This window comes from Yoonia sp. (assembly GCF_014859355.1).
Taxonomy (GTDB): Bacteria; Pseudomonadota; Alphaproteobacteria; order Rhodobacterales; family Rhodobacteraceae; genus Yoonia.
Window position 1 is genome coordinate 1 of the sequence record NZ_JACUUJ010000001.1, and the last position, 225241, is coordinate 225241.

225 protein-coding genes, 2 tRNA genes, 1 other RNA gene, 3 pseudogenes and 1 other annotated feature (1 of these 232 cut by a window edge) are annotated in these 225241 nt (G+C 58.7%); of the genes and pseudogenes, 103 read left to right on the plus strand and 128 right to left on the minus strand.

Annotated features, from left to right (window positions below):
- The 5 genes from IBX59_RS00005 to IBX59_RS00025 all read right to left on the minus strand — a co-directional run.
- Nucleotides 1-1463: tripartite tricarboxylate transporter permease (locus IBX59_RS00005; protein WP_296371063.1), on the minus strand; the 1463-nt coding region annotated here is incomplete at its 3' end.
- 15 nt (nucleotides 1464-1478) lie between these two features.
- Entirely contained in the window at nucleotides 1479-2033 is a 555-nt protein-coding gene (locus tag IBX59_RS00010; RefSeq protein WP_296371064.1) for a tripartite tricarboxylate transporter TctB family protein, read from the minus strand.
- 54 nt (nucleotides 2034-2087) lie between these two features.
- Nucleotides 2088-3041: a tripartite tricarboxylate transporter substrate binding protein gene (locus IBX59_RS00015; RefSeq protein WP_296371065.1), complete on the minus strand. Its 954-nt coding sequence runs from the start codon at nucleotides 3039-3041 to the stop codon at nucleotides 2088-2090.
- Between the two features lie 99 nt (nucleotides 3042-3140).
- Complete coding sequence (locus tag IBX59_RS00020) at nucleotides 3141-4664, minus strand: AMP-binding protein (RefSeq protein ID WP_296371066.1); 1524 nt, start codon at nucleotides 4662-4664, stop codon at nucleotides 3141-3143.
- Nucleotides 4661-6070, minus strand: coding sequence for an aldehyde dehydrogenase family protein (locus tag IBX59_RS00025; protein WP_296371067.1), 1410 nt, complete (start codon nucleotides 6068-6070; stop codon nucleotides 4661-4663). The genes IBX59_RS00020 and IBX59_RS00025 overlap by 4 nt, the downstream gene beginning before the upstream one ends.
- A gap of 97 nt (nucleotides 6071-6167) precedes the next feature.
- Between IBX59_RS00025 and IBX59_RS00030 the strand changes: the two genes are divergently transcribed.
- On the plus strand, nucleotides 6168-7199 hold the full coding sequence (locus IBX59_RS00030; RefSeq protein ID WP_296371068.1) for a LacI family DNA-binding transcriptional regulator: 1032 nt from the start codon (nucleotides 6168-6170) through the stop codon (nucleotides 7197-7199).
- Between the two features lie 434 nt (nucleotides 7200-7633).
- Here IBX59_RS00030 and IBX59_RS00035 read toward each other — a convergent pair whose 3' ends face one another.
- Genes IBX59_RS00035 through IBX59_RS00050 form a run of 4 tightly spaced genes read right to left on the minus strand, consistent with a single transcriptional unit; the run spans nucleotide 7634 to nucleotide 11302 of the window.
- The gene (locus tag IBX59_RS00035) at nucleotides 7634-8137 is read right to left on the minus strand and encodes a hypothetical protein (RefSeq protein WP_296371070.1); all 504 of its coding nucleotides are present in this window, start codon (nucleotides 8135-8137) and stop codon (nucleotides 7634-7636) included.
- Nucleotides 8134-9375 carry a folylpolyglutamate synthase/dihydrofolate synthase family protein gene (locus IBX59_RS00040; protein ID WP_296371491.1) on the minus strand — a complete coding sequence of 414 codons (1242 nt, stop codon included), beginning with the start codon at nucleotides 9373-9375 and terminating at the stop codon, nucleotides 8134-8136. Before IBX59_RS00040 ends, IBX59_RS00035 begins: the two co-directional genes overlap by 4 nt.
- Nucleotides 9376-9404: 29 nt before the next feature.
- Nucleotides 9405-10337 carry an acetyl-CoA carboxylase, carboxyltransferase subunit beta gene (accD, locus tag IBX59_RS00045; RefSeq protein ID WP_296371072.1) on the minus strand — a complete coding sequence of 311 codons (933 nt, stop codon included), beginning with the start codon at nucleotides 10335-10337 and terminating at the stop codon, nucleotides 9405-9407.
- Between the two features lie 56 nt (nucleotides 10338-10393).
- The gene (locus IBX59_RS00050; RefSeq protein ID WP_296371075.1) at nucleotides 10394-11302 is read right to left on the minus strand and encodes a CPBP family intramembrane glutamic endopeptidase; all 909 of its coding nucleotides are present in this window, start codon (nucleotides 11300-11302) and stop codon (nucleotides 10394-10396) included.
- A gap of 106 nt (nucleotides 11303-11408) precedes the next feature.
- Between IBX59_RS00050 and ilvD the strand changes: the two genes are divergently transcribed.
- The 6 genes from ilvD (at nucleotide 11409) to IBX59_RS00080 (ending at nucleotide 17571) form a co-directional block, all read left to right on the plus strand.
- Nucleotides 11409-13142: a dihydroxy-acid dehydratase gene (gene ilvD / locus IBX59_RS00055; RefSeq protein ID WP_296371493.1), complete on the plus strand. Its 1734-nt coding sequence runs from the start codon at nucleotides 11409-11411 to the stop codon at nucleotides 13140-13142.
- Between the two features lie 5 nt (nucleotides 13143-13147).
- Entirely contained in the window at nucleotides 13148-13747 is a 600-nt protein-coding gene (locus IBX59_RS00060) for a dihydroxy-acid dehydratase (RefSeq protein ID WP_296371077.1), read from the plus strand.
- Between the two features lie 8 nt (nucleotides 13748-13755).
- Nucleotides 13756-14529, plus strand: coding sequence for a DUF6478 family protein (locus tag IBX59_RS00065; RefSeq protein WP_296371079.1), 774 nt, complete (start codon nucleotides 13756-13758; stop codon nucleotides 14527-14529).
- 20 nt (nucleotides 14530-14549) lie between these two features.
- Nucleotides 14550-14933, plus strand: a complete 384-nt coding sequence (locus tag IBX59_RS00070; RefSeq protein ID WP_296371081.1) for a hypothetical protein — start codon at nucleotides 14550-14552, stop codon at nucleotides 14931-14933.
- Nucleotides 14934-15188: 255 nt separating this feature from the next.
- On the plus strand, nucleotides 15189-16727 hold the full coding sequence (locus IBX59_RS00075) for a tetratricopeptide repeat protein (protein WP_296371083.1): 1539 nt from the start codon (nucleotides 15189-15191) through the stop codon (nucleotides 16725-16727).
- Nucleotides 16714-17571, plus strand: a complete 858-nt coding sequence (locus tag IBX59_RS00080) for a 4-(cytidine 5'-diphospho)-2-C-methyl-D-erythritol kinase (RefSeq protein ID WP_296371086.1) — start codon at nucleotides 16714-16716, stop codon at nucleotides 17569-17571. The genes IBX59_RS00075 and IBX59_RS00080 overlap by 14 nt, the downstream gene beginning before the upstream one ends.
- Before the next feature lie 266 nt (nucleotides 17572-17837).
- Here the strand turns inward: IBX59_RS00080 and IBX59_RS00085 are convergent, their stop codons facing one another.
- The 10 genes from IBX59_RS00085 to IBX59_RS00130 form a co-directional block, all read right to left on the minus strand.
- Entirely contained in the window at nucleotides 17838-18617 is a 780-nt protein-coding gene (locus tag IBX59_RS00085; RefSeq protein WP_296371087.1) for a succinate dehydrogenase iron-sulfur subunit, read from the minus strand.
- Between the two features lie 45 nt (nucleotides 18618-18662).
- The gene (locus IBX59_RS00090) at nucleotides 18663-18956 is read right to left on the minus strand and encodes a hypothetical protein (protein ID WP_296371089.1); all 294 of its coding nucleotides are present in this window, start codon (nucleotides 18954-18956) and stop codon (nucleotides 18663-18665) included.
- On the minus strand, nucleotides 18956-19288 hold the full coding sequence (locus IBX59_RS00095; protein WP_296371092.1) for a succinate dehydrogenase: 333 nt from the start codon (nucleotides 19286-19288) through the stop codon (nucleotides 18956-18958). The genes IBX59_RS00090 and IBX59_RS00095 overlap by 1 nt, the downstream gene beginning before the upstream one ends.
- Nucleotides 19288-21093, minus strand: coding sequence for a succinate dehydrogenase flavoprotein subunit (sdhA, locus tag IBX59_RS00100; protein WP_296371094.1), 1806 nt, complete (start codon nucleotides 21091-21093; stop codon nucleotides 19288-19290). Before sdhA ends, IBX59_RS00095 begins: the two co-directional genes overlap by 1 nt.
- A 20-nt stretch (nucleotides 21094-21113) precedes the next feature.
- Nucleotides 21114-21485: a succinate dehydrogenase, hydrophobic membrane anchor protein gene (gene sdhD, locus IBX59_RS00105; RefSeq protein WP_296371096.1), complete on the minus strand. Its 372-nt coding sequence runs from the start codon at nucleotides 21483-21485 to the stop codon at nucleotides 21114-21116.
- 9 nt (nucleotides 21486-21494) lie between these two features.
- Nucleotides 21495-21878 (minus strand): succinate dehydrogenase, cytochrome b556 subunit, encoded by a 384-nt coding sequence (gene sdhC, locus IBX59_RS00110; RefSeq protein WP_296371098.1) that lies wholly within the window; start codon nucleotides 21876-21878, stop codon nucleotides 21495-21497.
- Between the two features lie 183 nt (nucleotides 21879-22061).
- Complete coding sequence (locus IBX59_RS00115; RefSeq protein WP_296371100.1) at nucleotides 22062-23087, minus strand: MaoC family dehydratase; 1026 nt, start codon at nucleotides 23085-23087, stop codon at nucleotides 22062-22064.
- Nucleotides 23084-23287, minus strand: coding sequence for a DUF1737 domain-containing protein (locus IBX59_RS00120; protein WP_296371102.1), 204 nt, complete (start codon nucleotides 23285-23287; stop codon nucleotides 23084-23086). The genes IBX59_RS00115 and IBX59_RS00120 overlap by 4 nt, the downstream gene beginning before the upstream one ends.
- 4 nt (nucleotides 23288-23291) lie before the next feature.
- The gene (locus IBX59_RS00125) at nucleotides 23292-23837 is read right to left on the minus strand and encodes an NnrU family protein (protein ID WP_296371104.1); all 546 of its coding nucleotides are present in this window, start codon (nucleotides 23835-23837) and stop codon (nucleotides 23292-23294) included.
- Nucleotides 23834-24676 (minus strand): CoA ester lyase, encoded by an 843-nt coding sequence (locus IBX59_RS00130; protein WP_296371495.1) that lies wholly within the window; start codon nucleotides 24674-24676, stop codon nucleotides 23834-23836. Before IBX59_RS00130 ends, IBX59_RS00125 begins: the two co-directional genes overlap by 4 nt.
- A gap of 195 nt (nucleotides 24677-24871) precedes the next feature.
- Between IBX59_RS00130 and IBX59_RS00135 the strand changes: the two genes are divergently transcribed.
- Nucleotides 24872-25219: a hypothetical protein gene (locus tag IBX59_RS00135; protein ID WP_296371106.1), complete on the plus strand. Its 348-nt coding sequence runs from the start codon at nucleotides 24872-24874 to the stop codon at nucleotides 25217-25219.
- A gap of 9 nt (nucleotides 25220-25228) precedes the next feature.
- Here IBX59_RS00135 and IBX59_RS00140 read toward each other — a convergent pair whose 3' ends face one another.
- Nucleotides 25229-25984 (minus strand): sulfite exporter TauE/SafE family protein, encoded by a 756-nt coding sequence (locus IBX59_RS00140; RefSeq protein ID WP_296371108.1) that lies wholly within the window; start codon nucleotides 25982-25984, stop codon nucleotides 25229-25231.
- Between the two features lie 158 nt (nucleotides 25985-26142).
- Between IBX59_RS00140 and mdh the strand changes: the two genes are divergently transcribed.
- The 8 genes from mdh (at nucleotide 26143) to IBX59_RS00180 (ending at nucleotide 36589) form a co-directional block, all read left to right on the plus strand.
- Nucleotides 26143-27105 (plus strand): malate dehydrogenase, encoded by a 963-nt coding sequence (mdh, locus tag IBX59_RS00145; RefSeq protein WP_296371110.1) that lies wholly within the window; start codon nucleotides 26143-26145, stop codon nucleotides 27103-27105.
- Nucleotides 27106-27353: 248 nt separating this feature from the next.
- Nucleotides 27354-28547: an ADP-forming succinate--CoA ligase subunit beta gene (sucC, locus tag IBX59_RS00150; RefSeq protein WP_296371112.1), complete on the plus strand. Its 1194-nt coding sequence runs from the start codon at nucleotides 27354-27356 to the stop codon at nucleotides 28545-28547.
- 55 nt (nucleotides 28548-28602) lie between these two features.
- Entirely contained in the window at nucleotides 28603-29484 is an 882-nt protein-coding gene (sucD, locus tag IBX59_RS00155; protein ID WP_296371113.1) for a succinate--CoA ligase subunit alpha, read from the plus strand.
- A 74-nt stretch (nucleotides 29485-29558) separates the two neighbouring features.
- Nucleotides 29559-32519 (plus strand): 2-oxoglutarate dehydrogenase E1 component, encoded by a 2961-nt coding sequence (locus tag IBX59_RS00160; protein ID WP_296371116.1) that lies wholly within the window; start codon nucleotides 29559-29561, stop codon nucleotides 32517-32519.
- The gene (gene odhB, locus IBX59_RS00165; RefSeq protein ID WP_296371117.1) at nucleotides 32516-33721 is read left to right on the plus strand and encodes a 2-oxoglutarate dehydrogenase complex dihydrolipoyllysine-residue succinyltransferase; all 1206 of its coding nucleotides are present in this window, start codon (nucleotides 32516-32518) and stop codon (nucleotides 33719-33721) included. Before IBX59_RS00160 ends, odhB begins: the two co-directional genes overlap by 4 nt.
- Nucleotides 33722-33785: 64 nt before the next feature.
- On the plus strand, nucleotides 33786-34175 hold the full coding sequence (locus IBX59_RS00170) for an MAPEG family protein (RefSeq protein ID WP_296371119.1): 390 nt from the start codon (nucleotides 33786-33788) through the stop codon (nucleotides 34173-34175).
- 19 nt (nucleotides 34176-34194) lie between these two features.
- Nucleotides 34195-35583: a dihydrolipoyl dehydrogenase gene (gene lpdA, locus IBX59_RS00175; RefSeq protein ID WP_296371121.1), complete on the plus strand. Its 1389-nt coding sequence runs from the start codon at nucleotides 34195-34197 to the stop codon at nucleotides 35581-35583.
- Nucleotides 35584-35752: 169 nt separating this feature from the next.
- Nucleotides 35753-36589, plus strand: coding sequence for a TerB family tellurite resistance protein (locus IBX59_RS00180; RefSeq protein WP_296371123.1), 837 nt, complete (start codon nucleotides 35753-35755; stop codon nucleotides 36587-36589).
- On the opposite strand, the gene IBX59_RS00185 is transcribed toward IBX59_RS00180, so the two are convergent.
- Nucleotides 36586-37236, minus strand: a complete 651-nt coding sequence (locus IBX59_RS00185; RefSeq protein ID WP_296371125.1) for a GntR family transcriptional regulator — start codon at nucleotides 37234-37236, stop codon at nucleotides 36586-36588. The genes IBX59_RS00180 and IBX59_RS00185 overlap by 4 nt on opposite strands.
- Before the next feature lie 32 nt (nucleotides 37237-37268).
- Complete coding sequence (locus tag IBX59_RS00190) at nucleotides 37269-37958, minus strand: M48 family metallopeptidase (protein ID WP_296371127.1); 690 nt, start codon at nucleotides 37956-37958, stop codon at nucleotides 37269-37271.
- 111 nt (nucleotides 37959-38069) lie between these two features.
- On the opposite strand from IBX59_RS00190, the gene IBX59_RS00195 reads away from it, so the two are divergent.
- Together IBX59_RS00195 and IBX59_RS00200 are read left to right on the plus strand one after the other, a co-directional pair.
- Complete coding sequence (locus tag IBX59_RS00195) at nucleotides 38070-38387, plus strand: TIGR02300 family protein (protein ID WP_296371129.1); 318 nt, start codon at nucleotides 38070-38072, stop codon at nucleotides 38385-38387.
- Nucleotides 38388-38469: 82 nt separating this feature from the next.
- Nucleotides 38470-38545, plus strand: a tRNA-Ala gene (locus tag IBX59_RS00200).
- Between the two features lie 57 nt (nucleotides 38546-38602).
- Here the strand turns inward: IBX59_RS00200 and IBX59_RS00205 are convergent.
- From IBX59_RS00205 to IBX59_RS00220, 4 genes are read right to left on the minus strand one after another with little or no spacing between them, the layout of a single operon-like run.
- Nucleotides 38603-39541, minus strand: coding sequence for an OmpA family protein (locus IBX59_RS00205; protein WP_296371131.1), 939 nt, complete (start codon nucleotides 39539-39541; stop codon nucleotides 38603-38605).
- Nucleotides 39538-40104 carry a peroxidase-related enzyme gene (locus tag IBX59_RS00210; RefSeq protein WP_296371133.1) on the minus strand — a complete coding sequence of 189 codons (567 nt, stop codon included), beginning with the start codon at nucleotides 40102-40104 and terminating at the stop codon, nucleotides 39538-39540. The genes IBX59_RS00205 and IBX59_RS00210 overlap by 4 nt, the downstream gene beginning before the upstream one ends.
- A complete protein-coding gene (locus IBX59_RS00215; RefSeq protein WP_296371135.1) occupies nucleotides 40101-40835 on the minus strand; it encodes a GNAT family N-acetyltransferase in 735 nt (244 codons plus the stop codon). The genes IBX59_RS00210 and IBX59_RS00215 overlap by 4 nt, the downstream gene beginning before the upstream one ends.
- Nucleotides 40835-41554 (minus strand): molybdopterin-binding protein, encoded by a 720-nt coding sequence (locus tag IBX59_RS00220; protein WP_296371137.1) that lies wholly within the window; start codon nucleotides 41552-41554, stop codon nucleotides 40835-40837. Before IBX59_RS00220 ends, IBX59_RS00215 begins: the two co-directional genes overlap by 1 nt.
- Before the next feature lie 41 nt (nucleotides 41555-41595).
- Between IBX59_RS00220 and sfsA the strand changes: the two genes are divergently transcribed.
- Nucleotides 41596-42297: a DNA/RNA nuclease SfsA gene (sfsA, locus tag IBX59_RS00225; RefSeq protein ID WP_296371139.1), complete on the plus strand. Its 702-nt coding sequence runs from the start codon at nucleotides 41596-41598 to the stop codon at nucleotides 42295-42297.
- A 57-nt stretch (nucleotides 42298-42354) separates the two neighbouring features.
- Nucleotides 42355-43227, plus strand: a complete 873-nt coding sequence (map, locus tag IBX59_RS00230) for a type I methionyl aminopeptidase (protein ID WP_296371142.1) — start codon at nucleotides 42355-42357, stop codon at nucleotides 43225-43227.
- 231 nt (nucleotides 43228-43458) lie between these two features.
- Here the strand turns inward: map and deoD are convergent, their stop codons facing one another.
- The 3 genes from deoD to IBX59_RS00245 form a co-directional block, all read right to left on the minus strand.
- Nucleotides 43459-44163, minus strand: coding sequence for a purine-nucleoside phosphorylase (gene deoD, locus IBX59_RS00235; protein WP_296371144.1), 705 nt, complete (start codon nucleotides 44161-44163; stop codon nucleotides 43459-43461).
- Nucleotides 44164-44231: 68 nt separating this feature from the next.
- A complete protein-coding gene (locus IBX59_RS00240) occupies nucleotides 44232-44567 on the minus strand; it encodes an H-NS histone family protein (protein WP_296371146.1) in 336 nt (111 codons plus the stop codon).
- 97 nt (nucleotides 44568-44664) lie between these two features.
- Complete coding sequence (locus tag IBX59_RS00245) at nucleotides 44665-46632, minus strand: protein meaA (protein WP_296371148.1); 1968 nt, start codon at nucleotides 46630-46632, stop codon at nucleotides 44665-44667.
- Between the two features lie 138 nt (nucleotides 46633-46770).
- Between IBX59_RS00245 and IBX59_RS00250 the strand changes: the two genes are divergently transcribed.
- From IBX59_RS00250 to IBX59_RS00280, 7 genes are all read left to right on the plus strand, one after another.
- Nucleotides 46771-48168, plus strand: a complete 1398-nt coding sequence (locus IBX59_RS00250) for a 1-acyl-sn-glycerol-3-phosphate acyltransferase (RefSeq protein ID WP_296371150.1) — start codon at nucleotides 46771-46773, stop codon at nucleotides 48166-48168.
- A gap of 118 nt (nucleotides 48169-48286) precedes the next feature.
- Nucleotides 48287-49579, plus strand: coding sequence for a crotonyl-CoA carboxylase/reductase (gene ccrA / locus IBX59_RS00255; RefSeq protein WP_296371152.1), 1293 nt, complete (start codon nucleotides 48287-48289; stop codon nucleotides 49577-49579).
- Nucleotides 49580-49769: 190 nt separating this feature from the next.
- Complete coding sequence (locus IBX59_RS00260; protein WP_296371154.1) at nucleotides 49770-49973, plus strand: hypothetical protein; 204 nt, start codon at nucleotides 49770-49772, stop codon at nucleotides 49971-49973.
- Complete coding sequence (locus IBX59_RS00265) at nucleotides 49933-50715, plus strand: LuxR family transcriptional regulator (protein WP_296371156.1); 783 nt, start codon at nucleotides 49933-49935, stop codon at nucleotides 50713-50715. Before IBX59_RS00260 ends, IBX59_RS00265 begins: the two co-directional genes overlap by 41 nt.
- A gap of 102 nt (nucleotides 50716-50817) precedes the next feature.
- Nucleotides 50818-51453 (plus strand): acyl-homoserine-lactone synthase, encoded by a 636-nt coding sequence (locus IBX59_RS00270; protein ID WP_296371158.1) that lies wholly within the window; start codon nucleotides 50818-50820, stop codon nucleotides 51451-51453.
- A 40-nt stretch (nucleotides 51454-51493) separates the two neighbouring features.
- On the plus strand, nucleotides 51494-53020 hold the full coding sequence (locus IBX59_RS00275) for an AAA family ATPase (RefSeq protein ID WP_296371160.1): 1527 nt from the start codon (nucleotides 51494-51496) through the stop codon (nucleotides 53018-53020).
- On the plus strand, nucleotides 53017-53727 hold the full coding sequence (locus IBX59_RS00280; RefSeq protein ID WP_296371162.1) for an SDR family oxidoreductase: 711 nt from the start codon (nucleotides 53017-53019) through the stop codon (nucleotides 53725-53727). The genes IBX59_RS00275 and IBX59_RS00280 overlap by 4 nt, the downstream gene beginning before the upstream one ends.
- On the opposite strand, the gene IBX59_RS00285 is transcribed toward IBX59_RS00280, so the two are convergent.
- The 15 genes from IBX59_RS00285 to trpS all read right to left on the minus strand — a co-directional run bounded on the left by IBX59_RS00285 (nucleotide 53724) and on the right by trpS (nucleotide 66602).
- Nucleotides 53724-54473, minus strand: coding sequence for a TIGR02186 family protein (locus IBX59_RS00285; protein ID WP_296371164.1), 750 nt, complete (start codon nucleotides 54471-54473; stop codon nucleotides 53724-53726). The two genes, IBX59_RS00280 and IBX59_RS00285, sit on opposite strands and share 4 nt — an antisense overlap.
- On the minus strand, nucleotides 54470-55387 hold the full coding sequence (locus IBX59_RS00290) for a sulfite exporter TauE/SafE family protein (RefSeq protein ID WP_296371166.1): 918 nt from the start codon (nucleotides 55385-55387) through the stop codon (nucleotides 54470-54472). The genes IBX59_RS00285 and IBX59_RS00290 overlap by 4 nt, the downstream gene beginning before the upstream one ends.
- Nucleotides 55388-55610: 223 nt before the next feature.
- Nucleotides 55611-56579: an ABC transporter permease gene (locus tag IBX59_RS00295; RefSeq protein ID WP_296371168.1), complete on the minus strand. Its 969-nt coding sequence runs from the start codon at nucleotides 56577-56579 to the stop codon at nucleotides 55611-55613.
- A complete protein-coding gene (locus IBX59_RS00300; protein ID WP_296371170.1) occupies nucleotides 56580-56999 on the minus strand; it encodes a hypothetical protein in 420 nt (139 codons plus the stop codon).
- A 7-nt stretch (nucleotides 57000-57006) separates the two neighbouring features.
- Complete coding sequence (locus IBX59_RS00305) at nucleotides 57007-58086, minus strand: ABC transporter permease (RefSeq protein ID WP_296371173.1); 1080 nt, start codon at nucleotides 58084-58086, stop codon at nucleotides 57007-57009.
- Between the two features lies 1 nt (nucleotide 58087).
- Nucleotides 58088-59692 carry an ABC transporter ATP-binding protein gene (locus tag IBX59_RS00310; protein ID WP_296371175.1) on the minus strand — a complete coding sequence of 535 codons (1605 nt, stop codon included), beginning with the start codon at nucleotides 59690-59692 and terminating at the stop codon, nucleotides 58088-58090.
- A gap of 73 nt (nucleotides 59693-59765) precedes the next feature.
- Nucleotides 59766-60761: a BMP family ABC transporter substrate-binding protein gene (locus IBX59_RS00315; RefSeq protein WP_296371177.1), complete on the minus strand. Its 996-nt coding sequence runs from the start codon at nucleotides 60759-60761 to the stop codon at nucleotides 59766-59768.
- 188 nt (nucleotides 60762-60949) lie between these two features.
- Nucleotides 60950-61369, minus strand: a complete 420-nt coding sequence (locus tag IBX59_RS00320) for a GNAT family N-acetyltransferase (RefSeq protein WP_296371180.1) — start codon at nucleotides 61367-61369, stop codon at nucleotides 60950-60952.
- Complete coding sequence (tsaB, locus tag IBX59_RS00325; RefSeq protein ID WP_296371182.1) at nucleotides 61366-61944, minus strand: tRNA (adenosine(37)-N6)-threonylcarbamoyltransferase complex dimerization subunit type 1 TsaB; 579 nt, start codon at nucleotides 61942-61944, stop codon at nucleotides 61366-61368. Before tsaB ends, IBX59_RS00320 begins: the two co-directional genes overlap by 4 nt.
- A 10-nt stretch (nucleotides 61945-61954) precedes the next feature.
- On the minus strand, nucleotides 61955-62518 hold the full coding sequence (locus IBX59_RS00330; protein ID WP_296371185.1) for a NifU family protein: 564 nt from the start codon (nucleotides 62516-62518) through the stop codon (nucleotides 61955-61957).
- Nucleotides 62519-62671: 153 nt separating this feature from the next.
- A complete protein-coding gene (locus IBX59_RS00335; RefSeq protein ID WP_296371187.1) occupies nucleotides 62672-63001 on the minus strand; it encodes a hypothetical protein in 330 nt (109 codons plus the stop codon).
- A 390-nt stretch (nucleotides 63002-63391) separates the two neighbouring features.
- Nucleotides 63392-63847: a universal stress protein gene (locus IBX59_RS00340; protein WP_296371188.1), complete on the minus strand. Its 456-nt coding sequence runs from the start codon at nucleotides 63845-63847 to the stop codon at nucleotides 63392-63394.
- A 99-nt stretch (nucleotides 63848-63946) separates the two neighbouring features.
- Nucleotides 63947-64810 (minus strand): branched-chain amino acid aminotransferase, encoded by an 864-nt coding sequence (locus IBX59_RS00345; RefSeq protein WP_296371191.1) that lies wholly within the window; start codon nucleotides 64808-64810, stop codon nucleotides 63947-63949.
- 185 nt (nucleotides 64811-64995) lie between these two features.
- A complete protein-coding gene (locus tag IBX59_RS00350; RefSeq protein ID WP_296371193.1) occupies nucleotides 64996-65487 on the minus strand; it encodes a VOC family protein in 492 nt (163 codons plus the stop codon).
- Nucleotides 65488-65585: 98 nt separating this feature from the next.
- Nucleotides 65586-66602, minus strand: coding sequence for a tryptophan--tRNA ligase (gene trpS, locus IBX59_RS00355; protein ID WP_296371194.1), 1017 nt, complete (start codon nucleotides 66600-66602; stop codon nucleotides 65586-65588).
- A gap of 91 nt (nucleotides 66603-66693) precedes the next feature.
- On the opposite strand from trpS, the gene IBX59_RS00360 reads away from it, so the two are divergent.
- Nucleotides 66694-67374: a rhomboid family intramembrane serine protease gene (locus tag IBX59_RS00360; protein WP_296371196.1), complete on the plus strand. Its 681-nt coding sequence runs from the start codon at nucleotides 66694-66696 to the stop codon at nucleotides 67372-67374.
- Here the strand turns inward: IBX59_RS00360 and murJ are convergent.
- Genes murJ through IBX59_RS00375 form a run of 3 tightly spaced genes read right to left on the minus strand, consistent with a single transcriptional unit; the run spans nucleotide 67362 to nucleotide 72872 of the window.
- Complete coding sequence (murJ, locus tag IBX59_RS00365) at nucleotides 67362-68921, minus strand: murein biosynthesis integral membrane protein MurJ (RefSeq protein ID WP_296371198.1); 1560 nt, start codon at nucleotides 68919-68921, stop codon at nucleotides 67362-67364. The genes IBX59_RS00360 and murJ overlap by 13 nt on opposite strands.
- Nucleotides 68918-71653, minus strand: coding sequence for a [protein-PII] uridylyltransferase (locus tag IBX59_RS00370; RefSeq protein ID WP_296371497.1), 2736 nt, complete (start codon nucleotides 71651-71653; stop codon nucleotides 68918-68920). The genes murJ and IBX59_RS00370 overlap by 4 nt, the downstream gene beginning before the upstream one ends.
- Nucleotides 71654-71690: 37 nt before the next feature.
- On the minus strand, nucleotides 71691-72872 hold the full coding sequence (locus IBX59_RS00375) for a penicillin-binding protein activator (RefSeq protein ID WP_296371200.1): 1182 nt from the start codon (nucleotides 72870-72872) through the stop codon (nucleotides 71691-71693).
- A gap of 106 nt (nucleotides 72873-72978) precedes the next feature.
- On the opposite strand from IBX59_RS00375, the gene rsmI reads away from it, so the two are divergent.
- From rsmI to IBX59_RS00395, 4 genes are all read left to right on the plus strand, one after another.
- A complete protein-coding gene (gene rsmI, locus IBX59_RS00380) occupies nucleotides 72979-73839 on the plus strand; it encodes a 16S rRNA (cytidine(1402)-2'-O)-methyltransferase (protein WP_296371203.1) in 861 nt (286 codons plus the stop codon).
- Nucleotides 73836-74192, plus strand: coding sequence for a YraN family protein (locus IBX59_RS00385; RefSeq protein ID WP_296371205.1), 357 nt, complete (start codon nucleotides 73836-73838; stop codon nucleotides 74190-74192). Before rsmI ends, IBX59_RS00385 begins: the two co-directional genes overlap by 4 nt.
- A gap of 69 nt (nucleotides 74193-74261) precedes the next feature.
- Nucleotides 74262-75203 carry a glutathione synthase gene (gene gshB / locus IBX59_RS00390; protein WP_296371207.1) on the plus strand — a complete coding sequence of 314 codons (942 nt, stop codon included), beginning with the start codon at nucleotides 74262-74264 and terminating at the stop codon, nucleotides 75201-75203.
- Nucleotides 75200-76084: an alpha/beta hydrolase fold domain-containing protein gene (locus IBX59_RS00395; RefSeq protein WP_296371209.1), complete on the plus strand. Its 885-nt coding sequence runs from the start codon at nucleotides 75200-75202 to the stop codon at nucleotides 76082-76084. Before gshB ends, IBX59_RS00395 begins: the two co-directional genes overlap by 4 nt.
- 9 nt (nucleotides 76085-76093) lie before the next feature.
- On the opposite strand, the gene IBX59_RS00400 is transcribed toward IBX59_RS00395, so the two are convergent.
- From IBX59_RS00400 to cobU, 3 genes are all read right to left on the minus strand, one after another.
- Nucleotides 76094-77608 carry a YifB family Mg chelatase-like AAA ATPase gene (locus IBX59_RS00400; RefSeq protein WP_296371211.1) on the minus strand — a complete coding sequence of 505 codons (1515 nt, stop codon included), beginning with the start codon at nucleotides 77606-77608 and terminating at the stop codon, nucleotides 76094-76096.
- Nucleotides 77609-77706: 98 nt separating this feature from the next.
- Complete coding sequence (locus tag IBX59_RS00405) at nucleotides 77707-78273, minus strand: histidine phosphatase family protein (protein WP_296371213.1); 567 nt, start codon at nucleotides 78271-78273, stop codon at nucleotides 77707-77709.
- Complete coding sequence (gene cobU, locus IBX59_RS00410; RefSeq protein WP_296371215.1) at nucleotides 78270-78794, minus strand: bifunctional adenosylcobinamide kinase/adenosylcobinamide-phosphate guanylyltransferase; 525 nt, start codon at nucleotides 78792-78794, stop codon at nucleotides 78270-78272. Before cobU ends, IBX59_RS00405 begins: the two co-directional genes overlap by 4 nt.
- A 92-nt stretch (nucleotides 78795-78886) precedes the next feature.
- Between cobU and IBX59_RS00415 the strand changes: the two genes are divergently transcribed.
- The 5 genes from IBX59_RS00415 to IBX59_RS00435 all read left to right on the plus strand — a co-directional run bounded on the left by IBX59_RS00415 (nucleotide 78887) and on the right by IBX59_RS00435 (nucleotide 84654).
- A complete protein-coding gene (locus tag IBX59_RS00415; RefSeq protein WP_296371217.1) occupies nucleotides 78887-79765 on the plus strand; it encodes an RNA polymerase factor sigma-32 in 879 nt (292 codons plus the stop codon).
- 67 nt (nucleotides 79766-79832) lie between these two features.
- The gene (gene coaBC, locus IBX59_RS00420) at nucleotides 79833-81026 is read left to right on the plus strand and encodes a bifunctional phosphopantothenoylcysteine decarboxylase/phosphopantothenate--cysteine ligase CoaBC (protein ID WP_296371219.1); all 1194 of its coding nucleotides are present in this window, start codon (nucleotides 79833-79835) and stop codon (nucleotides 81024-81026) included.
- Nucleotides 81023-81478 carry a dUTP diphosphatase gene (dut, locus tag IBX59_RS00425; protein ID WP_296371221.1) on the plus strand — a complete coding sequence of 152 codons (456 nt, stop codon included), beginning with the start codon at nucleotides 81023-81025 and terminating at the stop codon, nucleotides 81476-81478. The genes coaBC and dut overlap by 4 nt, the downstream gene beginning before the upstream one ends.
- On the plus strand, nucleotides 81475-82515 hold the full coding sequence (locus tag IBX59_RS00430) for a molybdopterin-synthase adenylyltransferase MoeB (protein ID WP_296371223.1): 1041 nt from the start codon (nucleotides 81475-81477) through the stop codon (nucleotides 82513-82515). Before dut ends, IBX59_RS00430 begins: the two co-directional genes overlap by 4 nt.
- Nucleotides 82516-82626: 111 nt before the next feature.
- A complete protein-coding gene (locus tag IBX59_RS00435) occupies nucleotides 82627-84654 on the plus strand; it encodes a M3 family metallopeptidase (RefSeq protein WP_296371225.1) in 2028 nt (675 codons plus the stop codon).
- On the opposite strand, the gene IBX59_RS00440 is transcribed toward IBX59_RS00435, so the two are convergent.
- The gene (locus tag IBX59_RS00440) at nucleotides 84651-85559 is read right to left on the minus strand and encodes a cation diffusion facilitator family transporter (RefSeq protein ID WP_296371499.1); all 909 of its coding nucleotides are present in this window, start codon (nucleotides 85557-85559) and stop codon (nucleotides 84651-84653) included. The genes IBX59_RS00435 and IBX59_RS00440 overlap by 4 nt on opposite strands.
- A 192-nt stretch (nucleotides 85560-85751) precedes the next feature.
- On the opposite strand from IBX59_RS00440, the gene IBX59_RS00445 reads away from it, so the two are divergent.
- The 4 genes from IBX59_RS00445 (at nucleotide 85752) to IBX59_RS00460 (ending at nucleotide 89737) form a co-directional block, all read left to right on the plus strand.
- Nucleotides 85752-87179 (plus strand): circularly permuted type 2 ATP-grasp protein, encoded by a 1428-nt coding sequence (locus IBX59_RS00445; protein ID WP_296371226.1) that lies wholly within the window; start codon nucleotides 85752-85754, stop codon nucleotides 87177-87179.
- A 4-nt stretch (nucleotides 87180-87183) separates the two neighbouring features.
- Entirely contained in the window at nucleotides 87184-88125 is a 942-nt protein-coding gene (locus tag IBX59_RS00450) for an alpha-E domain-containing protein (protein ID WP_296371229.1), read from the plus strand.
- Nucleotides 88126-88130: 5 nt separating this feature from the next.
- Nucleotides 88131-88931 carry a transglutaminase family protein gene (locus tag IBX59_RS00455; protein WP_296371231.1) on the plus strand — a complete coding sequence of 267 codons (801 nt, stop codon included), beginning with the start codon at nucleotides 88131-88133 and terminating at the stop codon, nucleotides 88929-88931.
- Nucleotides 88932-88999: 68 nt separating this feature from the next.
- Nucleotides 89000-89737 (plus strand): proteasome-type protease, encoded by a 738-nt coding sequence (locus IBX59_RS00460; RefSeq protein WP_296371233.1) that lies wholly within the window; start codon nucleotides 89000-89002, stop codon nucleotides 89735-89737.
- Here the strand turns inward: IBX59_RS00460 and IBX59_RS00465 are convergent, their stop codons facing one another.
- Nucleotides 89738-90199 carry an SH3 domain-containing protein gene (locus tag IBX59_RS00465; protein WP_296371501.1) on the minus strand — a complete coding sequence of 154 codons (462 nt, stop codon included), beginning with the start codon at nucleotides 90197-90199 and terminating at the stop codon, nucleotides 89738-89740.
- Nucleotides 90200-90377: 178 nt separating this feature from the next.
- On the opposite strand from IBX59_RS00465, the gene IBX59_RS00470 reads away from it, so the two are divergent.
- A complete protein-coding gene (locus IBX59_RS00470; protein WP_296371235.1) occupies nucleotides 90378-91364 on the plus strand; it encodes a D-glycerate dehydrogenase in 987 nt (328 codons plus the stop codon).
- 107 nt (nucleotides 91365-91471) lie between these two features.
- Entirely contained in the window at nucleotides 91472-93964 is a 2493-nt protein-coding gene (locus IBX59_RS00475) for an FAD-dependent oxidoreductase (protein ID WP_296371236.1), read from the plus strand.
- Between the two features lies 1 nt (nucleotide 93965).
- On the opposite strand, the gene IBX59_RS00480 is transcribed toward IBX59_RS00475, so the two are convergent.
- From IBX59_RS00480 to IBX59_RS00495, 4 genes are read right to left on the minus strand one after another with little or no spacing between them, the layout of a single operon-like run.
- Entirely contained in the window at nucleotides 93966-94277 is a 312-nt protein-coding gene (locus tag IBX59_RS00480) for a hypothetical protein (protein WP_296371239.1), read from the minus strand.
- Between the two features lie 47 nt (nucleotides 94278-94324).
- Nucleotides 94325-95398, minus strand: coding sequence for an FAD-binding oxidoreductase (locus IBX59_RS00485; protein WP_296371241.1), 1074 nt, complete (start codon nucleotides 95396-95398; stop codon nucleotides 94325-94327).
- Nucleotides 95395-96327: an aldo/keto reductase gene (locus tag IBX59_RS00490; protein ID WP_296371243.1), complete on the minus strand. Its 933-nt coding sequence runs from the start codon at nucleotides 96325-96327 to the stop codon at nucleotides 95395-95397. The genes IBX59_RS00485 and IBX59_RS00490 overlap by 4 nt, the downstream gene beginning before the upstream one ends.
- A 59-nt stretch (nucleotides 96328-96386) precedes the next feature.
- Nucleotides 96387-97130 (minus strand): DUF2306 domain-containing protein, encoded by a 744-nt coding sequence (locus tag IBX59_RS00495; protein WP_296371245.1) that lies wholly within the window; start codon nucleotides 97128-97130, stop codon nucleotides 96387-96389.
- Between the two features lie 49 nt (nucleotides 97131-97179).
- Between IBX59_RS00495 and mgrA the strand changes: the two genes are divergently transcribed.
- From mgrA to dacB, 5 genes are all read left to right on the plus strand, one after another.
- Nucleotides 97180-98214 carry an L-glyceraldehyde 3-phosphate reductase gene (gene mgrA, locus IBX59_RS00500; RefSeq protein ID WP_296371248.1) on the plus strand — a complete coding sequence of 345 codons (1035 nt, stop codon included), beginning with the start codon at nucleotides 97180-97182 and terminating at the stop codon, nucleotides 98212-98214.
- A complete protein-coding gene (locus tag IBX59_RS00505) occupies nucleotides 98211-99806 on the plus strand; it encodes a glycoside hydrolase family 43 protein (protein ID WP_296371250.1) in 1596 nt (531 codons plus the stop codon). Before mgrA ends, IBX59_RS00505 begins: the two co-directional genes overlap by 4 nt.
- The gene (locus IBX59_RS00510; protein WP_296371252.1) at nucleotides 99803-100633 is read left to right on the plus strand and encodes a hypothetical protein; all 831 of its coding nucleotides are present in this window, start codon (nucleotides 99803-99805) and stop codon (nucleotides 100631-100633) included. The genes IBX59_RS00505 and IBX59_RS00510 overlap by 4 nt, the downstream gene beginning before the upstream one ends.
- Before the next feature lie 61 nt (nucleotides 100634-100694).
- Nucleotides 100695-101288: a nicotinate-nucleotide adenylyltransferase gene (locus IBX59_RS00515; RefSeq protein WP_296371254.1), complete on the plus strand. Its 594-nt coding sequence runs from the start codon at nucleotides 100695-100697 to the stop codon at nucleotides 101286-101288.
- Nucleotides 101288-102745, plus strand: a complete 1458-nt coding sequence (dacB, locus tag IBX59_RS00520; RefSeq protein WP_367119345.1) for a D-alanyl-D-alanine carboxypeptidase/D-alanyl-D-alanine-endopeptidase — start codon at nucleotides 101288-101290, stop codon at nucleotides 102743-102745. The genes IBX59_RS00515 and dacB overlap by 1 nt, the downstream gene beginning before the upstream one ends.
- A 2-nt stretch (nucleotides 102746-102747) precedes the next feature.
- Here the strand turns inward: dacB and IBX59_RS00525 are convergent, their stop codons facing one another.
- Nucleotides 102748-103167, minus strand: coding sequence for a tellurite resistance TerB family protein (locus tag IBX59_RS00525; RefSeq protein WP_296371258.1), 420 nt, complete (start codon nucleotides 103165-103167; stop codon nucleotides 102748-102750).
- A 110-nt stretch (nucleotides 103168-103277) separates the two neighbouring features.
- On the opposite strand from IBX59_RS00525, the gene IBX59_RS00530 reads away from it, so the two are divergent.
- The 10 genes and pseudogenes from IBX59_RS00530 to ureG all read left to right on the plus strand — a co-directional run bounded on the left by IBX59_RS00530 (nucleotide 103278) and on the right by ureG (nucleotide 110807).
- A complete protein-coding gene (locus tag IBX59_RS00530; protein WP_296371260.1) occupies nucleotides 103278-104849 on the plus strand; it encodes a lysine--tRNA ligase in 1572 nt (523 codons plus the stop codon).
- Nucleotides 104850-104921: 72 nt separating this feature from the next.
- The gene (locus tag IBX59_RS00535; protein WP_296371262.1) at nucleotides 104922-105326 is read left to right on the plus strand and encodes a DUF4864 domain-containing protein; all 405 of its coding nucleotides are present in this window, start codon (nucleotides 104922-104924) and stop codon (nucleotides 105324-105326) included.
- 128 nt (nucleotides 105327-105454) lie between these two features.
- Nucleotides 105455-107746, plus strand: a complete 2292-nt coding sequence (locus IBX59_RS00540) for a glycosyl hydrolase family 28-related protein (protein ID WP_296371263.1) — start codon at nucleotides 105455-105457, stop codon at nucleotides 107744-107746.
- A 90-nt stretch (nucleotides 107747-107836) separates the two neighbouring features.
- On the plus strand, nucleotides 107837-108190 hold the full coding sequence (locus IBX59_RS00545) for an urease accessory protein UreD (RefSeq protein WP_296371264.1): 354 nt from the start codon (nucleotides 107837-107839) through the stop codon (nucleotides 108188-108190).
- A gap of 91 nt (nucleotides 108191-108281) precedes the next feature.
- Nucleotides 108282-108887: pseudogene (locus tag IBX59_RS00550) on the plus strand (amidohydrolase family protein); the annotation flags it as partial.
- A gap of 116 nt (nucleotides 108888-109003) precedes the next feature.
- The gene (locus IBX59_RS00555; protein WP_296371266.1) at nucleotides 109004-109231 is read left to right on the plus strand and encodes a DUF1127 domain-containing protein; all 228 of its coding nucleotides are present in this window, start codon (nucleotides 109004-109006) and stop codon (nucleotides 109229-109231) included.
- Between the two features lie 135 nt (nucleotides 109232-109366).
- Nucleotides 109367-109441: pseudogene (locus IBX59_RS00560) on the plus strand (urease accessory protein UreE); the annotation flags it as partial.
- A 52-nt stretch (nucleotides 109442-109493) separates the two neighbouring features.
- Nucleotides 109494-109805, plus strand: a complete 312-nt coding sequence (locus IBX59_RS00565) for an urease accessory protein UreF (RefSeq protein WP_296371268.1) — start codon at nucleotides 109494-109496, stop codon at nucleotides 109803-109805.
- Nucleotides 109802-110212 (plus strand): DUF3995 domain-containing protein, encoded by a 411-nt coding sequence (locus IBX59_RS00570; protein WP_296371269.1) that lies wholly within the window; start codon nucleotides 109802-109804, stop codon nucleotides 110210-110212. The genes IBX59_RS00565 and IBX59_RS00570 overlap by 4 nt, the downstream gene beginning before the upstream one ends.
- A pseudogene (gene ureG / locus IBX59_RS00575) lies at nucleotides 110209-110807 on the plus strand (urease accessory protein UreG). The gene IBX59_RS00570 and the pseudogene ureG overlap by 4 nt, the downstream one beginning before the upstream one ends.
- On the opposite strand, the gene IBX59_RS00580 reads toward ureG, so the two are convergent.
- Entirely contained in the window at nucleotides 110801-111487 is a 687-nt protein-coding gene (locus IBX59_RS00580; RefSeq protein ID WP_296371271.1) for a hypothetical protein, read from the minus strand. The pseudogene ureG and the gene IBX59_RS00580 overlap by 7 nt on opposite strands.
- Nucleotides 111488-111714: 227 nt before the next feature.
- Here IBX59_RS00580 and acs point away from each other — a divergent pair, with 227 nt between their 5' ends.
- Nucleotides 111715-113673 (plus strand): acetate--CoA ligase, encoded by a 1959-nt coding sequence (gene acs / locus IBX59_RS00585; RefSeq protein WP_296371503.1) that lies wholly within the window; start codon nucleotides 111715-111717, stop codon nucleotides 113671-113673.
- A gap of 72 nt (nucleotides 113674-113745) precedes the next feature.
- Here acs and IBX59_RS00590 read toward each other — a convergent pair whose 3' ends face one another.
- Nucleotides 113746-114060: an HPF/RaiA family ribosome-associated protein gene (locus IBX59_RS00590; RefSeq protein WP_296371272.1), complete on the minus strand. Its 315-nt coding sequence runs from the start codon at nucleotides 114058-114060 to the stop codon at nucleotides 113746-113748.
- A gap of 111 nt (nucleotides 114061-114171) precedes the next feature.
- Nucleotides 114172-115548, minus strand: coding sequence for a mechanosensitive ion channel domain-containing protein (locus IBX59_RS00595; protein WP_296371274.1), 1377 nt, complete (start codon nucleotides 115546-115548; stop codon nucleotides 114172-114174).
- Between the two features lie 259 nt (nucleotides 115549-115807).
- Between IBX59_RS00595 and leuC the strand changes: the two genes are divergently transcribed.
- From leuC to IBX59_RS00625, 6 genes are all read left to right on the plus strand, one after another.
- Nucleotides 115808-117214 carry a 3-isopropylmalate dehydratase large subunit gene (gene leuC, locus IBX59_RS00600; protein WP_296371277.1) on the plus strand — a complete coding sequence of 469 codons (1407 nt, stop codon included), beginning with the start codon at nucleotides 115808-115810 and terminating at the stop codon, nucleotides 117212-117214.
- On the plus strand, nucleotides 117214-117819 hold the full coding sequence (gene leuD, locus IBX59_RS00605; protein WP_296371279.1) for a 3-isopropylmalate dehydratase small subunit: 606 nt from the start codon (nucleotides 117214-117216) through the stop codon (nucleotides 117817-117819). The genes leuC and leuD overlap by 1 nt, the downstream gene beginning before the upstream one ends.
- 361 nt (nucleotides 117820-118180) lie before the next feature.
- Nucleotides 118181-118978, plus strand: a complete 798-nt coding sequence (locus tag IBX59_RS00610; protein WP_296371282.1) for a hypothetical protein — start codon at nucleotides 118181-118183, stop codon at nucleotides 118976-118978.
- A 2-nt stretch (nucleotides 118979-118980) separates the two neighbouring features.
- Nucleotides 118981-119973 (plus strand): endonuclease/exonuclease/phosphatase family protein, encoded by a 993-nt coding sequence (locus IBX59_RS00615; RefSeq protein WP_367119346.1) that lies wholly within the window; start codon nucleotides 118981-118983, stop codon nucleotides 119971-119973.
- A gap of 85 nt (nucleotides 119974-120058) precedes the next feature.
- Complete coding sequence (gene leuB, locus IBX59_RS00620) at nucleotides 120059-121165, plus strand: 3-isopropylmalate dehydrogenase (RefSeq protein WP_296371284.1); 1107 nt, start codon at nucleotides 120059-120061, stop codon at nucleotides 121163-121165.
- 97 nt (nucleotides 121166-121262) lie between these two features.
- Complete coding sequence (locus IBX59_RS00625) at nucleotides 121263-122222, plus strand: DMT family transporter (protein WP_296371286.1); 960 nt, start codon at nucleotides 121263-121265, stop codon at nucleotides 122220-122222.
- A gap of 20 nt (nucleotides 122223-122242) precedes the next feature.
- On the opposite strand, the gene IBX59_RS00630 is transcribed toward IBX59_RS00625, so the two are convergent.
- Nucleotides 122243-123052, minus strand: coding sequence for a division plane positioning ATPase MipZ (locus tag IBX59_RS00630; RefSeq protein ID WP_296371289.1), 810 nt, complete (start codon nucleotides 123050-123052; stop codon nucleotides 122243-122245).
- 368 nt (nucleotides 123053-123420) lie between these two features.
- Between IBX59_RS00630 and IBX59_RS00635 the strand changes: the two genes are divergently transcribed.
- Nucleotides 123421-124728, plus strand: coding sequence for a DEAD/DEAH box helicase (locus IBX59_RS00635; RefSeq protein WP_296371292.1), 1308 nt, complete (start codon nucleotides 123421-123423; stop codon nucleotides 124726-124728).
- 206 nt (nucleotides 124729-124934) lie between these two features.
- On the opposite strand, the gene IBX59_RS00640 is transcribed toward IBX59_RS00635, so the two are convergent.
- The 9 genes from IBX59_RS00640 to ffh all read right to left on the minus strand — a co-directional run bounded on the left by IBX59_RS00640 (nucleotide 124935) and on the right by ffh (nucleotide 132187).
- A complete protein-coding gene (locus IBX59_RS00640) occupies nucleotides 124935-126737 on the minus strand; it encodes a methyl-accepting chemotaxis protein (RefSeq protein WP_296371294.1) in 1803 nt (600 codons plus the stop codon).
- Between the two features lie 133 nt (nucleotides 126738-126870).
- The gene (rpmE, locus tag IBX59_RS00645; protein ID WP_296371296.1) at nucleotides 126871-127092 is read right to left on the minus strand and encodes a 50S ribosomal protein L31; all 222 of its coding nucleotides are present in this window, start codon (nucleotides 127090-127092) and stop codon (nucleotides 126871-126873) included.
- Nucleotides 127093-127103: 11 nt separating this feature from the next.
- On the minus strand, nucleotides 127104-127487 hold the full coding sequence (gene rplS, locus IBX59_RS00650) for a 50S ribosomal protein L19 (RefSeq protein WP_296371299.1): 384 nt from the start codon (nucleotides 127485-127487) through the stop codon (nucleotides 127104-127106).
- Nucleotides 127488-127731: 244 nt separating this feature from the next.
- On the minus strand, nucleotides 127732-128529 hold the full coding sequence (trmD, locus tag IBX59_RS00655) for a tRNA (guanosine(37)-N1)-methyltransferase TrmD (RefSeq protein ID WP_296371302.1): 798 nt from the start codon (nucleotides 128527-128529) through the stop codon (nucleotides 127732-127734).
- The gene (gene rimM / locus IBX59_RS00660) at nucleotides 128526-129044 is read right to left on the minus strand and encodes a ribosome maturation factor RimM (protein WP_296371303.1); all 519 of its coding nucleotides are present in this window, start codon (nucleotides 129042-129044) and stop codon (nucleotides 128526-128528) included. The genes trmD and rimM overlap by 4 nt, the downstream gene beginning before the upstream one ends.
- Before the next feature lie 203 nt (nucleotides 129045-129247).
- Nucleotides 129248-129622, minus strand: coding sequence for a 30S ribosomal protein S16 (gene rpsP / locus IBX59_RS00665; protein ID WP_296371304.1), 375 nt, complete (start codon nucleotides 129620-129622; stop codon nucleotides 129248-129250).
- Nucleotides 129623-129670: 48 nt separating this feature from the next.
- Nucleotides 129671-129967, minus strand: coding sequence for a chorismate mutase (locus IBX59_RS00670; RefSeq protein ID WP_296371507.1), 297 nt, complete (start codon nucleotides 129965-129967; stop codon nucleotides 129671-129673).
- 128 nt (nucleotides 129968-130095) lie between these two features.
- Nucleotides 130096-130614: a GNAT family N-acetyltransferase gene (locus tag IBX59_RS00675; protein ID WP_296371307.1), complete on the minus strand. Its 519-nt coding sequence runs from the start codon at nucleotides 130612-130614 to the stop codon at nucleotides 130096-130098.
- Between the two features lie 85 nt (nucleotides 130615-130699).
- Complete coding sequence (gene ffh, locus IBX59_RS00680; protein ID WP_296371308.1) at nucleotides 130700-132187, minus strand: signal recognition particle protein; 1488 nt, start codon at nucleotides 132185-132187, stop codon at nucleotides 130700-130702.
- A gap of 334 nt (nucleotides 132188-132521) precedes the next feature.
- Here ffh and IBX59_RS00685 point away from each other — a divergent pair, with 334 nt between their 5' ends.
- The gene (locus IBX59_RS00685) at nucleotides 132522-133400 is read left to right on the plus strand and encodes a LysR family transcriptional regulator (protein WP_296371310.1); all 879 of its coding nucleotides are present in this window, start codon (nucleotides 132522-132524) and stop codon (nucleotides 133398-133400) included.
- Nucleotides 133401-133421: 21 nt separating this feature from the next.
- Here the strand turns inward: IBX59_RS00685 and IBX59_RS00690 are convergent, their stop codons facing one another.
- Nucleotides 133422-133757: a helix-turn-helix transcriptional regulator gene (locus IBX59_RS00690; protein ID WP_296371312.1), complete on the minus strand. Its 336-nt coding sequence runs from the start codon at nucleotides 133755-133757 to the stop codon at nucleotides 133422-133424.
- Between the two features lie 207 nt (nucleotides 133758-133964).
- On the opposite strand from IBX59_RS00690, the gene IBX59_RS00695 reads away from it, so the two are divergent.
- The 5 genes from IBX59_RS00695 (at nucleotide 133965) to IBX59_RS00715 (ending at nucleotide 136522) form a co-directional block, all read left to right on the plus strand.
- Nucleotides 133965-134306 carry an AtpZ/AtpI family protein gene (locus IBX59_RS00695; protein ID WP_296371314.1) on the plus strand — a complete coding sequence of 114 codons (342 nt, stop codon included), beginning with the start codon at nucleotides 133965-133967 and terminating at the stop codon, nucleotides 134304-134306.
- Nucleotides 134275-135048 carry a F0F1 ATP synthase subunit A gene (locus IBX59_RS00700; protein WP_296371316.1) on the plus strand — a complete coding sequence of 258 codons (774 nt, stop codon included), beginning with the start codon at nucleotides 134275-134277 and terminating at the stop codon, nucleotides 135046-135048. The genes IBX59_RS00695 and IBX59_RS00700 overlap by 32 nt, the downstream gene beginning before the upstream one ends.
- 60 nt (nucleotides 135049-135108) lie before the next feature.
- A complete protein-coding gene (locus IBX59_RS00705) occupies nucleotides 135109-135333 on the plus strand; it encodes a F0F1 ATP synthase subunit C (RefSeq protein WP_089993977.1) in 225 nt (74 codons plus the stop codon).
- A 77-nt stretch (nucleotides 135334-135410) separates the two neighbouring features.
- Entirely contained in the window at nucleotides 135411-135959 is a 549-nt protein-coding gene (locus tag IBX59_RS00710; protein WP_296371321.1) for a F0F1 ATP synthase subunit B', read from the plus strand.
- Nucleotides 135960-135964: 5 nt separating this feature from the next.
- Nucleotides 135965-136522 (plus strand): F0F1 ATP synthase subunit B, encoded by a 558-nt coding sequence (locus IBX59_RS00715; protein WP_296371323.1) that lies wholly within the window; start codon nucleotides 135965-135967, stop codon nucleotides 136520-136522.
- 137 nt (nucleotides 136523-136659) lie between these two features.
- Here IBX59_RS00715 and IBX59_RS00720 read toward each other — a convergent pair whose 3' ends face one another.
- The 3 genes from IBX59_RS00720 to IBX59_RS00730 form a co-directional block, all read right to left on the minus strand.
- The gene (locus IBX59_RS00720; protein ID WP_296371327.1) at nucleotides 136660-137427 is read right to left on the minus strand and encodes a FadR/GntR family transcriptional regulator; all 768 of its coding nucleotides are present in this window, start codon (nucleotides 137425-137427) and stop codon (nucleotides 136660-136662) included.
- A gap of 108 nt (nucleotides 137428-137535) precedes the next feature.
- Nucleotides 137536-138192, minus strand: coding sequence for an OmpA family protein (locus IBX59_RS00725; protein ID WP_296371330.1), 657 nt, complete (start codon nucleotides 138190-138192; stop codon nucleotides 137536-137538).
- A gap of 112 nt (nucleotides 138193-138304) precedes the next feature.
- On the minus strand, nucleotides 138305-139153 hold the full coding sequence (locus IBX59_RS00730) for a bifunctional helix-turn-helix domain-containing protein/methylated-DNA--[protein]-cysteine S-methyltransferase (protein WP_296371509.1): 849 nt from the start codon (nucleotides 139151-139153) through the stop codon (nucleotides 138305-138307).
- 94 nt (nucleotides 139154-139247) lie between these two features.
- On the opposite strand from IBX59_RS00730, the gene nth reads away from it, so the two are divergent.
- Both nth and IBX59_RS00740 read left to right on the plus strand, forming a co-directional pair.
- The gene (gene nth, locus IBX59_RS00735; RefSeq protein ID WP_296371511.1) at nucleotides 139248-139892 is read left to right on the plus strand and encodes an endonuclease III; all 645 of its coding nucleotides are present in this window, start codon (nucleotides 139248-139250) and stop codon (nucleotides 139890-139892) included.
- Entirely contained in the window at nucleotides 139889-140881 is a 993-nt protein-coding gene (locus IBX59_RS00740; RefSeq protein ID WP_296371332.1) for an adenosine kinase, read from the plus strand. The genes nth and IBX59_RS00740 overlap by 4 nt, the downstream gene beginning before the upstream one ends.
- Here the strand turns inward: IBX59_RS00740 and IBX59_RS00745 are convergent.
- The 15 genes from IBX59_RS00745 to IBX59_RS00815 all read right to left on the minus strand — a co-directional run bounded on the left by IBX59_RS00745 (nucleotide 140859) and on the right by IBX59_RS00815 (nucleotide 155193).
- Complete coding sequence (locus IBX59_RS00745; RefSeq protein ID WP_296371334.1) at nucleotides 140859-141566, minus strand: hypothetical protein; 708 nt, start codon at nucleotides 141564-141566, stop codon at nucleotides 140859-140861. The genes IBX59_RS00740 and IBX59_RS00745 overlap by 23 nt on opposite strands.
- Nucleotides 141567-141833: 267 nt before the next feature.
- On the minus strand, nucleotides 141834-143186 hold the full coding sequence (gene chrA, locus IBX59_RS00750) for a chromate efflux transporter (protein WP_296371336.1): 1353 nt from the start codon (nucleotides 143184-143186) through the stop codon (nucleotides 141834-141836).
- Nucleotides 143186-143461, minus strand: coding sequence for a hypothetical protein (locus tag IBX59_RS00755; protein ID WP_296371338.1), 276 nt, complete (start codon nucleotides 143459-143461; stop codon nucleotides 143186-143188). The genes chrA and IBX59_RS00755 overlap by 1 nt, the downstream gene beginning before the upstream one ends.
- Before the next feature lie 221 nt (nucleotides 143462-143682).
- The gene (cysW, locus tag IBX59_RS00760; RefSeq protein WP_296371339.1) at nucleotides 143683-144513 is read right to left on the minus strand and encodes a sulfate ABC transporter permease subunit CysW; all 831 of its coding nucleotides are present in this window, start codon (nucleotides 144511-144513) and stop codon (nucleotides 143683-143685) included.
- On the minus strand, nucleotides 144510-145364 hold the full coding sequence (gene cysT, locus IBX59_RS00765) for a sulfate ABC transporter permease subunit CysT (protein WP_296371342.1): 855 nt from the start codon (nucleotides 145362-145364) through the stop codon (nucleotides 144510-144512). Before cysT (IBX59_RS00765) ends, cysW (IBX59_RS00760) begins: the two co-directional genes overlap by 4 nt.
- A gap of 4 nt (nucleotides 145365-145368) precedes the next feature.
- Nucleotides 145369-146367 (minus strand): sulfate ABC transporter substrate-binding protein, encoded by a 999-nt coding sequence (locus tag IBX59_RS00770; protein ID WP_296371345.1) that lies wholly within the window; start codon nucleotides 146365-146367, stop codon nucleotides 145369-145371.
- On the minus strand, nucleotides 146364-147473 hold the full coding sequence (locus IBX59_RS00775; RefSeq protein ID WP_296371348.1) for a sulfate ABC transporter ATP-binding protein: 1110 nt from the start codon (nucleotides 147471-147473) through the stop codon (nucleotides 146364-146366). The genes IBX59_RS00770 and IBX59_RS00775 overlap by 4 nt, the downstream gene beginning before the upstream one ends.
- Nucleotides 147474-148071: 598 nt before the next feature.
- Nucleotides 148072-148653 (minus strand): alpha/beta hydrolase, encoded by a 582-nt coding sequence (locus IBX59_RS00780; protein ID WP_296371350.1) that lies wholly within the window; start codon nucleotides 148651-148653, stop codon nucleotides 148072-148074.
- A gap of 94 nt (nucleotides 148654-148747) precedes the next feature.
- The gene (locus IBX59_RS00785; protein WP_296371353.1) at nucleotides 148748-149242 is read right to left on the minus strand and encodes an Lrp/AsnC family transcriptional regulator; all 495 of its coding nucleotides are present in this window, start codon (nucleotides 149240-149242) and stop codon (nucleotides 148748-148750) included.
- Nucleotides 149243-149510: 268 nt separating this feature from the next.
- A complete protein-coding gene (locus tag IBX59_RS00790) occupies nucleotides 149511-150230 on the minus strand; it encodes a sulfate/molybdate ABC transporter ATP-binding protein (RefSeq protein ID WP_296371355.1) in 720 nt (239 codons plus the stop codon).
- Between the two features lie 11 nt (nucleotides 150231-150241).
- A complete protein-coding gene (cysW, locus tag IBX59_RS00795; RefSeq protein ID WP_296371358.1) occupies nucleotides 150242-151120 on the minus strand; it encodes a sulfate ABC transporter permease subunit CysW in 879 nt (292 codons plus the stop codon).
- A 13-nt stretch (nucleotides 151121-151133) separates the two neighbouring features.
- Complete coding sequence (gene cysT, locus IBX59_RS00800) at nucleotides 151134-151985, minus strand: sulfate ABC transporter permease subunit CysT (RefSeq protein ID WP_296371360.1); 852 nt, start codon at nucleotides 151983-151985, stop codon at nucleotides 151134-151136.
- 7 nt (nucleotides 151986-151992) lie between these two features.
- On the minus strand, nucleotides 151993-152979 hold the full coding sequence (locus IBX59_RS00805) for a sulfate ABC transporter substrate-binding protein (protein ID WP_296371514.1): 987 nt from the start codon (nucleotides 152977-152979) through the stop codon (nucleotides 151993-151995).
- A gap of 547 nt (nucleotides 152980-153526) precedes the next feature.
- Entirely contained in the window at nucleotides 153527-153991 is a 465-nt protein-coding gene (locus tag IBX59_RS00810; RefSeq protein ID WP_296371363.1) for an Rrf2 family transcriptional regulator, read from the minus strand.
- Nucleotides 153992-154374: 383 nt separating this feature from the next.
- Nucleotides 154375-155193, minus strand: coding sequence for a sulfotransferase family protein (locus IBX59_RS00815; RefSeq protein WP_296371365.1), 819 nt, complete (start codon nucleotides 155191-155193; stop codon nucleotides 154375-154377).
- A gap of 142 nt (nucleotides 155194-155335) precedes the next feature.
- Here IBX59_RS00815 and IBX59_RS00820 point away from each other — a divergent pair, with 142 nt between their 5' ends.
- Both IBX59_RS00820 and IBX59_RS00825 read left to right on the plus strand, forming a co-directional pair.
- Nucleotides 155336-156913, plus strand: a complete 1578-nt coding sequence (locus IBX59_RS00820; protein ID WP_296371515.1) for a DUF5928 domain-containing protein — start codon at nucleotides 155336-155338, stop codon at nucleotides 156911-156913.
- 8 nt (nucleotides 156914-156921) lie between these two features.
- Nucleotides 156922-157284: an HIT domain-containing protein gene (locus IBX59_RS00825; RefSeq protein ID WP_296371517.1), complete on the plus strand. Its 363-nt coding sequence runs from the start codon at nucleotides 156922-156924 to the stop codon at nucleotides 157282-157284.
- A gap of 48 nt (nucleotides 157285-157332) precedes the next feature.
- Here IBX59_RS00825 and IBX59_RS00830 read toward each other — a convergent pair whose 3' ends face one another.
- Complete coding sequence (locus tag IBX59_RS00830) at nucleotides 157333-158262, minus strand: ABC transporter ATP-binding protein (protein ID WP_296371366.1); 930 nt, start codon at nucleotides 158260-158262, stop codon at nucleotides 157333-157335.
- An 86-nt stretch (nucleotides 158263-158348) separates the two neighbouring features.
- Between IBX59_RS00830 and IBX59_RS00835 the strand changes: the two genes are divergently transcribed.
- The 3 genes from IBX59_RS00835 to IBX59_RS00845 are packed head-to-tail and all read left to right on the plus strand — an operon-like array spanning nucleotide 158349 to nucleotide 161782.
- Nucleotides 158349-158528 (plus strand): zinc-finger domain-containing protein, encoded by a 180-nt coding sequence (locus IBX59_RS00835; RefSeq protein WP_296371367.1) that lies wholly within the window; start codon nucleotides 158349-158351, stop codon nucleotides 158526-158528.
- A gap of 60 nt (nucleotides 158529-158588) precedes the next feature.
- Nucleotides 158589-161405, plus strand: a complete 2817-nt coding sequence (gene polA / locus IBX59_RS00840; protein ID WP_296371368.1) for a DNA polymerase I — start codon at nucleotides 158589-158591, stop codon at nucleotides 161403-161405.
- Between the two features lie 17 nt (nucleotides 161406-161422).
- Complete coding sequence (locus tag IBX59_RS00845) at nucleotides 161423-161782, plus strand: hypothetical protein (protein ID WP_296371369.1); 360 nt, start codon at nucleotides 161423-161425, stop codon at nucleotides 161780-161782.
- 69 nt (nucleotides 161783-161851) lie between these two features.
- On the opposite strand, the gene IBX59_RS00850 is transcribed toward IBX59_RS00845, so the two are convergent.
- The 5 genes from IBX59_RS00850 to IBX59_RS00870 form a co-directional block, all read right to left on the minus strand.
- Nucleotides 161852-162319, minus strand: coding sequence for an Hsp20 family protein (locus tag IBX59_RS00850; protein ID WP_296371370.1), 468 nt, complete (start codon nucleotides 162317-162319; stop codon nucleotides 161852-161854).
- Nucleotides 162320-162466: 147 nt separating this feature from the next.
- Nucleotides 162467-163276, minus strand: a complete 810-nt coding sequence (locus IBX59_RS00855) for a trypsin-like serine protease (RefSeq protein ID WP_296371371.1) — start codon at nucleotides 163274-163276, stop codon at nucleotides 162467-162469.
- A gap of 55 nt (nucleotides 163277-163331) precedes the next feature.
- Nucleotides 163332-164651, minus strand: a complete 1320-nt coding sequence (gene glcF, locus IBX59_RS00860) for a glycolate oxidase subunit GlcF (RefSeq protein WP_296371373.1) — start codon at nucleotides 164649-164651, stop codon at nucleotides 163332-163334.
- Nucleotides 164651-165730 carry an FAD-binding protein gene (locus tag IBX59_RS00865; protein ID WP_296371375.1) on the minus strand — a complete coding sequence of 360 codons (1080 nt, stop codon included), beginning with the start codon at nucleotides 165728-165730 and terminating at the stop codon, nucleotides 164651-164653. The genes glcF and IBX59_RS00865 overlap by 1 nt, the downstream gene beginning before the upstream one ends.
- Nucleotides 165731-165792: 62 nt before the next feature.
- Nucleotides 165793-167226: an FAD-linked oxidase C-terminal domain-containing protein gene (locus IBX59_RS00870; RefSeq protein ID WP_296371376.1), complete on the minus strand. Its 1434-nt coding sequence runs from the start codon at nucleotides 167224-167226 to the stop codon at nucleotides 165793-165795.
- A gap of 91 nt (nucleotides 167227-167317) precedes the next feature.
- Here IBX59_RS00870 and IBX59_RS00875 point away from each other — a divergent pair, with 91 nt between their 5' ends.
- Nucleotides 167318-168016, plus strand: a complete 699-nt coding sequence (locus tag IBX59_RS00875; protein ID WP_296371378.1) for a DUF599 domain-containing protein — start codon at nucleotides 167318-167320, stop codon at nucleotides 168014-168016.
- Between the two features lie 44 nt (nucleotides 168017-168060).
- On the opposite strand, the gene IBX59_RS00880 is transcribed toward IBX59_RS00875, so the two are convergent.
- The 4 genes from IBX59_RS00880 to IBX59_RS00895 form a co-directional block, all read right to left on the minus strand.
- Nucleotides 168061-170127 (minus strand): hypothetical protein, encoded by a 2067-nt coding sequence (locus tag IBX59_RS00880; protein ID WP_296371380.1) that lies wholly within the window; start codon nucleotides 170125-170127, stop codon nucleotides 168061-168063.
- A 73-nt stretch (nucleotides 170128-170200) separates the two neighbouring features.
- On the minus strand, nucleotides 170201-172960 hold the full coding sequence (locus tag IBX59_RS00885; protein ID WP_296371381.1) for a DUF4159 domain-containing protein: 2760 nt from the start codon (nucleotides 172958-172960) through the stop codon (nucleotides 170201-170203).
- A gap of 64 nt (nucleotides 172961-173024) precedes the next feature.
- Nucleotides 173025-173897: a DUF58 domain-containing protein gene (locus IBX59_RS00890; RefSeq protein ID WP_296371383.1), complete on the minus strand. Its 873-nt coding sequence runs from the start codon at nucleotides 173895-173897 to the stop codon at nucleotides 173025-173027.
- Nucleotides 173894-174898, minus strand: coding sequence for a MoxR family ATPase (locus IBX59_RS00895; RefSeq protein WP_296371385.1), 1005 nt, complete (start codon nucleotides 174896-174898; stop codon nucleotides 173894-173896). The genes IBX59_RS00890 and IBX59_RS00895 overlap by 4 nt, the downstream gene beginning before the upstream one ends.
- Before the next feature lie 70 nt (nucleotides 174899-174968).
- Here IBX59_RS00895 and IBX59_RS00900 point away from each other — a divergent pair, with 70 nt between their 5' ends.
- On the plus strand, nucleotides 174969-175544 hold the full coding sequence (locus IBX59_RS00900; protein ID WP_296371387.1) for a DUF1285 domain-containing protein: 576 nt from the start codon (nucleotides 174969-174971) through the stop codon (nucleotides 175542-175544).
- 160 nt (nucleotides 175545-175704) lie between these two features.
- Nucleotides 175705-175929, plus strand: a complete 225-nt coding sequence (locus tag IBX59_RS00905) for a DUF2798 domain-containing protein (protein ID WP_296371391.1) — start codon at nucleotides 175705-175707, stop codon at nucleotides 175927-175929.
- 35 nt (nucleotides 175930-175964) lie between these two features.
- Here the strand turns inward: IBX59_RS00905 and IBX59_RS00910 are convergent, their stop codons facing one another.
- Complete coding sequence (locus tag IBX59_RS00910; protein WP_296371394.1) at nucleotides 175965-176936, minus strand: zinc ABC transporter substrate-binding protein; 972 nt, start codon at nucleotides 176934-176936, stop codon at nucleotides 175965-175967.
- A 98-nt stretch (nucleotides 176937-177034) separates the two neighbouring features.
- Here IBX59_RS00910 and IBX59_RS00915 point away from each other — a divergent pair, with 98 nt between their 5' ends.
- The 5 genes from IBX59_RS00915 to phoB all read left to right on the plus strand — a co-directional run bounded on the left by IBX59_RS00915 (nucleotide 177035) and on the right by phoB (nucleotide 180638).
- Nucleotides 177035-177511 (plus strand): transcriptional repressor, encoded by a 477-nt coding sequence (locus IBX59_RS00915; RefSeq protein WP_296371396.1) that lies wholly within the window; start codon nucleotides 177035-177037, stop codon nucleotides 177509-177511.
- Entirely contained in the window at nucleotides 177508-178260 is a 753-nt protein-coding gene (locus IBX59_RS00920; RefSeq protein ID WP_296371397.1) for a metal ABC transporter ATP-binding protein, read from the plus strand. Before IBX59_RS00915 ends, IBX59_RS00920 begins: the two co-directional genes overlap by 4 nt.
- The gene (locus IBX59_RS00925; RefSeq protein WP_296371399.1) at nucleotides 178260-179054 is read left to right on the plus strand and encodes a metal ABC transporter permease; all 795 of its coding nucleotides are present in this window, start codon (nucleotides 178260-178262) and stop codon (nucleotides 179052-179054) included. The genes IBX59_RS00920 and IBX59_RS00925 overlap by 1 nt, the downstream gene beginning before the upstream one ends.
- Nucleotides 179055-179232: 178 nt before the next feature.
- The gene (phoU, locus tag IBX59_RS00930) at nucleotides 179233-179952 is read left to right on the plus strand and encodes a phosphate signaling complex protein PhoU (RefSeq protein WP_296371401.1); all 720 of its coding nucleotides are present in this window, start codon (nucleotides 179233-179235) and stop codon (nucleotides 179950-179952) included.
- Entirely contained in the window at nucleotides 179949-180638 is a 690-nt protein-coding gene (phoB, locus tag IBX59_RS00935; RefSeq protein WP_296371403.1) for a phosphate regulon transcriptional regulator PhoB, read from the plus strand. The genes phoU and phoB overlap by 4 nt, the downstream gene beginning before the upstream one ends.
- A 74-nt stretch (nucleotides 180639-180712) precedes the next feature.
- On the opposite strand, the gene IBX59_RS00940 is transcribed toward phoB, so the two are convergent.
- The 3 genes from IBX59_RS00940 to IBX59_RS00950 form a co-directional block, all read right to left on the minus strand.
- The gene (locus IBX59_RS00940; protein ID WP_296371405.1) at nucleotides 180713-181570 is read right to left on the minus strand and encodes a universal stress protein; all 858 of its coding nucleotides are present in this window, start codon (nucleotides 181568-181570) and stop codon (nucleotides 180713-180715) included.
- 14 nt (nucleotides 181571-181584) lie between these two features.
- On the minus strand, nucleotides 181585-183075 hold the full coding sequence (locus IBX59_RS00945) for a SulP family inorganic anion transporter (RefSeq protein WP_296371407.1): 1491 nt from the start codon (nucleotides 183073-183075) through the stop codon (nucleotides 181585-181587).
- Between the two features lie 62 nt (nucleotides 183076-183137).
- Nucleotides 183138-183196: a sequence feature (sul1 is cis-regulatory element that is thought to sense ions involved in sulfur or methionine metabolism; They are found in Alphaproteobacteria), on the minus strand.
- Nucleotides 183197-183444: 248 nt separating this feature from the next.
- Nucleotides 183445-184923 (minus strand): NAD-dependent succinate-semialdehyde dehydrogenase, encoded by a 1479-nt coding sequence (locus IBX59_RS00950; protein ID WP_296371409.1) that lies wholly within the window; start codon nucleotides 184921-184923, stop codon nucleotides 183445-183447.
- A gap of 65 nt (nucleotides 184924-184988) precedes the next feature.
- Here IBX59_RS00950 and IBX59_RS00955 point away from each other — a divergent pair, with 65 nt between their 5' ends.
- Together IBX59_RS00955 and IBX59_RS00960 are read left to right on the plus strand one after the other, a co-directional pair.
- Nucleotides 184989-185756 (plus strand): alpha/beta hydrolase, encoded by a 768-nt coding sequence (locus tag IBX59_RS00955; RefSeq protein WP_296371411.1) that lies wholly within the window; start codon nucleotides 184989-184991, stop codon nucleotides 185754-185756.
- A gap of 129 nt (nucleotides 185757-185885) precedes the next feature.
- A complete protein-coding gene (locus IBX59_RS00960; protein ID WP_296371413.1) occupies nucleotides 185886-186188 on the plus strand; it encodes a hypothetical protein in 303 nt (100 codons plus the stop codon).
- Between the two features lie 96 nt (nucleotides 186189-186284).
- On the opposite strand, the gene IBX59_RS00965 is transcribed toward IBX59_RS00960, so the two are convergent.
- Nucleotides 186285-186914, minus strand: a complete 630-nt coding sequence (locus IBX59_RS00965; protein ID WP_296371415.1) for a ribonuclease T2 — start codon at nucleotides 186912-186914, stop codon at nucleotides 186285-186287.
- Nucleotides 186915-187042: 128 nt separating this feature from the next.
- Here IBX59_RS00965 and IBX59_RS00970 point away from each other — a divergent pair, with 128 nt between their 5' ends.
- On the plus strand, nucleotides 187043-187804 hold the full coding sequence (locus tag IBX59_RS00970) for a DUF1013 domain-containing protein (RefSeq protein WP_296371417.1): 762 nt from the start codon (nucleotides 187043-187045) through the stop codon (nucleotides 187802-187804).
- Between the two features lie 71 nt (nucleotides 187805-187875).
- Here IBX59_RS00970 and recR read toward each other — a convergent pair whose 3' ends face one another.
- From recR to IBX59_RS01000, 6 genes are all read right to left on the minus strand, one after another.
- A complete protein-coding gene (gene recR / locus IBX59_RS00975) occupies nucleotides 187876-188469 on the minus strand; it encodes a recombination mediator RecR (RefSeq protein ID WP_296371419.1) in 594 nt (197 codons plus the stop codon).
- An 83-nt stretch (nucleotides 188470-188552) separates the two neighbouring features.
- On the minus strand, nucleotides 188553-188897 hold the full coding sequence (locus IBX59_RS00980; RefSeq protein WP_296371421.1) for a YbaB/EbfC family nucleoid-associated protein: 345 nt from the start codon (nucleotides 188895-188897) through the stop codon (nucleotides 188553-188555).
- A 67-nt stretch (nucleotides 188898-188964) separates the two neighbouring features.
- Nucleotides 188965-190758, minus strand: coding sequence for a DNA polymerase III subunit gamma/tau (locus IBX59_RS00985; protein ID WP_296371423.1), 1794 nt, complete (start codon nucleotides 190756-190758; stop codon nucleotides 188965-188967).
- Between the two features lie 24 nt (nucleotides 190759-190782).
- Nucleotides 190783-191814, minus strand: coding sequence for a ribosome small subunit-dependent GTPase A (gene rsgA, locus IBX59_RS00990; RefSeq protein WP_296371425.1), 1032 nt, complete (start codon nucleotides 191812-191814; stop codon nucleotides 190783-190785).
- Nucleotides 191815-191964: 150 nt separating this feature from the next.
- Nucleotides 191965-192062: signal recognition particle sRNA small type (gene ffs, locus IBX59_RS00995), an RNA gene on the minus strand.
- Nucleotides 192063-192099: 37 nt separating this feature from the next.
- Nucleotides 192100-193974, minus strand: coding sequence for a bifunctional 2',3'-cyclic-nucleotide 2'-phosphodiesterase/3'-nucleotidase (locus tag IBX59_RS01000; protein ID WP_296371427.1), 1875 nt, complete (start codon nucleotides 193972-193974; stop codon nucleotides 192100-192102).
- Nucleotides 193975-194103: 129 nt separating this feature from the next.
- Between IBX59_RS01000 and nudC the strand changes: the two genes are divergently transcribed.
- Both nudC and IBX59_RS01010 read left to right on the plus strand, forming a co-directional pair.
- Nucleotides 194104-195054 carry an NAD(+) diphosphatase gene (gene nudC, locus IBX59_RS01005; protein WP_296371429.1) on the plus strand — a complete coding sequence of 317 codons (951 nt, stop codon included), beginning with the start codon at nucleotides 194104-194106 and terminating at the stop codon, nucleotides 195052-195054.
- Nucleotides 195055-195099: 45 nt separating this feature from the next.
- Entirely contained in the window at nucleotides 195100-195564 is a 465-nt protein-coding gene (locus tag IBX59_RS01010; RefSeq protein WP_296371431.1) for an SRPBCC family protein, read from the plus strand.
- A 10-nt stretch (nucleotides 195565-195574) separates the two neighbouring features.
- Here IBX59_RS01010 and IBX59_RS01015 read toward each other — a convergent pair whose 3' ends face one another.
- Entirely contained in the window at nucleotides 195575-196420 is an 846-nt protein-coding gene (locus IBX59_RS01015; RefSeq protein WP_296371433.1) for a prephenate dehydratase, read from the minus strand.
- A gap of 120 nt (nucleotides 196421-196540) precedes the next feature.
- Here IBX59_RS01015 and IBX59_RS01020 point away from each other — a divergent pair, with 120 nt between their 5' ends.
- The 5 genes from IBX59_RS01020 to IBX59_RS01040 all read left to right on the plus strand — a co-directional run bounded on the left by IBX59_RS01020 (nucleotide 196541) and on the right by IBX59_RS01040 (nucleotide 203007).
- Nucleotides 196541-197056, plus strand: a complete 516-nt coding sequence (locus IBX59_RS01020) for a c-type cytochrome (RefSeq protein WP_296371435.1) — start codon at nucleotides 196541-196543, stop codon at nucleotides 197054-197056.
- A 166-nt stretch (nucleotides 197057-197222) separates the two neighbouring features.
- Complete coding sequence (locus tag IBX59_RS01025; RefSeq protein ID WP_296371437.1) at nucleotides 197223-199148, plus strand: extracellular solute-binding protein; 1926 nt, start codon at nucleotides 197223-197225, stop codon at nucleotides 199146-199148.
- A gap of 12 nt (nucleotides 199149-199160) precedes the next feature.
- A complete protein-coding gene (locus tag IBX59_RS01030) occupies nucleotides 199161-200237 on the plus strand; it encodes a microcin C ABC transporter permease YejB (protein ID WP_296371440.1) in 1077 nt (358 codons plus the stop codon).
- Nucleotides 200234-201412 (plus strand): ABC transporter permease, encoded by a 1179-nt coding sequence (locus tag IBX59_RS01035; protein ID WP_296371442.1) that lies wholly within the window; start codon nucleotides 200234-200236, stop codon nucleotides 201410-201412. Before IBX59_RS01030 ends, IBX59_RS01035 begins: the two co-directional genes overlap by 4 nt.
- Nucleotides 201409-203007: an ABC transporter ATP-binding protein gene (locus tag IBX59_RS01040; protein ID WP_296371444.1), complete on the plus strand. Its 1599-nt coding sequence runs from the start codon at nucleotides 201409-201411 to the stop codon at nucleotides 203005-203007. Before IBX59_RS01035 ends, IBX59_RS01040 begins: the two co-directional genes overlap by 4 nt.
- Nucleotides 203008-203067: 60 nt before the next feature.
- Here IBX59_RS01040 and IBX59_RS01045 read toward each other — a convergent pair whose 3' ends face one another.
- Nucleotides 203068-204489, minus strand: a complete 1422-nt coding sequence (locus IBX59_RS01045) for a D-alanyl-D-alanine carboxypeptidase family protein (RefSeq protein WP_296371519.1) — start codon at nucleotides 204487-204489, stop codon at nucleotides 203068-203070.
- Between the two features lie 295 nt (nucleotides 204490-204784).
- Between IBX59_RS01045 and clpS the strand changes: the two genes are divergently transcribed.
- The 3 genes from clpS to IBX59_RS01060 are packed head-to-tail and all read left to right on the plus strand — an operon-like array spanning nucleotide 204785 to nucleotide 206949.
- The gene (gene clpS, locus IBX59_RS01050) at nucleotides 204785-205126 is read left to right on the plus strand and encodes an ATP-dependent Clp protease adapter ClpS (protein ID WP_296371446.1); all 342 of its coding nucleotides are present in this window, start codon (nucleotides 204785-204787) and stop codon (nucleotides 205124-205126) included.
- Nucleotides 205127-205149: 23 nt separating this feature from the next.
- Nucleotides 205150-206121 (plus strand): methyltransferase, encoded by a 972-nt coding sequence (locus tag IBX59_RS01055; protein ID WP_296371448.1) that lies wholly within the window; start codon nucleotides 205150-205152, stop codon nucleotides 206119-206121.
- A gap of 24 nt (nucleotides 206122-206145) precedes the next feature.
- Complete coding sequence (locus IBX59_RS01060) at nucleotides 206146-206949, plus strand: SDR family NAD(P)-dependent oxidoreductase (protein ID WP_296371450.1); 804 nt, start codon at nucleotides 206146-206148, stop codon at nucleotides 206947-206949.
- Here the strand turns inward: IBX59_RS01060 and IBX59_RS01065 are convergent, their stop codons facing one another.
- On the minus strand, nucleotides 206950-207336 hold the full coding sequence (locus tag IBX59_RS01065) for a hypothetical protein (RefSeq protein WP_296371452.1): 387 nt from the start codon (nucleotides 207334-207336) through the stop codon (nucleotides 206950-206952).
- Nucleotides 207337-207437: 101 nt separating this feature from the next.
- Between IBX59_RS01065 and hemF the strand changes: the two genes are divergently transcribed.
- The gene (gene hemF / locus IBX59_RS01070) at nucleotides 207438-208316 is read left to right on the plus strand and encodes an oxygen-dependent coproporphyrinogen oxidase (protein WP_296371455.1); all 879 of its coding nucleotides are present in this window, start codon (nucleotides 207438-207440) and stop codon (nucleotides 208314-208316) included.
- Nucleotides 208317-208337: 21 nt separating this feature from the next.
- Here hemF and hemE read toward each other — a convergent pair whose 3' ends face one another.
- Nucleotides 208338-209375, minus strand: coding sequence for a uroporphyrinogen decarboxylase (gene hemE / locus IBX59_RS01075; protein WP_296371456.1), 1038 nt, complete (start codon nucleotides 209373-209375; stop codon nucleotides 208338-208340).
- 79 nt (nucleotides 209376-209454) lie between these two features.
- Between hemE and hemC the strand changes: the two genes are divergently transcribed.
- The gene (gene hemC, locus IBX59_RS01080) at nucleotides 209455-210390 is read left to right on the plus strand and encodes a hydroxymethylbilane synthase (RefSeq protein ID WP_296371458.1); all 936 of its coding nucleotides are present in this window, start codon (nucleotides 209455-209457) and stop codon (nucleotides 210388-210390) included.
- A gap of 42 nt (nucleotides 210391-210432) precedes the next feature.
- Here the strand turns inward: hemC and IBX59_RS01085 are convergent, their stop codons facing one another.
- The 4 genes from IBX59_RS01085 to IBX59_RS01100 form a co-directional block, all read right to left on the minus strand.
- A complete protein-coding gene (locus IBX59_RS01085) occupies nucleotides 210433-211848 on the minus strand; it encodes an FAD-binding oxidoreductase (RefSeq protein WP_296371459.1) in 1416 nt (471 codons plus the stop codon).
- A gap of 93 nt (nucleotides 211849-211941) precedes the next feature.
- A tRNA-Met gene (locus tag IBX59_RS01090) sits at nucleotides 211942-212018 on the minus strand.
- A gap of 63 nt (nucleotides 212019-212081) precedes the next feature.
- Nucleotides 212082-213092 (minus strand): cytochrome d ubiquinol oxidase subunit II, encoded by a 1011-nt coding sequence (locus IBX59_RS01095; RefSeq protein WP_296371460.1) that lies wholly within the window; start codon nucleotides 213090-213092, stop codon nucleotides 212082-212084.
- A gap of 5 nt (nucleotides 213093-213097) precedes the next feature.
- Entirely contained in the window at nucleotides 213098-214486 is a 1389-nt protein-coding gene (locus tag IBX59_RS01100; protein WP_296371462.1) for a cytochrome ubiquinol oxidase subunit I, read from the minus strand.
- A gap of 200 nt (nucleotides 214487-214686) precedes the next feature.
- On the opposite strand from IBX59_RS01100, the gene uraH reads away from it, so the two are divergent.
- Nucleotides 214687-215034 carry a hydroxyisourate hydrolase gene (gene uraH, locus IBX59_RS01105; protein WP_296371463.1) on the plus strand — a complete coding sequence of 116 codons (348 nt, stop codon included), beginning with the start codon at nucleotides 214687-214689 and terminating at the stop codon, nucleotides 215032-215034.
- Here the strand turns inward: uraH and IBX59_RS01110 are convergent.
- The 10 genes from IBX59_RS01110 to IBX59_RS01155 form a co-directional block, all read right to left on the minus strand.
- Nucleotides 215031-215933 (minus strand): aldose epimerase family protein, encoded by a 903-nt coding sequence (locus tag IBX59_RS01110; RefSeq protein ID WP_367119347.1) that lies wholly within the window; start codon nucleotides 215931-215933, stop codon nucleotides 215031-215033. The two genes, uraH and IBX59_RS01110, sit on opposite strands and share 4 nt — an antisense overlap.
- Nucleotides 215934-215971: 38 nt before the next feature.
- Entirely contained in the window at nucleotides 215972-217876 is a 1905-nt protein-coding gene (locus tag IBX59_RS01115; protein ID WP_296371467.1) for a beta-galactosidase, read from the minus strand.
- A 47-nt stretch (nucleotides 217877-217923) separates the two neighbouring features.
- Complete coding sequence (locus tag IBX59_RS01120) at nucleotides 217924-218745, minus strand: SMP-30/gluconolactonase/LRE family protein (RefSeq protein WP_296371468.1); 822 nt, start codon at nucleotides 218743-218745, stop codon at nucleotides 217924-217926.
- On the minus strand, nucleotides 218742-219347 hold the full coding sequence (locus IBX59_RS01125; RefSeq protein ID WP_296371470.1) for a 2-dehydro-3-deoxy-6-phosphogalactonate aldolase: 606 nt from the start codon (nucleotides 219345-219347) through the stop codon (nucleotides 218742-218744). Before IBX59_RS01125 ends, IBX59_RS01120 begins: the two co-directional genes overlap by 4 nt.
- 3 nt (nucleotides 219348-219350) lie before the next feature.
- Entirely contained in the window at nucleotides 219351-220253 is a 903-nt protein-coding gene (locus IBX59_RS01130) for a 2-dehydro-3-deoxygalactonokinase (protein WP_296371472.1), read from the minus strand.
- A complete protein-coding gene (locus IBX59_RS01135) occupies nucleotides 220250-221008 on the minus strand; it encodes an SDR family NAD(P)-dependent oxidoreductase (protein ID WP_296371474.1) in 759 nt (252 codons plus the stop codon). Before IBX59_RS01135 ends, IBX59_RS01130 begins: the two co-directional genes overlap by 4 nt.
- On the minus strand, nucleotides 221005-223086 hold the full coding sequence (locus tag IBX59_RS01140; protein WP_296371477.1) for an alpha-galactosidase: 2082 nt from the start codon (nucleotides 223084-223086) through the stop codon (nucleotides 221005-221007). Before IBX59_RS01140 ends, IBX59_RS01135 begins: the two co-directional genes overlap by 4 nt.
- Before the next feature lie 6 nt (nucleotides 223087-223092).
- Entirely contained in the window at nucleotides 223093-223941 is an 849-nt protein-coding gene (locus tag IBX59_RS01145; RefSeq protein WP_296371479.1) for a carbohydrate ABC transporter permease, read from the minus strand.
- On the minus strand, nucleotides 223941-224909 hold the full coding sequence (locus IBX59_RS01150; RefSeq protein ID WP_296371481.1) for a carbohydrate ABC transporter permease: 969 nt from the start codon (nucleotides 224907-224909) through the stop codon (nucleotides 223941-223943). Before IBX59_RS01150 ends, IBX59_RS01145 begins: the two co-directional genes overlap by 1 nt.
- Before the next feature lie 99 nt (nucleotides 224910-225008).
- Nucleotides 225009-225241: the 3' portion of an extracellular solute-binding protein gene (locus IBX59_RS01155; RefSeq protein ID WP_296371483.1), read on the minus strand. It continues 1027 nt past the right edge of the window; only the last 233 of its 1260 coding nucleotides appear in the window; the start codon falls outside the window, past its right edge — the gene reads right to left on this strand; the stop codon is at nucleotides 225009-225011.

Here is a 225241-nt window from a genome sequence, read left to right on the forward strand (position 1 = left end):
CCGGGTGCCAGGGACCAAAGAACGAACACCAACGCCAGCCCCAAAATCGTCGCACTGATCGGACGGGTGAAAAATATCGTCCAGTCCTGTTTTGACGTCGCCATCGAGGTCAGGAAATACCGTTCAGCCAGCGGGCCGAGGATAACACCGAGCACCAAAGGCGCTGTGGGAAACCCGATCCGCTTCATTCCCCAGCCCAGCACACCGAACGCAAGGCAGACATAAACATCAAATATGTTGTTGCGCACCCCGTAGGCCCCAACCACGCTTAACACAATGATAAAAGAGGCAAGAATGGCAGGCGGGGTCCGCATCAGCGTTGCGAACAACTGGGCCACGCCGAACCCGGCAAAGATCATCAGGATATTGGCGATGATCATCGCTGCGAAAATCGTATAAACCATCGTCGGGTCCATAATGAACAAAAGCGGTCCGGGACTGACCCCGTGCAGCATCATCGCGGCCAGCATGATCGCTGTCGCCGCACTGCCCGGAATGCCCAGTGTCAAAAGCGGGATCATCGCAGCGCCTGTCGTTGCGTTTTTGGCCGCTTCGGGGGCTGCAAGACCTTCCTCGATACCGGTGCCGAAATCCTTGCCACGATTGGATACCTGTTTTTCAATGCCGTAAGCAATGACAGCGCCCGGTGTGGCCCCGGCCCCCGGGATCATGCCGATGATACAGCCAAGGCCTGTGCCCCGGGCAATTGCCCCTTTGACGTTCAGAATATCGCGGAATTTTGCGCCAATGGCTTTGCCAGCAATCTTCTTGGGCCGAAGGTCGCGATCGGTGGCCAGCAGGTCCACCACCTCACCGATGGCAAAAAGCCCGATCATTACCACGACAAAGCGGATCCCGCTTTCCATTTCGGGGATACCGAAACTGAACCGGGCCTGTCCGTAAAGTGGGTCAATCCCCACCGTGCCGATGACGATCCCCAACAGCAACGACACCATGGTGATCACCGGTTGGTCCTTGGCGATGACAATCACGCTAACAAGACCCAGCAGAGTGGCCGCGAAAAATTCAGGTTGGGCAAATTTGAGGGCAAAGCTGGCGAAAGGCGCAGACAAAAACGCCAGCACCAGTGCGCTGACCAGTCCGCCACACGCAGAGGCGGTCACTGCAATCGTCAATGCGCGTTTTGCCTCGCCGCGTTTTGTCATGGGGTATCCGTCCCATGTCGCAGGCAAAGATGCGGGCGTGCCGGGCACATTGATCAGGATGGCCGAGATCGACCCACCAAAAACCCCGCCCACATAGATCCCGCCCAGAAATAGCATCGATTGTGTCGGTTCCATCACATAAGTGAACGGCAAGGCCATGGCCATCGCGTTTACAAAGGAAATTCCTGGCAATGCACCCGCCACCACCCCGACAAGCAGCCCTGTCAGTATGGTCATGAACGCCCAGAATTCGAACGCAGCAAGGAAGCCGCCGCCGAGTAGTTCAAACGCAGCCATCTTATTTCCTATTTGCTAGTAGATGCCGGTCGCACGCAGCAACCATATACTGAAGTCGCCAAAGCCGCCGACACCCCTTGGCAGTGGCATCAGCGCAAGGCCCATGAACAGCCACAAAAGGGCAATCGTTCCGATCAGTGCGACAGGAAGAACCACCGTCAGTTTGCGCAACCCTGCAAAAAGGCACCAGATCGTGATAAAAAGGGCCGTGTCCAATGCAAACCCGATGACCGGCAGCATCCAGCCATAGGCCAAGATCATGACAAGACCGACAATGGCCTTGCCGAAATGATAGTGGCTGTCTTCAACGGGCATTGACAGGCTTGGCTTGCGGTATTCTGCACCCAGCGCCCAGATATCACGCAGCACCCAGAGTGCTGCAAAAAATGCCAGACCCAGCAACATGGCGTTCGGCCATGACGCAGGGCCAAGGCCGATCCGCGTGGTGCTTTGTTCGCGCGAAAACATGTGATCTGGCAAAACAAACGCCATGATAAAAAGCATCAGCGGCAAAAGCGTTGGCGCCAGCCGCACAAGCCCGGGGGGGATTATCCCCCGGGCTTGTGACATCCGACCACATTGGCCTTTTTGATTTGCAGACGCCATTGGTCACGCCTCCTGTCGTCAGTTGGCCAGTTGTTCCGCAATCAAATCGCGGAAGTCGCGAACCATGGCCTGTGCCGCCGCGCCGGTGACCGGCGTGATGCAGGAATAGGTGCTGGTGCAGAACGCGTTCCATTCATCCGATGCCGTTGCGGCTGCGACAGCTTCGGACAGCTTGGCGACAATTTCGGGCGGGGTGCCGGCAGCCACCGCTATCGTGCGGTAGTTATCCAATCCTGAAATATCGATCCCCAGTTCGGCCGAGGTCGGAACATCGGGGAATTCGGGGTGGCGTTTTGCATCGAACACGACGACGGGTTTCAGCTGACCGGCGCGCACAAACTGCGCAACATCGCCCGGTTCTTCATATATCGCTGATGTGAAACCGCTGATGGGCGATGCATAGCGTTCAGCAGGCGCCTGAAACGGGACATTTTCCATCGCAACACCGGCCTTTGCCAGCAGTTTGATCGTAATATCATCCTGCGTGCCATACCCCGAGGTGGCCACCGTAATGGCCCCGGGATTGGCGCGGGCATAGTCATAAAGGGCTTCGGCTGTCTGATGGTCACTGTTTGCGGGAACAAACAGGAATGAAGGTGAACTTTGGACGACCGCGATCACTTCAAAATCTTCGGGCTTGTGATCCCCCAGATCAGACGCCCATGACGCCACTGTCAGAGAGATCAGGGTTCCCATGGTATAGCCGTCAGCGGGATTGGTGCGCAGTTGTGTCAACCCTGCATTCCCCGATGCACCCCCGACGTTGGACACGGGAACAGGCACGCCCAACTGTCCCTCGATCAGCTGGGCCATGGTGCGACCCATCAGATCGGCGCCACCACCCGGACCGAAGGTGACGATCAATTCAATCGGGCGGTCTGGATATTGCTGCGCCAGGGCAGCACTGCCAAAGACCACTGCACTGCAAAGCATGGTCGCGCTGAGTGTCGCATTTTTTATCAGATTTGTCATGTTTTCCTCCCAGTTACATGTCATCCGGCATCACGACATCGCTTTGCCGGGCTTGTTGTTATGCGGCGTCCTTCTCCTCCAAGAAGTTTGCCGCATTATCTAGGCCGTCATTTCTGCCAGCCTTAGTCGTTGGATCTTGCCTGATGGTCCTTTGGGCAGATCATCCAGGATGTGCACCACATCAGGGCATTTGAATTTACCAAGCCTTTGCTGGCAAAGAGCGATCAGATCGTTCTGCATCACGGTTGCGCCGTCGCGCAATTTGACCGCTGCCTCGACCCGTTCACCATAGCTCTTGCAGGGGCGGGCAAAGGCAGCGGCTTCGACGACATCGGGGTGGGCATAAAGCGCCTCGTCCACTTCGCGCGGTGCAATATTCTCGCCGCCCTTGATAATCAGTTCTTTCAGGCGTCCGGTTACGAAAACATAACCTTCCGCGTCCATCGTCCCCAGGTCGCCGGTGCGCAACCATCCGGCGGGCGTGAAAGTGGCCTCTGTTGCTTCGGGGTTTTTATAGTATTCGCGCATGACATTTGGTCCCCGGACTGCAATTTCGCCTTCGGTGTCGGGGGGCAAGGGCGCCAAGTCATCACCCAAAATTGCCACCTCGTTCCCATAGGCCACACCGGGCGACCCGATCTTTCGGCGTCCGGGCGGGAGCGGGTTTGACAGAATCTGTGCTGCGGTTTCCGTTAGTCCCATTGTTTCAACAATCGGAATGCCAAAGCGGGTTTCAAATGCGTTCTGTGTTTCAACCGCCAAGGGAGACGATGCAGACCGGCCAAACCTGATCCGCGCGCATGTCGCGGCATCGGGGTCTTTTTTGCCATGAAGCAGATGCGAAATGATTGTCGGTACAACCGAGAACCATGTGATTTTCTGTTCCGCGCAAATGGCCCAGAAACGGCTGGCCGAAAATTTTGCGCAAACCATGACCGAACCGGCTGAAACCAGTGGCGCCATAATCGTCACGCAAAGCCCATTGATGTGATAGATCGGTAAAACACACAAGGCGCGGTCCGATGGGGATAGTTCATGCGCAATCGCTGTGGTCCAGCCGCCCGCCAAAAGGCTGGCGTGGGTATGCAGCACGCCTTTTGGCCGCCCGGTTGTGCCCGACGTATACATCAACACCGCATCATCCTGCGCCAAGAGATCGCAAAGCGGTGCGGCGACCGCGCCGTCGGGAAACAGAATATCCGCACCGACACAGATCCGCCGCGCCTTGACAGGATGCGCTGCCGCAGCAGCATCCAGCAGATCAACCTGATCCTGCCCGACCAGCACAACAACCGCGTCAGAATGCGACAGCGCATAACCCATCGCCTCTGCCCCGGCGACCAGATTGATGATCGCAGCGCGGAACCCGCCATAAAGCACGGCAAAAAGGCACAAGACACCCTGCCGGCTGTTGGGCAACATCAGCGCAATGCTATCACCCTTGCCCAGCCCCATGCCGCTGAGCCTGCCCGCAAGATCCGCCGCCTGGGCGCGCAGCATCGCCCACGTCAGCGGCTTTTCTTCCAGAAAGCAATGGCTGATCGCATCACCGTGTTCATTCGCGCGGTCATCAAGCCAGCTGCGAACCGTTCCGGTCGGGGGCTGTGCAAAGACGGCGCTCATCTTCCGGCCTCTGCCCAATAGGTTCCAAAAATATCCGCGATGCTGGGTTCGCGCGCCGGGATCGGACGGACCACTTTGGTGCGTTGCATGAAATGCCGCCAATGCAGGTTTTCGTCGATTGAGTTACCGCCCCAACTGCCGCATCCCATCGACAAAGAGAAAGGCAAACCGTTTTCGAAAGATCCCCCTGTTGCAAATGTATGTGCCTGATTGACGATGACACGGCAGGTCGGCATCTGATGCCCCAGCGCCACCGGGCGGTCGGGATCTGACGTATGTATGCCTATGGAATGGCCCGCCCCCTGAAAGGTCAGAACCTGTTTGCTGATGCTGACAGCGTCGTCATAGTTCTTTGCACGGAAAAGCGCCAAAACGCGGCTCAGCTTTTCGCCGGACAGCGGATGATCTGGCCCGATCCCTGTGGTTTCGACAGCAATGAACCTTGTTGCCGCTGGCACCGCATCCGCAAGGCCCAGCTTGCCGAGCAGCACATCGGCATCCTTGGCAATCACATCGCGGTTCAGATGTCCGTCAGGCCAAAGCTTGGCGATGATGCCTTCTGCCTGTGCCGCCCCCACCAGTGCGCCACCCTCTGCTGCCATCGCCGCGACAAAGGCGTCGTAGACGGCATCCACAACCACCACTGCGTTTTCGGACGAACAGGAGGTGGCATTGTCAAATGTCTTGGATGCCGCGATTTTGGCGGCTGCTGTCGCCAGGTCGGCGGTTTCATCCACAATCACGATAACATTGCCCGCGCCAACACCGATCGCCGGTGTGCCGCTGGAATAGGCGCGGCGCACATTGTCCTGACTACCGGTAACAACGGCCAGATCCGCCAGTTCCAACAAACGTTGCGTATCGGCCTTGGTCCCCGGCGGAGGGACCATTTGCACCAGCCGCTTGTCTTCGCCGATCTTGTCGAATTCGGCATGGATGAAGGCAATCAACATCTGGCAACAGTCGACCCCCTTGGGGGATGGCGATACGATGATGGCATTGCCGCATTTCAGCGCATTGATGATATTGTTGGCGGGTGTTGCAGCAGGATTGGTCGATGGAACTACCGCCCCGATTACGCCCAAGGGGCGCGCAATTTCCGTGATCCCTGTGGCTGGATCATCCGACAACACCCCGTAGGTTTGCGCCGCAGCGATGTCGCGCATCAGCCCCAGTGTCTTGCGATGGTTCTTGGTCACCTTGTCGGGCGCATTGCCAAGGCCTGTGGTTTGCACGGCGCGTTCGGCCAGCATACGGTTGCGCGCGGGCTCCATGATCGCCCAGGCCGCTGCTTGTGCTGCGCGGTCATAGCGCGCTTGACTTCCGTTTGTTTCGAAATCGGCTTGTGCCGCACGGGCATGCATCACCAGATGATCGACAGGGCTGACAGTGGCAGAAAACGACATCCAAAACACCTTTGACATTGATCGCGAATTATAGCCTAAGATATGAAAACAGTATTGCAAACGTTTTCATAAAATTGCGGGAATGCCTAATTTTATAATGAAAAAACAATCATATAGGGTCGATATATCAACAGTTGCAAAGGTGGCAGGGGTGTCTGCGGCAACCGTGTCGCGCGTGATGAATCACCCTGATCTGGTCAATCCGACAACACGAAAAAAAGTCGAACGGGCGATTCGAAAAACCGGCTATATCCGAAATCGCGCGGCCCAGACCATGCATGGCAGGCGCAGTGCGACGGTGGGTCTGGTTGTGCCGACCGTGAACTATTCAATTTTTGCCGAACTGGTTCAGTCGTTCAATGACGCCGCCTCTGAGCTGGGGTTCACACTGTTGCTGGCGACCCATGGCTATGACCTGAACGTCGAATATCAGGTCTTGCGTAAGCTGCTTGAACACCGTGTTGACGGGATCGCGCTGATCGGGCTGGATCATAGCGCGGATACCTATCAGCTTCTTGCATCTCAGGATGTTCCGCTTGTTGCAGCATGGAGCTATTGTGACACTTCGCCGATCTCATGCATCGGTGCTGACCAACGCGAAGCGGGGCGGCTTGCGGCTGCGCATCTGCTGGCGCTGGGTCATCGCCGGATCGGATTTATCTTTCCGCCGACGGTCGAAAACGACAGGGCCCGAGGCCGGTTGCAGGCTGTCAAAACAGCGATCGAGGATGCAGGCATCGCGATACCGGAGGCATGGGTGGTGCAATCACTTTACAGTATTGCCAATTCAAAAACCGCCTGCCTTGATCTTCTTGCGCGCGGTGAATCGCTGACCGGCCTGATCTGCGGCAATGATATTATCGCCCAAGGCGCAATTTCTGCCGCGATGGAACTGGGCCTGCGCATTCCGCAGGATTTGTCGATTATGGGCATCGGTGATTTTGCAGGCTCTGCCCATCTGTATCCTGCTTTGTCCACAGTGCAAATTCCGGCCCATGAGATTGGTGCGCAGGCGGCGCGGTATCTTGTCGATCAGGTGGCAGCTGTCGATGGACAGCAGATCATACGCTGCAAGATGGATGTGGCTTTGCAGCTGCGCGCGACAACCGCGCCGCCCGATACGGGCTAACTGCGGGCCGCGTCGCCTTGCAGATCAACCCAGCACCCTATTTCCTGCATCTTTGGGCACAGGCTGTGCCGTTTTGGGTGGTTGCGACGGGAACCTGGGTTGTGTGCATGGCAATCGGTGGCGCGGTGGCGTCACCTTCCTGCACCCGAACCCGTGCTGCAGCATGATAGGTCTGCAGCGCTCAGATCCTACGCTGACCGCTGGCGTGATCTGCTATCTATCTGATCATCGTATCACTGTTTTTGCCATGGCCGATGTCATGGTTCCGTGAGGGGCGCCACCGCCTGTGCCGAAGCGATCCGGCTTTTGAGCTATGCCCGACGTATCTTATCTGCGACGCAAGGTTCCTTATGTAGAAAGTGATGCGTGCAGGGGCGGGCAAATGACAATAGGCCGTAACGGCCATTTTCGGTGTTCGGGAAACCGATGCGCATTCAGCCAAGCGGCGCCATGATCCGGCAAAGCGGATCGACAGGCACCGTGCTGACCAGAAACAGAGTGTTCGGGGGCACACCGCTTTCTTCGATCCAGACGCCATCGATGCAGAAATCCTGTGCATAATTTCCAGAATTAAAGCCGAATTCGCCCGCGCCGCAATCCGCGGCTGTGCCGTCGGCGTTCCAGCCTTGGGTATAGCCATAGCCGGGCGCGTCACCGGGCATAAAACTGCGTGTCGCAGGATCGAAATTCAGCACCCATGTGTCATCAGGCGTGCGCGTTGCGATGTCCCATGTGCCCAGAAATTGTCCGGCGTGGTAACCCGTTATCTTGAAATGCGTCACATCCGTCGCAGTGATGACGGGTTTCGAAAGGGCGGCATCAGGGATGGCCATTTCCCCGGTCATTGTGTAATCGTTCGCACCGATCCAGCAGAACCAGAAATCCGCGGCATGCGCCGGATTGGATAGCGTCAGACCGACCAGCAGCCCCCGGATCATGCGCCGTTTTCCCGCATCACATGCCCCGCCAGATAAAGCGAACCGCAGATCAGGATCCGCGCGTTCGGGTTGCGCTTTGAGATTGCTGCAATCGCATCCTGCACATTGTCAGCCGTGGTCGCGGTCAGCCCGACCTTTGCCGCAAAGCTGGCGGTGTCGGCGGCAGGAACCGTGTTTGCCTCGCCGGGGATGGATAGCGCGGTCAGGCTGTCGGCCACTGCCGCCAGCGGCGCAAGATAGCCTGCGATATCCTTGGTGTTCAGCATCCCGCAAATCAGATGCGTCGGGCGAGGTAAGAGCATCTTTAGCGTCGCGGCCAGTGCCAGACCTGCCGCAGGGTTATGCCCGCCATCCAGCCACAGCTCTGCCGGATGCGCCAGATCAACCAATGCGCCGTTGGTTAGCCGTTCCATCCTTGCTGGCCAATAGGGGGTGGTCACGGCGGCCTCGCAGGCGGCGTCGTTCTTGCCCAGCAGGCGCAGCGTTGCGATTGCGGCGCCCGCATTCATGATCTGGTGCGGGCCGCGCAACGCGGGCAGGGGCAAATCCAGCAGGCCGCGTTCATCCTGATAGATCAGCCGGTCGCGTTCGGTGCTGACGTGCCAGTGCTGACCATAGGCCAGCAGCGGCGCACCAAGCCGCGCGGCAACGCCTTCGATCACATCCATCGCTGGTTCATGTTGCGGGCCGACGATACAAGGCACACCGCGTTTGATGATCCCCGCCTTTTCGCCTGCGATGGCTGCCAGCGTGTCACCAAGGAACGACTGATGGTCAAGGTCCACAGGCGTGATCACCGTTGCCACCGGATCGCTGATCACATTGGTCGCGTCCAACCGCCCGCCAAGACCGACTTCAAGCAGGGTGTAATCGGCTGGTGTTTCGGCAAAGGCCAGCAGTGCGGCGACGGTGGTAATTTCAAAATAAGTGATGCTGCCGGTGCCATTGGCGGCATAGCAGCGGTCCAAGACCTGCGTCAGCGCGGCTTCGGTGATCAGATCGCCCGCCAACCTGATGCGTTCATGAAACCGCGCCAGATGCGGGGATGTATAGGCGTGAACCTGCGCGCCCGACTGTTCCAGACCGGCGCGGATCATCGCCTGCGTCGATCCCTTGCCGTTCGTGCCCGCGATATGAATGACCGGCGGTAGTTGGTCCTGGGGGTTGCCCACGGTATCCAGCAGCCGCCAGACCCGATCCAGCGTCAGGTCGATGACCTTGGGGTGCAGGGCCATCATCCGCGCAAGGATGACGTCAGACCCGGCGTTCACTTGGCATCATCCGCCGCTTCGATTTCTTCGGTGGCTTCGGATTTGATTTCGGGGGCGGGCAGATCGCCTTTGATCGGTGGATCAAGTTTCATCAGCATCCGCACGATGGTGACCAGTTCATCTTTCAGATCGGTGCGCTTGGTCACACGGTCCAGCATCCCGTGATCCAGCAGGTATTCCGCGCGCTGAAACCCTTCGGGCAGCTTTTCACCGATGGTCTGTTCGATGACCCGCGCACCGGCAAAGCCGATCAGCGCATTGGGTTCGGCAATCTGCACATCGCCCAACATCGCGTAAGACGCTGTGACGCCCCCGGTGGTCGGATGCGTCAGCACCACGATATAGGGCAAGCCCGCCTCTTTCAGCATTTGCACGGCGATGGTGGTGCGTGGCATCTGCATCAGGCCCAGAATGCCCTCTTGCATGCGTGCGCCACCGGCGGCGGAAAACAGGATCAGCGGACGCCCCAGCGCAATGGCGCGTTCGGCGGCGGCGACAATGGCGTTGCCCACAAACATCGACATCGACCCGCCCATAAAGGAAAAGTCCTGCACAGCGACCACGACCGGCGTGCGCCCGATATCGCCCTCGGCGATGACCATCGCGTCTTTTTCGCCGGTTTTTTTGCGGGCTTCCTTGATCCGGTCGGTGTATTTCTTTTGGTCGCGGAAATGCAGCGGGTCTGCTACGGGTTCGGGCACGGCGACTTCGGTGAACAGCCCGCCATCAAAGATGGATTTCAGCCGGTCGCGGGCACCGATCGGCATATGGTGGTCGCAATTGGTGCAAACGTTCAGATTGTCTGCCAATTCCCGATGGAACAGCATGGTGCCGCATTCGGTGCATTTGGTCCACAGGTTGTCGGGCACTTCGCGGCGCGAAAACAGCGAATTGATCGTGGGGCGGACGTAGTTGGTGATCCAGTTCATGGGGTGCCTTCTGACGGTGACGCCAGAGAGATATGCCGCAATGCCATGAAATGCAATCAGCGCCTGATCGCGATGCGCGCCGCCAGCCACAGCACAAAGACCATCGCCACAGACGACAGAATTTCCAAAACGCCCCCAAGGGTCGCCAATGCGCGCAGGCTATAGTCATAATCAGCCGGGTCAAAGGCGGGGTAGAGGAAAAGCGCCAGCCCGCTGGCTGGCCACCCCGCGATCCCGACCAGCAGCAGGGCAAAGGCGTTATTGGCCAGATGCAGCCCGATTGCGGCCCCCAGATTGCCGCTGCGTGCCGTCAGATCAGCGCAGGCCAGCCCAAGTGCGGTGGCCCAGATCACGTAAAGCGTCGAATCCGCAGGGCCGATGCCGTTATAATAATGGGACAGACCAAAGATAAGCGACGGCAGCCCCATCCACAAGATGCGCGATGATGACCTGACCGCCAGTTGTTGTTGCAGATAGCCGCGAAAATAGATTTCCTCGGTCGTGACCTGGATCACCAGAACCACCAGCGCCAATGGCAGGAATGCCACCCAGCGCAGCAGGCTGCGCACCTCGGCCAGTTCGGCAAAGGCGATCCATGGCGGCAGGATTTCCAGCGCAAGCAAGACTGCGCCAACGGCCAATGTCACGCGCCATACGGATGTCATGGCCGGTTCGGGCGGGCCGATCAGTGACCAGAACCCCCTGCCATGCACCCGCTGCAACATGCGCACGAAAATCAACGCTGTGATGCCGAAGGTGCCAAACTGTAACAATGTCGCAAAAGCACTGGTGCCTTCCACATACCCGTTGCGAAGCGGTTCAGGTAGCAACAGGCCAACGATGACCGGGGCAAACCAGAACGCCAGTTCAAATCCGGCAACCATGACCAACACGCGCCGCATGTCGGTGCAGGCAGTAGCAGGCCGGATGAAATCGGCATGAGCGGTGTAAGGGTCGCGTGACATGCCGGACCCTATGCCGGCCGGATCGGCGGGTGCAAGCGCAGTTCCGGCTTGTGTCAGTCCGGCCTTGGAATTAGACCGTCTGCAACAGTTTCCGGGAGAAATGAAGATGCTCAAAGGCAAGGCCGACAAAACGAATCTACCCAGCCGCCACGTGACCGAAGGGCCAAGCCGCGCGCCGCACCGGTCGTATTTCTATGCGATGGGGTTGGACGAAGATGACATCGCGCAACCTTTTGTCGGTGTCGCGACCTGCTGGAACGAGGCCGCGCCTTGCAATATTTCGCTGAACCGACAGGCGCAGGCGGTGAAGCTGGGCGTCAAGGCGGCCAACGGCACGCCGCGCGAATTCACCACGATCACCGTCACCGACGGCATCGCGATGGGCCACGAAGGGATGCGGTCCTCGCTCGCCTCGCGTGAAGCGATTGCCGACACGGTTGAATTGACAATGCGCGGCCATTGCTATGACGCGCTGGTGGGGCTTGCCGGTTGCGACAAATCCCTGCCCGGCATGATGATGGCGATGGTGCGCCTGAACGTGCCGTCTGTGTTCATGTATGGCGGGTCGATACTGCCGGGCCGGCTAAACGACAGGGACGTGACTGTGCAGGATGTGTTCGAGGCGGTGGGCCAGCACCAAGCTGGCAACATGTCTGACGCCGAACTGGAAATCCTTGAACGGGTGGCCTGCCCGTCCGCCGGGGCCTGCGGTGGCCAGTTCACCGCCAACACCATGGCCTGCGTATCCGAGGCGATCGGCCTTGCGCTGATGAATTCATCCGGCGCACCCGCCCCATATGAAAGCCGCGACCAATATGGCGAGGCATCTGGCGAAGCGGTGATGCATCTGATCGAAAGAAACATCCGCGCCCGCGATATCGTCACACGCAAATCGCTGGAAAACGCGGCCCGCGTTGTGGCCTGCACCGGTGGGTCCACCAATGCCGGGCTGCACCTGCCCGCCATCGCCGCAGAGGCGGGGATTGATTTCGACCTCTTCGATGTCTGCGACATCTTCCGCGACACGCCCTATTTCGTCGATCTGAAACCGGGTGGTCAGTATGTGGCCAAAGACCTCTACGAAGCTGGCGGCGTGCCAGTCGTGCTGAAGGAGTTGCGCAAGGCCGGTCTGATCCATGAAGACTGCATGACAGCATCGGGCCGCGTGATTGGCGAAGAACTTGACATGATCAAAGGCGAAGCCGACAGCAAGGTGATCTATCCTGTCGAAACCCCGATCACCAAAACCGGCGGTGTTGTCGGGTTGAAAGGCAACCTTGCCCCTGATGGCGCGATCGTCAAAGTGGCGGGCATGGGCGAAGACGAACAGGTCTTCACCGGCCCGGCCCGTGTGTTCGAATGTGAAGAAGACGCGTTCGAGTCCGTAAAGGCGCGCCAATATAAAGAAGGCGAAGTCCTGGTCATCCGCAACGAAGGCCCCGCAGGTGGCCCCGGTATGCGCGAAATGCTGTCCACTACCGCCGCACTGTCGGGGCAGGGGATGGGCAAAAAGGTCGCCCTGATCACAGATGGCCGTTTTTCGGGGGCGACCCGTGGTTTCTGTGTCGGTCACGTGGGGCCAGAGGCCGCGCACGGCGGGCCGATTGCACTGTTGGAAGATGGTGACATGATCACTATCAACGCTATCACTGGCGAATTGTCCGTTGATTTGACAGATGATGTGCTGGCCGCCCGCAAGGCAAACTGGAAAGGCCCGCGTGAAACGATCTATGCATCCGGCGCGCTGTGGAAATACGCGCAGCTGGTCGGATCCACCCGGCTGGGTGCTGTCACACACCCCGGTGCCAAGGCTGAAAAGCACATCTATATGGATCTGTAACCGGCATGTGGCGCTATGGCTGCGCAGGGCTGGCCTTACTGGCCGTGACAGCCTGTCTTTCTGCCCCGCCAGTGCAGTCAATTGCACTGCTTGGCGGGGAAATTGTGGTGACTCCGCCCGCAGGGTATTGCGTGGACCCGTCTGCCGGCCGCGCAGCTGACGGATTTGCAGTGATTGCGGCCTGTGCGTCCTTAAGTGAAGAGGGCGCATTGCCATCGGTGATCGGCGTGGCGACCGTGCAGGTTGGTCCGCCCAACAGCGGAATCGCTTACGGCGAAGAATCCGGTCTGCGTGATCTGCTGGTATCTGATGCCGGAGCCAAATTGCTAAGTGCGACGGGCAATGGCGACACGATCACCGTGGTCGGGTCACAGGTGTCAGGGCGCGTGGTCAGCGTTCACTTCAACGATATCGGCCCGCCGCCTTTGACCGGATTGCAGTCCGAAGAATGGCGCGCATTCCTTAATATGAATGGCAGGCTGGTTACGGTTGCCGTGCGCGGGCCCGAATCTGCGCCGCTGACAGATGGCACGGGCGCGTGGCTGTTGAACATGATGGTCAAGTCTCTGTTGACGACGGTCAATGACGCCGCTGACAAGGCGTGACTTCAGATATGGCGGGATACCTTAACGGATCTTTCGCAAGATTTTTGCACCGACGCGCCTTGGCGCGCTGGTCAGCAGCGGCACGGGGCGCGATGCAGACCGATTTGCCCGTTTTGCGCGCCCAGCGGCGGCAGGCCCGTCAATTGCGTGGGGCATTGCAAGAATTTTCTGCGATTGCCGATACCCGGCTGACGTTGCCCGTGATCGGGTCAGACAGCTTTCCCCGGCCGACAGGCACCGATTGGGCGTGGCGGCCGGACGCGTGGCGCTTGGGATTGCCGGCCCCAGGGTCTGCGGGTTTTTCTGACAGGGTCGCGCTGTGCGAGGGGTTGACGGTTTTTCATGATTGCCCCGCGCGCGAAATCGCCCTGCGTCAGATCCGCAATACCAGCAAAAGCGATCTTGCCCCCTTTGGCATTGCGATTGAGGTGTTCAACTTTGAAGGCAACTTTTTGTCATTGGCTGTCGATCTGCCGCCGGCCGCTTGCGAAGGGCTGCGCAAACGCCACCTCTTCAGCCTGTCGACCTTGATTACGGCAGAATTTCCGCTGATCGCCTATGCAAGGCTGAATATCAAAAACGGGCCAAATACGGATCAAGACATCAAAACCCTGATGCTGGACCAGCCGGACGCCCCCCTTACATTCGATTTGGTCAACGACCAGATCCAAATCGCGCGGGTTGAGAAAATCTGGATTGACCTGATTTTCGAAAAACCAAAGTTAAATCTTATCACGATTCGTGATTTTACCCTCTGTCGCCATCTACGCGCTGCGTTTTGACACCCCGGAAAGGCCTGTTCATGACTGCACCGACGCTGAAACAAACGCGATTTCACGCGGGCGTCTGGCACGGTGAACTGACCGGCACTGGCCCGGATCATCCTGTTTTGCACGTCACCCATCAGGGCGTTGCGGTTGACGGCATTACTTTCACTCACGATGCAAAGGCCGGATTGTGGCGAGTTGCGTTTCCCGTCCCGCCCGGCCTGATCAGCGAGGGGGTGCAAACCTTTCTGATCAGCGATGAAGATGGCAGGCCACTGGCCAGTTTTGTGATTTTGGCCGGCGAGGCATTGGCCGGCGACATCCGCGCCGAGGTCGATTTGCTGCGCGCCGAACTGGACCTACTCAAGCGCGCGTTCCGGCGTCATTGCCAGACCAACCAGCCGTTCCTTGACGGGTAGCCCTGCAACATTTCGCCACCCCCGGCATGAGTGATTTGCAAGACAGCGCGGCAATCACTAGGCTGTATCCAACGTTACATCGGGATGTGCATTATCGTGTTAAAAAGATCCATTTCCGCCGCGCTGATTGCGTGTCTTTTCACCCCCAGTATTGGGTCCGCAGGCAGCATTGATGCAGGGTCTTATCTGGCTGGCCGCCATGCGGGGGTCACAAATGATTTTGGGCGCGGTGCGCGCTATTTCACAAAGGGGCTGATGTCTGACCCTGGCAACGCGGCTTTGCTGGAAAATGCGATGACGTCTTATCTTGCGCTGGGACAAGCCGATATGGCGGTTCCGATTGCCCAGACGATTGTCGATTATGGATACGATAGCCAGATCGCCAATCTGATACTCAGCCTTGCCGCTGTGAAAAACGGCGACTGGGCTGCTGTATTTGACGCATTGGAACAGAACCGGAGTGTCGGTCCTTTGGTTGACGGTTTGGCACAGGGTTGGGCGCATATGGGCAAGGGCCAGATGACCAAGGCGCTGGCCGCGTTTGATCAGGTCATCGATACCGATGGTATGCAAATTTACGGGTTGACCCACAAAGCCTATGCTTTGGCCATTGCGGGGGACTTCGAAGGCGCCGAAGGCGTGTTCCGCACATCGTTTACCCGTGCCTTCCGATACAACCGCCGCAGCGCCATCGCCCATGCGCAGATTCTCAGCCAACTTGGCCGAAATGACGATGCGCTCGTCGTCATTGACGGGGTCTTTGGCCGTCAGCCCGATCCCGGGGTGGCCGCGCTGCGCGCTGATTTGGAAGCCGGGGTCGCTGTGGCCTATGACGCGGTAGACAGCCCGACGGCAGGCATGGCGGACATCTACCTTGTGATCGCAGGCGCCTTGTCGGGGGATGCCAGCGATGCCTATACGCTGCTTTATGCCCGTGCTGCGATGTATCTTGCCCCGGGCAACACCGATGCGGTGCTGATGACGGCCGGACTGCTGGACGATTTGGGGCAATATGAACTGGCCAATCAGACCTATGCGGGCGTATCGCGCGACGATCCTGCCTTTCATGCCGCCGAATTAGGGCGCGCGGGCGCGCTGCGTGCGGCGGGTCGCGACGATGCGGCGATCGCAGTGCTGGATGGTCTGGCCCGCAGCTATCCCGACATGCCCCTGGTGCATGCAACCCGGGGCGATACCCTGCGTCAGGTGAAACGTTTCGATGATGCAGCTATCGCCTATAGCCGCGCGCTTGATCTTTACGACGCGAATAATCCGGCGCGCTGGTTTGTCCATTATGCGCGGGGGATCACCCACCATCAACGCGATGACTGGCCCGCCGCAGAGTCCGACTTTCGCGCCGCGCTTGAATTGCAGCCCAACCAGCCACAGGTGCTGAATTATTTGGGCTATTCTTTGGTCGAACGGAATGAAAAGCTGGACGAAGCATTGACGATGATCGAAACCGCCGCTGCCGCACGGCCAGATAATGGCGCCATCATTGACAGCCTTGGCTGGGTAATGTTCCAGCTGGGCCGCTATGAAGAAGCCGTGGGCCACCTGGAACTTGCGGCGTCGCTTGAACCTGTCGATCCGATCATCAACGATCATCTTGGCGATGCCTACTGGGCCGTAGGCCGCAAGACCGAGGCGCGTTTCCAGTGGCATCGTGCCCTTTCGTTTGGCCCTGATGCCGACGAAGCAGACCGTATTCGCACAAAGCTGGAACGCGGTCTTGATGTCGTCCGCAAACAAGAGGGGATGGACCCCGTCCAAGTGGCGCGTGGCGACGATTAAAGGCACTGCACCGGCCAAGGTGAACCTGACGCTGCACGTCACCGGGCAGCGCGACGACGGCTATCATTTACTTGACAGTCTGGTGGTTTTTGCTGGCGTGGTGGATCGACTGAGCGCAACCAGTGCGCCGGATCTACGCCTGCAAGTCACAGGGCCATTCGCCATGGGTGTGCCAACCGATGCCAGCAATCTTGTGATGCGGGCAGCCAAGGCGCTGCAACAAGCGCGCGGCGTCAAGGGCGGGGCGTTCTTGAACCTTGAAAAAAACCTGCCCCATGCAGCGGGAATTGGTGGTGGGTCATCAGATGCGGCAGCGACCTTGACGCTGCTGGCTGATTTGTGGGGCGTAAGCCCGCTTTCGCCCGATATGCCAGAGGTTCTTGCGCTGGGCGCTGATCTGCCGGTCTGTCTGCGCGCGCCCTCTCCGATTCGGATGAGCGGGGTTGGAGACCTTTTATCTGCGGTCCCTCCATTGCCGCCTTGTGCCTTGGTGCTGGTGCGCCCACCCGTGGCCGTGCCAACGCAGGCCGTGTTCAAGGCTTTGCAACAAAAAAACGGCAGCCCGATGGAACCGCTGCCGCTGGGGCTTGATTTTGACGGCTTCAGCGCGTGGCTTGCCCGGCAGCGCAATGATCTATTGCGCCCGGCGCGTGCCATTGCCCCGGATATTTCTGCCGCTATTGCCAAACTGCAGGCACAACCCGGCGTGGCAGCAGCAGGTATGTCTGGATCAGGTGCTACCTGTTATGGGTTGGTCAAGGATATGGCGACAGCGCGTCATGTCGCCAGGGTCATCCAGGTGTCCCATATGAACTGGTGGGTGGCGCCTTCGGCTGTTTTGTGATCCGGCTCACTGCCGCTGCCGCGCTTCTTTCGAGCTTGGATATCCCCGCCGGAGAGCGTAAATTTCGCGAAATTTACTTAGGGGGCTTTGCCCCCGACCCTTTCGGGTCTCCCCCAGGATATTTTCGGGCCAATAATAACGAAGTGTTAATCTTAAAGCCTGACAATGCGATTGCGGCACAGGCGGGGACGCCGATGACCGCGGCCGGTAATGACCGGAAAAGGCCCACCGCCGTCACCGGGGTGGGCCTTTTGCCTGAGTATTATTCAGACGGTGCGTTCAACCATCATCTGTTTGATGTGCGCGATCGCCTTGGCCGGGTTCAGCCCCTTGGGGCAGGTCTTGGCGCAGTTCATGATCGTGTGGCAGCGGTAGAGCTTGAACGGGTCTTCCAATTCGTCCAGCCGTTCGCCTGTCGCCTCATCTCTGCTGTCGATGATCCAGCGGTAGGCGTGCAGCAAGGCGGCTGGCCCAAGGTAGCGATCACCGTTCCACCAATACGACGGGCAGCTGGTCGAACAACATGCACACATCACACATTCATAGAGACCATCCAGTTTTTTGCGGTCGTCGATCGACTGCTTCCATTCTTTTGCAGGGCGGTTCGTTTTGGTTTCAAGCCAAGGCATGATTGATTCGTGCTGCGCATAGAAATGGGTCAGATCCGGGATCAGATCCTTGACCACGGGCATATGCGGCAGCGGATAGATTTTGATATCGCTCTTGATTTCATCCATGCCATAAATGCAGGCCAATGTGTTGATCCCGTCGATGTTCATTGCGCAGGATCCACAGATGCCTTCACGGCAGGACCGGCGGAACGTTAGTGTCGGGTCAATGTCGTTCTTGATCTTGATCAGCGCATCAAGAACCATAGGCCCGCAGGTATCCATATCGACAAAATAGGTGTCGAGTTGCGGGTTTTTGCCATCATCCGGGTTCCAGCGATAAATTTGCACTTTGCGCAGATTGCTGGCCCCTTCGGGCTTGGGCCATGTTTTTCCCACTGTCATGCGGGAGTTCTTGGGAAGTGTGAGTTGCACCATCTTGATGTTCCTTCCATCAATAGGGGGTGAATACCCCTGAAAAACTTATAAAGCGCGCAAACGCGGCGGGCGAATTGGCAATTGGCCCGTTAAATTGATGACGCAGCTTTGATAGACTTCAATCGGATCACGCCCACGCAATAAATCGGCGCTAAGCCCGATACTGGCGCTTGCAAAGGGGCCATCGCTGCTGCTGGCCCCGATCGTGACGCCGACTTCGGGGGCCTGTGCGGCCTGTGCGCGTTTTTCACAGGTCTCGGCGGCTTCTTCGGGGGTGGGGGGCGTTTTGGCGCAACCCGCCAGAAACAAACTGAACAGTGCGAAACAGACCCAGCGCATTATCGCACCCCCAGAAGGACGCTGTCTAACGCTGTGTTGGCCGCACATTCCACCGTCGCAGGCCGTTGCGCGATATCCAGGATCAGTTGCGATGTCGCCGGTGTTGGCCCGACTACTGCTGCTTCCGCAATCATATATACTTCGCTAATTGCAGCATTGTCGATGATGCAATCAGTGATCGGTGCCACATTCATGCCTGGAAACTGGTTTGCAACAACCCCGTTCACCACACCCTTAGCAGAGGCGCGCGCGATCCGGTCGCCTTCGGCGCTCAGTTCGGAACACGCGCCCAAGGCAGCTAGACTTGCGATGATCAGGGTCACGCGGCGCATTAGAACGTCCTTGCACGCGGCGCGATCCGGTCGACCGAGATCCCGCCCTGTGCCTCGGTCGTCAGTGGTGTTGTGATCACGGGGCGATAAGACAGCTTGACCTTGTTGCCGGTGACATTGGCAATCGTGTGAACGCGCCAGTTTTCGTCGTCGCGTGTTGCGTAATCTTCGTGGGCGTGGGCGCCGCGGCTTTCTTTGCGGGCTTCGGCCCCGACGATCGTGGCAAGCGCATTGGGCATCAGGTTCGTCAGTTCCAGCGTTTCCATCAGATCGCTGTTCCAGATCAGGCTGCGGTCTGTCACATGCAGATCATCCATTTTGCCCGCAATCGTGGTCATTTTCTTGACCCCTTCGGCAAGCGTCTTGTCGGTGCGGAACACAGCGGCATCGGCCTGCATCGCCTTTTGCATTTCAAGGCGCAGTTCCGCGGTGGGGACGTTCCCCTTGGCATGGCGCAGACCGTCGAACCGGTCGAAACAAGCATCGACAGATTTCTGGTTCAGCGTTGGATTTGGCGCGTCACGGTCAACTACCTGACCCGCACGGATCGCAGCAGCGCGGCCAAAGACGACCAGGTCGATCAGGCTGTTTGACCCAAGGCGGTTCGCGCCGTGGACCGATGCGCAGCTTGCCTCGCCCACGGCCATCAGACCGGGCACCACGGCGTTGGGGTCTTTCTTGGTGGGGTTCAGAACCTCGCCAAAATAATTCGTCGGTATACCGCCCATGTTGTAGTGCACGGTCGGCAGAACTGGAATCGGTTGCTTGGTCACATCCACACCCGAGAAAATCCTGGCGCTTTCGGAAATACCGGGCAGGCGTTCTGCCAGCGCCTCTTTGGGCAGGTGGTTTAGGTTCAGGTAGATGTGGTCGCCATTTGCACCCACACCGCGGCCTTCGCGGATTTCCATCGTCATGCAGCGACTGACATAGTCACGGGGTGCGAGGTCTTTGTAATTCGGCGCGTAACGTTCCATGAAACGTTCGCCTTCGGAGTTGGTCAGATACCCGCCTTCGCCGCGCGCGCCTTCGGTGATCAGGCAGCCTGCGCCATAAATGCCGGTGGGGTGGAATTGCACGAATTCCATGTCCTGCAAGGGTAGACCCTGCCGCGAAATCATGCCGCCACCGTCGCCGGTGCAGGTATGGGCCGAGGTCGCGCTGAAATAGGCGCGGCCATAGCCGCCCGTGGCCAGCACAACGGTTTTCGCGTTAAACACATGCATGGTGCCATCGTCGAGCTTCCACGCGATGACGCCCTGGCAGATGCCATCGTCAGACATGATCAGGTCAAGTGCGAAATATTCAATGTAGAATTCTGCCTTTTGCTTGAGCGATTGCCCGTAAAGCGTGTGCAGAATGGCGTGACCCGTGCGGTCGGCGGCGGCGCAGGTGCGCTGCACGGGCGGGCCTTCACCGAATTCGGTGGTGTGGCCGCCAAACGGGCGCTGGTAAATCTTGCCTTCTTCGGTGCGCGAAAATGGCACGCCGTAGTGTTCCAGTTCATACACCGCCTTGGGGGCTTCGCGTGCGAGGTATTCCATCGCGTCGGTATCGCCCAGCCAGTCTGACCCCTTGACCGTGTCATACATGTGCCACTGCCAGTGGTCCGGCCCCATGTTCGACAGGGATGCGGCAATGCCGCCCTGTGCGGCAACGGTATGCGACCGCGTCGGAAAAACTTTGGAAATACAGGCGGTGCGCAACCCCTGTTCGGCCAGCCCCAGCGTGGCGCGCAGACCGGCGCCGCCAGCCCCCACGACAATCGCGTCATAGGTATGGGTTTCGTATGCGTATGCAGCCATGTGTCAGGTGCTCCGAAAAATCAAAGGGCGATGCGCACAATTGCGAAAATCGCAACGGCAGCAGCAGTATAGGACAGGCAGATCATGCCGATGATCAGCGCCTTGCGGGCGAAACCATGCACGTAATCCTCGATCAGGGTTTGCACACCCTTGCTGAAATGCAAAAACCCGATACCCATGGTCAGGATGGCCACGATCGCGGGGAATGGGCGCTGGTAATAGGCGACCACGTCCGCATAGCTTGATCCGAGGATCGCGCCGAATGTGAAGATGAAAAGCGGCACAAGCCCCACCAGCGCCACGGAAGTCACCATCATGTGCCAGTGATGCGCCGTGCCGGATTTTGCAGAGCCCAGTCCAATGGCGCGTTTACGGTCAGTCAGAAAAGCCATATCTGCCCCCTACAATACGATAACGGTGAAAATGGTGAACAAAACTGATGCGATAATCATCACAATGCCCGCGTTTTCGGATTTTTCGACATCCAGCATCCGGCCACTGTCCCAGATCAGGTGCCGGATACCGCCGAACATGTGATACCAGACTGCCCAGACCGACAGGAACATCACCAGATCACCGAACCAGCTGGTCACGAAACCATTGGCGCGGGCAAAGGCGTCTGGCCCGGTTGCTGCGGCAATGAACCACCAGACGATCATCAGCGCGGCCACCAGCAAGGCGTTGCCCGTGAGGCGCACGAATATTGATGTCATCGAGGTCAGTTGCGGGCGATAAATCGTAAGATGCGGCGAAAGTGGGCGATTGCCCCGGTTCACATCGGACATGTGTCTTTCCTTCGTTGGCTTGGCTGCCTTGTCAGGTCACGCCATATCCCCTTCTGCACCATTACGTCGCCAGAGTCACGCCGGGGAATAGGGTCAAACTGTGAAAAAGTGACGCGATTATGCAAATTTTATCGCTTTGTGATCACGCAATTTTTTTCTGTGATCACAAACAATCCAAACGCTTTAAGTCGGGATTAGCGCCCAATAGTCCAGATCAAGCAGGACATCGGGATGATATTTCCCGTCATCACCGCGCAACACACCTGCCGCGCCTTTGGTCGCCACCAGCCGTAGCCGGATCGCGCCGACACCCGGTGTGGTTGTTTCGGCCATATCCAGCACCTCGGACCACGCGCGCACCGTATCGCCTGCGAAACAGGGGTTCGCATGGGCACCACCGTTCAGCGCCACGATCATCTGCGCATTGGCCAACCCGTTGAACGACAATGCCCGCGCCAGCGAAATGACATGGCCGCCATAGATCAGCCGTTTCCCATCCGCGCGCTGCGTCGCGTCAAAATGCACCTTGGCGGTGTTTTGCCACAGGCGGGTTGCCAGCATATGTTCGGCCTCTTCGACCGTCACGCCATCCACGTGGTCAATAACCTCGCCCACACCGTAATTGATCAACCGATGCGATTCGCCCGCCTGCGCAAAGTCATAATCAGTAAATTGCAGCCCCTGTGGCACCACCAGATCGCCCGCCGCCACAACCGCTGGCAGAACTGGGATCACTGGCTCGGGTGCGGGGCCGTCGCCACGTTTGCGCACCATCACCCAGCGGACATAGCGCAACACATCCTCGCCCCGCTGATTGCGGCCCGTGGTGCGCACCCAGACAACCCCGGATTTGCCGTTTGAATTCTGCTTAACCCCGATCACCTGCGATTGGCTGGACAGCGTATCACCCGGATACACAGGCGCCAGCCAGCGCCCGTCGGCATAGCCCAGGTTGGCCACCGCGTTCAGCGATATATCCGGCACCGTCTTGCCAAATACCGTATGAAAGGTGATCAGATCATCGACGGGCGACGCAGGCAAACCGCAAGACCGCGCAAATTCGTCTGATGAATAAAGCGCTGTGCGCGCCGGATAAAGCGCATGGTAAAGCGCCCGTTCCCCGCCCGAAATGGTGCGCGGCACCGCATGGGTGATCACATCGCCAACGGCGTAGTCCTCGAAAAAGCGGCCCGCGTTGGTTTTTGTCATTGCCGGCCCAGCTTCATGTCGGGGGAATAGGGCGTGTCGATGTCTTTGGTCACGGCCTGCCCGCAGCGCATGACGCCATTGGCCTGATCAAAGGCATAGGTCGGGTTGCCATAAAGCTCCCACCCCTTTGACAGCGCGTCTGACACCTTGTGGCAGAACGCCGATGTATCGTCTTCGGTCAACATACGGTAGATTTTCATGGGATCATCCAAACGGGTTATAGCCAAGCCAGATGTGCACCACAGACACCACCCCAAAGGCAACGATCGTCGCCACGATGGCGGTGATTTCCTTGCGGATCGGCACCATATGGGGCGGGGTTTGGCGTGGCTCTGTGCGGTTGATCAGCGCCACCTCGGACCCTGCCCAGACCAGCAGACCGCCAAACAGCACAAAAGATGCGGTATCGCCGTTCACCAGCAGGTGCCCAACCGCCCACAGTTTGACCGCGGTCAGTTGCGGGTGGCGGACATATTGGGTGATCCGCGCCTTTGATCCGCTGGCAGCGAACAGGTAGAACGCAAGCAACATCAACAGGTTGTTGATTCCCGTCATCGCTGGTGTCCGGCCCCAATAGAATGTCGTGTCGGCCCAGCGATAGCCCAGCACCATTAGCACCAGCCCGGCCATCGCCCCGATGGTCACGATCATCTTGCCTTGCTCACCCATCGACGCACGATGCGCAGGTGCCAGTCGTTTCCAGAAATGAACGGCTGACCACAGGATCAGACCAAGAATAAGTAGTGTCATGCGCTCTCCAATGCGGCGATAGCTTCGGCTTTGGCCAAGGTCGCCCTTGCGGTCACGATATGCAAGTTTTCTACGATGCGGCCATCGACCACGGCGACGCCCTGCCCATCGGCCTCTGCTGTCTCGAAGGCGGTGATCTGGCGGCGGGCAAGGGCGATTTCATCTTCGGATGGTCCAAAGGCGGCATTTGCAATCGCCACCTGCGCAGGGTGAATCAATGTCTTGCCGTCAAACCCCATATCGCGGCCTTCGGCGCATTCGGCGCGCAACCCGTCTTCGTCCTTGAAGGCGTTATAAACACCATCAAGCGCGATGATCCGCGCTGCCTTGGCCGCCAGCAGACAATGCTGCAAAGCCATCATCAGGGCCGCGCGGCCGCGCGAATTCAGATCCTTGGCAAGGTCGTTTGTCCCCAACACAAACCCCGCGATCCGCGGATGCGCGGCGATCTGGGCGGCGTTCAGAATGCCCTGGGGCGTTTCCATCATCGCCCAGATCGGCAGGTCTGGTACCAAACCGGCCAGCGCATCCACATCGCCAGGGCCGTTCACCTTGGGCAGCAGCACACCGTCACACGCCATCGCGGCGACGGCGGCGGCGTCTTCCACGCCCCACGGCGTATCCAGCCCATTGATTCGCACGATCTTTAGCCGCGGGCCATAACCGCCCGTCGCCAAGGCCGCATAAAGCGTGTCACGCGCCGCGATCTTGGCGTCGGGCGCGACGGCATCCTCTAAATCAAACAGAATCACATCGACAGGCAGGTCGCGCGCCTTGTCCAACGCCCGGTCCTTCGAACCGGGAATATATAGGGCTGAACGATAGGGGCGGTCCTGCATCGAATCTTCCTCGTAATTTTGTTGCGCAGAAAAGGCCAGAAAAGTGCTATTCATTCAAGAGACAATTGCCGCATCGCAGCAAAAAGCATCATCACAGTGCGTTAACCAATTTGCGGCAAATTCGCTTCAGACTTGCAACACTTTCTGACGGCACGGCGCGTTTCGCCCTGGCCCCCAATTGTAAAGATGCCTGCGATGAAGCATAAATTTTTTCTGATGTTGTTCGGTATTGGTGCCATGTTGCTGGCAGCCAATCAAGCCAATGCCCAAACGCAGACATGCGCAGACCATAACACGGTTGTGGCGCGACTGGCTGAACATTTTGGCGAAAGCCGCCAATCCATCGGGCTGCGCGATGATGATTCCGTTGTCGAAATCTTCGTCGCGATGGAAACCGGCAGTTGGACCATTACGCAGACCCGGCCCGGCGGGCCAACCTGTCTTGTGGCGGCCGGTCAGGCGTTTCAGCAGCTGAACGCTGTCTTGTCCCGCGTTGAGCGCCGGACATTATTCGCCGCATTTTGCAAGACCACGGCCAGCTGATCGGGGTTTTCACGTCAGCGCCAACCAGATCAGCCGCACGCCCGTTGCCACCAAAAGAACGTAAGTGAGCCCGAAAAACAGCCGCTCTGGCACAAAATGATGCATCCGAACGCCAACCCATGCACCGATCAGCGCAAAAGGGGCCAGCACAACACTGCCCATGATCGTATCCCATCCGAATATGCCCAAATAGGCATAGGGTAGAACCTTGATCCAGTTGATCGCCCAAAAGGCAATGACCGTCGTCGCCTGATAGGTCGTCTTGGCCAGGCCTTGCGACAACAGGAAAACCGCCACGGGCGGACCACCGGCGTGACTGATAAAACTGGTAAACCCCGCGACCCCCCCGGCAATCCATGCACCGGTTCGGGAAAAGGCCATTTGCCGCACCGATAGCCATCCGCGGGCACGGGCAAGCTGATACGCCACAAATGCCAGACAGATTACACCGATCAACAGGCGAAAGACATCTGCATTCACATAGGCATAAATCAAAGCGGCCAGCACAATTCCCGGTAGGGCACCGATGATGATCCCTTTGGCAGACGGCCAGTGCCATTTGCGCCAATAGGGCTTTAGCGTTGCCGCGTCGATCACCATCAAAACCGGCAAGACGATCCCCAGCGCCGCCCCCGGCGGCACCACCATCGCCAGAACCGCACCGCCGACAAAAGCAGCACCCGACCCGAACCCGCCTTTGGAAATCCCGGCAAACATGATCGCTGGAATTCCAACCGCGAAGAATTGCCAATTAAATTCAAGCACATCACGCTCCGCCGGTGCGACACCACTCTGCCTGATTACTGTGCTTGCGCAATCATGACCATGGCGAAATATGTGATGCCGCAGCGCAGCACCCTTGCCAGCGGCCCTTCAAAGGCTTACCCCGTCGCCTAAATCCAAACCACAAAGGATCTATTTTCATGGCCAGACCCAAGATTGCCCTTATCGGCGCCGGACAAATCGGCGGCACGCTCGCGCACCTCGCCGCTGTAAAAGAACTCGGCGATGTTGTGCTTTTCGACATTGCCGAAGGTATCCCCCAAGGCAAGGCACTTGATATAGCCGAATCCGGCCCTGCCGCCAAATTCGACGGTAGCTTCAAAGGGACAAACGATTACGCCGATATCGCAGGTGCCGATGTTTGCATCGTGACCGCCGGTGTGGCACGCAAGCCCGGCATGTCGCGTGATGACCTGTTGGGGATCAACCTCAAGGTCATGAAATCCGTTGGCGAAGGCATCGCGGCACATGCGCCAAACGCTTTTGTCATCTGCATTACCAACCCGCTGGATGCGATGGTCTGGGCGCTGCGCGAATTTTCCGGGCTACCGCACAATATGGTCTGCGGCATGGCAGGTGTGCTGGACAGTGCACGTTTCCGGCATTTCCTTGCGGACGAATTCGAAGTCTCCATGCGTGACGTGACGGCCTTTGTTCTGGGCGGCCACGGCGATACGATGGTGCCCCTGACCCGCTATTCCACGGTGGGTGGCATCCCTCTGCCTGATCTGGTGGATATGGGTTGGACCACGCAAGACAAACTGGACGCGATCGTGCAGCGGACCCGTGACGGTGGCGCTGAAATCGTCGGCCTGCTGAAAACCGGTTCCGCCTTTTATGCGCCTGCCACATCGGCGATCGAAATGGCAGAGGCCTATCTGAAAGACCAGAAACGCCTTTTGCCCTGTGCGGCACATGTTGACGGCGCATACGGGCTTGACGGTTTCTATGTTGGCGTGCCCACCATCATCGGCGAAGGCGGCGTTGAACGCGTGGTCGAGATCAAGATGAACAAAGCTGAACAGGCCATGTTCGACAAATCTGTCGAGGCGGTCAAAGGTCTGGTCGCGGCGTGCAAGGCGATCGACAGCAGCCTTGCCTGATAACCTGGGCACTGAATAGCAAAGGGTCGCCCAAGGGCGACCCTTTTTCATTTTAGCCATCTACAATCCCACCCCGCGAATCTCTTGAAATGATCGGCGGCGGCTGCGTTTGGAAATTTTGTGATCACAGTATAAAAACCTGTGATCACAAATGTTCGAATATTCAGAGGCAATGATGATTTCGGTTAGAAACTGTTCATAGGCTGTGGTTTATATGGCTTCAATTGAAGCCAAATTGGACAAGTCCTATGAACATCCACGAATATCAGGCGAAAGCCTTGCTGCGCAGCTACGGTGCACCTGTTTCCGACGGCCGCCCCGTCACCCGCGCCGAAGATGCCAAAACCGCCGCCGGTGAACTTGATGGCCCGCTGTGGGTGGTAAAGGCACAAATTCACGCAGGTGGCCGTGGCAAGGGCAAATTCAAAGAAGCCGATGCCGGTGATGCCGGTGGCGTGCGCCTGACCAGATCCGTGGAAGAAGCCGCGCAAGAAGCCCGCAAAATGCTTGGCCGCACGCTGGTGACACATCAAACCGGGCCTGCGGGCAAGCAGGTCAACCGCATCTATATCGAAGACGGATCTGGGATTGAAACCGAACTTTATCTCGCGCTGTTGGTTGATCGTCAATCCAGCCGCATCGGGTTTGTCTGTTCGACCGAAGGCGGCATGGACATTGAAGAAGTCGCCGCCAATACCCCTGAAAAGATCGTGAACTTTACCGTGGACCCCGCCACCGGTTATCAGCCGTTCCACGGCCGCCGCATAGCCTTTGCGCTGGGTCTGCAAGGGCCGCAGATCAAACAATGCGTCACGCTGATGGGCCAGCTTTACAAGGCATTCACCGAAAAAGACATGGAGATGCTGGAAATCAACCCGCTGATCGTGACCGACAAGGGCGATCTGAAGGTGCTGGACGCCAAAGTCGCCTTTGACGGAAACGCGCTTTATCGGCAGGCTGACATCGCGGCGCTGCGGGATGAAACCGAAGAAGACCCCAAAGAACTGGCAGCGTCGAAATTTGACCTGAATTATATCGCGCTAGATGGTGAAATCGGCTGCATGGTCAACGGCGCGGGCCTTGCCATGGCGACGATGGACATCATTAAACTTTACGGCGCCGAACCCGCCAACTTTTTGGACGTGGGCGGCGGCGCGACGAAAGAGAAGGTGACCGAAGCGTTCAAGATCATCACGTCCGACCCCAACGTGAAAGGTATTCTGGTTAATATCTTTGGCGGGATCATGCGGTGTGACGTGATCGCCGAAGGTGTGATCGCCGCCGTGAAAGAGGTGGGCCTGAAAGTTCCGCTGGTTGTTCGTCTGGAAGGCACGAACGTTGAAAAAGGCAAGGAAATCATCCGTAATTCCGGCCTTGATGTCATCGCCGCCGACGACCTGAAAGACGGCGCACAGAAAATCGTCAAAGCTGTAAAAGGTTAACCCGTAAGGGTGGGTTCAAACCCACCTTACCCGCAAGATTCCCAAGGAGCCTCTCATGGCCATTCTCGTTAACGAAAACACCCGCGTCATCTGTCAGGGTCTTACCGGCAGCCAAGGCACATTCCATTCCGAACAGGCCATCGCCTATGGCACCAAGATGGTTGGCGGAGTCACCCCCGGCAAGGGCGGCACCACCCATCTGGACCTGCCCGTATTCAACTCGGTCCACGAGGCCAGGCACGTGACCGAAGCCAACGCATCCGTCATCTACGTGCCGCCCCCCTTTGCGGCTGATAGTATCCTCGAAGCGATCGACGCGGAAATGGAGCTGATCATCTGCATCACCGAAGGTATCCCCGTGCTGGACATGATGAAGGTCAAGCGCGCGCTGGAAGGGTCCAAATCCCGCCTGATTGGGCCAAACTGCCCCGGCGTCATCACGCCTGACGCCTGCAAGATCGGCATCATGCCCGGCCACATCCACAAACGCGGGTCGGTTGGTGTTGTTTCCCGTTCCGGCACGCTGACCTATGAGGCTGTGAAACAGACATCTGACAGCGGGCTGGGCCAGTCAACCGCTGTTGGCATTGGCGGCGACCCGATCAAGGGCACCGAACATATTGACGTTTTGGAAATGTTTTTGGCCGACCCTGAGACGCAGTCGATCATTATGATCGGTGAAATCGGCGGATCAGCCGAAGAAGACGCAGCACAGTTCCTGGCTGATGAACGCAAGAAAGGCCGCTGGAAACCCACAGCCGGTTTCATCGCCGGGCGCACGGCGCCTCCGGGCCGTCGCATGGGCCATGCCGGTGCGATTGTGGCTGGCGGCAAAGGCGATGCTGAATCCAAGATCGAGGCGATGAAAGCCGCCGGCATCGTGGTGGCCGATAGCCCTGCAACGCTGGGCGAGGCTGTGCTGAAAGCGATTGGGTAAGTCGGGGTTAAACCCCGACACGGATAACAATGGCGGGGCAAGCCCCGCCCTACGATTGAAACAGAGGTCCACCGATGAATGACCATTCCCCCAACGACGTTTTCCACGCCTCCAGTTTTCTGCAGGGGCATAATGCGGAATATGTCGAACAGCTTTACGCCCGCTATGCCGACAATCCCGGGGCTGTTGACGAAAGCTGGCAGGCGTTTTTCCGCAATTTGGGTGACGCGCCCGGGGACGCGCAAGCAGAGGCATCAGGGCCAAGCTGGGCACGCCATGACTGGCCGCCGGTTCCAAATGACGACCTGACAGCCGCGCTTGATGGCCAGTGGCCCGCAGAACCCAAGGCCGCAGGTGATAAGATCAAGGCGAAGGCTGCTGAAAAAGGCGTGACACTTGATGAAACACAGGTGCGCAACGCCGTGATGGACAGTGTGCGCGCACTGATGATCATCCGCGCCTACCGCATCCGCGGCCACCTGATTGCCGATCTTGACCCGCTGGGCATGCGCGAGACCCAATCCCACCCTGAACTGGACCCCGCCAGTTACGGCTTTACCGCAAAGGACATGGACCGGCCGATTTTCATCGACAACGTGCTGGGGCTGGAAATCGCCACGATGGCGGAAATCATGGCCATCGTGCAGCGCACCTATTGCGGCACATTCGCGCTGCAATACATGCATATTTCAAACCCCGAAGAAGCGGGCTGGCTGAAAGAGCGTATCGAAGGATACGGCAAGGAAATCAGCTTTACCCAGAACGGCCGCAAGGCGATTCTGAACAGCCTTGTGCAGGCTGAAGGGTTCGAAAAATTCTTGCATGTCAAATACATGGGCACCAAACGTTTTGGCCTTGACGGCGGCGAAAGCCTGATCCCCGCGATGGAACAGATCATCAAACGCGGTGGCCAGCTGGGGCTTGAGGAAATCGTGATCGGAATGCCGCACCGCGGGCGTTTGTCGGTGCTGGCCAACGTGATGGAAAAACCGTATCGTGCGATTTTCAACGAATTTCAGGGCGGATCATTCAAACCCGAGGATGTCGACGGATCGGGCGATGTGAAATACCACCTTGGCGCCTCTAGCGACCGCAGCTTTGACGACAACAACGTCCATTTGTCGTTGACCGCGAACCCTTCGCACCTTGAGGCAGTGAACCCCGTTGTGCTGGGTAAAGTGCGCGCCAAACAGGACCAGAAAGGCGACAAAGACCGCACCAAGGTCATGGCCGTGCTGCTGCATGGCGATGCGGCCTTTGCCGGACAGGGCGTTGTTGCCGAAGGCTTTGGCCTGTCGGGCCTGCGCGGCCACAAGACAGGTGGCACGATGCATATCGTGGTCAACAACCAGATCGGTTTCACAACGGCACCGCACTTTTCGCGCAGCTCGCCTTACCCGACCGACATAGCCCTGATGGTCGAAGCGCCCATTTTCCACGTCAATGGCGACGACCCCGAGGCTGTGGTCCATGCTGCCCGCGTTGCCACGGAATTCCGCCAGAAATTCCACAAGGACGTGGTGCTGGACATCATCTGCTACCGCCGCTTTGGTCACAACGAAGGCGACGAGCCGATGTTCACCAATCCGGTGATGTACAACAAGATCAAAAAGCAGAAAACGACGCTGACGCTTTACACAGAACGCCTCGTGAAGGACGGGCTGATCCCCGAGGGCGAAATCGAGGATATGAAAGCCGCGTTCCAGGCGCATCTGAATGAAGAATTCGAAGCGGGTAAAACCTATAAACCCAACAAAGCCGACTGGCTGGACGGGAAGTGGTCGCATCTCAACCGCGAGAAAGAAGAATACCAACGCGGCGTAACCGCCATCGACGAGGCAACGTTCAAGCAAGTTGGCCGCGCTTTGTCCACTGCACCCGAAGGGGTGCCGCTGCACAAGACCGTTGGCCGCCTGCTGGATGCCAAGGCGCAGATGTTCGAAACCGGCAAAGGCATTGACTGGGCCACGGGCGAGGCGCTGGCCTTTGGGTCACTGCTCTCCGAAGGTTACCCGGTGCGCTTGTCAGGTCAGGACAGCACGCGCGGCACCTTTAGCCAGCGGCATTCGGCCCTGATCAATCAGGAAAACGAAAAACGCTATTACCCGCTGAACCACATCCGCGAAGGTCAGGCGCAATACGAAGCCATCGATTCGATGCTGTCGGAATACGCGGTTCTTGGGTTTGAATATGGCTACAGTCTAGCCGAACCCAACGCACTAACCCTATGGGAAGCGCAGTTTGGCGACTTTGCCAATGGCGCGCAGATCATGTTTGATCAGTTCATTTCGTCGGGCGAAAGCAAATGGTTGCGCATGTCCGGCCTGGTCTGCCTGCTGCCGCACGGCTACGAAGGGCAAGGGCCCGAACATTCCAGCGCGCGTCTGGAACGGTTCCTGACGATGTGCGGCGGCGACAACTGGATCGTGGCCAACTGCACGACACCGGCCAACTATTTCCACCTGCTGCGCCGCCAACTGCACCGCACCTTCCGCAAACCGCTGATCCTGATGACGCCAAAATCACTGTTGCGGCACAAAATGGCCGTTTCCCGGGCTGAAGAATTCACCACCGGCTCCAGCTTCCACCGCGTTCTGTGGGATGACGCCCAGCACGGCAATTCCGAAACCAGCCTGGTGTCCGATGACAAGATCAAGCGCGTCGTGATGTGTTCGGGCAAGGTTTACTATGACCTTTTGGAAGAACGCGACGCCCGCGGAATCGACGATATCTATCTGATGCGGTTTGAACAGTTCTATCCCTTCCCCGCGCAATCGGCGGTAAACGAACTGGAAAGGTTCAAGAATGCCGACATGGTTTGGTGTCAGGAAGAACCTAAAAACCAAGGCGCATGGAGCTTTATGGAACCCAATCTCGAATGGGTTCTGACGCGTATCAAAGCCAAACACACAAGGCCCGTCTATGCCGGGCGCGCGGCTGCGGCCAGCCCCGCAACGGGCCTTGCCAGCCAACACAAAGCACAACAACAGGCGCTCGTTAATGACGCCCTGACCATCGAAGGATCAAAGCAATGACCACCGAAGTCCGCGTCCCCACACTTGGCGAATCCGTGACCGAGGCCACGGTCGCCACATGGTTCAAACAGCCCGGCGATGCCGTGGCTGTTGATGAAATGCTGTGCGAGCTTGAGACGGATAAGGTCACGGTCGAGGTGCCAAGCCCCGTTGCCGGCACCCTGTCTGAAATCGTGGCCGCCGAAGGCGAGACCGTTGGCGTTGACGCGCTGCTGGCGCAAATCGCCGAAGGCGCCGCCGCCCAGGCCCCCAAGGCAGAGGCCTCCAAAGAGGCGCCCGCCGAAGAACCCAAAGCCACAGCCGCCCCTGCTGCGGCGAAAAAAGATGTCGAAGACGCCCCGTCAGCCAAGAAACTGATGGCGGAAAACGATCTGACGGATGTGCAGGGCACCGGCAAGGATGGCCGCGTGATGAAAGAGGACGTGCTGAAAGCACTGTCCGAAAAACCCAGCGCGCCCGCAGCTGTTGCGACCCCGCGTGCGCCTGTCCCCGCCGCACAGGCCGACCGCGAAGAACGGGTGAAAATGACCCGTCTGCGCCAGACCATCGCCAAGCGCCTTAAAGACAGCCAGAACACCGCCGCCATGCTGACCACCTATAACGAGGTCGACATGACCGAGGTGATGGCCCTGCGCGACGCATACAAAGACCTGTTTTTGAAAAAGCACGGCGTGAAACTTGGCTTTATGTCCTTTTTCACCAAGGCCTGCATCCATGCCCTGCACGAGGTGCCAGAGGTGAATGCCGAAATCGACGGCACCGATGTGGTTTACAAGAACTACGTCAACATGGGCATCGCGGCAGGCACGCCCACGGGCCTTGTCGTGCCGGTGATCAACGACGCCGACCAGATGTCATTCGCCGCAATTGAAAAAGCGATTGCCGAAATGGGCGCCAAGGCGCGCGACGGCAAACTGTCGATGGCTGAAATGCAGGGCGGCACCTTTACCATTTCCAACGGCGGGGTTTACGGGAGCCTGATGTCATCGCCCATTCTGAACCCGCCGCAGTCGGGGATTTTGGGGATGCACAAGATTCAGGATCGCCCCATGGCAATCAACGGTCAGGTTGTGATCCGTCCGATGATGTATCTGGCGCTGTCCTACGACCACCGGATCGTGGACGGTAAGGGCGCCGTGACCTTCCTTGTGCGCGTGAAAGAGGCGCTTGAGGATCCGCGCCGGTTGCTGATGGATTTGTGATGACATCCGCAACACAGGGCGGGACTTCATCCAGGCAAGGAAAAATGGACGATTAGGAAGCTAGATGACACCCGAACTCACCGTCCTCGCCCTCGCGGCGATTCTGCAAGCCCTGCAATTCATGGCATATTCGGTTGCGGCGAATATGGCCGTCGGGCCAAAATATGCGATGGGGCCGCGCGATGAACCCCGCGCCCTGACGATAAACGCGGGCCGCCTGCAACGCGCGCTCAACAACCATTTCGAAGGCTTGATCCTGTTCACCATTGCCGTTGTCGTCGTCACGCTGGGCGACAAGGGCACCGGGTTTTCCGCCGCCTGCGCCTGGGCCTATCTGGGCGCGCGTATTTTTTATATCCCCGCTTATTATTTCGGCCTGACCCCATGGCGGTCGCTGATCTGGGCTGTGGGGTTTTTTGCGACCATTCTTATGATACTGTCAGCCTTGTTCTGACCACCCTGAAGGAGAGCTTATGTCCAGCTATGATGTCATCGTAATCGGTGCCGGCCCCGGCGGCTATGTCGCTGCGATCCGTTGCGCCCAACTGGGCATGAAAGTCGCCTGTATCGAAGGCCGCGAAACATTGGGCGGCACCTGTCTGAACGTCGGCTGCATCCCGTCCAAAGCGATGCTGCACGCAACCCATATGTTGCACGAGGCGGAACATAATTTTGCCGACATGGGGTTGAAGGGCAAGGCGCCATCGGTCGATTGGCAGCAGATGCTGGATTACAAGGCCAAGACCATTGCGCAAAACACCGGTGGCATCGAATTTCTGTTCAAAAAGAACAAGATCGACTGGATCAAAGGCTGGGCCAGCATCCCCGCGGCCGGCAAGGTCAAGGTGGGTGATGACACCCACGAAGCCAAACATATCGTCGTTGCCACGGGGTCTGCGCCTTCTGGCCTGCCGGGGATCGAGATTGACGAAAAGATCGTTGTCACCTCGACCGGGGCGCTGGAACTGCCCAAGATCCCTAAAACCATGGTCGTGATCGGCGCGGGTGTGATCGGGCTTGAGCTGGGGTCTGTCTATGCCCGACTGGGCACCGAGGTCAGCGTGATCGAATTTCTTGACGGGATCACCCCCGGCATGGATGCCGAAATCGCCCGGCAATTCCAGAAGATGCTGACAAAACAGGGGCTTAAGTTTACGCTGGGGGCCGCTGTGCAGGGTGTCAGCGTCAAGAACAAAAAGGCTACTGTCACCTATAAATTGCGCAAGGACGACAGCGCACACGAGGTGACAGCAGACACCGTGCTGGTCGCAACGGGCCGTAAACCCTTTACCGATGGGTTGGGCCTTGATGCGCTGGGCGTTGAACTGACCGACCGGGGCCAGATCAAGACCGATGGCAAATATGCCACCAATGTTGCAGGCGTCTATGCCATCGGTGACACGATCGCAGGCCCGATGCTGGCCCATAAGGCCGAAGACGAAGGCATGGCCGTGGCCGAGGTGATCGCGGGGCAACATGGCCATGTGAACTATGGCGTGATCCCCGGCGTGATCTATACCCACCCCGAGGTCGCCAATGTTGGCGAAACCGAAGAAACCCTGAAAGAACAAGGGCGTGCCTATAAAGTTGGCAAGTTTTCATTCATGGGCAACGCCCGCGCCAAGGCCAATTTCGCTGGCGAAGGTTTTGTGAAAATTCTGGCAGACAAGGAATCAGACCGCATCTTGGGCGCGCATATCATTGGCCCGATGGCGGGTGACCTGATCCACGAAATCTGCGTCGCGATGGAATTTGGTGCCGCTGCCGAAGATCTGGCGCGCACCTGCCATGCGCACCCCACCTATTCCGAAGCCGTGCGCGAAGCGGCGCTCGCTTGTGGGAACGGCGCAATCCACGCCTGACAGGAAATATCAGGGGCGGGCCTGTGCCCGCCCCGATTTTAGTATGTGCAGGTCTTTGCCTTTTCACGTTATTCTTTAGAAACGCCCGATTCATGGTTATCGATCACCATAACCACGCCATAATTTCATGATTTCGTGTTAGGGTATCGAGTGTAATTTTGAGATTGTTATGAAAAAGCTTGTTCTTGCGGGGTTGTTGGTGTGGTTATCCACTTTCCCAACACACGCTTACACAAGCGTGACCGGCTTCACCACAGAGCTTGAATTTGTTGCCCAGACCAGCATCGCGGGTTCAGGCCGTGCGAACTTGTCGTTATGTTATGTCACGCGCAGCTTTCGGGTCTTTGGCAATGCGCTGACCAGCGATGTGCAGCGCTATGCCTTGTCTGACGATAATTGCATGACCGAAGACCGCCCCTTTTCAACACAGCAGATGATCATCGCGCATTCTTTGGACCTTATCCCGGCGGATATTCCGATCGTGGCCAGCAACGATATCCGGCGCAACCTAAAAACCTATGGGCTGCTTGCCGCGATTGCCTTGACCATGCTTGTGGTCATCTTGCGGCGGGTGAGGTCCATATTGGGGTATGATCCCAACGGCCCGATGCGGAAAATGGCGGCAGAACAGATCGTATCTGTTATGTGCCATGCTGCTAAATGCGACGGGCTTGTCGGCTCAAAGGAACTGGGCCTGATTGGTCGCGCGGCCAAACGACTGACGCGGCGCAATTTTTCGACCGCAGACATCATCCGCATGGCTGACCACAGTGATCTGAACCTGTCGCTTGATGATTACATTGCTTTTGGCGCAGGGCTGCGCGACAGGGAAAAAGACGCGATGATCTATGCCGCGCTTTTGATCACGATGTTTGAAATGCCCATGCTGCCTGCGGAATATCAATTCGTGACAAAATTGGCCTATGGCCTTGGTGTTCCGGGTCAGGATTTTCGCCGTATTATGGCCACAGTCCTTGACGATCTGGACAGTTACGCCGCCAATTAGGCTTTGAGCATCCGCAATCCTTGCGTCGCATCCGCACGCACGGCCAGCCGCAACCCGGGTTCATCGCCGGCCTTCAGCGCGGCCAGAATCAGCTTGTGATGATGGGGCGGCTCTTGCCGGTTCAAACGGCCATAAAGCGCGCACATCGTCGGGCCAAGTTGCAGCCAGACAGTTTCTGTCATGGCCAGCATCGCAGGGGCCTGTGCGCGCAGGTAAAGCGTGCGATGAAATTCCAGATTCAGGCGAATATAGCCTGCTGCATCATGCCGCGCGATCATTTGGCTGACACTGTTGTTGATGGTTTCCAACCGGTCAATCAGGGCCATATGCGCACGCGGCAAGGCGCGCGATGCCAGTTCTGATTCCAAAAGCGCGCGCAATGTGGCCAGTTCTTCGATCCGGTCGTTCGACAGCGCGGGGGTGGACACCCGCCCGGATGATGAAAACGACAGCGCCCCTTCCGCGACCAACCGGCGCACTGCTTCGCGCGCGGGGGTCATCGACACGTCATAGGCTTTGCCGATGCCGCGCAGGGTCAGGGCTGCGCCAGGGGCGATTTCGCCGTGCATGATGCGGCTGCGCAGGGCACGATAAACCCGTTCATGCGCGGCGGTCGTGGGGTCAAGGGGGCGGGGTTGGATCAGCATGTGCAATCTTGTGATCGCCAAAGCGGGTTGCGTCAATCACCGAACTGGACCCGGTGCAACCGATCGCCATTTTCACGCAGCCAACGGCGGCAGGCGGCATGGTCGGGGTATAATTGCGCAACGATTTCCCAGAAAGCTGCTGAATGGTTCATTTCAACCAGATGCGCCACTTCATGGGCCGCCACATATTGCAGCACGGGCGGCGGGGCCATGACCAACCGCCACGAATACATCAGCGCCCCTTGACTGGTGCATGATCCCCAGCGCGACCGCGTATCGCGCAAGGACAAACGCGCATACGTCAGGCCCAGCACTGTGGCGTAATGGTCTGATGCAGCGGCAAACCTGTCGCGTGCGGCGGCTTTCAATAAAACCCGCACCAGTGCACCAGCGACTGCACCCTGCGGGACCAGAATTTCATCCGGCAGCAACCGCGCCCGCCGCACACCAGCCGCCCGCACCGCAAGGTCGCGCCCTTCAAAGGGAACAGTCCCGCCTGGCCGGACAAGATGCGCCGGGGCCATTTCCTCCAGATGCCCGCGCAGCCAATCTTCGCGGCTGTGCAGAAACGCCAGCCCCTCGCGTTCCGGCAATCGCTGCGGCAGCGTCAGGGTCACGCGACCATCCAGCCGCGACACCCGCAAAGACAGCCTTTTTGCCCGCGCGGAACGGCGTAGCGTGACCTCAATTGGGGGGTTGCCTTCAATCCTATGGCGGCCCATATCCAACTTTCGTTATTTTCCCGTGCCAAAGCCTTTGACACCATCAGACGCTTATGGCAGTTGGCACCGATCACCCGCAAGGGATTGACCAGATTTTTGAAGGGATAGCCTATGCCTAAGGAAGAATGGGGCACAAAGCGTCTTTGCCCTGAAACCGGCAAACGCTTTTACGACCTGAACGCGACACCGATCATCAGCCCTTACACCGGTAAAGAAGTCACAGTTGACACATCCAAGACCCGCACCATGGTCGCGGATGCCGAAGACGCGCAATCCAAGAAAGTTAAGGACGAAGTCGAAGATGATGACCTGATCCTTGATGACGATGAGGATGAAGACGTTGATTTGGGCGATGATGTGCTGGAAGATGACGACGATACAGTTTCGCTTGACGAACTGGCGGATGTCGCAACCAACGACGACGATTAATTTCGATACATCGGGCGTGATTACCACTTGATCTCGCCCGATGTGCTGCATAGACAGCATGTCGCAACAGGTTGTTGCAAATGGGGCCTTAGCTCAGTTGGGAGAGCGCTTGCATGGCATGCAAGAGGTCAGGGGTTCGACCCCCCTAGGCTCCACCAAATTTTTCATTGAAATTGTGCCCGTGTCGCGGACTATATTGACGATGCTTTGATTCGTTAGTCAACGGTGGACGTCAGGACCACCTCCACCCGTCTGTTCGTATCGCGCCCCTGTTCGGTGGCATTTGTGGCGATCGGCGCCAGATATCCTGCGCCTTCGGCCGCAAGCTGCCCGCGGCTGACGCCATAATCAGCCACCAAGCTGTTCAGCACGGCCCCGGCCCGGCGTTTCGATAGGGCGATGTTCGGCTCTAGCGCGCCAACAGCATCGGTATGGCCGACAAGCACGACAGTCCGGTCAGGATGGGCCTGCAGATAATCGGCTAGCGCCCGCAGTGATGCAAATTCAGCGATGTCCAACTGTGCTGATCCAATGGCAAACCTCAGATCTGCCAGCACCGCATGCCCGGCGCTGTCCAACTGCGCCGCAAGGCTTGCCTGATCAAGCGGTGCAACTTGCTGCGGGGCCACAGGTGTAGGTAATGGCGGCACATCATTAACGGTCCCTGCAGGGTTTATTATTGTCACCTGCACAAAACCGGCCTGTGCCGTGCGGCTTGCAAACAAGTTGACGTATTCGATGCCCGCATCACCAGACCGTTCCGCCGCCAGAAAGCGAAAATCGCCAATGTTGATCTGCATTTCAGGCGGTGGCAACATGTCGATCCCAAAGCGGAAATCAAAGCCACCGCAAGCCTCGGTCTGGCATTCAAAGATAACGCGATATCCGTCGTTACGCAGTTGTTCGCGCAGGGGGCGCAACAGTTGCAGTGTTGTCAGCCCCGCGGCCGGAATCCGCCACGCCTGCTGCGTGACCTGACCTTCGACCACTTGGGTGGGCATGATGCCGCTATTCCAAACGCCCACCGGCATGACATAGCTGTCCAGCGCCTGCGTCTCAGTCCGCTGCAAACTGGCGTTGCCGGGAAATGCCAGTGTTTGCGCATCAACAGCCGTGGCGAGTGTGCAAAGAAAGCAAAGGCGAAAAAAGATCATCGCGCCTGTGCGTGGTAATCATCATTCGGGCGCATGTCGGTGGCCGAAGCGATGCGATTGCTCATGTTGAAGAACCCGGCAGTTGCGGCAATGTCCCAAATATCGCGGTCTGAAAAACCCACTTGGCGCAATGCATCGCGGTGCTTTTCAGCAATCGTGGCGCTGGAAACGGTCATGCGTTCCGCAAATTCCAGCATCGCCCTTTGCCGCGCATCCAAAGGTGCGACACGCCAGTTCATCACCAGCATTTCACCCAATTTGGGATCATCCGACAACTGACGTACGGCCGCGCCATGCGCCGTCAGACAATAATAGCATTTGTTGATCGATGATACGGCGACCGCAATCATTTCGCGGTCTAGTTTGGTCAGCCCGCTGTCGGCCAGCATCACGTCGTTATAAAGCCCGGCAAAAGCGTTCAGCTTGTCGATGTCAAAGGCATAGGCTTTCAGGACGTTCGGGATCATCCCCAGCTTGTCCATGCAGGCATTGAAATATTTTTGCGTCTTTTCCGGCAACGGATCGACCATGGGCAGGTCAAGAGCGGTGGGTTTTTCTGTCACAGGTTCCCTCCCGGCAGGATGCGATAGTGGTAGTGTCCCACAACCGTCATCCCGAGGGAAGCATAGAGCGCATTTGCCCCTTTATTCGCCTGCGTGGTAGCCAGCGTCAGGAAATCCATCCCCTGCGCCTGCGCCCAAAACGCCGCCGCACGCATCATATACTTTGCCAGCCCTTGCCTTCGGTGCGGCTTGGCAATTTCCAAAGCATGGATCATTGCGCAGGTGCCAGCGGTGCCAACAAAGACCGTGCCAGCGGGACGGTCGTTCATCCGCCCGAGGATCGTTGTCTTTGGGTGTGGCGCACGCTGCATGATGGCCAGCCGCGCGGCCCCAAGACCACCCATTGCCCAAATTTCATTCTGCACGGCCAAGGGCGGCCAGACATCAAAAGTGGTCACCGGCGGCGGGCGCTGTGTGGCAATATCGGCCACCAGCGCCGCATAAAGACGCACCGGGTCTTTGATGAGGTAACCACGCGCGGCCAGCAGCGCATCCAGCGTATCATCGCCTTCACGGATCATGAAAAGGGGTATTTGCCCGGCGGTGCGCATGGCCATTTCGGCTTGCGGCACATCCGCGTCTGTTATGGCCTGTTCCGCCGTGGCAGCGCTGACCCGACTGCTATCGCTTGGGTCCAGCCTGATGGTCCATGGGCCAAGCGCCGTTTTAGCTGTGGCAGGCCATGTGCCGTCGATCACGGCAAAAAGCATTTGGGCGTCGGGCAGCGGCATCAGGCAAACAGTGCGGTCAATGCGTCCATCGCACTGTCCAGTTTGCTTGCGTCACTGCTGCGCACAACGATGTTGCTGCCATAAACGCCGTCTTTGACAAAGGGATAAGACCCGACTGACAAATCAGGGTGGGCCGCGGCAAACGCCCCCAATGGCCCCGCGATGTCGCCTTCGCCGCGCACCAGCCGCAAGGTCCGTGATAACAGGGGCGCACCGCCTGTCAGACTGGGCAAAACGCTGGCTACCATCGCCTCAAACACTGATGGCACACCTGCCATCACATGCACATTGCGCAGGGTAAAGCCGGGGGCCGTGCTGACCGGGTTGTCGATCAGCACGGCCCCATCGGGGATGCGCGCCATCCGCAGGCGGGCCGCGTTCAATTCCTGACCAGAGCGATCATAATGCGCCTGCAAAAGGGCGCGGGCATCTTCGCGCACGTCAATCGGCCGATCAAAGGCGGCAGCGATGCAATCAGCTGTGATATCGTCATGGGTGGGGCCGATCCCGCCACTGGTGAACACATGGTCGAACCCTGCCGACAGCGCCTGCACTGCTGTGATGATCGCGGGGGCATCATCGCTGATGATTCGCACCTCTTTCAGGTCGATGCCCGCCGCGGTCAATTGCCCGGCCAGATGATGCATATTGGCGTCACGGGTGCGCCCGGACAAGATTTCATCACCGATGACAAGCATGGCGGCGGTGGGGTTTGACATGGCGGTTCTCCTGATTGGTGGAACAGGTTATAGGGGCGATTATGGAATTTGCCACGCCTCTTGTCCCCGCCCGTCTGATCCGCCGTTACAAACGGTTTCTGGCCGATATCAGGCTGGAGAACGGGCACGAGGTGACCGCCCATTGCGCCAATCCCGGGTCAATGATGGGGCTGGCTGAACCGGGGGCGAAAATATGGGTCGAACCCAATGCCGACCCCAAAAAGAAGCTGAAATTCGGTTGGCGGTTGGTCGATCACGAAAACGGCCATTTCACCGGCGTTGATACGTCGATCCCGAACAAGGTGGTCAAAACGGCGTTGCTGGCGCATCAGATCCCTGGCCTGCCGAATTATGATATGGTCCGGCCAGAGGTGCGATACGGCGCCAGCAGCCGCGTTGATTTCTTGCTGTCGGGTGAAGGGCCCGACACCTATGTCGAGGTCAAAAGCGCCACCTTGTCGCGCCGGTCGGGTCTGGCCGAATTTCCCGACAGCGTGACCGCGCGCGGGGCCAAGCATCTGGACGCGCTCGCTCAGATGGCCCGCACCGGGCATCGCGCTGTGATGATTTACCTTGTCCAGCGCACAGACTGCACGGCCATGACTCTCGCTGCTGATCTTGATCCGGCCTATGCAACAGGCTTTGCCCGCGCACAAAACGCGGGAGTGCAAGTTTTGGCGTTGCGTTGTCACATCACCCCCAAGGCGATCATCCCCGACAGGGCAATCCTGTTCGAACCCTAGAAGTTGACGCGGGTTTGGCCTATGTGGCCCTATGATAAGACGAAAAGGACAAAGCACGTGCAGACTAATACAGGCCGCTTGACGAAAGACGGAATTCGCATTCACGACCCATCCGACTTTGCCGGAATGCGCGTTGCAGGCGCGCTTGCCGCGCAGATCCTTGATGACATCACCCCGCACGTCGTTCCGGGGCAGTCCACGGGCGAGTTGGACCGCCTGATTACCCAGTGGGTTGCAGATGCCGGGGCGACATCGGCGACCATCGGTTATAAAGGTTATCGACACGCCAGTTGCATTTCGGTAAACCACGTAGTCTGCCACGGAATCCCCGGTGCGCCCATCCCGATGTCAGCATCCGAGACAATTTCGCGAAACCTTGAAAAGCGCCGCACCGATGACACGCTGAAGGATGGTGACATCCTCAACATTGACGTGACGGTGATTGTGGATGGCTGGTTCGGGGATACAAGCCGCATGTATGTTGCTGGAAATTTGCCCGCCCGGACGCAAAAACTGATTGACGTGACCCATGACGCGCTGATGCATGGGATCGCGGCGGCCAAGCCCGGTAATACATTTGGCGATATTGGTCATGCGATCCAGCTTTATGCCGAAAGCCACCGCATGTCCGTTGTCCGCGATTTTTGCGGCCACGGCTTGGGCCGGGTATTCCATGCGCCGCCAAATGTGCTGCATTATGGCCGTCCGGGCACCGGTGCGGTGCTGGAAGAAGGCATGTTTTTCACCATCGAGCCGATGATCAACTTCGGCAAACCCGAAACCGAGGTGCTGAACGACGATTGGACGGCTGTGACGCGGGATAAATCTCTCTCGGCGCAGTTCGAACATTCGATCGGCATTACCGCAGACGGAGCCGAGATTTTTACACTGTCCCCGGGCAATATGTTTCGTCCGACATCTCAACTGTGAGTCCGGTGCGCCAACAAATTTTGCAAAATTTGTTGGCGGCCGGATTACCTTTTGGCTGAACACCGCAGGCTGACTTGTCGTAACAAGCGCATGACAGCTTTGGAATCGGGCTTGTTCATTGTCCACTTGCATGGCCCCGGATCGTCAGCAGCTTGTGGGCAATCACCCTCGGGTAAATTCCGGGCGGCTCAGCCAACGCCGATGACTGCAGCCGTGGACGGGCAGAATGGTTCAGGTAAATGCGGCGGTCAGGGCTATTTCAACCATGTCACCAAAGGATCGTTCGCGATCCGCAGCGGGGAGCGCCTCGTGGGTTAACAAGTGGTCGCTGACGGTCAGCACAGCCAGCGCCCGGCGGCCATGGCGCGCAGCAAGGTTATAAAGCTCTGCTGCTTCCATTTCCACGCCAAGAATCCCGTGTCGCATCATCTGTTCATTCAAATCGGGCCGTTCGTCATAAAAGACATCCGATGAATATATGCCGCCCACATGTGTCGGCACGCCTTTTGCCATGGCGGCCTGATGCGCGGCGGACAACAGGCCAAAGTCGGCGCAAGGGGCAAAGTTCAATTCCTTGAAAATCCCGCGCGAGGGTGTGGACAGGGTCGAAGCCGTCATGGCAAGAATCACATCGCGAATGCCCACATGTTCTTGCATGCCCCCGCAAGACCCAATTCGGATCAATGTTTGCGCGTCGTAATCGCGGATCAATTCATTGGCATAAATCGACAGCGACGGCATCCCCATCCCAGACCCCTGTATGGTCACAGGGTGGCCATGCCACGTGCCGGTAAACCCCAGCATGCCACGCACCTGATTGATACAGCGGGCATCCTGTAAAAAGGTTTCAGCAGCCCATTTCGCACGATAGGGATCGCCCGGCATCAGGACGGTCGGCGCGATATCTTCTTTATCGGCACCAATGTGAATTGTCATCTTCGGCCTCATTCTGGCGCATATCTTGCAGCACGCGATTTACGTGGCCGCATATCTGCAAAGCTGGATCAGATTTCCATGTCTTCGGGGGATTTGCCTGATTGCAGGGCGGATTTAAACCAATCGGGTTGGCGGCCTTTGCCTGTCCAGGTCTGTTCGGAATTTTCGAGATTGCGGTATTTCGGCGGCGATACGGTTTTCGGACCCGTCTTTGTTTTCCGCATTCTGGCCCCGATAGCGCCAGTAATTTCTGCAAGCGAAAAGCCATGTGCAGCCGCCGCTTTTTCAGCGGCAGCAATGGCAGCTTGCCTGTTTTTTTCGGTCAGATTTTCCAGCGCTTTTTCGATATCCGCCCGAAGCTTTTCCAGCTCTTTGCGGTTCATTGAATTCAGATCAGGTATCATTACACTATCTCATTCTAGTCATGTAACGATAACATCCAGCATTATTTAGTAAAGCGTTTGTTAAGGGTTATGCCCAAAAGGATAAATCTGAACGGGCCTATTCCGCTGCCATTGGGCGGGGATCGACGAGGGTGACGATATCACGCATGATCGCGTTCAGTTGAAAATCTTTTGGAGTGTAAATTTTTGCAACGCCCATTTCCTTTAATTGCGCGGCATCTTCGTCAGGAATGATACCCCCGGCAATAACGGGAATGTGCCCCAATCCGGCATTACGCAGTTTATCCATGACTTCGCGCACCAGCGGAATATGCGAACCAGATAATATAGACAGCCCGATCACATGCGCATCATCGTTTTGGGCAGCTTTGACAATTTCATCAGGCGTCAGGCGAATGCCTTCATAGGTGATATCCATGCCGCAATCCCGCGCACGGGCCGCGATTTGTTCGGCCCCGTTGGAATGGCCATCCAACCCCGGTTTTCCCACCAGAAATTTCAGCCGCCGCCCCAGTGCTGCACTGACCAGATCAACCTGTTCGCGCAGATCATCCAGGCCTTCGGTGCGGTTGGATGGGTTGCTGCTGACCCCTGTGGGCGCGCGGTATTGGCCGAAAACAGCACGTATTACATCGGCCCATTCCCCTGTCGTGACACCTGCACGGGCGCAGGTAATGGAAGGGGGCATGATGTTGCTGCCGTCCTGTGCTGCCGCGCGCAGGGCGGTCAGGGCGGCCGCCACGGTATCCGCGTCGCGCCTTGCCTTCCATATTGCAAGGCGTCGCAGCTGGTCTGCCTCGGCCTCTGGATCCGCGACCATGATCGCGTCATCGCCTGCGGTTAGCGGCGATGGTTCGCCCGCCTGCCATTTATTGACGCCGACAACGGTGGTTGCACCTGATTCAATTCCTGCAATGCGGGCGGCATTGCTTTCGACCAGGCGCGATTTCATATAGGCAATCGCCCCAACGGCCCCGCCCATTCCGTCAATCTGCGCCAATTCGGCGCGCGCGCCTTCTTTTAAGGTGCTGACCTTGCGTTCGATCGCGGGGTTTCCGTCAAACAGATCGTCAAATTCCAAAAGATCGGTTTCATAGGCCAGAATTTGCTGCATCCGCAGCGACCATTGCTGATCCCATGGGCGCGGCAGGCCCAATGCCTCGTTCCAGGCGGGTAATTGCACGGCGCGGGCGCGGGCGTTTTTCGATAATGTTACCGCCAGCGTTTCCAGCAAAATGCGATAGACGTTGTTTTCAGGTTGCTGTTCGGTCAGCCCCAGAGAATTGACCTGCACACCATAGCGGAAACGGCGGTATTTCGCATCTTCAACGCCATAACGCGTTGCGCAAATCTCGTCCCATAATTCAACAAAAGCGCGCATTTTGCAAAGTTCGGTAACAAAGCGAATGCCCGCATTCACGAAAAATGAAATACGCCCTACCATTTCAGGAAAATGTTCCGCAGGCACTTTGCCGCGCAGATCGTCCAGCACGGCGGTGGCGGTGGCCAAGGCAAAGGCCAGTTCTTCCTCGGGGGTCGCGCCGGCCTCTTGCAGGTGATAGGAACAGACGTTCATCGGGTTCCACTTGGGTAGGTGTTCGCGGGTATAGGCGGCCACGTCGGTGATCATCCGCAAGGACGGTTCGGGCGGGCAGATATAGGTGCCGCGCGACAGGTATTCCTTGATGATGTCGTTCTGCACGGTGCCTTGCAGCGCGCTGATGTCGGCACCCTGTTCCTCGGCCACGGCGATATAAAGCGACAACAGCCATGGCGCTGTCGCGTTGATCGTCATTGATGTGTTCATCTGGTCCAGTGGAATATCAGCAAACAGCGCGCGCATGTCGCCCAGATGTGCGACCGGCACGCCGACCTTGCCAACCTCACCCTTTGCCAACACATGATCGCTGTCATATCCCGTCTGTGTCGGTAGATCGAATGCCACCGAAAGACCTGTTTGCCCCTTTGCAAGGTTCCCGCGATACAGCGCATTTGACGCCGCAGCGGTAGAATGTCCTGCATATGTGCGGAACAGCCATGGGCGGTCTTTCTGCGATTGCGTCATTATAGGCTCCTGTGAATCGCTTCGCGCAATTAAATTGCGCGTTCATGCTATTTATGGGAAATTATCTGGCGCTGTCAATTCGCCGCAACGCGGCATGACGGGATTTACCCCGGCGTCATTCCCTGTCACTTTCACCCAATGACGCAAACTGTTTCCATGCCGCTTTGGGTTTTCGTGCTGATTGTCCTTTTTGCGGCAGTCACCTTCGCATCGCATTTCCTGTTCCCGTCGGTGCGCTGGTTCTTTCGCAAGCGCGCCGAACGGGTGATCGCCAAGGTCAACAAGCGCCTGCGCCGTCCGATCGAGCCGTTCAAGCTGGCGCGCCGCCATGATATGATCCAGCGTTTGATTTATGACCCCGAGGTGACGCAGGCGATTGTGGATCATGCGGCCGCCCACGGAATCCCCGAAAACGTGGCCTTTGAACAGGCCCGCCGGTATGCCCGCGAAATCGTGCCATCCTTTTCGGCAACCGCCTATTTCAGCTATGGCATCAGATTGGCGCGCTGGCTGTCCAAATCGCTTTACCGGATCAAGCTGGGCAAGTTTGACCGCGCCCGGCTGGAAAATATCGACCCGGATGCAACCGTGATCTTTGTCATCAACCACCGCAGCAACATGGATTACGTGCTGGTCACCTATCTGGCGTCCAAGACTGGCGCGCTGTCATATGCGGTGGGGGAATGGGCGCGGGTCTGGCCGTTGTCGGCGATCATTCGGGCGATGGGGGCCTATTTCATCCGGCGCCGGTCAACTGGAGGATTATACCGCAAGGTGCTGGCCCGCTACGTCCAGATGGCCACGCGCGGTGGTGTCAGTCAGGCAGTGTTCCCCGAAGGAGGGTTAAGCCTGACGGGCAAGACGGCACCAGCGAAACTGGGCCTGCTGAATTACATCGTAGATGATTTCGACCCCGAAAAACGCGAGGTGATCTTTGTGCCTGTCGCGCTGAACTATGACCGCGTGCTAGAGGATAATTTCCTGATCGCTGCTGACAAATCAGGTAACCGGCGCTTTCGTCCGCCGCTGCGGGTGATCGTCGGGGCGGTGCTGGGCCATTTGTGGCAGCGCATGACGGGCCGGTTCAAAGGGTTTGGCGTCGCCTCTGTCAGTTTTGGGGAACCTCTGGAATTGTCTGCATTGGCCAGCACAGCCAAGGGCGATCTGACGCAGGCGGTGGGGGCCGAACTGATGCACCGGATCAACGGCGTGATCCCGGTTTTGGGTGTGCCGCTGGTCGCGCGATCCTTGCTGCGCCATGCGCCGATGACGCGCGATGCGCTGGAACAGGATCTGACCGCCGCGATTGCAGAATGTGCCGAACACCGGCTGCCCCGGCCGGTGCGCAGGGTGGATGCCATTGCGCAGGATGCCGTCAATCGTTTGGCGGCGCGTGACCTGATCCGCAAATCTGGCGGGATGATCACAGTCACCGAACAAGGGCGGGATGTTCTTGCTTATTACGCTAATTCGGTTGCGCATCATTTTGATGCAGTCGCAGCAAATTCAGGCGAAAATGCTGCGGTTGCAGAGTAATTTAATTACAAATTTTATACTAAATGGGTTGCAAAGTTATCCTGCAAATCGCTATGCATAGGTGAACGCGCCGATTCTGCGGTGCGGCAAAACCGGAATCGCAGCGATGGAGACAGCGATGGCCCTTGATCAGTCTGACCAGACAGCCCCCTATTCCGCCCCGCAAAAAGACCTTTATGCCGTGGGTGAAATGCCACCCTTGGGCCATGTGCCGGCACAAATGTACGCGTGGACGATCCGCCGTGAACGGCATGGCGAACCCGAAAAGGCATTCGAGATTGAGGTTGTGGATTGCCCCAAGCCGGACAGCCACGAGGTGCTGGTGATGGTGATGGCTGCGGGCGTCAACTACAACGGCGTCTGGGCTGGTCTGGGCATTCCGATCAGCCCGTTTGACGTGCATAAGGCCGAATATCATATCGCCGGGTCTGATGCGGCGGGCATCGTCTGGGCCGTGGGTGACAAGGTCAAGCGCTGGAAAGTCGGGGATGAGGTGGTGATTCATTGCAACCAGGACGACGGCGATGATGAGGAATGCAACGGCGGTGATCCGATGTTTTCACCCAGCCAGCGCATCTGGGGCTATGAAACCCCCGACGGCAGCTTTGCGCAATTCACCTGCGTGCAAAGCCAGCAGTTGATGCCGCGCCCCCAGCACCTGACATGGGAAGAAAGCGCCTGTTACACGCTGACGCTCGCCACTGCATACCGGATGTTGTTTGGCCATCACCCGCATGAACTGAAACCCGGTCAAAACGTGTTGGTCTGGGGGGCGTCAGGCGGTCTGGGGTCTTATGCGATTCAGTTGATCAACACCGCAGGTGCCAATGCGATCGGCGTGATCAGCGACGAAAGCAAGCGTGACTTTGTGATGTCATTGGGTGCCAAGGGCGTGATCAACCGCAAGGATTTCAATTGCTGGGGCCAGATGCCCACGGTAAACACGCCCGAATACAAAATATGGTTCGATGAGACCCGCAAATTCGGCAAGGCGATCTGGGACATCACTGGCAAGGGCAACAATGTCGATATGGTGTTCGAACACCCCGGCGAGGCGACCTTTCCCGTGTCTACGTTTGTATGCAAACGCGGCGGCATGGTTGTGATTTGTGCAGGCACCACCGGATACAATCTGACGTTTGATGTCCGCTACATGTGGATGCACCAGAAACGGTTGCAGGGCAGCCATTTTGCCAACCTCAAACAGGCCAGCGCCGCGAATAATCTGATGGTTGAGCAGCGGCTGGACCCCTGCATGTCAGAGGTGTTCGGCTGGTCGCAAATTCCTGCTGCCCATACCAAAATGCGTAAAAATGAACATAAACCCGGTAACATGGCCGTGCTGGTGCAGGCGCCGACAACAGGTTTGCGCACTTTTGATGACACGATTGAGGCCGCGGAAAAACGGTAACCGCAAGTCGGAAACAGGCAAAAGGCGCGGCAATCGATTGCTGCGTTTTCTTGCTACTTTACCTAACGTCAAGTAATGTCTACCCGCTATTTGTGGGGGGGCGAAAAAGGCCGGTATAAAACCTGAACTGATGATCCTATCATGAAAAAAATGTTAACATTTTATTCATTATTGGATATGAAAGATGCCAATGGGACATGACTGGATCATCGACGTTCTTGCCGATCTGACAACCTTTTCCAAGACAAACGATCTGCCTTTGTTGGCGGTTCAACTTGAAAAAGCAGCGTTTATCGCCTCGGCCGAACTAAGTTTGCAAACAGCGCATGCCAGTCCGGTAGTGTTTGGTGACGATGATGATGGACCTCGATCAGTTTTTGGTGGCGCTGGATAAGGCAAAGGCGATTGACGAAGTTCAGTTGTTGACTGTCGAAATGCGCGATCATTTCAAGGTCGATCATATCGTATATCACTGGGTCAGCGCCGATGGTGAACAATTCGGGTTTGGCACCTACGACCCGGCATGGGCGCAGCGCTATGTCGAAATGGATTATCTGCGGATAGATCCGGTCATCATAGGTTGCTTTCAACGGTTCGACCCAGTGGATTGGCGAAGCTTGGATTGGTCATCAAAAACCGGGCAAAGGTTTCGCAAGGACGCGATATACCACGGTGTCGGCAATCAGGGATTCAGCATTCCGATCCGGGGGCCAAACGGCCAATTAGCCCTGTTCACCGCATCGCATACCAGTTGTGATGAAACATGGGACAAACTGACCGCCACGCATAAAAGGGCGTGGATATTGGTCGCACATTACCTGAACCAGAAGGCGCTTCAGATCGAAAAGGTCCGTGTGCCGGAACCGGTGCGCGCGCTGTCGCCGCGTGAAATGGATGCGCTGACCTATCTGGGAATGGGGTATAGCCGCGGGCAGGTTGCTGATTTGCTGCACATCTCAGAACATACGCTGCGGGCCTATATCGAAAGCGCGCGGTTCAAGCTGAATGCGGCCAACACCACCCATGCCGTAGCGCGCGCCGTTGCAGAAGGGTTGATCGTGATCGGTGGGTCTGCGCGTTCGGCGCGGGGGGACTGGCCCGGGCGCAACGAACCATCAAAACCCGCAACTCACTAGAGCATTAATAAATCATTAACGTAGCGCGCGTGCTGTTAACCTTTGCGGGGCTTTTGAATCTTACCCTGTGATGACTTGGTCATCGTTTAAAAGGGAAGAACCATGCTCCGCTATATTTATGCAACAGAATTGTCACAGTATCCAACCTTGCGCGCTAGCATGCACAAAGACCGCGCGACACAGTTTGCAGACCGGCTGAAATGGGCCGTGACTGTCGATGAAAACGGGTGGGAGCATGATGAATACGACGCCATGAACCCGCTTTACGTGATCTGGGTGAACCCGGACGGCACGCACGGCGGCTCTATGCGGTTTTTGCCGACGACCGAACGCACGATGGTAAACGATCATTTTGCAGACTTGCTGAACGGGGTCGATATCCGCAGCCCGTTCATCTGGGAATGCACACGGTTTTGCCTTGGCCAGAAATCGACACCGCGCGTTGCCGCCGCGCTGATGTTGGCGGGTGGCGAACTGATGCGGGCGTTTTCGCTGACGCATTTGCTGGGCGTGTTCGATCCGCGCATGGTGCGGATTTATGCGATGATCGGTGCCTCGCCCGAGGTGCTGGGCAGCGCAGGCGAAGGTCGCGACAAGATAAGCGTAGGGCTGTGGCCCTTCCGCCCCGAAGATCGCGTCAAGGTGTTGCAACGCGCCGGACTGTCGTCGGATATATCAGAACACTGGTTCGCGCGGTCCTTTGGCCGAACGGTGCAGCAGATCGAAAAAGCCGCCTAAGACGCTGGCAGCGCCGCGGTGGTAAGGCTACTGTCGCGGCATGAACGCACCCGCTATTACATTTTCCGACGATCAGGCCCAAGCATGGGATAACGTGGCCCTTGCGCTGCGCCAATCCGGCATTGATCTGGATGATAGCCTGCTGCAACCGCCGCAAGCTGGCACAACATCGGTGATGGCCGTGATCGGCAAGGCCGGATCGGGCAAAACAATGTTGCTGGCGCGGCTGTATAAGGCGCTGGAAAACGCGGGCGTTGATGTCATTTCCGGCGATTGGGAAGGGCGCAAGCGCAAGGACAGGCGCACGCTGGCCATTCTTGCCCCCACGAATAAAGCCGCCAGCGTGCTGCGCAATCGCGGCGTGCCGGCGACCACGATCCACCGTATTCTTTATACCCCCGTCTATGACCCCGAATATGAAAAAGTCGCTGAATGGCTGGCCGGACAGGGCGACCGCCCCGAGATCGAAGGGTTGACAGACATCGCGTTGGACCGCGCCTATGCGTCCTATCAGATCAACAAGTCGGTGCCTGCGGCCCTTGCCTCTGCTGGATTGCGCGGCAGTGATTTCATCACTGGTTGGAAACGGCGTGAAGAACCGCTGGATATCGGCTTTGTCGACGAAAGCTCGATGCTGGACGCCAAGCAATTCGAAGACCTGAAAGAAATTTTTCCCACCCTGCTGTTGTTCGGCGACCCTGCCCAGTTGCCCCCCGTGCAATCCAGCGGGGGCATGGTGTTTGAAACCCTGCCAAAAAACCGCGTGCTGACGTTGAACCGCATTCATCGGCAGGACGCGGGCAACCCGATCCTTGATCTGGCGCATGCGCTGGCTGACCCGCTGGTGGATTTCTACGCCTTCGAACGCATGGTCGCAGACGCCGCCGCGCGCGACGAACGTGTCGTCATGGCCCAGCGGGTCGAGGCGGACTTGATGGCGCGGTCCCCCTGTCTGGTCTGGCGCAACGCCACGCGCATTCGTCTGATACACGCTTTTCGCGCTGCCTTTGATGCGCCGGTGGATGAATTGCTGCCAGGTGAGCCGTTGATTTGCGACGGGCTGGAACTGCCGTTGAAACACCGCAAGAAACGGCTGGATCTAGAGGCGCGCGGACTGATCAAAGGGGCGCAGGTCGTCTACCTTGGGCCGGGGCGCAAACCGGGGTTTTCGCGCCTGCATGTCATGGGGGCAGAGGATCCGCAGGTCAGCGCCGCCAGCATCGTCAAGATCGAACAGGAAGGCGACGCTGAACCGTTTATCCCCTTTGCCGCGCGCATGGGGGCCACCTTTCTGCATGGTGCGGCTGTGACGATCCACAAGGCGCAGGGGTCGCAATGGGATACGGTGCAGGTCTTTGCGCCGGATATCGAAATCGCGTCGCGCATGGGGCGTATCGAGGCGGGACAGCCATTGTGGAAACGGCTGGCCTATGTGGCGATAACGCGGGCCGAAACGCAACTGCGCTGGGTGGTGCGCAACCGGCTTGCGCGGCCGCAAGGCATCTTGCGCACCGATGATCTGGATGTTCCGGCGGTCCCCTTGGAATTGAAAAGCGAAGAGATATGAAAAGCATAATCATTACCGGCGCCAGCAGCGGTATCGGCCGGGTCACGGCCGAACATTTTCTGGCGCAGGGATGGCGGGTTGGCTTGATTGCCCGCCGCGCCGATGCGCTGGCTGAAATGACCCATGAAAACGCCGTGGCGCTGCCTTGTGATGTAACGGATGAGGCGGGTGTCGATGCGGCCTTTGGCCAGTTCGGTCATCTGGACGTGCTGTTCAACAACGCAGGCATGTTCGGCCCGCAAACCACGATTGATGAAATCGCGCTGGATGACTGGAAACAGGTCGTCGATGTGAACCTGACAGGCATGTTTCTGTGCGCCCGCGCCGCGTTCCGCCAGATGCGCCACCAGACGCCGCAGGGCGGGCGGATCATCAACAACGGGTCCATTTCGGCCCACACCCCGCGTGAAGGCTCGGTCTGTTATACCAGCACGAAACACGCCATCACCGGGCTGACCAAGACGCTGACACTGGACGGGCGCGCCTTTGACATCGCCTGCGGTCAGATCGACATTGGCAATGCGCGCACCGATCTGGTGTTGAATCTGGAAAAGACGCGCGCAGCCCAAGGGCTGGACCCGCTGCCATCCATGGCGGTCATGGATGTGGCAAAATCAATCTATCACATGGCGTCATTGCCGCCCGAGGCGAACGTGCAATTCATGATGGTGATGGCGACCAAAATGCCGCATATCGGGCGCGGTTAGCGGCGCAGCAAGCTGAACGCGGCGGATGCAAGCCAGCCCGCCGCAATGGCAATAGACAGCGACATCAGCCCATAAAGAAACGCATTTTCATGGGCTAGGTTGAACAGCCAGCGTTCCAGGCCGACCTTGTACACAGGAATGTTCGCGGTGTATTCATCAATCACGCGGCCATCACGGGTCAGCAGTATACGCGCAACATAATCGCCTTCGGTCAGGTTGGCGGGAAGGGCGATGCTGGTGCGGAACAGCGTATCCTGTTCGACATCAACGGCCTCTTCCAGAATTTGATATAAATCCTGATCGGCGCGGATCCTGATCAGCGCCTCTGTAAAGGTTTCACTGTCACTGACCAACGCCCCGACGGAACGGATCGCACGGGGGATGGTCACACGATAGCGCAGGTCTTCGACATCGCGTAGGATTTCGTTCATGGGGCTACTGGTTGCAACCGCGTAAAAGGTTGGTGCCGCGCTGACCTCGACATTATCGGTGTTTACCCAAATGCCAAGCCGGCGGTCCTTGCGGCGGACCGTGACCGGCACAGCGGGGCCAGCCACCGTGATGATAACCCCAAGATCGCCGGTGTCGGGCATCGGCGCATCACGTTTAACAGCCCCGAAAATCAGGATTTCGGATCCTTCAAAGGTCGCCGTAATCGAAACCCGGTCGTGGCTGAGGCCCAGTACGATCGTTTCCGCCTTGGCGGGAATCGCAAGCACCATCAAAAGGACAATCAGCCGGATCATGCGTGCCCATCCATGCCCAGCGAATACAATTCGCTTGGCTGCACAAGCAGGTCAAAGGCCAGTTTGCCGCACACCGCCAACACGAGGATCGCCAGCAAGATGCGCAATTGTTCCGCCTTGAGCTTGACCCCGATCCGGGTGCCGATCTGCGCGCCAACCACTCCGCCGACCAGCAGCAGCACGGCTAGCACCACATCGACGGTATAGTTGGTGGTCGCGTGCAGCATCGTGGTGAATGCGGTCACAAAGATGATCTGGAACAGGGATGTGCCAACCACAACTTTTGTCGGCATGCCGAGCAGGTAAATCATTGCAGGCACCATGATGAACCCGCCGCCCACCCCCATGATCGCGGCCAGCACCCCAACCAGCACCCCGACAACAAGCGGCGGAATGACCGAGATATACAGCCCCGAAACCCGAAATTTCATCTTGAGTGGCAGGTTGTGAACCCAGTTATGCCGCCGTCGCGTAACCTTGGCCCCCGGTTTTTTGGATTTGCGGATGGCGTTCAGGCTTTCGATGAACATCAGCCCGCCGATGATCCCCAGAAACACCACATAGCACAGCTTGACGAGCAGATCGACCTGACCCAACGCGCGCAGGTAATTGAACAGCAAAATCCCCAGAGCTGACCCGACAAGCCCCCCCACAAGCAGGACAGTGCCCATTTTCAGATCGACAGTCTTGCGTTTGAAATGCGCCAGCACGCCCGAAAAGGACGACGCGACAATCTGGTTTGCCTCGGTTGCCACAGCCACAGCGGGCGGGATGCCGATAAAGAACAACAGCGGCGTCATCAGAAAACCACCGCCCACGCCAAACATGCCCGACAGGATACCCACGATCCCGCCCAACCCAAGTAACAGGAAAGCGTTCACCGATACTTCGGCGATAGGTAGGTATATTTGCATCGACTGATCCGGGCGTTTGTGCCAGTGATTGCACCAAAGACGTTTCAACGCAGTCTGTCAAATCTCCATCCTGATTTTACGTTGCAAATGCAGAAATTTCACCTGCTGGCGTTATGACTGACTCAAAACTGGACTTAGATTTTCTTCGGTATTGCGCTTGGGAAGTTGTAATACACGCGCATAATCGCGGCTGAGGTGTCACATTTTTTGGCGGCGCTGGTCGTCAACGTTCCTTGATATAGGGTTCGCCGCCAGCGCGCGGGGGGATGGCCTTGCCGATGAACCCCGCCAGAATGATCACCGTCAGGATATAGGGCATGACGTCCAGCAACTGGCCATTGACCTGAAAACCCAGCACCCGCCCGATCACATCAGGCCGCAGCGCCATAGCTTGCAAAAACCCGAATAGCAGACACGCATAAAGCGCATACCACGGCCGCCACTTTGCAAAGATCAGCGCGGCCAACGCAATATAACCGCGCCCCGCGCTCATGTCTTTGACAAAACTGGCCTGCAACGCTGTCGCCAGATAAGCGCCCGCAATCCCGCACAGCACCCCGCAAATGCCCACAGCCGCATATCGTAAGCCGATGACCGACACACCTGCGGTATCAACAGCGGCGGGGTTTTCGCCGACAGCACGCAGGCGCAGGCCAAAGCGGGTGCGATAAAGCAGCCACCATGTCAGCGGCACCGTCAAAAGGGCGACATAGACCAGAATTGTGTGGCCGGAAATCAGTTCATAATAGATCGGCCCGATGATTGGCACATCGCGCAATGTGTCCGCAAAGGGCAGGGTGATCGCGTTGAACCGCGCGTCACCTGATAATTGCGGCGTGCGCCCGCCTTGTCGGAACCAGCTTTGTGCGATCACAACAGTCAGCCCGGCGGCCAGAAAATTGATCGCCACCCCTGAAATCAATTGGTTGCCGCGAAAGGTAATCGAGGCAAGCCCGTGAATCGCTGACAACGCCAGCGACGCACCTATGCCCGCCAGTAGTCCGATCCAGACGTTGCCCGTGACCGCCGCAATGGCCGCCGACATAAAGGCGGCCGCCAGCATTTTACCCTCTAGTCCGATATCAAAAATACCGGCCCTTTCCGAAAACAGGCCCGCGAGACAGGCCAGCAACAGCGGGGTCGCCAGACGCATTGTAGCGTCGAGCATCTGCAAAAGGGTGGCAAAGTCCATTTAGGCGACTTTCTCCTTGATAAAGGGGAATAGCGCACAAAAGCGGTCAACGACCTCGGGGTGCCGCCGCAACGCGTCTTTGGCCTCGGCTTCGGTCATATCGGCCATTCCGGCGTGTTCGGGGCGGACCAGGCGGCTCATCGCCATCATGGCGTCGAAACGTTCATCGGTGATGAACGGGTCGTGGGGCAGGCGGCGCATCACCGCCGCGTTCGGGCGGAAAACGTTGGACCTGTTCTTGACCGCCAGCAGCGCCACCAGATGCGGGGGCACGTCGCCGCCGGGCGTTTCGGCAATCACATGATGAATCCACATATGCAGTTCGTCCATTGTGATCATGCCCATCGCCAGACAGCTCAGCACAAATCCCAGATCGGCGCCTGTGTCGTCATCGACACCAATTTTGAATGGTCCTGCCATCATTTTATTATGCTCTCCTCATTGCCAGGAACAGCCGCGTCAACGGCATACGCACCATATTATCCAGTGCACCCGTGAACAGGATCACCAATGCCTGTATAACGATGATCAATTCACGGGGGATCGACGTCCATAGGGCGAGTTCTGCGCCGCCTTGATATAGAAAGCCGAAAAGAAGGGCCGCCAGCAACACCCCAAGCGGGTGGCTGCGCCCCATCAGTGCGACGGCGATGCCAATAAAGCCCGCCCCCTCTACTGCGTTCAGGACCAGCCGTTCGGCTTCGCCCTGGACGTTGTTGATGGCCATCATGCCGGCCAGTCCGCCGGAAATGAGCATGGAAACCATGATGATTTTCGTGGGGTTGATGCCTGCATATCGCGCCGCCGATTCCGACTGGCCAAACGCCCGGATTTCATAGCCAAGCCGTGTGCGCCAGATCAGCGCCCATAGCGCGATGCATGCGGCAACGCCGATAAAAAAAGCAACATTTGCAGGGGCGCCACGGAAAAACGTCGTATCGCCCCAGTTGAACATATCCTGAAACGACGGCAAATGCGTCGCCTCTGGGAACCGTGCTGTGGCCGGTTCCATCGACCCCGGCACCTTGAGCGCACCAATCAGCAGATAGTTCAGCAGGGCAGCGGCAATAAAGTTGAACATGATCGTGGTAATCACGATGTGACTGCCGCGCTTGGCCTGCAAAAACGCAGGAATCGCGGCCCATGCAGCCCCGAACAACGCGGCGGCCAGTGATGCGCCGATCAGCGCAATTGTCCAGTGCGGCCACGGCACGTAAAGACAGGCCAGTGCCACGCCAAGCCCGCCCAGAACCGCCTGACCTTCGCCGCCGATGTTGAACATGCGCGCCTGAAAGGCAATGGATACGGCCAACCCGGTAAAGATGAAATTAGTGGCGTAATATAGCGTGTAACCCCAGCCATAGGTGGACCCCAGCGCGCCATCGACCATCAGTTTCACGGCCCGCCACGGACTTTCGCCAATGGCAAGGATCACCAGCGCCGATAATAGCGCCGCCAGAATGATCGAAATAAGGGGGATCAGGACAACGTCAGCCCACTTTGGCATGTCAGATTTCCTTGCTCGGGTCGCCACTGGCGTGGGCAAGGTTTTCCGCGACCGCCGCGTGCAAAGGGCCGCGCGGCGCTGTCGTCATCCCTGCCATCAGCATGCCGAGTTCTTTTTCATCAGTGTCGTTTGGCAAACGCTCGCCCATTATTTTTCCGTCAAACATAACAGCGATCCGATCAGAGAGTGACAGAATTTCTTCTAACTCTACGGAAACCAACAAGATTGCTTTGCCCTGATCCCGAAGTGCAACAATTTGCTGGTGGATAAATTCAATGGCGCCGATATCCACGCCGCGTGTCGGCTGGCCGATCAGCAGCAAGTCGGGGTTACGTTCAATTTCACGGGCCAGCACGATTTTCTGCTGATTGCCGCCCGAGAAATGCTTTGCCGCTAGGTTCGGGTCTGGCGGGCGCACGTCAAAGCGGGCCATCTTTTCGACGGTATCATGCTTGATCGCGGCGTTGTCCATAAACAATGCCGACCGCTGATAACGCGGGTCGTGATGATAGCCAAACGCCGTGTTTTCCCAAGCGTGAAAATCCATGATCAGTCCTTCGCGCTGGCGGTCCTCGGGGACATGGGCAATGCCATGCGCGCGCCTGCTTTGGCCATTTGCACCCGCGCCGGTCAGGTCGATGTCTTGGCCGTTCATGCGCAGGCTGCCGCTAGCCTTATGATAGCCACCCAGCACCTCGAGCAGTTCCGACTGCCCGTTGCCCGCCACCCCGGCAATCCCGAGGATTTCACCCGCGTGAATGTCAAAACTGATCCCTTTCAGGCGATGCACCCCTTTGGCATCGGTGACATTCAAATCGCGGATTTTCAGAATTTTGCGGCCCAATTGCGCAGCAGCTTTGTGCACCCGCAACAGCACCTTGCGGCCAACCATCAGTTCGGCCAGTTCTGCCGGGCTGGTTTCAGCGGTTTTCACGGTCGCGGTCATTTCGCCGCGCCGCATCACGCTGACGGTATCAGTAATTTCCATGATTTCGCGCAACTTATGCGTGATCAAGATGATCGTTTTGCCTTCGCGGCGCAGGTTTTCAAGGATGCGGAACAGGTGATCGGCCTCGGCGGGGGTCAGCACACCGGTGGGTTCGTCCAAAATCAGAATGTCCGCCTTGCGATACAAGGCTTTCAGGATTTCTACCCGTTGTTGCATCCCCACGCCGACATCCTGTATAACAGCGTCCGGGTCCACGCTTAGTTCGTATTCTTCGGCCAGCGTTTTTAATTCGCGCCTTGCGCGCGCCAAAGACGGGCGCAACAGGCCGCTGTCTTCGGCCCCCAGCACAACATTTTCCAGCACGGTGAAATTTTCGACCAGCTTGAAATGCTGGAACACCATTCCGATCCCTGCGGCGATGGCCGCCTGACTGTCGGGGATGTCGGTCTTGCGGCCGCTGATAAATATCTCGCCCGCATCTGCCTTGTAGAAACCATATAAAATCGACATCAGCGTCGATTTGCCCGCCCCGTTTTCCCCAATGATCCCGTGGATCGTGCCGGGCATCACGCGGATCGAAATATCCTTGTTGGCCTGCACCGGGCCAAAGGCCTTGGATATGCCTTTCAGCTCAATCGCGGGGGCTTGTTTGGTCATGGGGCACCTTTGCACGCAAAGGGCCGCGCCGATAAATCTGCGCGGCCCTGATGTTTTGGCCAGTCCGGCTGTTTTAGAAGCTAACTGCGGGGCAGCTTTCGTCGCTGGTGTAGTCGTGAACAATCAGGTTGCCCGCAGCCATTTCAGCAGCAGCGGCATCGACAGCGGCTTGCATATCTGCGCTGACCAGATCGGCGTTGAATTCGTCCAGCGCATAACCCACGCCTTCGTTCGCAACGCCCATGACGTTAAAGCCTGTTTCCAGTTCAACGCCGGCGACAAAAGCATCATAAACAGCGTTGTCCACCCGTTTCAGCATGGATGTCAGCACTTGGCCCGGGTGCAGATAGTTCTGGTTGGCGTCCACGCCAATCGACAGGATGTTGTTGTCAGCAGCCGTTTGCAGCACACCAACGCCGGTGCCGCCAGCCGCCGCGAACACCACATCAGAGCCTTGGCTGATCTGTGCCAGCGTCAGTTCGGACCCTTTTACCGGGTCGTTCCATGCGGCTGGGGTTGTGCCGGTCATGTTGGCGATGACGGTGGCATCAGGCTTTACGGCTTTTACGCCTTGGGCATAGCCGCAAGCGAATTTGCGGATCAGGGGGATATCCATCCCGCCGATGAACGACACGGTGTCAGATTCAGACGCCATGGCGGCCATCATGCCAACCAGATACGACCCTTCGTGTTCGTTGAACACGACAGAGCGCACGTTTGGTGCATCAACGACCATATCAATGATGGCGAATTTCGTATCGGGGTAGTCTGCGGCCACCTTTTCCAATGGCGTTGCCCATGAAAAGCCCGCCATCACGATGGGGTTTGCGCCGGATTCAGCGAAACGGCGGATCGCCTGTTCGCGCTGGGCGTCAGACTGAATTTCAACATCGGCATAAGAACTACCGGTCTCGGCCTTCCAACGCTCGGCCCCGTTATAGGCGCTTTCGTTAAAGGATTTGTCGAACTTGCCGCCAAGGTCAAACAAGATGGCAGGGTCTGCCATAGCGGCGCCAGCGGTCAGGGCCAGTGTGGCAGAGGCGCCAAGAAATTTCTGAATAAGGGTCATTTTTTGTCTCCCAAGTCGTGAGGCGAGGTTTTATCACGCAAGATTTCGCCCCCTCTGATTGATGCGATCCGATCTTTGTCGGTTCATCGTGAGATAAGGCATCCGCAGGCCACGAAGATCAACAGGTTTTTCGGGGATTTGCGGGCGTGCGCCCGGAAAACAGACACAATTGCGATCGTAACGCTAGGTTAAGCGGGGGCCAGATGTTTGCGCATCACCAATGCAGCCACTGGCGCTTGGTCCTTGGGCAGGTAATACCCCGGTCTGCGTCCGACCTGATCATATCCGGCACCGGCATAAAGCGCGCGGGCGGCGGTGTTGTCCTCGGCGACCTCAAGAAAAATTTGTGTCGCACCGGTGCGCAAGGCACTGTGTTCGGCGGCTTGCAGGGTGATGCGCGCCAACCCTTGCCGCCGGTGCGCGGGGTCTGTGGCAATGGTCAGCACCTCGGCCTCGTCCAATGTGACACGGATCAGGGCAAAGCACCTTGTGTCGCCAGTCAATATTGTGCCGGGCTGGGCCAGCAGGCTGGAAAATTCTGCCGCCGCCCATGCGCGCGTGGCGCTAAAGGCACGGGTGTGCAGTGCGGCCAGATCGTCGGCTGTCATGACAGGATCATCGGCGCGGCATCACGCGCCGGGGCGGCATCGGCGCGGCGCACATAAAGCGGGGCTGGCCGTTCTGGCGCCGCGCCCATGCGCGCGGCGGCGATATGTGCGATGGCCGCGACCAGTTGTTGGGGGGTCTTTTCGGCAACGAGCGGGTGCGTGGGTTGCAGGGTTTCCTGAAGCGCAAGCAGCGGTGTTGATACCGCAGCAGATGCGCTGAAGTCCTGCACATAGCATTGCCCGCGCGGTGCGGGAATAATCGCTGTGGCGGGCAGGGCGGCACCAAATGCCCGCGCCGCAAAGCCCGAAACACCGATCGCGGGCTTGCCAAGACCCAGCGCAAGCCCACGCGCCGCAGCAACGGAAATGCGAATGCCGGTGAAATTGCCCGGGCCGATTCCAACGCCGATGGCATCCAGATCGCCCCAATTCACTGCTGCATCTTTCAGCATCTCTTGCAGCATGGGCATCAGATGTTCGGCTTGGCCTTTGGCCATGTCATCAACGCGGGTAACCACCCTGTCGCCCAACAGCAAAGCGGCGGCGCAATGCGCCGCCGATGTGTCGAATGCCATCACAATAGGGTCAGGCCGCAACCGGGCGCACCTCGATCACTTCAGGGATGTAGTGGCGCAGCAGGTTTTCGATACCCATTTTCAACGTCAGCGTCGATGACGGGCAACCAGCGCAAGCACCCTGCATATGCAAATAAACGATCCCGCGGTCAAAGCCGTGGAATGTGATATCGCCACCATCCTGCGCCACGGCAGGACGCACGCGGGTATCCAAAAGTTCCTTGATCTGGACAACGATTTCAGCGTCGTCGCCGGAATGGTCTGCGTGGCCGCTGGCAGGTTTATGGTCATCGGCCATGACAGGTTGGCCGGATTGGTAATGTTCCATGATCGCGCCCAGAATACCAGGTTTGATATGGTCCCATTCCATATTGTCCGCCTTTGTCACGGTCACAAAGTCGATCCCAAAGAAAACACCCGTCACATCGCCCGTTGCGAAAATGCGTTTGGCCAGAGGCGAATTTTCCGCAGCTTCCGCGCTTGGGAAATCTGCCGTGCCAACCTCAAGCACATTTTGGCCAGGCAGGAATTTCAGCGTCGCCGGATTTGGTGTGGATTCTGTCTGAATGAACATTGGGCCAACCTTTTTTGTCAGGCTTCAGATATTGCGCCTGACAGCGCATAAGTCAAGGATTGGAATCATTCTAATCTTTGTTCAAGCTGAAAACAGCCTCTTTGCCGGCAAAAAGCCGACCCTGTTCAAGGTCGGCTTTTCGTGGATGTGCGCTCAACGTACAATATCGAAATCTTTTTGCGCGACAATCTTGCCATCAACTTTCAAGACAGCGATCACATCTTGCTGCGGACGCTTGCCGATGTTGACGCGAACATCGGAGTTTGCACCGCCGCGGACAGAATATGAGCCTAGAAGTGCGCCTTTTTCACCGCGAACGTCGTCATAAATTTCGACGACACCGTCAGATTCTGCGCGGACAAGTCCAAGGTCCAGAACCGAAGAGCTGCTGAGCGTTTCGCCAAATTCAAAGTAGTTATAGGCGGAAGCAGCGGAACCAGCGGCGGCAAGAGCGGCGGCAAGTGCGATTGATTTGATAAACATGAGAAGTTCCTTTCGGGTTTATTTCTGCGGCGTCATTGCCGCGGTTGGTGAAACAAAGATCGGCCTAAAACAGCCCTGCGTGAAGGGCGCAGCCGGTCACATAAAAGATGTTTAAAGTGAACGGTGCCTGTGCTTGACGTGCGATAAATCGTTACATTGGGGTAAAAGTTCGCATAAACGCACAGAAAAACCGGTGCTTTTGTGCGCAAATAGAAGTCTGGGCCCTGGCGATGTCTTTCAGGCGTTCACAAGTTTCACCAACGCGCAAATCTGTGACCGGCGAATATGTCGCCCGGCTCTCTGCTCTGTGAGCTGATATTCGTAAAATGTAATAAAAAACGGGATGTTATGACCTTAGGTCAAGCTATCTGCGCGGTAAGAATCAGCGCGTCAGGTAATCGCTTCCAGCCGTTCCTTGGATAAATCACCCGGCACGATGGTGACCGGGATCGGCAGGCTGCCTGACTGGCGCACCAATTGCGTCACCAGCGGACCGGGGCCTTTGTTGTCGGTTCCAGCACCCAGCACCAGCACCCCGATTTCGGGGTCTTCCTTGATCTGGTTCATGATCTCGACCAAAGGCTCGCCTTCGCGGATAACCAGTTCGGGGTTCAGCTGTTGCTTGTCGCGCATCCATTTCGCAAAAACTTCGAAATGCGCCTCGATCCGCTCCCGGGCTTCGGCGCGCATGATTTCACCTACACCGATCCAATGGTTGAATTCATCAGGGGGGATGATCGACAGGATCGCAACACCGCCACCCGTGTTTGCAGCCCGCATCGCGGCAAAGCGCATGGCGTTAAGACATTCGCGGCTGTCATCCAATACCACCAGAAACTTGCGCATTGTATTCTCCCCTATAGCCAGGCCGATATTGGCGCATCGCTGCGGCGCTGGCAACGGGTCTTGCGGGGCGGGGCAAGCTGGCAGTTATCCAGTCTGCCATCATGCGGCAGACGCGGCCCAGTCCCAATACATATCACGGACCCGGCGCGTAACGGGGCCCACCTGATATTCTTGGTCTTCGATCGCGGTGACAGGCGTCACTTTTGCCATGTTGCCAGACAGGAAAACTTCGTCCGCGGTCCTGAAGTCATCAAATCCCAGAACGGTTTCATGCACTGTGATCCCGTCGGCACGCATGTTGGCAATGTGCCGCGCCCGGGTAATTCCTGCCAGAAAGGTGCCATTGGCAATTGGGGTCAAGACAACCCCGTCGCGCACCATAAAGACATTGGCCGTTGCGCTTTCGGCGACGTTGCCCAAGGCATCGGCCACCAAGGCATTGCCAAAACCGCGCGCGCGCACCTCGGTCAGCATCCGGGCGTTGTTAGGATACAGGCACCCTGCCTTGGCGTTGACCACGCTGCTTTCCAGCACAGGGCGGCAAAACCGGGTGCGGCCCAGCGTCGTTGTCGCGTCAGGCGGGGCCATGGGGATCGCTTCCAGGCAGATGGCAAAACCGGTGGTGTCCGCCCTTGGGACGATGGCGGTGGCATCGCCGTCGATCCCCCAATACATCGGCCGGATATAGACCGCTGCCTGATGCGCATATGCGCCAAGCCCGTCCTGAATGATGGCAACCATGTTTTCCGTGCTGACTGTCGGTGTGATCATCAGCGCACTGGCAGACCGGTTCACACGGGCGCAATGCAGGTCCAGATCGGGGGCCAGGCCGTTCACGAAACGCGCCCCGTCAAACACAGTGCTGCCCAGCCATGCGCCATGGTCAGCGGCGCGCATGATGGGCAGGTCGCCATCGTGCCACTGTCCTTGGAAATAGGTGCGGATATGGGTGCCGGTCGCCATGGTCTGTCCTCCTTGCGGTGGACACTAGAGCGCGGTCGAAAAGAGGTAAACCCGCATATGCGCCCGGTGTCGGGGAACACCGGGCGCGCTGCCGGGGGATGTCGCAGGGCAGGGGACGGACACCCAAGGCATGACCACAGATCGAATCGATGCGGTTCATGACATGATGATGGGCGGGGCTTGATTCAGTTTTGTGACAGGTCTGCGAGGGCAACCAAAGCAGCCACATCCAGCGGCCCGTTGATCATCCGCAGTTCACCGTTTGCGTTGCGTGGCCATTCGGCCCGAGGTTTATCGACATATAGCTCGACCCCGTTCTGATCGGGGTCGCGTAGATAAACCGCTTCGCTGACGCCATGGTCCGCAGCGCCGTCCAGCGGGATGCCGGCGGCCAGCACACGGGCGATAACCGCCCCTAGCGACGCGCGATCAGGATAAAGAAACGCGCTGTGATACAGCCCTGTATGCCCCGCTGGCGGTGGTGATGCGCCAAGGCTTTCCCACGTATTCAGGCCGATGTGGTGGTGATAATCACCCGCAGCCAAAAAAGCCGCGCCAGAACCATAGCGCTGGGTCACGGTAAAACCCAACACGCCTTGGTAAAATGCGATCGCGCGGTCAAGGTCAGACACGCGCAGGTGGATATGCCCGATGCGGGCCTGGGCAGGCGCAGACATTGCAATTCTCCAAAATGAATTACTATCATCACCCTACAGCAAAGCGCTCATGCGCAAAACTGCCCAGATCACGCTATCATTGTGCATTTTTGCGCGGGTTATGACCGCAGCAGCCCGACGATATCATAGGTCTGGCGCAGGATCGGTTCAGCAATTCCGCGGGCCTTTTGCGCACCTTGGCCCAGAATGCGGTCGATTTCGGCGGGGTCATCCATCAGCCGGGCCATTTCCAACGAGATGGGCGACAGTTTCTCAACCGCCAGATCGGCGAGCGCCGGTTTGAAACGGCCCCAGCCTGCGCCCGCATATTCCGCGATCACCGCCTCGGCTGTCATGTCGTTCAGGGCGGCGTAGATTTCGACCAGATTGCGCGCCTCGGGCCGGGTGGCCAGCCCGTCGATGGTTTCAGGCATCGGTTCGGGGTCTGTCTTGGCCTTTTTGAATTTCTTGGCGATGGTGGTGGCATCATCGGTCATGTTGATGCGTTCCATGTCGCTGACCCCGGATTTGGACATTTTCTTGGTGCCGTCGCGCAGGTTCATGATCCGCATGGCGGGGCCTTCGATGACGGGTGTGGTCAACGGGAAAAAATCCGCGGCAAAGTCGTGGTTGAACTTTGCCGCGATGTCGCGGGTCAGTTCCACATGCTGTTTCTGGTCTTCGCCCACGGGCACATGGGTCGCGTGATACAAAAGGATATCGGCGGCCATCAGCGCCGGATAGGCATAAAGCCCCAATGACACCTTTTCGGCATTGCTGCCCGCCTTGTCCTTGAACTGGGTCATGCGGTTCATCCAGCCGACGCGGGCGACACAGTTGAAAATCCACGCCAGTTCCGCATGGGCGGGCACTTGGGACTGGTTGAACAGGATGGATTGCGCAGGGTCCAGACCGGCGGCCAGATAACCTGCCGCGACCTCGCGCGTCATGTTCGCCAGTTCCTTGGGATCCTGCCAGACCGTGATCGCGTGCATGTCCACCACGCAATAGATGGTTTCCATCTGCCCCTGCATGCCCACGAACCGTTTGATCGCACCCAGATAATTGCCCAGTGTCAGGCCACCCGAAGGTTTGATCCCGGAAAAGACGCGCGGGGTGAATGTGGTTTGTGTCATGGTGCAATGTCCGGGCTGGATTTCGGGGCAGGGGTCGCATACCCATGCCAGACAGACCCGTCAACTTCAACTGCTCGCAAAGGTTTTGATAATGCAGCCTGAACGCGCCCTGAATGTCATTCCCCCGGTGGTGATCGCCCTGACCCTGCTGATCCTCGGGGTCGAAGGCCTGCTGCAATTGGCCGATGCCGGGTTTATCGGTGGCCCGCAAGGCGTGGGCTGGCGGCTGGCGGCGATACAGGAATACGGGTTTTCGTCGCGCGTGTTTGACCGCGTGGTGATGCAGGGCGATCTGTCGTTTGACCTGCTCAAGCGGTTTGTGACCTATCCCTATGTCAATGGCCAGCTGACGCAGGTGGCGTTTTGTGCCGCGCTGACGCTGGCGCTGGGTAAATTCACCGGTGAATATTACGGCGGCGCACGGGTGCTGGTAGTTTATGTGGCATCAACCATCTTTGGCGCGATTGCCTTTGGCCTGCTGGCCAGCGGAAACTATCCGCTGTTTGGCGGCTTTACCCCGGTTTACGGGCTGATCGGGGCCTATACCTATGCGCTGTGGTTACAGCAGGCACAGGCGGGCGAAAACCAGTTGCTGGCGTTTCGGCTGATCGGGTTCTTGCTGGGGATCCAGTTGGTCTTTGGCTTGATCTTTGGCAGCACCCCCGCGTGGATCGCGGAACTGGCCGGTTTTGTGGCGGGGTTCGGCCTGTCGGTGCTGTTGGCACCGGGGGGCTGGGCGTCCTTTGTCAGCCGGATGCGTCAGCGGCCCTGACCGCGCATGGTGCGGCGGAATTCGCTCAGGCGGAAGGCACCGACCAGATGGCCGATGCCGAAATAGCTGACGATGCCGACGGCGACCAACAGCGCCAGCGCGCCATAGCGTAGCGTGGCGACGGCAAAGAACGGTGTCATCAAGGCGGACAGCGCGGCAAGGATCACCCCCATGCCAAATGCCGCCAGAATGATCCGCAGCAGCCGCCGCTTGAACCGGTCGTCGAATGTGGCGGCATTGCCCATGTTGCGTGATCCGCGCCACAGCAAAATCACCATGGCCCACCCCGTCAGTGATGTGCCGACCGCCGCCGCGGCAAAGCCGATGACCGGCGACAGCCCGATCGCCAGTGCTGCGTTCAATGCCAGCGCCCACAGCGCATAATAGAATGGGCGTTTGGTATCCTCGCGCGCAAAAAACAGCGGTTGCAGGGTCTTTTGCAGCACAAAGGCGGGCAGGCCCAGCCCGTAAATCGCCACCGCCAATGCCGTGGCCGCCGTGTCATCGGCCCCAAAGGCACCGCGTTCATACAAAACGCTGACCAGTGGCATCGGGATCACCAGCAGCGCGATGGCGGCAGGAATGGTCAGTGCAAGGCTGATTTCGCAGGCGCGGTTGAATGCGTCCCGCCCGCCGTTGTCATCCCCCGCCCGCAGGCGGCGCGACAGATCGGGCAGCAGCACCACGCCGATGGCAATACCGACGACGCCCAGCGGCAGTTGATACAGCCGGTCGGCATAGTTTAGCCATGCGACCGCCCCGTCAAAGAAACTGGCGACCTGCCGCCCCACCAGCAGATTGACCTGCACGACTCCACCCGCCAGCGCGGCAGGGGCGGCGATGACGGCAAGGCGTTTGAGTTCGGGTGTCATTTTCGGCCAACCCGGCATCAGGGCAAAGCCTGCCCGTTTGGCCGCCACCCAGACCATCATCATCTGTACGACCCCGGCAACAGGCACGGCATAAGACAGGGTTTGGCCAATGGCCGTTGGTTCCTGCCCACCAAAGACCGCACCGATCAGCAGGGCCAGGATGAAAACGATGTTCAGCAAAACAGGGGCCGCCGCCGCCGCCGTGAACCGCCCAATCGCGTTCAGCACACCCGACAACAGCGCCGACAGCGAAATGAACAGGATATAGGGAAAGGCGATCCGCCCATACCAGACCGCCAGATCGAACCGTTCCGTCCCGATGAAACCGCTGGCCATCATCGTGACCAGCACGGGCATCATGATCACACCGCCCACAGTGAAGAGTGTCAGAATCCCTGCCATTCCGACGAAGGCATCCTGTGCAAAGCGGTGCGCGTCTTCGTCGCCTTCCAGCTTCTTGGAAAACATCGGCACAAAGGCCATGTTGAACGCGCCTTCGGCAAAGAAACGGCGAAACAGGTTCGGCAGCGAAAACGCGACCAGAAACGCCTCGGCCACGGGGCCGGTGCCAAGATAGGCGGCGATCATGATGTCGCGGACAAATCCGATCAACCGGCTGAGCAGCGTCCAGATGCCAACGGTGAAAAAGCCCGACATCAGGCGGATGGGTTTCACGCCTCGGCCCTTTGCACGCCTTGCACGATGGCCTCGCGCAGTTTGCGTTCGAGACTTGCGCGCTTGGCCTCTGAATGGAATTTCAGCCCGACCATATCCTTGACATAAAAGGTATCGACCACCTGTTCGCCATAGGTCGCGATCACGGCAGAGGCGATATAGACATGGTTCGCCGCAAGTGTGCGCGTCAGATCATACAGCAGACCGGGACGGTCGCGGGTGTCCACCTCGATGATGGTGTAGATCTCGGATCCATCGTTATCAAAGGTGATATTGGTCGGCACACGAAACGCGCGTTCGCGTTTCTTGATCTTGTCCTTGTCTTTCAGCGCCTCGCGGGCCACGATCTCGCCGCGCAGGGTGCGGCTGATCATCTGGCGCAGGCGCGGCAGGCGCGATTCCTCGTAGGGGTTGCCCTCGTTGTCCTGCACCCAGAACACAGCAGTGGCAAAGCCGTCCTTGGATGTGTAGGTGCGCGCATCCACCACGTTGGCCCCCACCAGCGCCAGTGCGCCGGTCATCCGGCTGAACAGCCCCGGATGATCGACCGTGGCAAAACAGGCGCGGGTGGCGTCGCGGTCTTCGTCCGGCATCAGGTCGATCTTGATCTGATCATTGGACAGATCGCGCAAAAGATTGGCGAATACGATATGCGTGGACAGCGGCAGACCCTGCCAATAGGTGCCGTAATGGCGGCCCATTTCTGTGCGCAACGCCTTGCTGTCCCAATCGGCAAGGGCGGCGCGCAGGGCGCGCTTTGCCTCGTTTTCGCGGGTTTCGCGGTTCAGATCTTCCAGCCCGTTTTCCAGCGCGTCCCGCGTTGCCTTGAAAAGATTGCGGATCAGCACCGCCTTCCAGTTGTTCCATGTGTCCGGGCCGACGCCGCGTATGTCGCAGACGGTCATGACCGTCAGCAAGTCAAGCCGTTCTACCGATTTGACCGCCTTGGCAAAGCCACGCACAGTGCGCGGTTCGGCAATATCGCGTTTCTGGGCGGTGTCCGACATCATCAAGTGGTGCCGGACCAACCATTCGACGGTATCACAATCCTTTTTGTTCAGCCCCAGACGCGGGGCCACCTTGCGGGCGATTTGCGCACCAAGGATCGAATGGTCCTCATCCCGGCCCTTGCCGATGTCATGCAGCAACAGGGCCACATACAGCACCTTGCGGTTCACCCCGCGTTCCAGAATCCCCGAAACAACGGGTAATTCCTCGATCAATTCCTTGCGTTCAATCTGGGCAAGGTTGCTGATGCATTGGATCGTGTGTTCATCCACCGTGTAGTGGTGATACATGTTGAACTGCATCATCGCGACAATCGCGGCAAATTCTGGGATGAATGTGCCCAGAACGTCCAATTCGTTCATCCGGCGCAGGCCCCGTTCGGGGTTGCCGTGCTTTAGCATCAGATCAAGAAAAATGCGGTTCGCCTCGCGGTTGGTCCGCATCTCGTCGTCGATCATGTCCAGATTGGCGGCAATCAGCCGCATGGCGTCCGGGTGCAGCAGGGTGCCGGTGCGCAGGGCTTCTTCGAAGATGCGCAGCATGTTCAGTTTGTCAGCAAAAAAACCTTCCTCATCTGCGACGGTCAGGCGGTTTTGCTTGATGGCATAAGGTGGCTTGGCCTTTTTGCGGCGCAACATCAGCCGCACCAGCATAGGGTCGGGTTTGGTATGGGTTGCCTCAAGCGCGGTCAGAAAGATGCGCGTCAGTTCGCCCACACGATTAGCTTGCCGGAAATAAGCCTGCATGAAATGTTCAACCGCACGCCTGCCGCCGTGATCGGTATATCCCATTGCAGCGGCCACCTCGACCTGCATGTCGAATGTCAGCTGATCTACTGCGCGCCCTGACAACAGGTGCAGATGGCAGCGGACGGCCCATAGAAAATCCTCGGCGGTGACAAAGGTTTCAAATTCTTCCGCGGTGAAAACACCAAGTCCGACCAATTCGGCAGCATCTTTGACGCCATGAATATACTTGCCCATCCAAAACAGGGATTGCAGGTCGCGTAACCCGCCCTTTCCTTCCTTGACGTTTGGTTCGACGACATAACGCTGGCCGCCCTGCTTGCGGTGGCGTTCGGCGCGTTCGGCAAGCTTGGCCTCGATGAAATCGCTGGCGGTTGATTTGAAAAGATCGTGCCACAGGCGTGACCCCAGCTCTTTTGCCAGCGCGGCATCTCCGGCCAAAAAGCGGTTTTCAACCAGCGATGTGCGGATCGTATAATCTTGCCGGGCAAGGCGGATGCAGTCCTTGATCGTGCGGCTGGCGTGGCCAACCTTCAGCTTCATGTCCCACAGGATATAAAGCATCGATTCGATCACGCTTTCGGCCCAAGGTGTCATCTTGTAAGGCGTCAGAAACAGCAGATCGACATCCGAAAACGGCGCCATTTCGCCACGCCCATAGCCCCCGACAGCGATCAGCGTCAGCTTTTCGGCCTCGGTGGGGTTGGGGCGCGGGTGCAGTTGCTTGACGGCCACATCCATTACGAGCCCGACAACCTGATCGGTCAGCCAGCTATAGGCGCGGGTTGTGGGCTGTGATGCAAAGGGCTGCGCCTGAAAAGCTCGCGCGATTTCCGCCATGCCGTGATTGCGCGCCTCGGACAGAACACGCACAGTCGCCTGTCGCACGTCTTTTTCGCAAACAGCGGTCTGCGTCGCTGCACTCAGCGCCGCCAGAACGGCCGCCCCGTCAAAAATGGTGTGCGCCGGACAGATCAGATTGTCCGGTGTGTCATGCGCCGCGGGCTGCGAAGGCTCAGAAACCCGCCGCGCCGAAATTTCTTGGGGCTTGTTCAAGGGTGACCACCTGATTGTTTTGAATGGTTGCAACAGCCAGCGCGCGTTCGTTCAGCCCGTTGGGCAGCAGCCGGAAAACACCCGACGTGCCGCGAAATCCTGCAGGTGTGGTCAAGGCGGCCTTGGTCAGGGCATCGCGGTTGCCCGTGGCCACAAGCGCGCCAATCGCGGCTATCCCGTCATAGGCAAGCCCGGCCAGTGGATGCGGTTGCTCGCCGTATGTTGCGGCATAGCGGTTTACAAACTGGTTGGCAGTGCCCTGATCCGGCATGGTAAAAAGCCCCCCCTGAAGTCCCGGTAACGCAAGCGCCTGCGGCGCCGAATCCCACCGCGTCAGCCCGATAAACCGCACTGAATCAGCGTCTAGCCCGGCATCCGGCAGGGCGGTTGCCAAAATCGGGAGATCGGCGTTGACGCTGGCCGTTATAAAAACTGCCTGCGCAGCAGAGTTGCGCGCGCTGGCCACGATCTGCCGGGTCGCACCAAAAATTCCCTGTTGCGATAATGGATAGCCTTCGACGGCAACCACTTGGGCACCGTTGCGCTGAACAGAGCGCGAAATCGCATCGCGACCGGCTTGCCCCGCGAGATCATCGCCATAAAGCACCATGTAGCGGTTGATCCCTTGCCGGGTGCCATATTGCACCAACCGGTTCGCCGTGTTGTCAAATGTTGCCCCCAACACGAAAACATTCCCCCCCGCAATTGCGGGATTGTTGGAAAATGCCAAGACGTTCACGTTGCGACCTGCCACCGCAACGCCTGCGGCATTTGCCGTCTCGGCATAAAGCGGGCCAATGATGATCTTGGCCCCGTCGTTGACAGCCGCGCGCGCAACTGCGGCCGCTTGCGCCGGGTTTCCAGCCGTATTGTAGATGCGCAGCGCAATCTCTGCCCCCGTAAGATCGGCAATCGCCAGGCGCGCCGCGTTTTCAAAGTTCTGCGCAAGAAAATCATCGCTGCCCTGGCCGGAACCACGCGGGACCAAAAGCGCGACCTGCACCGGGTCTGCCGGGTCGATCTGCCGGCCTGTATTTGCCTGTGGCGCGACAGCAACATCGCAGGCCGCGAACCATAGCAGTGATATCATGGCGAAAAATTGCATGATCGGCTTGCGGGCAGTCGTGAAACGGGCAAACATGGCGCGAACTCCTCCTCGGTGGCGCGACAAGATCAAAGGGCGCTGTGCCTGCAAATCTGTCGCCTGTCAGGGGCCATCATAAAGCAGGGGGCAGGCGGGTCCAGCCATGAATCATGTTAACAAGCCGCTCTCTGCCGGATTGTATTTTGTCGCAACCCCCATCGGGTCGGCGCGCGATATCACGTTGCGGGCGCTTGATATCCTTGCTTCGGCCGATTTGATCGCGGCGGAAGATACGCGAACGGCGCGAAAACTGATGGACATTCATGGTGTTGCCTTGAACGGGCGCAAGGTTGTGGCCTTTCATGACCACAGTGGCGAAGCTGCCGTGGCCCGGCTGGTTGCAGATATCGATGCCGGAAAATCCGTGGCCTATGTGTCTGAAGCAGGCACCCCGCTGGTCGCGGATCCGGGGTATGAACTGGGGCGCGCCGTAATCGCGGCCGGTTTGCCGGTTACATCTGCGCCGGGACCGTCGGCGGTCCTCGCGGCGCTGACCGTTTCTGGCCTGGCAACCGACAGGTTTGCCTTTGTCGGGTTCCTGCCCCCATCGCAAAGCCAGCGCGAAACTGAAATCGCCATGCTGCGCGATGTGCCTTTTACGCTGGTTTTTTATGAAAGCCCGAAGCGCGTTGGTGAAATGTTAGGTAATCTGCGCGATGTTCTGGGGGGTGACAGGCAGGCAGTTGTTTGCCGGGAACTGACAAAACGATTCGAAGAGGTGACGCGCGGCACGCTGGCAGAACTGGCCGATGCCTTTGCAGATCGCAACATAAAGGGTGAACTGGTTGTACTTGTGGGGCGAGGTGGCGCGACGGATGTCGCCGATGCCGATGTTAAACAGGCCTTGCGCGAGGCGATGAAAACAATGCGGGTAAAAGATGCCGCAAGCGTGGTTGCGGGTGCGCTTGGCCTGCCGCGCAGGCAAGTCTACCAGATCGCGCTGAACATGGGAGGTGACGAATGACCGGATCGGTTGGGTATCATGCGGGATTGGCTGCAGAGGATATTGTGGCGGCAGATTACGCGCGCCGGCATCATGATCTTGCTGCAAGGCGTTGGCGCGGTCAGGCGGGCGAAATAGATCTGATCCTGCGCGATGGCGAAACAGTTGTTTTTGTCGAGGTCAAGAAAAGCCGGACCATGGCGCGGGCTGCCGCCCGGTTAGGACGGCGCCAGATGGACCGAATTTGCGCTGCGGCGGGTGAATTTCTGGCGGGTGAACCGCGCGGTCAATTGACGGATGTGCGCTTTGATCTGGCGATGGTGGATGGCTACGGCATGACCTCTGTGATCGAGAACGCTTTTATGGAAGCCTAAGCGCCCATTGCGCCGCTGTCGTTGCTGCGGCATGTATCCTTTGAACACTGCTAAAAAAGAGGATATCCCATGGCGCTGAAGATTGCTTTTCAGATGGATCCGATCGGGTCGATCAATATAGACGCTGACAGCACCTTTCGCATTGCCGAAGAGGCCCAGGCGCGGGGACACAGCCTTTTTTATTACACGCCTGACAAACTGGCCTATGATCAGGGCCGTGTCATCGCGCGGGGCTGGCCGCTGAGCGTGCAGCGCGTGAAAGGCGATCATTTCCGTTTGGGGCAAGAAACGGCGATGGATCTGGCGGATATTGATGTGGTCTGGCTGCGTCAGGATCCGCCCTTTGACATGAGCTATATCACGACAACCCATATTCTGGATATGGTCCACCCGGACACGTTGGTTGTGAATGATCCGTTCTGGGTGCGCAATTACCCTGAAAAACTGCTGGTTCTACAATTCCCCGACCTGACACCGCCCACGATGATTGCCCGCGATCTTGAGACGCTGAGATCCTTCCGGCGCGCGCATGGCGATGTCATTCTCAAGCCGCTTTACGGCAATGGCGGGGCTGGGGTTTTCAAACTCTCCCATGCCGACAGTAACCTTGCGTCGCTGCACGAGTTGTTTTCGGGCATCAACCGCGAACCTTTGATCATGCAGAAGTTCCTGCCTGCCGTGTCCAAAGGTGACAAACGGGTGATTCTGGTCGATGGCGAACCGGTTGGGGCAATCAACCGTGTGCCCGCCGAAGGTGAGACCCGATCGAACATGCATGTCGGCGGCCGCCCGGAAAAAGTGGCGCTGACCGACCGCGACCGCGAAATCTGCGCGCGAATCGGGCCGCTTTTGCGCCAGAAAGGCCAGATTTTCGTAGGTATTGACGTGATTGGTGACTGGCTGACGGAAATCAACGTGACCTCTCCCACCGGTATTCAGGAGTTGGAACGGTTCGACGACGTGAACATTGCCGAGAAGATATGGCAGGTGATCGAGGCGCGGCGCCAGTGACCTGGCGGCTGGCTCTTTTGAATTGGCATTTGCGCCGGTTTGAAAAGCCGGCACTGGCGCGGCACAGCATCGACAGGTTGCGCAAATCATTCGACGTCAAGGCACGCCTGTTTTTTCACGCTCCTTTCGGCAGCCGGCACCGCCGCGACACATTGGGTGGGGTGGCGGTGCAATGGGTCATGGCGCGCAACACGCCCGCGCCTGTGGTCATTCTTTTCCTGCATGGCGGGGCTTATGTTTTCGGGTCATCTGACACCCATCGTGCAATGCTCGGCAAGCTATCGGCCTTGACAGGTTTGCCCGCCTGTTTGCCGGATTACCGGCTGGCCCCGGAACACCCGTTTCCGGCGCAAATTTCAGATGCACTGGTGTGTTATCGGGCGCTGCGGGCTGATCATGACGTGATCATTGGCGGCGACAGTGCTGGCGGCGGGTTGGCGCTGGCGCTGCTGCATGAAATATTGCGCCTGGATCTGCCGCCGCCACGCGGCGTGTTCGCCTTTTCGCCGCTGACCGACGTAACCTATTCGGGCAAATCAGTTGTTGAGAACGCACAAAGTGACGCCCTTTTGACTGCCACGCGCATTGATGAAATGGTGCAGGCATTTATCGGGGCGCACGATCCGAAGGACCCGCGTGCGTCGCCGCTGTTTGGTCAATTCAACGGCGCGCCGCCGGTGTGGCTGTCGGTGGGCGATACGGAAATATTGCGTGATGATTCCCTGCGAATGCAGGCCGCATTGCAGGCGCAGGGGGTAGAATGCGCGCTGACGGTGACACACGATCACCCCCACGTCTGGCCAATATTTCATAACATCCTGCCAGAGGCGCAGGCAACGTTGCGCGATCTTGCGGACTGGATTTCCGCGCGGCGTGCCTGATTGTCGCCGTCAATTTTCGCGGGCAGTTATCAGACGATAGCTGACGGCCTCGGCCACATGGGGTTTGCGCACGTCATCGCTTGCGTCCAGATCAGCGATGGTGCGGGCGACACGCAAGACCCGGTGATATCCGCGCGCCGACATCCCGAACCGTTCGGCCACCCGGACCAGCAGGTCGCGCCCTTCGCTGTCGGGGGTGGCAATTTGGTTCAGCAGGTGGCCTTCGGCATCGGCGTTCACCCGCGCGTTGTCATGTCCGGCGAAACGTGCGGTCTGGCGCGCACGGGCTGCGGAGACGCGGGCGGCGACGGTGGCGGAACTTTCGCCGCCATCCGGTAGATCAAGATCGGTAAAGGCGACGGGTGGCACCTCGACCCGCAGATCGAAACGGTCCATCAGGGGGCCGGAAATGCGGCCCATGTAATCTTCGCCGCACAGCGGTACGCGGGCGCAGGCGCGGGCGGGGTCGGCCAGATAGCCGCATTTGCAGGGGTTTGCCGCTGCCACCAGCATGAACCTGCAAGGATAACGCACATGCGCATTGGCGCGCGCGACGACGACCTCGCCGGTTTCGATGGGCTGGCGCAGGGTTTCCAGCACGGTGCGGGCAAATTCGGGAAATTCATCCATGAACAGCACGCCGTTATGCGCAAGGCTGATTTCGCCCGGTTTGGCGCTGCGCCCGCCGCCGACGATCGCCGCCATGGATGCGGTGTGGTGCGGTTCGCGAAAGGGTGGTTCGCGGTTGATCCCGCCTTCGTCCAGCAGGCCCGACAGCGAATGGATCATGGATGTTTCCAGCGCCTCTACCGGGGTCAGTGGTGGCAAAATGCCCGGAATACGCGCCGCCAGCATGGATTTTCCCGAACCGGGCGATCCGACGAACATCAGGTGGTGCCGCCCCGCAGCGGCGATTTCCAGCGCGCGTTTGGCGCGTTCCTGGCCCTTGACCTCGGACAGGTCGCGGGTGGTTGTGGTGCCGTGCACCTCGCCCGGTTCGGCGGGCGACAGCACCGATTGGCCGGTATAATGCCGCACGACATCGGACAAACTGCGCGGTGCGATGACGTTCGCGGCCCCGACCCACGCGGCCTCTGCCCCGCAGGCGTGGGGGCACAGCAGGGTGCGATCGTCTTCTGCGGCGGCCATGGCGGCGGGCAGGGCGCCGATAACAGGCACCAGCGTGCCGTCCAGCGATAATTCGCCCAAGGCGACGGTTTGTGCGGCGTCGTCAAGCGGGATGATGTCCAGCGCAGCCAGCAGGGCCAGCGCGATGGGGAGGTCGAAATGCGACCCTTCCTTGGGCAGGTCGGCGGGGGACAGGTTCACCGTGATACGCTTTGACGGCAGGGCAATCGCCATGGCGGTCAGTGCCGCGCGCACCCTTTCGCGGGCTTCCGACACGGCCTTGTCTGGCAGGCCGACGATGGAAAACGCAGGTATGCCGGGGGCGATGGCGCATTGCACCTCGACCAGGCGGGCCGCGATCCCTTCGAATGCTACCGTGTAGGCCAGCGCGACCATCCATCACCCTCCGTTGATGGTTAACGGGTAGCGGGGCGCAGTTTACGAAAGGTTAATTTTCGGACAGAAGAGGCGATGCGACCGGTTTCGGCCGGTTTTCACGCACTGTGATTGATTTGCCCGACTGTCCAGGCACCGTCATACCGCAAATCGGTCACTGACAGGTTGTCGATTTTGTGGCCAAAGGCGGCATAGGCGCCGATGCCAAGCGCGCGCTGAAGCTGCGTCAGGATCATGCCGAAATGTGCCACGACGATCAGGTCGGCATGGCCCGCCTGCACATACCCGTCAATCGCCGTATCGACACGCGCCCGCACCGCGTTCCAGCTTTCGCCGCCGGGCGGGGCGATATCGCCGGGGTTTTCCCAATAGGCGCGGATGGTGGCGGGGTCTTCGGTCTCGATTTCGATGAATGTGCGCAGTTCCCACGTGCCAAAATTGATCTCGCGCAGGGCGGGGTCATGCGGCAGGCGGTGGGGGCGGGCTAGCGCATCGGCGGTGGCGGAGGCGCGGATCAGGTCGGATGACACGACGGGTGCGTCGGGCAGATAGGCGCGCAGACGGGCAAGGGCGGCAGTATCGGACAGGTCCGCGGGCAAATCAGACCAGCCGACCATCGTTTTCGCATGGGTCGGCCCGTGGCGCACCAGCCAAAGACGGGTCACGGCAGCTTGCCTTTCAGGACCAGCGGCAGCCCGGCCATGACGGCGACAACCAGATCGGCCTTGGTCGCGATGATCTGGTTCAGCGTGCCTTGGGCGTTGCGGAATTTGCGTGACAGCGCGTTGTCGGGTACGATCCCCTGACCAACCTCGTTCGACACGATGACGACACGGGCGGGGCAGGTGCGCAGCGCATCGCACAGCCGGTTTGTGTGCGCGGCGATGTCATGGTCGCCCAGTATGACATTTGTCAGCCAAAGCGTGGCGCAGTCGATCAGAACCGCCTGATCGGGGGTGCAACGGGCCAGTGCGGCGGGCAGGTTCAGTGGTTCTTCGATTGTGGTCCAGCCATTGCCGCGCTGATCACGATGGCGTGATACCTTGGCGGCCATTTCATCGTCAAAGATTTGCGCTGTCGCGATGTAAACAGGGGCATGCGCCCCTTGTAAAACAAGGCTTTCCGCAAAGGCCGATTTCCCGCTGGCCGCGCCCCCTAGCACCAAAGTCAAATTGGGCAATGTCATCTTGGCATCTTTGTGTGATCCACCTGCGTTAATGGGCCGTAACTAAAACGAACAACAAACAGGCGCAACCTGCGCAACACGGGAGAAATAACATGGGAACGTCCGGTTTTTCTGATCAAAGTTTGTCGCGCACGGCCATGAAAGCCGAGCTGCTGGATGCGGAAACCGAACTCAGGCTGGCATACGCATGGCGCGACCAGCGCGATGAAGAGGCGCTGCACCGTTTGATCACAGCCTATATGCGGCTGGCCATTTCCATGGCTTCGAAATTCAAACGTTACGGCGCACCCATGAATGACCTGATCCAAGAGGCTTCGGTCGGGTTGATGAAGGCCGCTGACAAATTCGACCCGGACCGTGGCGTGCGTTTTTCTACCTACGCAGTCTGGTGGATCAAGGCGAGCATTCAGGATTACGTGATGCGCAACTGGTCGATGGTGCGCACCGGGTCCACGTCTTCGCAAAAGTCGCTGTTTTTCAACATGCGCCGCGTGCAGGCCCGTCTGGAACGCGAAGCCGCCGCTGAAGGCCGCACGTTGGAACTGCATGACCTGCACGAAATGATCGCAACCGAGGTGGGCGTGCCATTGCATGACGTGCAGATGATGGATGGCCGCCTGTCAGGGTCTGACTTTTCGCTGAACGCGACTCAATCATCCGAAGACGAGGGCCGAGAGTGGATTGACGCGCTAGAGGATAACGGCCCGCAGGCCGCCGAAACCGTCGCCAACAGCCATGACAACGCGACATTGCGGCAGTGGTTGGTCACCGCGCTATCCGGCCTGAATGACCGTGAACAGTTCATCGTGCGCGAACGCAAGCTGCGCGATGACCCCCGGACGCTGGAAAGCCTTGGCACCGAACTGGGCCTTTCCAAGGAACGGGTGCGCCAGCTAGAGGCGGCGGCCTTTGGCAAAATGCGCAAGAGCCTTGAATCCCAAAGTAGCGAAGTTCACGCATTTTTTGCCTGATCACATGTCATTGTGTTTCTGGTGTCATCTGACCTAATGTCCGGTCAGATGGCACCGGGGGCGGCACATGCTGGCTGACAAACATATCCTGTTAATCGTGGGTGGCGGAATCGCAGCGTTCAAGGCGTTGGATCTTGTGCGCCGCTTGCGCGAACGCGGCGCGCGGGTGACGCCGGTGCTGACCCGCGCCGGCGCGGAATTTGTAACGCCGCTTAGCCTTGCGGCCTTGTCAGCTGCGAAAATCTATCAGGATCTGTTCGATCTGACGGACGAGGCCGAGATGGGCCATATCGAACTGTCCCGCGCTGCTGACCTGATCGTCGTGGCCCCGGCAACTGCTGATCTGATGGCGAAAATGGCGGGCGGGTTGGCGAATGATCTGGCCAGCACATTGTTGTTGGCCACTGATGAACGCGTGTTGATTGCCCCCGCGATGAATGTGCGCATGTGGGAACATGCCGCGACGCAGCGCAATCTGGCGACGTTGCAAGGCGATGGCATTCTGGTCGTTGGCCCAAACAACGGCGATATGGCCTGCGGCGAATATGGTCCGGGGCGCATGGCTGAAGTGCCCGAAATCATTGCCGCGATTGATGCGGCCCTGTCGGATGGGCCGCTGCGCGGTAAACATGTGCTGGTCACATCCGGCCCCACGCATGAACCGATTGACCCTGTGCGTTACATCGCCAACCGGTCGTCGGGGGCGCAAGGCACCGCGATTGCCCGCGCGCTGGCAGATCTGGGGGCCGATGTAACATTCGTGACCGGCCCCGCCGATGTGCCGCCGCCCGCCGGTGTGACCGTCGTCAAGGTCCAGACCGCGCGCGAGATGTTGGCCGCCGTGCAGGCGGCGCGCCCCGCCGATGTGGCTGTCTTTGCCGCCGCTGTGGCGGATTGGCATGTGATGAACGCAGGGCAAAGCAAGATCAAGAAAGACGGCAACCGTTTGCCGGTGCTGGGATTTGCCGAAAACCCCGACATTCTGGCAACGGTTTCGCATGCGAAACATGGCCGCCCCGGGCTGGTGATTGGTTTTGCCGCCGAAACGGATGACGTGATCGCCAACGCCACGGCGAAACGCGCGCGCAAGGGCTGTGACTGGATCGTCGCCAATGATGTATCGGCCGCGACGGGTATCATGGGCGGCACTGAAAATGCGGTTACCCTGATCATGAAAGACGGGTCTGAAACATGGCCTCGCATGACAAAGGATGCGGTCGCCACCGCCCTTGCCAAACGCATCGCAGAGGCGATTTCGTGACGCCGGATATTCTGTTGCAATGGGATGACGGCGCAGACGCCCGCCTTGGCCTGCCGTCATATGAAACCGCAGGTGCGGCGGGCGCCGATTTGCGCGCGAACCTGCCCGGTAAACGGCCTGTCGCATTGCCCACGGGCGCACGCGCGCTGATCCCGACAGGGCTGCGCATGGCGATCCCGCAAGGGTTTGAGGTGCAGATCAGGCCGCGGTCGGGCCTTGCGTTGAAACATGCGGTGACGCTGGTCAATACGCCCGGCACGATCGACAGCGATTATCGTGGGCCGGTGGGTGTGATCCTGATCAATCTGGGGCAAGAGGTGTTTACAGTGACACATGGGATGCGCATCGCGCAAATGGTGGTGGCCCCCGTGGTGCAGGCGCGTTTTGTTGCGGTGCCTGCGCTGGATGAAACCCCGCGTGGCGCGGGCGGTTTTGGGTCCACCGGCCTATGATTATGGTCGGTGCAATGATCGCCGCCCTTTGGGGGATCGGGGCCGTGATGAAGGCCCCGCATCAGGCGCGCTGGACAATGATTGCCATTTTGCTGGTGGCAGTGATGGTGTTGCAGTTGGTCCTGCCTGCGGGTCACCCCCTGCGCGCGGCGACGGGTGGCGATGCGCGGCTGTGGGGCTTGGTTATTGCTTTTGGGTTTATCGTGTGGGGCTATCGGCAGTTGTTGCGCCGGTTGCGCGCGCGGGTTGCTGGAAATGCGGCCCCTGTGGTGGCATCCGATACGTTTTCCCCGACCGAGCTTGACCGCTATGCCCGCCACATCATGCTGCGCGAGGTCGGCGGGCCGGGGCAAAAGGCGCTGCGCAATGCGCGAGTTCTGGTGATCGGGGCCGGTGGCCTGGGCGCGCCTGCGCTGCAATATCTTGCCGCTGCTGGTGTGGGCACGATTGGCGTGATTGACGATGATCTGGTCGAAAATGCCAATCTGCAACGGCAGGTGATCCACCTTGACCGCAACATCGGTATGCCCAAGGTCCATTCCGCAGCCGAGGCGATGACGGCGCAAAACCCCTTTGTCACCGTGCGCCCCTATCACCGGCGGCTGGAGGCGGATATCGTCGGCGCACTGTTTGCCGACTATGATCTGGTGCTGGATGGCACCGATAATTTCGCCACCCGCTATCTGGTGAACCGCACCGCTGTCGCGCTGGGCAAGCCGTTGATTGCCGCAGCCCTGACGCAATGGGAAGGTCAGATCAGCCTGTATGACCCGGCCCATGGCACGCCTTGTTACGCATGCGTTTTCCCCATTGCCCCCGATGCTGCACTGGTGCCCAGTTGCGCCGAGGCGGGGGTGATCGGCCCATTGCCCGGCGTGATCGGCGCGATGATGGCGGTCGAGGCGGTCAAGCAGATCACCGACGCGGGGCAGGGCTTGGGCGGGCGGTTGCTGATCTATGACGCGCTATATGCACAAACGCGGACGATTGCGATCAAACCGCGGGCAGATTGTCCGGTTTGTGGCGCAATGGGCTGACGTAGTGGGCCTGCTGCGCAGGCCCGTTTTGAGTATTTTTGGCAAGATGATGAGACAGGTTCTGGCAAAAGCCAGACGGCGGGCCTAGCTTTAGGGCAAAGGAGATTTGCCATGACAAACCCGTTGCTTGCCGATTGGGACACGCCGTTCGGGCTGCCACCGTTCGACCGGATTTCAGACGATGATTTCGCCCCCGCCGTTGATGCGGCTTTGGCCGAGGCCCGCGCCAATATTGCCGCGATCACCGAAAACCCCGCACCGCCCACATTCGCCAATACCATCGAAGCATTGGAACAGGCCGAGGAAACACTGGGCCGCGTGTTAGGCGCGTTTTACGGCATGGCCGGCGCTGACAGTAACCCGGCGCGCGAGGCGTTGCAGCGTGAGTTTGCCCCATTGTTGGCGGCTTATGGGTCCGAGATTTCGGAAAACAAGGCGCTTTTTGCGCGAATCGACGCGATATGGGCCGACCGTGATGCGCTGGCGCTTACGGATGAACAACAGCGCGTGCTGCTGCTGACGCGCCGCGGCTTTGTCCGTTCGGGTGCGCAGCTTGACGGTGCCGAAGCAGAGGCGCTGCGCGCGGTCAAATCGCGCCTGTCAGTGCTGGGCACGCAATTCACCCAGAACCTGCTGGCCGATGAACGCGCGTGGGTCATGCCGCTGGGTGACGATGACTTGGCCGGTTTGCCCGATTTCGTGATTACGACGGCCGGGGCCGCAGGTGCTGAAAAAGACGCAGGCGGCCCTGTCGTTACCCTGTCGCGGTCGTTGATCGTGCCGTTCCTGCAATTTTCCGACCGGCGCGACCTGCGCCAAAAGGCGTATGAGGCGTGGGCAGCGCGTGGTGCCAATGGTGGTGCCACCGACAACCGCGCCCTTGCAGCGGAAACGCTGAAATTGCGCGAAGAACGGGCGCGCCTGTTGGGCTATGACACATTTGCCGATTTCAAACTGGAAACAGAAATGGCGGGCACGCCTGCTGCCGTGCGTGATTTGCTGATGCAGGTCTGGGAACCGGCCAAGGCGGCGGCCACGGCGGACGCCAAAGTCTTGGAACGGATGCTGCATGCCGATGGGTTTGACGGCCCGCTGGAACCTTGGGATTGGCGCTATTATTCCGAAAAGCGGCGCAAGGAACTGCATGATCTGGATGAGGCAGAGCTAAAGCCGTATCTGCAACTGGACCGGATGATCGACGCGGCTTTTGCCTGTGCCAACCGTTTGTTCGGGCTGGAATTCGCAGAGATTTCCGGCCCCACCTATCACCCTGATCTGCGCATGTGGGAGGTGACGCGCGGTGGCGCACATGTGGCGGTTTTCATGGGTGACTATTTCGCGCGTGGGTCGAAACGGTCGGGCGCTTGGTGCACCGCGATGCGCACGCAGAAGCGGCTGGGCAGCGACACCCGCCCGCTGGTGCTGAATGTGTGTAACTTTGCCAAGCCACAGGATGGAAAGCCTGCATTGCTGTCCTATGATGATGCGCGCACGTTGTTTCATGAATTCGGCCATGCGCTACACCAGATGCTGTCGGATGTGACCTATGAAAGCATCAGTGGCACATCCGTGGCACGTGATTTCGTGGAATTGCCCAGCCAGTTGTTCGAACACTGGCTGGAGGTGCCAGATGTGTTGGCGGAATTCGCGACCCATGCGGACACAGGCCAGCCGATGCCGCAGGATTTGCTGGACAGGATGCTGGCCGCCACGACCTATGACATGGGGTTCCAGACCGTGGAATATGTCGCATCGGCGCTGGTTGATCTGGAATTTCATAACGGCACCGCCCCGGCGGACCCGATGCAGAAACAGGCGGAAATTCTTGAAAGCATCGGCATGCCCCACGCGATCCGCATGCGCCACGCGACGCCGCAATTTGCCCATGTGTTTTCCGGTGACGGATATTCCAGCGGCTATTACAGCTATATGTGGTCCGAAGTCATGGACGCCGATGCCTTCGCCGCCTTTGACGAGGCGGGCGACCCGTTTGATGCGGATATCGCCAAACGGCTTGAGGAAACGGTGCTGTCATCGGGCGGATCGGTGGATGCCGCTGATCTTTATACCGCGTTCCGTGGCCGGTTGCCGGGGGTTGATGCGCTGTTGAAGGGGCGCGGGCTGGACAGAGCCGCCTAGGGGCGGGTGTCGTTGGGGTGGCGTTGCACCCCGACCGGGTCTTTGTGGATCAGCACGTCGGCGCGGGGGTAGGCCGCAGTAATGGCCCGGCGCAGGGCCGCGCCGATGTCATGGGCTTGTTCCAGCGTCTGATCGCCGTCCAGTTCGATATGCAGGTTCACGAACACACGGCTGCCTGCGACGCGGGTTTTCAGGTCGTGAAATCCGTGCACGCCGGGAAAATCGGCGGTGATGGCGCTGATCCCGGCAATCATTTCCCGGTCGGCTTGCCGGTCCATCAGCGCGTCCCATGCGCCCTTGCCGATTCGCAGCGCGCCCACCGCCAGTAGGGCGGCGGCCCCCAGTGCGACAACGCTGTCGATCTGCCCCAGCCCAAAAGCGGCTGATGCCCAAAGCGCGATGATCGCGCCGATGTTGGGGATCAGGTCGCCCAGATAGTGCAGGCTGTCGGCCTTGACGACCTTGTTGTCGGTCTTGCGCGCCACATGCCGCTGCCACAGCACCAGCCCCAGCGTCAGCGCAATGGATAACAGCATGATCGCGATGCCCTGCCCTTCGCGTTCGGGCAGGGTCACAGCGTCGTCCAGCAGGCGCAAGATGGCGGCGACGGTAATAACCCCGGCAGAAATCAGGATGAACAGCGATTGACCCAGTGCTGCCAGATCCTCGGCCGAGGTGTGGCCGAAATTATGATCATCATCTGGGGGTTTGGCGGCATAGGTAATGGCGGCTAATGCGCCCAGCGACATCATCAGGTCCATCGCGCTATCGGCCAGTGTGGCGGCCACGGCCAGTGATCCGGTTTGTGCCAGCGCCCAAAGTTTTGCCAGCACCAGCACCAGTGCCACGATCACCGACATGACGCCTGCAGACAGGTTCAGGCGGGTGTCATGGCGTTGGGTCATCGGTTTGGCCTGCGGTGGTTTGGGCAATGTATCACCCATGTTTGCGGAACACTGTCCTATGCGTTGTTCCTTTACGCATCAAGCGCTAAGCAACGGTTTTGAGGGGCGCCCAAATTTTAGGCAAAATTTGTTTGCCGCACAATCGATGTGCGGCCCTATTGCGCATTTGTTGTTTCCCGCTACCGTAGTTATATGACCAATAAACCTGATTATTTTGATGAAATGATGCAGGCCGGTGGTGCGCCGCGTGCGCCCTACGCCGATTACCATGACTGGTTCACGAGCGAAGAACCCGGTCGCCTGCTGGAAAAGTCAGCCGAGGCCGAGGCGTTGTTCCGCCTGACGGGCATCACCTTTAACGTTTACGGCGACCCAGGTGCTGCCGAACGGCTGATCCCCTTTGACCTGATTCCGCGCATTATCGGCGGGCGGGAATGGGCGCTTGTGGCCAAGGGGATCGAACAGCGGGTGCGGGCACTGAATGCGTTTCTGCACGATATCTATCACCGGCAGGAAATCATCAAGGCGGGGCGCATTCCCGCCCGTATGATCGCGCAGAACGCCGCGTTTCTGCCCCAGATGATTGGCATGACCCCACCTGGCGGCATTTATACCCATATTGTCGGCACTGATCTGGTGCGCACCGGCCCGGATGAATTTTTCGTGCTGGAAGACAACGCGCGCACCCCTTCTGGCGTGTCCTACATGCTCGAAAATCGCGAAACCATGCTGCACATGTTTCCCGAACTGTTTTCCAAGGTAAAGGTGCAAAGCGTGTCGCAATACCCCCGGTCGCTGCGGCGGTCGCTGGGGGCTTGCGCGCCCAAGGCTTGCGAAGGTCGCCCGACGCTGGCGGTGCTGACGCCGGGGATGTATAATTCTGCCTATTACGAACACGCCTTTCTGGCCGATCAGATGGGCGCCGAACTGGTCGAGGGGCATGACCTGCGGGTCGTGAATGGCCGTGTCGCGATGCGCACGACGCAAGGGTATAAACCGATTGATGTGCTGTATCGCCGGATCGACGATGATTACCTTGACCCGCTGAATTTCAATCCTGATTCCATGCTGGGTGTGCCCGGTATCATCGATGTCTACCGCGCGGGTGGCATCACGCTGGCCAATGCGCCGGGCACGGGCATTGCCGACGACAAGGCGATCTATTCCTATATGCCCGAGATCGTGGAATTCTACACCGGCGAAAAGGCGATCCTGAAAAATGTCCCGACCCATCGCTGTTCGGAACCCGAGGCGTTGAAATATGTTTTGGATAACCTTGCCGAACTGGTCGTGAAAGAGGTGCATGGGTCAGGCGGTTACGGCATGCTGGTCGGCCCTGCGGCCAGCAAACAGGAACTGGCTGCGTTCCGCGCCAAGCTGGAGGCAAACCCCGACAATTACATCGCCCAGCCGACGCTGGCCCTGTCCACGGTGCCGATCCTGACCGATGCGGGCCTTGCACCGCGCCACGTCGACCTGCGCCCCTATGTGCTGGTATCACCGGGCAAAATCGACATTACCCCCGGTGGTCTGACCCGCGTGGCCCTGACCGAAGGGTCGCTGGTGGTGAATTCGTCCCAAGGGGGCGGCACCAAGGACACCTGGGTGCTGGAGGAGTAGGGCAATGCTAGGCAAGACAGCAGGCGGGCTTTTCTGGCTTTTCCGGTATATGGAACGGTCCGAAAACACAGCGCGGATGATTGATGCAGGGCTGCGGATTTCGCTGACACGGTCCAGTGCGGCGGTATCGGAATGGACGTCGATCCTGAACGCGACGGGGTTGCAGAATGTTTATCTGCAACGCTATGACACCTACACCGGCCCGCAGGTGATTGATTTTCTGCTGCGCGATGAAACCAACCCCGGCAGCGTGCGCGCCGTTGTCGAATCGGCGCGCAACAATGCCCGGTTGGTGCGCACCGCCCTGACCCGCGAGGTGTGGGAGGCGGTGAACGAATGCTACATGGCGTTGACCGCTGTGCTGGCCAACCCTGTCAGTGATCGCGACCTGCCGCGCGTATTGCAGATGATCCGCCAGCGCAGCGCCTTTGTGCGCGGGGCGCTGCATGGCACGATGGTGCGCAACGACATGTATGACTTTGCCCGCATCGGCACGTTTTTCGAACGCGCCGACAATACTGCCCGTATTCTGGATGTGAAATATTATATCCTGTTGCCGTCGATCATGCATGTGGGCACCGCCACCGACAACGTGCAGTGGGAAACCATCCTGCGCGCCACGTCATCCGTGCGCGCCTATCAAACCCTGCATGACGGCGAAGTTGACCCCAAAAGCATCGCGCATTTTCTGATACTGGACCGGCGCCTGCCGCGTAGCCTTGCGTTCTGTTATAGCAAGATCAAAGACAACCTTGCCTATCTGGAAACTGATTATGGCACGCGCCACCCCTGTCACGATCTGGCAGACCGGATCTGCAAGCGGTTTTCGACATTCGATGTCGATATGATCTTTGAATACGGATTGCACGAATACATTCAGGATTTCCTGACCGACAGCGCCGCCCTTGGGCAGCAGATCGAAACCGATTATCGTTTTATAGAGTGACGCCCATGCGCCTGAAAATCGAACACCAGACGACCTATACCTACGATCATCCTGTTCCTTACGGGTTGCAACAGCTTCGCCTGCGGCCCAAGTCGCGCGATGGTCAAGAGGTGCTGTCGTGGGATATTGATGTGCGCGGCGGCACCCGCGAAGTGACCTATGAGGACGAACACGCCAATACCGTCGATCTGATCAGCTTTGACGCAGGGCAACACGAAATCAGCATCATCTGCAAAGGCGAGGTTGACGTGACGGACAGGGCTGGCGTGGTCGGGCGCCAGATGGGGTTTGTGCCGCTATGGCTATATCAGCGCAGCACGCCGTTGACTGCGGCTGGCCCGCTGGTCAGGGCGCTGGTCGCGCAGGTGAAACGGGCAGACACCGAACTTGCCACATTGCACGCACTGTCGGCGCATATCTTGCAGGCCGTGCCTTATTCCACAGATCAGGCAGCGTCTGACCTGACGGTCGAACAGGCGCTGGCTGCCGGTCATGCGGTTTGTCAGGATCATGCGCATATTTTTGTGTCTGCGGCGCGCGCGATGGGATTTCCCGCGCGCTATGTGTCGGGCTATCTGATGATGGATGATCGGGTGATGCAGGATGCCAGCCATGCCTGGGCCGAGGCGCATGTCGCCGGGTTGGGCTGGGTTGGGTTCGATGTGTCGAACGGAATTTCGCCTGATGCGCGTTACGTCCGTGTGGCAACAGCCCTTGATTATCGCGGGGCGGCCCCCATTTCCGGTCTGCGTTTCGGGCATGGCCACGAAAGCATGAATGTATCCTTGCAGGTGCAGCAGCAATAGGTGCAAGTTAACGCGCAGGCAATAACCCCGTGTTAAGGGGTGTGCGTTGATAGCAGGCGGACGGAAAGATGACATATTGCGTTGGGATGCGGTTGGACCGTGGGCTTATTTTCATGGCGGACACGCGCACCAATGCCGGGATCGACAACGTCTCGACCGCCAAAAAGCTTCATCTGTGGAACGTGCCGGGTGACCGGGTGATTACGCTGATGACAGCCGGCAATCTGGCGACCACGCAGTCGGTGGTCAGCCTGCTGGATGAACGGGCCAAGGCCCCGCCGGATCGCAAACCATCCATCCTTGAGGCGCCTTCTATGTTTCAGATCGCGCGCGAGGTGGGGCAGACCCTGAAAGAGGTCATACAAGCCAACGCCATGACCGGCGAAAGCGCCGATGCGACCTTTGGCGCTACAATTATTCTGGGCGGGCAGATCAAGGGGGCGCCGCCGCGTCTGTTCCTGATCTACCCCGAGGGGAATTTCATTGAAGCATCCGATGACAACCCGTTTTTCCAGATTGGCGAAACCAAATACGGCAAGCCTATTCTTGTGCGCGCCTACGATCCGGCCATGAAGTTCGAAGCGTCGCTGAAACTTCTGATGGTCAGTTTCGATTCAACGATCAAATCAAATCTGTCAGTCGGTTTGCCGCTGGATTACATGACCTACGATACCGATGCGCTTGTGCCGGGCCACGTGGGGCGGATTGCTGCGGACAATCCCTATTACGCCGCTGTGTCGAATGGCTGGGGAGAGGCGCTGAAAGCGGCTTTTGATCATTTGCCGGAATTTACGTTTGACCCTTGATCAATCCTCGATTTCTTCTGGTGTAACACCCCAAAGCGCGGATTTGAGCGCCCACCCCCGATAGCCGCCTGCGGACAGTTTGCACCAATCGGCGTTACACTCGGCCAGCCGGGCGATGACGCCGGGTTCCAGAATGGCGTTTTCCAGTGCTTTTTCGTCGGGGCGGGCGCGTAGCGCTGTCGCTTGTTCGTTGATCAGCACGGTGCGTGCGCCTGACAACAGGGTATAATGGACCCAACCGCCTTGCCCGTCGCGGTCAATCACGCGCCGCCATTGCCCGTATTCCGCGACAACCTGCAAAGGCATATTGCGGCGGGTATAGACCCAGTCGATCCGGTGCGACAGTGACGGCCCCCGGCGCACGTTCGTTTCGGATGCCTTGAGCGAGACGAAGCGCGGCAAAGGAAGGTTTGTTTCCGGGCCTAATGCGGGTGACTGGGGGGCCGATTGCGCGCCGACCATGCCGACAGACAGCACGATCGCGCAGATCATCATCAGCACCACACGGAAACCTTGTGCCCATGCACTCATTGTCTGCCCTTAACTGCTCAAAATTCGGTGCGCGGTTCTTGTGCTGCGCGTCCCTTTCGCGCAACCTGCCACGACAAGGATGATTTGGAAAGCCATGGGAGGGCATACCATGCCGGGTAAGCATTTGAGTGTTGTTGTTTCGCGACGGTTGCCCGAGGTGGTGGAAACCCGGATGAAGGAATTGTTCAACGTTACCCTGCGCGAAGACGACACCGCGATGACGCCCGATGAACTGGCCGCCGCCATGCAGGATGCGGATGTTCTGGTATCGACGATCACCGACCAGATCGACGCGAAACTGCTTGGCCGCGCGGGTGACAAGCTCAAGCTGATTGCGAATTATGGGGCTGGCGTGGATCATATCGACGTCGCGACAGCCCGCCAGCGCGGTATCCATGTGTCCAACACCCCCGGCGTTGTCACTGATGATACCGCCGATATGGTCATGGCGCTGATTCTTGCGGTGACACGGCGGCTGGGCGAAGGGATGAAGCTGGCGCAATCGGACGATTGGCAGGGCTGGTCGCCCACGGCGATGCTGGGGGGGCGCATTGCGGGGCGGCGGCTGGGCATTCTGGGCATGGGCCGGATCGGGCAGGCGGTGGCCAAACGCGCCGCTGTGTTCGGCATGCAGGTGCATTACCACAACCGCAAACGCCTGCGCCCCGAAATCGAGGATGCGCTGGACGCCACATATTGGGAAAGCCTTGATCAGATGGTGGCGCGGATGGATGTGATTTCCATCAACTGCCCGCATACGCCATCGACTTTCCACCTGATGAATGCGCGGCGGTTGAAGCTGATGAAGCCGACCGCAGTGATCGTGAATGCCTCGCGTGGTGAGGTGATCGACGAAAACGCATTGACCCGTATGTTGCGCGCCGGTGAAATAGCGGGTGCCGGGCTTGATGTGTTCGAACGCGGCCACGAGATCAACCCGCGCCTGAAGGAACTTCCCAACGCGATATTGCTGCCGCATATGGGGTCTGCCACGCTGGAAGGCCGGATCGAGATGGGCGAAAAGGTGATCGTGAACATCAAGACCTTCGCCGATGGCCACAGACCGCCCGATCTGGTTGTGCCGTCGATGCTGTAACCACGGCCGAGTCTGTCGGTTTTGCGCGGTAAGCGGTCGGCTGGTTCTTTCTTTGTGGGCCGGTTTCGCGCAGATTGGCCCCGAATGGTGACACCGGGAATCGTGAAATGAAAACGCAAGTCAAAGCATTGGTCGTGGGCGGCGGGGCTGTTGGCACGTCAATCGCCTATCATCTGGCCCGCGCGGGCTGGGAAGATGTGATGCTGCTGGAACGTGATGAACTGACATCGGGGTCCACATGGCACGCGGCGGGTTTGTTGCCGTTGTTCAATATGTCTTTTGCGACGACCCATATTCACAAATACTCGGTCGACTTTTACAAAACGCTTGAGGCCGAAACCGGCCTGAACGCCGGTTTTGCCGTGGTAGGCAACCTGCGGATGGCGCAGACGCAGGAACGCATGGATGAATACATGCTGTATGCGTCCACCGCCGAAACCTGCGATGTGCCCTATGTTTGGATGACGCCGGACGAGATCAAGGCGAAATGGCCGCTGATCAACACAGACGACCTGAAAGGTGCACTGTATCACAACACTGACGGCTATATTAACCCCGCCGATGTGACGCAGGCAATGGCCAAGGGCGCGCGTCAGCGCGGGGTCGAGATTGTGCGCAAATGGCAGGCGGACGCGTTTCACTGGAACGGCACCCATTGGGAAGTGACCGCGACCCGTATGGTCGAAAAGGGTGGCAACCTTGTGCCGTCCGACGAACAGGTCGTCATTACCGCCGAACATGTCGTGACCGCCAGCGGCAACCACGCCCAGACCACCGCCAAAAAGCTGGGGATCAAGATCCCCGCGATTCCCGTCGAACACCAGTTCATCGTAATGGATCAAGACCCCGCGCTGGTGGCCTATCGCGCCGCAGGCAACCCCGAACACCCGGTAATCCGCGATGCCGATGCGCAATCTTACGTGCGCGAGGAACGCGGCGGCTGGATCCTGGGTGTTTACGAGAAAAACGCGCCTGCGGTGTTTGAATACGGCGTGCCCGACAGTTTCCGTGCTGACCTGTTCCCGCTCGACCTGGAACGGATAGAGGATCAGTATATGGCGATGATCCACCGCATTCCGTCTTGCGAAGACTCGGGGCTAAAGGATGATTTCAACGGCCCCATCTGCTATACCCCCGACGGCAACCCGTTGGTTGGCCCTGCACCGGGCCTGCGCAACATGTGGCTGGCAGAAGGGTTTTCCTTTGGCATCACAGCGGCGGGCGGCACCGGTTATTACCTTGCACAACTGATGGTGAATGGCGAGGCCGAGATCGACATGGCATCGCTTGACCCCAAACGTTACGGCGACTGGATGACCACGGAATTTGCGGCGCGCAAGAACGAGGAATGCTACGACCACGTCTATATTCTGCACCACCCCGACGAAGAACGCCCTGCCTGCCGTCCCCTGCGCACATCGCCCGCCTATGACCGGCAGGCAGCCCGTGGCGCGCAGTTTGGTTTCGTGAACGGCTGGGAACGCCCGAATTATTTTGCGCCCATGGGGTTCAACGACCACGACGCGCGGTCGTTCCGGCGCGGCGGATGGTGGCAATATGCCGTGGAAGAGGCGAAAGCGATCCGCGAAGGCGTGGGCCTGATCGACGCAACGGCCTTTACCAAGCATATTGTTAAAGGCCCCGGCGCAACCGCGTTTCTGGACTGGTTCACCACCAACAAACTGCCCCGCGTCGGCCGCATCAACCTGACATATGCGCTGACGGCCCACGGCACGACGCGCACGGAATATACCATCGTGCGGCTGAAGGCTGATGAATACTATCTGGTCAGCGCCGGGGCATGGACGGCCTATGATGCGGATTACCTGCGCAAGGCGGTGGAGGATAAGGAACCTGAGTTTGGCCGGATCGACGTGCAGAACGTCACGACCCAATGGGGTGTTTTTGCTATCGCTGGCCCGAAATCGCGCGATGTGCTGAACGCGGTGATCAAGGACGCCGACCCGGCGACGGCGCTGTCGAACAAACGTTTCCCATGGCTCTCTGCACGGCCGATCGAACTGGGCATGTGCCCGGTCAACGCGATCCGCGTGGCCTATACGGGCGAATTGGGGTGGGAATTGCACCACCCGATCGAGATGCAGAACTATCTGTTCGATCTGCTGGAAAAGGCAGGCGAGCCGCATGGCATGAAACTGGTGGGCGCACGGGCGCAAAACTGGTTGCGGCAGGAAAAGAGCTATCGCGCATTTGGCAACGAACTGGGCCGCGACGCGACCCCGATCGAGGCTGATTTGCCGCGCTTTGTCGATATGTCCAAGGACTTCCACGGCAAGGCCGAAATGGAAGCTAAGGGGATCAGGTCAAAATGCGTCACCCTGCTGATCGATGGGCCGGACGATGCCGACCCGTGGGGCCGCGAGGCGCTGTATGATGGGGACACCCGCGTGGGGCGCCTGACGTCGGGGGGCTATTCGGTGGCTTTTGGCAAATCCATCGGCATGGGCTATGTCCGCCCCGATCTGGCCGTGGTTGGCACCAAGTTGCAGGTCAAGATGCTGGACCGGCTGTGGCCTGCCACGATCGTCGAGGACAGCCCGTATGATCCGTCAAACGCCACGATCCGGGTGGATGGCTAGGCTATTTTCGCGCGCGAAACCTGCGCCGCAGGGTGTTTATCCTGCGGCGGCCGCGAATGATGAGTGATGCAATCGGCCCTTGCAACATTGGCACATCGACAGCCAGCAGCAAAAGCCCCAAGGGGATCATCCACAGGCCAAACACCGGCAGGATGGCCATAAGCCCGCCAAGGATGAACACCAAAGCAAGCGTAACGCGCACGATCATCCATCCGGGACTGCGGATTTGCGCCATGCCGGGCACCAGTTTTGACATGCGGTGGAACTGCCGTTCAAAGCGGTGGCGGATCGCGGTGCGTTTGTTGCGTTTCATAACGCTTAGATGGTGCTGTCGCCGTCCGTTTGAAAGGGGCGTTTGCCTCAGTTCTGAAAACGTGCGGGCGACAATGCGCTGATGGTATCTGCGGACAAAGCCGAAGGTTTGCCGCTGATCAGGTCGGCCAGCAATTGGCTGGCCGCCGGGCTGGATTGCATCCCATAGCCACCTTGCCCCGCGCACCAGATAAAGCAGTCATCTTGCGGGTCCGGCCCCAGCACCAGCGTGCGGTCGGGCGCGAAAGTGCGCAACCCCGCCCATGACGCCAGCAATCGTGTCACGGGTTCGGTCACATGCGCCTCGTATCGCGCCAACCCTTCGGCCAGCACCATGTCATCGGCATAGGCGTCGTGGGGGTCTACCGGGTCTTCCTCGGCGGGGGACACGATCAGCGCGCCGGCGTCGGGTTTGGCATACCAATTTTCACCGGGGCCAAAGATCATCGGCCAGCCTGACACGTCGTGCCCAGCGGGTGCGGGGATGCGGGCCATGGACCGGCGCAGGGGTGTGAAACCCAGGGGCGTGATCCCAGCCAAGCGCGCGATCACATCAACCCAAGCGCCAGCGGCGTTGACCAGCTTGCGCGCCTGATAGGTCGCGTCTTTGGTGGTTACGTCCCAGCCTGTCGCGGTGCGGGTGATACCTGTGACCTGTGCCCGTGTCACAATGGTGCCGCCATTCGCACGCGCCGTGCGGGCAAAGGTCTGGATCAGCTTGTCGGTGTCGATATCCCAAGCGTCGGGGTGATAGGCGGCGCGATCAACCACCGCCGGATCAAGGATGGGAACCAGCGCGCGGGCCTGCGCGGCGGTGATTTCGGGCAGTTTCATATGCGCCCTGTCGGTTTCGAACGCGGCGGCGGTATCGGCTGTGCCGACCAGCATCAACCCCCGCGACGACAACACATCGGCGCTGCGATGAAACGCAAGGCTCGCGGCGTTCAGCGCCACGGTTGACGGTTTGCCATAGCTTTCCTCGAACAGGGCCGCCGACCGGCCGGATGCGTGATAGGCCAGCGCATCTTCGCCTTCCAGCAGGGTGACGCTGCCCAGTTCCGACAGGCGCGCGGCGGCGGATACGCCACCGACACCGCCGCCGATAATCAGAAAGTCGATCATGCTTCCTCCAGTCGGTCAGTTGCGGGTGCCGGGGTTGGGCTAAGTGCTGTGATCCGGTCATAAAGCGCGGGTGTCATGGTGAAATCGGCCGCCGTCAGCGATGGCTGCAACTGCGCCACCGATCGGGCGGATATGATCGGCGCGGGCTGCGTGGCATGGGCCATGATCCATGCAACGGCAAGGGTCGCGGGGGCGGTGCCCAATTCTGCCGCCAGGGTGGACAGGGCGGCAGCCGTCTGGTGCATCCAGTCTTGCCCGTAGCGGGCGCGATAGCGCGGGTCATCTGTCAGCCGGCCGGTGCCGCCGCTGGTGTATTTGCCCGTCAGCAACCCGCCCCCCAGTGGCGAATAGGGTATGATAACGATATGCTGATCCATGGCCATGGGAAAGATTTCAACCTCGGCCTGTCGTTTGACAAGGCTATACATGGGCTGGATCACGTCAATTTTCGTGCCAAGCGATTTTGCCACCGTCTGTGCCTTCATCACCTGCCATGCGGCGTAATTTGACACGCCGATTTGCCGGATCACGCCGGACTGCTGCCATTCGGCCAGCGTGCTGAACGTTTCCTCTAGCGGGGTGTCGGGATCGAACCGGTGCAGATACAGCAGATCGACGGCATCCTGATCCAACTGCCTGCGGCAGGTATCGAAATGTGCGGTGATATTGGCGCGGCCCGCGCCGCCGGTATAGCCGACCTTGGTCGCCAGATAGATATCGTCGCGGTCCTGTTTGATGAACCCGCCCAGCAGGGTTTCCGATGCCCCGCCGGTATAGCCGACGGCGGTGTCGAAATGGGTGATCCCTGCGGCAAGGGCGGCATCGAACATGGCGCGACTTTCGCCTGCATCCGCCTTGCCGCCGAACTGCATGGTGCCGAAAACCAGCCGTGAAACGGGGGTGTTATTGCGTGTGGTCAACTGTGTCATGGCACGACATTGTCACGGGGTGTGCGCGATGAAAAGGCGGGTTTGCGGGAAAATTGCGGTCATGCAGGCGCGGGGCGTTCGCGCCGCCGCAGATAGATTTCCAGCCCGATCAGATAAGGCAGGAAGAACGCGACATTCTGCACCAGATCAAACCCGCCGGTAAATTCCGGATTGGACCAAAGCCCGCCTGTCGTCAGATACCAAAGCCCGTAATGCACCCGGTAAAGCCACGACCCAAGTACCAGCCAGAACAGCCGCAGCGCCCATGCGTTATGCTGGGCTATGCGCCCTGCGCGGGCGTGCCGGATCGTTTGCGTGGCGGCCAGCAGCGTCAGGCCGCCATAAAGCGTAAAGCCTACATTCATCGCCGCCCCGCCAATGGTGCCCCGCAGGATGATATAGGTCAGCCCGCCGATGGCCGTCAGGATCGCCGCCAGCACAATCAGCCGCCCGGACCAGCGGTGCAGTCGGGGGAACTGTCGGCGCAGTGGTGCGGCCAGTTGCAGCGGAACAAGCAAGGTAATCAGCGCCCCTGCGACCATATGGGAAAAGATGCTGTTGTTGGCCGGGATGTTGCTGGAAAACAGATAATGTGGTTCGGTCAGGGCTGCGCGCAGCCCCGCCTGCCCGAAATTCGCGGCATAGAAAGCGAATGGCAAGGCCAATGCGATCACCACGAACAAAATCGGTGTCTGTAAATTGAAACGTCGCATGGCAACAAGAATAGGCGCAGGTTGGGGGTGCGCAATACCGATGACGCGTTCACTGGCCGACATACCGCTGCGATCACGCGCGGTTGACATCAAACAGACCGCATGATGGATTCAACTAAATCGTTATAGGAGATACGACATGACATATGTGCCCGCCGAGGATCGGTATGAAAAAATGGTGTATCGCCGCTGCGGCGCATCGGGGGTGCAACTGCCTGCCGTGTCGCTGGGTCTGTGGCACAATTTTGGCCACGACACCCCGCACCAGACAAAGCGCGACATCTGCCGCGCCGCCTTTGACCACGGAATCACGCATTTCGATCTGGCCAACAACTATGGCCCGCCACCCGGTTCAGCAGAAGAGGCGTTCGGCGCGATCCTTGCAACGGATTTTGCAGGTTATCGGGACGAACTGATCATCAGTTCCAAGGCTGGCTATGGTATGTGGCCAGGCCCTTATGGCGAATGGGGCAGCCGGAAATATCTGGTGGCATCCTGCGACCAGTCGCTGAAACGGATGGGGTTGGATTACGTCGATATCTTTTATTCGCACCGCTTTGACCCCGACACCCCGCTAGAGGAAACGATGGGCGCGCTGGATTACATCGTACGTTCGGGGCGCGCGCTTTATGCAGGGATTTCATCGTATAATTCCGAACGCACCCGCGAGGCGGTGGCGATATTGCAAGATCTCGGCACGCCCTGCCTGATCCACCAGCCCAGTTATAACATGCTGAACCGCTGGGTCGAACGTGACGGGCTGAAACAGACGTTGATTGAATTGGGCATCGGGTCCATCGCCTTTACGCCCCTGGCCCAAGGGATGCTGACCAAGAAATATCTGGGCGGCATCCCCGCCGATAGCCGCGCCGCACAGGATAAATCGCTGTTCCCGTCGATGCTGACGGATCGGGCGATTGGCAACATCCGCAAGCTGAACGAACTGGCCGAAAGTCGCGGGCAAACGCTGGCGCAGATGGCGATTGCATGGGTGTTGCGCGATGGCGGGATCACGACCGCACTGATTGGCGCGTCACGGCCGTCGCAGGTCGTGGATTGTGTGGGCGCGATCGGCAATCTGGACTTTACGGCCGACGAACTGACGCTGATCGACGAATACGCCGATGAAGAACAGATCAACCTGTGGGCGCAGTCAGCCGAGCTTGATGCATGATCGTCAACCCGATTTTGCCCGGTTTCAACGCTGATCCGTCGTTTTGCCGGGTGGGGCAGGATTACTATATCGCGGTATCCACATTTGAATGGTATCCCGGTGTGCAGATTTACCATTCGTGCAATCTGGTGAACTGGGATCTGGTCGCGCGCCCGCTGAACCGTGCGGCGCTGCTGGACATGCGCGGCAATCCCGACAGTTGCGGGATCTGGGCGCCTTGTCTGAGCCACGCCGATGGTAAGTTCTGGCTGGTTTACACGGATGTCAAACGGCTGGATGGCGCGTTCAAGGATGCGCATAATTACATCACCTGTTGCGACACGATCAACGGGGATTGGTCAGACCCCTGGTATGTGAACAGTTCCGGTTTCGATCCGTCGCTGTTTCATGATGACGACGGGCGCAAATATTTCGTGAACATGCAATGGAACCATCGCGGCCCCGGCACGGGCGGCAACCGGGCACATGCATCGTTTGACGGGATTTTGTTGCAGGAATGGTCGGCGGAACGCGGGCTGTTCGGCCCTGTGCGCAACATTTATGAAGGCACGCCGCGCGGGCTGACCGAGGCGCCGCATATCTTCAAACGCAATGGCTATTATTACCTGACCACAGCCGAAGGCGGCACGGGCTATGACCATGCGGTGTCGCTGGCGCGGGCACGCGATATCTGGGGGCCATATGAAAACCACCCTGACAATCACGTGATCTGTGCTGCCAGAACAGATGGCCCGATCCAGCGCACGGGGCATGGGCAATATGTGGAAACATATTGGGGCCGCCATTACCACACCTTTCTGATGGGACGGCCGGTGCAGGGGCCGCATGGCCCGTTTTGCGCGCTGGGTCGCGAAACCGGCTTGGCCGAGGTCGTCTGGCGCGATGATTGGCTGTATCTGGTGAACGGCGGGCTGGTGCCCCCGCAAGAGGTGGCAGCCCCCGTTGCGGTGGTGCCGCGTCTGGCGGGGCCTGTCAGGCGGAAACTGGGCGGCGCGCTGCCGCCGGAATTTCAATGGCTGCGCACGCCAGAGCCGGACCGGATTTTCCGGCTGGAGGATGACGCGCTGGTCCTGATCGGGCGCGAAAGCATCGGTAGCTGGTTCGAACAGGCGCTGGTGGCCCGCAGGCAGGAACACCACGCCTATGCATCGGAAACCACGGTGGATTTCGCACCAGAAACATATCAGCAGGCCGCAGGGCTGACGACATACTATAACCGGCATAAATTTCATGCCGCCCTGATCAGCGATGAACCGGGGATTGGGCGTGCGCTGGTGCTGATGTCTTGTGCGGGCGATTGGCCCGATGGCGCGCTGACATTTCCATGCGCAGCTGTGCCGCTTGCGGATGGCCCTGTTGCGCTGCGTGTCACTGTGGACGGGCCGGTGCAGCAGTTCTGGTATGCGCTGGGCGATGGCTGGGTGACGTTAGGCCCGCAGCTGGATGCGTCTGTCATCTCTGACGAAGGTGGGCGCGGGGAACATGGGTCTTTTACCGGGGCGTTTGTGGGCATGGTCGCCTTTGACATCACCGGGCGCGGGCAAGAGGCGCGGTTTGCAAGGTTTGATTATCTGCCGGGGGCGGTCGGTTGAAACCCACCTTACGCAGCCAGCTTTGCACCTATGACCTTGCCGATGGGGCGGTCAGGATCGTTCTGGATCACGCGGGCCATATCGAGGCACCGAACTGGCACCCGGATGGTTATCTGGTGGTGAACGGCGATGGGCGGCTTTACCGTGTGCCGCTGGATGCGCCGGAACTGGTGCCGATCGACACCGGCTTTGCCATTGCCTGTAATAACGATCACGGGGTGTCGCCCGATGGCACCCGGCTGGTGATCAGCGACAAAAGCCGGACGCAGGGCAGTTGCATTTATACGCTGCCCATTGCGGGCGGTGTGCCGCGGCGTGTCACGGGTGCGGTGCCGTCCTATTGGCACGGCTGGTCGCCTGATGGGCTAATGCTGGCCTATGTGGGCCGACGGGACGGGCGGTTCGTGCTGTTGACCTGTCCGGTGGACGGCGGGGCAGAGGTTTGCCTGACCGACGCCTTTGATCACGTTGACGGGCCGGATTACACACCGGATGGCGCGTGGATCTGGTTTAACGGGGAACGCGACGGCGCGGTTGATTTGTGGCGGGTCAGGCCCGATGGCACAGACTTGCAACAGAAGACCGATGACGCTGCGGTCAACTGGTTCCCGCATCCGTCACCTGATGGGGCGCATGTGCTGTATCTGGCCTATCCGGCGGGTACGGCGGGCCACCCCGGCGGTTTGGACGTGGCGCTGCGCCTGAAGCCTGCAGGGGGTGGACCTGCGAAGACCCTGACGCGCCTTTACGGCGGGCAGGGCACGATCAATGTGCCCTGCTGGTCGCCCGACAGCCGCGCGTTTGCCTTTGTGCGGTTTGTGCCCTGAAGGGGTTTACTTTTTCGTCATCTGTCGGCTTTTCTGCCGCACAGGTTCAAAAGGAGCGGATGTGCGCAGATTTCCGGTTGCCAAGGCGGGACAGGTGATTGGCCTGTTGGGCGGGTCGTTTGATCCGCCGCACAGGGGGCATGTGCATATCACCAAAGAGGCGCTAAAGCGGTTCGGGCTGGATCATGTCTGGTGGCTGGTCAGTCCCGGCAACCCGCTCAAGCGAAATGGCCCAGCGCCTTTGGCGGACCGGATGCAGGCCGCGCGTGTGCTGATGGACCATCCGCGCGTGACCATCACGGATATCGAGGCGCAGCTTGGCACCCGTTACACAGCGCAAACGCTTGTGGCCCTGCGCCGCAGATTTCCCGGCGTGCGGTTTGTCTGGTTGATGGGGGCTGATAATCTGGCACAGTTCCACCGCTGGCAGGACTGGCGCTGGATCATGGATAACGTGCCGGTGGGTGTGATCGCGCGCCCCGGCGATCGGATATCTGCGCGGCTGTCCAAGACGGCAAAAGTTTATCAATCTGCCCGTCTGCCCGGTCGGGCCAGTCACATTCTGGGGCAGGTGCGCCCGCCGGGCTGGTGTTTTGTCAATCTGCCAATGTCAGGGCAATCGTCATCGGCGATCCGGGCAAGGGGGGAATGGTAATGCGGCTGTCAAGGCGTGCGATGCTAGCAGGGGCGGGGGCCACACTGGCGACGGGGGCTTGGGCTGATGCGCCGCTGACGTCGCTGCGGCCGCGCGCGCGGGTCGCATTTGCAAACCCGTCAGAACGGATGATCGCGGCAGCGGGGCTGTCTGACAAGGTTGGGTTCGTCATTGCAGATGCAAGAACCGGGAACATACTGGACAGCGTAGCCCCTGACCGGCTGCACCCGCCGGCCAGCGTGACAAAAGCGGTCACGGCGTTCTATGCGCTTCGGTCTTTAGGGGCCGGGTATCGGTTTGAAACACGTGTTTTTGCCGATGGACAGATAAAAAACGGTATTTTGCATGGTAATTTGATCCTGGCGGGTGGCGGTGACCCTAATTTGCAAACCGATGATCTGGCGGCACTTGCCGCTGATCTGAAAAAAAGCGGGCTGACCGAAGTGCGCGGCGATTTCCTTGTCTGGGACAAGGCGCTGGTGCATCTGGATGTGATCGACCGCACCCAATTGGACCATGTGGGGTATAATCCGTCCATTGGCGGGCTGAACCTGAATTTCAACCGCGTGCATTTTGAATGGAAACAACAGGGCGCGGATTTCATCACGACCTTGGATGCCCGCAGTGAAAATTTCCGGCCTGCTGTCACAACTGCAAAAGTGCGCATCGTGGACCGGGCGGTGCCGGTGTTTACTTATCGCGCGGGGCAGGGCGTTGACGAATGGACCGTGGCGCGCGCGGCCCTGAATGCAGAAGGGTCGCGCTGGCTGCCGGTGCGCAACCCCGCGCTTTATGCGGGCGAGGTGTTTGCAACCTTTGCCCGGTCGCAGGGGATTGTTTTGAAATACCCGCGCAAGCAAGAGCAAGCGCCGCAGGGTAATGTGCTGGCCCGTTTCCAAAGCGCGCCGCTGCCCGATATGCTGCGCGGTATGTTGCGCTATTCGACCAACATCACTGCCGAGGCTGTCGGCCTGTCTGCGACCCAAGCACTGACGGGGCAAAAACGCGATTTGCAGGCATCAGCGCAAGGAATGGCGCGTTGGGCGCAACCTTGGATGGGGGGGGCGCCGTTTTTTGCGGATCATTCAGGTTTGGGTGATATGTCACGGCTGTCAGCGGCGGACATGGTGGCGATGCTGCGTGCCGATGATGTGCAACGCACGCTGTTGCCCTTGCTGCGGACGATCCCCTTGGTTGATGCGCAAGGGCGCACCTTGCCGGGACCAAAAGCCGAAATCAGGGCCAAGACCGGCACACTGAATTTCGTCTCGGCGCTTGCCGGGTATCTGCGCCGTGATGATGGCCGCGATCTGGCCTTTGCATTTTTTGCGGCAGATATGGATGCGCGAAAGGCGGGCAAGCGCAGCGGCGAGGAAACGCCGCGCGGTGCGCGTGGGTGGAATACGCAGGCACGACGGTTGCAACAACAATTGTTGCAGCATTGGGCCGCGGCCTAGGGTTAAAGCGTCATGTGCCGCGCGCGTGCGCCGCGTTCGATGGCGGCGGCATGCAGGCGGTCAAGTTCCAATTCGTCACGGACTTCTTGCAGCATGCGCGCCTCTGTTCCTTCGATCCGGCCATCGGCGGCGGCCACATCGCACGACAGCGCATAGGCCGTTTCATAAAGCCGTTGTGGCAAAGCGGCACGGATCAGCCCGAACAGCGCCTCTAACCCGTCTTCCTGTTCCAGCAGATCGAACACCATTTGTGAAATGCGCGGCAGGCGTTCGGCATCGTATCCGCTGAAAACGGGCAGGTTGTTGATGGCATTGCTCATCTTGACCAGTTCCGATGTGCGGATCTGTTCATCAGAGGCTGACACGGCGATCATCAACGCGCAAAGCGCATCCTGAGCTGTCATGGGGGCGTCGTCGATCATGGTTTGTCCTTTGCTTTAAGCACCCGTTTATTGACGCCTTGCCGCTCTCGCAATAGGGAGTGCGCAATGCGGGTGCCATTGGGGGGCCCGATGGCTGGATGAGACTTAAGATGAGCAAACTGCGTGACGCTGCGATGACGTCCAAGGCATGGCCCTTTGAAGAAGCGCGCCGTGTGCTCAAACGCTATGAAAAGAAAGCCCCTGAAAAGGGTTATGTCCTGTTTGAAACCGGCTATGGCCCGTCAGGCCTGCCGCATATCGGCACGTTTGGAGAGGTCAGCCGCACCACGATGGTGCGCCGCGCGTTCGAGATTATTTCGGATATCCCCACGAAATTGCTGTGTTTTTCCGATGATATGGACGGGATGCGCAAGATCCCCGGCAATGTGCCCGACCCTGCCGCGCTGGAACCGTTCATGCAAAAGCCGCTGACATCGGTGCCTGATCCGTTTGGCACGCATGGCAGCTTTGGCGACCATATGAATGCGCGGTTGAACAATTTTCTGGATACTTTCGGGTTCGCATATGAATTCGCATCGTCCACTGAATATTACCGGTCCGGCAAGATGGATGCGATTCTGCTGAAGGCGGCGGAAAAGTACGACGCGCTGATGGCGATCATGCTGAAATCCCTGCGCGAGGAACGCCAGCAGACCTATTCGATCTTTCTGCCGCTCAGCCCGACAACGGGGCAGGTGCTGTATGTGCCGATGAAGCAGGTGACAAAGGACGGCATGATCACATTCGACGATGTGGACGGGACAGAGGTGACGGTGCCGGTGACGGGCGGGAACTGCAAACTGCAATGGAAACCTGATTTCGGTGCGCGCTGGGCGGCGCTGGATGTGGATTTCGAAATGTATGGCAAGGACCATGCGACGAACACCCCGATTTATGATGGCATCTGCCGCGTGTTGGGTGGGCGTCCGCCGGAACATTTCACCTATGAGTTGTTCCTTGATGCTGATGGGCGCAAGATTTCCAAGACATCCGGCAACGGCCTGACGATTGATGAATGGCTGAGCTATGCATCAACCGAGAGCCTGTCATATTTCATGTATCTGAAACCCAAGACGGCCAAGCGGATGCACTTTGACGTGATCCCCAAGGCAGTGGATGAATATCACCAGCAGTTGCGCGCCTATCCCGATCAGGACGTAACCGCGCGGTTGAACAACCCGGTGTTTCACATTCACGGGCATGATGTGCCCGCGTCCGACATGGTTGTGCCATTCGCGATGCTGCTGAACCTTGCGTCTGTTTCGGGGGCCGAGGACAAGGCAACGCTCTGGGGCTTTATCCAGCGTTATGCGCCTGATGCATCGCCAGCGGCCAACCCGCAGATGGATCAGGCGGCAGGGTTTGCTGTGCGCTATTACAATGACTTTGTGAAACCGGCCAAGGTTTACCGTGCGCCCAGTGAACAGGAACGCGCCGCGATGGCCGATCTGGCCGCGCGGTTGCAGGTCTGGGATGGCGGGCTGGATGCCGAAGCGTTGCAGACGATGGTGTTTGCCGTGGGCAAGGACCATGCGTTTGATCCGTTGCGCAACTGGTTCACCGCGCTTTACGAGGTGCTGCTGGGCGCATCGCAAGGGCCGCGCTTTGGCGGGTTTATCGCGCTTTACGGTGTCGATGAAACCATCGCCCTGATCAACGCACGGCTGGCCAGCGCGGACTAACTGCGCAAAAGAAATGAAACTGGACCGCTGTTTCCTGCGTATCTTAATCACAAGAACACAGGAGACAGCGATATGGGACGGATTTTTGCAGCGGTTTTCGGGCTTTTCCTGACGGTGATGCCCGTCCTGGCGCAGGATGCACGCGCCATCGAAAATGTGATCGGCAGCCAGCTAGAGGCGTTCAATGACCGCGATGTGGCGCAGGCCTGGACCTATGCCAGCCCCAATATTCAGCGCCTGTTTGGTGATCCGGGCAATTTTGGCATGATGGTGCAGCGCGGGTATCCCATGGTGTGGGATAATGCCGATGTGCGGTATCTGGACCTGCGCAAGATTGCGGGCAACCTGTGGCAAAAGGTGATGATCCGCGATGCCAACGGTGGCTTGCACCTGCTGGATTACCAGATGATAGAAACCGAAAATGGCTGGCAAATCAATGGTGTGCAATTATTGCCTGCGCCAGATGTGGGGGCCTGAAGGTAGGGCGGGTTGAAACCCACCCTACGTGTTGCGTCGGGCACCGTGACGGTGCTGTCAGGCTGAATTCAGGCTTTTGATCTATCCCTTTGGCCAGCGACGTATCTGGCTGCCAAAGGGGTTTATGCATGAACAAGGCGATTACAGACGGGATAGTTTTCAACCCATTGCCCTTTGCGGCGGGTTTGGGGGTGTGGTCCAGCGGCGATGGCACGCCGGGGTCTGACACCTATGCGGTCAGCGGGTCGGGTGTTTTTGTCGCTGCCGATGCGGATTTTGCGGGTTGCCTTGAGGTGCTGAAAACAGCCCCTGTGGCGCGGGTGCGGTATATGGGCGAAACGCCGATCCTGCCGGGGTGCTACCTGCGGGTAACGGCGCGGGTCAAGGCGGTGTCCGGCCCCTTGCCCGCTGTGCGGGTTTCGGGCTGGGCCGGTCTGGCCGGGGGTGCGCCTGCGACAGGGTTGCCCGTTTCCGGGCCGTCGGTGCAACTGACCACCTATGGTGCCGTGGTCACGGTGACTGCCATTATCGGCACCGGCGATCGCAACGGGGTGGATCTGCTGTGGACGGGGGCACATTATGGGCATTTGGGGATTGATCTGACCGGCCCCACAGGCGGGGTTGTCCGGGTTGATGACATCGTGATCGAAGATGTTACAGCGGTCTTCACCCGCGATCTGATCGCGCTGGTCGATGTGCGCGATTACGGGGCCAAGGGCGATGGCATCACCGACGATTCCGACGCGTTCGAGGCCGCAGATGCCGCGGCTGACGGGCGCACGGTGATGGTGCCTGAAGGCACCTATCTGTTGGAAAACAGTGTGACGATGGAAAACCGTGTCCGGTTTGAAGGGGCGGTTGTGCAGGCCCCGCAGCATCGTTTTATTCTGCAACGCGATTATCACTATGAAAGCTATCTGGATGCTTTCAAGGACGAAGAGGTTGCCTTTAAAAAGGCATTTCAGGCCCTCATAAATTTTTCGGATCATGAATCGCTGGATCTGAGGGGGCGGCGGATATCGCTGCGCGCGCCGGTGGACATGCAGGCCAGTGACCCGTCGCGCGACCGGTTTGAAACCCGCCGGGTCATTCGGAACGGGCAGTTCCAGCCTGTTGAAGGTCCAGCGTGGGATGTCACGGTCGTGACGTCACAGGCCACCTATGCGGCCTCTGACGACAGGATGCTGACCAATGTGGTGGAAATCGCCAATATTCCCATGGGATCATTGGTGCAGGGCAACGGCGTGGGCCGCGAGGTTTACGTTAAATCGGTCGATGTTGCGAACCAGACGCTGGAATTGAGCCAGCCCCTGTATGATGCGGAAGGGACGCAGGTGTTTACCTTTACCCGGTTCAAATACCTGCTGGATTTTTCCGGCTTCCAAAAGCTGAGCCAGTTTGTGCTGGACGATATCGAGTTTCAGGGCAGCAATATCGCCAGCGGGATCATGATGGCACCAGAGGGGCTTACCTTTCATCTGCGGGATTGTTTTATCAATAAGCCTAAGGATCGCGGAATCACATCGCCGGGGTGGGGGTGTCAGGGGATGATGATCGACCGCTGCCAGTTGATTTCAAGTGAACAGGCGCTGCCGGTCAGCGCACGCGTCAGTATCGGTTTGAATACCAACGCAAATGACGTGAAAATCCGCGATAATCGTACAAGCCGGTTCCGGCATTTCTGCGTGCTGGCGGGCAACGCCAACCTGATTACGGGCAATCACTGGTTCCATGGCGATAACGAGGTGAACGGCGTGCGCATGGGGGGTGTTGTGATAACGTCACCCAACCCCAAAAGCGTTTTCACCGGCAATTACTGTGACAACAACTTTATCGAATGGACCAATGAACATTCTAGCGCACCCGCGTTGGGCCAGCAGTTTTCCTTTGGTGGGCTGACCATTACGGGGAATATTTTCACCACCAGCGACGTGGCTGAATGGGTGAATTTCATTGTGATCAAGCCCTATGGGCCGAACCATTACATCAACGGGTTTGCTGTGGTCGGGAATGTCTTTCGGTCAACCAATGGCCAGATTGACCGGGTGGAACATGTGGATACGACCTTTGCCGATCTGGATTTCAGCCGCACGCGGGGGCTGCAGTTTACCGCAAATACGTTCCACAACATCAAGGAACCGGTGCAAAACCCTGCCTTTCTAAGCCATGATCAAGCGACAGCGGCGCCGACATGGGTAATGAACACCCGCACCTATCTGCCGTTTGGGGGGCGTGCGCGGTTTGTCGATGCCGTCATGCCAGAAGGCGCAATCACCGATGCCGCCGGTCAGCGTGTGCATGATGCGCCATGGGCCGAAGGGCAGAAGGGCGCTGATCTGCGGTCGGTCCATCTGAACTGGCGTGTGCCTGTCAGGGGGCGGGTCCGTTATCAGGTGCGGATGGATACAGCCGATCTTTGACGCTTCAGGATATCGGGGGTGCCTTCGGGCGCCCCTTTTCTTGTGCGCTTAAACTATAAGCACCTTGCCCCTGTTTTTCCGGCTTGTCCGGTGCGCTCGGCCCCGCGCGCCGAAGGGGCGCTTTTGCTTTCGGCCAAGCGGCGTGGCGCGGGGACTGTTATTGCCGATTTGCGGCAATCAGGGCCAATGAAGGCCCTGTTTCCGCAGGTTCGCGGTGACGCGCTGCAAGCGGTTTTTCTGAACGCGGCAGGCGGGTTGACCGGTGGCGACAAAATGCAGATCGACATCAGCACCGCGCTGGGCGCACACATTGTGGTTGCGTCGCAAGCGGCAGAGCGTGCCTATCGTGCGCAGCCCGGCCAGATTGCACAGGTGACCGTGACGCTGGATGCACGGTCGGGCGGGCGGATCGACTGGCTGCCGCAGGAAACCATTCTGTTCTAGGCCACGGCGCTGGACCGCCGCCTGATCGTGCATCTGGCCGCCGATGCGACCGCCCTGCTGGTCAAGCCGGTGATTTTCGGGTCGTGCCGCGATGGTCGAGGTGATGATCCGCACGCGGCAGACCGCGCACAAGATGAAGGTGCAGCGCGGCGCGCTGGCGGGCGAGGCGGGGGATAATGATAACCTGCGCGTGCGCCGCTATATTGCGAAATACACGATCAACCCGGCAATTGCGCATGACATTTCCGCGCATGTCGGATCAGTCGAGCTGGGCAAGCGCGCTGATCTGGTAATGTGGGACACGGCCTTTTTGGGTGTCAAACCCGAAATGGTCCTGATGGGGGGCACGATTGTCTGTGCCCAGATGGGTGACCCGAATGCGTCGATCCCCACGCCGCAGCCGGTTTATACGCGGCCCATGTTCGGGGCTTACGGGCGGTCGGTTGAACAGTCTTCGGTGACATTTGCCAGTGCCGCCGGGCAGGATGCCACGATCGGGAATGCGCTGGCGCTGGCCAAGCGGACTTTGCCGGTGGTCAACACGCGCGGGATCGGCAAGACCGATCCGAAGCTGAAGAATGCCATACCCCATATCGAGGTGAACCCCGAAACCTATGAAGTGCGCGCCGATGGTGAACTTCGGACCTGTGAACCGGCCGCTGTTTTGCCCATGGCGCAGCGGTATTTCCTATTTTGAAACCCCGCAGGTTTGCATCGCTTGCAAGCCGGTGCGGCGCAAATGGACGTTGTGGAAAATGAAGGCGGATAGCATATCGACGGCAGGGAGGAACAGTCTAATCAAAGAGGCGTTCCATGGCTTATCAAGCAGACAACACACTGATCACAAACCGCGAAATGCTGGGCGCCTTGGTTGCGCGTCCTTTCGTGGCCGTTTTCGAATTCCTGATCGCGCTTGCCGAGGCAAACCCGACGGCGCGTCAGTTGCAAACGCTCAGCGAAACGAGCGATGCGGCCCTTGCAACCCGGGGTTTGACCCGACAGGGCGAAATCGCCAGGATCATGGGCGGGTCTTACATGTAATTTCGGGCAGGGCGACCTGATGGGCACCCTGCCAATCGCTTACCGCATGTAAATCATGCTGCGGCCGATGACCAAGTTGCTTTGGCTTGTGATGCGCGCCTGTTGTGGCTGGCATGGCATGTGGGCAACCGGCACGTGCCCTGTGCCGTCGCGGCTGATGCGTTGATCTTGCAACGCGAAAAGGTGATGCGCGCCATGCTGGAACAGTTGGGCGCCACGGTCACGGATTTTGACGGGACGTTCACCCTCGAAGGTGGTGCATATGGACCTGCCCGATATGGCCTATCCTGTGGCCGTGAGGCGGGCCGCCGGGTTGGTTGGCCTGCCTGTTGTGCCAACTGCGCAGGTGTGGTTGCAAGGCTTTGCCAGCAATCTGGTGCAGTCAGCACAGCGCCTGATGCCTGTGGGGCAAACGGCAGGGCAGCGTATTTTGGCGGGCCTTACACCAGTGTGCGGGGCGATGGGGGAAATGGCTGCACGGGTCGCGCTGGATGATATCGGGTCGGCAACCTTAGCGGTTGATGTCGTATCCATGCAGCATGAAATGCAATATTCGCGTATCTTCAGATCATGATGATTCTTGCTCTTCTTCTGTCGGTTGTTCTGGGCGTGGTGGCGGTGATCCATGCGGCGTGGGGGTTTGGCATCTGGGTGCCGATCCGCAACGAAGATGCCTTGGTCCGTGCTGCAGTGGGGGCCGCAGGCGTGACACGTATGCCAGGGCCGATCCCTTGTTTTCTGGTGGTTGCGGGGCTGTTGGTCGTGCTTGGCGCGATCTGGATGCAAAGCGGGGTTTTGCGCGGTATCGTTTTATGGGCGGCGGCGGTTGTGTTTCTGGGGCGCGGGGCGATGGCCTATGCAAGGTTCTGGCGCAAGATGGCGCCAGTCGAACCCTTTGCCACCTATGACCGCCGTTATTATGGCCCGCTGAGCCTTGTTGTAGGGGTCGGGCTTTTGGTCATCGTTTCAGGGGGGTTTTGATTTCACCGCATGGACCCTTGCGCGTTGGTATTGGTGGCCCTGTCGGGGCGGGTAAGACAACGCTGACAGCCGCGCTGGCCCGCGCGCGATGACATCAGCCTTGGGGTGATCACGAATGATATCTACACGCAGGAAGACGCCGAAGCCCTGATGCGGATGCAGACCCTGCCTGCGGATCGGGTGATAGGCGAGGAAACGGGCGGCTGTCCGCATACAGCAATCGGCTAAGATGCATCGATCAATCAGGCTGCCGTGGCCGAAATGCGCGCGCTCCACGATGATCTGGCGCTGATCCTGATCGAAAGCGGTGGCGACAACCAGTCGGCAACCTTTAGCCCGGAACTGGCCGATGTGACGATCTATGTGATCGACGTGGCCGCCGGAGAGGAAATACCCCGCAAGGGCGGCCCGGCGATTACTCGGTCGGACATTCTGGTGATCAACAAGACCGACCTGGCCCCGCATGTCGGGGCCTCGCTGGATGTGATGGCGCGCGATGCAGGGTGATTTGCAGGTGGTTTTTGCCGGCCTGCGGCAGGCTGAAGGTGTCGCTGACGTGACCTGCGTGTTGCGCGAAATTGGCGGGCTTCAGTAGGTCGTCCAAAGATCCAGTTTGATGGCGGCGCCGTGATCGCCGGTTATCCCCTGAATCCAGCCCAGATTGACGCGGTAACGGTCCGTGATGGCATAGCTGACGGATGCCGCTGTCTTGGCGTAATAATCATCCCTATAGCCTTGGCCGGTTTGCAACTGCGCAATCGTTGCCCAGCGATCATTGATGTTGTAACCCCATGTCATGTCGACCTTGGGCCGAAACACGGTGTCGATGGTGGCATATGTGGCGGTGGCCTCGATTGTCAGCCAACCAGTGTCCAACCCCCGCCCCCATGCCAGCCCGCCACGCAGCAGCGTTTCTGCCGGGTGATGGGCATCGACCCGCGCGCCATAGGCCAGACTGGCCGCCAGCCTGTCGCGCCCGGTGTTGTCCAGCAAGGGAAAGCTGGCAAAGACAAACCCGGTGTGAATGCGGCCCCGGTCAGCGGTGTGATAATCAATCCCGACAGTGACCCGCGGGGTCAGCCCATATTCGACATAGGCAGTCGGGTCATAATGCACCGGCAGTTCGGACCCGTCCGACAAAAACAGGTTGCTGCCCGTAGCGATGAACCACTGGCCGGTTTCGCGCGGCCATGGCCCGCCGTAGGCCGGCAGTGCAAGCGCCAGCAGACACCATGAAATGACGATTGCACGCACGACACGACCTTTACTAAGCATCGGCAGTTTGCGCAGAAAGGGTTAAGGACAGGTTAAGATCAACGGCGGCAGAAATCTGGATTGTCAAATAATTTACAAAATTACTGCAGGCTGGTTGTGAAGATTGACAAAACCCATGCTGGCGCTTTCGGGCGACTTGGATTCTTTTTCAATCTGCTCATGATGCACACTGAGGCGGCAGCGGCACGTGTCCGCGCCGAAAAACCAAGCACAAGGGGGGAGATATGATGACTGAACAGACACCCGCACTTTATCCGCCGTCGACCGCGTTTGCGAAAAATGCCCATGTCGACAAGGCCAAATATGAAGAAATGTATGCGGCATCCGTGTCAGACCCCGCCGCGTTCTGGGCCGAACATGGCAAGCGCGTCGATTGGATCAAGCCGTTTACAAAGGTCCAGAACGCCAGCTTTGCGCCCGGCAGTGTTGACATCAAATGGTTTGAAGACGGCACGCTGAACGTCGCCGCCAACTGTATTGACCGGCATCTTGCCACCCGTGGCGACCAGACAGCGATCATCTGGGAACCCGATGATCCGAACGATGATGCGCTGCACATCACCTATAACATGCTGGCCGAACAGGTTGGCATCATGGCGAACGTCATGAAAAAGCTGGGCGTCGGCAAGGGCGACCGGGTGGTCATCTATATGCCGATGATCCCCGAAGCAGCCTATGCCATGCTGGCTTGCGCCCGGATCGGGGCGATTCATTCGATCGTGTTTGCGGGCTTTTCCCCCGATGCGCTGGGCGCGCGGGTCAATGGTTGCGATGCCAAACTGGTCGTCACGGCCGATCATGCCCCGCGCGGTGGCCGCAAGACCAAGCTGAAAGACAATGTGAACCAGGCCCTGTTGAATGACTTTGACGAGGTGAAATGCCTTGTTGTCAAACGCACAGGCGATCAGGTTGCGTGGCGTGAAAACCTTGATTTCTGGCTGCACGAAGAGGCGAAAACCGTCACCGCCGATTGCCCGCCTGCGGAAATGAACGCCGAAGACCCGCTGTTCATTCTTTACACATCAGGGTCTACCGGCCAGCCCAAGGGTGTGGTGCATACCACCGGTGGTTATCTGGTCTATGCGTCGATGACGCAGCAATACACCTTTGATTATCACGATGGCGATGTGTTCTGGTGCACCGCAGATGTGGGTTGGGTGACCGGCCACAGCTATATCGTTTATGGCCCGCTGGCCAATGGCGCGACCACGGTGATGTTCGAAGGGGTGCCAACCTACCCCGATGCGGGCCGGTTCTGGCAGGTGTGTGAAAAGCACAAGGTGAACCAGTTTTACACCGCCCCTACTGCCATTCGGGCGCTGATGGCGCAGGGCAACAGCTTTGTCGAAAAATACGATCTGTCCGATCTCAAGGTGCTGGGCACCGTGGGTGAACCGATCAACCCCGAGGCATGGAACTGGTATAACGACGTGGTTGGCAAGGGGAATGTGCCCATCGTTGACACATGGTGGCAGACCGAAACGGGGGGGCATCTGTTAACCCCGCTGCCCGGCGCGACGGCGACAAAACCCGGGTCTGCGACGCTACCGTTCTTTGGCATCCAGCCTGTGATCCTGGAGCCGACCACCGGCGAGGAAATCACCGATACGGTCGCCGAAGGTGTCTTGTGCATCAAGAACAGCTGGCCGGGCCAGATGCGCACCGTCTGGGGCGACCATGACAGGTTTGAAAAAACCTATTTCGCGGATTACAAGAATTACTATTTTACTGGTGATGGCTGCCGCCGCGATGCTGATGGGTATTACTGGATTACGGGCCGCGTTGATGACGTGATCAACGTGTCCGGTCACCGCATGGGCACCGCCGAAGTTGAAAGCGCCCTGGTCGCACATGCCGCCGTCGCCGAAGCTGCGGTTGTCGGTTATCCACATCCTATCAAGGGGCAGGGCATTTACGCCTATGTCACCCTGATGAATGGTGAAACGCCAACGGATGATTTGCGCAAGGAACTGGAAGCCTTTGTGCGGACGGAAATTGGCCCGATTGCCAAACCTGACCTGATCCAATGGGCACCGGGCCTGCCCAAGACGCGGTCGGGCAAGATCATGCGCCGCATCCTGCGAAAGATCGCCGAGGATGATTTCGGTGCGCTGGGCGATATATCGACCCTTGCCGATCCGTCCGTCGTGGACGATCTGATCGAAAACCGGATGAACCGCGGCTAAAATACCCCGTATCACGATAAAAGCCCGCCATCACTGGCGGGCTTTTTTGTAGGGGCTGTCAGGCCACGTGCCTTAACGTTTTGCCAGTTTGCCGAATTCGCTGTCTAACAGGGCGCGCACCTTTTTCGCACCGCCGCGCAGGGCGGCTTCGGCGTTGGCATCAAAATGGGTGACGGTTTGCGGCTGCATCCCTTCGGGGCGGGCTTCGATAGTGCAGCGGATATCATCGGCACCGCCTTTGGCGCCATTCACATCGGCAAGATGCACCTCGATCCGCGACAGGCGGCTGGTCAGATGCCCCAGCGCGGAAGACACGATCGTTTCTGCGATTTCGGCAAGGCGATCATCACCGTGGATGTTTGCATCTGTGTTGAATTGGAATTGCATGTCGGTCCTTCCGCATTTTTCTGGTCTTATACCATATAGCTAATCACCAATCTGTAACTTTCCAAGGCACCGGCCAAGGGAAAGGGTACATCCTGGGCATTTGATTTGTTGTCAATCCGGCGCAACCCGCACATTCACCTGTTCGCTTTCCAGCAGTTTCACTTCCCTCTGAGGGAAAGGAATGCTGATGCCGTGTTCGGCAAAGGCATCCCATAAGGCCAGATAGATATTGCCGCGGATGTTGGTCAGCCCGCCGGTGGGGTCGCTGATCCAGAACCGTAGGACATAGTCCACCGAACTGTCGCCAAAGCCGACGATATGGCACACGGTGGGCCGCGATGTCAGCACGCGGTCAACCCCTTGGGCGGCTTCGACCGCGATCTTGCGCACCTCGTGCGGGTTGTCGCTGTAGGCGGTGCCGAAATGGATATCCAGCCGGACAAATTCATTCGAATGTGACCAGTTGACGACTTGGCCAGTAATCAGATCCTCGTTCGGGATCAGGTATTCGCGGCCGTCGCGCGTGACAACGGACACATAGCGCGCGCCCAGCGAATTGATCCAGCCAAAGGTATCGCCCAGCGAAATCACGTCACCCGGTTTGATGGACTTGTCCAGCAGGATGATGACACCGGACACAAGGTTTGACACCACCTTTTGCAGACCAAACCCAAGACCCACACCAATGGCCCCAGACAGAACGGCAAGGCCGGTCAGGTCGATCCCCAGCGCGCGCACCCCGATGAAAAACGCAAAACCATAAAGCCCGAACTGCACGGCCTTGATCAGCAGCACCTGCATTGATGGGCTGATGTCCTGATTGCTGCGAATGCGGCTGGCCGTGCTGCGGGTAAAGAACCGCGCCAGCGCGATCAGCACCCCCAGAATGACCAGCGACTGCACCAGCAGCAGCAGCGAAAACCGGATATCGCCCATGGTGAAACCGATGCTGTCCAACAGGCGTTCGGCGGGGTCCAGAACGCCCAGAATACGCAGCGTGACATAAGCCCAAGCCCCATAGCGGATGCTGCGGCGCAGGGTCTGGCTTTTGATCAGGCGGGTCAGGAACGCAATGCAGAGCCATGCAAAGGCCAGTGTGCCGACAATGCCAAGCAGGTAGCTGCGGCTGGGCCACGTCACCTCGCGCATGATGTAGATGGTCAGCCAGATCAGTGTGACAAAGAAAATCGCGCGCAGCCGCTGGTGGACAACGACCAAAATGCGCATCCGCCATTTCGGCCAGTTTTCGCGCGATGCCATCCATGCCCTGATCCGGGGGCCAAAAATCGCGCGCAACACATGCGCCAGCACCAGCAACCCAATGATAATGCCGATCTGATACATGTTCCATGTGCGGAACAGGCTTTGAACGAAGGTCTGCCCTTGGGTAAACAGATCTGTGCTGATCGCCAGAATTTCATCCAACTGCTGACCCGCCGTGTCTGTCGATACGGTCTGCGTTTGTGGTGTATTGGTATGATTGGCCATGAAACCCTATCGTATGTGTCGCACAAACTGTGGCACGCGCCCGATTGGGTGGCAAGCACCGGTCACCGATTGCAGCCCTTGCGAGACGGGGGGGCAAGGTGTATCTGCTAGGGCATGAAACAGGTTTTTGATATGGATGATCGCGCCCGTCTGCCTTGGCGGTTTTACGGCGCGACCTGCACGATCCTCGCGCGGCGCTGACCACCGCCAGTTTCCGCACGCCTGCCTTTTACTGACATTCTGACAACGGGAGAGGACCATGTCCCCCAAAACGCTTTATGATAAAATCTGGGATGCGCATGTCGCGCATGAAGCCGAAGACGGCACCTGCCTGCTGTATATCGACCGCCATCTGGTGCACGAAGTGACCAGCCCGCAAGCCTTTGAAGGGCTGCGCATGGCGGGCCGCACCGTGCGTGCACCGGACAAGACAATTGCCGTGCCCGACCATAACGTGCCGACCACCCCCGGCCGCGATGACCCCAAGAACATGACCGAAGACAGCGCCATTCAGGTCGCTGCACTGGATACCAACGCCAAGGAATTCGGCATTCATTACTATCCGGTGTCTGATGTCCGTCAGGGGATCGTGCATATCGTCGGCCCCGAACAGGGCTGGACATTGCCCGGCATGACCGTGGTTTGCGGCGACAGCCACACCGCGACGCATGGCGCATTCGGTGCGCTGGCCCACGGCATCGGCACATCCGAGGTGGAACATGTGCTGGCGACACAAACGCTGATCCAGAAGAAATCAAAGAACATGAAGGTGGAAATCACCGGCAAACTGGCCCCCGGTGTCACCGCCAAGGATATTACGCTGTCCGTGATCGGGGCCACAGGCACCGCTGGCGGAACCGGCTATGTCATCGAATATTGCGGTGATGCGATCCGCGATCTGTCCATGGAAGGGCGGATGACCGTCTGCAACATGGCGATCGAAGGCGGCGCGCGCGCAGGTATCATTGCGCCGGATGAAAAAACCTATGAATACTGCAAGGGCCGCCCCCACGCCCCCAAAGGTGCCGCATGGGAAGCCGCCGTCGCCTGGTGGAAAACGCTTTATACCGACGAAGACGCGCATTTCGACAAGGTCGTGACGCTGAAAGGCGAAGATATCGCGCCCGTCGTCACGTGGGGTACATCGCCCGAAGACGTGCTGCCGATCACGGCATCCGTGCCATCCGCCGACAGTTTCACCGGCGGCAAGGTCGGTGCGGCGCAGCGTTCGCTGGAATACATGGACCTGACGCCCGGCACACCGTTGACCGACATTGAAATTGATACCGTGTTCATCGGGTCATGCACCAATGGCCGGATCGAGGATTTACGCGCCGCTGCCGCGATCCTGAAAGGCAAAAAGAAAAAAGACGGGCTGCGCGCGATGGTCGTGCCTGGCTCTGGCCTTGTGCGCGCACAAGCCGAAGAAGAAGGGCTGGCGCAGATTTTCATCGACGCCGGTTTTGAATGGCGGTTGGCCGGATGTTCGATGTGTCTGGCGATGAACCCAGACCAACTGGCGCCGGGTGAACGCTGTGCGGCGACGTCCAACCGCAACTTTGAAGGCCGCCAGGGGCGTGGCGGGCGCACCCACCTGATGTCGCCTGCCATGGCTGCGGCTGCGGCGATTACCGGCAAACTGACCGACGTGCGGGAGATGATGTAATGCAAAAATTCACCAAAATCAGCGGCATCGCCGCACCTATGCCTTTGGTCAATATCGACACCGATATGATCATCCCCAAACAGTTCCTGAAAACGATCAAACGGTCCGGCCTTGGCGTGAATCTGTTCGACGAGATGCGCTATGATGACGACCGCAACGAAATTCCCGATTTCGTGCTGAACAAGCCGCAGTATCGCGATGCACAAATTCTTGTGACGGGCGAAAACTTTGGCTGCGGGTCATCGCGCGAACATGCGCCATGGGCAATTGCCGATTTCGGCATCACCTGCGTTATTGCGCCGTCCTTTGCTGATATTTTTTACAGCAACTGTTTCAAGAACGGGATCTTGCCCATCGCGTTACCGCAAGAACAGGTCGATGTGCTGATGAACGACGCCGAAAAGGGATCAAATGCCCGGATCGAAGTCGATCTTGAGGCGCAGACGATCACGTCATCCGATGGCCAAGTTTTCACATTCGAGGTGGATTCTTTCAAAAAACATTGCCTGATGAACGGCCTCGACGATATCGGATTGTCGTTGGAAAAAGTCGCCGCAATCGACGGATTTGAAGCAAAAGCCAGCGCAGAGCGCCCTTGGGTCTGAGGCGCTTTTGCTTTCTCTGAATGATCACACCGCCCGCGCTTTTCGGGCGGTGTGGTGCCGCTTTTGAACGGTTTTCATCGGTTTTCGTCTTGATCGGGGCGCCAATTGGCCTTGTGTGTTTCGTTGCAAAATTAGCGCAAAGAGCTTGCAATCGCCTGTATCGATCCACCTAAATTGTTGAACAATGGCCTGCTTTGCGCTGGATTGTATCCATGCTCAGGCGGCGTTGGGTTGACCAAGGCGCAGACAGCAGTGGGTTTGGGGCAGGCCACCACTGGTTGAATTGGGGCGTGCATCCTGGCATGTGCAGACTCCGAAAGAGGGTGAAAGCAAGCTGATGTTTCGACTGCCAGCAGCTCTGATGCGCGCAGTTCTTGTTGTGACGCTGATTATTTTGCCGTCTGCAATTCTGCCGGGCGGGGCGGATGACAATACCCAGATCGTCGCTTTGGTCGCAATTTTTGCAGCCCTTTTCACGATTGTCGAATACAGCGCCAACAGCCCCAGCCTGGTCGAGTTTCGGGACGCTCCCCCCTTTAATCGTGTCCGATTTTTTGCGCTTTTTGCGACGGTGATCTGCCTTTCGCTGATTTTCCGGGGTTTTACATCGCCTTCGAAAATCACCGAGTCAGTTCAGAATTTGGGGCACCATATTGGCCGTGTCATCGACTTTCCCATGTCGCCGGTGCGGCTGATGGCCGACCTGATGCCGGCAGCTACCAGCCCTGAACTGGTCAACCAGTTGCGCGATGCGGCAGGGCTTAGCTATTTGATTTCGTTGGTTTCGGTCATCTGGTTCGTCATCATGTTGCGGTTGCAGCAATGGCCACGTCGCGGCGGGTCGTTCAACGTGTGGGTCAACTTGCCGACATTTGATCCAACGGCCGGGGGCGATGTGGTAAAAAGGTTGAAACGTGATCGACTGTTTAACATTATCTTAGGGTTTTTGCTGCCATTTCTCATTCCGGCGATCATCAAACTGGCGTCGTTTTTGGGCGGCCCGGTTAGGCTTGATGATCCGCATGTATTGATATGGACGGTGACAGCATGGGCGTTTCTGCCTGCAAGTATTCTGATGCGCGGCGTGGCGCTGGGTCGGGTGGCGCAGATGATCGACCTGCAACGACAAAAAGCCCAATCAACAACCGCTTCAAATTGATTTTGCTCGGGCTGCTTATTGAGTTTCTGCCGTTTTCTGCCGTCGCTGACACCCTTCGCATTGCCACTTACGCCGCCCCGTTAAGCCGTGATGGCCCGGGGCTGCTGGCGCGTGACCTGATCCAGCGGGATGATCCGCAAATTGCGGCTATTGTCGCTGTGATCGACGGTGTGCGGCCTGATATTCTGCTGTTGACAGATTTTGACTATGATCTGGACGGGGTTGCGCTGGCGGCCTTTGCCGCGCGTTTCGGGGGGCGATATCCGCATCAATACGCTGCGCGCCCGAACACCGGATTGCAGACCGGGCTGGATATGGACCGCAACGGTAAGATTGGACAGCCGCGTGACGCACAAGGCTATGGTCGTTTTGCAGGTGATGGCGGTATGGCGGTCTTGTCACGATTTGCGATTGGAAAGGTGCGGGAACTCTCTGGCCTTCTGTGGCGTGATCTGCCTGGTGCGGTTTTGCCCGTTTTGAACGGTGCGCCTTTTCACACGGATGACATGCTGGCGGTGCAGCGGCTTTCGACCAGCGGCCATTGGATTGTCCCGATCGACCTGGCCGACGGGGTGCTGCATATTCTGGCGTTTTCGGCAACACCGCCTGTTTTCGACGGGCCCGAAAGGCGCAATGCCTTGCGCAACCGTGACGAACTCCGCCTGTGGGAGGCGCTGCTGGACGGGGTGTTTGGCGCGGTGCCGGACAGGTTTATTATCGCCGGGAATGCCAACCTTGATCCGGTTGACGGGGCTGGTGACCGGGCGGCGATGGCGGCATTTCTTGCCCGCCCTGATCTGCAAGACCCCATGCCAGGAACCAAAACGGCGCATTGGCCCAACGATGACGGGCCGGGCCAGCTACGGGTCAGTTATGTGCTGCCGTCGGTCGCATGGCGACTGGCTGATGCGGGTGTTGCCGGGCCGGCTGCTGCTGATGCGCTGGCGGTCGACCTTGGCCCGCATCGCCTTGTTTGGGTGGATGTCATGCAATAGTGGCCTGGCGCGCATCGCGCCCGTCTTGAATATCTTTGCTTGACGGGCTAGGGGCTGTGCAACCAATGCAACCAAGGAACATCCCATGTCCAACCCTTCCCTTTTGATCCTCGCCGGTGACGGTATCGGCCCTGAAGTCATGGACGAGGTAAAGCGGATCATCACGTGGTTCGGCGAAAAGCGCGACCTTGGTTTTGACGTAACTGAAGATCTGGTTGGCGGCTGCGCCTACGATGTGCATGGTGTGCCCTTGACCGATGCCACAATGGCCCACGCACAAGAGGTGGACGCGGTGCTGCTGGGCGCTGTGGGTGGCCCGCAATACGACAACCTTGATTTCAGCGTAAAGCCGGAACGCGGCTTGCTGCGCCTGCGCAAGGAAATGGACCTGTTCGCCAACCTGCGCCCCGCGCAGTGTTTTGATGCATTGGCCGACTTTTCATCGCTCAAGCGTGATATTGTGGCCGGTCTGGATATCATGATCGTGCGCGAACTGACCTCGGGCGTCTATTTTGGCGAACCGCGCGGCATTCATATTGAAAACGGGATGCGCGTGGGCATCAACACCCAGCGCTATACCGAAGCTGAAATCGCACGCATCGCGCGGTCTGCGTTTGAATTGGCGCGCAAGCGGTCGGGTAAGGTCTGTTCGATGGAAAAGGCCAACGTCATGGAATCCGGCATCTTGTGGCGCGATGTCGTGACCGAGGTGCATCAGGCCGAATATCCCGATATCGAACTTTCGCATATGTATGCTGACAATGGCGCGATGCAGTTGGTGCGCGCGCCCAAACAGTTTGACGTTATCCTGACTGACAATCTGTTTGGCGATATTCTGTCGGATTGTGCCGCGATGTTGACGGGCAGCCTTGGCATGTTGCCATCTGCCTCGCTTGGCCAGCCGATGGCCAATGGCCGCCCCAAGGCGATGTATGAACCGGTTCACGGGTCTGCCCCTGATATTGCCGGTCAGGGCAAGGCGAACCCGATTGCCTCTATCCTGTCGTTCGCGATGGCGCTGCGCTATTCCTTTGACCAAGGTGCCGAGGCCGCCCGGCTTGAAGGCGCAATCGCCAAAGTCCTGGAAGACGGCGCACGCACTGGCGACCTGATGGGGCCAGAAGGTGGCACCCCGCTAAGCACAACGCAGATGGGTGATGCGATCTTGGCGGCGCTTGATGCATCTCTTTAAAGTTTGACAGCTCTGGGGATGGCATGCGCGGGTTTTCCTTGACTTGCACATGCCACCCAGCTTGTTCTGGGCCCGCACCGGACGAAAGGAACAAGCCATGTCGCCCAACGCAAAAGGTGCGGTCTTTGCGCTGATCGCCTTTGGTATCTTTGCAACGCATGATGTCGTGGTCAAGGTACTGGGGGGCATCTATGCGCCATTCCAGATCGTCTTTTTTTCGGTGCTGTTCAGCTTTCCCTTGGCGACGGTCACGCTGATGCGCGATTCCAAACCGGGGACGCTGCTGCCGGTGCATCCTTGGTGGATGGCCGTGCGCACCATCGCGACCGTCATCACCGGCGTATGTGCATTTTACGCATTTTCAGTGCTGCCACTGGCGGAAACCTACGCGATCCTGTTCGCTGCCCCGTTGTTGATCACCGTTTTGGCGATCCCTGTTCTGGGGGAAACCGTCCGTTTGCGCCGCTGGTTGGCAGTGATCGTGGGCTTGGTGGGGGTGCTGGTTGTGTTGCGTCCAGGCCAGACGGCATTGTCGCTTGGCCATTTGGCGGCTTTGACCGCAGCGATTTGCGGGGCGCTTTCCTCTATCATCGTGCGGAAAATCGGGTCGGTGGAACGCCCTGTCGTGATCCTGCTGTATCCGATGGTGGCAAATTTTGTCCTGATGGCGTGTGCGCTGCCGTTTTTTTATAAACCAATGCCGATTGAACATCTGGGTCTGGTGGGAATCATTGCAGCCTTTGGATGGATCGCGAACAGGTTGACCATCGCGGCCTATCAAGCCGGCGAGGCGGCGATCATTGCACCCATGCAATACAGCCAGATCATCTGGGCTACGGGATTTGGTTTGTTGTTTTTTGACGAAACGATCGATCAGATGACAGCGATTGGCGCGGCGATCATTATCACGAGTGGCCTCTATATCGTTTTGCGCGAAAGCCGCGCCGGTGCGTCGGCGACAACCCCGGTTTTACGCACCCTTTCGCGAACTGAAACCGGTACGACGCCACGTGTCAGCCTGCTGATGCGGTTGCGCGGGAAAGAGCCGCCGCGATAAACCCAACTTGAACAAAGGGTTTAAAAATCAGGCGTTATACCCGGCAGATTCAGGGCGCGGATCAGGTCTCGCAATTCCTGGCGGGCTGCAATGTTGGAAATGTTCATGCCTTTGACGCCGATGTCGCGCAGGTCCAAGAGTGTCAGCCCACGGGGGAAAAGTTCACGGAAGATCACCCGTTCGTTGAAGCCGGGCGCTGTGCGAAACCCGATCCGTTTGGCGAGTTTGCCGACGGCGCGTTCCATCTTTTCCTTGTTGACCATGGCTTGCGCGCCGACGCGGTTGCGCACGACGACCCAGTCAATTGGTTTCAGGCCAGCCTGCGCGCGCAGTTGTCGGGCGTTCCAGACCATTTCAGAATAGACCGAGGGGCCTGTAATTTCTTCGCCATCGCTATCGACATGCGCAAGTAGGTCGAAATCGATGAAACTGTCGTTCAGCGGGGTGATCAGCGTGTCAGCAAGGCTATGGGCCACCTGGCTTAGCCGCGTGTGTGCCCCGGGGCAGTCAATCAGGATAAAATCGCTATCGCTTTCCATTTGTGCGACAGCAATGGACAAGCGGTGATCAAAAGCATTTTCGCCCGGTTTCAGGCTGTCCTGTCCAATATCGGGCAAATCATGATGCACCGGCGTCGGCAGGTTCAGCCCTTGTTTGGTAAGATATATTTGGCGGTTCAAAAGATACCGCCCCAGAGTTTTCTGCCGCAGGTCAAGGTCCAACGTTGCGACGCTGTGGCCCATGCGTGCAAGCGCCGTGGCCACATGCATGGAAACGGTCGATTTGCCCGCGCCGCCCTTTTCATTGCCAACAACGATGATATGCGCCACGCGATAGCCCCCAACAATTTGTGGTTTGTCGCATTATATGGTGGCTAATGGCCAAGGGAAAGCAATAGGGGCCTGGTGCAACGCAATTTTTGCATGGCCTTGACATATGCTGCCAAACCCATCATCTGCCAGTCAACCGATGCAAGCTGCCGCGTGAGCAGAGCGGGACGGAAAAGTCCATCGCAAGGCATCGTTTGATTTTCCAGGTTCCCACATCACGCAGGGGTCCCGCGCCAGATCGGCGCCCGGACAATGTGGTCTTGGCTGTCAGCATATGGCGCAACCTTGCACGGGTTCATCCGCACGATGCGGGTGCGCCGAACCATATGCACGGGCCTGATGCCCGACAGACAGAAAGAGCGATCCAGATGGATTTTGACATGTTGGGCCTTGCGCCCCGCCTTATTGCAATTTTGAAAGAACAAGGGATCACCGATCCCACCCCGATCCAGACGCAGGCGATCCCGCATGCGATGAACGGCCGCGATGTGATGGGCCTTGCCCAGACCGGCACCGGCAAGACCGCCGCCTTTGGCCTGCCGATGATCAATGCGCTGATGAAGGCGGGTGTGAAACCCAACCCAAAAACCGTGCGCGGCCTGATCCTTGCGCCCACGCGCGAACTGGCAAAACAGATTGCCGATAACCTGACCGCCTATACCAAAGGTAGCCACCTGAAGGTGGCGCTGGTTGTGGGCGGTGCGGGCATCGTGGCCCAGACCAAACGGCTTGCCGGTGGTGTGGATCTGCTGGTTGCGACACCAGGTCGCCTGATCGACCTGTTGGAACGACGCGCGGTGCGGCTTGATGAAACGGTCTATCTGGTGCTGGATGAAGCAGACCAGATGCTTGACATGGGCTTTATTCACGCACTCCGCCGGATTGCCCCGCTTTTAGCCAAGGACCGGCAGACGATGATGTTTTCAGCGACAATGCCGAAACTGATGGCAGAGCTGGCCGATACGTATTTGACTGACGCCGTGCGTGTCCAGGTGAACCCCCCGGGTCAGGCTGTGCAAAAAATCGAACAGTCGGTGCATTTCGTGGCACAGGCGGCCAAGACAGACCTGCTTGTGGAACTGCTTGATCAACACCGTGACGAATTGGCGCTGGTGTTTGGCCGGACCAAACATGGCTGTGAAAAACTGTTCAAAACCTTGGAAAACAAGGGCTTTGCAGCAGCATCCATCCATGGGAACAAATCCCAAGGTCAGCGTGAACGCGCGATTGAGGCCTTTAAATCTGGCAAGGTTCGCGTGCTGGTCGCCACCGATGTGGCCGCCCGTGGCATTGACATTCCCGGGGTACGTCACGTTTACAACTACGATCTGCCGAATGTGGCGGAAAATTATGTTCACCGTATTGGCCGCACCGCGCGCGCAGGTGCTGATGGGTGTGCCATCGCTCTGGTTGCACCGGACGAGATGATCGAACTGCAAGACATCGAAAGGGCGATGAAAGAAACGATTCCCGTCGCGTCAGGCCGCCCTTGGGAAATTCAGCCTGGTCAGAAAAAACGGCCGAATGGCGGCGGCGGCGGTGGGCGTCGTGGTGCTGGTGGCGGTGGCCAGCGGACTGGCGGCAAACCAGGGGGCGGTAAGATGGCGCAAGGGCGACCCGCAGGCAACCGTCGGCGTAACGGCGCTGCCAAAGGTGGGCGCAGCAACGCGGCCTGATATGCTGCGGGGCGGGTGATTTGCCCGCCTCGCTTTTCCTCATAATCGTCGGCGGTGGCTCTTCACAAGTTCGGTGATGCCTGACCCACAGCCTGACCAGCGATATTGGCGCACAGCGTGCAGCGTTGTTTTCTTTGCTGCAGTTTTTTGCACTGCGGTTTTCAGGTTCGTCAGCAGGTAAGGTTGATAGCCGGACGCCATTATCGTCATGCCGCGCGCGTGGCCGCGTATTGTTTGTCGGTGGTCCGAAACTGTTGCAGGGTTGTGGTCAGGCGTATTGCTTCGGATTTCAGTGTGTCGCTGGCGGCATGCGCCTCTTCGCCCATGGCTGCGTTTTCCTGTGTCAAATTGTCGAGTTGTTGCACCCCGGCACTGACTTCGGACTGACCTTTCGCCTGTTCTTTGACGGATAAGGCGATATCCTGGATCAGTGTGCCCATCTGTTCAACCTGGGCCAAGACTTGCCCGAGTGACGTGCCGGTGTTCTGAACCAAGACAGTGCCTTCGCTGATTTTGGCCCTGCTTGCTGTAATCAAGGTGCGGATTTCGCGCGCTGATTCTGTTGCGCGCATCGACAACCCACGGACCTCTGACGCGACAACGGCAAAGCCTCTGCCCGCCTCACCGGCGCGGGCCGCTTCGACGCCGGCATTCAGGGCAAGCAAGTTGGTCTGAAATGCTATATCTTCAATAACGGCGATGATCTGGTTGATTTGTCCGGATGATTCCTCGATTTCTTGAATTGCATGGGTCGCATCATCCAGGACCTGGCGGCTTTGGGTCGATAGGTTCAGGCTTTTTTGGGCCATATCATCGGCATTCTCGGCCTTGTCTGCGATCACCTTGCCAGTCTCGCTGAGGCTGTGCAGTGTGGAGGATGATTGCGCCAAGGTCGCGGCCTGATTTTCAACTCGCCGCGCCAGCGCATCCGACATGGAGGCAATGCCGGTAGCGGCAGATGTGACCTCTTCAGCGATGCTGTCAATTTCAGCCATCGTTGCGGCCAGGCTTTCGACAACGGCGTTGAAATCTTCGCGAAGCGCCTCGTAGGTCTGCGGAAAGGGATCATCTAGTGGAGAGCGTATTCTGTATGTCAGGTCGCGATCTGCCAAACGGCTTAGGCCATGACGCAAAAGTTCCATGACCTTGCCTTGTTCAGCCTGCGCCCTGCGGCTTTCGGTTTCCAGAACGTGATTGCGTTGCAGGTCCGCCTTGAACATCGTCACACGCGTGGCAATTTCGCCGATTTCATCACTCTTGCCATCGTGCGGAACATCAGTTGTCAGATCGCCGCCAGCAATCCGGGCGATAGCGGCGGAGACATCTGCAATGGGGCGCATGAGCCGGGTTGAGAGCAACAAAACGATGATTGCGCCAAGCACGGTGAAAGCGGCGGATGTCAAAAGCATGGTCTTTTGTTGATTCCGGATGGCGGCATCAATCACGGTGCGTGCAACCCCGACATAAAGTATGCCAATTACATCATTGCCGGCACCAAAAACAGGCTGATAGATTGTCAGATATGGCTTGCCTAGAATGACGGCCTCGCCCCGGTAGGTTTCGCCGCGCCTGACGGCGGCATATACAGGGTTTTCCCGGCCAAGATAGGTACCCACCGCGCGTTCACCATCAGGTTTGATGATGTTGGTTGTTATGCGTCTGTAGTCGTTTTCGGCAGGATCCCAAAGAAAGAGTGTTGCCGTTTCGCCAGAAACGCGCCCGATCTGGTCAATGAGATCATGGGATTCGAATGTGGGGATGTCTGCCCATCTTGCGCGTCTGATCTGGCCATCGGGGGAATAGGTTACGTCAAGCCCGTCAAATTCGTTCTGAAAAACCGCAGCGATGACGCGTAGCGATATATCTTGCCTGACTTGGGCATCGTTCAGCATCGTTTGTTTGGTCAGGCGCACAGATGTCAGGGCCAATAACGCGCAAACAGTGATCAGCATGAGGATCATCGCAGCCGCAAGGCGCAGGCGCATGGAGATATGAGAAAGGCGTTGCATTCGTTTCCCCTGGTTATCAATCGCAACCGGGATAAATCCGAAACAAGAATACTTTGTTAAAATGCACCCCGCAAAAAGCAAAAAGGCCACATGCGCGCATGTGGCCTTTGCATTCGAATGATGGGCTGTCTTATCAGAAACCCAGACCGGCGTATTTGTTTTTGAATTTGGACACGCGACCGCCCGCGTCCATCAAACGCGATGAACCGCCTGTCCACGCAGGGTGCACGGATGGATCGATATCAAGCGACATCTGGTCGCCTTCCTTGCCCCATGTGGATTTCATTTGCACCACGGTGCCATCGGTCATTTTGACGTCGATGATGTGATAATCTGGGTGAATATCTTTTCTCATGTCGGCAATCCTTACGCTTCGGCGCCCTTGGGCGCTTTGTAGTTTGCAACCTCTGCGATACGGGCAGATTTACCACGGCGGTCACGCAAATAATACAGTTTCGCGCGGCGGACTTTACCACGGCGGACCACTTCGATGCTGTCAATGTTGGTGGAATACAGCGGGAACACACGTTCCACGCCTTCACCAAAGGAAATCTTGCGCACCGTGAACGACCCGGCAATGCCTTTGCCATTCTTGCGGGCGATGCAGACGCCTTCGTAGTTCTGCACACGGGTGCGTGTGCCTTCGGTCACTTTGTAACCGACGCGGATGGTGTCACCCGCCTTGAAATCGGGAATGGTTTTCCCCAGCGCAGCGATTTGCTCCGCTTCGAGTTGTGCAATCAGATCCATCTGATGCTCCTTCATGATACTTGCGGTTTTCCGCAATTTTTGTTTCGCCACCGTGAGAGCTCTTGGTCTTCTTCCGGGTCCGCCGCAGCGCCCGCCAGAGATCAGGTCGTCATTCGTTTCGCCGCCTAGCCCTGTCTGGCTACACCGAAGAAAGTGCGGCATAAGACAATACCAACCGAATCCGCGACCCTGTTCAGGATGGCAGACTGGCGTCGTATAGGCCGCCAAGCCGTGTCGATCAAGGTTATTTTTGTTGCTTTGCGGTATATGCAGCCCACAAATCAGGGCGGCGTTCCTGCGTGATCCGTTCGGCCTGTGCGCGCCGCCACACCGCGATTTTCGCGTGATTGCCGGACATCAGCACATCAGGGACCGGGTGGCCCAGCCAATCGGCGGGTTTGGTGTATTGTGGATGTTCCAGCAGCCCGTTGGAATGGCTTTCCTCGACCGCGCTTTCGGCGTTGCCCAACACGCCGGGCAGCAGACGCACGGCGGCGTCGATCATGGCTTGCGCGGCAATTTCGCCCCCCGTCAGGACGAAATCGCCAAGGCTGACCTCTTGAATGGCAAAGTGTTGCAGCACGCGTTCATCGACACCTTCGAACCGGCCACACAACAGCGTCACGCCATCGCCGCGCGCCCAGTTGCGTGCCATGGCCTGATCAAAGCGGCGCCCGCGCGGTGACAGATAGACCAGCGGCATGATCCCGCGCGCGCCGGCGCGGGCCTCGGCAATGGCGGATGCCACCACATCGGGGCGCAGAACCATGCCCGCGCCGCCGCCTGCGGGCGTGTCATCGACATTGCGGTGCTTGCCGATGCCGTGACTGCGCAGATCATAGGTTTGCAACTGCCACAGCCCGTCTTGCAGGGCGCGCCCTGTCAGGCTTTCGCCCAGCACGCCGGGAAAGGCTTGCGGGAACAATGTGATGATCTGCGCGGTCCATGATCCGGCAAGATCGGGGGTGTCAGTGATCAGTTCGCGGGGTTGCAGCATCGGGCGGGCGCTGATCCGCCCGTGGGATTTGGGCGTGCCTGTCATGCGCTGGCGTCGGGGAAAAGCCCCGCAGGCGGGTCGGCAATGATCCGGCCCGTTGCCAGATCGACGGTGGGCACAGCGGCGCGCGTAAAGGGCAGCAAAATCGTTTCAGACTGCCCCGGCGCGCTGATTTCCAGCAAATCACCCGCGCCATGGTCCATCACATTCTTGACGGTGCCTAGCGGCGTGCCGCCAGTGTCCAGCACGCTCAGCCCGATCAGGTCGGCATAGTAATATTCGTCATCGGGCAAGGACGGCATAACGTCCCGCGCGGCATAAAGGCTGACGTTGCGCAGCGCGTCGGCGTCTTCTTTTGTGACGACGCCGTCAAGGCGTGCGGTAAAGCCGTTTTTCATCTGCCCTGTCAGCACGACCTGCGCGAAACTGCGCCCGTCCTCGGTATAAAGCGGGGTATAATCGGCGATGGCGGCGGGATCGGCGCAGAACGATTTCAGCCGCACCTCGCCATGGACCCCAAAGGATCCGCCAATCGCACCAACGATCACGCGGTCAGTCATTCAGGTCTACTCCCACGCAGATGTTCGAAATCCATAATCCGCCCCCGTTTCGGCAAATGTCCTCGGACCTGCCCCGTTCAAACACCATGCCCGCCACAAAGGCAAACATCACAAGGATGAGCGTGCGCAGCAAGCGGAACATGCGATTTTCCGACAAGGGGGGGGCGCGCCGCCCGGCGTGACGCCGGACAACGCAAAGGGTCTTATTCTTCGGCAGGTGCGTTGGCGGCTTCTGCCGCAGCGGCAGCTTTGGCGGCCTTTTCTTCGGCGCGGGCTGTTGCGGCCTTGCCGGGGACGCCTTTTTTCAGGTTCTGGCGGTCCTTTTTGGGCATTACGCCTGCGGCTTCCAGCATGCGGGCCACACGGTCAGTGGGTTGCGCGCCTTGGCTTAACCAGTGCTGCACGCGATCCATATCCATTTTCACGCGGTCTTCGCTATCTTTGGGCAGCATAGGCGCATAGATGCCCAGTTTTTCGATGAAACGCCCATCGCGGGGCATGCGGCTGTCGGCGGCGACAATCGCATAATGAGGACGCTTCTTGGAACCGCCACGGGCGAGCCGGATTTTCATAGCCATTTGGGTTTCTCCTTTAAGATGGCAGGGGCAGGTGGATATTAATCCACCCTACGATTGGTGTTGTTGATGGTGTTGGATCACTTCCTGAATGACGAAATTCAGGAATTTCTTGGCGAATTCGGGGTCAAGATCGGCCCGTTTCGCAAGATCGGTCAGCCGTGCGATCTGGGCGGCTTCGCGCGCCGGATCGGACGGGGGCAGATTGTGTTCGGCCTTGAGCCGGCCCACGGCCTGCGTGTGCTTGAAACGTTCGCCCAGCGTATAGACAAGGATGGCGTCAAGCCGGTCGATGCTGTCGCGGTGATCCTTGAGGATCTCTGCCGCACGGGTGGCGGTGTCGGTCATGAAGCTCTCCTTGTTCAAAGGTCCATCCATATGCACAGCACGGTTGCCGGCCATAAAAGCAGCGTAAGCGTCAAAATCGCTGCGCTGGTAGGGGCGCAGGGTCAGCCGATCTATGTGCAGCGTCGGGATCATGCTGCGCCCCCTGGATGCGGGTGGCGATAGACCAGCGAATCGGCGCTTGGGGCCTTGGCGGTATCATCCAGCACTGCGCCCAGTTTCACAGCCAGCCGGATCGACCGGGTGTTGCCGGGCCCGATATAGCTGACGGCGGTGTCCCAGCCCAGCACGTCAAAGGCGTGGGTCAGGGCGGCCTGTGCAGCCTCGGTCGCGATGCCGGTGCCTTCGACACCTTCGGCAAGAATCATCCAGCCGATTTCGGTTTCGGGCCAGTCTGGCGGTGTCCACGGGCCGACAAGGCCCAGTGCCGTGTCATCGCCGCGCCGTGTCACGGCCCACATGCCATAGCCGAAAATATCCCAATGGCCCAGTTCGGCGGCAAAGGCGCGCCAGCTTTTGCCAAGGTCACTGTGGCTGCCAAAGGCGGCAGACCGGTCTGACATCATGAAATCACGAAACGCGGGCCAATCGCCGGCGGCAGGGCGGCGCAGGATCAGCCGCTCTGTGAACAGAGTAGAGGCAGTTGTCATGACAAAACCGCTGTTCTGGCGCGGGCAAACAAATTTCGCGAAATTTGTCGCCACTGGCGTGCGTATTTCGGACAGGATGAAACGGTCATTTCTTTTTTCCGAAGCCCGACAAACCGTGCGGCAGTTGCATGCCGCCGCCTAAGCCGGGCAGCCCAGCGGGCATTTTGCCCTGCATGGCCTTGGCGGCCTCTTCCATCGCTTTGGGGTCGTTCATGTCGGGCATACCGCCGCCCTTGCCGAACATGCCTTTCATGGCCTGTTTCAGCATCCCACCCTTGCCCATTTTCTTCATCATATCAGCCATTTGCCGGTGCTGTTTGACCAGCTTGTTCAGCTCTGACACGTCCAGACCTGCACCTTTGGCAATTCGTTTCTTGCGGCTGGCGGCCAGCAGGTCTGGATTGGCGCGTTCTTTTTTCGTCATGGAATTGATGAGTGCGATCTGGCGTTTCAGGATGCTATCGTCCAGACCTGCCTTGTCCATCTGGCCCTTCATCTTGCCCATGCCGGGCATCATGCCCATCATACCTTCCATGCCGCCCATCTTTTGCATCTGTTCCAGCTGCATTTTCAGGTCATTCATGTTGAACCGGCCCTTTTGGAACCGTCTCATCATACGCTCGGCCTGTTCAACCTCGATGGTTTGCTGGGCCTTTTCGACCAGCGCCACGATGTCGCCCATGCCCAGGATACGGCCAGCGATGCGGTCGGGTTCAAAGGTTTCGATGGCGTCCATCTTTTCGCCGATACCGACAAAACGAATGGGTTTGCCGGTGATCGCGCGCATGGACAGGGCCGCACCGCCACGCCCGTCGCCATCCATCCGGGTCAGCACCACGCCGGTCACGCCGATCTTGTCGTCAAATTCCTGCGCGACGTTCACCGCGTCCTGACCTGTCAGGCCATCAACGACCAGCAACGTTTCGCGCGGGTTGGCGACATCACGCACGGCAGCAGCCTGCGCGATCAGCTCTGCGTCGATGTGCAAGCGGCCCGCAGTGTCGAGCATGTAGACGTCGTAACCCCCAAGCGAGGCCTGCGTTTTTGCGCGTTTGGCGATCTGCACTGGCGTTTCACCCGGCACGATGGCCAGCGTATCCACCCCGATCTGCGCGCCCAGAATGGCCAGCTGTTCCATGGCTGCAGGGCGGTTGATGTCAAGCGAGGCCATCAGCACCCGCTTGCCTTCGCGTTCTTTCAGCCGCTTGGCCAGTTTGGCGGTTGTTGTGGTTTTACCCGAACCTTGCAAACCGACCATCAGGATCGGCGCGGGCGGGTTATCGATTTTCAACACGCCGGGGTCTGCATCGCCGGTCAGCACATGCTTCAATTCGTCATGGACGATCTTGACGACCTGCTGGCCGGGGGTGATGGATTTCGTGACGGCCTGCCCGGTTGCCTTGTCCTGCACCGCCTTGATAAAATCGCGTGCGACCGGCAGCGAAACGTCAGCCTCTAGCAGCGCCACGCGCACCTCGCGCAGGGCGGTTTTGACGTCATCTTCGGTCAGCGCGCCTTGCTTGGTCAGTTTGTCAAAGACACCTGACAGGCGCTCGGATAGGTTTTCAAACATAGGCCATGGCCCCTTACGTCGTTTTGGTTGCCCGGACTATATAACAAGCCGGGGCCGAATACAGTAGCGCCCCCCTTGGGCGTTATCCCAAAGCAGCGCGCCCCCGTGGGCGCGACGCGCTGACGGAGGGCGATCCCCTGCTATCGGGGACCGGACGGCAGATGCAATCCGGGTGTTGGTTTGCACTTATGCCTGTCCGGTGGCCGAGTCAACAACCCAGGATTCGGGCCGTATTATGGGGCTAATATTGTATCCTGTTCACCTATCTTTCTTGCCTTGACGCACGAAATGTTGCATTTGTGCGCTTAGTGTTTGCCATCGCACAGGAGTGACAATGGATAACTGGGATGAAATCCGCACTGCCTATCAGGTTGCACGAAACGGCACTGTCAGTGGCGCCGCCGAGGTGTTGGGCGTGCATCATGCGACGGTTATCCGGCATATCGACGCGCTCGAACAGCGGTTGGGGGTAAAGTTGTTTCAGCGGCACGCGCGCGGCTATACAGCAACCGAAGCGGGGCAGGATCTGTTGCAGGTGGCGCAGGCTACCGATGACCAGTTCACGCAACTGGCGGGGCGGATCAAGGGGCAGGGCGAAGGCGTTTCAGGTGATCTTGTGATCACATCGTTGGGGCAAGTTTCACGGTTGCTGACGCCTATTCTGGTGGCATTTCAGGCCGAACACCCTGACTTGCGGATCCGCTATCGCACGGGTGCGCGATTGTTTCGGCTGGAATATGGTGAAGCGCATGTTGCCATCCGTGCAGGTGCAATGCCCGAAGAACCTGATAATGTCGTGCAGCCATTTATACAGCAGCAGATGGCGCTGGTGGCGTCAGATGCATATATCGCGCGATATGGTCTGCCGCGGGATGAGGAAGATCTGAAAAACCATCGTTTTGTGTCACATGACGACGATAGCAACCGCGCCCCGTTTACCAAATGGCTGCATCGGACGGTGAGCCAGGACAAGCTGATGTATCGTGGGACTGACAGTCGAAACATGATGGACGCAATCATCGCCGGGGCGGGAATCGGGTTTGTCATCGCGCAGGAATTGCCCCAGCACCCCACGCTGAAAGAGGTTATTCCCAGGCAGGATAGCTGGTCAGCCCCGCTGTGGTTGGTCACGCATGTTGATTTGCACCGCACGACAAAAGTGCAGGCCTTTTTGAAGTTTCTCAAGGAGCATGTGAAAGGGATGGTCGACTGAACCTGCGCCGCCGCACGAAGGTCACGGGGTCTCGGGCGGGTCTAACTGCTCGCGCAAGTAATCCTCGAACGCGTCCAGGTCGATCGACTCCATTTGGCCAAAGGCCTGCATCCAGACCGACGCCGCATGCAGGGCATCGGGTTCAAGCTGGCACCATTTCACGCGGCCACGTTTTTCCTGACTGACCAGCCCCGCCGCTGTCAGCACGCCAAGGTGCTTGGAAATCGCAGCCAGTGACATGGTAAAGGGCGCGGCCACATCCGTGACGGCCATGTCATCCTCCAGCAGCATCGACAAGATCGCGCGGCGGGTCGGGTCGGCGAGCGCCGCAAAAATTTGGTCAAGTGTCGCGGTCATACCTGCGATTAACGGTCAATCAGGATGAACGTCAACCAGATGGTTGAATATCACAAAGGGCACATTGTGGTGATTTCACTGACTATCCACGCGATCATATGCTGTAAATAACATTTAAAAACAATGATCTAATGCGATATCACGGATGCTTGACTCTGTGCCTTGCCCGCCATAGACCTCTGCCATATCCGAAAGGGCCGAAGCCTGATGTCTGACCCGCAAGATGCCGACCGCCTTAAGGCGCTGGAAGCAAAGATTGCGGCGCTTAAGACACCTTCAAAGGTGAAGGACCACTCGGAGGAACATTATTCGCAAGCGCAGCTTGCCTGGCGGATGGTGATAGAGCTTGTGGCCGGTCTCGCGATTGGCTTTGGCATTGGATACGGTTTGGATACCTTGTTTGGGACCATGCCAATTTTTCTGGTGCTGTTCATATTTTTTGGCCTCGCAGCCGGTGTTCTGACCATGATGCGATCCGCCAAAGAGGTGCAGTTGAAGCAGCAACGCGCTGCGCAAGATGAGGGTGACAAACGTGGCGACAGAGACTGACGCACATTCCGGAGGTGGATTGGTTTTTCATCCGCTGGACCAGTTCATCGTCAAGCCGCTTTTCGGTGATGGTCCGGTGCATTGGTATACGCCGACAAACGTGACGCTGTGGATGGCCATCGGCCTGTTGTGCATCGTTGGTCTGTTTGTTCTGGGCGGGCGGGGCCGCGCGATCGTTCCGACGCGGGTTCAGTCGATTGGTGAACTGATCTATGGATTCATCTACAAGATGGTTGAAGATGTCACCGGTAAGGATGGGGTCAAATATTTCCCCTACATCATGACGCTGTTCGTATTTATTCTGTTTGCCAACTATCTCGCGCTGTTGCCGATGTCCTACAGCCCCACATCAATGATTGCAGTGACCGCCGTTCTGGGTTTTGGCGTGTTCATCGCGGTAACGATTCTTGGGTTTGTCAAGAATGGCGCATCATTTCTGGCCTTGTTCTGGATGTCGGATGCGCCGCTGGTCCTGCGACCCATTATCGCCATTATCGAGGTGATTTCCTATTTCGTACGCCCTGTCAGCCATTCCATTCGTTTGGCGGGCAACATCATGGCAGGTCACGCAGTGATCAAGGTGTTTGCAGGCTTTGCCGCGCTGACGCTGGTGTCACCGGTCGCGATCCTGGGTATTACGGCAATCTATGGGCTTGAGGTGCTGGTTGCCGGCATTCAGGCCTATGTTTTCACGATCCTGACGTGTGTCTATCTGAAAGACGCGCTTCATCCGCATCACTAATCGCAGATGGGTGACATCACCCATCCTACAATCAACTTCCAATCGTAAGGAGAATTTCACATGGAAGGCGAACTCGCACATATCGGCGCTGGTCTGGCTGCAATCGGTTCTGGTGCCGCTGCTATCGGTGTTGGCACCGTGGCAGGCAACTATCTGGCTGGCGCATTGCGCAACCCGTCCGCTGCTGCATCGCAGACAGCAACATTGTTCATCGGCCTGGCATTCGCCGAAGCCTTGGGGATCTTCGCATTCCTCGTGTCGCTTCTGCTGATGTTCGCTGTCTAAGAACACGACCCATATCCTTACGGCTGGCAGGTCATTCGTGACCTGCCAGTAAACTTTCAAGGTATTCGGGGGCCAACATGGCAACAGAAATAAACGACGCCGTCGCAGGGGCCTGTTTGGATGCAGGGGGCTCTGCCCTTGGGATGCCGCAGCTTTGCGCGGATTGGATCCCTAACCAGATTTTTTGGCTACTGATCACACTCGCCGCTATCTATTTCGTGATGTCGCGTATCGCGTTGCCTCGTATTGCGTCGGTTCTTGCAGAACGGTCCGGCACGATCACGAACGATCTGGCTGCTGCTGAAGATTTCAAGATCAAGGCCAAAGAGGCCGAAGCGACATATCAGCAGGCCTTGCGCGATGCCCGGGCCGAGGCTGACGCAATCATCGCGGAAGCAAAGGCCAGCATCAACAGTGACCTGGCTGTTGAATTGGCCAAGGCTGACGCTCAGATCGCCGAAAAGACGGCTGAAAGTGAAAAAGCCATTGCAGCAATCCGCGAAAGCGCGATGGAAAGCGTAGCGGTCATTGCAAATAACACGGCCAAGGAATTGGTTGCTGTAATCGGCGGGAATGCCGATGCGAAGACGATTACCGCCGCCGTCAACGCGCAGATGAAAGGATAAGACACATGAGACTTCTCGTCGGTTTCTTTTTCGCGCTGATCGCAAGCCCGGCACTCGCGGCGGGTGATGTTTTCTTTTCCCTTGGAAATACAGACTTCGTCGTCATCATCGCCTTTTTAATCTTTGTCGGCATTCTGGTTTACTACAAAGTCCCCGGATTGGTTGGCGGCATGCTTGACAAGCGCGCCGACAGCATTTCTGCCGAACTGGCCGAGGCGCGCGCGCTGCGGGATGAGGCGCAAGCCTTGCTTGTGAGCTATGAGCGCAAGAAAAAAGAAGTGCAGGAACAGGCTGACCGCATCGTCGCCACAGCCAAGGCCGAGGCGATGCAAGCTGCCGAAGCCGCCAAAGCCGATATCACCAGTTCGATTGCACGTCGTCTTGCCGCTGCAGAAGAACAGATTGCCAGCGCGCAAGGGGCTGCCATCAAGGATGTGCGCGACGAAGCCATTCGTGTTGCCGTTGCTGCCGCCAAAGCTGTGATTGCCGACCAAATGGATGCAAAGTCTGCCAGCGCTTTGATTGACGATTCAATTGCCGTAGTTGGTGACAAGATGCACTAAAAACCGTCGTCCCTGCACACGGTTGATCACGACAAGATAAGGCCCGCATCTTCTCAGGATGGCGGGCCTTTTATTTTTTGGCAAAAGAGGCGGCTGGCGCGAATCAGACTGACGGCGCACACATTTCGCGGCTCGTCTTACCTGCTCACGACGTGCTCATAGCGTTTTTGCGCAAACGCTTCATTGCGGTCTGACTTTTGCTGATCAGACAATGACTTTTCAACAAAGTTCAAATGCCGTTCCACCGCCGCCCGCGCACTTGCGGCATCGCGTGCCTGTAATGCCGCGTTTATGGCGCGGTGCTGGCCCAGCAAGGTATCACGCGTCGTGCGTTGCTTGAACATGACCTGCCGGTTATAAAACACGCCTTCACGCAACAAATCATACATCGAACGCATCATATGCAGCATGATCATGTTATGGCTGGCTTCGATGATCGACAGATGAAAATCGGCATCCAGCCGCGCCTCATCTGCGGGGTTACGTTTTTCGTGAGCGGCTTCCATTTTTGAAAAAACGGTATTGATCACCTTGAGGTCGGTATCCGTGCCGCGTTGCGCCGCACGCTCTGCGGCTAAACCTTCCATGTCACGCCGAAAGCTGATGTAGTCAAACAGAGCTTCGTCGTGGCTGGCAAAAAGCGTGATGAGCGCGGGTGAAAAAGCAGATCCCAACACGTCGGCGACGTAAACGCCTGCCCCAGCCTTGGTTGTCAGCAATCCTCGGTCCTGAAGGTCGGCCAAGGCTTCGCGTAGCGACGGACGCGAAACGCCCATCCGCTCGCTCAGTTCGCGTTCCGGCGGAAGCCGTTCACCAGGTCGCAAGATGCCCCGCAAGATCAAACCTTCGACCTGACGCACCACGCCATGTGACAGTTTCTCGGGCTGAATCCGCTCAAACGGCATTATTTTCCTCGTCCAGTTGGTCAGAATATATGACCGGAAAAATTAATTCACAACAAAAATAAAGGGCCGCGAAATCGCGGCCCTTGGTCTTTGGGTTCCAGCGAAAGATCAGTTTGGCGTGATAATGATTTCGACCCGGCGGTTTGCCTGACGGCCCGCAGCGTTCAGGTTGCTTGCAATCGGCTGATCTTCGCCCCGGCCGATCGACCGGATCCGCGATGGTGCGACGCCGCCGCCAATCAGCACAGATGCCACGGCCTGTGCACGCCGTTGCGACAGGTCAAGATTATAAGCGGCGCTGCCGACGTTGTCGGTGTGGCCCAACACGTTGACCGTAGTGTTGGGATAGCGGTTCAGCGATTGTGCGACGACGGCCAGTTCGTTACGCGACACGCCTGACAAGGCGGTGCTGTCCGTTGCGAACAGCAAGTCTTGTGACAGGACGACGACCAGATTCTTGCCGTTGTTGGAAACGCCGACATCACTGCGCAACGTCCGGCGCAATTCCTCGGCTTGTTTGTCAAGGTTGTTGCCTATGGCGGCACCAGCGCCTGCGCCCAGTGCAGCACCAATCAGCGCGGACCGATTACGGTCACGGTTGCTGCCATCATTGTTTGCAACAGCGCCAATAGCCGCACCACCCAGCGCGCCAATAAGTGCGCCCTGCTGTGTCTTTTGATATTCGTTTGGACCGCCCGGGTCGCAGGCCGCGACCAAAGTCAATGAAGCCGCAGCAGCGACAAGCGTAAATTTAGAAAACATCATGGTCATTGTTCCATTCGATAGGCAGCGCCCAATGCGCGTCTTGATGCCCTCTTATGCCTTATTTTCGGATGATATCCAATAACGTTGCGCAACCCAGCGTGTATTTGCTGCATTATGCCTGTCGATCAACCGCCTCTGCGCGGGCAGTTTCCCAAGCCAGCATGGCCCGTTTGATCGGCAGGCCCCAATGATACCCACCCAAAGCGCCGGATTTGCGCAAGGCACGGTGGCAAGGAATCAGCCAGCCAACCGGGTTACGCCCCACGGCCGTGCCGACAGCGCGCACCGCTTTTGGCCTGCCGATCGCCAAGGCGATTTCAGAATAGGTTGTTACATGGCCCGAAGGTATCGCCAACAGCGCCTCCCAAACCTTGATCTGAAAAGGTGCGCCGATCATATGCAACTGTGCCTGCCCGTGCATACCCAGTGCGGCCGTGGCCCAAAGGCGCAGGGCGTCTGCGTCATGGATAAAACGCGCCTTTGGCCAACGCGCGGTCAGATCCGCCATTGCGGCGTTTGTTCCGGTTTCCGCAGCAAAGGCCAGCCCGCAGATACCCCTTTCGGTTCCCATGATCAGCGCAGGGCCGAAATGGCTGTCAAACCAGCCCCAGTAAATTGACAGCCCGGCCCCGTCGCGGGCATAGTCCCCCGGGCTCATGGCTTCCCAGCGCAGAAAAAGATCGTGCAATCGCCCGCTGCCTGACAGCCCCACCTCGTGTGCGGTATCCAAGGTGGTGAACCGATCGCGCAACAACACCTTCGCATGGCCAAGGGTCAAATACTGTTGATACCGCTTTGGTGATACGCCAACCCAGTTGGAAAACACACGCTGGAAATGCGCGGGGCTCATCTGCATTTCTGCCGCCAGCTCTGTCAGCGACAGGGGTTTATCGCCTGCTGCGTCAATCGCATCGATCGCGCGGCGGATCACCTGATAATGATATGTGTCTGACAGGTCCATGGCGCCCAGATTAGGGGCATTCCGCATGGCATACGACCCGAAAATTGCGCATCTGGCCCTTGCCCATGGATGCCGGCCCGGGCATATGGACACAATGGTAAAACAGCTTGATTATCATACGATCCACGCGATCTTTGAACGGTTCCACGCGGCCGAGCCTGAACCAAAGGGCGAGCTTGAGCATGTGAATGCCTATACGCTTCTGGTGGCTGTCGCCTTGTCGGCCCAGGCAACCGATGTCGGCGTAAACAAGGCCACGCGCGCGCTGTTCAAGCTGGCCGACACACCACAAAAAATGCTGTGCCTTGGGCTTGAGGGGCTGACCGAACATATCAGGACGATCGGTCTGTATCGGCAAAAGGCAAAGAACGTCATCAAAATGAGCCAGATTTTGGTGGATGATTACGACGGCCAAGTGCCCTGTTCGCGCGCCGCATTGCAATCGCTGCCGGGTGTCGGGCGTAAAACCGCAAACGTCGTGCTGAACATGTGGTGGCAACAGCCCGCGCAGGCCGTGGATACCCATATCTTTCGGGTGTGCAACCGCATCGGCATTGCCCCCGGCAAGACGGTGGACGCCGTCGAACGCGCGATTGAAGATCACGTGCCGGCTGTTTTTCAACACCATGCTCACCACTGGCTGATACTGCATGGCCGCTACACCTGTGTCGCCCGCAAGCCAAAATGTGGCGCCTGCCTGATCGCTGATTTGTGCCAATTTGAGGATAAGACCCCATGAAAAAATATCAGGTCGTCGGGATCGGCAACGCGATGGTGGATGTTCTGGCCCGGGCCGATGACGTGTTTCTTGCGGATGCGAAAATCGAAAAAGGGATCATGCAGCTGATCGACATGGATCGCGCGGTGTCGCTTTACGCCAGCGTGGGACCGGCCAAGGAAATCAGCGGTGGATCGGCGGCCAACACGATCGCAGGCATAGCGCATCTTGGCGGGCGCACCGCCTATGTCGGCAAGGTCAAGAATGACCAGCTCGGCGCGATCTTTGCCCATGATTTGCGGGCGCAGGGCGCAGATTACGCCACTGTCATGGCCCCTTCGACAGCGGCGGCTGAAACCGGCCGCTGCATTGTGATCGTCACCCCTGACGGCGAAAGATCAATGAACACCTATCTGGGTGTCACAGAATTTCTGTCGCCTGATGATATCGACGTGGCACAGATGGCGCAGACAGAATGGATTTATCTGGAAGGTTATCGTTTCGACGGCCCCGAAAGCCACGCGGCTTTTGCTAAGGCGATCACGGCCTGCAAAGGGGCGGGCGGGCGTGTGGCGCTGACACTGTCGGACCCGTTCTGCATCGCCCGGCATCGCGCCGCGTTTCACGATATGATCCGGGATCATGTTGACCTGCTGTTCTGCAACCGGGCAGAAATTCTGTCGATGTATCAGAATGACGGTTTCGACACCGCGCTTGCCAAGGCAGCATCGGATGTTGCGATCGTCGCCTGCACAGACAGTGAAAATGGCGTGCATATCCGCGCGGATGGCAAGCACTGGCATGTGCCTGCGGTGCCAACGCAGATCGTCGATGCAACCGGCGCGGGCGACTTGTTCGCGGGGGCGTTTTTGTGGGCGCTGACGCAGGGCCACGATCTGGAAACCTGTGGCCGGATGGGCAATCTTGCCGCGTCGGAGGTGATCAGTCACATCGGTGCACGGCCCGAGGCAGACTTGACCGGTTTGTTCAGATCTCACGGATTGCTTTGAGCCATTGCGCATCAAGCGCATCTATGGCGGCAACGTCAAAGCGATCTTCCTCTTTCCAGTATTTGCCGGATGGGACGTAATAGGCCAGACTTTGTTCTTGCGTCAGCGCGCTTTTCACATGTGTCTGGTTTACTGGCGCGGGTGCGGCGCTTGCGACGGTCTCAGGTGTGGCGCGCGGGAAAACCAGACGGCTTTCATCCTGTGACAGGTTGACCATCGCGCAGCCCTGCGCGGCGGCAAGCGCCATCAAGCGTGCTGATTTCGCTTCAAGCGACCGCAAGGTGACATCTGCACGCAACGGATCCGCTGTGCCTTGCCCGTAAAAATGCGTTTGGTGACCTGCCGAATAAACCATATCGCACCCCAGCACTGCAATCACGCGTGGTTTCAGCGCCGCCAGCGCCCAATAAGATGCGGTAAAGGCCATGGTACCGCCGGCATAGACAAACCCGCCAAATGTGTTTTGCAGCGGAACATAATCACCCGATCTGATGAAACGCTGCGGTGGGGCAATATCCACCGGCTGCCGCGCTTGTGGGAAATCATCAGGGAAAATAAGGTCATCCCAGTCTGGCCGGACGGCCCAGGCATTGTTGATGGTCACAATCCGGTCAAACGGTTCGCGCGGCCAGTCCCTGCACGCCGTCACATTGGGACCACTGCCCAGAAGCAAAACAATCGACATCTGCCACCCTTCATTTCTGTTTGATCAAATATAAGGCAGGGTGCGTTCCGGTCGAGTAGATCAAAAACTTTTATGCCGCCGGCAGGGATGTCGTTCAGGCTAAAATGATTTAATAACAATGTATTTATTTGTTTATTGTGCAGCGGAGCCACGGGTGCGTGCATCACATTGATTTTGAACGTTTCGTCTGCCTGCCTTGCTGTATCGCGCAGACATCAAAAATGGCAGCGTGAATTCTACGGATGCACACCGTTAAAAACAGAAAGATTACCGGAGGACCAGCCCGGCGAGCGCACAGCCGACAAGGACCGTCACGGGGCCCAGCCTGAAGTGGAACACCGCAACGAGGGCTGCCAGCATGAGGCCGAGCGCCGGCAGGTTAAGTGTGGACCAGACCGGCAGATCTATTTGGAGCCAATAGGCGGTGACTGTCCGCACCTCATGAAAAACCACATGCAGCCCGAACCAGACAGCGAGGTTGAGGATCACGCCGACTACCGCGGCGGTGACGGCTGTCAGCGCCGCTGTCAGGACTTTGTTGTCACGCAAACGCTCGATGAAGGGCGCCCCGAGGAATATCCACAGAAAACAGGGTGTGAAAGTTACCCATGTCGTCAGCAGCCCGCCCAGCGTTGCCGCCATCAGAGGCGACATGTCGCCCGCGTCGCGGAAGGCACCCATGAAGCCCACGAACTGCGTCACCATGATCAGCGGTCCCGGTGTGGTTTCTGCCATGCCAAGGCCGTCGAGCATTTCGCCGGGGGCAAGCCAGCCGAAATTCTGCACCGCCTCCTGTGCGACATAGGCGAGCACCGCGTAGGCGCCGCCGAAGGTTACCACGGCCATGACGCTGAAGAAGCCCGCGATCTGCGCAAAGACGTTGGCAGGGCCAAGTGCCCCGAACAACAGGGCGACCGGTGCGAGCCAGAAGACAATGAAAATCGCCGAGACTCGGAAGGCGTAACTGCGGCTGACCTCAGCGTGGCCGGGGGTTTCCTCGCCCAGCAGCGTATCAGCATCAGCAACATTGACGTTGCCCACCCTGCCGTGCCCGCCGCCGCCATCAAACGCGGGCAGGCCTGCTTTGGCCCCGACAAGGCCGATCAGGCCAGCCAAAAGAATGATCAGCGGGAACGGCACGGCAAAGCCGAAGATCGCCACGAAGGAGGCGGCGGCGATGGTGATCATTGCGCCGTTCTTCAAGGCGCGCGACCCGATGCGGATGACCGCCTGCACCACGATGGCCAGCACCGCGGCCTTGAGCCCGAAAAAGAGCGCCTCGACCGGCCCGACATTGCCGTAGAGCGCATAGATCCAGCTGAGCGCCATGATCGACACGACACCGGGCAGCACGAACAGGACGCCCGCGATGATCCCGCCCAGCGTCCGGTGCATCAACCAGCCGATATAAACGGCAAGCTGCATCGCCTCGGGCCCCGGCAGAAGCATGCAGTAGTTGAGCGCATGGAGGAACCGCTTTTCGCCCAGCCAGCGCTGCTCCTCGACCAGGATGCGATGCATGAGCGCAATTTGCCCTGCCGGCCCGCCGAAGCTTAGCATGCCGATGCGGGCCCAGATGCGGGTGGCATCTGCCACAGTAGGATAGGCGCGGTCTTGCATCACGCTAGCCCCGGCTTGTTGGCGGGCCAGGTGTGGGGCGCCTCGGCGGCGTCCCGCGCTTTACGATAGAAGCCGTCAAAGAACTGTATTCCGGTGTCCCGCTGCGCCAGACCGTCGCGCAGGAACAATCCGCAGGGCGTTCCGGTGATGTGGTTGCGCTTGGCGGATAAAATCGCATTGGTCGCAGGCACGCGCGTTCCTCCGTCGCCGAGGTTGAAAAGGAACGCGATCTTTGGCTGGCCCCGCGTGGGCCGTCGCAAATCCCGTTCGAACAACTTCGTTTGAACATGCACCTTTTGTCAATGGCTGTGCGGTCAGCGGTGCCGGCATGACGCGCCAGCCTGATTGATCCGCCTGTGGGCGCCGATGATGAAGACAGTGCGAACGGTCGCGTTGTCCGCTGGGGGCGGCGCCCTCGGATGTGGCCGCGCTACCGACCCGCATACGCAGCGGCCGGGCCACCCTGGCCGGCGCGATCACGGGAAAATCAGTCACGTCAGCCGGCCTTTCTGCCTTCGAGAACCGCTTTTACCAAAAGTGCAACGATGGCGATCAGCGTCAGCGTCGAGGCCGCGGCGAAGGCACCGACTGCATTCAGGTCGTTGAACAGCAGCTCTACGTGCAGCGGCAGGGTGTTGGTCTGACCGCGGATGTTGCCCGAGACGACAGACACCCCGCCAAACTCGCCGACGGCCCGCGCAGTGCATAGGACCGCGCCATAAAGCAGCGCCCATTTGATGTTGGGCAGGGTTACGCGGGTAAAGATCTGCCAGCCATTCGCGCCCAGCGTGACGGCGGCCTCCTCCTGCTCGGTGCCTTGGGCCTGCATCAAAGGCAGCACCTCGCGCGCGACAAAGGGCGCGGTCACGAACATCGTGACCAGCACGATGCCGGGCAGGGCGAACATCACCTGTAGGTCGTTGGCCTGAAGCCACGGCCCCAGCAGACCTTGCCGCCCGTAGAGGAGAAGATAGCAGATGCCGGCAATGATCGGCGAGATCGAAAAGGGGATTTCGATCATAGTGACGAGGATGCCGCGCCCCGGGAAGCGGTGCTTGGCCACCGCCCAAGCGGCGGCGATGCCGAAGGCCACGTTCAGCGGCACGACAATGATCGCGGTGATTGTGGTCAGCCAGATCGCATGCAGCGTCATCGGATGCAGGATGTTCGCTGCGTAAACTTCCCACCCGCGCGAAAAGGCACGGGCGAAGATGAACGCAAGCGGGGCTGCGATGAACAGCAGCGACAGGCTGACGGCGAGGCCGATGAGCAGCCGTTCGCCCCGGCGGGACTGGCCGGGCAGATGGGTCAGGGTGGTGACGGTCATCGGCTGACCTCGTGGTAGCGAGAGGCCCAGAACTGCAACAGGTTCGAGACCAGAAGGAGGATCAAAGCGAAGCCCAGCAGCACCAGCGCAATAGCCGCCGCGCCGTTGTAGTCGAACTCCTCTAGCCGGATGTAGGCCAGTAGGGCCGCGATTTCGGTCTTGAAGGGCAGGTTGCCGGCGATGAATACGATGGCGCCGAATTCGCCAAGGGACCGGGCAAAGGCCGTCGTGCAGCCGGCCAGCCAGGCGGGTAGGATCGCGGGGAATACCACACGGCTAAAGATCGCCCAAGGGCGCGCGCCCAGTGTGACAGCGGCCTGTTCAAGCGCCGGGTCCATGTCTTCCAGCACGGGCTGCACAGTGCGCACCACAAACGGCACCGAAGTAAATGCCATCGCCATCGCGATCCCCCAGATCGTATAGACCACCGGAATGCCTGCCGGGTGCAGCACCGTCCCGAACCAACCGTTGGCGGAAAAAAGCGCGGTCAGCGACAGCCCTGCCACTGCCGTCGGCAACGCGAAAGGCACATCCATCAGCGCGTCAAGCAGGCGCTTGCCGGGAAAGTCATAGCGCACCAAAACCCAAGCCATCAGCAGCCCGTAGACCGCATTAAAGACTGTGGCGATGGCTGCCGCAGTCAATGTGATCTGGAAGGCCGCCACCGCGCGCGGGCTGGATATGATGCGCCAGAACCGATCAGGGCCGATTTCTGCTCCTTTCAGGATCAGCGCCGCCACCGGAATCAGCACGATCAGCGTCAGATACAGCAGCGTCGTGCCAAGGCTGAGCGTAAAGCCCGGCAGGACGCGCTTGGCGCGGATCGGCGGATCGAATGTTGCGGTGCTCATCTGATCACTGGTTCACGAAGACATTATCAAGACGCGCACCTTCGGCGAAGTGGTTTTCCTGAATGGCGTCCCACCCGCCGAAAACGTCATCGACCGTCACCAAACGCACATCGGGCAGTTGGTCGGCGAATTCGGCTGATACGCCCTCATCGGCCACGCGGTAGTAGTTCTGCGCCACGATGCGCTGCGCGTCCTCGGTGTAAAGCCATTCAAGATAGGCGGTGGCCAGTTCGCTGGTGCCGTTACGTTCGGCGACTTCGGACACGACCGCAACGGGGAAGGCCGCGAACAGGCTGACCGAAGGGGTAATCCGTTCCAGACCCTGATCGGCATAGGCGGCGGCGATCCCGCCGGTCTCGGCCTCGAACGTCACCAGAACATCACCAATGTTGCGCTCGGCAAAGGTTTGGGTTGCGCCGCGCCCGCCTGTGTCGAACACGGGCACATTGTCGAAGATGGCTCTTACGAAGGCTTCGGCAGCGTCTTCGTCCCCGTCATTCTGTTCCAGCGCATAGGCGAATGCGGCAAGATAGGTATAGCGTGCGTTGCCGCTGGTGCGCGGGTTGGGGAAGATAACCGAGACATCGGCGCGGGCAAGATCATCCCAGTCCTGAATGTTCAACGGATTGCCGTCGCGTACCAGGAAGGCAGGCAGCGAATACCAGGGCGAGGCGCCATTGGGCAGGGCATCGCGCCAGTCGGCGGACAAAAGCCCCCCGGCGGCCAGCACGTCGATATCGGTTTCCTGATTGAAGGTCACGATATCGGCACGCAACCCTTCAAGGATTGCGCGAGCCTGACGCGACGAGCCGCCATGGCTCATGTCGATCGTGATGGTGCGCCCTGTGGTTTCCTGCCAATGGTCGGCAAAGACCGGGTTGAGCGCCTCGAACAATTCGCGCGCCACGTCATAGCTGGTGTTGAGCAGGCTGTCCTGCGCGGCGGCCGGGCTTGCGGCGAGTGCCGCAGCCACAAGGGCGGTTCGTATAAAGGGAATGGTCATTGTCTGGCCTCCTGTATGGAAATTGATGCGGGTTGGGCGGTGGTTGCGGTCGCAGCCTTCCGGCCGTCGGGAAAAATCGTTCCGAACGCGATGCGCAGGCGCACGGGTGCATCGACCACCAACGCATCGGCGGCAGTCGCTCGGCGCGGTGTGTCGACCTCTGCCTCGCCAAGATCGGGATGGCGCAGCACAAGGCGCAGATTGGCCCCGTTCGAAGTGCGTGTGACGATCCGCCAAGGCGCTTTCGGGTCTGGCAGAGCGACAATATCCTCGGGGCGCGTAAACAGCCGCGCGGGGCCATCCCCAAGCGCCCGCCGGGGCAGGGCGGCCAGGTCCAGCCCCGCACCTTCGGCCCTGCCAGCAAGGAGCGTCACCGGCAGTTCGACAGTGGCGCCCATGAAGCGGGCGACAAACGGGGTGGCAGGATGGTCGTGGATTGCGTCGGCATGGCCTATCTGCTCTATCTTTCCTTCGCCCATCACCACCACACGGTCGGCCAGTTCGAAAGCTTCCTCCTGGTCGTGCGTGACGAAGATGGTTGTGGATCCTGTCGCCTCGTGCACACCGCGCAACCACCGGCGCAGGTCGCGTCGGATTGCGGCATCGAGCGCGCCAAAGGGTTCGTCCAGCAGCAGCACATTCGGTTCGATGGCCAGTGCACGACCCAGCGCAACGCGCTGGCGCTGGCCGCCCGACAATTGCGTCGGATAGCGGTCGGCCAGATGGGCGATTTGCAGGAAGTGCAGCAGTTCATCGACCTTGGCCGTGATGACTGCCTTGCCCGGTCGTTCGTTGCGGGGCCGGACTGCCAAGCCGAAGGCGAGGTTGTCGCGCACGCTCATGTGCGGGAACAGCGCATAGTGCTGGAACACAAAACCGATGCGGCGGTCCTGTGCTGCCAGTTGCAGCCAGTCGGCCCCGTCCACCAAGAGCTGTCCGGCATCAGGCCATTCCAGCCCCGCGATGATCTTCAGAAGGGTTGTCTTGCCAGAACCAGAGGGGCCCAAAAGTGCCACCAACTCGCCCTTCTCGACGCCCAGATCGATCCCGCGTAGAACATCCGTCTGTCCGAACCGTTTGGTCAGCCCTGAAATACTGATGGACATGGGGGCACCTTTCTAAATCAAATCGACGAACTAAGGCGGGTTTCTCTGGGCGACAAGCTGACGGCCCATGGTGCGCTGCAACTCGCGACGAAAGTCGTTCCGCGAACATGCAAGGGAGGGCAACAGCAGCTGTCGCGGACGGCCCTTGCGTGGACGGAAGATGGGAAATTTCGCGACAAATCGGGAAACTTTCCTTATTGTTCGACATCGGCCTGATTATGCGGGAATCCCTTCCCGGCGGAACAGTGTCTTTGACTACCACGGTGCCCCTATCCATAGGGCAAGGGCCACGATACAATTGGCGATCGGACCGGCTGTATTGATAACCTGAGGGCCGGTACGTTCCTGTCATCATCATCGGCCGGTTCGGCGTCGTAGGCGGCAAGCCGGCAAGATCTGGTTTTGTTTCTGTCCAACATGTTGCGTCACTTCCCGACTTGCGCATTTGGCGGTGGCGCGACGAACATGCCCTGCGGAGCGAATGTCACCGCCAGGATCCCGACATAGGCCACAAGGAAGAGCGCAAGCGCAAAGAGATGGTTCCAACGGTCTGAGACGATCATGCGCGGCCGCACAGCCCGCGGTGCAGAGCCGCGCATCAGAATGCCCACCGCTCTGCCGAAACGCATTTCCGGGACCTTGGCATGACATAGGCCCGAGAATGGCGTGCTAGCGCATCGCGCAGTTCCAATCCCTGTGACCACGGGCCAAAACCGCTGGCGATATTGATGTGACCGGCCCTGCCCATATCGACAAGAGCGGCACCCCAGTCATGGGCAAGATCGCAGGCATCTTCGAATGGCAGCAAAGGGTCGTTTCGGCTGGCAACGACTGTAACCGGCACGGGCAATTCTGTGCGCGGTGTGTGCATAAAACGGCGCAACCGGTCGCAACGGGCGGGATCGACAGGTGCCACCAAAAGCGCGCCTGCGATGTTCAGATGCGGCCAGATCGCCAGCAATCGCGCGACCACAAGGCAACCCAGCGAATGCGCCACCAGTATCGCACCGGGGTGCTGCAAAACGGCGCCTGCGACCTCGGCTTCCCATGCTTCGGGCGACGGGTTTGACCAATCGTCCTGGTCCACGGTCAGCGCCATCGGATCATTCTTCTGCCACCACGCCTGCCAATGCGGGTCAGGCGAGCCGTCAATACCGGGGATAAGCAAGGTGCGGGTCATGCGGTCTTCCTTTCTAATCTACCTAAACACTACCATGTTTATCGTGTTTTTAGTGTTCGTTTTTTGCATGATTTAGAGAATATCGTTCTCTGCTTCAGACCGTCACGATGTCGATCGGCAGCAAGCTGGTGGCCTTGATCCCTTCCATCGAGAACTTCGATGTGATGTTCCGGCAGGGCAGTTTGCGGGTCAGATCAAGATAAAAGGCGTCATAGGAATCCATGTCGGGTACCATCACCTTTAGCAGATAGTCCACCTCGCCTGCCATACGATGCGCCTCTATGATCTGGGGATAGGCGGTAATCACTGTCGCGAAAGCATCGCGCCATTCAAACGAATGATCGGCCGCCTCGATTTCGACAAAGACGGTCAGGCCCAGCCCGATCTTTTCGGGTGCGACCAGCGCCACACGACCGGTGATCACGCCTGCCGCCTCCAGCTTCTGGACGCGTTTCCAGCAAGGGGTTTGTGAAAGGCCCACGCGTTCGGCAAGTTGCGCCACGGGCAGAGTGGAGTCCTGCATGAGTTCGTGCAGGATTTTTCGGTCGATCCGGTCGAGGCTTGGCAGGTTGGCGTTAAACTCACTCATCGTCGGTTCCCCAAGCTTGCTTCGCGACCGGCGCCATCTGTCAGACACGCGCCCGTCGTCGGTATTGACCACAACTGCCCGGACGAAGCCGGCACACCCGGTTCGGGCGGGGTGATGCCAGACGAAACCACCAGCCGCCCCCTTTCGCTTGTCAAAGCGCGGCTCTCTCGGTGAGGGACAGAACGGTTGGAAGCGTGAGGCGGGGTGTTCAACGCACCCGACCCGGCAGTTTGGCAGGGCCGCGTCCGGTCAATTTTGCATTCCCGCCTCATGCCGTTATGAACTCGCGCACGAAATCGGTCTTCGGCCGGGCGCGGATGTCTTCGGGCTTGCCTACCTGTTCGATGCGGCCAATCGACATTACGACCACCAGGTCGGCCAGTTCCATCGCCTCTTCCTGATCGTGGGTTACGAACACCGTGGTCAGGCCTGTTGTGTCATGGATATCGCGCAGGCCATGCCGAAGTTCCTTGCGCACCTTGGCGTCAAGCGCGCCGAAGGGTTCATCAAGCAGCAGCATGCGCGGCTGGATCGCCAGCGCGCGGGCCAGCGCCACGCGCTGGCGCTGGCCCCCGGAAAGCTGGTTGGGATAGCGCGCACCAATATCGGGTAGTTTGATCAGCTCCAGCAGTTTCGTTACCCGCCGGGCAATTTCAGGCGTTGTGGGCCGTGATTTGCGCGGGCGGGCGCGCAGCCCGTAGGCGATGTTGTCAAACACCGTCATGTGCCGGAACAGCGCGTAGGACTGAAAGACGAACCCCGCGCGGCGTTCCTGCACGCTAAGGCCAGTGGCGTCAGAGCCATCAAACAACACGCGCCCCGCCGTGGGAAACTCCAGCCCGCCGAGAATACGCAACAGCGTCGTCTTGCCTGACCCTGACGGCCCCAGAAGCGCCACCAGCGTGCCCGAAGGGATGGACAGCGACACGGGAAGCAGCGCGGCGGTGGTGCCAAAATCCTTGGAAATCTCCTCGATCTCTATGTTCATTGCGTCCTCCGTTAATGGCGGTGGGTGGCGGCAAGCTGGTCGGCGTATCGCCATTCCAGAGCCGATTTCAGGGTAAGGGTGACAAAGGCCAGGAGCGCCAGAACGCCAGCCATCGTGAAGGCCGCGACCGAAAGATACTCGTTGTAAAACATCTCGATCATCAGCGGCATGGTGGTGGTCTGGCCCCGGATCTTGCCGGAAACGACGGCCACCGCGCCAAATTCGCCCATGGCACGGGCGTTGCAAAGCAAGACACCATACAGTAGCGCCCAGCGAATGTTCGGCAGCGTGACGGTCATGAACACTCGCCAGCCCGAGGCACCGAGCGTGAGCGCGGCCTCTTCCTCGGCGCGGCCCTGTTCCAGCATCATCGGGATCAGTTCGCGCGCCACAAACGGGAAGGTGATGAACAGCGTCGCCAGCACGATTCCCGGCACGGCGAAGACGACCGGAAAGCCATTTGCCACCAGCCAGACCCCAAGTGCCGAATTGGCCCCGAACATCAGCACAAACAGAAGGCCTGCCACGACTGGCGAAACTGAAAATGGCAGGTCGATCATCGTGATGACCCAAGCCTTGCCGCGCCAGTCGAACTTGGTGATTGCCCATGCAGCGGCGATACCGAAAGTGGCGTTCAGCGGCACGGTGATTGCTGCCACCAACACCGTAAGCCGGATTGCCGCCTGCGCGTCAGGTTCGGATAGTGACGCCAGTGCAAAGGCCCAGCCGCGGCGCAACGCTTCGTCGAAAACGGCGATCAGTGGGGCGAACAGCAAAACGGTCAGCACAGCAAGGCACAGCCCGATCAGCAACCACTTAACGAGGGTGGGTTCCGAGGTTGCAGACCGCAAGCGACGCCTGCGTGCGGGGATAATCATAGCGTTGGTCATGGGGTCCTCTTCCTCAGACCGCGCCCATGCGGCGGCGGCTCCAGATCTGGATCAGGTTGATGGCTAACAGCAACGCGAAGGAAATCGCCAGCATCGCGATGGCGATGGCGACGGCACCGTCATAGTCGAACTCCTCTAGCCGGATGACAATCAGCAGCGGCGCGATCTCGGTCACGTTTGGCAGATTGCCCGCGATGAAGATGACGGAACCGTATTCACCGACCGACCGCGCAAGCGCCAAAGCAAAGCCTGTCAACGCGGCGGGGGCCAGCATCGGCAGGACCACGTGGGTCAGCGTGCGCAGGCGGCTCGCGCCGAGTGTGGCCGATACCTCCTCCGTTTCGTGGTCGATCTCTTCGATCACCGGCTGGACAGTGCGCACGACAAAGGGCAGGCCCACGAAGATCAGTGCGATCCAGATGCCAAGCTCGGTATAAGCCACGCGGATCCCGAAGGTCTGCGTTATGACCGATCCAAACACGCCATTGGGTGCATAGATCGCGGTCAGCGCGATCCCGGCCACCGCAGTGGGCAGGGCAAAGGGCAGATCTACTGCCGCGTCTACAATCCTCTTGCCGGGGAAGCGGTAGCGCACCAGCACCCAGGCAAGAAGCACGCCGAAGGCAAGGTTGAAAAGCGAGGCGACAAATGCGGCCCGAAAACTGAGCGCCAATGCGTTCCAAACGCGGTTGCGGTTCACCACGTCCCACATCGCGGCCGCGCCGAAGTCGACAAAACCCCGCCAGAGCAGAACGGCCATGGGGATCAGCACGACGACTGAAATCATCGTCAGCATTATGCCAAATGAAAGCCCCCACCCCGGCATCGGGGTGGGCGCCTTGAGCGTAAAGGAACGCACGGCCATTGCGATCTTACTCCTGATAGATCTGGTCAAAAATGCCGCCATCACCGAAATGCAGGGGCTGTGCTTCGGCCCAACCGCCGAAATGCTGGATAGTCAGCCGATTGACCTCTGGAAAGCGGGCCACGTCTTCGGGATCAGCAGCCGAGGTATCCCACGCGCGATAGTAATGGCGCAGCGCCATGGCTTGCGCTTCAGGGCTGTAAAGCTGCTCCAGATAGGCCGTCGCCAGCGCGTGCAGGTTGTCATCCGTCACGTTGCCGGGCACCAGTGCCACCGGCGGCTCTGCCAGAACCGAAACGGAGGGCACGACGATATCGAACTGATCCTCGCCCAGTTCGGCCAGCGCCAGATAGGCCTCATTCTCCCATGCCAGCAGCACGTCACCCAGCCCGCGCTGCACGAAAGTAGTCGTCGAACCGCGCGCGGCGGTGTCAAGCACCGGCACATTGCGATAGATCTGGCCCACGAATTCCTGCGGGTCGAGGCCGTTGGCTTCGGCATAGGCCCAGGCTGCCAGATAATTCCAGCGCGCCCCGCCCGAGGTCTTGGGGTTGGGGGTGATCACTTCGACACCGTCGCGCACCAGATCATCCCAGTCTTGAATGTTCTGCGGATTTCCCTCTCGCACCAGAAAAACGATGGTCGACGTATAGGGTGATGCGTTTTGCGGCAACCGGCTTTGCCAGTCTTCCGCGATCAGGTCGGTCCGGGTGGCGATGGCGTCGATGTCACCTGCGAGCGCCAGCGTCACCACATGCGCAGCCAATCCATCGATCACCGCGCGCGCCTGCGCCCCCGAACCACCGTGTGATGTCTGGATTGTCGGGCGTGGGTTACCCTGCGCCTCCCACCAGTCGGCAAACCAAGCGTTATATTCGCGATAAAGCTCGCGCGTGGGGTCGTAACTGACATTCAGCAGTGTCAGGCCCTGCGCCTGAGCTTGCGGCGCCGGCGCCAGCGTCACGCCGATTGCCAGCGCACCGGTTGCCATCATCGGCCAGAAGCGAAGCCGCCGCGAGGGTTGTTCTGCATAGACGGGTGCAGGCACCAGTGTCAGCCGTTTGAGCCGTGCGGCGAGAGTCTGATAAAGCGACATGGGGTTTCCTTTGTTTTTGGGTCGAGGCGTAACGTTAAATTTGATTCCGGTCCGGTGGCCTTCGCCGTGTGTGACCGTTCAACCGTATTGCCGCAGCGCAACTTGTGCGCAGCGATCTACAAGCCAGGTGTTCTGATGGGGCATCATGATCGCGGGATGCATCTGGCGATCCTGGTCAACGGGCGTGCCACAGTCCATCGCATGTGGCATCCCGGACAGCCAATCGCTGGGAATCACAGCTCGTCCGTTAGGGAAACTGTCATGTGCGAACATCTCGTCCTCCTGTCAGAGTGAAGGCACTTTGCCCTCATGCCGATAATAACGACAGGATTAATCGTGAAAAGCAACGGAATAATCACGTCAAAACTTATCGTGGAAAGAGATGATTATTCTCCGGGTGGATACCCGATAGCAAGAATACGCCTTGCAGCGGAATCAGAGATGTTCAGAAGCCGATTCGGCGGGCAGTGTCCGCGGCCACGCCGGCGGCAGGACGCTCGACCAAATCGGCCAGCGTCAGCGAGTCAATCAGCAGAAGATATGACCAGAACACTTGCCCGAAAACCTCGCGCAGCTTGCAGGCACCTTCGTCAGGGCAATCCTCGCACCGTTGATAGGCACGGCGTGACAGGCAGGGAAGCGGCGCGATCGGCCCGTCGATCAGCCGCATCAATTCGCTTAGCGGCACTTCCCGGGGCTCTTTTATCAGCACATAGCCACCATGGCGCCCCCGCGTCGAGGCGATGAAGCCCACATTGCGGATTTCAAGCAATATATGCTCCAGAAACCGCTTCGGCGTGCCTGACCGTGTTGCGATTTCCTCGATCCGTAAAGGCTTGCCTTCGCCCGCCCGCTCGGCGGCGAGTTCCATCAGAGCCTTGAGCGCATATTTCATCTTTTGTGTGATCATAGCCCTGAATACGCTGCCGGGCACGACTCCTCAACTGAAATCCCGCATGTTGAAGTCGTGTATTGTGGGATTTCGGGTCCGGATAATGCGCCGGGGACTCAATTGGCTGGAAAACCTGTTGGCGAGATGCAGGATCGCTACGCATGTCACCTTTCCTGTGACCGCCGTGGTCGATCACCCCGCAGAAAAGGTGGCCTTGATTCTTCGACAAATTTCATGCCGCACAATGCGTTGGCATGGGTTTCATTGTCACCGCTGATCCCTGATGGTGACCAGACAGCGAAATCCACATTCCATATCAGAATACGTGATGCCGGCACACCTGACCTGATTGGATTCAGCCCCATCCGGACCGCTGGCGCGCGAGGGGGCAGACAGCCCCCTTAATCACGCAGTTTCGTATGCACTTCGTCCAGATCAATCTCGGCTGTTGGCATCTTTCTGGCAGGGTCGCTGGCATCGTATTTGAACAGGTTGAAATCTTTTTTGTAGATTTCATACATCAGATGGATCGCCAGATCGTCAAAGTAATCCGCAACAGGGTGAAGTCGCTTTGGTCCGTGGCCTTCGCTTTCGTTGAAACGGGGTATCTTGGCCAGATCGACCGGATGGGGCGTCTGGATCGCATTCAAGACATTTTGCATGCCATCATCAAAGGTTTCGGTCCAGAAAATGTTGTCGTAACGGCCGCCATTCGCGATGAGTGTGGCGATGTGGCCTGACATGCCCGACCAGTGAATGTCCGGCTCCATCGGTCGCCGCCACCGGATCGTATCGCGCGCGAAAAGCAGGAAACGGCGAAAGGATTTGATCTGGTCAAATTCAAAGCCGTTGTCGGGGTCTCCGACCTCAATCCCGTATTTCTGGATCAGCAGTGGCACCAGATTGCCACGATAACGGTTGCCGTTGCGCTGAATGCCGCAGATTTTGTCAAAAAATGACGAAAGGATCCGTGTATAGGGGTTTCGCACACAGGTAAAAGCATAACTTTGATGCGCTTTGACGTTCTGTTCTATCAACGGTTGGCTGTCGGGCAGGGCCCATTTGTGCATGCCGGTGTTCGCATCATGGATGTCGCCTTCAAAGAACGCTCCATGGTCTGAATAATACATGATCTGGCCAATGGTCGAACAGGCGCATTTGGGCACAACCCGGTAAACGACACTTTGGCTCGTTGTCATCCATGTGCCGGGAAAACCCATTCATGTTTCCTTTGCTGGCAAAACTGCGCAAGCTGACTTTATAATCGGTTTGATAAAGACCAAAGAAAGCCTGTTTATTCAACGGCTATTTACGGTATGGGCTGTGAAACAAGATTACCAACCGGGGACGTTGGCGGCTGATATGGCCAGAATTGCCTTTATTCTACTTTGCCACAAAAATCCTGCGGCCATCGTGCAACAGGCGCAACAACTGACGTCTGTTGGGGATTATGTCGCCATCCACTTCGATGCATCGTCGCCTGCCGCAGATTACACGGCCATTCAAGACGCATTGGCTGACAATCCCAATGTGGCCTTTGCCGCGCCGCGCATCAAATGCGGTTGGGGCGCGTGGAGCCTTGTGCAGGCGACACTGCATACGATCAGTGTGGCGTTGAATGCCTTTCCGCGTGCCAGTCATTTTTATCTGGTATCGGGCGATTGCATGGCGATCAAATCGGCGGTGTTTGCCCATGCCGTTCTGGATGCCAAAGACTGCGACTATATCGAAAGTCACGATTTTTTTGAAAGTAACTGGATCAAGACAGGTTTCAAAGAAGAGCGGCTGATTTACCGGCATTTCTTCAATGAACGCAGCCAGACGCGGTTGTTTTACACGTCATTGGCCGTGCAACGGAAACTGCATTTGACGCGGGATGTTCCCAGCGATTTGCAAATGATGATCGGCAGTCAGTGGTGGTGTCTGCGCCGCGCAACGCTAGAGAAGATCTTTGACTTTCTGGCCGGGCGCCGCGATGTGGTGCGGTTTTTCAAAACGACCTGGATCCCGGATGAGACATTTTTTCAAACGCTCGTCCGACACTTGGTGCCGGGGCAAGAGATTGCAAACAAAACGCTGACTTTTCTGATGTTCAGTGATTACGGGCAGCCGGTAACATTCCATAATGACCAATTCGATTTACTGGTCGAGCGAGACGCGCTTTTTGCCCGCAAGATCAGCAGCGATGCGCATCGCTTGCGTGACAGGCTGGGCCAGCTTTACGCCTGCGACCGGATGGATTTTCCGGTTTCAGACCAAGGGCGCAACATCTTCCAATACGTGACGGGCAAGGGCCGGAGAGGGCGGCGTTTTGCGCCCCGTTTCTGGGAAACGGGCGGCACTGTCGGGCGGGACCGTGACTTGCTGGTGATCCTCTGCAAGAAATGGCATGTTGCAAAACGGCTTGTGCAGCACATTCAGGAAAGAACTGACATTCCGGCCGTCACTTATCTGTTCAACGAAGCGAAGTCCGGTCTTCCTGATCTGGGGGGCATCGAAAAAACGGTTGATAAACGGTTGCGCCATCGGCGGGCTTTTTTGCGGATGGTTTTTTCTGCTTTCGGACAGGACCGGTTGGTCATTTGTCTGGATCCGGCGGATATCGATCTGCTGCATGATCTTATGGTCGACCAACCTGCCATCCGCCTGCTGGAAATCGTATGCAAGTTTGACGATGACTACCTGCTGGCCCATGCTGGGCGCATTGGTCTGGTCGGGGAAAATAGCAATGCGGCGACAGTTGCCCCGCTTTTGCCGATGATCCGCAGTGATCTGATGGATGAACGCGACCGTCTGCGTGACGCCAGCTTTGCCAACGTATTTGTCATGCAGGAAGGGGGCAGTCTTGCTGAAAATGCCGCAGCCCTTGCTCGTTTCCTGTGTCTGAGCGATGATATAGCGCTGGCACTGGCCCAAACGCCGGATCTTTTCAATGACTGAGGTGCATGATGCAATTCGACTATGACGACCAGAACATCTTTGCCAAAATTCTGCGCGGCGAAATCCCGAACAAGACCGTTTTTGAAAACGATTACGCGTTAGCGTTTCATGACATCCAGCCGCAGGCCCCTGTGCACGTGCTGGTGATTCCCAAAGGGGCTTATGTCAGTCTTGATCATTTCGCGCGCGATGCCGCGCCTGACGAACAGGCCGGGTTCATGCAGGCGGTGGCCGAAGTTTGCCGCCTGACCGGTGTGGATGCCGGGTTTCGCGCCATTGCGAACACCCGCACCTATGGGGTGCAGGATGTGCCGCATTTTCATTTGCATATCATTGGTGGCAAACAGCTTGGCCGGATGCTGCAGGGCTAATCAAATTTTGCAAAATTTGATCGCGGTGAACGATGTGCCGCATGACATTCACTGGCCCGACGTCAACGAAAGAAACACATCCTCCAGATCGGCCTGTTGTGTTTTCACGTCCTTGATCGTGATTCCTGCCAAGCGGACCAGTGACAGGATGACATCAGCCGAGGTCCTGCCGCTTTGGTAGGTGAATGTCAGCGTGCCGTCATCCTGTTTTTGCCCTGTGATGCCTGCGGGCAGTGCGGGCATGTCGGCAGGTGCGTCAGGCGTGATCACCAGTGTCTTGCTGTCGATCCGCCCCAGCAGGTTTTCGGTGCTGTCGCGGATAATCACCGCGCCATGGTTGATGATGGCGATATCGTCGCACATCTGTTCGGCCTCTTCGAGGTAATGCGTCGTCAGGATGATCGTCATCCCCTGATCATTCAGCTTGCGGACGTTTTGCCACAGCATGTTGCGCAATTCGATATCGACGCCCGCTGTGGGCTCGTCCAGCACCAGAATTTGCGGGGCATGCACCAACGCCTTACCCAGCAATAGCCTGCGGCGCATTCCTCCAGACAGTGACCGGGCATAGGCGTCGGCCTTGTCGGTCAACCCGATCATTTCCAGAATTTCTGCCGTCTTGCGTTGCGATTTCGGCACGCCATACAGCCCCGCCTGCACATCAAGCGACCCTTTGGGGGTAAAAAACGGATCGAGGTGTGGTTCTTGCGGCATGACCCCGATGGCGGCGCGCGATTGCCGCGGGTTCACATCCTGATCAAAGCCCCAGATTTTCACGGTCCCGGCTGATTTCACCACCAGCCCTGCCAGAATATTGATTAGCGTGGATTTTCCTGCACCGTTCGGCCCCAGCAGGCCAAAGATGCACCCGCGCGGGATGTTCAGATCAATGCCCTTCAGTGCCTCTTTTGCGGGGCTGCGGCCAGTGGCGGCATAGGTCTTTTTCAACCCGGAAATTTCTATGGCATTGTCGGTCATGCTGGTCTTTCCCCTTGCCCGCAGCTGCGATATGTTTCCCACATCTAAGGCGGGCCGTGCCCCGCGACAACCAGACAGGATATTTCATGACCACACCCGCCCCCGAGACCCGCATCGTGCATGACTGGCGTGTGGCCTGTGACGGCGGTGAAGGTGCATTAGGCCATCCGCGCATCTGGCTGCAAATCCCGCAGGACAAGGGCTGGATCGAATGCCCCTATTGCGATGCCAAGCTGATCCACAAGGATTTTGAAGGCAAAGTCTGATCTGGCAGAACCCTGCTGATCGTGGCAAACCAGACGCAAACCGCGCGCAAGGAGCCACCGATGACAACCCAATTTGGCAAAGGCTGCCATCTGCACCTGATTGACGGATCGGCGTTTATCTTTCGCGCCTATCACGCGCTGCCCCCGCTGACGCGCAAATCCGATGGGCTGCCCATCGGGGCAGTCAGCGGCTTTGTGAACATGTTGCAGCGTTATATTGATGGTAACAACGGTGATGATGCGGCAACCCATGTTGCAGTGATTTTCGACAAGGGCAGCCATACCTTTCGCAATGATCTGTATGATCAATACAAGGCCAACCGCGAAGCGATGCCAGAGGATCTGCGCCCCCAGATCCCCCTGACCCGTGATGCGACACGCGCGTTCAACATCGCCTGCGAGGAAATTGAAGGGTTCGAAGCGGATGACATCATCGCCACGCTGGCCTGTCAGGCGCGCAAGGCGGGGGGGCGTGTGACGATCGTGTCGTCGGACAAGGATTTGATGCAACTGGTCGGCGACGGTGTGGAAATGCTGGACCCGATGAAGAACAAACGCATCGACCGCGAAGGCGTGATCGAAAAATTCGGCGTGCCGCCCGAACGCGTTGTCGATGTGCAGGCGCTGGCCGGCGATTCGGTTGATAACGTGCCCGGCGCGCCGGGAATCGGGATCAAGACCGCTGCATTGTTGATCAACGAATATGGTGATCTGGATACGCTGCTGGCCCGCGCAGGGGAAATCAAGCAACCCAAGCGCCGCGAAACGCTGATTGAAAAGCGTGACCAGATCGTATTGTCGAAAAAGCTGGTGCAGCTGGATTGCACCATGGACCTGCCCTTTGATCTGAACGATCTGGAGGTCAAGGAACCGGACATCGATACGCTGATGGCCTTCCTGACCAAGATGGAGTTCCGCACCGCCAGTAGACGGATCGCTGAAAAACTTGGCGTTGATGCCCCGGTGATCGAGGTTGCAGCACCCGCCGCCCAAGAGCTTGCCGCGCCAGAGGCGGTGCCGTTCGACCCTGATGGCTATGAATGCGTGGCGGACGCCGCCGCGTTGCAAGTCTGGATCGACCGGATATGGGAAAGCGGGGTTGTGGCGGTAGATACTGAAACCACCGGATTGAACGAAATGATTGCCGATCTGGTGGGCATATCGCTTTGTGTTGAATCCGGTCAGGCCTGTTACATTCCGTTGACGCACAAGGCCGCAACGTCGGACGATCTGTTCGGGTCGGATGATATTGCTGCGGGGCAGATGGATTTTGATCTTTGCCTGAAAATGCTCAAACCCGTGTTGGAGGATGCAAGCATTCTGAAAATCGGGCAGAACATGAAATACGACGCCAAGATTTTCGCCCGCCTTGGCATTAACGTTGCCCCTATCGACGATACCATGCTGCTGTCTTACGCGATGCACGCAGGCCTGCACGGGCATGGTATGGATACGCTTTCGGAACGGTATCTGGGGCACCAGCCGATCCCGATCAAACCGCTGTTGGGCAATGGCAAATCGGCGATCACATTCGACCGTGTGCCCATTGTGGATGCGGTAAAATACGCCGCCGAAGATGCCGACATCACCCTGCGGCTGTGGCGGATGTTCAAACCGCAACTGCACGTGAACAAGGTCACGACCGTTTATGAAACGCTGGAACGCCCGCTGGTGCCGGTGCTGGCGCAGATGGAAATGGCGGGCATCAAGGTGGACCGCGATGCGCTGTCGCGCATGTCCAACGCATTCGCCCAGAAAATGGCCGGGCTGGAAGATGAGATTTATGAACTGGCGGGGCGGAAATTCAACGTGGGTTCGCCCAAGCAGTTGGGTGAAATCCTGTTCGATGAGATGAACCTTGAAATGCCCGATGGCAAGAAACCGTCCAAGGGAAAAACCGGGGCCTATTCCACCGGCGCTGACGTGCTAGAGGATCTGGCCACCATCCACGATCTGCCCCGTCGAATTCTGGACTGGCGGCAACTGGCCAAGCTGAAATCAACCTACACAGATGCTTTGCAGGACCATATCAACCCCGACACGGGGCGGGTGCATACATCTTATTCTATCGCCGGGGCGATCACGGGGCGGCTGGCTTCGACCGATCCGAACCTGCAAAACATCCCGATCCGGTCCGAAGATGGCCGCCGCATCCGCGAAGCCTTTGTCGCGGAACCCGGCAAGGTGATTGTCAGCCTTGACTATTCCCAGATCGAACTGCGCATTCTGGCCCATATCGCCGACATCGACGCGCTGAAACAGGCATTTGCGGATGGGCATGACATTCACGCAATGACCGCATCTGAAATGTTTGATGTGCCGCTTGATGAAATGACGCCCGATATCCGGCGGCAGGCCAAGGCGATCAACTTTGGTGTAATCTACGGCATTTCCGGCTTTGGCCTTGCGCGAAACCTGCGGATTCCGCGCAGCGAGGCGCAGGGGTTCATCGACCGCTATTTCGAACGGTTCCCTGGCATTCGCAAATATATGGATGACACCGTCGCATTTGCCAAGGAACTTGGCTATGTGCAAACGCTGTTCGGGCGCAAGATCAACACGCCAGAGATCAACGCCAAAGGCCCGCAAGCCGGTTTTGCCAAACGCGCTGCGATCAATGCACCCATTCAAGGCACCGCTGCGGATGTCATCCGCCGTGCGATGATCAGGATGCCCGATGCAATAGCTGGATTTCCGGCGAAAATGTTGCTACAAGTTCATGATGAACTGTTGTTCGAAGTTAACGAGGATGCGGCCGAAAAATTAATTTTGGTCGCGAAAGATGTCATGGAGCAGGCAAGCGTTCCGGCGGTCAAACTGGATGTGAAACTGGTTGTCGAAGCGGGGAAAGGCGCAAACTGGTCCAAGGCACATTAAATGGTAAAGGCTTGTTTATGTTACGGATTTTGGTTATTCTCTCTGCTTTTTATGCGGGGAGCGCGTTCGCACAGAACCAAAGATTTCTCTCAGCCGATGGCACAGTATTTGACTATGCGCAAAACCGGCATGGGGTGGTTCTGACAGTTGTTGAACAAGGAAGCGACATTTTTGTCGTGAATGCCGATTCGCCCCCAGACAGGGGCACCCAAGAAGAAATATATCTTGGCAGAGGCTGTGAAGCTTACAGCCGCAAGTTTGGTGACGGCAGTTGGCACGAGACCACAGGCGGTTTTTGGGTGAAATTTACCAACACCACCATCATTTTCCCAGGTCAGATCATCGACGCAGGGCGTGGCGCGGACTGCGGCCCCTAAACGGGCATCCAGCGGCGACAGCAAAACGGGCGGGACGCAAGCCCGCCCGCCGTTTGGGGCGTTTCGCGATCAATTGACCGATTTTTGTTCCACAAGGTTCGCATTTGTGCGACCGGCAGAAGTAATCGCGATCCTGCGTGGCTTTAGCGCCTCTGGCACTTCACGCGTCAGGTCGATATGCAGCATGCCGTTTTCATGGCTGGCACCTGTCACACGCACATGATCTGCCAGATGGAAGCGGCGTTCGAATGCGCGCGTTGCAATGCCGCGATGCAGATAGGTGCGGTTGCTGTCATCTTCGCCCCTGCGCGCCGTGACATGAAGCGACCGGTCCTTCACTTCGATTGAAAGGTCGTCATCGGAAAAACCTGCCACGGCAATCGAAATGCGCCAAGCATCATCGGCGGTCTTTTCGATATTGTAAGGCGGATAAGTGTTCTGGCCAACATCATTGGCAAGTGCGCGATCCATCAGATCGGCAATCTGGTCGAAACCGACGGTGGCACGATATAGCGGTGTAAGGTCGAAATTACGCATGTCTGGTCATCCTTCATCAAGCGATAACAGGTGTCATGCCTTCCCATCAGGGACAGGCCGTTTATGCGGAACCCATATGTGGCGTTCCTTGGAAACAGGTAGGTCAGGGTTTCGCGCGTTTCAAGACCCTTGCGCGGACAGCGGCAGCTAGTCTGCGCTGATAAATTTCGCACCCGTGTCGTTGCGCTGGCCAATGCTGATCATGCGTTGCGGGCCGCCGGGGCGGGCTGGCCCCTGACTGGCAAAATGCGCCAAAAGTGCGGATAAAGGCCCTTCCAGTGATGTGCCAAGCGCCACCTTTTGCCCATCGACCATCGCCATCGCGGACACGACAGAGGCGATCCGCGTTTGTCCGTCCCGAAGCGTGAAAACGGGCGATCCGCTGGACCCGTATTCCACATCGCAGGTCATGACGATGACGCCTGTCTGTCGGCCCAAGACGCTGCACACCTCTTGCAGGCTGGGTGCGTCTTCTCGACCGCGACCATAAGATACAACGCCCACCTTGTCGCCCGTCAGCGGGCGCGCGGCGATCAGATAGGGCCGGATGCGCGTCGTCCTGATCGGTCGGTCCAGCTCCAGCACGGCAATATCCATGGCCACCGATGCCGCGTCTGTTGCATCGCCATTGTGCTGGTATTGCGGGTGCGCAACAGCGCGGGATACGGCGCGCGTTGCCTCTGCGCGGCCATCGCGCAGACCGGCTTGAAATGCGAAACGATCCGGCGCGATCAAGCTGCCATTGGTATCAAATAAACAATGCGCTGCTGTCAGGATCAGCCGCTCACGGATCAGGGCCGCGGTGCAAAACCCCTTGCCTGCAATATCGAGCCGCCCCACGGCCTCCCAGCCTTGGCTGTCTTGCCGGGTTTGCAGGGTCACCAAACCTGTTTCCTGCCCAAAGCTGGCCAGCGCAGATGCGCACCACACCATGACTGAAATGACCAGATAACGCATTCCTGCTCCTATAAGTGGTGGCATCATGCCTGATCCCTGCGGCAGGATTATGACGTTACCGCAAGATTGGCACCGCTGGCGCACGTTTTCCGGGCGCGGTCAGCGCCGGTGGCTGTGGCCCGCCCGTGGCCCAATCCAGCAGTTCGACCGTATGGACAATCGGCACTTCGGTGCCGCCGCCGATCTGCATCATGCAGCCGATATTGCCTGCGGCGATGATATCGGGCGTCAGTGCTTCCAGCGTTTTGACCTTGCGCGTCTTAAGCTGTTTGGAAATCTCGGGCTGCATCAGGTTATAGGTGCCCGCCGAACCACAGCACAGATGGCTGTCGGCGGGTTCCAGCACGGTAAAGCCCGCACGTTTCAGCAAATCCTTTGGAAATGTCTTGATCTTCTGGCCGTGTTGCAGCGAACAGGCGGCGTGATAGGCGACCTTGGTGCCTTTGTCGGCGCCTTTGGGCAGGTCGAGTTTCATCAGCACTTCGGACACATCCAGCGCAATGGCCGACACCCGCGCGGCATCCGCCGCCAGCGGGTCGTTGCGAAACATATGCCCGTAATCCTTGACCGTGGTGCCGCAACCGGATGTGTTGATCACAATCGCATCCAGCCCGCCTGCGTCCATTTCCCTGACCCACGCACGGATGTTCCTTGCCGCTGTCGCGTGGCTTTCCTTTTCCTTGCCCATGTGATGGGTCAGCGCACCACAGCATCCGGCACCTTCGGCCACCACCACCTCTGCGCCCAGACGGGTCAAAAGGCGGATCGTCGCATCGTTGATATCGGTGTTCAGCGCGCGTTGCGCACAACCGGTCATCAACGCGACGCGCATTTTCTTTCCCACTGCCGGAAAGGTCTGCGGGTCATCATTTCGGCTGACCGGCGGGATCGTTTTAGGGGCCATCTCCAGCATCGCGCGCAGGCGGGCATCCGGCATCAGGCGGGCAAAGGGCCGCCCGATCTTGGCGCCCAGCAGCGCCAGCCGGAACCGCGTGGGGTAAGGCAGGATCTGCGCCAGTACCCAGCGCAGGGCGCGGTCTGTTAAGGGCCGGTCATAATTCTTTTCGATATAGGCGCGGGCATGATCCACCAGATGCATGTAATGCACGCCAGACGGGCAGGTGGTCATGCAGGCAAGACACGACAGGCAGCGATCAATATGCTTGACCGTCGTTTCATCCGGTGTGCGGTTATTTTCCAGCATGTCCTTGATCAGGTAAATGCGCCCGCGCGGACTATCCAGTTCATCACCCAAGACCTGATATGTGGGGCAGGTCGCCGTGCAAAACCCGCAATGCACACAGGCGCGCAGGATTTCATTGGCCCGCGCGGTGCCGGGGTCTTTCAACTGTTCAGGTGTAAATGTCGTCTGCATCAGGTCATCATCCCGGGGTTAAGAATGCCACGTGGGTCGAATTTGGCGCGCAGGCCCGCTGAAATCGCAGCGAGCGGTGCCGCTTGGGGCTGGAACGTCGGCGCATCGACATCGCCACGGATCAGCGTCGCGTGGCCGTTAAATTCACCCAGCCGCGCGCGCAGATCGCCGCCGTCGCTTAGCGCCCAGATCAACCCGCCGCCCCAGTCATATTGCACCGCGCGGGCATCCATCTTTGCGACCAACGCCGCAGCATCGGACGGTTTCACAGAAATTCGCCAGACTTCGCCGGGCTTGTCGGCAAAGGCCGTCACATCGCGGATTGTGGCCCAGTCGGTGTCTACTTCGGCTGCCGTGCCGAACCGCGCCAGCACCCGGCCCAAAGCCTCTGCGCGGTAGGTCACCGAACTTTCAAATCCTTCCAGTCGGAACCGCGTCTTGCCTGTTGCAGGGTCATGTGCCACGCCTGTCACCTCGTAAGGCGATGATAGCGCCGCTGACATCGCCGCAATCGCTGTGGCATCATCAAGGCCATCCAGCGTCAGGGTCATCTGTGCTGCAACATCGGGCAATACCTTCAGCGCCACCTCGGTCAGAACCCCCAACGTGCCATAGGCGCCGGTCATCAAGCGCACCAGATCATAGCCGGTGACATTCTTCATCACGCGACCGCCGTTTTTCACGATATGGCCCGCCCCATCGACAAACCGTACACCCAGCATGAAATCACGCGCGGCCCCCACGGAAATCCGCCGCGGGCCGGATACATTGGCGGCCACAACGCCGCCAATCGTCGGCACGCCCTGCGTGCCCAGCAGGGCACGATGATCCATCGGTTCAAACGCCAGACGCTGGTTTTCAGCGGCCAGCGCTGTTTCAATCTCGGCCAAGGGCGTGCCCGCCTGCGCCACAATCGTCAACGCGCCCGGTTCATACAGCGTGATGCCCGACAGGCCCGTTGTGCGCAACACCGCGCCCGTGCTGCGCCCGATGGGCCGCGTGCCACCACCGACAATCCGCAATGGGCCGTCGGCCTCTTTGATCAACTGCGCAAGCGCGTCTTCTGTTTCTGGCGTCATCATCGCTTCTTCCGCGTAAAAATATCCTGGGGGGAGGGCGCAGCCCGGAGGGCAAAGCCCCCTTACGCGGCGCGCCGCGTTTGGGACGACGCCAATGGAAACACCTTGGCGGGGTTAAGCAGCCATCTTGGATCAAAAACATCCTTGACGGCCATCTGTGCCTCCAGATCGGCAGGGGCGAATTGCACGGTCATCAAATCGCGTTTTTCAATCCCGACCCCATGTTCGCCGGTCAGACATCCGCCCACCTCGACACATAGCTTCAGGATCTCGGCGCCGAATTCCTCGCACAGTTCCAGATCGCCCGGTTTGTTGGCGTCAAACAGGATCAGCGGGTGCATGTTGCCATCACCGGCGTGAAACACATTGCCGACATCCAGACCAAATTCCTTTGACATCTCGCCGATGCGTTTCAGCACGAAAGGCAACGATGACACGGGGATCGTGCCGTCAAGGCACATGTAGTCGTTGATCTGACCCATGGCGCCAAAGGCCGATTTGCGGCCCAGCCAGATGCGCCCCGCCTCGTCAGCGTCCTTTGCTTCGCGCAGTTCTACAGGGTTATGCTTGCGCGCGATGTCCATGATCAGCGCCAGCTGATGGTCAATCTCGGCGTCCGAGCCTTCGACTTCCACGATCAATAGCGCCTCGCACATCGGATACCCCGCATGGGCAAAGGCTTCGGTCGCCTCGATGCAGGGGCGGTCCATGAATTCAATCGCCACCGGCAGCACGCCGGCTTTGATAATGTCGGTTACGACCTGCCCTGCCACTTCGGAACTGTCGTAGCCCATCAGCACGGGCCGCGCGCCTTCAGGTTTTGGCAAAATACGCAGCGTTGCTTCGGTCACAACGCCCAACTGCCCTTCTGACCCGCAAATTACCCCCAGCAGATCCAGCCCGCCCGCATCCAGATGCGCGCCACCGATTTCGACCACGGTGCCATCCATCAGCACCATCGTCACGCCCAGCAGGTTGTTGGTGGTCACGCCGTATTTCAGGCAGTGCGCCCCGCCGGAATTCATCGCGATATTGCCGGCAATCGCACAGGCCAACTGGCTGGACGGATCGGGCGCATAGAAAAACCCGTCCTGTTCCACCGCCCCGGTGACAGACAGGTTTGTGCGGCCCGTTTGCACACGAATATAGCGGTCGTCATAATTCGTCTCGATCACGCCGTTCATGCGCGCCACGCCCAGAATGACGCAATCAGCCGTTGGCAGCGCCCCTCCGGCCAATGATGTGCCCGACCCGCGTGGCACTACTGGCACGCCCATGTCATGACATATCCGCAGAACGGCGGCGACGTCCTGTGTGTTTGACGGCAGCACAGCACACATCGGTGGACAACGATAGGCCGTCAGCCCGTCGCATTCATAGGCTTTGGTTTCTGCAACATCTGAAATCACGGCATCCGGTCGCAAAACCCTTTGCAGTTCAGCGACAACCTGATCTTTCCGGGATATCACTGCGGTGCTGGGTGCGGGCATTTCCATCAGATACCTCCTTCAAGGGATATATTGGTAATAATATATTACCAATTTTGCGATATGGCAAGTCTATTGATGAAACGCTAAGAGAGAACTCATGACAATGATGGATCACCTCAGCCTGCTAACCCTACTGGATTGGTGCGCACTGGCATTGATGCTGGTGGCATGGTTCGGAATCGGATGGTGGATCGAACACCCCGGGGTGCGTTGGCCGTCGGTGACAACGTTGATTGCGCAACGCCGGCGCGACTGGATGCGTGTTTTCGTGGCCCGTGACCCGCGTATCTTTGACAGCCAGTTGTTGGCCAGTCTGCGCCAGGGCACGGCCTTCTTTGCTTCGACCAGCTTGCTTGCGATCGGGGGTGTCCTTGCACTGTTGGGTAATACAGATCCCCTGCGCGGTTTCGCCGCAGAGGTTAGCAGCGCGCAGGTGCCCGCACTTGTTTGGCAAGTCAAGCTGGGTCTGGTGGCACTTCTTCTGACAAACGCGTTTCTGAAATTTGTCTGGGCGAATCGGGTTTTCGGATATTGTGCCGTCGTCATGGGATCGGTCCCCAACGATCCGGCCGATCCCAGCGCCTATCCACTTGCCGCACAGGCCGGCGAATTGAACGTGCGGGCGGCGCTCAATTTCAACCGGGGCCTGCGGGCAATTTATTTCGCATTGGGCGCTGTGGCATGGCTTTTGGGGGCCGTGCCCTTGATGATCGCAACCGTGATCGTGGTCTGGACCGTTTGGTCGCGTGAATTTGCCTCGATCCCGCGCAGCATCCTGTTGCGCAATAAACTCTGACATCCCGCAGACCGCCGCTCTGGCGTAAAGCGCGGGCGCAACGCTCAGCGTCGCCCTTCGCGTAGCCACGCCCCGATCATGAGAATTGCGGCAATCAGAAGAAATGCCCAGGCAGGCAGAACTGGTATAATATTGATCTCGGCCGTGCGGTAGGCCCCTCGCGGGGTGATCCCGATCCATCCCCGACCGGTCGCAGGGCGGCCTTCGCGCACGCTGCGAATGGCGACATCACCGTCAGATATTGCCATCACCCCACCGCCCGAACCTGCCACGACCGGTGCAAGGGTTTCTGCGCTGGCAATGGTTTGTTCAAATTCTCGCGGGGCAGATGGCCCCAGTGCGATGACGGCTGATTTATACCCGTCGTCGATTCGGTAAAGTCCAATTTCCGGCGCGTCCCACAGGGTTTCAAAGCGCCCCGGCGCCACGTCTTCCAGCGTCAGAACGGTTTCGGTGCCATCCGGATGCGTCACGGTCACATCGCCGGTGTTGGACCCCAGCGTGCGCCGGATGATGCGCATGGTCTGTCCGACAGGTTCGACCCTCAGTGCCTCTTCCTCCAGCTCGGGTTCTTTCATCATCCAATGGGCCAAACGCCGCAGCAATTCCAACTGTGGCCCGCCGCCTTCGAACCCGCGGTCCCATAGCCAGCTATGATCCGACGCGAGCAACGACACCCGCCCTTCACCGATCCTGTCCAACACCAGCAGCGGGCGATTATCCAGACCGGACATAACCGTCGTCGCTGTGTCCGACACCAAAACATCAACCAAACGGAACCAGCGTCCCCAACCAGGACCGTCGCCGTCCGGGGTGGGCGCATAGCTGTCCAACCCCGCGGTCACCGGATGCCGTTGCCCCAGATCGGTGATTTGCGGTGTGAACCCCTGTTCAAAGACCCGCGCAGTCGGTGCGCCGGGCAGAATATCACCCAAAGGCGAGCGATAGATACTTTCTGCTGCGCCATATTCCGGCCCGGATGAAATCAGCACGGCACCGCCCTGTTCCACATAATTGCGGATGTTTTCCAGATATGCGCTGGGCAGGATGCCGCGCCTGCGGTAGCGATCAAAGATGATCAGGTCGAAATCATGGATCTTTTCCAAAAAAAGTTCGCGCGTCGGGAAGGCAATCAACGACAACTCACTGACCGGCACACCGTCCTGCTTTTCGGGAGGGCGCAAAATGGTGAAATGCACCAGATCGACCGATGCGTCCGATTTCAGCAGATTGCGCCATGTCCGTTCCCCCGGGTGCGGTTCGCCCGAGACAAGCAGCACTCGCAACCTGTCACGCACACCGTTGATCTGAACGACCGCGCTGTTGTTGCGGTCGGTCAGCTCGCCCTCGGCTTGTGGAATGCTGAACTGTAACACGTTCATCCCCCCGCGTGGCAGCGTCAGCGGCAGCCTTATATCTTGCCCGATGGGCACCGGCAGGGTCAACGGGGCTTCACCGTCAATCGACACAGACAAAGGCACGGTTTGTGTGCGCGGCGCGGCGCCCTGATCCTCGATCCGCAAGGTCAGAACGACCTCTTCCCCCAGGATGGCAAAGGCAGGGGCATTGGACACCACCAGCCGCCGGTCCCAGTCATCCGGTTGACCGGTCAGCAAAGTATGCAGCGGCGCCGGCAAGGCAGGGGTGCGGTCCAGATCATGCAGGCGCCCGTCGGTTGCAAGGATGATCCCGGCGATGCGCCCGCGCGGTTCATCAGCCAAGGCTTGCGACAGGGCGGTCATCAGGGTCGTGCCAGTATCACCGGCACCATCGCCGACGGTGACTATCCGCAACTCTGTGTCCGGTTGCCGGGCCAGTTCTTCTTGGATATTGGCGATCGCGGCGGCGTTTTGTAAGGGCCGGTCGCCGATCTGCTGGCTGGCGCTTTCGTCGACGACCAGTATGACAATATCACTGAGCGTTTCGCGGTCTTCACGCTGGATTGCGGGGTTCGCCATGGCGGCCAGCAGGGCCAGCGCCGCCAATCCGCGCAGCCACCAGCCTGATAGGCGACGCCAGATCGCAAGCGCCAACCCCAAGGACGCAAGTGCGATCACCGCGTAGAGCGCCAACAGCGGGATCAGCGGATCCAGGATCAGGGTTCCGGTCACAGTGACGCCTTTCCGCTTCTTTCAAGCATAAATATCTCTGCCGGAGGCATCAAATTTCTAGAAATTTGTTCCATCATTGCCCCAATCTGTCCAGCAGGTCGGGCACATGCACCTGATCGGATTTATAATTGCCAGTCAGCACATGCATGATCACATTGACACCAAAGCGCAGCGCGATTTCGCGCTGCCGTTCACCTGCGGTGCCTCGCCCGACGGGAAACATCCGGTTGCCATTGCGGTCAACGGCCCAAGCGCGCGCCCAGTCGTTGCCGCCAATGATCACCGGCGTCACACCGTCATTCAGTGCGCGGAACGGCATCCCTTCGGCCCGTGCTGCCCCTGGTGGCGCCGCTTCGACCCAGACATCGCGGCTGGAAAATCGACCTGGAAAATCCTGCAACAGATAAAACGTGCGTGTCAGCACGTGATCTGACGGGATCGGTTCAAGTGCCGGAATGTCTAGCGACCGGGCAATCGCCTGCAATTTGCGCCCCGCGGGCGAACCCGAGCCGAAACGGGCCGTGTCTGCGTCGCGGGTGTCGAACATGATCATGCCGCCGCTGCGCAGATAGCGGTTCAGTTTGGCATAAGCGTCTCGGCTTGGCAGCGGTTGGTCGGCGGTGATGGGCCAGTAAAGAAACGGAAAAAACGCCAGTTCATCGGATTCAAGGTTCACGCCAAGCGGTTCGCCGGGTTCGATGGATGTCCGCCGGAAAAGCGTTTGTGACAGCCCGCGCAGCCCGGCCGCTGTCACGTCATCGGTTTGTTGGTCACCGGTCAGCACATGGCCCAGCACCACCTCGGATGTGGCGCGGATGGCAAAGTCATCGCCTTGCACAGGTTGTGCTTGTGCATCCGGCACGGCCAGCGACATCAGAAAAATAGCAGCCGCCAGATCGGCACGCGGACCACGCAGCCGCCCGCCCAAGGCAAGCGATGCAATCACATCAATCAGCAACAGGCCGATAGCCGCAGCCAACAGCCAGCCTTTCAAAGCGGTCTCACGCAGGGTCGTCATCCCCTCAACAGCTATTCGCGCGGGCCATTGGGCGACTTCCAGTGCCGTATCGGGGCCAATCACGTTGACGGCCAGTTGCCTGTCCGTGCCGGTATAAAGACCTGGTTGCAGCTCTGGCCCGGCGGTGGCCTCGGCCAGCCGTTCACCGGGCACACCGGATTGCGCGCTGGCGTCGTTCAGCCGCCCGAACGCATCAAGCAGCTTGCCGGGCATCCATGTCGTGCCTTCCAGTGCGGCGGCATCCGGCGTGGCAGGCCGCGTCGACACGGCGAGCCTTTCCAGCATTTGCACAAAAAGCCCCGACAGCGGCAAGGTAGACCATTCGGCATTTGCCGTCACATGGAACAGCACGATCTGCCCTTCTCCGGCCACCTTGCGCGTGACCAGCGGTGTGCCGTCAGCCAGTTGCGCGACGACACGTTCGGCCAGCGTTGGGTCGGGTTGGGCCATGACCTGACTGGTGACGGCGACATCGGCAGGCACGGGAAGGCCGAAAAACGGGCTGCTGGTTTCAAAAGGCGCCAGCGATTTCGGCTCTCCCCAACTCATTGTGCCGCCAACACTGCGCCCGCCAGACCGCAGCCGCACCGGCAAAAGCGGGTCTTCGGTATTGCGCCCCAGATCAGAGGCCGCCAACCTTGGCCCGGCAAACCGCAAGAGCAATCCACCGTTTTCCACCCATGTCAGAACGGCATCAGCTTCGCCGGCCGCCAGCGTGGCCACATCGGCCAGCACAAGAACATCAGGGTTTGCCAAAAGAATATCCGCCAAGCTGCCCGCGATCAGGTCGGCGGTAGGGTCGAGTGCCTCGCGCAGGTAATAAAGTGGCGACAGCAGTTCCAGCGTTTCGCGGTTTTCGTCGCCAGCGATCAGCGCCACCTTGCGCCGTTTCAGCGCATCATCTGTCAGGCTGACGGCCCCCGCCGAGCGCAGGCCGCTGATTTCAAACCGCGTGATCCGGTTGCGTAATTCGGGAGGTAAAACCATGGCGGTTCCGCCTGCCGCGTCACCCGCCGCGATCGTCAAAGGCACCGTCGCGAGTTGCCGTTCGACGCCCGCAGGGTCCAGCCCGATGGCGTTGATTGACGTTTCAACCGGATTGCCCAAAGGTGTGCGCACTGCTGAAATCTGCACCTGTCCATCGACAAACCGGGCAGGGCGGATGCCAAGGATTTGGCGCGGGGTTTGGAACACCGTCACTGGCCCGGCGGATTCAACCGTGTTCAGAAGGTCGGTGCGTCCGGGGTAATCCAGCCCGTCAGACAGCCAATAGGTTTCGAACTGACCGGTCCGGCTGGCAAAATATTCTGCCGGATCTTGGGGTTGCCACGGATTGGGCGCAAGGTTGGGCAGGCGATTGCGCCATGTTCCGGGGGCCGCAAAGGGCAAATCTTCGGTTGGTAAATCGGTCAGGTTTACCACAGCGACCCGCCGGTCAGAAAGGGCGGCTTCAGCGAGCAACCTGTCGATCTGGTCGCGCCTGGCCTGCCAGTCTGCCGCACCGGCCCATGATCCATCCAACATAATGACCAAATCGCCGCGCCCGTCGCGGGTTTCTTGCGGGTTCAGAACAGGACCGGCAAAACCTATGATCACCGCCGCAACGGCAAGCATCCGCAACAGCAAAAGCCACCAAGGCGTCCGGTCGGATTGGGCTTCGTCATCGGTCAGCCCCAAAAGCAGCGCCACGCCGGGAAAGCGTCGCCGGACAGGGGCGGGGGGCACGGCGCGGAGCAGGATCCACAGGACCGGCAGGGCGATCAGGGCCAGCAGGAGTAGAGGGGCAGTAAAGCCAAGGGAGCCAATGATCCACATTATTGCATCCCCTGGGGCGCTGCCCCAGACCCCGGAGTTTTTGGGCCAAGATGAAGATGAAGCATCATCTGTGCTGTTCCAGCGCGCCATAAAGCCAAAGAAGGGCTTTTGTCGCGCTGTCATTGGTGTGGTGGGTCTGAAACTGCCAACCGGTTGTCTGCACCAGATGGGTCAGCCGGTCTTTGCGTTCCGCCAGCCGGTCGAGATAGCGTTGTTTCAGATCGCCGGCTTTCAGTGTTTCGTGCTGCAGGCTGCCGGACATGCTTTGGAATATGGTGCGCCCATCGAAAGGAAAGGTTTCCTCTTGTGGGTCAAGCACCTGGACCAGCGCGCCGCGCACGCCCCTGTCGGCTGCACGCAGCAGGGCATCAGCGATGGGTTGAAGGTCGCCCAGGAAATCGGAGATGAAAATTGCGCGGGAATGCGGCAGCATCCCTTGGGTCGTCGGGGTGCCGTAATCGGCATCGTCATCCACCGACAAGAGCTGCGCCATCTGCACCACCTGTGCCGCGCCACGGCGCGGGGGCAGGCGCAAACCTGTCAGGCCGACCCGTTCGCCGCCACGGATCAGCAAGATCGCGCAGGCCAGCCCCAGCACGCGGGCGCGCTGCGCCTTGGAGGGCAGATTGGAGTCAGAGCTGAAGGACATTGCGGCGGCCTGATCGACCCAAAGGATGATGGATTGGGCGATCTGCCATTCCTTGTCTTGCACGAAATTGACATCTGACCGTGCCGACCGCCGCCAGTCGATGCTGCGGGCCTCGTCATGGGTCTGGGCGGGGCGGTATTGCCAGAAAGTATCCCCCGTGCCCGCCCGCTTGCGCCCGTGTTCGCCCAACAATACCGTTGTCGCAAGACGCTCTGCCTCGACCAGGAGGGCGGGCATGGGGGCGGCCAGCGATTCCGCCTTTGAGCGCAGGACAAGCGGTTGGGTCACGCCGCAGCCTCGACCTGTGTGATCCGGGTGGCGACGGTGTTGATGATGTGCTGGATGTTTTCGCCGCGTGCGCGGGCGGCAAAGGACAGCGCCATGCGGTGTTCCAGCACTGGCACAGCCATGGCGCGCAGGTCTTCGGCAGAGGGCGCAAGCCGCCCGTCCAGCAGCGCCTGCGCGCGCACGGTCAGCATCAGGGCCTGCGCGGCACGGGGGCCCGGCCCCCAGCTGACGTTCTGGCGAATGATATCGGGGGCGTCATCGTCAGGGCGGCAGGCGCGCACCAGATCAAGGATCATGTCAACGATGCCGTCACCGACGGGCATGCGGCGCAGCAGGGTTTGCGCATCCAGCAACTCCTGCGCGGTAAACACGGGTTTCGACACCGCGTCTTCCACACCGGTGGTGGCGATCAGGATATCCTTTTCGGTGTCGCGATCGGGGTAGGGGACGTCGATCTGCACCAGAAAACGGTCCAGCTGCGCCTCTGGCAGGGGGTAGGTGCCTTCCTGTTCGATGGGGTTTTGCGTAGCCAGCACATGAAACGGCACGCCAAGGGGCCGGTGCTGGCCTGCGATTGTCACCTCTTTTTCCTGCATCGCTTGCAACAGCGCCGATTGTGTGCGTGGCGAGGCGCGGTTGATTTCATCGGCCATCAGAAGCTGGCAAAAGATCGGCCCTTCGATAAAGCGGAAATTGCGCGTGCCGTCGGCGGATGTTTCCAGCACCTCTGACCCCAGGATATCGGCGGGCATCAGGTCGGGCGTGAACTGGATGCGGTTGCCATGCAGGCCCATCACGGTTGACAGCGTATCGACCAAACGCGTCTTTCCCAGCCCGGGCAGCCCGATCAGCACAGCGTGCCCGCCGCAGATCAGCGCTGTCAGCGTCAGGTCAACGACCCGCGGCTGGCCGATGAAACGGGCGGCGATACTGCTGCGTGCCGCTTGCAGCTTAGCGCCCAAAATTTCGATCTGGGCGACAAGATCGGCATCGCTGGACATGGCATTCCTCCGAGTGAACTCTATCTGTGATATACCATCAGATATAGCGACAGACCCCAATGGCAAAAACATGACGACACAAAAGATTGTGACCCCTTCCGCAGAAAGCCTTGCCCAAAGCGCCCGTGCCGCCCAAAAAGGCGGCTTGCCGCCGGTGCATTTGTGGAATCCGCCGTTTTGCGGAGATATTGACATGCGGATCGCACGGGACGGCACGTGGTTTTATCTTGGTACCCCGATTGGACGGCCCGCATTGGTCAAGCTGTTTTCGACGATTCTGCGCAAGGATGATGATGCTTATTTTCTGGTCACGCCTGTCGAAAAGGTCGGGATTACCGTTGATGATGCGCCTTTCGTTGCGGTGGATTTCAATCACCACGGCGACGGGCTGATGTTCCAGACGAATGTGGGTGACAGCTTTGTCGCAGGGCCTGACCATCCGATCCGGGTGGTGCGCGATCCGGCCACGGGCGAACCTTCACCCTATGTTCTGGTGCGTCGCAATCTGGAGGCGCTGATTGATCGCAAGTCATTTTACCGTCTGGTGGATATTGGCGCCTATGCTGACCATGAGGGCGAAAGCTGGTTTGGCGTTTGGTCGCAGGGCGCGTTTTTTCCGATTGTTCCATCTGCCGATCTGGAATGAATGTCAGATTTTTGGTGTCCGACAGTGTGATACCGGGCCATACTTGCCGCAAACTTGATCAGTTTTTGATTTTTTATTGATCATCAGCAAGGTTTCCGGGCTTGAAACCTGCGTGAATATTGCGAAGTACATCCGGACCCACCAAAAAAGAAGTATTGTCATGATCCCCGCCCGATTTGCCAACGTCCTGTTTGGCTTTCTTTTGTCCGGCATGATGTCGCTGATCGTATCCGGTATTTCGACGTTTCGCGCAGCGGGGCTGAGCGACGGGTTGTTCGGGCTATGGATGTCATCTTGGGCCCCAAGCTGGATGGTCGCCTTTCCAAGCGTTTTGTTGGTGGCGCCCTTTACGCGCCGTCTGGTTGCGCGGCTGATCAAGCCGTAAGCCGCATGACGCCGGCTTGATCAATGTTTGATGTATTACAGGCAATCCGCCAGCGTGGTGGCAAGGTTGCGGATCATCCTTGGGTAAAGGCCAGCACCTGGTTCCAGATCGGACCCCAGCGGGTCAAGCACTGCAGTTTGCGCGCCCGAACCATCCAGCACCAGTGCAACACGGCCCGGGTTGAATTGTGGTTCTGACAAGATGCAGGTCACATCACGGTCAGCGATAATACCTCTGATTTCGGCGATCCGCGCCGGGCTGGGTTCACGCGCATCTGACATGGAAATGGCCCCGGTTGCGGGAAAATCGAAGGCTTGTTCAAAATACTGATAAGCATCGTGAAACACGATGAAATTCCGGTCTTGCAGGGGATCAAGAATGTTTGCTACCTCGGCTGACAGGGTCGCCAATTCGGCGCGGCCCGCTGCCGCATTGGCGAAATATGCCCCGGCATTATCGGGGTCTGCCGCTGACAGGGATGCTGCAATGGTATTCAGCCAGACTGCTGCGTTATCTGGCGACAACCATGCATGAGGGTCAGCAGCGCCATGATCATGGTCATCGTGATCGGCTTCATCTGCGTGGTCGTCATGATCATCTTCATCCGCGTGGTCGTCGTTCGCATCATTGCCGTGATCATGCGCCTCGAACAAGGCGCCTTCACGGAAGGGCAATACGCGGGTGCCTGGGATGTCCAGAAATGTGACGCTTTGCGCGTCGCCCGCAAGGGCTGCGATGGCCCCGTCAAGCCACGGTGTCAGGTCGGGGCTGACCCAAAAAACAATGTCCGCGTTTTGCAGCGCCGCCGCCTGCGACGGGCGCAGCGCGTATTCATGCGGTGACGCGCCGGAATCGATAATCAGGTCGGGTGCGCCTAACCCGTCCATGACCCTTGCGACCAGTGAATGCACGGGTGCGATGTCTGCTGCGACGCGCGGCACGTCAGCCAATGCGGTTCCGGCCAGCAAAGATGCCGCAATCGTAAGGGAAATGAGTTTTCTGGACATTGCTGTCTCCATGTGATTTTATAACATTTGGTGACTGCTATATGAAATGAAATAACATGACAAGTCGAATATCTCGGCCCACTGAAAATGCGCCTGAAATGCTTGGATTTGAAAAACATGACCACAGCCATTGCGTCCAGACTGCCATTCAGTCGGCTGAAATCTTTTGCGCGGACAAGGGGCTGCGGTTCACGCCCGTCCGGCGCAAGGTGCTGGAGTTATTGTTGCAGGAACACCGCGCGCTGGGCGCTTACGATATTCTGGACCGCCTGCGTGATGCCGGTTTTGGTGCGCAGCCGCCCGTCGCCTATCGGGCGCTGGATTTTCTTGTCAGTCACGGCTTTGCGCACAAGATTGAACGGTTGAACGCCTTTATTGCCTGCGCGCATCCCGGCGCGCCCCATTCCCCCGCGTTCATGATCTGCCGGATCTGCGATTCGGTTGCCGAGGCGCAGTCGATGTCAGCCACGGGTGCGTTTGGCGATGCGGCCCGCCATGCCGGTTTTCAGATCGAACGCACGGTCGTCGAAGCCGAAGGCCTGTGCCCCACCTGTGTGAAACAGGCCGATAAATGAGCCTGATCACACTTGAAAACCTATCCGTCCGCTATGGTGGGCAGACAGTGCTGCGCGATGTGAACCTGGCAATTGCGCCGGGCGAAATTGTCACAATCGTTGGCCCGAACGGGTCTGGAAAAACCAGCCTGCTGCGCGCGATCATTGGCGCGACCCGGCCCGCAACAGGCCGTGTGACCCATCAAAAGGGACTAAAAATCGGATATGTCCCGCAAAAGCTGCATATCGATCCGACCTTGCCGATGACGGTGGAACGGTTCTTGCGCTTGCCCGGTGGCTTTCCGCGCGCCGATTGTGCCGCGGCATTGGACCAGGCCGAGGTGCCGGACCTGTCAAAACAGCAGATGACGTCGCTGTCTGGGGGGCAGTTCCAGCGGGTTCTTCTGGCACGGGCACTGATCAACCGGCCGGATGTCCTGCTGCTGGACGAGGCGACACAGGGGTTGGACCAGCCCGGCTCTGCCGCATTTTACCGCCGGATCGCGCAGGTTCGGGCGCAAACCGGATGTGCCGTTCTGATGATCAGCCACGAATTGCATGTGGTGATGAGCGCATCAGACAGGGTTATTTGCCTGAACGGTCATGTCTGCTGTGAAGGCACCCCTGAAATTGTGTCGTCCGCGCCAGAATATCGCGCCTTGTTCGGGACTGGCACAGGGGGTGCGCTGGCGCTGTATCGGCACGAACACGACCACGCCCATGATGCCAATTGCGCGCACGAACACGAGACGGAAAAGGCAGCGGAATGATGCTGGACGATTTTATGATCCGCGCAACACTGGCCGGTATCGGCGTCGCCTTTGCAGCGGCCCCGTTGGGCAGTTTTGTGGTCTGGCGGCGCATGGCCTATTTTGGCGATGCCACTGCCCATGCCGCCATTCTGGGGGTGGCCCTGTCACTGGCTTTCCAGATGTCGATTTTTGCCGGAACGATGGCCGTTTCGCTGGTGATGGCTCTGACGGTGACGATGCTCACCGGCCGGGGATATGCCATGGATACCCTGTTGGGGGTGCTGGCGCATTCGGCGCTGGCTTTCGGGTTGGTGGCCGTTTCGTTTTTGTCAGGCGTGCGCATCGACCTGATGGCCTATCTTTTTGGCGATATTCTATCGGTATCCCGAGGTGATCTTGCAGTGATCTGGGGGGGGGCGGCCTTGGTTGTTGTGCTGATCGGCTGGCGCTGGTCATCGTTGTTGACGGCAACCCTAAGCGACGATCTTGCCTATGCCAGTGGCATCAACCCCAAACGCGAACAACTGATCCTGACACTGTCGCTGGCCATCACGGTTGCGGTGGCCATTAAGGTGGTAGGTGTCCTGCTGATCGCCGCCATGCTGATCATTCCGGCGGCAGCAGCCCGCCCGATGTCCCGCAGCCCCGAAATGATGGCGGTCATGGCCGCTGTGATTGGTGCCGTGGCGGCCATAACCGGGCTGCGTGCGGCCTATGTATTCGACACCCCGGCGGGGCCGTCGATTGTGTGTGTGGCCGCGCTCATTTTTTTGGGCAGCAGTCTGTTATCCGGACGCAGAGGTGTATCTTGAGGGCGGGAAGACGGCGCGTCAGGGGCCGCTGTTACAAAACCGTTAGATAAGTATCATATAGGCTTTACAAAAATGCAGTAACTCCTGGCGCCATAAGTCTGACGTGATGACTGTTTTTTGCGGGGCGACTCTGTGGATTTGGTGTTGCGGAAAATGCAGTCGTATCTGGACCATCGAAATGAATGACAAGCATATTTTCAGGTCATTTGATCGTGACCTGGAATCGATTCAGGCCAGGGTGCTGCGGCTTGGCGGCTTGGTGGAAGTCGCCCTGGAACAGGCGGCAAAAGCATTGCAAACCCATGATGTTTCACTTGCTGAAACGGTGCGCAAAGGTGATTGCCACGTTGATGACCTTGATCACGCGATCAGGGTTGACGCTGCGCGCCTTCTGGCCATGTGGTCGCCGACCGCCAGTGATCTGCGCAGCATCTTGTGTGTAATGGACATCAGCTCACATCTGGAACGCTGCGGCGATCATGCCAGGAATATTGCAAGGCGCACGATCATCATGGCTGAAGAAGGTAACTTGCATGGCCCGCTTCTGGCGCTGCGACGGATGTCACGGTTTGTGAAAACGATGCTTGGCGATGCGCTGGATGCCTATGTCCAGCGCGACCTGGTAAAAGCCCGGGATGTTATCGCGCGCGATATCGAGGCGGATCAGTTTTATGATACGATTTTCAGGTCGTTGTTGATGCATATGATGGAAAATCACCGTAATGTCGAAGTGGGCATGCACCTGCACTTTATCGCCAAGCATATTGAACGGGTCGGTGATCATGCCACTGCAATCGCTGAACAGACGATATATCTGGTAACGGGTGGGCGTCCTGCCGATGATCGCCCGAAACATACCATCATGACGCCAGAAATTCAAGAAAGTGTGCGCATATGACAGAAATGCAACCATCGGTTCTGATCGTCGAGGATGAACCGGCACAACGGGAAATGCTGGCCTATAACCTTGAAAGTGAAGGGTTTCGTGTGATCAAGGCGGCTGACGGCAACGAAGCGCTACTTCTCGTCGAAGAAGAAAACCCAGACCTGATTTTGCTTGACTGGATGTTGCCCGGCACATCAGGCATCGAAATTTGCCGCCAGATCAAAGTGCGGCCTGCTTTTCGCATGACCCCGGTCATCATGCTGTCGGCGAGGTCGGAAGAGGTAGATAAAGTGCGCGGGCTGGAAATTGGTGCGGACGACTACATCGTCAAACCCTATTCGGTCGTCGAACTGCTGGCCCGTGTAAAGGCGCATCTGCGTCGGACCCGCCCAGCAAGTTTGGGGGAACGTCTGACTTTTGACGATATCGTGCTGGATGCGGAAACGCACAAGGTTTTTCGTGGCGAACATGAACTTAAACTCGGGCCGACCGAATTTCGTTTGCTGTCAACATTCATGGAAAAACCGGGCCGGGTCTGGGGGCGCGAGCAGCTGTTGGACAGGGTCTGGGGCCGTGATATTTACGTGGATACCCGCACAGTTGACGTCCATGTCGGGCGCCTGCGAAAAGTCCTGAGCAGCCACGGCGGTGAAGACCTGATCAGAACGGTGCGCGGCTCTGGATACGCCTTGGGATGAAATGGTTGTGTGGCGTTATTGCGCCAGACCCGGCTGTGATGATGTCACAGACGGATCAGGCAAACAGCTTTCAATCATCGCATGATCAGAACGGGCACACGGCACGACCTGATCATTTCTGTCGTGGTTGATCCGATGATCAGCGCACGCACCCGCGAATGGCCATAGGCCCCCATGACAAGCAATTCATGTTCCTCGGCTTTTGTGATTTGTGCCAATACCTTTTCCGGCTCGCCGCTATGCACAATGACTTCAGCCTGGAACCCACCCGCCTTGAGCGATGCAGCGGCAGAATCCAGCGTTTTGCGGATGTCGGGCGTATCATTACCAGCAAAAACCAGCGAAACGGCCAGCCCTTTAAATAGCGGGCTACGCGAAATGTAGTCAACCGCCTTAAGCGATGACGGTCCGCCATCAAATGCCACCAGCACCTTTTGCACCGGCTTGAACGCGCGGTTGGCGATGAAAACAGGCTTGCTACTGGATCGCACGACGCGTTCCAGATTGGACCCAAGGTGTTCCATCGCCATGCCTGCGGCCTCGCCCCGTTTGCCGATGACGATCATGTCGCCCTGATCTTCCTTGGCGGTGACGGTTTCGATCAGATCACCCTGACGCAGGCGGGTTTCAACATCGGTCAGGCCATCTGCAACAACGATTGCCTTTGCATCTGCCAAAATCGCGCGCCCGTGTTCGTGGGCCAACTTGGCACGTTCGGCGTCAAGGTCTGCCAACTGGTTCATCAGCGCGGTGCGTGCGCCCAGCTTGATCGCACCGGACAGGTCTTGCTTTTCGACTCCGGCACGGCGGCCCATCACGTGATAAATCTTGACCTTCCAGTCATTTTTACCAGCGATCCACGCCGCATGGCGGCAAACGCTTTCGGAATAGGCGGACCCATCCACCAATGCGATAAGTGTTTTCGTTGTCATGTTCGTTTCCTCCCTTAATGGCTCATCAGCTTGTCCATCGCGCCAGGCTTGTCATGGATGGCAAGCTTGTCAACGATGGTTTCCGATGCTTTGTTCAGGCCGATGATTTCCACCTCTGCACCCTCACGCCGGAACTTGAGCACAGCCATGTCCAGTGCCGCAACCGAAGAAATATCCCAGATGTGCGCACGGGTAACGTCGATGGTGACTTTTTCGGGGGCTTCCTTGAAATCGAAGGCTTTCATGAAATCCTCGGATGACGCAAAGAACAATTGGCCTTCGATGTAATAGATCCGGTGACTGCCCGAGGCGGTGATTTCCGTCCGCACCCGGAAAAGTTGTGAGATTTTCCAAGCAAAGAACAGGCCGGACAACAACACGCCAACCATCACGCCGATGGCAAGGTTGTGGGTGTAGACCACGAAAAACACCGTTGCCACCATCACGATAGAGGAAGATGTGGGATGGTCGCGCAAATTTTTGATCGACGACCACGAAAATGTCCCGATCGCCACCATGATCATGATCGCCACCAAGGCGGCCATCGGCACCATCGCCACGATATCGCCGATCACAACGACCATGATCAACAGGTAAACGCCGGCGGCTAAGCTGGACAACCGTCCGCGCCCGCCGGATTTCACGTTGATGATGGACTGGCCGATCATCGCGCAGCCCGCCATGCCGCCAATGAAACCGGTGGCAGTGTTCGAAATACCTTGACCAATGCATTCCTGATTGCGGTTCGATGTCGTGTCAGTCAGATCATCCACGATGGTCTGGGTCATCAGACTTTCCAACAGGCCCACAACCGCGACGGCCATTGCATAGGGAAAGATGATCGACAGGGTTTCGAAATTCAAAGGGATGTCGGGGATCAGGAAAATCGGCAATGTATCGGGTAAATCGCCCATATCGCCCACCGTGCGCACATCCCAGCCCATGACAAATGTCAGAACCGTCAGCACGACAATCGTCACCAGCGGTGACGGAATTGCCTTGGTCAGCAGCGGGAACAGATAAATGATCGCCAGACCGCCAGCGACAAGGAAATAGGTCAGCACAGGCACCGCATTTGGGTCAAGTTCGGGCAATTGCGCCATGAAAATCAGGATCGCCAGCGCGTTGACAAAGCCTGTCATGACCGATTTTGACACGAACCGCATGACAAAACCCAGTTTGAACACCCCGGCAGCGATCTGCAACAGGCCCGCCAGAATGGTGGTCGCCAACAGATATTGCAACCCGTGATCCTTGACCAAGGTAATCATCAGAACGGCTGTCGCGGCGGTCGCCGCGGAAATCATGCCGGGGCGCCCCCCGGTGATGGCGATAATGACCGAGATCGCGAAAGAAGCGTAAAGCCCCACCTTTGGATCGACCCCCGCGATAATGGAAAAGGCAATCGCTTCGGGAATCAGCGCAAGTGCCACGACGATGCCGGCAAGCAGATCACCGCGGATATTGTCCGTCCACTGACGGCGATATTGAGAGAGAGAGATCATAAACAGTTCTGTATCCATAGGCCGCAAGCAATGACCTGCGGTCTTTTTTCATTTCGTATCGGATTAATCCGGCGGGTAGGCGGCCGGAAGAGCCAGCCAGGGGGCAGCCCCCGACTCCTGTGCGATGAGGCGCGGCATAACCGCACGCGCCCGGAAAGCCAAGACACCGTTCCTGCATCTGCTCCAATTATTCAAAAACAATGTTCTGGATGCGATGACATGTGTAAATTTGCCCATAAATCGGGCTAAATGCGACTGTCTTGAATATTTTGGCACTTGATGACAGCGCCTTTGCTGCGGTTTGGCTGTGCGGCCATGCCATTGGATAGGGTGCCGGGATATTTGATCATCCCGGCACCCTTTTGACTGTTAGATGGATGTGCAGATGTATTTCATCTCGGTGTAGTCATCGATCCCGTGGGATGATCCTTCGCGGCCTAGGCCTGATTGTTTGACCCCGCCAAAAGGCGCGACTTCGGTCGAGATGATGCCGGTATTCACGCCGACGATCCCATATTCCAAAGCTTCGGACACTTTGATCACGCGGCTGATATCCTTGGCATAGAAATAGGACGCAAGGCCAAAGATCGTATCATTCGCCTGATAGATCACGTCGTCTTCGTCTTCGAACATGAACAAGGGCGCGAAGGGGCCGAATGTTTCATCGGTGCTGACCAGCATATCCTTGGTCGCATTGGTCACGATCGTCGGTTCAAAAAATTGCCCGCCCAGATCGTGCGGCTTGCCGCCGGTCAGAACACTGCCGCCTTTGTCCAGTGCATCGTCCAGGTGTTCTTGCACCTTTTTCACTGCCGCAGGTTCGATCAGCGGGCCAAGTGTGGTGCCATCGGACAGCCCGTCACCGACGCGCAGATTTTCAACGGCAACCTTCAGCTTGGCGGCAAATTCATCGTAAACGCCCTTTTGCACGTAAATCCGGTTGGCGCAGACGCAGGTCTGGCCGTTGTTGCGGAATTTGCAGGCAATCGCGCCTTCGACGGCGGCATCCAGATCGGCATCATCGAACACGATGAACGGCGCATTACCGCCCAGCTCCATGCTGCACTTCATGACCTGATCGGCGGCCTGTTTCAGCAGGATGCGCCCGACTTCGGTGGACCCCGTAAAGGTCAGTTTGCGCACGATGGGGTTTTCGCAAAATTCCTTGCCGACTTCGGAAGAAGAGGTCGATGTCACGACAGAAAACAGCCCCTTCGGCACGCCCGCCTCTTCGGCCAGTTTCGCCATGGCCAGCGCCGACAGCGGTGTCAGCGACGCGGGCCGGATCACAAAGGCACAGCCGGCCGCCAGCGCAGGGGCGACCTTGCGGGCGATCATCGCATTGGGAAAATTCCATGGCGTGATGCCTGCGGCCACGCCGATGGGCTGGCGGATCACGGTGATCCGCTTGTCGGCCATATGGCCGGGGATGGTTTCGCCGTAGATGCGTTTGGCCTCTTCGCCGAACCATTCGATAAAACTGGCACCATAGGCGACTTCACCGCGCGCTTCGGCCAGTGGTTTGCCCTGTTCGGCTGTCATGATGATGGCCAGATCTTCCTGATTTTCCATCATCAGATCATACCATTTGCGCAGCACGCGGGCGCGATCCTTGGCGGCCAGTGCGGCCCATGGTTTCTGTGCCTTTTGTGCGGTTTCGATGGCGCCTGCCACTTCTGCGCGCGACAGATCGGGGACGCGCGCGATCACGTCGCCGCGCGCAGGGTTTGTCACGTTGAATGTCTTGCCACTAGCGGCCTGCACCCAGTCGCCCGAGACAAACGCCGCCTCGCAGACCAGATCGGGGCGGGACAGCAGCGATTTGAGGTTGGTGGTTTCGTCAAGCATGTTAGCCTCCGTTTTGATTGGATGCTTTGTGGACCCATTGGGGTGCTGGCGTAAAGGGGAAGACGATGGAATTGGATGATGCCTATGCCAACGCGGCCTATATTCCGGGAGGCGATGCCTATCCTGACAAATGGGCGGGGCTGGCAGCCGCATTTCGTGCCCAAGCCGCTTGCGAACTGGATTTGCCATATGGGGAATCGCCGCGGCAGCGGTTTGACCTGTTTCACCCGCCACGGCTGGCCAAAGGTGTCGTGATCTTTGTGCACGGCGGCTATTGGCTGCGGTTCGATAAATCGTTCTGGTCGCATCTGGCGGCGGGTCCGCTGGCGCAGGGCTGGGCGGTGGCGATGCCGTCTTATGACCTGTGCCCGGATGTGCGGATCACGCAGATCGGGGAACAGGTTGCCGATGCGATCGGCGTGATCGCTGATAGGGTGCCTGGCCTGATACGTCTGGTCGGGCATTCGGCCGGCGGCCAGTTGGTGGCGCGGGTGGTGGTCCGCCGCACCCGCTGGCGGGACCGCGTGGCGCGGGTTGTGCCAATTTCGCCGGTGGCCGATCTGGCGCCTTTGATGCAGACAACCATGAATATGGACCTGCGGGTTGACCCGGCGGAGGCTGTATCCGAAAGCCCTGTTCATTTGCCTGCCCCCGATCTGCCCGTCACGGTCTGGGTGGGCGGTGCTGAACGCCCGGCATTTCTGGAACAGGCCGCAGCCCTGTCCCGGTTATGGGGCTGCGCCTGCATCGTGTCACCTGACCAACATCATTTCAATGTTGTCGAAGATTTGGCAGATCCCGAAAGCGCCCTGACCCGCGCCATTCTGGTCTGACCGAGGGCAAAGGGTATTAACGCCTTTACCATCAAAACCGTATAGACAGGGCGGGGGTCGGAAATTATCTTGGCAAAAATTTGAACTATGGTAAGGCATTTTACGACAATAAAAATGATTGGTTGAAATATGATGAGATCAGTTTTGGTCGGGCTTTCGATTGTTGCGCTGGCAGGTTGTGAGGTAGTGCCGGGGCAAAAAAGTATCGTTGATCGCGGCTTTGATTCCGCACTGTTGGAAGACGGGCGTGCCAACATCTGGATTGACCCGGATGGCTGTCAGCACTGGTGGATTGATGACGGTGTGGAAGGGTATATGTCCCCACGCCTGAACCGTGACGGAACGCCGCGCTGTCAAGATGAACGGAACGCTGTGACATTGAAGGATGGCACGGTCGTTATTGCCGATCCAGAGCCGACAAACCCCGTCTGACCCAAGGCGTGCGACCAGCGGCAGGTGCCCGGTGATCAGATGGCCCTACCCCGGTTGGGTGGGGCCATGCTGCATTGGACCTACAGACAGCCCATCTCAACGCATCGGTGTCAGCAGGGCATCGCGTAAGCTGCAGTCGCGAATCACGTCTGCGCCGCAGGTCCGAAACACCAAATCACGGGTCAGGCAAATCCGCGCTTCCTGAATATAGCCTTGTTTGCAGGTGATCGTGATCTGGTCTGCGGTCAGACCGGGGTTGTCGCGCAAGAATGCGTCTTCGATCACGGATGCCGGCAAGGTGATATCGCGGGTGATCCGGCGCAGCACGGCTGGACGGTTGATCTTGTTGAAGGCGGCACGCGCCTGCGCGAAATAGCGCGCGGCAGGCAAACCTGTGCAAGACCCATGTTTGCGCCATTGATACCACGCCAGCCCTGAGGTGCCCATGATTTCGGCCATCGCGGCAGTTTCGGCCTGGCTGGGTGGGCGCTGGCTGGTTTGGCAATGAGAAGGATAGCCCGTAGCGTATTGCGGCCATAACCCGTGCAAGACCCAATCGAAATCTGCCGCCGCGTCGCATTGCGGGGAATTGCGTGCATCGCCTTCCAGCGCGCACCAATTCGCTGACCACGACAAGGACAAGATATAATAATCAAACGCGTCAGCGCGATCATCGGCTCGGACAGGGCTGGCAAACAGGCAAAGAACGGCAAAAAGGCGGCGCATTTTGATCTTTCATCTTGTCATTTGGCGCATTATATACTTTGCAAGTTCCCCGACAATGCGAACCCGGCCCACAGTGGTCTGCCCCTGAAGGGCGCGGGAAAGGCTTGTCCGTTGAAATGGAGACAACGATGTCTGAGAAACCGATTATGGCCAAGGCGACCGCCGTCTGGCTTTGCGATAATACAACGCTGACGTTCAAGCAGATTGCCGATTTTTGCGGTTTTCACGAGCTTGAGGTGCAAGGCATTGCCGATGGCGATGTTGCCGTCGGGGTCAAGGGTTTTGACCCGATCGCCAATAATCAGCTGACCCAAGAAGAGCTGGACAAGGGCATTGACGATCCGTCTTACAAGCTGAAACTCAAGTATAACGCTGCAGCCCAAGGCGAGGAAAAACGCCGCGGCCCGCGCTATACCCCCTTGTCAAAACGTCAGGACCGCCCGGCGTCGATCTATTGGCTCGTGAAATTCCATCCCGAACTCAACGATGGCCAGATCAGCAAATTGGTCGGCACAACCAAGCCGACAATCCAGGCCATCCGTGAACGGACCCATTGGAACATCAACAACCTTGATCCGATCGACCCTGTCGCCCTGGGCTTGTGCAAACAGTCGGAGCTGGACGCCGCCGTGCAGAAAGCCAACGCCAAAAAGGCCCGTGAAGGTGGGGCGATGTCCGACGATGAGCGGCGCAAACTGGTCGGCACAGAACAATCGCTTGGTATGGCGCCAGAACCGAGAATGCCCAGTTCGATGGAAGGGCTGGAAACATTCAGCCTGTCCGATCCGCGTGCCGATCACGAAGAGGAAGAAGACAAGCGCGACGTGTCCGACGCCAACAGCTTTTTTAATCTGCCGGATGATGACGACGAAGACGACGACGATCGTTAAGCGTCAAACCTGGATCCGAAAAAGCGTCACTTTGCGGTGGCGCTTTTTTCATTTCTGGCGACTGGCCAGTGTCAAAGCGCCTTGCGTGCATTGAGAGCTGCCGTGATTGTGCCGTCATCCAGATAATCCAGTTCACCCCCGACAGGCACACCTTGTGCCAATGATGTGACCGTAACACCCGGCAGTTGGTCGGCGATATAATGTGCCGTTGTCTGACCGTCGATCGTGGCACCAAGGGCAAGGATGACTTCATTGATGCGCTCATCGGTGATCCGCGCAATCAGCTTCGGGATGCGCAGTTCATCGGGGCCGATGGCATCTAGCGCGGACAGCGTGCCGCCAAGCACGTGATAACGCCCTTTGAAAACGCCGCTGCGTTCCATCGCCCACAGGTCGGCCACGTCTTCGACCACGCAAATTTGCCCGATGGCCCGCCTGTCAGACTGGCAGATGTGACAGGTATCGGCCGTGGCGATGTTGCCGCAAGTCAGACATTCGCGCACGGTCGTTCCCACCAGATGCAATGCATCCGCCAAGGGCAGCAAGACCTGCGACCGTTTCTTGATCAGGTGCAGGACCGCACGCCGCGCCGAGCGCGGCCCAAGACCGGGCAGCTTGGCCATGAGCGCAATCAGGTTTTCAAGGTCTTCGGTGCCGTTTGACATGCGGTTCTGCTATGGGCGGGGGACCAAATTTCGCGAAATTTGGTGCCTCCGGTAGGGATATTTATGCGCGGAAGACGCATGGTTCAGAAGGGCAGTTTCATCCCCGGTGGCAGGCCCAACCCTTCGGCCAGTTTGGCCATTTCCTGCTGCGCGCGGTCGGTCGCCTTGCTTTGGGCATCCTTGATTGCGGCAAGGATCAGATCTTCAACGACTTCCTTGTCGTCACTGGAAAAGATCGAGGGGTCGATGTCCAGTGCCTTGAGCTCGCCCTTGGCGGTGGCGGTGGCCTTGACCAAACCCGCGCCGCCGACGCCTTCGACAGTGATGTGTTCCAGATCGTCTTGTATCTGGGCCATTTTGCCCTGCATCTCTTGCGCTTGTTTCATCATCTTGGCCATATCGCCAAGCCCGCCTAGTCCTTTGAGCATCGCATCTCTCCTGTCGGTATGTTCAATTTTTCAGATATGGCCTGCGCCGGTCCGGGGCAAGGGCAGCTCAGTCAGACTCAAACGGATCCCATTCGTCTTCAACCTCGGGCAGTGCATCCTGTAGCGCGTCTTGTGTCTTGTCGGCCTCGGTCCTTATCTCGGTGATATGTGCCTTCGGAAAGGCGGCGATCACGGCTTGGACCAGCGGGTGCTGTTCGGCTTGCTTGCGCAGGGCGATTGCAGCAGCATCACGGGTTTCGGCGATGGTGGGGGCACCACCTTCGGCCACGCTGATGACCCAGCGGTTGCCGGTCCATGCCTGCAGTCGCGATTGCAAGCGCCCGATCAGATCAGCGGAGGCGTCGGCTGTCGGGTTTACGGCAATGCGGCCGGGTTGGTAGCTGACCAAACGCAGCCCGGTTTCAACCTCGACCAGCAACTTCACGTCACGGTGCGCGCGGATCAGCTCCAGCACGTCCGCGAATCTTGCATAATGTTCCAGCGCATCGGTCGCCAGCGCTGTTGCCGTTTGTGCGCCAGATCCTGTTGAGCCGCGTTGCCTTGGCGCGGTTGCCGTGGCCGTTGGTGCCGCCGTCGCGCCGCCAGCAGGTGCGGGACGCCCTCCTGATGGGCTGGCTGGGGGCGGTGTGGCATCCTGCAATTTGCGCACCAGTTCGTCTGGTGCGGGCAGATCGGCCACATGGGTCAGCCGGATCACCGCCATTTCCGCGGCCATCATTGCGTTGGGGGCCATTGCGACCTCTTCCAGCGCCTTCAGCAGCATTTGCCACATGCGCGACAACACCCGCATCGGCAGGGCATCGGCCATGGCCTGCCCGCGGATGCGTTCATCAGGGCCGATGGTGGGGTCTTCGGCGGCCTCGGGTGTGATCTTGATGACACTCACCCAGTGGCACACCTCGGCCAGGTCGCGCAGCACCGCCATCGGGTCTGCCCCGTCGGCGTATTGGGCAGACAGTTCGCTTAGGGCCGCTGCCGCCTCGCCGCGCAGGATCATGTCGAACAAGTCCAGCACGCGGCCCCGGTCGGCCAGCCCCAGCATCGCGCGGACCTGATCGGCGGTGGTTTCGCCGGCGCCATGGGAAATCGCCTGATCCAGCAGTGATGTGGCATCGCGCGCCGATCCTTCGGCGGCGCGGGTGATCAGCGCCAGCGCGTCGTCGCTGATTTCAGCGTTTTCACCGTTGGCGATCTTGCGCAGCAGGGCGATCATCACCTCGGGTTCGATGCGGCGCAGATCAAACCGCTGGCAGCGCGACAGCACAGTGACGGGCACCTTGCGGATTTCGGTGGTGGCAAAGATGAATTTCACATGCGCGGGTGGTTCTTCCAGCGTTTTCAACAGCGCGTTGAACGCGCCTGTTGACAGCATGTGCACCTCGTCGATGATATAGACCTTGTAGCGCGCGGAGGCCGCGCGGTAATGCACGGAATCAATGATTTCACGGATATTGGCGACCCCGGTGTTGGATGCCGCATCCATTTCCATCACATCGACGTGCCGTCCTTCCATGATGGCACGGCAGGGTTCGCATTGCCCGCAGGGGTCTGTCGTCGGGCCGCCCGCGCCGTCGGGACCGACACAGTTCAAACCTTTCGCGATGATCCGGGCGGTCGTCGTTTTGCCGGTGCCCCGGATGCCTGTCATGATGAACGCCTGCGCGATCCGGTCTGCGGCAAAGGCATTTTTCAAGGTGCGCACCATGGCGTCCTGCCCCACCAGATCGGCAAAGGTTTCGGGCCGGTATTTCCGGGCGAGCACTTGATAGGCGGATTGGTCGGTCATGGTGTCCTGATGCTGGATTCGTCTGCCTGTAAACCCTACGCAGACCGCGGGCATTGGTCCACAGCGTTCGGGCGGTTGTCAGCGGCCGCGTTTGTTCGCGGCGCCTTTTTGCGGTTTGCCTGCCTTTTTCGACCGATCCCGCACTTGCGCAATTGTGTCGGTGGCTTGTTTGTTTTCTTGCGACAGCTTTTTGAAACGTCGGAGCCGCTCTGGATCGATTTCATTGGTCTTGACCGCCGCTTGCACTGCGCAACCCGGTTCGCTTTCGTGCGCGCAATCGCGGAATTTGCAACGTGCAGCCCGTTCAGAGATTTCCGGAAAGGTTGCGTCGATCCCGAAAGCCACCTCTGCCACGCCAAGCCCGCGCATGCCCGGCGTGTCAATCAGCCAGCCACCTTTGGGCAGTGCATGCAGCGAACGGCCCGTTGTCGTGTGGCGTCCGCGCGCGTCATCTTCGCGGATGGCGCGGGTCGCGGCATTTCCGCCGGTCAGGGCGTTGGCGATCGTTGTCTTGCCGACACCGGATGTGCCGACAAGGGCGACAGTTTGCCCCTTGTCATACCACGGGGCAAGCAGGTCTGCCACGGCACCCGATTTGGCATCCAGCGCAATCACCGCAAGGTCGCGCCCCAAAGCTTGCGCCCTTTCTATAAAGGCTTGGGGGGCAACGCATTTGTCTGCCTTGGTCAACAGGATCACGGGGGTGATCAGCGCGTCATGCGCCATGGCCAGATAGCGTTCAAGCCGCGCTTCGTTGAAATCTTCATTGCAGGACGTGGTGATGAAAAGCGTGTCGATATTGGCGGCGATCAGTTGCTTTTCGCCGCTGTGATATTCTGTTCCGCGGCTCAGTTCTGTTTTGCGGTTCAACACGCGGATCACGCGATGCTGGTCGGGTTTGCACAGCACCCAATCGCCGACGGCCACCGCTCCGGTTGTGATGCCCGGGTCCAACGTCAATTCCAAGGGGCCGATTTCCGAAAGGGCATTGACCCGGTCACGATGCACGGTTGCGATACGCGCAGGGGTCAGTGATTCCAGATCGGCGGAATCCAGTTGCGACATGTAAAACGGCGACCAGCCAAGGGCGTCGCGTGTCAGTTCTGTCAATCAGGTGTCCTTTTTCAGTGAAGGCCGTTCAAGTCACCCTATGCCTGCAAGCCACGGCGGCACAAGACAATGGTTGGGCATTGCGCAGGGCGATGCGCCGCATCGGCACGGCCCAACAAGCACAGTGGCACGATAAGTCAGAAGAAGGAGAGGTGAGAGGCTGACAACGACCCAAGCGGGGCTCGTTATGGCTGCTTCCTTCCGGACCTGACCAATTTGGCGAGGCGCTCGCCCGCGCCAACCTCTCGCTGGTCATATAGTGTGGCATCTTGTCTGGCGCAACCATCAGAATGTCAGGCGATACAGATCAAATCCTTCCTGATCCGGCCCGACATGGCTGATCCCTGCGCTCAGCTGGTTTTTTGCCGATGGGGAAGACCGGAAAACGGCGCTGGTGTCCGGTATGCTGTTGAAAACCCACGGTGGTCTGGCGGAACCGGCGATGATGGTGCGCGCGCGCAGATCGGCGATCAGGATTTCATGCGTTGTTTCGACAGAACTGTGCAGCAAATCCGTGTCTGGGATGCTGAGAAAACCGCCACCGCCGTTGGCTCTGTAGCTGTTCATGGCGACGACAAACATATCGTCATCCGCAACGGGCTTGCCTTGATAGCGCAAGTCGCGCACCCGGCCGGAGTGTATTTTCAGCACTGCGCCACCCGGCCCGAAACATGCGGGTTGCGACAGGTCGAACGCATAGGTCAGCCCAAAAATACTGTCGCAGTCATAGGCGGGAATCTGCGGGTTTATCAGGGTTTGGTCATGCTTTCCGGGGGTCATCTGGTTGAAATGCGCAGCAGACCATTCCAACCATGCACGCAATTGCGCACCGCTGCGCCGCACGGCGCATAACACGTTTGCAAAGGGGTAAATCGCCGCAGCATCGCGCAGTGCAACAGGCCCTGGCGCAATGTCGATGAAATGCGCCGGCCCGGCCCGGCCCCCAAAGCGGAAGGGCGCGGTCGCTGATAAAACCGGTAAATTCCTGTGCGCGGATGACGCCAGCGCCTTTTGCACCGCCCGCATTTGCGCGTCTGCCAGCAATTGCTGCGACAAGTCCGGCCTGACGCATGAAAAATAGCTGTGCAGGCGGGATTTCGTTTCGGCGATGGGCTGTCTGATGTAAGCCTGCGTCGCTTTATGTGCGGTCTTCACATGCCCGCGCAGTCGTTTCGTCAACGGACTGTCATGTTCTGTGTGCGCATCCTCTTGGTGCATGCGGCAGACGTGTTTTACGATTTCCGCACCTTTTGGGCCAAAGGTCAGATCAAGGTCAATGACGCCCAGCCAATTGCCGTAAAACCCGGCCATGACAGTTGGTTTGCCATGCAAAGTGCCAGTTTGATGATTGATTGCTGCACCGGGGCTTTGGTTGCCGCCGGGAAAGATTTCATGGGTGTGCCCGGTCAGGATCACGTCTATCCCGTCTACGGCGGCCAATGGCACGGCGGCATTTTCCATGTTGGGTGTGTGCCCCTCAGCCCCGATGCCCGAATGGCACAGCGCCACGACAAGATCGGCGCCAGCGGCTTTGATCTGTGGCACCAGAATGCGTGCGGTTGCCACGATATCATCTGCTTGCAGTTGCCCGGCCAGCATCGCCCTGTCCCAACTGGTGATTTGCGGCGGCACAAAGCCGGTCACGCCGATCCGCAGCGGGCGTTGGGTGCCGTCTGTGCAGGTCACGGTGCGGTTCAGGATAACGTAATCCAAAGCGATATCCGGCCCTTGCAACATTCGGATATTGGCGCAAATGACGGGAAATTCCGCCGCATCGAGTGCGGTGCGCAGAAATGGCAGACCATAGTTGAATTCATGATTGCCCAGCGTCACGCCATCATAGCGCAGCGTATTAAACGCTGCGATCATGGGGTGAATGTCCGGCGGCGCGGGCTGGTTGGCCAGAAAATCGGCCAGCGGATTGCCCTGAATGAAATCTCCGTTATCGAACAGCAGTGTCGTGACCCCGGCCTCGGCACGCATTGCACTGATCCGGTCGGCCAGATGGATCAGCCCGGTGCCATGATCAACTTTGTCAGTAAAGTAATCATACCCCAAAAGCCGCATATGAAGATCGGTCGTTTCGAGGATCCGTAACCTTGCGCGGGGTTGGCGGGCGGTCAGACCAAAATTGCCCTGCTCGGGGGAAGGAGTATGCATGCGCGACCCTAAAGCGAAACACTCGTTATATGATTTAGATACTACATGAAGGAGTGAAACGTTAATCAATTGAATTTTACATTGCATAAAAAATTGAACTCCAGATACGGGCATGTCATTTCGGGTGTTATGAAAATTGCAGAAACAGTGACTTTTGGCGGCTCGGGGTTGAATCGGGCCGCCGAATGGCGCGGGCGGGCTGATGAATTGCGTCTGCATCCTGCCGCGCGGACAATTCTTTTGTGGCGCGGCAAGCCGATGTTGCGTGGCGATACGCTGGTGCGTGTGCCACTGGGTCATCCGGTCATGGCAGATGCCGGTGCAGACCTGATCCTGCTGGGGATAGACGATGCAGGCCCGGTGTTTGCCGCCGATCTGTCGGGGTGGACGCCGCCCGACCTGGATACAACGCATCTTGATACTTTTCTGGACCCGTCAGAACAGCGGCATCCGGCTATGCCGGCAGGGACGGTTTTTGCCGAATTGCGCGCGATCATGACCCGGCTATCGCCGCGTGACGCTGAACTGGCCGTGACGGCAAAGGCGATCATGGGCTGGCATCTGTCGCACCGTTTCTGCGCGCGCTGTGGCACCGAAAGCACCTTGGCCATGGCGGGCTGGCAGCGCAATTGCGCCGCCTGCGGTGGCCACCATTTCCCGCGGACCGATCCGGTTGTGATCATGCTGATCACACATGGCAATGCGGTTTTGCTGGGCCGTTCGCCCGGCTGGCCGGATGGGATGTATTCGCTTTTGGCCGGATTTGTAGAGCCGGGTGAAACAATAGAAGCCGCCGTCCGTCGCGAGGTGTTTGAAGAAACAGGTGTGCGGGTTGGTGCGGTCAGTTATCTGGCCAGCCAGCCTTGGCCGTTTCCTTCATCTTTGATGATGGGCTGCGCGGGTCTTGCGCTGAGCACCGACATCACGATTGACCCGGTCGAGATCGAAGATGCGCTTTGGCTCACCCGCGAGGATCTGGCGCTGGCCTTTACCGGGGCACACCCGCGCATCCTGCCAGCCCGCAAAGGGGCCATTGCCCATTTTCTGTTGCGGCAATGGCTTGCAGATCAACTTGACTGATCATCGCTGCCCGCCGCCGCCGATCATCCGATTTGGACGAAAACGATGAAATTCAGCACACGCGAAGATATCGAGGCGCCCATTGCCCATGTGTTCGAAAAGGCAAGTGATTTTGCGGCCTTTGAACGCCGTGCGCTGCGGCATGGTGCGCGCGTTTACCGTCAGGGTGACGGGCCGGTTACGCTGGGGGCAAAATGGGAAATAGAGTTCCGGCTGCGGGGCCGCAACCGCAAGATGCAGGCGACGCTTGCTGCGATAGATGCACCCGAAATGTATCGCTTTGATGCGGTGTCAGAACACCTGATCGCGCAAAGTTCTGTTACTTTGGTCGCGCTGTCGCCCAATCGCACGCGGATTTTGGTGGCTTTCGATCTGCAACCGCGGTCGTTGACCGCCCGCGTGATGTTGCAGCCCCTGAAGCTGGCCAAGGCCAAGCTGACACAGCAGTTCAAGGGGCGCGTTCTGGAGTTTGCCAAGGATATCGAACACGATTACCGCAACCCCGCCTGACCAAGACGGATCAGTCTGCCTGTTCGTGGCGGCGCGCTGCGGCGGGATAGACCCCCATGATTTGCAGGTGATTGGTAAAGTAATCCAGTTCCTCGAGCGCGAGCCGGACCGAAGGGTCATCCGGATGCCCTTCGATTTCGGCATAGAATTGTGTCGCGGTAAACGCGCCCCCGACCATATAACTTTCCAGTTTGGTCATGTTGATCCCGTTTGTCGCAAAGCCGCCCATCGCCTTGTAAAGCGCGGCAGGAATGTTGCGCACCCGGAACACAAAGCTGGTCATCATGCCGTGATCGCCCCGTCGCGTGTAATCGGGGTCGCGCGCCATAACCAGAAAACGGGTCGTATTGCGTGCGTGATCCTCGATATGGCGGGCGGCCACATCCAGCCCGTAAATCTCTGCAGCCAATTCCGACGCCAACGCCCCCAAGGCAGGGTCGCCAGATCGGGCGACATGCATCGCTGACCCGGCCGTATCTGCCCCGACCAAAGGGTTGATTGCGTGGCGGCGCAAGAAATTGCGGCACTGGCCCAGCAGAACTGTATGGCTCATCGCGGTTTTGACATCGGCGACGGTCGCGCCGGACACGGTCAGCAGGTTGATATGCACCCGCACAAAGGTTTCATCAACAATGTGCAGCCCGCTTTCGGGTAACAGTGAATGCACATCAGCCACACGGCCATAGGTGGAATTTTCAATTGCGATCATGCCCAGGTCTGCATCACTGCGCCGCACGGCCTCGATTGCATCCTCGAATGTGTGGCAGGGCAGTGGTGCAAAATCAGGCCGCGCCTGCACACATGCCTGGTGGCCATAGGCGCCCAGTTCCCCCTGAAAAGCGATTTTTTGTGACATATTCCTCAACTTCTTCTGCATACTGTCGCATTTGGGCGATTAGTCGCGCCAGTATACCTTGCAACCGGGTGTGGGAAGCGGATACACAGCCCCAGAGTTTTGAACCAGATGGAACGCGACATGTTCGACACAATGACGATGACCAAAGTAATTGGTGCCCTTTGCGGTTCCCTTTTGATTTTCCTTTTGGGCGGATGGGCAGCTGAAATCATCTATCACGGCGGTGGCGGGCACGACGACCGGCAAGCCTATATCATCGAAGTCGAAACCGACGAAGTTGTTGAAGACGTCGTTGAAGAAATCGATTTTGCGATCGTGATGGCCTCGGCCAGCGCCGCTGACGGTGAAGCATTGTGGCGGAACTGCCGGTCGTGTCACGCACTGGAAGCGGGCGTAAACGGCGTTGGCCCTTATCTGCACGGTGTTGTCGGGCGGGATGTCGGGGCTGCGTCCGGATATAATAGCTATTCGGGTGCGTTGACGCAGGTCGCTGATGTCTGGACGCCCGAAAACCTGAATGGTTTCCTCGAAAACCCCAGTGCTTACGCGCCTGGCACGTCGATGGGCTACCGCGGGATGCGGTCGGTTGAAGACCGGGCCAACCTGATCGCCTATCTTGACAGCATCGACAACTGATCGTTGATAGCACAAGATGTATCAAAGGCCGCCTATTCGGGCGGCCTTTTTTCTTGCCGTGATGTTGGGATCACTGCGCGATCACGCAATCTCAACTTGAATGTTTGCCAAACTGTCCCTTAGCCTCATCTATAGTTAAAAGAGTTTGACCATTCTGGAGAAAATCATGCCGCATCGCCCCCAGTCACGTGCAATGTCCAAGGTCGCCGACAATCGCGCCGATCTGCTGCGAAACTGGGTGCTGGGCACTGTTGTCAGTGTGGGGGCCTTGGTGGCTGCGGGGCAGCTTTTGGCCGACGCGCATGAGACAATCATCGAAACCCATGCCTATTCAAATTTTGGCACGGTAAAATACGGCCCCGATTTTCCGCATCTGGACTATGTGAACCCTGACGCGCCCAAGGGCGGTGAAATAGCGCTGTGGTCAATGGGCACGTTCGACAGTTTTAACCAATATTCCCGCAAGGGCGTATCCGCCGAACTGAACACGCTGCCCTATGAAAGCATCCTGACCAGCACGGCGGATGATCCTTACGGGTCTTACTGTTATCTTTGCACCACGATGGAATATCCCGAAAGCCGCGACTGGGTCATCTTTAACCTGCGCGACGATGTGACCTTTTCCGACGGGCGCCCCTTTACCGCCGAAGATGCGAAATTCACCTTCGAGCTGTTTCAGGAACAGGGCATCGCGGAATATCGCGCCATCATCGAAGGCTTTATTGACAGCGTCGAGGTGCTGGGCCCGCATCGTGTGAAATTCAACTTTACCCCCGAGGCACCGCGCCGCGATGTGATTGGCATCGCAGGGGGAACGAATGCGTTTTCAAAGTCATGGTTTGAAGAAACCGGCGCACGTGTTGACGAAAGCACGTTAGAGCCGTTTTTGGGCACTGGTGCCTATATGCTGGACAGCTACGACATCAACCGCCAGATCATCTATAAACGCAATCCGAACTGGTGGGGCGCTGATCTGCCGATCAACATCGGGCGCAACAACTTTGACAGGATCAGGGTGGAATATTTCGCCGATAGTGCGGCCGCATTGGAAGGCTTCAAATCCGGCGCTTACACGTTTCGCAACGAAAATTCATCCAAGGAATGGGCGACGGGCTATAATTTTCCCGGCATCGACAACGGCTGGGTGGTCAAGACCGAACTGCCCGACGGCAATATCGCCTATGCGCAGGCATTCGTGTTCAACCTACGCCGCGAAAAATGGCAAGACCCACAGGTCCGCGAAGCGATCCGCATGATGTTCAATTTCGAATGGTCAAACGAAACACTGTTTTACGGCATCTATGACCGGGTCAATTCGTTCTGGGAAAACTCCGAGCTTGAGGCGACGGGCACCCCTTCCGAGGCCGAAATCGCGATTTTGAAACCATTGGTTGATGAGGGATTGCTGGACGCCAGCATCCTGACAAACGCGGCGGTGATGGCCCCCACATCCAGCAGCGCCGACCGGCCGCTGGACAGGGGCAACCTGCGCACGGCATCTGCCCTGCTGGACGGCGCAGGCTGGATTGCGGGCGATGACGGGATTCGCCGCAAGAACGGCCAGCCGCTGACGATGGTGTTCCTTTCGTTCAGTCCCGCCTTTGACCGGGTGATCAACCCCTATATCGAAAACCTGACCCGGCTGGGTGTGCAGGCGCGGCTGGACCGGGTGGACCGGTCGCAATATGTGGACCGCCGCCGCACCGGTGATTACGATATCGTTGGCCACGGGTTCAGCATGGGGTTTGAACCGGGGATCGGTCTGCGGCAATGGTATGGGTCTGAAACCGCCCAAGACAGCTCGCGCAACCTGATGGGCCTTCAGAACGCAGCGATTGACCGGCTTATGACCGTCGTGATTGATGCACAAACACTGGATGAACTGACCCCGGCAGTGCATGCGCTGGACCGCGTGTTGCGCGCCGAAGGGTTTTGGGTGCAGCAGTGGTTCAAGGATGTGCACACTGTCGCCTATTACGATATGTTCCGCCATCCTGACGCCCTGCCGCCCTATGCGCTGGGCGAACTGGATTTCTGGTGGTATGACGCAGACGCTGCCGAAACCCTGCGCGCCGCGGGCGCATTTCAGTAAGGACCGTATCTTTTGGGTGCCTATATCCTCCGAAGGCTGATGCTGGTGATTCCGACATTGATCGGGATCATGATCGTCAACTTTGCCCTGATCCAGTTCGTGCCCGGCGGGCCGATCGAACAGATCATCGCGCAGTTGGAAGGGCAGGGTGATGTGTTCGAAGGCATCGCCGGTGGTGGTAGCGAAATCGCGGGCGCCAGCAACGAAGGCAGCTATGTCGGGGCGCAGGGGCTTCCTGCGGAGTTTATTGCGGAACTGGAACGCGAATTCGGGTTCGACAAACCACCCTTGGAGCGGTTTTTGAACATGATATGGAACTACATGCGGTTCGATTTCGGCGAAAGCTGGTTCCGCAAGATCAGCGTATTTGATCTGGTACTGGAAAAAATGCCGGTGTCGATCACGCTGGGGCTGTGGTCCACGCTGATCGCCTATCTGGTTTCGATTCCGCTGGGGATCAAAAAGGCGGTGCGCGATGGCACGCCCTTTGACACATGGACCAGTGGCGCCATCATCGTGGGCTATGCGATCCCCGGTTTTCTGTTTGCGATCCTGCTGATCGTGTTGTTTGCGGGGGGGTCATATTTCCGCATCTTCCCGCTGCGCGGGCTGACATCATCAAATTTCGAGGATCTGACCCTGATCGGCAAGGTGCTGGATTATTTCTGGCACATTACGCTGCCGGTGCTCGCATCGACGATTTCTGCTTTTGCCACACTGACGCTGCTGACGAAAAACAGTTTTCTGGACGAGATCAAGAAACAATATGTCATCACGGCCAAGGCCAAGGGGCTTTCGGAATCGCGCGTGCTTTACGGCCATGTGTTCCGCAACGCGATGCTGATCGTGATTTCAGGCTTTCCGGCGTTGTTCATCGGCGTGTTCTTTGGCGGGTCGCTGATTATTGAAACGCTGTTTTCACTGGACGGTTTGGGCCGTCTGGGGTTCGAGGCGGCGGTCGCGCGCGATTATCCGGTGGTATTTGGCACGCTGTTTGCCTTTTCGCTGATCGGGCTTGTCGTGGGTATCCTGACCGACCTGACCTATGTGTTCATTGACCCCCGTATTGATTTCGAGGCGCGCGGATGATCCGGCTGTCCCCCCTGAACCAGCGCCGCTGGCGCAATTTCAAGCGCAACCGGCGCGCAACGTGGTCGCTGATCATTTTTGGCGTGCTGTTCGGTTTGTCGTTGTTTGCCGAATTCATCGCCAACGACAAACCCATTCTTGTCAACTATCAGGGCGAATTGCGGATGCCCATGTTCACCTTTTATTCCGAACAGGATTTCGGCGGCGATTTCCCGACCGAGGCCGGGTATAAAGACATCGAGGTGCAATGCCTGATCGTGACCGGCGGGCTGGTTGACTGTTTTGACATGCCAGAGGATCTGATCGCAGCGGTGAAAAATGGTGAATCCATTGATAACGCGGGATTTGAGGCGGGGTGGATGATCTGGCCCATCATCCCCTATTCCTACAAGACAATCGTGGATGTGGGCGGCGTGGCCCCGTCACCGCCCAGTGCCGACAACTGGCTGGGCACCGATGACACCAAACGCGATGTCGCGGCGCGGGTGATTTACGGCTTTCGGCTGTCGGTGATGTTTGCACTGATCGTGACGGTCGCGTCATCCCTGATCGGGATCGTGGCAGGGGCGGTGCAGGGCTATTTCGGCGGCTGGACCGATCTGATTTTTCAGCGATTCATCGAAATCTGGACGGGAACGCCATCGCTTTATGTGATCATCATCGTCTTTGCGATCTTGGGGCGAAGTTTTTGGCTGTTGGTGTTTTTGACGGTGCTGTTCGGCTGGCCTGCACTGGTGGGCGTGGTGCGCGCGGAATTCCTGCGCGCGCGTAATCTGGAATATGTGCGCGCGGCCAAAGCGCTGGGCGTGCGTGACAGCACGATCATGTTCCGCCACATGCTGCCCAACGCGATGGTGGCAACGGTCACGATGCTGCCGTTTCTGGTGACAGGTGCGATTGCGACACTGGCATCGCTAGATTTTCTGGGGTTTGGCTTGCCGTCCTCGGCCCCGTCATTGGGCGAGTTGACCTTGCAGGCGAAACAGAACCTGCAAGCGCCATGGCTGGGGTTCACGGCCTTCTTTACCTTTGCGATCATGCTGTCGCTGCTGGTGTTCATCTTTGAAGGCGTGCGCGACGCGTTTGACCCGCGCAAGACCTTCATCGCCGACGGCAAGGTCGATACGCTGGATGCAACATTTGCTGCGGCCCCCGCCGGAAAGGCCGCTGAATGACCACACCGATCCTTGATGTGCGCGACCTGCGGGTGGCTTTCCGGCAGGATGGCGGTGCAACACACGCTGTGCGCGGTGTGTCGTTTCAGGTGCACAAGGGCGAAACCGTGGCGCTGGTCGGCGAAAGCGGGTCAGGCAAATCCGTCACCGCCCTGTCCACCGTGCAATTGCTGGGTGACAGTGCGGTCATGGCCGGATCCATCACTTATGACGGGGCGCAGATGGTCGGCGCGTCCGAGGCGGAATTGCGCCGGGTGCGTGGCAATGACATCAGCTTCATCTTTCAGGAACCGATGACATCGCTGAACCCGCTGCACACGCTGGAAAAGCAACTGGCCGAAAGCATCGAACTGCATCAGGGCCTGCGCGGGGATGCGGTGCGCGCGCGGATCATCGAACTGCTGAACCGCGTCGGTATCCGTGACGCGGAAAGCCGCCTTGGATCTTACCCGCATCAGTTGTCCGGCGGGCAGCGCCAGCGGGTGATGATTGCGATGGCGCTGGCCAATGGCCCCGAGTTGCTGATCGCAGATGAACCGACCACGGCGCTGGACGTGACCATTCAGGCGCAGATTCTTGATCTGCTGGCCGATCTGAAACGTGATGAGGGCATGGCGATGCTGTTCATCACCCATGACCTGACGATCGTGCGCAAGATCGCCGACCGGGTTTGCGTGATGAAAGACGGTGAAATCGTTGAAACCGGCCCGACGGCACAGATTTTCGCCAACCCGCAACACCCCTATACCCAGATGTTGCTGGCGGCGGAATCATCCGGCGTGCCGGTGCCGGTGCCCGATGATGCGCCGGTGGTGCTGGAAACCGATCATGCCAAAATCTGGTTTCCCATTCAGGCCGGTTTGCTGAAACGCACGGTCGGCCACGTCAAGGCAGTGAACGACGCCACGTTGACAGTGCGCGCGGGTGAAACGCTGGGTGTCGTGGGCGAAAGCGGGTCAGGCAAGACGACACTGGCCCTTGCCGTGATGCGATTGATCCGGTCAGAGGGGCGGATTATCTTTCAGGGGCGGGATATTCATGGGCTGAACCAGCGCCAGATGCGCCCCCTGCGCAGCGAAATGCAGATCGTGTTCCAAGACCCGTTCGGCAGTCTTTCCCCCCGCATGACGGTGGCCGAGATTATCGCCGAGGGGCTGGGTGTGCATGGCGTTGACCCGGGGCGCAACCGGCGCGATATGGTGGCGGAAATCATGGGCGAGGTGGGGTTGGACCCTGCGTTGATGGACCGGTATCCGCACGAATTTTCCGGCGGTCAGCGCCAGCGGATTGCGATCGCACGCGCCATGATCCTGCGACCCAAGCTGCTGATTCTGGATGAACCGACCAGCGCGCTGGATATGACGGTGCAGGTGCAGATCGTGCAATTGCTGCGAGACCTTCAACAAAAATACGCGCTGGCCTATCTGTTCATCAGCCACGACCTTAAGGTCGTGCGCGCCCTTTCACATAAGGTGATGGTGATGAAACAGGGCGATGTCGTTGAATCTGGTGATGCCGATGCAATATTTGACGCGCCGCAGACGGCATATACCCGTGAATTGATGGCGGCCGCCTTTGGTGGCAAGGCAGCATAGGAAAAATCTTGTCGGCGTTCAAAAGGGACGGCCCTGTTAGGCGCGCGTCCCTTTTGTAAATCAACTATCGGCGCCGATCATGAAACAGGTCGTGCCCCGTGCCTGAAGCCTGCGGCAGGCCAGATCGGCCCCTTCGCGGGTCAGCCCCACGAAATTCGCGTCAAACCCGCCAGATCGCTGCACCACGCGGCGCAATGATCCGTCCAGCGTGCTCATTTCATTCAGGGCGACGCGCAACAAGACCCGCTCTGCGTCATGGCGTGTATTGTAGCGGCCCACGTTCACACCCCAGTGGCGCCCACCAGAGGTTGAAATGCGGGTCACGACCTCGGGGATGGTTTGTTCGGCCAGGGCAGGGGGCGCTGCGGCCATGATGACCGTTTCTGCGGGCCGGGCTTGGGGGGTGACTGCCGGTGCGGCTGGTGCGGCAGCGGGGGCCGTGGCGCCCAAGGCTTCGGCCACGATGGCATCAATGACATTGCTGTCGATTGCAGCCAGCAACAACGTATCGTCGCTCATGGTCGGTGCAGCGGTGGCGGGGCGGGCGATGGGGCGCAAGCTGCGGGTCACAAGGCCACTTACACGCACAACTTTTCCGCCGCTGTTGCCTACTTGCGGGGCTTCGCTGACCATGGCGCCGGGCGGCGTTGGTTTACGGACGGAAGCCTGCGCCGGCGCGCGACTAAAGCCCATATCCATCAGTTCGGTGACGCGCGCGTTGCGGGCAGCAGTGGACGATCCACCAAACACTGTCGCGATAACGCGTTCCTGGCCCCGTTGCGCAGAAGCTACGAGGTTGAAACCCGCCGCGCGGGTATAGCCGGTTTTTACACCGTCACCGCCGGGGTAGCTGTCGAGCCAGCGGCGGTTGGTGTGGTTCACTTTTGCGATTCCAGCATCAGCGCTGCGCCGCGAGAAAAGATTATAATACTGTGGAAAATCATAAATCACATGGCGGCCCAGGATCGTCATGTCGCGCGCGGTGGAAAGGTGGCCATCCCGCGTGAGCCCGTGGGCGTTGCGAAAGGTTGTGTTTGTCATGCCCATCGCTGCGGCCGTGCGGTTCATGCGGGTTGCAAAGGCTTCTTCCGACCCGGATATTGCAATGCCAATGGCTGTCGCCGCGTCATTGGCGGATTTCACAGCCGCCGCCCTGAGAAGATAACGAAAACGAATTTTTTGCCCGGTGCGCAACCCCAGTTTTGATGGTGGTTCTGCGGCGGCTTCCTTGGTGATCGTCACTTCGGTGTCAAGGCCGATTTCACCGCGCTGGATGGCCTGAAACGCAATATAAAGCGTCATCATCTTGGTCAGTGATGCCGGATGTAATCGGGTGTCGGCATTGCGCGCGTGCAGCACTTCGCCGGTGCGGGCATCCATGACCATTGCCGCATAGGGCGCAGCGTTCGCACCAAGCGGTGCCAAAAGGATTACAAAAATGAATATAAATGCGTTCAGCCCGAAAAGGGCCGACTGTCCCATACGACTTGCCACGTCGTTTGCCTCTTTCTTACTGCCTCTGATCCCGGATTTTTCCAGTGATCTTATTATTATGCACAAACGCTAACATAACTTTGATTTCCAGAAAACACCTTAATTTTAATAACTTTCAGGGCATGTTTTGTCTGGTATAGACAACATGTGGTGATCTGGCGGGCATTCTTACCCCAAATGAAGGAATTTGACACGGAAAAGGCTGGTTTTGCTATCAGTGTAACAGCCCCTTTTCAGCAGATTTATGTGCTTTATATGTAAAAGCCAGATATGGGGAACTGTGATGTATGCAAAGGTCATGATGATGGCAGACAAAAAGGACGACGGTGACGGCGACCTGGGTGTCAAGCTTGAGACCAAGACAAAGACAAAGCGCCCGCCGTTATATAAGGTTTTGATTTTGAATGATGATTTCACGCCGATGGAGTTCGTCGTGATGGTGCTGGAACGGTTTTTCGGCTTGTCCCACGCGCAAGCGTTCGAACTGATGCTGACCGTTCATAAAAAAGGCGTGGCAGTTGTTGGCGTTTTCAGTCATGAGATCGCGGAAACGAAGGTGGCGCAGGTCATGGATTTTGCCCAACGTCACCAGCACCCGCTGCAATGCACCATGGAGAAAGAATAGCGCCCGCCGCTGTTTGCTGATAAATGTCCCAATCCCGTCTGCGTACCGCCCTTGAAGAAGGGCTGCTGACGTTGCCCCAAGGCAACATTGCTGTTTTGCGCCCACCAGTGATCTATGATGTCGCCGCCTTGCCCCGCGGGGCCGTTCGGGTTGTGCATGGGTTTTTCCCGGATTTCATGGCATGGCAGGCAGCGGGCTATCCTGTCACGCTGGACATGCCGCAGGTGTCTGTCGCCATCGTGGTGGTGCCGCGCGCCAAGGCGCTGGCGCGCGCGATGGTGGCTGAGGCTTGTGCAAAGGCTGATCTTGTGATCGTCGATGGTCAAAAGACTGATGGCGTCGACAGTGTGTTCAAGGCATGCCGCAGCCGGCTGGGCGATCTGCCGTCGATCACCAAAGGACACGGCCGGATATTTTGGTTCGCGTCTGGGGATGTTTTTGCCGACTGGGCCGCGCCACCACCTGCGCAGGGTGCCCATGGTTATTTCACCGCCGCCGGTGTTTTTTCGGATGGGGCGATTGACAAAGGATCAGAATTACTGGCTGCCGCGTTGCCTGCCAAGTTGCCAGCGCGCATGGCGGATCTGGGGGCCGGTTGGGGCTATCTGGCATCAGCCGTTCTGTCGCGCGATGGCGTCAAGTCGCTTGATCTGATCGAGGCAGAGCACCTTTCGCTGGAATGTGCCCGCTTGAACGTGACTGACCCGCGTGTCCGGTTTCACTGGGGGGATGCCACGCAATTCCATGTGGATGCACCCTTTGATGGCATCGTGATGAATCCGCCCTTTCATGCGGATCGCAAGGCGGACCCGACGCTGGGCCGCCGCTTTATTCAATCGGCGGCGCGCCTGTTGGCCCCGCATGGCAAACTGTGGATGGTTGCCAACCGTCATTTGCCTTACGAAGGCGCGTTGACGGAAAATTTCCGCAATGTCGACATGATTGGCGGCAACGGCGCCTTTAAGATATTCCATGCGAACCGCCCGCTGCGCTGACGCGGCGCCAAGAGGAGAAAGCGAATGTCATTTTCGATCTCAGGTAAAACAGCGATCGTCACGGGGGCTGCCAATGGGGTGGGTCTGGCGATTGGGCGCCACTTTGTCCAGCAGGGGGCAAATGTCGTTTTCGCGGATATGGATGAAAAGCAACTGATTCATGAAATGGGTGAAACCGCCGCGAAAGAAGAAAACGTGCGCATCTTTGCCGGTGACCTGCGCCAAAAGCTGACGATTGCCAATTTGCTGTCAGCCACGATTGATGCGTTCGAGCGGGTGGACATCCTGGTGAACGCCTCGCGGCAGGTGATGACAACCGATCCGTTGAACCCTGATGACAACACGGTCGAGGAATTGTTGCAGCAAAATATGCTGACGACGCTGAAGATGAGCCAGGCCGTTGCCCGCCGTATGATCAAGCAGGGCCAAGATGCCCCGCCGGGGCCGATTGGTGCGATTGTCAATATCAGTTCGATCGCGGCACGCCGGACCCATCCGGATCTGCTTGCCTATTCGGTCAGTTCTGCGGCGCTGGATCAGTTGACACGCTCAATGGCCGTTGCCTTTGCGTCGCATGGCATTCGTGTCAATGCAGTTGCCTTTGGCAGCGTGATGAGCGCGAGCCTGAAGGGATCGCTCAAGGATCATGATGCCATCCGCGATACGATCCTTGAGAACACGCCGCTTCATCGCATTGCAAGCCCCGGCGAAGTCTCTGACGCGGTGCAATATCTGGCCTCTGATGCGTCAGGCTTTGTGACCGGCCAGATCGTAACGGTGGATGGCGGGCGCACATTGATCGACCCGGCAGCGGTATCGGCGCACTGATTATTCTGGATGAACCGCGATGCACTGTGCGATGGTCTGATCCGCCTGCGCACGGTTTTGCGCCTGGCGTTGCAACAATGATTGCAGTTTGGCTTGTTCGGCATTCAGGTCGATAGCGGCTGGGACGGTTCTTGTGAATGTATCGACCTTGTCGCAACGATACTTGAACGTGGCACCCTCGGCGGTGGTGCCTGTGCAGGTGCGGCGGATCGTGCGTAGATCTTGCCGTTCTTCCAGCGCATAACCGCGCGCGATATTGGCCCGGGTTTCGATGATCAGGCGGTCTAGAACGCGCAGCTCGCGCAGGGCGTCATTGATGCAGGCTTCACGCGGGGTGGCGCAGGCCGCGAGTGCCAGCAACGGGATCATCAACAAGGCAGGGCGCATGGGTTTCTCCGCTGGTTTGGTCTGGATCATCGGTGAACGATCGGTATGGTGCAAGCATATCATGATGGAACCGCATTCACTGACAAGAGGCAAGAGCGTGTATGACAAACGGGTTTGAGGCAGAAAAGGCGAAAGCCGCGGCATGGTTTCGCACATTGCGCGACCAGATTGTTGCGACCTTTGAAGGGTTGGAAGAAAGCGACGCCAGCGATGCGCCCGTGGGCCGATTTGACGTGACCGAAACGACACGGAAATCAGACGACGGATCAGACGCCGGAGGCGGGCTGATGTCGGTGATGCGGGGGGGGCGTGTTTTCGAAAAGGTGGGGGTGAATATTTCCACTGTTTACGGCCAATTGGGCGAAGCCGCTCAGCGCGCCATGGCCGCACGCGGCGTGCCCGGCATGGCGGATGATCCGCGTTTCTGGGCATCGGGCATTTCGCTGGTGGCGCATATGCAAAACCCTCATGCGCCAGCGGTTCACATGAATACCCGCATGTTCTGGACCCCGCACGCATGGTGGTTTGGCGGCGGGTCCGACCTGAACCCCTGCATCGAATATGATGACGACACCGCCCATTTTCATGCCACCCAAAAGGCGCATCTGGATCCGCATGGCGCGGACTTATATCCAAAGCTCAAGGCGTGGGCGGATGAATATTTTTACATCCCGCACCGCAACCGTGCCCGTGGCGTTGGCGGTGTTTTCATGGATGACCATTGCTCTGGTGACTGGAACGCGGATTTTGAATTGACCCAAGACATCGGCCGGGCCTTTTTGCCGGCCTATGTGCCGCTGGTCGAAAAACGCCGCACAACCCCGTGGACGGACGCCGACAAGGATACGCAGCTGATCCATCGCGGGCTTTATGCGGAATATAACCTTGTCTATGACCGGGGCACGAAATTCGGGCTGGCGACAGGCCATGACGCAGACGCCGTGCTGATGAGCCTGCCACCACTGGCGAAATGGGTTTAACTGTGTTTGCGGGGTCTGTTGTCAGGCCCCGCTGCGCACCGTGTCGATCATCAGTTGCACATTGGTCGGGTCCGCATCGGGCGTGATGCCGTGACCAAGGTTAAAGATATGCGGCCCCTTTGAAAATGCGCGGCAAATACGGCGGGTTTCGTCGATCAGGGTTTGCCCGCCCGTCACCATATGGGACGATGCCAGGTTGCCTTGCACGCAGCCGTCTTTTTGAACATGTTCTGCCGCCCATTCGGCGGTCACGCCTTCATCAATGGCAATGCAGGCGGCCCCGGTTGCCGCATGCATCCCGGCAAAACGTGGCCCTGCGCCGCGGGCAAAGACGATGACCGGAACGTCGGGGTGGCGTTCTTTCAGGGCGGCGGTGATCCGCGCCATCGGCTTGACTGAAAATTCAGTGAAATCATCGCCTTCCAACGATCCGGCCCAACTGTCAAAAATCTTGATCACTTCGGCCCCTGCGTCGATCTGCCGGGACAGATAGGCGATCGTGCTTTCGGTCAGCAGGTTGATGATCCCTTCAAACAAGGGGCGATTTTCAGCCTTGAGCGCGTGTGCCGGGCCTTGGGCGGGGGTGCCTTGCCCTGCGATCATATAGGTCGCCACGGTCCAAGGCGCGCCGGCAAAGCCGATCAATGCGGTTTCTTGTGGCAATTCGCGCGACAGGATTTTGACCGTTTCATAAACAGGGTTCAGCGTGTCATGGATCGCCTCGACCGGCTTGAGCGCGGCAAGTTCATCTGCTGTGGTGATGGTGGACAGCCGCGGGCCTTCGCCTGTGACGAACCATAGATCCGCCCCAAGCGCCTGCGGCAACAGCAAGATATCGGCAAAAACGATCGCTGCATCAAATCCATAACGCCGGATCGGTTGCAGCGTCACTTCGGCGGCCAGTTCAGAGTTATAGCACAGCGACAGGAAATCCCCGGCCTGCGCGCGTGTTGCCTTGTATTCCGGCAGGTAACGCCCTGCTTGCCGCATCATCCAGATCGGTGGGGTGGCAAGTGTTTCGCCCGCAAGGGCCCGAAGGATGGTTTTTTGCTGCGTCATGGCGTGTCCTTTATTTGCCCCTTGGTCCCAATTGCAGTTGGTGTTGTCAAGCTGGGTTGACATGGCTAACACTCGGTTCATGACATTTGCATTGCCCAATCCCGCCCAAACCCTGAAAATCGGAACCCGTGGTTCGCCGCTCGCCTTGGCGCAAGCGCATGAAACGCGCACAAGGCTGGCAAAGGCCTTTGATCTGCCGTCCGCGGCCTTTGCCATCGTCGTGATCAAGGTCACCGGCGATCAGGTGCAGGACCGCCCGCTGAAGGAAATTGGCGGCAAGGGTCTGTTCACCCGCGAAATCGAAGAGGCGCTGCTGGATGGCACGATCGACATCGCGGTGCATTCGATGAAGGACATGCCGGTGGAACAGCCCGGCGGGTTATTGCTGGATACCTATCTGCCGCGCGAAGATGTGCGCGATGCCTTTGTGTCGCTGACTGCCAAGGGACTGGATGATTTGGCCCAAGGGGCGACGGTGGGCACATCATCCTTGCGCCGCCGGTCGCAATTGCTGGCGCGGCGTCCTGACCTGAATATCGTGGAATTCCGCGGGAACGTGCAGACCCGCCTGAAAAAACTGGCCGATGGCGTGGCCGAGGCGACGTTTCTTGCCATGGCAGGGCTGAACCGGCTGAATATGGCAGACGTGCCGCGCACAGCTATCGCCCCCGAAGCCATGCTGCCCGCTGTGGCGCAAGGGGCCATCGGGATCGAACGGCGTGAGGGTGACAACCGCGCGGCTGAAATGCTGGCCGCTATCCATGATGGGCCAACCGGCCAGCGTCTGGCGGCGGAACGGGCGTTTCTGGCCGCATTGGACGGATCATGCGAAACCCCGATTGGTGGATTGGCCGATCTGGATGGGGGGAATTTGCGCTTGCGCGGTGAAATCCTGCGCACCGATGGCACAGAAGTTTATGCTGATGATGTCAGCGGCGCCATTGAAGACGGCCCCGAAATGGCCCGCGCCATGGCAGCGCGGTTGTTGGAACGCGCTGGCCCGAATTTCTTTTAGCGACACGCGAAGGAATTTCGCGAAATTCCTTCTGCCACTGAACTATTCAGCCGCTGGAATGACCTTTCCGGGGTTCAGGATGCCCTTGGGATCAAGCGCGGCCTTGATCGCACGCATGGCATCCAACGCCACGGGGTCCTTGCGCCGCCGCATCGTGCCCAGTTTTGACTGGCCCACCCCGTGTTCGGCGCTGAACGAACCGCCAAGTTCCTGCACCACGTCTTCCACGGCTTCGGTCATGGCAGCCACCACGTCGGGGTCGTTGCGGGTGATGAATGTCGTGTGATGGATATTGCCGTCGCCCAGATGCGCCACGATGCATTCCGTACAATCAGGGTCAATCGCCTTGAGTTTTGGCGTTACAGCGGATTCGAAGGCCGCGACCTTGTCTAGCGGCACAGCTATATCGGTATTCACAAAGGGTGTGCCACGAACCAGTACCTCGCCCGCGTCCTCGCGGCGTTTCCACATGGCTTTGCGCTGCGCCTCGTTTTGGGCGATCACAGCGTCCAGCAGGTGCCCCTGTTCCAGCATGACACCCAACGTATTCTCTAATGCGGCGACCACGGGAATGCGCCCGTCAGGGCCGGGGGTCGCATCGCGGGGGGCGGTGGCACCCACCTCGACCATGATATTTACGTCATAGGTGGTATCGAACGGCGGCTGTGCGCCTTCCATCAAGGCCATATGCCTGTCGATGTAATTGCGGGGCATGTATTCGAATGCCTCTACCGCGCCGCCTGTCGTATCTTGCAGCGTGTTCAGCAGCGCCAGCGCATCATCAAGCGACGGCAGAGCCACCATCGCGGTGGCATATGCGCGGGGTTTGGGTTTCAGTTTCATCACGGCGGCGGTGATGATGCCCAACGTGCCTTCTGCGCCGATCATCAACTGGCGCAGGTTCAGGCCGGAATTGTCCTTATGCAGCGCGCTCATCAAATTCATTACGCGCCCATCGGCCATCACGATTTCCATGCCAAGACACAGTTCGCGTGTATTGCCATAGCGCAGCACGTTCGACCCGCCGGCATTGGTGGACAGCACCCCGCCGATCATGGCGGACCCACGCGCGCCAAAGGTCAGTGGAAAGATCAGGTCGTGTGCCTCGGCCGCGGCATGCAGGTGCGACAGAATCACACCGGCACCGACCGTGGCGGTGCGCCCGGCTGTGTCGATCTGTGTGATCGTGTTCAGTCTGTCCAATGAGAGCAGCAAGGAATCCGTGGCCTGTGTGCCGCCGGTCAGCCCGGTATGCCCTGATACTGGAACCACGGGGGTGTCGGTCGCATGGGCGATTTTCAGGATACCCGCGACCTCTGCGGTATTGCCGGGGCGCAGAACGGCAAGCGGCATGCCTGTATAGGCGCCGGTCCAGTCGGTTGCATAGGGGACGGCGTCCGCGCCTGTCAGAACGCGGTTTGCGCCAATAATGGCGGCGATGCTGGCAAGGATGGACATTCTGTTTACTCCGGTCATTGCGCCGCAGGCTAGCGCCAATCGCGGTGATGCGAAAGGTCGGCGATGATGGCAGGCATAAAGAAAAGAGTGTGGTGGTGGCGTGGGGGAGATTTGAACTCCCGACCTAACGATTATGAGTCGTTCGCTCTAACCAACTGAGCTACCGCGCCGGGCCACGAACGTCCGATTACGCAAAGGGGGCGAGGGTGTCAAACCGATTCTGCCCCCTTTGGTCAATCATATCGCAGTTCGGTCGCCTTTCCCCGAAAGATTGTATAGGATAGAATTGTATAGCCCAGGATCGTGGGCAGCACGATGCAGGTGCCGATCAGGATGATGAACAGGCTTTCGGGGGCGCTGGCGGCTTCGTAAAGCGTCAGCTTTTCCGGCACCACATAGGGATAAAAGCTATAGGCCATCCCGCCGAATGCCATCACCCAAAGTGCCGTTGCCGCAGCAAACGGGTGCCACGACCCCCGGTCACCGGGGTAGGGCATGCGCCGCAACATCGACCAAAGCCAGATCACCAGAATCGCCGACAGGATCGGCAGGGGCGACAAATACAACGCCTGGGGCCAGTTGAACCATTTGTCGAAAATCCGTTCGCTGACAAAAGGCGTGGCCAGCGATATCGCAGCAATCCCCAGCACCAGCCCCCAGATCCCGCCTTTGGCCCAATCCACCGCTTTGCGTTGCAGGTATTCATCGGTTTTATGGATCACCCAAGTCGCCCCGATGAAACTGTAGCCGACAGTCAGAAACACCGCCGTCAGCAGCCCAAAGGCTGCATGCGCCCATGTCCAGTCCAGCCCCATGACATACATCCCCAGCATGAACCCTTGGCTGAGCGCAGTCATCAGTGACCCGGCAAAGAACGCGTTGTTCCACAGGCGTTTGTAAGGTTTCGGGGCCTTGGCGCGAAATTCAAACGCCACGCCCCGCAGGATCAGCCCGATCAGCATGATCGTCACCGGCAAATAAAGCGCGGTCAGAATTGCCCCATGTGCCGCAGGAAAGGCCACCAGCAGAATGCCGACTGCCAGCACCAGCCACGTTTCATTGGCATCCCAGAACGGCCCGATAGATGCGATCATCCGGTCTTTTTCGTCATCATCAGCAAAGGGAAACAAAATCCCCACGCCCAGATCGAACCCGTCCAGAACCACGTAAATCAGGATGGACAGGCCCATCATTGCGGCAAAGGCAAAAGGCAGCCAGACGGCAGGATCATCGAACATAGTCATGTCACTTACTCCGCTGGCACTGCTTTTGGTGCGGCGTGTTTGCCGCGTGGTTCACTGGTTCCCAGTGGCGCACCGATCGACGCGCGCCGTGCAAGGAAAAAGATCACTGTGACATAGGCCCCTAGCAGAATGGCATAGACGATCAGATAGGCGATCAATGTGGTCAGGACCATCGGGGCCGGCACGTCGGCGACGGCCTGTTTCGTGGTTAGCACACCCTGCACCAGCCACGGCTGCCGCCCGATTTCGGTGGTATACCACCCCGCCAGCGTGGCCAGCCAACCACTAAAGCTCATGCCGACCAGCGCATATAGCATTGGCTTGGGCAGACCTTCGACACCGCGCCATTGGCGGAGCATCATGGCAGAGGCCCCCCAGCTGACGAGCAGCATCAACATACCGATGCCGACCATCACGCGGAACGACCAGAACACAGGGGCGACGCGGGGGTGCAGCACCTCGCCTTCGTCGGTGACGAAATCGTTCAGGCCGGGCACAACGCCATCGGCGCTATGTTTCAGGATGATCGAGGCGAGGTTTGGAATGCCGATTTCGAACCGGTTTTCGCGGGCCGCATCATCGGGGATCGCAAACAGCAACAAGGGCACGTTTGATTGCGTTTCCCAGTTGCCTTCCATCGCGGCCACCTTTTGCGGTTGATGTTCCAGCGTGTTCAGGCCGTGCATGTCGCCCAGCAGGATCTGCGCAGGTATCAGCAGTGCGGCCCCATAAATTGCGGTTTTCAATGCAACACGCACACCGGCTGTTCGCCCGCCGATCAGCCAGCGGAAGGCGCTGACACCGGCGATCAGGAAACTGACCGTCAGGAAGCTGGCCAGCACCATGTGGAAGAAACGGTAGGGCATTGATGGGTTGAAGATGATCGCGAACCAGTCGGTCGCATGGGCGACGCCCTCGCGCATTTCAAACCCTTGAGGTGTGTGCATCCAGGAATTCAGCACAATGATCCAGAACGCCGACATCATGGTGCCAAAGGCGACAAGGAACGTGGCCAGCGTGTGCAGCCAGTTGGGCACGCGCGACGCGCCGAACAGCATGATGCCAAGGAAAACCGCCTCAAGGAAAAACGCGGTCATCACCTCATAGGCCAGAAGTGGCCCGGCGATATTGCCCACGGTTTCCATGAACCCCGGCCAGTTGGTGCCGAACTGGAACGACATGGTGATGCCGGACACAACGCCCATGGCAAAGGACAGCGCAAAGACCTTGACCCAGAAACGGTAGGCTTCCATCCAGCGGTCGTCGCCTGTGGCGTTAAAGCGCAGTTTGAAGAACAAAAGCACCCAGCCCAATGCGATGGTGATCGTTGGAAACAGGATGTGAAACGATATATTTGCCCCGAACTGGATGCGCGATAGAATTAATGTGTCCATTTTACCCTCGGCTTTCAGGCGTTTTTAATGACTTGGACCTGATTTAGTGCGTTTTGGCCCGACAGTAGGGGGGGTGCGACAGCAAGGCGCGCATCGCATCTGCCGTCTTTCAAATTTTTGCCAAAGCTGTGTCTTTGTCAGCATCGGTTGACCGGGCCGCCTCTGCCGGGTCTTATGGCCCAAAGATGAAAGGGCGAATGATGCCGGATGGTTTTCTGACGACACATGTGCTGGATACGGCAAACGGGGTGCCTGCTGTGGGCATGACCGTGGATCTATACCGGATCGCGGGCGAAACCCGCGTGCATCTGGTGACAATGGTCACCAATGCCGACGGCCGCACCGACAGCCCGATCCTGCCCGCAGCCGATTTTGCCACCGGCCGCTATGAACTAGTGTTTCAGGCGGGTGCCTATTTCGGGCGCGGCGATGATCCGGCGTTTCTGGATGACATCCCGATCCGGTTTGGCATCAACGATCCGGCGTCACATTACCACGTGCCATTGCTGGTATCGCCCTTCAGCTTTTCCACCTATCGCGGCAGTTAGGTCGCAAACGTCCAAGACGTGATTTGCCGATAGGTTGCGCCTGCCTGCACTTTGATGGACGGAAAGTCAGGGATGTTGGGGGCGTCCGGCCAGTGCTGCGCCTCGATCGCCAGCGCGCCGTGGTCGGGGCGCCCGTCAAAGATTTGCATCCCCGGTGCAGTGGTGGCCATGGTCATCGCCACCCCGCTTTGCCCGGTCAGCCACAGCACATCGCGCAGCGGTTCCGGCCCATCGGACAGGCAGAAATTGTGATCCAGCGGCGGCGTATCCGCGCCCAGCACCGGCCCTGCGCGAAAATCCATGCGTGTGTCGGTGACATCGGCAATTTCACCCGTGGGGCAGGTTGCGGCATCAATCGGCAGATAGCGGTCAGCAGCGATGCGCAGGGTGTGACCATGCCAGTTGGCGCTGCCGTCCATGTTCCAATAACTGTGATTGGCGAAATTCATCAGCGTCGTTGCATCGGTTGTGCCGGTGATGGCCAGCGTCAGCGTGGCGGGGGCGGTGATGGCGAAATGCGCAATGATCCGGCGGTTGCCGGGCAGGCCGGCTTGCCCATCTGGCAGATCCAGCGCCATGGTGACGCTGCTGTCTGTGCGGTCAGTCACTTGCCAGACCTGCGCATGGGTGCCTTGCGCGCCCGAATGCAGGTGGCGCGCGCCATCTTCGTTGCGTTCCAGTTCATACATCATGCCATCCAGCCGCACGCGGGCGTTGCCAATACGGTTGGCAATAGGGCCGACGATGGCCCCGTGGTAATGCATCGCGCCTTCGTAATCGGCCAGTTCGTTCGACCCGACGGTTAGTGAATGATCCACCCCCGCCAGCCGCACGTCCTGCACCCGCGCGCCATGGCTCAGCAGGCGCACGGTCAGATCGCCAGCTTGCAGGCTGATCATGGTAACGTCTTTCCCGCGCTTTGTTTTGCCGAAAATGGTCATGTCAGCGCCTCCCAATGGACACCGGCGGCAGGTATGATCGCGCCGTTCCAGTGCTGCGCCTTGGGCGCATAGTTGAAAACGAACCGATGTGTGCCGGTATCGCGCACCCGCAGACCTTCTGGCAGGGCAAGGGTTGGCAGGTCAAGCGTGTCGCACAGCCCGCCGATGATCGCGTCAAAGGTGGCATCATCCGGCCACCCCGCCAGATAGCGGAGGTGGTCACCGCCCATGATCGCGGGCTGCCCTGCCTTGGTCGCCAGATGCACGTCGGCGCTGCCTTCCAGATGTTCGAACCAATGCCGGAACCGCCCGCCGCCGGCCAGTTTGATCTTGTCGCTGGGGGGCAGGCTTTCGGTCAGCGCGACGGTAACATCAGTGTCCGGCAGGTTGGGGCCAAGCGGCGTGGGGATGGACAGTTCATCGGTCTTGGTGTCGCTGCGCGGGCCGATCAGGGCGATCCCTTTGAAATTGGCCAATGCCCCGCGCAAGGCGTCCGTCAGTGTCATCAGGCCAGGGGCCAGCACTAACCGGTAGGCCGACAGATCCGCACAATCAGGGGCCACGATGTCGATGTTCAGCCCTGCCCGGCGCAATGCGCGATAGGCGGCAAAGGCAAGGCGAAACATGTCGAAATCTGCGCCCTGTGGCTGGGTGTCCCAGCCCCACGCGCTGACGTAATCAAAGACCAGTGCGGTCGGCGCGCGCGCGGTTTCCACATCGGGCAGACGGGCAATTTCATCGGCGACCTGCCGTGCCTCGGCCAAGGCGGGGGCAGGGGCGCTGTCGGGGCGCAAAAGCCCTGCATGCATCTGTTCCTGCGCGAAGGGCGCCTGTCGCCAGCGGAAATAGCAGACGGTTTCAGCGCCATGGGCAAACGCCTCCCACGCCCAAAGGCGGGCCATGCCGGGCAGGGGGGCGGGGTTGTAAGGGGCCCAGTTCACCGGGCCGGGCTGTTGTTCCATCACCCAAAGCCGCCCCTTGCCCACGGCGCGGTAAAGGTCATGGTGAAACGCCTGCATGTCAGGATGGCCCTGGCGCAGGAATGTCTGTTTTTCCTTGGCGCTGCTTTCGATCCGGTCGGATAGAAAGCCGATGGGGTAACTGTCCCATGACGCGACATCCAGATCGGCCCCCAGCAGCCAGTGATCGAATGTCGTGATCCGGCCCATGTAGTTGTGGATCAGCGGCGCGTCGGTGTGACGGCGCAGTTCATCCGCCTGCACGCGGTTGAACGCCACGACCTGATCGGAACTATAGCGCCGGAACGCCAGCACATGCGCCGGGTTCGGTTCGGTCACGGTCAGATTGGGCAGGTCGATCTGGTCGAATGTATCGTAATCCATCGACCAGAACACATTGCCCCATGCGCGGTTCAGGGCATCTGCCGATTGGTATGTCTGCGCCAACCAGTCCTGAAACCCGTGTCGCGCGGCATCGGAATAGGACAGGGCCGTGTCATGGCAGTCGTATTCATTGTCGATCTGCCACGCGGCGATATGGGGGTTTTTGCCATAGCGTTCGCCCATGGCCCGCGCGATGCGCCGACATTCATTGCGATAGGGCAAGTGGCTGAAATCATAATGACGCCGTGATCCGAATTTGCGCGGGTGGCCCGCCGCATCGACAGCCAGCATGTCGGGGTATTTGTCCAGCATCCAGCGCGGCGGGGTGGCGGTGGGCGTGCCCAGCACGATTTTTAGCCCCGCATCGCCCAGCACCGCGATGGCACGGTCCAGCCAATCCCATGTGAACTGGCCGGGGGCGGGTTCCATCCGCTGCCATGCAAATTCGCCAATCCGCACCCATGTCAGCCCGGTGGCGACCATGCGTGCGGCATCGGTGGCCCATTGGTCCTCGGGCCAGTGTTCGGGATAATAACAGACGCCGAGTGTGCGTTTCATGTCGTGCCTTTGAGTTTTTTTACCAAGATGAAGAAGGAGCGGTCCGCCTAGAGGATCACCCGATGCTCTGCCTGGCCTGTGGTTTCGGTCTGGATGGCGTAGGTCTTGCCTTCGTCTGGTCCGGTCAGGCCCACGGCGGCAGAGGTGCAAAATAATGTTTGCAGATCGGTTCCGCCAAACGCCGGGCAAGAGGTCTGGCGTGCGGGGAATTCATAGGCAGCGATGAATGCCCCTTTGTTTGTATATCCCGCCACACGTCCTGCGCCCCATTGCGCGTTCCACAGGTTGCCTGCGGCATCGACGACCGCGCCGTCTGGGCGAAAATCGGTGCCGGTCAGATCGATGTGCACGTCCGGTGCGCCATCGGGCCAGCCATTGGCATCAAGTGCGACGCGCATGATTTTCTGGGTCGGGGTGTCGGTGAAATAAGCGGTATGCCCGTCAGGCGCAAAGCAGATCGCGTTCGAAATGGTGATATCTGCGTAAAGCTGGCGCAGTTCGCCGCGGTAATAGCGATAGATCGCACCTGCGCCTTTTTCGGCATTGATCCCCATGGTGCCGATCCAGAAACCGCCCTGTGGGTCGGCGCGGCCATCGTTGGAGCGTGTGACAGGGTTGTCGGCCTCCAGCGGGCCGATGTCTGTCAGATCGCCGGTGGTAATATCAAAACGGTGCAGCGCGCGGGCCGAAGCGATCAGCAGGGTGGAATTATCCACCCAACCTGCGGCGCTGACATAGGTGTCGCACTGCCAGTGCTGGCCCTTGGTATGCAGCCGGTGGCCAAGGATATCAAACCAGAACAGTTGTTCGCGTTGCGGGTGCCACAGCGGGCCTTCGCCAAGCTGGCATGCGGTGGGTTCGTGGATCATGACACCGCCGCATCGTAGGCCGCAACGATGTCACGCGCGCGCGCGGCGACATCGGCCAGGGACATGCCCGGTTTGTAAAGCGCCGATCCGATGCCAAAGCCGTCTGCGCTGGCCCCGATCCATTCGGCAAAGTTGTCAGCCCCCGCGCCGCCCACCGCATAGACCTGTGTGCCGGGTGGCAGGACCGCGCGGATCGCCTTGATACCATCAGGGCCGATCAGGCTGGCGGGAAAGATTTTCAGTCCGTCGGCGCCGGATTTCAGCGCAAGGAAACATTCGGTTGGCGTCATGACACCGGGCCAGCTTGCCAGGCCTGCGGCCTTGGTGGCGACGATGACGCGCTGATCGCAATTGGGTGACACGATCAATTTGCCGCCCGCTTTGGCCACGCGGCCCACGTCATCCGTGGACAGGACTGTGCCCGCGCCGATCAGCGCGGCATTGCCATGCGCGTCGGCCATGGCCCTGATGCTGTCGAACGGGTCGGGGGAGTTCAGCGGGACTTCAATTTTCGTGATGCCGGCGTCGATCAGGGCGGCGGTAATGGGTGCGGCCTCTGCCGGTGTGATCCCGCGCAGAATGGCGATCAGGGGGCGTGACATGGGCTATCCTTTCAGACGACGGTAGGCGGCGGTCAGGCCTGCGATGGTGATGGCTTCGCCCTGCACCTGGGTGGCGGGGGCGTGTTGCGCGGCCAGTGCCGTGACATATGTTTTTGCCAGACCGCCCGCGCCGATCACGGCAATCTGCTGGCCCAGCCAATAGGGTTTGGCCGCGGCTAGTTCTGCCCCGATCAGAAGGCCCGACAGGCGGGCGCGGGCGGTGGCCCCGGGCTGGGCGTTCAACAGACTTTCGGCGCGCAGTGAAAACAGCCGCGCGGCCAGTTTTTCAGGTCGGCCCATCGCATCGGACAGGCCATCAGAAAACGCAGCATCGTCCCAGCCATCAGCAGCGATGGAATGGCGCAAGACGGTATGTTCCGCCAACGTGGCAAACAATTCGCCGGTCATGAAGGTTTGAAAGCTGACGACCTCGTTCGCGCTGACATGCACCCATTTGGTATGGGTGCCGGGCAGGCACAGGATGCCGTCCCAGTTGGGGTTACGGGCCAGAAACCCCGCGATCTGGGTTTCTTCGCCGCGCATCACATCGGCAGGATGCACCTGTTTGATGCCGGGGATGACATGCACCGACAGGCCGGGGGTGGTCGTGGGGGCCTGCACGAATGTTTCTGGCATTGCAGGGCATGGGGTGGCGGCATAGGGGGCTTCGACCCAGCCTTGGCGTGATCCGACCATACCGCAGGCGATAATTGTTGTCGGCCCGTTGATCCAAGGCCCGACCGCATCGAGCAGGGCAGGTTCGAACCCGTCGCGTTGCAGCTTGCCCATGCCCTGATCCGATGTGGCCGCCGCAAGCACAGTGCCGCTGGCAGACATCGCCCACGCCCGCATATGTGTGGTGCCCCAGTCAACGGCGATCCAGTCTGGTGTCACGGTGTCGTTCATCCTGTGCTTGCCACCCCTGCATCAATGACCAATGTCTGCCCTGTCATCATCGCCGACGCGGCTGATGCCAGAAACAGTGTGCTGCCGACCATGTCTTGCGGCGTCATAAAGCGTTTCAGGCATTGTTTGTCCAGAAAGGCGGCTTTTGCCTCTGGCGTGGCCCACATGGTTTCCTGCTTTTGGGTAAAAACCCAGCCGGGTGCAATGGCGTTGACCCGGATGCCGCGCGGCCCCCATTCGCGCGCCAGCGCGCGGGTCATACCCATGATGCCTGCGTTGGCAGTAACGTAGGGCACCATGCCCGCCGACCCGATCAGATAGGTGATCGAGGAATAATTAATGATCGACCCGCCTGTGCCCATCAGGTTTGCCGCTTTTTGGCAGGCAAAGAAATAGGCGCGCAGGTTGACGGCCTGGCTTTCGTCCCAGTCCTGCTGTGTGATGTCCATGGCATTAAAACGCATGTCGTTGGCGGCGTTGTTGACAAGGGTATGCAGCGGGCCGTGGGCATCCACCGCCTGATCCATCGCCGCGTGCAGTGCGCCAGTGTCGGTGATGTCGCAGGGGATGAACAGCGGGCGGTTATCGTGTGCCGCTTCCATTTCATCGACAAAGGGCGTCGCATCTGACCGGCCGACAAAGGCAACCTTGGCGCCTTGCGTCAGGAAACCTGCGGTCAGGGCCGCGCCAATGCCATTTCCGCCACCGGTAATGAAAACAGACGCGCCATCAAGATCGTGAAAGGTCGCGTTCACAGCCTCTGCCCCTCTATAACCCACATCCTTTCAGGGAAAGACCATGGCAGGGTGAGTCCATGGCTCATCAGGTAAGCGCCTGACACATCAAGCGGGCCGGTTTTCACCGCCTGCGCGCCGCGCGACAGGCGGTGCAGATCATGACGGTTGGTCAGGTCGATGCGATAGGTCGTGTTGGGGTCCAAACCGGTCAGTCGCAGGGGCCGTGGCGCGATCTGGGCGCTGGTGGCGGCTTTGCCTGCAAATACGACGAAACGGCCCCCGTCGCGCGCCAGTTGCTGTTCGGCGATGACCGCAGGGTCGGCACTGTCCAGCCGCAGGATATCGGCGGATTGCATCCAGTCGCGGTTCGCCTTCCACCAGCTTGTGACGGTGCGCAGCACGGTGGCTTCGTCTTCGGTCAGTTCGCGGGGGTCCATCTCGAACCCGATGTGGCGTTGGGCCGCGATCCAGGCGCGGAATGTGATATCAAGCGTGCGGCCGGATGTGTGGCAATGGCGCGGGCCGACGTGGCTGCCGGTGACGGACAAAGGCAGAAACAGCGCCGCGTCATGCTGGATGCGCAACCGTTCCAGCGCATCGTTGCTGTCGGATAGCCAGATGCGTTGGGTGCGCTGCATGATCCCGAAATCAATGCGCCCCCCACCGGATGCGCAGGTTTCGATCTCGACCAGCGGAAAATCGGCGCGCAGCCGGTCCAGCAGGGCGTAGGTGCCGTGGGTCTGGGCCGCGTCGGGCGCGGGCAGAACGCGGTTGTGATCCCATTTGATATAGTCGATGGCGTTGTCGCGCAGGATGGCGGCGATCCGGTCGTAAAGGTAATCGCGCACCGCAGGTAGCGCCATGTCCAGCACCATTTGCTGACGGCCCATGACCTGATCAGCGGGGCCCAGCACCCAATCCGGATGGGCGCGGCAGGTGTCGCTGTCGGGATTAACCATTTCCGGTTCGAACCAGATGCCAAAGGTCATGCCCAGCCCATGCACATGGGCGATCAGCGGGGTCAGCCCGTCGGGGTATTTGCGCGGATCAATCACCCAGTCGCCAAGGCTGCTGGTGTCGTCATCGCGCCGCCCGAACCAGCCGTCATCCAGCACGAACCGTTCTGCCCCAAGATCGGCGGCGCGGGTGGCGATATCCTTCAGTTCGGGCAGGGAATGATTGAAATACACGGCTTCCCAACAATTGTAATGCACGGGGCGCGGGGTATCGGGTTTGGGCCATGTTACGATGCGGTCGCGCAGGTGGCGCTGAAATGCGACGGCGCAGCCGTTCAGCCCGTGACCGGAATAGACGACGTAAAGCGGCGCGGTCTCAAACCGTGTGGCAGCGCTGGTTTGTGTGCCGGTGGCGTGGCCCCATTGGATCTGGCGGCGGCCATCGGGCAGTTCTTCGGCCAGCATCCTGTGCCCGCCGGACCAGCCGTAATGAAAGGCATAAGCCGCGCCTTGGGTATTCGTCGCGCCCCGGCACGGCAGATAAAGGCCGGGGAAATGTTCGTGCCCGCTGCGCCCAGTGCGGCTTTCGCGGGTGTGGATGCCGGGGGACCAAGGCGCGCGATTCAACTGGAATTCGCCACACCAGCGGCCCGAGACGTCGATCATTTCATCCGACAGTTGCGGCGCGGGCAGCACAGGTGCGGCCAGCCAATCCACATGCACGGGGCGTGCCGCGTCCAGCGTGGTTTGGCAGGTGATGACATGCGTTTGTGCGTCGCTGGCAAAACTGATGTTCAGCGTCAGGGCGTGGTTTGCATCCTTGTAGATCAGGCGCAAGCCGTCGTTTTCTGATGCGCTGTAAAAGCTGAATTTGGGCCAGATCGGCGCGCCATCCGCATCGCGCAAGACCATACCGGGCTGGCCGGGAAAGCTGCGGGCGGCCTCGGGGCAAAGCGACAGATCGGGGTTTTCATCCAGCATCCCGCCGGTCACGTCGATACCATGCGCCGCGTGCAGGGTTTGCAGGTTTTCCCCTTTGGGCAGGGGCGCACCCCAGTAAACCACCTGCGGCAGGCGATCATTTCGGGCGGCCAGCACCAGCGTCTGTTGGCCGTCGTCAAGGCGATAGATATTTTCCATGGCGTCTTACTTCACAGCCCCAAGCGTCAGACCCGCGATAAAGTGTTTTTGCATCAGGAAAAACATCGCAACCGGTGGCAGCGCGGCGACGATGGAACCCGCGCTCATCAAATGATAAGCGGCGCGGTATTGCGCGTTGAAGCTGGTGATGCCAGCGGTCACGGGCTGGCTTTCGGGGCCTTGGGTCAAGACGACGGCCCAGAAATAATCGTTCCAGATGAAGGTAAAGATCAGCACCGCCATCGCCGCAATCGCGGGTTTCATCAGGGGCAACACGACATAGAAAAAGATCCGCCATTCGGCCACACCTTCAACCCGCGCGGCCTCGATCAGGGGGAAAGGCAGGGCGCGGATGAAATTGCGCATGAACAGCGTGGCAAAGCCGGTTTGAAACGCGATGTGAAACAGCACCAGACCGGTTTTCGTATTATACAGCCCCATGTCCACCGTCAGGTCGCGCACCGGCACCATCAGGATTTGAAAAGGCACAAAATTGCCAGCGATGAACATGAAAAAAATCAACAGGTTGCCCTTGAACTTATACACCCCCAGCGCAAAGCCGGTCATGCAAGCCAGCGCCACGGTGCCAATGACGGTGGGCACGGTGATCATTACGGAATTCAGCAGATAGCGTGGCATCGCGCTTTCGAAAAACACCTTGCCATAGTTGTTGAACCCCTCGAATGATGACGGCCAGCCCCAGTAATTGCCGCTGGTGAAATCGACATCGGGTTTGATCGAAAAGATCATCACCGCGATCAGCGGCAGCAACCACAGGATCAGCGCAAAGGGCAGAAACGCCTGATAGCCAAGCTGCACCGCGCGGGATTGTTTCTGAACAGGTGTCGGGAACATCAGCGTGCGCCTTTCTCGTCCTGATACATGGACCAGAGGAAATAAGAGATGAAAACAAGCATGATCAGGAACAGGATCACCGCGACAGCGGCGGCATAGCCATATTGCAAGCCGCGTTCCGACAGCGATTTTTCGAAAACGTAATAAGACAGCACGCGGGTCGATCCGAACGGCCCGCCGCCGGTCATGATCGACACAAGGTCAAAACTGCGTAACGCCCCGATGATGGTCACGACAAAGGCGATGAAGGTTGCGGGTTTCAGTTGCGGAATGATGACATACCACAGCATTTTCGGGCCTTTTGCCCCGTCAAGGCGCGCGGCCTCGACCTGTTCGGGGTCAACGGCGTTCAGCCCCGTCAGATAAAGGATCATGCAATAGGCCGTTTGCGGCCATAGCCCTGCGGCGATGATTCCGTAGGTCGCCCATGTGGGGTTGCCCAGTACACCGCCGCGGATCTCGATCCCGACCCAGCCGGTCATGATGGTGAACAGCCCGTTGTTGGGTAGGTAGAACCACGAAAACACGAGCCCCACGACGACCTGACTGATCACAAAAGGGAAAAAGAACAGCGATTTATAGATGCGGATGCCGCGCACCGTCTGGTTGAGGAACAGTGCGATGAACAGACCCGCGGGAATGGCCAGCAGATACAGCACCAGCCATTTCAGGTTGTTCCATAATGAAATCTGGAAATTCCGGTCTGCGCGTTCACCGTTCAGGCCGAACAGCTTGTTATAGTTTTGCAGTCCGACGTATTCGCCGTTGGTGCGCACGTCGCCCAAACCGTTCCAGTTATAAAACGACAGGCCAAAACTTTGGTAGATCGGTGCAATGACGTAGACCAGAAAAAACAGCACACCCGGCGCAAGAAACAGCCAAGGGGTAATGGCGATTTCATTGCGTTTATACCAGCCGCGTGGCGGCGGCGTGTAGCGGGTCGTGGGCACGACGGGTGATACGGTCATTTGCGGTCACTTTCCCGTTTGGGCGCATGTGAAAACGTCGGGTGTCGGCGTTTTCAAATAGGCATGGGGCGCGCGGTCAGGCGCACCCCATCTGTTTGATCAATAGATATCTTCGCGGGCGGCTTCCAACCGGTCCAGGACATCTTCCAGGTTGTCAGGGAAGACCATGAATTCCTGGAACCCTTCCATGGCCACGGCAGCCATTTCGGCAGGCGCATCGCGGTCAAAGAACTGGGCGATGCCGCCCGGTGCCTTGTTTGACAGCATGTCGAAGCCCTGTTGCAGGAACTTGTCGTCATCCACGGACGAATTCGCATTCACCGGCAGCTGCC

What these genes read in the sequence shown, in the direction of transcription:
- IBX59_RS00010 (WP_296371064.1), bottom strand. Translation starts at nt 2,033, where the DNA reads ATGTCACAAGCCCGGGGGATAATCCCCCCCGGGCTTGTGCGGCTGGCG.
- IBX59_RS00015 (WP_296371065.1), bottom strand. Translation starts at nt 3,041, where the DNA reads ATGACAAATCTGATAAAAAATGCGACACTCAGCGCGACCATGCTTTGC.
- IBX59_RS00020 (WP_296371066.1), bottom strand. Translation starts at nt 4,664, where the DNA reads ATGAGCGCCGTCTTTGCACAGCCCCCGACCGGAACGGTTCGCAGCTGG.
- IBX59_RS00025 (WP_296371067.1), bottom strand. Translation starts at nt 6,070, where the DNA reads ATGTCGTTTTCTGCCACTGTCAGCCCTGTCGATCATCTGGTGATGCAT.
- IBX59_RS00030 (WP_296371068.1), top strand. Translation starts at nt 6,168, where the DNA reads ATGAAAAAACAATCATATAGGGTCGATATATCAACAGTTGCAAAGGTG.
- IBX59_RS00035 (WP_296371070.1), bottom strand. Translation starts at nt 8,137, where the DNA reads ATGATCCGGGGGCTGCTGGTCGGTCTGACGCTATCCAATCCGGCGCAT.
- IBX59_RS00040 (WP_296371491.1), bottom strand. Translation starts at nt 9,375, where the DNA reads ATGATGGCCCTGCACCCCAAGGTCATCGACCTGACGCTGGATCGGGTC.
- accD (WP_296371072.1), bottom strand. Translation starts at nt 10,337, where the DNA reads ATGAACTGGATCACCAACTACGTCCGCCCCACGATCAATTCGCTGTTT.
- IBX59_RS00050 (WP_296371075.1), bottom strand. Translation starts at nt 11,302, where the DNA reads ATGTCACGCGACCCTTACACCGCTCATGCCGATTTCATCCGGCCTGCT.
- ilvD (WP_296371493.1), top strand. Translation starts at nt 11,409, where the DNA reads ATGCTCAAAGGCAAGGCCGACAAAACGAATCTACCCAGCCGCCACGTG.
- IBX59_RS00060 (WP_296371077.1), top strand. Translation starts at nt 13,148, where the DNA reads ATGTGGCGCTATGGCTGCGCAGGGCTGGCCTTACTGGCCGTGACAGCC.
- IBX59_RS00065 (WP_296371079.1), top strand. Translation starts at nt 13,756, where the DNA reads ATGGCGGGATACCTTAACGGATCTTTCGCAAGATTTTTGCACCGACGC.
- IBX59_RS00070 (WP_296371081.1), top strand. Translation starts at nt 14,550, where the DNA reads ATGACTGCACCGACGCTGAAACAAACGCGATTTCACGCGGGCGTCTGG.
- IBX59_RS00075 (WP_296371083.1), top strand. Translation starts at nt 15,189, where the DNA reads ATGTCTGACCCTGGCAACGCGGCTTTGCTGGAAAATGCGATGACGTCT.
- IBX59_RS00085 (WP_296371087.1), bottom strand. Translation starts at nt 18,617, where the DNA reads ATGGTGCAACTCACACTTCCCAAGAACTCCCGCATGACAGTGGGAAAA.
- IBX59_RS00090 (WP_296371089.1), bottom strand. Translation starts at nt 18,956, where the DNA reads ATGCGCTGGGTCTGTTTCGCACTGTTCAGTTTGTTTCTGGCGGGTTGC.
- IBX59_RS00095 (WP_296371092.1), bottom strand. Translation starts at nt 19,288, where the DNA reads ATGCGCCGCGTGACCCTGATCATCGCAAGTCTAGCTGCCTTGGGCGCG.
- sdhA (WP_296371094.1), bottom strand. Translation starts at nt 21,093, where the DNA reads ATGGCTGCATACGCATACGAAACCCATACCTATGACGCGATTGTCGTG.
- sdhD (WP_296371096.1), bottom strand. Translation starts at nt 21,485, where the DNA reads ATGGCTTTTCTGACTGACCGTAAACGCGCCATTGGACTGGGCTCTGCA.
- sdhC (WP_296371098.1), bottom strand. Translation starts at nt 21,878, where the DNA reads ATGTCCGATGTGAACCGGGGCAATCGCCCACTTTCGCCGCATCTTACG.
- IBX59_RS00115 (WP_296371100.1), bottom strand. Translation starts at nt 23,087, where the DNA reads ATGACAAAAACCAACGCGGGCCGCTTTTTCGAGGACTACGCCGTTGGC.
- IBX59_RS00120 (WP_296371102.1), bottom strand. Translation starts at nt 23,287, where the DNA reads ATGAAAATCTACCGTATGTTGACCGAAGACGATACATCGGCGTTCTGC.
- IBX59_RS00125 (WP_296371104.1), bottom strand. Translation starts at nt 23,837, where the DNA reads ATGACACTACTTATTCTTGGTCTGATCCTGTGGTCAGCCGTTCATTTC.
- IBX59_RS00130 (WP_296371495.1), bottom strand. Translation starts at nt 24,676, where the DNA reads ATGCAGGACCGCCCCTATCGTTCAGCCCTATATATTCCCGGTTCGAAG.
- IBX59_RS00135 (WP_296371106.1), top strand. Translation starts at nt 24,872, where the DNA reads ATGAAGCATAAATTTTTTCTGATGTTGTTCGGTATTGGTGCCATGTTG.
- mdh (WP_296371110.1), top strand. Translation starts at nt 26,143, where the DNA reads ATGGCCAGACCCAAGATTGCCCTTATCGGCGCCGGACAAATCGGCGGC.
- sucC (WP_296371112.1), top strand. Translation starts at nt 27,354, where the DNA reads ATGAACATCCACGAATATCAGGCGAAAGCCTTGCTGCGCAGCTACGGT.
- sucD (WP_296371113.1), top strand. Translation starts at nt 28,603, where the DNA reads ATGGCCATTCTCGTTAACGAAAACACCCGCGTCATCTGTCAGGGTCTT.
- IBX59_RS00160 (WP_296371116.1), top strand. Translation starts at nt 29,559, where the DNA reads ATGAATGACCATTCCCCCAACGACGTTTTCCACGCCTCCAGTTTTCTG.
- odhB (WP_296371117.1), top strand. Translation starts at nt 32,516, where the DNA reads ATGACCACCGAAGTCCGCGTCCCCACACTTGGCGAATCCGTGACCGAG.
- IBX59_RS00170 (WP_296371119.1), top strand. Translation starts at nt 33,786, where the DNA reads ATGACACCCGAACTCACCGTCCTCGCCCTCGCGGCGATTCTGCAAGCC.
- lpdA (WP_296371121.1), top strand. Translation starts at nt 34,195, where the DNA reads ATGTCCAGCTATGATGTCATCGTAATCGGTGCCGGCCCCGGCGGCTAT.
- IBX59_RS00180 (WP_296371123.1), top strand. Translation starts at nt 35,753, where the DNA reads ATGAAAAAGCTTGTTCTTGCGGGGTTGTTGGTGTGGTTATCCACTTTC.
- IBX59_RS00185 (WP_296371125.1), bottom strand. Translation starts at nt 37,236, where the DNA reads ATGCTGATCCAACCCCGCCCCCTTGACCCCACGACCGCCGCGCATGAA.
- IBX59_RS00190 (WP_296371127.1), bottom strand. Translation starts at nt 37,958, where the DNA reads ATGGGCCGCCATAGGATTGAAGGCAACCCCCCAATTGAGGTCACGCTA.
- IBX59_RS00195 (WP_296371129.1), top strand. Translation starts at nt 38,070, where the DNA reads ATGCCTAAGGAAGAATGGGGCACAAAGCGTCTTTGCCCTGAAACCGGC.
- IBX59_RS00205 (WP_296371131.1), bottom strand. Translation starts at nt 39,541, where the DNA reads ATGATCTTTTTTCGCCTTTGCTTTCTTTGCACACTCGCCACGGCTGTT.
- IBX59_RS00215 (WP_296371135.1), bottom strand. Translation starts at nt 40,835, where the DNA reads ATGCCGCTGCCCGACGCCCAAATGCTTTTTGCCGTGATCGACGGCACA.
- IBX59_RS00220 (WP_296371137.1), bottom strand. Translation starts at nt 41,554, where the DNA reads ATGTCAAACCCCACCGCCGCCATGCTTGTCATCGGTGATGAAATCTTG.
- sfsA (WP_296371139.1), top strand. Translation starts at nt 41,596, where the DNA reads ATGGAATTTGCCACGCCTCTTGTCCCCGCCCGTCTGATCCGCCGTTAC.
- deoD (WP_296371144.1), bottom strand. Translation starts at nt 44,163, where the DNA reads ATGACAATTCACATTGGTGCCGATAAAGAAGATATCGCGCCGACCGTC.
- IBX59_RS00240 (WP_296371146.1), bottom strand. Translation starts at nt 44,567, where the DNA reads ATGATACCTGATCTGAATTCAATGAACCGCAAAGAGCTGGAAAAGCTT.
- IBX59_RS00245 (WP_296371148.1), bottom strand. Translation starts at nt 46,632, where the DNA reads ATGACGCAATCGCAGAAAGACCGCCCATGGCTGTTCCGCACATATGCA.
- IBX59_RS00250 (WP_296371150.1), top strand. Translation starts at nt 46,771, where the DNA reads ATGACGCAAACTGTTTCCATGCCGCTTTGGGTTTTCGTGCTGATTGTC.
- ccrA (WP_296371152.1), top strand. Translation starts at nt 48,287, where the DNA reads ATGGCCCTTGATCAGTCTGACCAGACAGCCCCCTATTCCGCCCCGCAA.
- IBX59_RS00260 (WP_296371154.1), top strand. Translation starts at nt 49,770, where the DNA reads ATGGGACATGACTGGATCATCGACGTTCTTGCCGATCTGACAACCTTT.
- IBX59_RS00265 (WP_296371156.1), top strand. Translation starts at nt 49,933, where the DNA reads ATGATGATGGACCTCGATCAGTTTTTGGTGGCGCTGGATAAGGCAAAG.
- IBX59_RS00270 (WP_296371158.1), top strand. Translation starts at nt 50,818, where the DNA reads ATGCTCCGCTATATTTATGCAACAGAATTGTCACAGTATCCAACCTTG.
- IBX59_RS00275 (WP_296371160.1), top strand. Translation starts at nt 51,494, where the DNA reads ATGAACGCACCCGCTATTACATTTTCCGACGATCAGGCCCAAGCATGG.
- IBX59_RS00280 (WP_296371162.1), top strand. Translation starts at nt 53,017, where the DNA reads ATGAAAAGCATAATCATTACCGGCGCCAGCAGCGGTATCGGCCGGGTC.
- IBX59_RS00285 (WP_296371164.1), bottom strand. Translation starts at nt 54,473, where the DNA reads ATGATCCGGCTGATTGTCCTTTTGATGGTGCTTGCGATTCCCGCCAAG.
- IBX59_RS00290 (WP_296371166.1), bottom strand. Translation starts at nt 55,387, where the DNA reads ATGCAAATATACCTACCTATCGCCGAAGTATCGGTGAACGCTTTCCTG.
- IBX59_RS00295 (WP_296371168.1), bottom strand. Translation starts at nt 56,579, where the DNA reads ATGGACTTTGCCACCCTTTTGCAGATGCTCGACGCTACAATGCGTCTG.
- IBX59_RS00300 (WP_296371170.1), bottom strand. Translation starts at nt 56,999, where the DNA reads ATGGCAGGACCATTCAAAATTGGTGTCGATGACGACACAGGCGCCGAT.
- IBX59_RS00305 (WP_296371173.1), bottom strand. Translation starts at nt 58,086, where the DNA reads ATGCCAAAGTGGGCTGACGTTGTCCTGATCCCCCTTATTTCGATCATT.
- IBX59_RS00310 (WP_296371175.1), bottom strand. Translation starts at nt 59,692, where the DNA reads ATGACCAAACAAGCCCCCGCGATTGAGCTGAAAGGCATATCCAAGGCC.
- IBX59_RS00315 (WP_296371177.1), bottom strand. Translation starts at nt 60,761, where the DNA reads ATGACCCTTATTCAGAAATTTCTTGGCGCCTCTGCCACACTGGCCCTG.
- IBX59_RS00320 (WP_296371180.1), bottom strand. Translation starts at nt 61,369, where the DNA reads ATGACAGCCGACGATCTGGCCGCACTGCACACCCGTGCCTTTAGCGCC.
- tsaB (WP_296371182.1), bottom strand. Translation starts at nt 61,944, where the DNA reads ATGGCATTCGACACATCGGCGGCGCATTGCGCCGCCGCTTTGCTGTTG.
- IBX59_RS00330 (WP_296371185.1), bottom strand. Translation starts at nt 62,518, where the DNA reads ATGTTCATTCAGACAGAATCCACACCAAATCCGGCGACGCTGAAATTC.
- IBX59_RS00335 (WP_296371187.1), bottom strand. Translation starts at nt 63,001, where the DNA reads ATGTTTATCAAATCAATCGCACTTGCCGCCGCTCTTGCCGCCGCTGGT.
- IBX59_RS00340 (WP_296371188.1), bottom strand. Translation starts at nt 63,847, where the DNA reads ATGCGCAAGTTTCTGGTGGTATTGGATGACAGCCGCGAATGTCTTAAC.
- IBX59_RS00345 (WP_296371191.1), bottom strand. Translation starts at nt 64,810, where the DNA reads ATGGCGACCGGCACCCATATCCGCACCTATTTCCAAGGACAGTGGCAC.
- IBX59_RS00350 (WP_296371193.1), bottom strand. Translation starts at nt 65,487, where the DNA reads ATGTCTGCGCCTGCCCAGGCCCGCATCGGGCATATCCACCTGCGCGTG.
- trpS (WP_296371194.1), bottom strand. Translation starts at nt 66,602, where the DNA reads ATGACACAAACCACATTCACCCCGCGCGTCTTTTCCGGGATCAAACCT.
- IBX59_RS00360 (WP_296371196.1), top strand. Translation starts at nt 66,694, where the DNA reads ATGCAGCCTGAACGCGCCCTGAATGTCATTCCCCCGGTGGTGATCGCC.
- IBX59_RS00375 (WP_296371200.1), bottom strand. Translation starts at nt 72,872, where the DNA reads ATGTTTGCCCGTTTCACGACTGCCCGCAAGCCGATCATGCAATTTTTC.
- rsmI (WP_296371203.1), top strand. Translation starts at nt 72,979, where the DNA reads ATGAATCATGTTAACAAGCCGCTCTCTGCCGGATTGTATTTTGTCGCA.
- IBX59_RS00385 (WP_296371205.1), top strand. Translation starts at nt 73,836, where the DNA reads ATGACCGGATCGGTTGGGTATCATGCGGGATTGGCTGCAGAGGATATT.
- gshB (WP_296371207.1), top strand. Translation starts at nt 74,262, where the DNA reads ATGGCGCTGAAGATTGCTTTTCAGATGGATCCGATCGGGTCGATCAAT.
- IBX59_RS00400 (WP_296371211.1), bottom strand. Translation starts at nt 77,608, where the DNA reads ATGGTCGCGCTGGCCTACACGGTAGCATTCGAAGGGATCGCGGCCCGC.
- cobU (WP_296371215.1), bottom strand. Translation starts at nt 78,794, where the DNA reads ATGACATTGCCCAATTTGACTTTGGTGCTAGGGGGCGCGGCCAGCGGG.
- IBX59_RS00415 (WP_296371217.1), top strand. Translation starts at nt 78,887, where the DNA reads ATGGGAACGTCCGGTTTTTCTGATCAAAGTTTGTCGCGCACGGCCATG.
- coaBC (WP_296371219.1), top strand. Translation starts at nt 79,833, where the DNA reads ATGCTGGCTGACAAACATATCCTGTTAATCGTGGGTGGCGGAATCGCA.
- IBX59_RS00430 (WP_296371223.1), top strand. Translation starts at nt 81,475, where the DNA reads ATGATTATGGTCGGTGCAATGATCGCCGCCCTTTGGGGGATCGGGGCC.
- IBX59_RS00435 (WP_296371225.1), top strand. Translation starts at nt 82,627, where the DNA reads ATGACAAACCCGTTGCTTGCCGATTGGGACACGCCGTTCGGGCTGCCA.
- IBX59_RS00440 (WP_296371499.1), bottom strand. Translation starts at nt 85,559, where the DNA reads ATGACCCAACGCCATGACACCCGCCTGAACCTGTCTGCAGGCGTCATG.
- IBX59_RS00445 (WP_296371226.1), top strand. Translation starts at nt 85,752, where the DNA reads ATGACCAATAAACCTGATTATTTTGATGAAATGATGCAGGCCGGTGGT.
- IBX59_RS00450 (WP_296371229.1), top strand. Translation starts at nt 87,184, where the DNA reads ATGCTAGGCAAGACAGCAGGCGGGCTTTTCTGGCTTTTCCGGTATATG.
- IBX59_RS00455 (WP_296371231.1), top strand. Translation starts at nt 88,131, where the DNA reads ATGCGCCTGAAAATCGAACACCAGACGACCTATACCTACGATCATCCT.
- IBX59_RS00460 (WP_296371233.1), top strand. Translation starts at nt 89,000, where the DNA reads ATGACATATTGCGTTGGGATGCGGTTGGACCGTGGGCTTATTTTCATG.
- IBX59_RS00465 (WP_296371501.1), bottom strand. Translation starts at nt 90,199, where the DNA reads ATGGTCGGCGCGCAATCGGCCCCCCAGTCACCCGCATTAGGCCCGGAA.
- IBX59_RS00470 (WP_296371235.1), top strand. Translation starts at nt 90,378, where the DNA reads ATGCCGGGTAAGCATTTGAGTGTTGTTGTTTCGCGACGGTTGCCCGAG.
- IBX59_RS00475 (WP_296371236.1), top strand. Translation starts at nt 91,472, where the DNA reads ATGAAAACGCAAGTCAAAGCATTGGTCGTGGGCGGCGGGGCTGTTGGC.
- IBX59_RS00480 (WP_296371239.1), bottom strand. Translation starts at nt 94,277, where the DNA reads ATGAAACGCAACAAACGCACCGCGATCCGCCACCGCTTTGAACGGCAG.
- IBX59_RS00485 (WP_296371241.1), bottom strand. Translation starts at nt 95,398, where the DNA reads ATGATCGACTTTCTGATTATCGGCGGCGGTGTCGGTGGCGTATCCGCC.
- IBX59_RS00490 (WP_296371243.1), bottom strand. Translation starts at nt 96,327, where the DNA reads ATGACACAGTTGACCACACGCAATAACACCCCCGTTTCACGGCTGGTT.
- IBX59_RS00495 (WP_296371245.1), bottom strand. Translation starts at nt 97,130, where the DNA reads ATGTCAACCGCGCGTGATCGCAGCGGTATGTCGGCCAGTGAACGCGTC.
- mgrA (WP_296371248.1), top strand. Translation starts at nt 97,180, where the DNA reads ATGACATATGTGCCCGCCGAGGATCGGTATGAAAAAATGGTGTATCGC.
- IBX59_RS00505 (WP_296371250.1), top strand. Translation starts at nt 98,211, where the DNA reads ATGATCGTCAACCCGATTTTGCCCGGTTTCAACGCTGATCCGTCGTTT.
- dacB (WP_367119345.1), top strand. Translation starts at nt 101,288, where the DNA reads ATGCGGCTGTCAAGGCGTGCGATGCTAGCAGGGGCGGGGGCCACACTG.
- IBX59_RS00525 (WP_296371258.1), bottom strand. Translation starts at nt 103,167, where the DNA reads ATGATCGACGACGCCCCCATGACAGCTCAGGATGCGCTTTGCGCGTTG.
- IBX59_RS00530 (WP_296371260.1), top strand. Translation starts at nt 103,278, where the DNA reads ATGAGCAAACTGCGTGACGCTGCGATGACGTCCAAGGCATGGCCCTTT.
- IBX59_RS00535 (WP_296371262.1), top strand. Translation starts at nt 104,922, where the DNA reads ATGGGACGGATTTTTGCAGCGGTTTTCGGGCTTTTCCTGACGGTGATG.
- IBX59_RS00540 (WP_296371263.1), top strand. Translation starts at nt 105,455, where the DNA reads ATGAACAAGGCGATTACAGACGGGATAGTTTTCAACCCATTGCCCTTT.
- IBX59_RS00555 (WP_296371266.1), top strand. Translation starts at nt 109,004, where the DNA reads ATGGCTTATCAAGCAGACAACACACTGATCACAAACCGCGAAATGCTG.
- IBX59_RS00565 (WP_296371268.1), top strand. Translation starts at nt 109,494, where the DNA reads ATGGACCTGCCCGATATGGCCTATCCTGTGGCCGTGAGGCGGGCCGCC.
- IBX59_RS00570 (WP_296371269.1), top strand. Translation starts at nt 109,802, where the DNA reads ATGATGATTCTTGCTCTTCTTCTGTCGGTTGTTCTGGGCGTGGTGGCG.
- IBX59_RS00580 (WP_296371271.1), bottom strand. Translation starts at nt 111,487, where the DNA reads ATGCTTAGTAAAGGTCGTGTCGTGCGTGCAATCGTCATTTCATGGTGT.
- acs (WP_296371503.1), top strand. Translation starts at nt 111,715, where the DNA reads ATGACTGAACAGACACCCGCACTTTATCCGCCGTCGACCGCGTTTGCG.
- IBX59_RS00590 (WP_296371272.1), bottom strand. Translation starts at nt 114,060, where the DNA reads ATGCAATTCCAATTCAACACAGATGCAAACATCCACGGTGATGATCGC.
- IBX59_RS00595 (WP_296371274.1), bottom strand. Translation starts at nt 115,548, where the DNA reads ATGGCCAATCATACCAATACACCACAAACGCAGACCGTATCGACAGAC.
- leuC (WP_296371277.1), top strand. Translation starts at nt 115,808, where the DNA reads ATGTCCCCCAAAACGCTTTATGATAAAATCTGGGATGCGCATGTCGCG.
- leuD (WP_296371279.1), top strand. Translation starts at nt 117,214, where the DNA reads ATGCAAAAATTCACCAAAATCAGCGGCATCGCCGCACCTATGCCTTTG.
- IBX59_RS00610 (WP_296371282.1), top strand. Translation starts at nt 118,181, where the DNA reads ATGCGCGCAGTTCTTGTTGTGACGCTGATTATTTTGCCGTCTGCAATT.
- leuB (WP_296371284.1), top strand. Translation starts at nt 120,059, where the DNA reads ATGTCCAACCCTTCCCTTTTGATCCTCGCCGGTGACGGTATCGGCCCT.
- IBX59_RS00625 (WP_296371286.1), top strand. Translation starts at nt 121,263, where the DNA reads ATGTCGCCCAACGCAAAAGGTGCGGTCTTTGCGCTGATCGCCTTTGGT.
- IBX59_RS00635 (WP_296371292.1), top strand. Translation starts at nt 123,421, where the DNA reads ATGGATTTTGACATGTTGGGCCTTGCGCCCCGCCTTATTGCAATTTTG.
- IBX59_RS00640 (WP_296371294.1), bottom strand. Translation starts at nt 126,737, where the DNA reads ATGCAACGCCTTTCTCATATCTCCATGCGCCTGCGCCTTGCGGCTGCG.
- rpmE (WP_296371296.1), bottom strand. Translation starts at nt 127,092, where the DNA reads ATGAGAAAAGATATTCACCCAGATTATCACATCATCGACGTCAAAATG.
- rplS (WP_296371299.1), bottom strand. Translation starts at nt 127,487, where the DNA reads ATGGATCTGATTGCACAACTCGAAGCGGAGCAAATCGCTGCGCTGGGG.
- trmD (WP_296371302.1), bottom strand. Translation starts at nt 128,529, where the DNA reads ATGACAGGCACGCCCAAATCCCACGGGCGGATCAGCGCCCGCCCGATG.
- rimM (WP_296371303.1), bottom strand. Translation starts at nt 129,044, where the DNA reads ATGACTGACCGCGTGATCGTTGGTGCGATTGGCGGATCCTTTGGGGTC.
- rpsP (WP_296371304.1), bottom strand. Translation starts at nt 129,622, where the DNA reads ATGGCTATGAAAATCCGGCTCGCCCGTGGCGGTTCCAAGAAGCGTCCT.
- IBX59_RS00670 (WP_296371507.1), bottom strand. Translation starts at nt 129,967, where the DNA reads ATGACCGACACCGCCACCCGTGCGGCAGAGATCCTCAAGGATCACCGC.
- IBX59_RS00675 (WP_296371307.1), bottom strand. Translation starts at nt 130,614, where the DNA reads ATGACAACTGCCTCTACTCTGTTCACAGAGCGGCTGATCCTGCGCCGC.
- ffh (WP_296371308.1), bottom strand. Translation starts at nt 132,187, where the DNA reads ATGTTTGAAAACCTATCCGAGCGCCTGTCAGGTGTCTTTGACAAACTG.
- IBX59_RS00685 (WP_296371310.1), top strand. Translation starts at nt 132,522, where the DNA reads ATGGATAACTGGGATGAAATCCGCACTGCCTATCAGGTTGCACGAAAC.
- IBX59_RS00690 (WP_296371312.1), bottom strand. Translation starts at nt 133,757, where the DNA reads ATGACCGCGACACTTGACCAAATTTTTGCGGCGCTCGCCGACCCGACC.
- IBX59_RS00695 (WP_296371314.1), top strand. Translation starts at nt 133,965, where the DNA reads ATGTCTGACCCGCAAGATGCCGACCGCCTTAAGGCGCTGGAAGCAAAG.
- IBX59_RS00700 (WP_296371316.1), top strand. Translation starts at nt 134,275, where the DNA reads ATGAGGGTGACAAACGTGGCGACAGAGACTGACGCACATTCCGGAGGT.
- IBX59_RS00705 (WP_089993977.1), top strand. Translation starts at nt 135,109, where the DNA reads ATGGAAGGCGAACTCGCACATATCGGCGCTGGTCTGGCTGCAATCGGT.
- IBX59_RS00710 (WP_296371321.1), top strand. Translation starts at nt 135,411, where the DNA reads ATGGCAACAGAAATAAACGACGCCGTCGCAGGGGCCTGTTTGGATGCA.
- IBX59_RS00715 (WP_296371323.1), top strand. Translation starts at nt 135,965, where the DNA reads ATGAGACTTCTCGTCGGTTTCTTTTTCGCGCTGATCGCAAGCCCGGCA.
- IBX59_RS00720 (WP_296371327.1), bottom strand. Translation starts at nt 137,427, where the DNA reads ATGCCGTTTGAGCGGATTCAGCCCGAGAAACTGTCACATGGCGTGGTG.
- IBX59_RS00725 (WP_296371330.1), bottom strand. Translation starts at nt 138,192, where the DNA reads ATGATGTTTTCTAAATTTACGCTTGTCGCTGCTGCGGCTTCATTGACT.
- IBX59_RS00730 (WP_296371509.1), bottom strand. Translation starts at nt 139,153, where the DNA reads ATGGACCTGTCAGACACATATCATTATCAGGTGATCCGCCGCGCGATC.
- nth (WP_296371511.1), top strand. Translation starts at nt 139,248, where the DNA reads ATGGTAAAACAGCTTGATTATCATACGATCCACGCGATCTTTGAACGG.
- IBX59_RS00740 (WP_296371332.1), top strand. Translation starts at nt 139,889, where the DNA reads ATGAAAAAATATCAGGTCGTCGGGATCGGCAACGCGATGGTGGATGTT.
- IBX59_RS00745 (WP_296371334.1), bottom strand. Translation starts at nt 141,566, where the DNA reads ATGTCGATTGTTTTGCTTCTGGGCAGTGGTCCCAATGTGACGGCGTGC.
- chrA (WP_296371336.1), bottom strand. Translation starts at nt 143,186, where the DNA reads ATGCAAGACCGCGCCTATCCTACTGTGGCAGATGCCACCCGCATCTGG.
- cysW (WP_296371339.1), bottom strand. Translation starts at nt 144,513, where the DNA reads ATGACCGTCACCACCCTGACCCATCTGCCCGGCCAGTCCCGCCGGGGC.
- cysT (WP_296371342.1), bottom strand. Translation starts at nt 145,364, where the DNA reads ATGAGCACCGCAACATTCGATCCGCCGATCCGCGCCAAGCGCGTCCTG.
- IBX59_RS00770 (WP_296371345.1), bottom strand. Translation starts at nt 146,367, where the DNA reads ATGACCATTCCCTTTATACGAACCGCCCTTGTGGCTGCGGCACTCGCC.
- IBX59_RS00775 (WP_296371348.1), bottom strand. Translation starts at nt 147,473, where the DNA reads ATGTCCATCAGTATTTCAGGGCTGACCAAACGGTTCGGACAGACGGAT.
- IBX59_RS00780 (WP_296371350.1), bottom strand. Translation starts at nt 148,653, where the DNA reads ATGACCCGCACCTTGCTTATCCCCGGTATTGACGGCTCGCCTGACCCG.
- IBX59_RS00785 (WP_296371353.1), bottom strand. Translation starts at nt 149,242, where the DNA reads ATGAGTGAGTTTAACGCCAACCTGCCAAGCCTCGACCGGATCGACCGA.
- IBX59_RS00790 (WP_296371355.1), bottom strand. Translation starts at nt 150,230, where the DNA reads ATGAACATAGAGATCGAGGAGATTTCCAAGGATTTTGGCACCACCGCC.
- cysW (WP_296371358.1), bottom strand. Translation starts at nt 151,120, where the DNA reads ATGACCAACGCTATGATTATCCCCGCACGCAGGCGTCGCTTGCGGTCT.
- cysT (WP_296371360.1), bottom strand. Translation starts at nt 151,985, where the DNA reads ATGGCCGTGCGTTCCTTTACGCTCAAGGCGCCCACCCCGATGCCGGGG.
- IBX59_RS00805 (WP_296371514.1), bottom strand. Translation starts at nt 152,979, where the DNA reads ATGATGGCAACCGGTGCGCTGGCAATCGGCGTGACGCTGGCGCCGGCG.
- IBX59_RS00810 (WP_296371363.1), bottom strand. Translation starts at nt 153,991, where the DNA reads ATGATCACACAAAAGATGAAATATGCGCTCAAGGCTCTGATGGAACTC.
- IBX59_RS00815 (WP_296371365.1), bottom strand. Translation starts at nt 155,193, where the DNA reads ATGGGTTTTCCCGGCACATGGATGACAACGAGCCAAAGTGTCGTTTAC.
- IBX59_RS00820 (WP_296371515.1), top strand. Translation starts at nt 155,336, where the DNA reads ATGGCCAGAATTGCCTTTATTCTACTTTGCCACAAAAATCCTGCGGCC.
- IBX59_RS00825 (WP_296371517.1), top strand. Translation starts at nt 156,922, where the DNA reads ATGCAATTCGACTATGACGACCAGAACATCTTTGCCAAAATTCTGCGC.
- IBX59_RS00830 (WP_296371366.1), bottom strand. Translation starts at nt 158,262, where the DNA reads ATGACCGACAATGCCATAGAAATTTCCGGGTTGAAAAAGACCTATGCC.
- IBX59_RS00835 (WP_296371367.1), top strand. Translation starts at nt 158,349, where the DNA reads ATGACCACACCCGCCCCCGAGACCCGCATCGTGCATGACTGGCGTGTG.
- polA (WP_296371368.1), top strand. Translation starts at nt 158,589, where the DNA reads ATGACAACCCAATTTGGCAAAGGCTGCCATCTGCACCTGATTGACGGA.
- IBX59_RS00845 (WP_296371369.1), top strand. Translation starts at nt 161,423, where the DNA reads ATGTTACGGATTTTGGTTATTCTCTCTGCTTTTTATGCGGGGAGCGCG.
- IBX59_RS00850 (WP_296371370.1), bottom strand. Translation starts at nt 162,319, where the DNA reads ATGCGTAATTTCGACCTTACACCGCTATATCGTGCCACCGTCGGTTTC.
- IBX59_RS00855 (WP_296371371.1), bottom strand. Translation starts at nt 163,276, where the DNA reads ATGCGTTATCTGGTCATTTCAGTCATGGTGTGGTGCGCATCTGCGCTG.
- glcF (WP_296371373.1), bottom strand. Translation starts at nt 164,651, where the DNA reads ATGCAGACGACATTTACACCTGAACAGTTGAAAGACCCCGGCACCGCG.
- IBX59_RS00865 (WP_296371375.1), bottom strand. Translation starts at nt 165,730, where the DNA reads ATGACGCCAGAAACAGAAGACGCGCTTGCGCAGTTGATCAAAGAGGCC.
- IBX59_RS00870 (WP_296371376.1), bottom strand. Translation starts at nt 167,226, where the DNA reads ATGGAAATGCCCGCACCCAGCACCGCAGTGATATCCCGGAAAGATCAG.
- IBX59_RS00875 (WP_296371378.1), top strand. Translation starts at nt 167,318, where the DNA reads ATGACAATGATGGATCACCTCAGCCTGCTAACCCTACTGGATTGGTGC.
- IBX59_RS00885 (WP_296371381.1), bottom strand. Translation starts at nt 172,960, where the DNA reads ATGTGGATCATTGGCTCCCTTGGCTTTACTGCCCCTCTACTCCTGCTG.
- IBX59_RS00895 (WP_296371385.1), bottom strand. Translation starts at nt 174,898, where the DNA reads ATGTCCAGCGATGCCGATCTTGTCGCCCAGATCGAAATTTTGGGCGCT.
- IBX59_RS00900 (WP_296371387.1), top strand. Translation starts at nt 174,969, where the DNA reads ATGACGACACAAAAGATTGTGACCCCTTCCGCAGAAAGCCTTGCCCAA.
- IBX59_RS00905 (WP_296371391.1), top strand. Translation starts at nt 175,705, where the DNA reads ATGATCCCCGCCCGATTTGCCAACGTCCTGTTTGGCTTTCTTTTGTCC.
- IBX59_RS00910 (WP_296371394.1), bottom strand. Translation starts at nt 176,936, where the DNA reads ATGTCCAGAAAACTCATTTCCCTTACGATTGCGGCATCTTTGCTGGCC.
- IBX59_RS00915 (WP_296371396.1), top strand. Translation starts at nt 177,035, where the DNA reads ATGCTTGGATTTGAAAAACATGACCACAGCCATTGCGTCCAGACTGCC.
- IBX59_RS00920 (WP_296371397.1), top strand. Translation starts at nt 177,508, where the DNA reads ATGAGCCTGATCACACTTGAAAACCTATCCGTCCGCTATGGTGGGCAG.
- IBX59_RS00925 (WP_296371399.1), top strand. Translation starts at nt 178,260, where the DNA reads ATGCTGGACGATTTTATGATCCGCGCAACACTGGCCGGTATCGGCGTC.
- phoU (WP_296371401.1), top strand. Translation starts at nt 179,233, where the DNA reads ATGAATGACAAGCATATTTTCAGGTCATTTGATCGTGACCTGGAATCG.
- phoB (WP_296371403.1), top strand. Translation starts at nt 179,949, where the DNA reads ATGACAGAAATGCAACCATCGGTTCTGATCGTCGAGGATGAACCGGCA.
- IBX59_RS00940 (WP_296371405.1), bottom strand. Translation starts at nt 181,570, where the DNA reads ATGACAACGAAAACACTTATCGCATTGGTGGATGGGTCCGCCTATTCC.
- IBX59_RS00945 (WP_296371407.1), bottom strand. Translation starts at nt 183,075, where the DNA reads ATGATCTCTCTCTCTCAATATCGCCGTCAGTGGACGGACAATATCCGC.
- IBX59_RS00950 (WP_296371409.1), bottom strand. Translation starts at nt 184,923, where the DNA reads ATGCTTGACGAAACCACCAACCTCAAATCGCTGCTGTCCCGCCCCGAT.
- IBX59_RS00955 (WP_296371411.1), top strand. Translation starts at nt 184,989, where the DNA reads ATGGAATTGGATGATGCCTATGCCAACGCGGCCTATATTCCGGGAGGC.
- IBX59_RS00960 (WP_296371413.1), top strand. Translation starts at nt 185,886, where the DNA reads ATGATGAGATCAGTTTTGGTCGGGCTTTCGATTGTTGCGCTGGCAGGT.
- IBX59_RS00965 (WP_296371415.1), bottom strand. Translation starts at nt 186,914, where the DNA reads ATGCGCCGCCTTTTTGCCGTTCTTTGCCTGTTTGCCAGCCCTGTCCGA.
- IBX59_RS00970 (WP_296371417.1), top strand. Translation starts at nt 187,043, where the DNA reads ATGTCTGAGAAACCGATTATGGCCAAGGCGACCGCCGTCTGGCTTTGC.
- recR (WP_296371419.1), bottom strand. Translation starts at nt 188,469, where the DNA reads ATGTCAAACGGCACCGAAGACCTTGAAAACCTGATTGCGCTCATGGCC.
- IBX59_RS00980 (WP_296371421.1), bottom strand. Translation starts at nt 188,897, where the DNA reads ATGCTCAAAGGACTAGGCGGGCTTGGCGATATGGCCAAGATGATGAAA.
- IBX59_RS00985 (WP_296371423.1), bottom strand. Translation starts at nt 190,758, where the DNA reads ATGCCCGCGGTCTGCGTAGGGTTTACAGGCAGACGAATCCAGCATCAG.
- IBX59_RS01000 (WP_296371427.1), bottom strand. Translation starts at nt 193,974, where the DNA reads ATGCATACTCCTTCCCCCGAGCAGGGCAATTTTGGTCTGACCGCCCGC.
- nudC (WP_296371429.1), top strand. Translation starts at nt 194,104, where the DNA reads ATGAAAATTGCAGAAACAGTGACTTTTGGCGGCTCGGGGTTGAATCGG.
- IBX59_RS01010 (WP_296371431.1), top strand. Translation starts at nt 195,100, where the DNA reads ATGAAATTCAGCACACGCGAAGATATCGAGGCGCCCATTGCCCATGTG.
- IBX59_RS01015 (WP_296371433.1), bottom strand. Translation starts at nt 196,420, where the DNA reads ATGTCACAAAAAATCGCTTTTCAGGGGGAACTGGGCGCCTATGGCCAC.
- IBX59_RS01020 (WP_296371435.1), top strand. Translation starts at nt 196,541, where the DNA reads ATGTTCGACACAATGACGATGACCAAAGTAATTGGTGCCCTTTGCGGT.
- IBX59_RS01025 (WP_296371437.1), top strand. Translation starts at nt 197,223, where the DNA reads ATGCCGCATCGCCCCCAGTCACGTGCAATGTCCAAGGTCGCCGACAAT.
- IBX59_RS01035 (WP_296371442.1), top strand. Translation starts at nt 200,234, where the DNA reads ATGATCCGGCTGTCCCCCCTGAACCAGCGCCGCTGGCGCAATTTCAAG.
- IBX59_RS01040 (WP_296371444.1), top strand. Translation starts at nt 201,409, where the DNA reads ATGACCACACCGATCCTTGATGTGCGCGACCTGCGGGTGGCTTTCCGG.
- IBX59_RS01045 (WP_296371519.1), bottom strand. Translation starts at nt 204,489, where the DNA reads ATGGGACAGTCGGCCCTTTTCGGGCTGAACGCATTTATATTCATTTTT.
- clpS (WP_296371446.1), top strand. Translation starts at nt 204,785, where the DNA reads ATGTATGCAAAGGTCATGATGATGGCAGACAAAAAGGACGACGGTGAC.
- IBX59_RS01055 (WP_296371448.1), top strand. Translation starts at nt 205,150, where the DNA reads ATGTCCCAATCCCGTCTGCGTACCGCCCTTGAAGAAGGGCTGCTGACG.
- IBX59_RS01060 (WP_296371450.1), top strand. Translation starts at nt 206,146, where the DNA reads ATGTCATTTTCGATCTCAGGTAAAACAGCGATCGTCACGGGGGCTGCC.
- IBX59_RS01065 (WP_296371452.1), bottom strand. Translation starts at nt 207,336, where the DNA reads ATGCGCCCTGCCTTGTTGATGATCCCGTTGCTGGCACTCGCGGCCTGC.
- hemF (WP_296371455.1), top strand. Translation starts at nt 207,438, where the DNA reads ATGACAAACGGGTTTGAGGCAGAAAAGGCGAAAGCCGCGGCATGGTTT.
- hemE (WP_296371456.1), bottom strand. Translation starts at nt 209,375, where the DNA reads ATGACGCAGCAAAAAACCATCCTTCGGGCCCTTGCGGGCGAAACACTT.
- hemC (WP_296371458.1), top strand. Translation starts at nt 209,455, where the DNA reads ATGACATTTGCATTGCCCAATCCCGCCCAAACCCTGAAAATCGGAACC.
- IBX59_RS01085 (WP_296371459.1), bottom strand. Translation starts at nt 211,848, where the DNA reads ATGTCCATCCTTGCCAGCATCGCCGCCATTATTGGCGCAAACCGCGTT.
- IBX59_RS01095 (WP_296371460.1), bottom strand. Translation starts at nt 213,092, where the DNA reads ATGACTATGTTCGATGATCCTGCCGTCTGGCTGCCTTTTGCCTTTGCC.
- IBX59_RS01100 (WP_296371462.1), bottom strand. Translation starts at nt 214,486, where the DNA reads ATGGACACATTAATTCTATCGCGCATCCAGTTCGGGGCAAATATATCG.
- uraH (WP_296371463.1), top strand. Translation starts at nt 214,687, where the DNA reads ATGCCGGATGGTTTTCTGACGACACATGTGCTGGATACGGCAAACGGG.
- IBX59_RS01110 (WP_367119347.1), bottom strand. Translation starts at nt 215,933, where the DNA reads ATGATCAGCCTGCAAGCTGGCGATCTGACCGTGCGCCTGCTGAGCCAT.
- IBX59_RS01115 (WP_296371467.1), bottom strand. Translation starts at nt 217,876, where the DNA reads ATGAAACGCACACTCGGCGTCTGTTATTATCCCGAACACTGGCCCGAG.
- IBX59_RS01120 (WP_296371468.1), bottom strand. Translation starts at nt 218,745, where the DNA reads ATGATCCACGAACCCACCGCATGCCAGCTTGGCGAAGGCCCGCTGTGG.
- IBX59_RS01125 (WP_296371470.1), bottom strand. Translation starts at nt 219,347, where the DNA reads ATGTCACGCCCCCTGATCGCCATTCTGCGCGGGATCACACCGGCAGAG.
- IBX59_RS01130 (WP_296371472.1), bottom strand. Translation starts at nt 220,253, where the DNA reads ATGAACGACACCGTGACACCAGACTGGATCGCCGTTGACTGGGGCACC.
- IBX59_RS01140 (WP_296371477.1), bottom strand. Translation starts at nt 223,086, where the DNA reads ATGGAAAATATCTATCGCCTTGACGACGGCCAACAGACGCTGGTGCTG.
- IBX59_RS01145 (WP_296371479.1), bottom strand. Translation starts at nt 223,941, where the DNA reads ATGTTCCCGACACCTGTTCAGAAACAATCCCGCGCGGTGCAGCTTGGC.
- IBX59_RS01150 (WP_296371481.1), bottom strand. Translation starts at nt 224,909, where the DNA reads ATGACCGTATCACCCGTCGTGCCCACGACCCGCTACACGCCGCCGCCA.